A 230,686-nucleotide genomic window follows, 5' to 3' on the forward strand; every position below is an offset into this window, starting at 1 on the left:
GCCCTGAATCTGCGCACCACTGATGCCAGCCTGCTTCAAGGCGGCGGCGGTGGCCTGCTCGAACGCATTGAGCCATTGCTGCACCTCCTGCTCGCGACGTCCGTTAGCGCCGCTGATCATCTGGTGCGCGGCCGAGCCTTCGCCCAGAACCTTGCCGCTGACGGCATCAAGCACAATTGCCTTGGTGCCTTGGGTGCCGCAGTCGATGCCGAGAAACATGCTCACCTCAGGCGGTTTTCACCAACAGGTTTTCCAGGGTTTTACTGACGCCCAGTTGCTTGAGGCTGGTCAGGTTCTTTTCGAACGAGGCGATGAACGCAGCGGATTTCGGAATCGCAGCGCCGAAGATTTCCTCCACATCGAGCAGGCGCTGCGTCACCAGCACATCGTCAGCCACCAGCGCCTTGCAGAAGTCGGCACGCGGATCGACGACCTTGTATGCGACGCCATTCTCGCCCTTGAAGTCGCCAGTCGTGTTGCCTTGCAGGTACAGCGCCCAGGCAGCGACCACCAGGGATGCACGGTCCATATTGCCGCTGTCGACGATCAGTCGGTTGATGGTTGGTACGGTGAACTTCGGAAACTTCGAGGAGCCATCGGAGCACACACGCTCCAGTTGGTCGGCAATCGCCTGGTTGGAGAAACGGTCGATCAGCGTCTGCTTGTAGTCGGTCAGATCGATGCCCGGCACCGGCGCCAATTGCGGGGTCACGTCCAGATCCATGTAGGTGCGAATGTAGTCGACGAATAGCCGATCGTTCATGGTTTCGTGAACGAAGCGATAGCCCTTCAATGCGCCGAGATAGGTCAGCGCCAGGTGGCTGCCGTTGAGCAGTTTGATCTTCATTTCTTCGTACGGTGTGACGTCATCGGTGAACTGCACACCCACCTTTTCCCAGGCCGGCCGGCCGTTGACGAACTTGTCCTCCAGCACCCACTGCACGAACGGTTCGCAGACCACTGGCCAGGCATCGTCGATGCCTTTTTCGTCATGCAGTTGCAGGCGGTGGGCGGTGCTGGTCATGGGCGTGATGCGGTCAACCATGGCGTTGGGGAAGCTGACATTCCCGGCGATCCAGTCATGCAGCGCGGCATCGCGCAGCCTGGCGAAGGCCAACAGCGCCTTGCGGGTGACTGCGCCGTTGTGCGGCAGGTTATCGCAGGACATCAGGGTAAAGGCAGGCGTGCCCTCGGCGCGGCGTCTGGCCAACGCAGCGCACAGGTAGCCGAATACGGTTTTCGGTGTCGCCGGGTGCTGCAGGTCGTACTGGATCTGCGGCAGTTGGCTCATGAACTCGCCGGTACTGTCGTCGATGCAGTAGCCGCCCTCGGTGATGGTCAGCGAGACAATGCGGATTTCAGGGCTGGCCAGCTTGTCGATCAGGGCGAGATCGTCGTCAGTGGACATCAGCATCTGGCCCATGGAGCCGATGATGCGGGTTTCGGTGTCGGGGGTATCGCCCAGCTCAAACAGCGTGTAGAGAAAATCCTGACCTTTCAACGCTTCGAAATTGCTGCGGTCTTCTTCGCGCAGACTGACGCCGCAGATGGCCCAGTCCAGAGCTTCGCCGCTCTTGTCCTTTGCCCCGAGAGACATCAATGCATCGGTGTAGAACGCCTGATGGGCACGGTGAAAGCCGCCAACGCCGATGTGGGCGATTCCCTGGCGGCGGTCCTCAAGGGAATAGGCTGGCAGTTCTATGCCGGCGCCCAGATTCAGCAGATTCTGTTTGTTGAGTTTCATGGCTAGGTTCTCTGATCTTGGTGTTCGTCGACTCAGGCAGCAGCCTGCAAGGCTTTGCGGATGACCTGGCCCTGCGCGTCGAACAGATGGCAATGGGTGCTGTCCAGGTGCAGGTTCAAGGCCTCGCCATACTGACTGGCCATATCGCCCCGGATACGCATGGTCAGGGACTCGCCGGAGGCTGTTCGCACATGACAAAACGTGTCGCTGCCCAGCCGTTCGCTGACGTCGGCGACCACCTGCAATTGGCAATCGCCCTCTGCGGCCAGCTCCAGATGTTCCGGACGAATACCCAGGGTGACTGCGTCGCCGACTTTTTGCTCGGCGTTAGTGAAAGGCAGGCTGACGGTGGCGCCTGCCTCCAGAGTGACCTCGCAGCCCGCGACATCCACGCGGCTGACCTTGCCCTTGAGAAAGCCCATCTTCGGCGTACCCAGAAAACCTGCAACGAACAGGTTGGCCGGGTGGTGATACAGCTCCAGCGGCGAGCCGACCTGCTCCACGCGACCGCCGTTGAGTACCACCACCTTGTCGGCGAGGGTCATGGCTTCGACCTGATCGTGGGTGACGTAGATCATCGTCGCCTCCAGCTCTTTATGCAGGCGCGACAGCTCAAGACGGGTTTGCACGCGCAATGCAGCGTCGAGGTTGGACAGCGGCTCGTCGAACAGGAAGATTTTCGGGTTGCGTACGATGGCCCGGCCAATCGCCACGCGCTGGCGTTGACCGCCCGATAACTGCTTGGGCTTGCGCTCCAGCAGCGGTCCCAGTTCGAGGATGCGCGCCGCTTCGGCGACTTTCTTTTCGACTTCGGCTTTCGGCGTGCCGGCCAGGTCCAGAGCGAAGGACAGGTTTTTGCCGACAGTCATGTGCGGGTAGAGGGCGTAGGTCTGAAACACCATCGCCAGATCACGCTTGGCCGGAGTGACCTGAGTGATGTCACGGCCATCGAGTTCGATGCTGCCGCCGGTGACGTCTTCCAGGCCCGCAATCAGGCGCAGCAGGGTGGATTTGCCACAGCCTGAGGGCCCGACGAAGACCACGAATTCACGGTCTTTGACCTCCAGGTCGATGCCTTTAATGATCTGGTGGCCGTCGAAGCCTTTTTGCAGATTTCTGATTGTCAGGTTAGCCATAGTGGGCTCCAGTCTTATTCTTCACATACATCAAAAGGGTGTTTGATTCACATGGCCGTGGACGCAAGATCGTTCCCAGGCTCCGCGTGGGCCCGCAGCCCCATGACGCTCTGCGTCAGCTGTTGATCATTTCACCGCTCCGAACGACAGTCCGCGCACCAGCTGTTTCTGGCTGATCCAGCCGAAAATCAGAATGGGCGCACACGCCAGCGTCGACACTGCCGACAACTTGGCCCAGAACAGGCCTTCGGGGCTTGAGTACGAGGCAATCAGTGCGGTCAGCGGCGCGGCATTAGACGAAGTCAGGTTCAGTGACCAGAAGGCTTCGTTCCAGCACAGGATCAGCGACAGCAATGCGGTGGACGCCAGGCCGCCCTTGCAGATCGGGATCAACACCTTGAAGATTTCCTGGCGAGTGGTGGCGCCGTCCAGTCGAGAGGCTTCGAGGATTTCGCCGGGAATGTCCTTGAAGTAGGTGTAGATCATCCAGACCACGATCGGCAGGTTGATCAGGGTGTAGATCACGATCAGTGCGATGCGCGAATCCAGCAGGCCGAAGGTCTTGGCCAGCAAATAGATCGGCATCAGCACCCCCACCGGTGGCAGCATCTTGGTCGAGAGCATCCACAGCAGTGTGCTCTTGGTGCGTTTGGTCTCGAAAAACGCCATGGAGTAGGCAGCCGGTACGGCGATCAGCAGGCAGAGGATGGTCGCGCTGAAGGAAATCAGGATCGAGTTCCAGGCGAAGTGGAAGTAATCGCTGCGCTCCTGGATGTGCAGGTAGTTTTCCAGGGTCGGCGTGAAGATGAACTGTGGCGGGGTAGCGAACGCATCCAGTTCGGTCTTGAAGCTGGTCAGCACCATCCAGAAGATGGGGAAGAAAATCAGTGCCGCGATCACCCACGATAAGGTGCCGAGCAGCACGCTTTGCAGGCGACGGGATTGTTTGAGCGTCATCATGACCTTGCCCTCAAGACTTGTCGGTGAGGTTTTTGCCGATCATCCGAATCAGGATGATGGCGGCAATGTTGGCGATGACCACGGCAATCAAGCCGCCCGCCGATGCCATGCCCACGTCGAATTGCAACAGCGCCTGGTTGTAGATCAGGTACGCAAGGTTGGTCGAAGCGAAGCCCGGACCGCCGTTGGTGGTGGTGAAGATCTCGGCGAATACCGACAGCAGGAAGATGGTCTCGATCATCACCACCACCGCAATTGGCCGCGCCAGGTGGGGCAGTGTCAGGTGCCAGAAGATCGCGATGGGGCCCGCGCCGTCCAGACGTGCCGCTTCTTTCTGTTCCTGATCCAGGGACTGCATGGCGGTCATCAGGATCAGAATGGCGAAGGGCAGCCATTGCCAGGAGACGATGATAATGATCGACAGCATCGGGTAATTGGCCAGCCAGTCGATAGGTTGCGCGCCGAATAGCTTCCACACTGCGGCAAGGATCCCGGACACCGGATGGAAAATCAGGTTTTTCCAGATCAGCGCACTGACGGTCGGCATGACGAAGAACGGCGAAATCAGCAGCACCCGAACGATGCCGCGACCGAGAAATTCACTGGCTTCCAGCAGTGCGGAAATCAGCACGCCGAGGATCACGCTGATGGCCAGCACGCTGACGACCAGCAACAGGGTATTCGTGGCCCCGGGGATAAAGCCCGAGTCGGTGACGAAGTACTCGAAGTTATCCAGGCCGACGAATTCGTTTTCGCCAGGGTTGAGCAGGTTGTAGCGGATCAGCGAGAAGTAGATCGTCATGCCCAGCGGGACGATCATCCAGACCAGCAGCAACAATACCGAAGGGCTGACCAGAAACCACCCGGGCTTGGTGACGCTGCCTTTGCCGGGATGATCTTTATCGTCGGCTGATGCCGAGCGAGAGGTTACGGTTGAGGTGTTCATGATGACTCCGGACCGGGGCGAACGCATAAGCGGGGCAGCAGCGGTGGGGAGCCGTCTGCTGCCTTGAAACGATCGGGATTAACCCTTTTTCGGGTAGCCCGCGCGCTTCATCTCACGCTCGGACACGCTTTGCGCGTTGGTCAGTGCCTGATCGACAGACGAGGTGCCAACCAGTGCCGCGGAGAACTGCTGGCCGACAGAGGTGCCGATGGACTGGAACTCAGGAATGGTCACCAGCTGGATGCCCACGTATGGAACTGGCTTGAGGGTTGGCGCCTTGGGCGTCACGGCCTTGAGCGACTCCAGGGTGATGTTGGCGAACGGCGCGGCCTTCTTGTACTCCTCGGTGTAGGTCGAAGCGCGAGTGCCCGGCGGTACGTTGGCCACGCCATCTGTCTTGGCAACCAGTGTGGCGTACTCCTTGGAGGTCGCCCACTCGGTGAAGGCGCGCGCGTCCTTGTCGTTCTTGGCACTGGTCGGAATTGCAAGGGCCCAGGAGTACAGCCATGCCGAACCTTTATCGGTGACTTCATGCGGTGCATAGGTGAAGCCTACGCTGTCGGCCACCTTGCTCTGAGACTTGTCGGTGACGAAGGAGCCGGCGACGCTGGCGTCGACCCAGATTGCGCACTTGCCACTGTTGAACAGTGCAAGATTTTCATTGAAGCCGTTGCTGGATGCACCGGGAGGGCCGTCTTTTTTCATGATGTTGACGTAGAAGTTCAGCGCGTCCTTCCACTCAGGCTGGTCGAACTGCGGTTTCCACTGCTCGTCGAACCAGCGCGCGCCGAAGGCGTTGGCCACCGTGGTGATCAGTGCCATGTTCTCACCCCAGCCAGCCTTGCCGCGCAGGCAAATGCCGTACTGTTCCTTGGATTTGTCGGTGAGCTTATCGGCGAACTCGTTGATCTGGGTCCAGGTCGGACGCTCGGGCATGGTCAGCCCCGCGGCCTTGAACAGGTCCTTGCGATAGTAGGTAATCGAGCTTTCGGCATAGAACGGCAGGGCGAACAGTTTGCCTTCCACCGATAGACCGTCACGCACCGAAGGGAATACATCGTCCACGTCATACGCAGCGGGCAGGCCATCCATCTCTTTGAGCCAGCCTTTGGCACCCCAGAGTGAGGCTTCGTACATGCCGATGGTCAGCACGTCGAACTGACCACCCTTGGTGGCGATATCCGTGGTCAGGCGCTGACGCAAGACGTTCTCTTCCAGGACGACCCACTTGAGTTTGATATCGGGATGCTGTTCTTCGAAGGTCTTGGACAACCGCTGCATGCGGATCATGTCGCTGTTGTTGACGGTGGCGATGGTCACATCACCTGCGCTGGCGCTGTTGCAGAGGGTCACGCCGAGAGTGAGACAGGTGCCAGCAAGGAGAACTTTTGCAGAGGTCTTCATTTATCACTCCTCTTCTTCGCCGGGAGGCGATAGAAGCATGGTTATTGTTTTTGTTCCTTCCGCAGACCAGGAAGAATGTCCAGTGATTACAACGGGCCGCACGGACGTTGACAAATCCTGCGGCACACTAAAACTGATACTTTCTTGCACTCGACGTTCAGGCGGCAACACAGCGAATCTGCGTTCCCACAGGCTGCGGCGCAGTTCCAGCGTAGTCCATCAGCAAGAAAGAGCAGGCAGATCAGTACAGGTTTTGTTCGGTCAGGCGCTGTACGGCGAGGCGTCTGTAGTGGGACGGGGTCATGCCCTTGAGTTTCTGAAAGCGTCGGTTGAAGTTGGAAATATTGTTGAAGCCGGACTCGAAGCAAACATCGGTCACCGGCTTGTCGCCATCGGCCAATAGCTCGCAGGACTTGCTGATGCGCAGGCGATTGACGAACTCGACAAAGCAGCGCCCGGTGGCCTGCTTGAACACGCGAGAGAAATAGGTGGGCTTCATGCCCAGATACTCAGCCACTTCTTCCAGCGGCAGCTCCCGGGCGTAGTGAGTGAAGATGTACTCCACCGCCTTGTTGGTGCGTTCCACCGCATGATCATCCGATAGCTCGGACGCCGTTGTTCCCGACAGCAGTTGGTAATCATCACTGGCGGCCAACAGTTCCAGCAGAATAAAAAAGTGCCCCAGGCGGGTTATGCCGCTGGAATCGGCGATTTTCTGCATCAGCTTAATGGCCTGACGAACCGTACGTCTGCAGCGAAACTCGATACCGTACTGCGCCCGCTCCAGCAACGGCCCCAGGGTTTTCAGCTCGGCGAACACCTGATTGCCGCTTTCCAGCAACTCCTCGGTGAAATTCACCAACATGTCACGTTTGGGCACCACCTGATCTTCATCGATCTGGCTGATCCAGTTGTGCGGCAGATTGGGACCTGTGAGGAATAACGTACCCGGATAAAAATTGCCGATGTAATCGCCAACGAACACCTTGCCGGAGCTGGCGACGATCAGGTGCAGTTCATATTCCTTGTGGAAATGCCAACGCACCAGTGGGCAGGGAAAGCCGTGTTCGCGGTAGATGATCGACAGACCGTTATGGTCGTCCATCAGCTCATAGGACGGGTCAGTGACTTTTGTTGTTTTGGTCATGCCGATGCCGGATGTGAAGAGTGGCGTAAGGCTTAATGTGCACTATTTCCCCTGTGCAATACAGCGGGGACCCTTCGACCAACTATCTCCACTCCGCGTTTAGCGCTTCGTTGCCTGCTCACGAGGTCCTGTTTTTGGCCTCGATCCACTGCGACATGTATTGCGTGCTTTTATGCCGATGATGGCGAAGCATCGCACCCGTAAAGTTTGCTGCGCGATGTGCCTCCAGGTGTTCCAGCAATTGGTGAATCCGTTTAATCAACGTCGCGCAATGCAGCTCTTGCCGAAAGCGCGCGTGCAGCACTTGCCAACCCGCGTGTTGAGCCCGCTGCCACAATGCCTGGTCCTTATAGAGTCGCACCGCGGCGTCGGCCAGTCCTTGGGCATTGTCGGCAATCAAACCGGGAAACGGCAGATCGCCGTGCATGGCCTCGGCCCCAACGGGCGTTGTGACCGTCGGGGTGCCACAGGCCATCGCATCCATCACCTTGCCCTTGATGCCTGCACCGAAACGCAATGGCGCCAGCGAAACCCTGGCATTGGCCATCACTTCCAGCGCGTCCTCAGCCCAGTCCATGATGTGAAAGCCCTGAGCGGCGTTGTGCAGCGCGGTGGCCTTGGGTGGGGTGTAAGCGCCATAGACGTGCAACTGTGCGCCGGGCAATTGCTGGCGAATCAGGGGCCAGATCGTCTGTCTCAGCCACAGCACCGCGTCCCAGTTCGGCGCATGGCGGAAATTGCCAATGGTCAGGAAGTGCGCGCGCTCCTCGAAGCCTTTGCCGGTATCGGAGATGTCGCGCAGCATCAATGGGCACCAGTGCAACAGCGTCTCGGGCACCCGGAAATAGCGGTTCAGGAAATCGATTTCCACATCGGAAACCACAAGGCTCAGGTCGCAGCGGTAGAACGAGGCCACTTCACGCTGTGCCAGATCCGTCACGGCCATGCGCGCAAACAGGGCCTCGCCAGGGGCAGCGAACAGTTCTTCGGTATTTTCGTGACCATTGGCCAGCAGCTCCTTGAGACGCTGATGCCGGCTGTGCCGCAGGCTCTGTAAGTCGCAGGTTTCCAGCACTCGAAGTGCATGTGGGGCGTGTTTCTCAACCCGCCAGCCGAACTGTTCCTCCATCAGGAATTGATCGAACAGCACCACATCAGGCTGAAGTTCGCTGACGAAGGTATCGAACGTGCTGCTGTTCAGTTCGATGGCCACCTCGGTGACGCCCAGAGTGGACAGCTCGGCCCTGCGTTCGCCCTCGCTGGCGGCGCTGGCGAAGGTGATCTTCCAGCCCTGTTCGAGAAAACAGTCGATCAGTTGCATGATGTGGCCGCTGGCCGCAGACGACCGGGGCTCCGGCCACACATAACCGATGATCAGCAGGTGAATGCGGCCTCCCGTATTGCTGGAACGTTCAGGCGCCAAGGATGCTATTGACCTTGTCGCGCAACTGGTCGATCGAAAAGGGTTTGCCGATCAGGTGCATTCCCGGCGGTACTTCAATGTTCTCGGCATAGCCACTGGCGAACAGAATCGGCAGGGAAGGGCGCAACTCGGCCGCTTTCTTCGCCAGCTGGATGCCGTCCATGTCGGGCAGTCCCTTGTCGGTCATCATCAGATCGATGATTTCGCCCTCATTCCCCAGGTAAGTCAGTGCTTGAGCGCCGTCGGCAGCCTCCAGTACCTGATACTCGAGCTCTTCGAGCACGTCGATGATCAGCATCCGGACGATGCTGTCATCTTCAACCACCAGAATCGTGCTGGTTGGGTCGGACATTAATATTTCCTTCAAATGGGCGAGAAACGGGGCAGCCGAAGTTCAGCCTCACCGCGTGAAAATCAAGCCAGTGATTGTGCCAACTTTAAGGTGTCAAAAATACGATTCAAATGAGTGTAATGGCGCATGGGAATCACTCAAACGTATATTACCTATACTCGCGCAAGAAATCTAAAGTCAGAAAATTCAGTAGGCTGTGTCAGATGTAGGAGTTTTTTCTTTAGGTTTACGGCAAACTCAGTGGTTTAGCCGAACTGCCCTGGGCCCCACGTGATGATCAACACCTCTGCCGTCGATGAGCAACGCTTTCGCAAACTTTTGAGCCGCAACGTCAGCTTGCCTTTGGCGGTTGGCGTACTCAGTGCTGCATTCTTCGTGTTTCTGATCACCTATCTGCTGTCGGTTATCCAGTGGGTCGAGCACACCGATCGTGTGATCAACAATGTCAACCGCTCACTCAAATTGTCGGTGGACATGGAAACCGGCATGCGTGGCTTCCTGCTGACCGGCGACGAGCGCTTTCTCGATCCTTACGAGGTCGCCAAGCCGAGCATCCTGGCCGAGCTTCAGGGGCTTGAAGAACTGGTCGCCGACAACCCTACGCAAGTTGATCGCTTTAAACGTCTGGCTGCCTTGCAGTCATCGTGGAACGAGTTCGCCCAGGAAATGATCGTGTTGCGCCGGACCGGTGGTGATTACACGACCCCGATCCAGAGTCGACGCGGCAAGCGCCTGACGGACGAAATCCGTGATCAATACGATGAGGCGGCCAACGTCGAGCATCAGTTGCGGCTGACGCGCAATACCGATGTCACTCACACTACCGTGCTGTCGGTTTCGCTCTACATCGCTTTCATTGTCATCGTCAGCGGGATTCTGGCTTGGGTCGGTCGTCGTGACATGACTACGCTTTCGACCACTTACGCATCCAACCTCAAGGCCCAGCAGGAAGACGCCGAGCGGCTGGCGCATATCGCCTGGCTGCGCAACGGTCAGAGCGAGCTGGCAGAACAGGTGATCGGCCAACTGACCTTGAACCTTCTGGGCCGTAATATCCTGCATTTCTTCGCCCAGCACCTGGGCGCCGTGGTCGCGGCAGTGTATGTGCGCCAGGAACATGGTGGCCTGGTGCGTGTGGCCTCGTATGGCTTTTCGCGTGAGCAGGAGTTGCAGGAGCAATCGATCTACAGCGGGGAAGGGGTGGTCGGCAAGGCGGCCGAGCAGGATCAGATCATTACCCTGAACGATGTCTCGCTGGACTATTTCAAGGTTACCTCCGGTCTGGGAGAAGGTTCGCCGCGCAGCGTGATCGTGGTGCCGACCAGCAACGACGATCAGGTCAATGGCGTCGTCGAGCTGGGCTTCCTGCGCGAGCTGACCGAGCGGGATATCGAATTCCTCGAACTGGTGGCCGACAACGTCGGGACGTCCATCGAGGCAGCCCGCTACCGTCAGCGATTGCAGGAAGTGCTGGCGGAAACCCAGCAACTCAACGAAGAATTGCAGGTTCAGCAGGAAGAATTGCGCACCGCCAACGAAGAGCTGGAAGAACAGTCGCGGATTCTCAAGGAGTCCCAGGCGCATCTTGAAACCCAGCAGGCGGAGCTGGAGCAGACCAACGAGCAACTGGCCGAACAGGGCAAGGCCTTGGCTGACCAGCGTGATGCGCTGGATCGTAACAACGAAGAGTTGCATGTGGCTCAGGTCGAGCTTGAGGCGCGTGCTGATGAACTGCAGCGCTCCAGCAAGTACAAGTCCGAATTCCTCGCCAACATGTCCCATGAGCTGCGCACCCCGCTGAACAGCTCGCTGATTCTGGCAAAATTACTCGCCGAGAATCCTCAGGACAATCTCACCGCCGAACAGGTCAAGTTCGCCGAGTCGATCTACTCGGCTGGCAACGATCTGTTGAACCTGATCAACGACATTCTCGACATTTCCAAGGTCGAGGCCGGCAAACTGGACATGCGCCCCGAACACAGCAGCGTCAGCCGGCTGGTCGAAGGTCTGCGTATGACCTTCGAGCCGTTGGCGGCCGAAAAACGTCTGCAGTTCTCGGTCGAGATTCAGCCAGGCGCACCGGTTTCCCTGTATACCGACCGCCAGCGTCTGGAGCAGATTCTCAAGAACCTGCTGTCCAACGCAGTCAAGTTCACTGAAACCGGCGCCGTGAGCCTCACCGTTTCACGTCAGCCTGGCGAAGGCATCGCCTTTACCGTGCGCGATTCTGGCATTGGTATTGCCGAGGATCAGCAGCAAGGCATTTTCGAAGCGTTCCGTCAGGCCGATGGCACCACTAACCGCCGCTACGGTGGCACAGGACTGGGGCTGTCGATTTCCAGGGATCTGGCGCGGTTGCTGGGCGGCTCGATTTCGGTGACCAGTGAACCGGGGCAGGGCAGCATCTTTACGCTGGTGCTGCCTGAGGAGTATGTCGAGCAGGAACCGTCGCAGTACGCCGACCATTCATCGGTAGTGGCCCATGTCGCGCCGACGCCGACACCGGTTACAGCCGTCGCACAGGCCCCCCTACAGGTCACCACGGCGACAGCTCAGCATATCCCCCGGTTCGCCGACGACCGCGAACTGGCGCCATTCAGCAAACGTTGCATTCTGGTGATCGAGGATGAGGTGCGCTTTGCCCAGATCCTCTACGACCTTGCTCACGAACTGGGTTACCACTGCCTGGTCGCGCATGGCGCCGACGAGGGCTTCGAACTGGCCTCCACTCTGCTGCCGGACGCGGTGCTGCTGGACATGCGCCTGCCCGATCATTCGGGGTTGACCGTGTTGCAGCGTCTGAAGGAGATGCCGTCCACGCGGCACATTCCGGTGCATGTCATTTCGGTGGAGGACCGTCAGGAAGCTGCCCTGCAAATGGGCGCCATCGGCTATGCGGTTAAGCCGACCACCCGCGAAGAACTCAAGGACGTGTTCGCCCGCCTGGAGGCCAAGCTCACGCAGAAAGTCAAGCGCGTGCTGCTGGTCGAGGATGACGCCTTGCAGCGCGACAGCATCGCCCGGCTGATTGGCGATGACGATATCGAAATCACTGCCGTAGGGTTTGCCCAGGATGCGCTGGAGCTGCTGCGCGATAATGCCTACGACTGCATGATCATCGATCTGAAACTGCCGGACATGCTGGGCAATGATCTGCTCAAGCGCATGTCTACCGATGAAATCTGCGCATTCCCGCCGGTCATCGTCTATACCGGACGAAACCTGACCCGTGATGAAGAGGCGGAGCTGCTCAAGTACTCGCGCACCATCATCATCAAAGGGGCGCGCTCGCCGGAACGGTTGCTCGACGAGGTCACGCTGTTCCTGCACAAGGTGGAGTCGCAGCTGTCCAACGAACGGCAGAAGATGCTCAAGACGGCGCGCAGCCGGGATCGTGTGTTCGAAGGGCGCAAGATTCTGGTGGTCGATGACGATGTGCGCAACATCTTCGCGCTGACCAGCGCGCTGGAACACAAGGGCGCTATCGTTGAAGTCGGCCGCAACGGCCTGGAAGCCATCGAAAAGCTCAACACCGTGGAAGACATTGATCTGGTGCTGATGGACGTGATGATGCCTGAAATGGACGGCTTCGAAGCCACTGCACAGATCCGCAAGAACCCGCGCTGGCGCAAGCTGCCGATCATCGCGGTGACTGCCAAGGCCATGAAAGACGATCAGGACCGCTGCCTGCAAGCCGGCTCCAACGATTATCTGGCCAAGCCCATCGATCTGGACCGGTTGTTCTCTTTGATCCGTGTCTGGCTGCCCAAAATGGAACGTATCTGAATGAATCAAATCAATTGATGACGCCCTTTGAGAGACCAGGTTTTACCGATGCCCCATGAGCGAAATACCGAGATCGAAATTCGATTGCTGATCGAGGCGATCTACCTGAAATACAGCTACGATTTTCGCGATTATTCGGGGGCGTCGGTGAAGCGACGTGTCGCTCATGCGCTGACTCAGTTCGAGTTGAAAACCATATCGGCGCTGCAGGAGCGAGTCTTGCACGACCCCTCGGCGTTCATGCAGCTGTTGCAGTTTCTGACGATTCCAGTCAGCGAGATGTTTCGTGATCCGTCGCACTTCCTGGCCATACGTCAGGAAGTCGTGCCGCTGCTCAAGACCTACCCTTCGCTGAAAGTCTGGATCGCTGGATGCAGCACCGGGGAAGAGGTCTATTCGATGGCCATTCTGCTGCGGGAGGAAGGGTTGCTGGACCGCACGATCATCTATGCCACCGACATCAATCCCAGTTCGCTGGAAAAGGCCAAGCAGGGCATCTTTTCGATGGAAAGTATCCGTGGCTATAACGAAAACTATGTGAAGGCGGGCGGTAAGCGGCTGTTTTCCGACTACTACACCGCTGCCTACGATTACGCCATTTTCGACAAGACCCTGCGCGAAAATGTGACGTTTGCCGATCACAGTCTGGCCACCGACAGTGTGTTTTCCGAAACCAACCTGATCTCCTGCCGCAATGTGCTGATCTACTTCAACAAGAAGCTGCAGGACAGAGCGTTCGGGCTGTTTCAGGAGTCGCTGTGCCATCGCGGATTCCTGGTACTGGGCAGCAAGGAGACGCTGGAGTTCTCGGGCTTCAAAGACGGATTCGAACCACTGGTCAAACAAGAACGGATCTATCGCAAATCATGAGGACGGCCTTTCCCGGTACCGATTCTGACCCGCCAGCATTACCCAGAGTGAACGCGATTGTCGTCGGCGCATCTGCCGGCGGTGTAGAAGCATTATTGAAGATTTTCAGGCCGTTACGCAGAGGCTTCACGTTGCCCATCATCGTGGTGCTGCACGTGCCCGATGAGCGTCGCAGCCTGCTGGCCGAGGTGTTCGGCTCGAATCTGGCGATACCTGTGAAAGAGGCGGATGACAAAGAAGTGATTACGCCTGGCACTCTCTATTTCGCTGCACCCGGGTATCACCTGTCGGTGGAGGAGGATTTGACGCTGTCCTTCAGTCAGGAGGAGCGCGTGTATCACTCGCGTCCCAGCGTCGACATTCTCTTTGAGTCTGCGGCCGATGCTTACGAAGCCAGGCTGGCAGGCGTGCTGCTGACCGGCGCTAATAACGACGGTGCCAGAGGCATCGCACGCATCAGGGAATACGGTGGTCTCACCGTCGTTCAGGATCCGGCACAGGCGTTGGCGCGTGCCATGCCCGAGGCCGCACTGGCCTTGCATACACCGGACTTTCTGTTGTCTTTGGCCGACATTGGCCAGTTGCTTGTCGAGCTGGAACGAATCGCATGTTGAGTGAAATTAAAGCCAAGTTGCTGATCGTCGATGATCTGCCGGAAAACCTGCTCGCCCTTGAAGCATTGATCAAGCGCGAGGATCGTCAGGTCTATAAGGCGCTGTCTGCGGACGAAGCGTTGTCGCTGTTGCTGGAACATGAGTTCGCCATGGCCATTCTCGACGTGCAGATGCCGGGCATGAACGGCTTCGAGCTGGCCGAGATGATGCGCGGCACCGAAAAGACCAAGAACATTCCCATCGTCTTCGTCAGCGCTGCCGGACGCGAGTTGAACTACGCCTTCAAGGGTTACGAAAGCGGTGCGGTGGATTTTCTGCACAAGCCGCTGGACATCCATGCGGTGAAAAGCAAGGTCAACGTCTTCGTTGATCTGTATCGCCAGCGCAAGGCCATGAAACAACAGGTCGAAGAGCTCGAACGCAGTCGGCAGGAGCAGGAGGCACTGCTGCGTGAACTCAAGTCCACGCAAAACGAACTGGAACGTGCCATTCGTATGCGCGATGACTTCATGTCGATCGTCTCCCACGAGGTGCGTACGCCGCTCAACGGCTTGATCCTGGAAACCCAGCTGCGCAAGTTGCATTTGGCCAAGGACAACGCGTCGGCCTTTACCATGGACAAGCTCAAGGCCATGGTCGAGCGCGACGAACGACAGATTCAGAGCCTCATTCGCCTGATCGAAGACATGCTGGATGTCTCGCGGATTCGCACCGGGAAGCTATCGATCCGTACGAGCGCGTTCGATCTGTCCGAGCTGGTGGTCAACCTGGTGGAAAGTTATTCCGCCCAGATCGCCGCCGCGCAAAGCGTGGTCACGCTGCATGCCGGCGAGCCTGTGATCGGTGTCTGGGACGAGTTCCGCATCGAGCAAGTGATAGCCAACCTGCTGACCAATGCCCTGCGTTATGGCGCGCACAAGCCTATTGATGTGCGTATCTACAGTGAAGGCAACGAGGCGCGAGTCGAGGTCAGGGACCAGGGCATCGGTATTAGCGCGGAGAATCAGAAACGCATCTTTCAACAGTTCGAACGGGTTTCAGCCAGTCACGCGGTGTCAGGCCTGGGTCTGGGCCTGTTTATTTCCGATCAGATCGTGTCGGCCCATGGTGGCACGATCACGGTCGAAAGCGAGGAGGGCTGCGGCTCGATGTTCCGCGTCAGCCTGCCGCTCTGAACCCTGTTGCGTCTGCATTCGCCCGGGTTAGAGCGTTGCGTTTAATGCCTCTTACGGTGCTGTTGAATGTCCCGTGTACGCCTGAGTAAATATCTGATTTATCTGCGCAACCTCTAGAGCGGGCCATGGTCGTAATGGCAGCTATTTATAAGATTGAAGGCGTTCCAATGAGCTCTGATGCTGAAAATGTCGTCCTGATCGTCGAAGACGAGCCGCTGATTCTGATGCTGCTCTCCGACTATCTGTCGGGGGAGGGTTATCGGGTGTTGCAGGCGGAAAACGGCGAGCAGGCTTTTGAAATTCTCGCGACCAAGCCGCACTTGGACCTGATGATTACCGACTACCGTCTGCCGGGCGGGGTGTCCGGCGTGATGATCGCCGAACCCGCCGTGAAACTGCGACCGGAGCTGAAAGTCATTTTCATCAGCGGCTATCCTGCGGAAATCGTCGAGACGGGCAGCCCGATCGTGGGCAAGGTACCCATCCTGGCCAAGCCGTTCACGATGGAAACCTTGCGCTCGAAGATCCAGAGTCTGTTGCAATGATCATCGGCTGATCAGGCAGGGACGCATGTGCTCGCGATGCCGGTTGCACGCAATGGCACCGGTCCAATGCCCCAACGGCTTGGCGGCCACTCACCACCGATGTGTCGGCAGTGAAAGGCGAGCCGCCTGTTTGACGCTGTTATCTGGCTACCCCTCAATCATTTTCCGAACTTTTGCGGTCAACTGGTCGAAAGCGAAGGGTTTGGTGATCATCTGCATGCCTTCCTCAAGAAAACCTGCTCGCGTACCTGCGTTTTCTGCGTACCCGGTGATGAACAGCACCCTCAATTCGGGTCGTAACTGGCGAGCGATGTCGGCCAGTTGCCGGCCATTCATGCCGGGCAGCCCGACGTCGCTGATCATCAGGTCGATGCGCTGGCCAGATTCCAGAATCGGCACGGCGCCAACGGCATCGCCTGCCTCCAGATACGCATAGCCCAGTTCGCTGAGGACCTGACTGACCAATGCGCGTACGGCCTGATCATCTTCCACGATCAGGATGGTCTCGCCGTCGCGGGCTTCGATGGTCTGACCATCAAAGCGAATGTCCTCGGCCTCTTTCTCGCCTTGAAAGCGTGGCAGGAACAGTTGCACGGTCGTACCGTGGTCAACCTGGCTTTGGATGGAAACATGGCCCCGGGACTGTTTGGTGAAGCCGTAGATCATCGACAAACCGAGCCCCGTGCCCTGACCGATTGGCTTGGTGGTGAAAAAGGGGTCGAACGCTCGAGTGATGACGTTTTCCGGCATGCCGCAACCTGTATCGGTAACGCTGAGCACCACGTAATCGCCCGGGAGCAAATTCTCGTGGGCATTGGTGAACGGCCGGTCGAGTCTGCGATTGAACGTCTCGATCATCAACATGCCGCCGCTGGGCATGGCATCCCGCGCGTTCAGCACCAGGTTGAGCAGGGCACTCTCCAGTTGATTGGGGTCGGCTTCTGCGGTCCAGAGCTGCGGGTCCAGGCACATGTCCAGGCGCACGCTTTCATTGACGCTGCGATGCAACAGCTCGCCCATAGCGTTGACCAGTTCGTTCATCTCTACAGGTTTGGAATCCAGCGATTGGCGCCGGGAAAACGCCAATAGCCGATGGGTCAGTGCCGCAGCGCGATTGGCCGAGGTCACGCCCAGATCGATCAGCCCGTCGAGATCATCGATACGCCCACGCGCTACACGGCGCCTGAGCAGTTCCAGGCTGCCAATGATGCCCGTGAGCATGTTATTGAAGTCATGGGCGATACCGCCGGTGAGCTGACCCACGGCTTCCATCTTCTGGGACTGACGCAGCTCTTCTTCGTTATGACGCAGTTGCGAAGTGCGCTCCTCGACTTGCTGTTCGAGCGATTCGTTCAGTTTGCGCAGTTGGGTTTCGGCCTGTTTGCGCTCGGTAATATCGGACGTAACCCCGGCGAGCAAACTGACCCGGCCGTTGCGTGCGCGAATGGCGCGGGCGCGTACATCGACCCAGTGCAGCGAGCCGTCGGGCCAGACATTGCGGAACTCGATAATGAAATCGTGGCCGGTATCGAGGGCGTCTTGCAGCGCCGATTGCATACGAGGCTGGTCGGCGGCATACACCGACTCCAGCCATTGGTGATAATTGAAGGGCGCTGGTTCGTCGCGCCCGTAGTGCGTCTTGCTGATGTCCGAGCAATCGAGTTTCAGAAATTCGGCCTCCAACTGCCAGGCGCCCAGGCTACCGGCCTTGAGGGCGTGCTGCAGGCGCTGCTCACTCTCGAGCATGTCCTCCATGCGGCCGCGCGCCTCGTATTGCCTTCGTCGGCCCCGCACGGCGGTGGTTACCAGGCTGACCAGCGTCGCCGGATGAAAGGGACGCTCGAGGAAGGTCACGTTGCCCAACAGTTTGCCCAGTCGCGCCGAGGGATTGTCTTCAGGACCGCCGTGATGAGTCAGCAGTACGACGGGTAAATCCGACCATGCCGGTTGATGGTTCAGCAGGCTGAGCAAAGGGTTGAGATCGACCCCGCGCAACGCTTCATCGGCAATGATGGCAAGACCGGCGCCTGAGGCCATTTCCTTGCATAGGTCGGTCAAGTCGTGGGTGATCAGCGCCGGGAAGCCTGCCTCCTGCAGGATTCTCAACGCGATCTGACTGTCCCGCCCTTGCGGAGCCAGGATGATTGCACGTTCCGCCAGCTGTCCCGGCGTGCTCACGCGTCCTCGTCCCGCAACAGTGGATTGCCTTCGCCGAAATAATGCGGCACGCCGCGCAGTACGCCCTGGAATGCATCCAGTGGAGCACCGATTTTCATACCGGAGCCACTGATGCGGTATTCGCGAATGGTCGATTCATGGGTACCTGTGCGTTTCTTGATGATGGAGATGGCGCGCCGGACTTTGCCCAGCGCTTCGAAGTAACGCAACAGAATCACGGTGTCGGCCAGATAGGTGATATCGACCGGAGCACGCATATCGCCCACCAGGCCGTGCTGTGCGACCGTCATGAACGTCGAAGCGCCCTGACGGTTGAGGTAGAGCAACAGTTCATGCATGTGCAGCACCAGCGCGTTCTCTTCCGGCATCGCCGCCTGATAGCCATTTAGGCTGTCGATGATCACGGTGCGGATCTGCTTCTCGTCCACGCTGCGACGGACGCGGTGGGCGAACTCGCCAGGGGACAGTTCGGCAGCATCCACTTGCTCGACCAGCAGATTGCCGGTTCGCTGCAACGCCGCCAGGTCGATCCCGATCTTCTTCATGCGTTCGAACAGCAGGCCCATTTCTTCGTCGAAAATGAACAGACCGACCCGTTCGCCGCGTAAGACGGCCGCCGCTGCGAACACCATGGAAATAAGCGATTTGCCGGTCCCGGCCGGACCCAGGATCAAGGTGCTGGAGCCACTGTCGATGCCACCGCCGAGCAGCGCATCGAGTTCCGGAATATTGCTGCTCAACTGACTGCTCGCGTAACCGCTGCGATGCTCGGCGGCCACCAGACGCGGGAATACATGAATGCCGTCGGCCATGATGTTGAAGTCGTGATAGCCGCCGCGATATTTCTGCCCGCGATATTTCACCACCCTCAGGCGCCGCCGCTCGGCGCCATAGGCGGGTGTCAGCTCTTCAAGGCGGATCACCCCATGGGCCACGCTGTGGACGGTCTTGTCCAAGGCCTCGGTAGTCAGGTCGTCGAGCAGAATCACCGTGGCGTCATAGCGCGCAAAGTAGTGCTTGATCGCCAGGATCTGCCGACGGTAGCGCAACGAACTCAGTGCCAGCAGGCGGATCTCCGACAGGCTGTCGATGACCACGCGTGTCGGCTTGACCCGCTCGACCACCTCGAAGATTTGCCTGGTCGCTTCGCCCAGTTCAAGGTCGGAGGAATACAGCAGACTTTGCTGATGCTCGGCATTGAGCAGATCTTCGGGCGGCGTGAGTTCGAATACCTCGATGTGCTGGTCGAGCTCCCAACCATGCGAACGTGCGCCGTCGCGCAACTCGCGTTCTGTTTCGGAAAGAGTGATGTAGAGACCGCGCTCACCTACAACAGCGCCCGCCAGGAGAAACTGAAGGGCCACGGTGGTCTTGCCGGTTCCGGGTTCTCCTTCCAGAAGAAACACATGACTGCGTGAAAGACCTCCAGCGAGGATGTCGTCCAGGCCCACAATGCCGGTAGCCGCTTTTGATGTACTCAAGAATCGCCCTCTTGCGACCTGAAAAGAGCGATGATCACCGCGTAAATGCGGTTCTTCGCTGCCATCTCACTGGACCCTTGCCGCTGTTCGCCGTTCAGTTTATCTGGGCTTCACAAGGGGGCAGACGAGCTTTTCAAGCGCTTTGCTGTCCGGCCAATGGCGCAACCGTGGCCTGCGGCAATCGCACCGCCTTGGTATAGTCCGACGTCCGGAAGTTTCAATCCACACAGCTATTCAAGGATCAATGCCGTGTCCGACTACAGCGCTTTCAAGGTCGGGCTGACCGACCATATCGCCCACGTACAAATCAGCCGCCCGGAAAAGATCAATGCCATGAACGCGGCATTCTGGAGTGAGATCATCGAGGTTTTTCAGTGGATCGAAGACACCGATGAGGTGCGCGTGGTGGTGCTCAGCGGCGCGGGCAAGCATTTTTCTTCAGGCATCGACCTGACGCTGCTGGCGTCGGTCGCCAACGAGCTGGGCAAGGATGTCGGCCGCAACGCGCGAATGCTGCGGGGCAAAATCTTGCAGATGCAGGCGTCTTTCAACGTTGTCGACCGCTGCAGCAAGCCAGTGCTTGCCGCCGTGCAGGGCTATTGCATCGGTGGCGCCATCGACCTGATCAGTGCCTGTGACATGCGTTACGCAGCGGACGATGCCCTGTTCTCTATCCGAGAAATCGACATGGGCATGGCAGCCGATGTCGGCACGCTGCAGCGCCTGCCCAGGCTGATCGGCGACGGCATGATGCGGGAAATGGCCTACACCGGGCGCAACGTCAAGGCGGACGAGGCGCTGCGCATCGGTCTGGTGAATCGTGTCTTCATGAGCCACGATCAATTGCTGGACGGCGTGTTCGCTATGGCTGGCGAAATCGCTGCAAAATCGCCGATCGCCATCACCGGCAGCAAGCGCATGATTGCGTACATGCGCGATCACAGCGTCGATGATGGTCTCGAATACGTTGCCACCTGGAACGCTGCCATGTTGCAATCGGCGGACCTGAAGCTGGCGATGGTGGCCCACATGGGTAAGCAGAAGCCGGTCTTCGATAATTGACTGCGGAGCGGGTTTCGCAGGCGCCTGCCATCGACGCCTGTCCGGACACCGACTGAGGAGCCGGATGGCGGCGGACAGGTTTTTGAACAGAGGAGTTCTTTCATGACGCGCCCCAGGCGTTGGACCACCGCCGTGCTGGATACTCAGGCAACGGGCGGCTGGGCCGTGGTCCACAGTGACCAGGGTTTTCTGCAAGACGACAACGGGGTGATGTTCCCCCGCGAATGGCTAAAGGGTCTGGATTTGCCTTTGAGCAGTGAGCACGGGATCGGCCATTTCGATGGCGAGCCGGTTTATGTGCTGGTGCTCAAGCAGGCAGTCTTGCTGGAAGGCATGGGTTGGCAGACGTTGCGCCAGTTCATGCTGGCCGACGATGCCGATGTGTTTCAGATGCTCGGTTACGCCGCGCAGATCAGCACCTGGGCACGCGAGCATCGTTTCTGCGGCAGCTGCGGTCAGCCCATGCAGCAGGTGCCGGGTGAGCGGGCCATGTATTGCCGGGACTGCGACCTGCGCTCGTATCCGCGAATCTCGCCGAGCATGATCGTGTTGATTACCCGCGGCGACGAGGTGCTGCTGGCGCGTTCCCCGCGTTTCGTGACCGGTGTCTACAGCACGCTGGCCGGGTTTGCCGAGCCTGGAGAGGCTGCAGAAGACTGCGTGCGTCGCGAGGTCATGGAAGAGGTACAGGTCAAGGTCCGGAATATCCAGTACAAGGGCAGCCAGTGCTGGCCCTTTCCCCACTCGATGATGCTGGGCTTTCATGCGGAATACGACAGCGGCGAGATCGTGCCTCAGGCCGACGAGATCGAAGATGCGCAGTGGTTCAGCATCCACGACATGCCACCTTTACCGGCGAGTCGGTCCATTGCGCGCTATCTGATCGACCTCTATCTGGCCCAGCGCTCAGGCGCCGCTGAACCAGTGCTGCCAGGCCAGGCGGACAGTTAAACCGAGGACCACGGTAATGAATACAGGGCGGATGAATTTGGCGCCGCCCTGAATTGCCGTCCGCGCACCCAGAAATGCGCCCACCATCAACGCCAGCCCCATGACCAGACCGATGACCCAGTCCACCGAGCCATTGACCGCGAAGATCACGAGTGCGGCGGCATTGCTGACGAAATTCATGCTTCGTGCCACACCGCTGGCCTTGACCAGGTCGACCGGGTACATCAGCAGTGTACTGACCGTCCAGAATGCCCCAGTGCCAGGCCCCGCCACGCCGTCGTAGAACCCCAGGCCCAGTCCTTGTGGCAGCTGCCATTTGCGCTTGATCGGCGCGTTGTTGTCCAGCGGCGCCTTGGGCGTCCCGCCGAACAGCAGGTACAGGCCGCAGCCGAAAACGATCACGGGCAGCATCTGGTTCAGCAGTTCGGCAGGCAGATAATGCGCAACCACGGCCCCGATCAAAGCACCGACAGCGGTGCCGATCAATGCAAGGGTCCACTGTCTGGGGTGAAACAGCTTGCGCCGGTAGAAGGTGAGCCCTGCTGTGGCGGAGCCGAAGGTCGAGCTGAGTTTGTTGGTGCCCAGCACCAGATGCGGCGGCAGACCTGCGGTCAACAGAGCAGGGGTGGTCAGCAGGCCGCCACCTCCGGCAATGGCATCGATGAAACCGGCAACGAAAGCGACAACGGCAAGCACCACCAGTGTGATGGGATCTACGGTAAGTTCGAACGGCATGGCAGCGGGCTTACTAGGCAGATGGGCAGAGGGGCTGCCCGGAAGTGCGACATTCTACCTGTAAGCCCTGAGCCATTGCAGAGCGTAACGGTGCTTTTATTTATTGACGCTGTAGCGACGCCTTTAATCGCCTGTTGTATTTTTCGCGAATGAATTCGCTCCCACAGCAGGTCACCGTTCAGCCCTTCCTTTCACGTGTTACCCAAGCTCAAACCTCTGACACAGTCACCCAGCGCATCTCTTTGGCAGCCACTCGAATCGCCGTCGCCAACCGCTCGACTTCCAGCGCTTCGGCAAAATCCGGGCCTTCGCTGGTTTGGCCACATAGCGCCTGGATCAGCGCACGCACCTCCAGAGTCTTCAGCTCGTTGTAGCCCAACTGATGCCCCGGTGCCGGGCAAAACGCTGCATAACCGGGCTGCGCCGGTCCTGCCAGAATTTGCTGGAAGCCATCCCGGCCCGGCGCTCCAGCACGGTACAGGCGCAATTCGTTGAGCCGTTCCTGATCGAACGACAGCGTGCCCCTGGTGCCGCCGATTTCAAAACTCAGGTGATTCTTGTAGCCGTGTTTCAGCCAACTGCTGCCGAATGTCCCACGGGCACCATTGGCGAAACGCAGCAGGGCGTAGGTCTGGTCATCGACGGCAATCTTGCGCTGCTGCGGGCTGCCGCCCTCTGCAGGGCGCTGAGCATGTACGGTTTGCGAGTCGGCACATACCGACTCGATATCGCCCAGCAGGTAGCGGGCCATTGCCAACAGGTGACTGCCCAGATCTGCAAGCGCGCCTCCGGCATGAGCCTGCTCACAGCGCCAGGACCACGGTGATTGCGGGTCGCCCATGAAGTCCTCGCTGAACTCCCCCTGAAAACTGATGATCTGCCCCAATTCGCCGCTTTCGATCATGTTTCGGGCCAGACCAATAATCGGGTTGTGCTGATAGTTATAACCGACGCGCGTCACGACGCCGGCTTTCACCGCTGCGCTGTGCATGGCCCGCGCTTGGTCGAGGCTGACAGCCAGTGGCTTCTCGCAATACACCGCTTTGCCGGCTTCGAGGGCGGCCATCGCCATGGGGCAATGCAGATGATTGGGCGTGGTAATGGCCACCAGATTGACGGCTGGATCGCTGATTAATTGTTGCCAATCAGCGTGACTGTGGTCGAACCCCCAAGCCCGCGCGCAGTGCTCGGCCCGGGCGGCATCGGCGTCGGCCAGCGCATGGAGTTTGAGGTTGACCGGCAAATCGAAGGTGGTGCGGGCATTCTGGAAAGCCAGCGCATGCGCCCGCCCCATGAAGCCGGTGCCGATCAGGCCTATGCCTAAATCGGGAAGCGATGACTGGCGCATGACGACGTCCTTTAAGGCGTATTGTTGTGCGCAAAAATGTATTCGCTGGATGTTCTGGATGGAATCTTTATTCCATCAGATAACCCTCAGATTCACCTCAGTCCAGCGTCTATAGGAAACGTCGGAGGTCACGACGGCAGCGAAGGCGGTGGTTCAGCGGCGTCTTCACTGACTGACACCCCGCGTTCACCGTCAAACCAGCGGGTGCAAGAAGGCGCCCTGGGTGAGGTTCAGCCCATCAAGACAAAAAGCCGCCATCCACATTCAACGCGACACCTGTGGTGTAGCTCGACGCATCGCTGGCCAGGTACAGCACGGCGCCGGCCATCTCACTGGGTGCGGCAACGCGCCTGAGCGGGATCTGGGCCAGCGCGGTGTTGAGAATGTTCTCGTTGCTGACCAGCGCTGAGGCGAATTTGGTGTCCGTCAACCCTGGTAGCAGCGCGTTGCAGCGGATACCGAACTGTGCGCACTCCTTGGCGAAGACCTTGGTCATGTTGATCACTGCCGCTTTGGTCACCGAGTAGACGCCTTGAAAAACGCCCGGCGAGACGCCGTTGATCGACGCTACGTTGATGATGCTGCCACCGCCGTGTTCACGCATCAGCCTGCCGGCTTCGACCGACATGAAAAAGTAGCCGCGAATGTTGACGTCCACCGTCTTCTGAAACGCCCCTGGATCGGTGTCCAGCACATTGCAGAACTGCGGGTTGGTTGCAGCGTTGTTGACCAGAATGTCGAGCCTGCCGAACTCTTCCCGAATCCGTGCGAAGACGCCATTGATCTGCTCCATCTCGCCGATATGGCAGGCAATTGCCGTGGCCTTGCCGCCGTCTGCGATGATCGCATCGGCGACGTGCTGGCAGCCTTCAAGCTTGCGGCTGGAGACGATGACATGAGCACCTTGTTGCGCCAGCAGCTTGGCAATCGCCTCACCGATGCCGCGGCTGGCGCCGGAAACAAAAGCAATCTTGCCGTCGAGGTCGAACAGTTGGGTCTTTGACATGGTGTCTTCCTTATCCTGTCGCAATCGTTGTCAGAGGCTTGAACGGTCGAGCACTTGCAGCGCCATGTGTTCCAGCAGCTTGTTCATGTGGATGAACTGGGCGAAGCGCTTGTCCTGGGTCTGTCCGTGGAAAAAACGGTAGTAGATCTGCTGCACGATGCCCGCCAGGCGGAACAGTCCATAGGTGTAATAAAAATCGAAATTGTCGATGCGAATGCCCGAGCGCTCGGCGTAGTACGCGACAAATTGCTCGCGTGTCAGCATGCCTGGCGCATGGCTCGGTTGACGGCGCATCAATTGCACGGGGGCGGGGTCGTCAGCCTGAATCCAGTAAGCCAGACTGTTGCCCAGGTCCATCAGAGGATCGCCCACCGTAGTCAGTTCCCAGTCCAGTACACCGATGATCTGCATCGGGTTTCGAGGGCTCAGAATCACGTTGTCGAAGCGGTAGTCGTTGTGCACCAGGCTTGAAGTCGGGTGGTCGGCAGGTTTTTTCTCATCCAGCCACCGCGCCACTTTTTCCCAGCTCGGCGCGTCTGCGGTGCGGGCTTTCTCGTAGCGCTCGGTCCAGCCGCGAATCTGCCGTGCCACGTAGCCCTCCGGCTTGCCAAGATTACCCAGGCCGCACGCGGTGTAGTCGACCCGGTGCAGGTCCACCAGCTTGTCGATGAAGCTCTCGCAAAGCGCCTCGGTTTGCGCGGCGTCGAAACCCAGCTCGGGCGGCAGCTCGGAACGCAGAATGATTCCCTCAACCCGCTCCATGACATAAAACTCAGCGCCGATCACCGATTCGTCGGTGCAGTGCAGATAGGCTTTGGGGCAGTAAGGAAAAGCATCCTTGAGCTGATTGAGAATGCGAAACTCACGGCCCATGTCGTGGGCGCTTTTGGCTTTATGGCCAAATGGCGGGCGACGCAGTACGAACTCCTGTTCGGGGTATTTGAGCAGGTAGGTGAGGTTGGAGGCGCCACCGGGAAACTGACTGATTCGGACGCTGCCGCTCAGCCCGCAAATGCGTGCTTTGAGGTAAGGATCGATCAACGCAGCATCGAGTTCTTCGCCGGATCGGACCTGGGTGGACTGGTCGGTTAGCGCCATGCTTATCCCTGCTGTTTATTTTCGATTGTCAGGATCATTGGCTAATCTAATCTGCGCCCGGCGTCGGCAACAACCAGCGCGTGGCTTTATTGGTAAGCGTGTTGCTGGTCGATCAGCCGTTTTGATCAGCCATCGAGAAACCATCAGGCAAAAAAAACCGAAGCCGCCTGGCTTCGGTTTTCAACGGCGCCTGAGCGATCAGGAAGGAAACAGTTCGCTCAGTTTCATCGCCAGCATCATGTCGCCTTCAGCGCGCAGCTTGCCGCCCATGAACGCTTGCATGCCATCGGTTTCACCGCTGACGATGCCCTGCAGGGTTTCGCCGTCCATCACCAGGGTGACTTGAGCGTCCGGATTCTCGCCTTCCTGCAACTCGCAGGTCTTGTCCTTGACGATCAGGGAGAAATTCCTGGTTTCATCGATGCGAAAACCGAACACCAGGTCCAGGCCCGCAGCGGCATCCGGGTTGAACTTGGCTTTCATTGCTTGTACGGCATCGGCTACGGAGGTCATGGTGTCATCCTTTTATATGAGTGATTGCAGGCACCTTGCGGGTGCGATTGGCCGGGCTCAGCGGTAAGTGATGAGCTCCGGCGCCTTCATCAGTTGCAGGTGTGCATAACTGTTGAAGGAAGCCAGTGACACCTCGCGACCACGAAACTTGAGCTGGTTGAGCGAGGTGTTGACGATTTGCCAATTGAGCTCGAACGCCTGACGTGCCGGCATCCGGGTGATCAGGTGGAGCAGGGCGGTAATGGTGCCTGCGGAAGTGAACACGGCAATGCGCTCATTGGGGCTTGCGCTGTCCAGAATGCGGTCGAGGCCGGACTGCACCTGCGCAACGAACGCCAGCCAGCTCTGAAGCGCTGGTGTGTCGTATTGTCCGTCCAGCCAGCGATCAATGATCAGGGCGAACAGGCGTTGGAATTCGACGCGGTTATGCGTGGCATTGCGCATGATATCCAGTGCTTCCGGCTCATGGGGCAGCATCGCCGGCAGCAGGGCGCGGATCACCGCTTCAGCGTCGAATTCGTTGAATGCCGCATCGGTTTCCAGTACTGGCCCTGTCAGGCCTGCGGCCTCCAGCTGGGCGATAACCGTTTCGGCGGTATGCCGCTGACGGAACAGGCTCCCCGAAATGCACCGATCAAAGCGTAGATCCAGTTCCGCCAGATGCGCACCGAGGACTTCGGCCTGGCGATAACCGGTCGGCGAGAGGACGTCGTAATCGTCCGCACCGAAGGAGGCCTGGCCATGTCTTATCAGATAGATGCTGCCCACGGACGCGTCATCCCGGCACATTGAAAGTGCTGCGAGGTTATGAGCGCGGCGCCGGGTCTGTCAATAAAAAACATACGCTTGTTTGAATTGCCCGATGCCACGATGTTTGACAGTCGTCCTGCTGGCTCGGCGCAGGGCGCGCCGGTATGCTGGGTCCATTCGCGATCCTGTCCCGGATCTATGTGCAGGTAAGGAGTTTCTGTGGAGTTTATTTTCGATTACGCCAGCTTTCTGGCGAAAACCGTCACTGTGGTGATCGCCATCATCGTGGTGCTGGTGGCGATAGCATCAATGCGTGGCCGGGGTCGACGCAGCAGTGGCGGTCAGTTGCACGTGACCAAGCTCAATGATTTCTACAAAGGGCTGCGTGACCGTCTTGAGGGCTCGCTGCTGGACAAGGCGCGCCTCAAGGCGCTGCGTAAATCCCAGGCCAAGGAGTTGAAGAAGGACAAAAAGCAGAACGCGGTCAAACCCCGGGTCTACGTGCTGGATTTCGACGGTGACATCAAGGCCTCGGCTACCGAGAGCATGCGTCAGGAAATCACCGCCTTGCTCACCCTCGCAACCGATAAGGATGAAGTGGTGCTGCGCCTGGAAAGCGGTGGCGGCATGGTGCACAGCTACGGTCTGGCTTCCTCGCAGCTGGCGCGTATTCGTCAGGCGGGCATTCCGCTGACCATTTGTATCGACAAGGTCGCGGCCAGCGGCGGGTACATGATGGCGTGCATCGGTAATCGCATCATCAGCGCGCCATTTGCCGTACTGGGATCGATTGGCGTGGTTGCACAACTGCCCAACGTCAACCGCCTGCTGAAAAAGCACGACATCGACGTTGAAGTGCTGACGGCTGGCGAATACAAACGGACATTGACCGTGTTTGGCGAAAATACCGAGAAGGGCCGCGAGAAATTCCAGCAGGACCTGGACATTACCCATGAGCTGTTCAAGAACTTCGTTGCCAGCTATCGCCCGCAGTTGCAGATCGACGAGGTGGCTACCGGCGAGGTCTGGTTGGGCATGGCGGCCAAGGACAAGCAATTGGTCGACGAGCTGAAAACCAGCGATGAATACCTATCGGAAAAAGCGAAGACTGCCGAGGTGTTCCATCTGCACTACGCCGAACGCAAGAGCCTGCAGGAACGGGTAGGGCTGGCGGCCAGTGGCTCGGTAGACCGGCTGGTAACAGGCTGGTGGAACAGGTTGATGCAACAGCGGTTCTGGTAAGCACAATGCACCGGTTTGTATGATCGTTTGCATGCTCTGCGTGGTAACGATCAACGCGTAGAATGTTCAACCGGTCGGTAACAAAAAGCCCCGATTTCTCACGAAATCGGGGCTTTTCATTATGCGTCGTTCAGCGTCGGGTCAACGACGACGGAACAGCGGCAATGGCTCGTCCGCTGCAGCCTGGTAGGTCACGGAAAAGTCTTTCAGGCTTTCCAGCGCCTCATACGGGTCCTTATCAGCGCGGATTGCAAACGCATCAAAACCACAGCGATGCAGGTAGAACAGCTGATCGCGCAGCACATCACCAATCGCTCGCAACTCACCCTTGAAGCCATAGCGATCGCGGAGCAGGCGCGCGTTGGAGTAGCTGCGACCATCGGTGAATGCCGGGAAGTTCAGGGCGATGACCTGAAACTGGTTGGCGTCATCACCGATTTCCTCGGCTTCCTCGTCGCTGTCCAGCCACACACCCAGACCGCCATCGCGGGCCTTGAGCGCATGAGCGTGCTCGCGCCAAAGGGCCAGCGGTACGATCAGGTCATCGCAGTTGGACAGCCCTTCAAGGGTGGTGTCCTTGGGCAGCAGGTGCCAGGTCTCGTCAATGACTTCGTTGTTCTTAATGATTCGCTGCATAGACGCGCTCCTTGAAAGGGTCGATGCCGATACGCTGGAACGTGTCGATGAAGCGCTCGTCTTCGTTGCGTTTCTCGACGTAGACGTTGATCAGCTTCTCGATTACGTCCGGCATGGCGTCCTGCGCGAACGATGGGCCAAGGATCTTGCCCAGGCTTGCATCCCGGCTGGCGCTGCCACCCAGGGAGACCTGATAGAACTCTTCGCCCTTTTTGTCCACGCCCAGAATGCCGATGTGGCCGACGTGGTGATGGCCGCAGGCGTTCATGCAGCCGGAGATGTTCAGGTCCAGTTCGCCGATGTCGAACAGGTAGTCCAGATCGTCGAAACGGCGCTGAATGGACTCGGCAATCGGGATCGACTTGGCATTGGCCAGCGAGCAGAAGTCACCGCCAGGGCAGCAGATGATGTCGGTCAGCAGGCCAATGTTCGGCGTCGCGAAGCCTTGCTCGCGCAACTCGCCCCAGAGGGTGAACAGTTGGCTTTGTTCAACGTCTGCCAAAATCACGTTCTGTTCATGGGAGGTGCGTAGCTGGCCGAAGCTGTAGCGATCGGCCAGATCGGCGATGCCATCCAGTTGCTTGTCGGTGGCGTCACCCGGCGCGACACCTGTGGGCTTCAGCGACAGGGTTACAGCGGCATAACCCGGCTTTTTGTGGGCCAGGATGTTACGGGTGCGCCAGCGGGCGAAACCAGGGTGTTCCTTGTCCAGGCGAGCCAGTTCCTCGCTGTAATCAGCGAGCGCTTTGTACTCGGGATCGACGAAATGCCTGGCAACGCGATGCAATTCGGCTTCGGTGAGGGTGGTCTGGCCGCCCCGCAAGTGGGCCATTTCAGCCTCGACCTTCTCAGCGAAGACTTCAGGGGTCAGCGCCTTGACCAGAATTTTGATCCGGGCCTTGTACTTGTTGTCGCGACGGCCATAACGGTTGTAGACCCGCAGGATCGCATCCAGATAGCTCAACAGGTCCTGCCAGGGCAGGAATTCGTTGATGAAGGCGCCAACAACAGGCGTACGACCTAGGCCACCGCCCACCAGAACACGGAAGCCCAGCTCGCCAGCGGCGTTCTTGACCGGCTCAAGGCCGATGTCATGGACTTCGATGGCGGCGCGGTCTGAGGTAGAGCCGTTGATCGCGATCTTGAACTTGCGTGGCAGGTAAGCGAATTCCGGGTGGAATGTCGTCCACTGACGCACGATTTCACACCATGGGCGCGGGTCAACCAGTTCATCGGCGGCGACGCCGGCGAACTGGTCCGTGGTGACGTTGCGCAGGCAGTTACCGCTGGTCTGGATCGCGTGCATCTGCACGGTGGCAAGTTCTGCCAAGATGTCGGGAATGTCTTCCAGCGCCGGCCAGTTGAACTGCACGTTCTGGCGGGTGCTGATGTGCGCGTAGCCCTTGTCGTAGTCGCGGGCGATTTTGGCCAGCATGCGGGTCTGGCGCGAGGTCAGCTGGCCGTAAGGCACAGCCACGCGCAGCATCGGGGCGAAGCGCTGAATGTAGAGGCCGTTTTGCAGGCGAAGCGGGCGGAATTCTTCTTCGCTGAGCTCGCCGGCCAGATAGCGGCGGGTCTGGTCGCGGAACTGCTTGACGCGGTCCTCGACGATCCGCTGATCGTACTCGTCGTATACGTACATGGTGGTCCTGTTCTCAGGCGGTTCACTGCTGCTTGGACGACCTGAGAGGCGATACGATGCCGCCTGCATTCAGGATGTCCCAACAAATCTGCGCGCACGGTCGCACAGCCCCTAAATGGAGCCGGGGGAGGTTAACAGTTCAGGGTTATGCGCAAAAGTGATGTTTGAATATAAGCAAATAACCGAATGTGCTAAGCCCTTCGTCAGGTGCCCATACCCCCACTTGTGATAAGGGCAAAGCTCGACTTTACTTAACTGAATCGAAGCCGACCGTCTCCGATGCGCTCCATGTGCAATCACCAATAACACTGACAAGAGGCGATGCAATGAGTAATCCCCATCCTAAAGTTGCCAAATCCACCAGCCATGTAGACGCTTGGGCGATCGGTTTTCTCGTCATCCTGGTGGTGGGGGCCGCGGTTTTCTGGGTCATGCACCAGTAACCCGAGAACTCGAGGTCTTGGCTCAGCAACTCATGGTGCACTGTGCAACGGGTTGAACGCCGCACGTCTTGAGCATTCGAGAATCTGCCTGCTGCGCGAAGCCGCTCGGTCGGCTTGATATCGACCGACCCGGTGCCCGTGCCAGCAGGCGAGTTCCCAAAAACTCCGATCGTCACCAGCGGCTTACTCGTCGTACCCAAGGTTTGGCGCGAGCCAACGTTCGGTCACGCGCATTTCCTGACCTTTGCGGCGGTTGTAGCTTTCGACCTGATCCTTGTCGACCTTGCCCACGGCAAAATACTGCGCCTGCGGGTGGGCGAAATACCAGCCGCTGACTGCCGCCGCCGGGAACATGGCGTAGTGCTCAGTGAGGAACACGCCGCTAACGCCGGGTTTGCCCTCGCCGTGCGCCGGGTCGAGCAGATCGAACAGCACACCTTTTTCGGTGTGATCCGGGCACGCCGGGTAGCCCGGAGCGGGACGGATGCCGACGTATTTCTCCTTGATCAGGTCTTCGTTGTTCAATTGCTCGTCGGTGGCATAGCCCCAGTAATCTTTGCGCACTTGCTGGTGCAGCCATTCAGCGCAGGCTTCGGCCAATCGGTCGGCCAGCGCTTTGACCATGATCGCGTTGTAATCATCCCCTTTGTCCTGATAAGCCTTGGACACTTCCTCGGCGCCGATGCCCGCCGTGGTGATGAATCCACCGACGTAATCCGTCACGCCGCTGTCTTTGGGCGCGACGAAGTCGGCCAGCGAAAAATTCGGTTTGCCGTCGGTCTTGATGATCTGTTGGCGCAGGTGATGCAGCTTGGCCAAAGGCTGGGCGTTGTCGTCAAACAACTGAATGTCATCATGGTCAACCTGATTGGCCGGCCAGAAGCCGAAAACAGCACGGCTGCGGATCAGCTTTTCGTCGATCAGCTTGCGCAGAAGCTCCTGAGCGTCGTGAAACAGCGAAGTGGCCGCTTCACCCACCACCTCATCAGTAAGAATGCGCGGGTACTTGCCCGCCAGGTCCCAGGAAATGAAGAACGGCGTCCAGTCGATGTAGTCCACCAGCACGTTAAGGTCGATGTCTTCCAACACCTTGACCCCCGTGAAGCTAGGCTTCGCTGGCGCATAATTCGCCCAGTCGAACTGTGGCTTCTTGGCGATGGCCACGCTGTAGCTCAGACGTTCGGTGCGGGCACTGCGGGCTGAGGTGCGCTCACGCACTTCAACGTACTCGGCGCGGGTTTTCTCGATAAAACCGGCTTTGAGCTCCTTGGACAGCAATTGCGTGGCAACTCCTACGGCGCGCGAGGCGTCGGTGACGTAGATGACTGCGTCATTGCTGTACTTCGGTTCGATCTTCACCGCCGTGTGGGCTTTGGAGGTGGTCGCGCCGCCGATCATCAGCGGCAGGCTGAAATTCTGCCGCTGCATTTCCCGAGCCACATGCACCATCTCGTCCAGCGACGGCGTAATCAGGCCGGACAGACCGATGATGTCGCACTTCTGCTCTTTAGCCACTTGCAGGATCTTCTCGGCGGGCACCATCACCCCCAAATCGACGATGTCGTAGCCGTTACAGCCCAGCACCACACCGACGATGTTTTTGCCGATGTCGTGCACATCGCCCTTGACCGTGGCCATGAGGATCTTGCCCTTGGCCTCCGGCTTGTCGCCTTTCTCTTCTTCGATGAACGGGATCAAGTGGGCCACGGCCTGCTTCATCACGCGGGCGGATTTGACCACCTGCGGCAAGAACATCTTGCCCGAGCCAAATAGGTCGCCCACCACGTTCATCCCGGCCATCAGCGGGCCTTCGATCACTTCGATAGGCCGCGCAAACGACTGCCGCGACAGCTCGGTGTCTTCGACGATGTGCGTGGTAATGCCCTTGACCAGCGCGTGCTTGAGGCGTTCGTTGACTTCCCAACTGCGCCACTCTTCGGTTTCGGCTTCCTTGACCGAGCCATCGCCCTTGAATTTGTCGGCAATCGCCAGCAGGGCATCGGTCCCATTGGCATTACGGTTGAGCACCACGTCTTCGACCGCATCACGCAGCTCGGCCGGGATCTGGTCGTAGATTTCCAGCTGGCCGGCGTTGACGATGCCCATGGTCAGGCCGTTGCGGATCGCGTACAGCAGGAACACCGAATGGATCGCCTCGCGCACCGGGTTGTTGCCGCGGAACGAGAACGACACGTTGGACACGCCGCCCGAGGTCAGGGCGTAAGGCAGCTCGTCACGGATGTAGGCGCAGGCGTTGATGAAGTCGACCGCGTAGTTGTTGTGTTCTTCGATGCCGGTGGCGACAGCAAAGATGTTCGGGTCGAAGATGATGTCTTCCGGCGGGAAGCCGACTTCGTTGACCAAAATGTCGTAGGAGCGTTTGCAGATTTCCTTCTTGCGCGCCTCGGTGTCGGCCTGACCGGCTTCATCGAAGGCCATGACCACTACGGCAGCGCCATAGCGTTTGCACAGTTTTGCGTGATAAATGAACTGCTCGACGCCTTCCTTCATGCTGATCGAGTTGACGATGCCCTTGCCCTGGATGCACTTGAGGCCGGCTTCGATTACTTCCCATTTCGAGGAGTCGATCATGATCGGCACGCGGGAGATGTCCGGTTCTCCAGCGATCAGGTTGAGGAAGGTGACCATGGCCTTCTTCGAGTCCAGCATGCCTTCGTCCATGTTGATGTCGATCACCTGGGCGCCGGCTTCGACCTGTTGCAGGGCGACTTCCAGGGCCTCGGTGTAGTTATCTTCACGGATCAAGCGGGCGAAGCGGGCGGAACCGGTGATGTTGGTGCGTTCGCCGACGTTGACGAACAACGACTGGCGATCAATGGTAAATGGCTCCAGCCCCGACAGGCGGCAGGCCTTGGGAATGTCTGGGACTGCCCGAGGCGCGTACTTGGCGACGGCCTCGGCGATGGCTTTGATATGGGCGGGGGTCGTGCCGCAGCAGCCGCCGACAATATTCAAAAAGCCGCTTTGGGCGAACTCTTCGACAACCTTGGCCATCTCGGCGGGTGACTCGTCGTACTCGCCGAACTCGTTGGGCAGACCGGCATTGGGGTGCGCCGAAACCTGGGTCTCGGCCTTGTTCGACAGTTCTTCCAGATAAGGCCGCAGGTCGCTGGCGCCCAATGCGCAGTTCAGACCTACCGAGATCGGTTTGGCATGACGCACCGAGTTCCAGAACGCTTCAGTGGTCTGGCCCGACAGCGTACGGCCGGAGGCATCGGTGATGGTGCCGGAAATCATGATCGGCAATTCGTAGCCGATGTCATCGAAAACACCCTGCACGGCGAAGATCGCCGCCTTGGCATTCAAGGTGTCGAAAATGGTTTCGATGAGGATCAGGTCCGCACCGCCTTCGATCAGGCCCTTGGTGGCCTCGGTGTAGTTCTCCACCAGTTCGTCGAAGGTGACATTGCGATAGCCGGGGTTGTTGACGTCTGGCGACAGCGAGCAGGTGCGGCTGGTCGGACCGAGTACGCCCGCGACGAATCGCGGTCTGTCGGGGGTTTCCAGGGTCTTGGCGTCGGCGACCTTACGCGCCAGGCGCGCGCCTTCCACGTTAAGTTCATACACCAGGGTTTCCATGCCGTAGTCGGCCTGGGACACCTGAGTGGCGTTGAAGGTGTTGGTCTCCAGAATGTCGGCACCTGCATCCAGGTACTCTTTCTCGATCGCCCCGATGACGTCGGGGCGGGTCAGCACCAGAAGGTCGTTGTTACCTTTGACGTCGCTGGGCCAGTCGGTAAAACGCTTGCCACGGTAGTCTTCTTCTTCCAGCCGGTAGCTCTGGATCATGGTGCCCATGCCGCCATCGAGAATCAGGATGCGTTCCTTGAGAGCTTGATGAAGTGCTTGAAGACGCGCGTTGCGATCAGACATTGGCTTACCTGGATGAAGAAAAACGGAAAATAGTGACGCTCAAAGGTGCGAAATGATAGCAAACCTGCGCGGTTTTAAATCGTGGCGGGATTTGAATGAATTCTGTTCATCTTGGTGGTCGCTTGCCACGGGTAGATTGGCAGGTTTTTTATTTTCAGGACGCTCGTTCCATGTTGCATCGCTTGTTCGCCACTGCCGTGGCATTTCTGCTTTGCGGTGCAGCGTTCGCGCACAGCCGCCGTCCCCGCCTCCTGCCATTTCCTATAGCCGCGACATCCAGCCGATCTTCACCGCGAAGTGTGTTGCCTGCCATGCCTGTAACGATGCCGCCTGCCAGTTGAACCTGGGCAGTGCAGAAGGGGTATTGCGCGGTGCGTCCAAAGTGCCGGTCTATCAGGGAGATCGCAGTGTGGCGATCGCGCCGACGCGGATTTTCTACGACGCCCAGGGGCCTGAAGCCTGGCGCCAGAAGGGCTTCTACCGGTGCTGAACGGACAAAGCACTCAGGCCGCGTTGATGACCAAGATGCTGGCGCTCGGTCACAGTGCGCCGCTGGTGCCTAACGCAAAATTGCCGGAGGTCATCATGTCTTACAGGAACCGGCTTGCTGGCGAACGCGGCGCGTCAGTCTAAGAACCCTGCTAAGAACCCTAGTACTGATTCCGGCAATCCAGCTCTGTAATTAATTGCATCATCTGCAACTTCCGGCGCATCCCCGGTCACGCTGGGCGAAACCAAAAAGGCCTTATAAAGCATGGCCTGAGGCCATTATTTGGTTTGTCAGCCTAGGCAAACTTTTTGCGCAAACCCCAGTCCGATTCGTGAGTCGTCCTGCATGCATGGCCGTTTCCAGGTCCTGAATTGTGGGTCATTCCGATGTGAGGAAGAGGTTGCAGATGTTGATTTCGGTTCAAGCCCTGCGGGCTCTCGCCGCGTGGGTCGTTGTGTGTCACCACTTCATGCAGATTTTTTTCGATTTCCATCCCAGTGGCCCGATAGGCCGGTTCTTCACCGAAAAAGGCGCCGTCGGCGTCGATATCTTTTTCGTCATCAGTGGCCTGGTCATTTATCTGTCGACGGTAAACAAGGACATTCCCGCCAGCCACTTCATGCTCAATCGAATTATCCGCATTGTCCCGGCGTACTGGCTTTACACCGTGGTCATGGGTCTGTTGGTCCTGGTTGCGCATCCTTTATTGCCTCACCAGGTTGTGGACTGGCAGAGCTTCATGCTGTCGCTGATCTTCATCCCCTCTGAAAACCCCGGCGGCTACGGTCTTTACCCCACCTTGAACGTGGGCTGGACGCTCAATTACGAGATGCTGTTTTACGTACTGTTCTCGATGGTGTTTGTGTTCCAGCAACGCCTGCGCCCGCTGATCATCGCTGCCGCACTGTTCGCCTTTACCGATGTGCTGGGACGTTCGGGATTGATCAGTCGTTTCTACGGCAATGACATCGTGTACGAATTTCTACTGGGCATCGGGATTGGCATTATCTACCGCCGAGGCTGGATTGCCGAACGACTTTGGCTGCCGCTGATGGCCATCGGCGGGGCGTTAATGGTGATCAAGCAATTGCAGCCTGACATGCGCTTCATCCATTGGGGGCTGCCGAGTGCCGTTATCGTTGTGGCGTGCATCTCCCTGGAACCTTACCTGCGTGGCAGCCGGTTCTTGAAAACCATGGGCGACTGTTCGTATTCGGTGTACCTGCTGCATGTTCTGGTGTTGTACGGTGGCTGGCTGGCCACGGAGCGTTACGGCCTGAATCCGTACATGGCATTTGCCATATGCGTGCCGGTCATCGCGCTGGGCGCATGGCTGAGTTACGAGTGGATCGAGAAGGGCCTGTATCGTCGTATGAAAGGCTGGCTGGATGGCAGAAGGGTGGGCAAGGAGCCGGCAGCGATTTCCTGAGCAGGGCTCATCCCTTGTCAGTGAGTACCCGAGTGAAATACTGGGACTTTGTCAGTTGCTGAACAATGGCGTAAACTGCGCCCACGTCTGCGAGGAATGTTCATGACCGCTATTACTATTACCGATGCCGCCCACGATTATCTGGCCGATCTGCTGCAAAAGCAGAATACGCCTGGCATCGGCATCCGCGTGTTTATTACCCAGCCCGGCACCCAATACGCCGAGACCTGCATTGCCTACTGCAAGCCGGGCGAAGAAAAGCCTGAAGACAAAGCCATCGGACTTAAAAGCTTCACGGCGTGGATCGATTCGTTCAGCGAAGCTTTCCTTGACGACGCAGTGGTTGACTACGCCACAGACCGTATGGGTGGGCAGCTGACGATCAAGGCCCCGAATGCCAAGGTGCCGATGGTCAATGCCGACAGCCCGATCAACGAGCGAATCAACTACTACCTGCAGACCGAGATCAACCCGGGTCTTGCCAGTCACGGCGGGCAGGTCACCTTGATCGATGTGGTCGAGGAAGATGAGGCCAATATTGCTGTGCTGCAGTTTGGCGGTGGTTGCCAAGGCTGCGGTCAAGCCGACGTCACGCTTAAAGAGGGTATCGAGCGCACGTTGCTTGAGCGTATTCCCGAGTTGGCGGGCGTGCGTGATGTAACTGACCATACGCAGAAAGAGAACGCTTACTACTGACAGTGGTGAGCGTTGCGAGAAAGCCCCGATTTGATCGGGGCTTTCTTGTTGGGGGGTATTGCTGGCGCAGGTTAGGAACGTTAAGAGCCGTTTTTTGTGGGTCGTTGGGTTGGGGCCTATCCGGTTCTTCGGCGATGGCGGCCCACGGAGCGCCGCCTGCGTTCGGCCTGCACCCAAGTCGCGTCCGGTGGTGTCTGGACTGTCTCCTCAGAAGACCAAAATCAGGATAACGAGCGAGCAGCGTGGGCAGAACGTCGGGCGCTATGGCCTGAACACATGCGCATGCCCCGCGCGATACAGCGATGAGTCACTGAACACATCACTGCCCAGCACCCGTCCCACCAAGATCAGCGCAGTGCGCCGAAACCCTTTGGCCGCGACCTTTTCTTCAATGTCTGTGAGCGTCCCGACCACCCAGTCCTGATCCGGCCAACTGGCACGATGAACCACGGCGATGGGGCAGTCTTCGCCGTAGTGCGGGGTCAGCTCGGCAACGATTTTGCCGAGGTTGTTGACTCCCAGGTGAATCGCCATGGTTGCCCTGTGTCGCGCCAGTTCACCCAGCTCTTCACCTACAGGCATTGTCGTTTTGTCAGCGTAGCGGGTCAGGATCACGCTTTGCGATATATCGGGGAGTGTCAGCTCGGTGCCCAGCAGTGCCGCACAGGCAGCGGTGGCGGTGACACCGGGGATGATTTCGAAAGGGATATCCAGCTCACGCAGGCAGCGAATCTGCTCGCCAATGGCGCCGTACAGACTGGGGTCGCCGGAGTGCACGCGCGCCACATCCTGGCCCTGTGCATGAGCGGATTTCATCAAGGCGATGATCTGTTCGAGGTGCAACTCGGCGCTGTTGGTCACTTGAACGGCTTGATGGCCGTGCAGGACCGCCTCAGGGACCAGCGATCCGGCGTAGATAATGACCGGACAGGTCTGGATCAGACGCTGGCCCTTGACCGTGATCAGATCCGGATCGCCTGGTCCTGCGCCGATGAAAAAGACGGTCATGGTCTCTCCGGGTAATAGGGGAGCGGTAAATTCATGCGGATGACGACCTGTGGCAGCGAGGGCTTCACGCCCCAGTCCGCCAATGGCGTCGTTTTCAATAAGAGTACCTGTTACAGGGCACCTGCCAGGGCGAATGTAGCCCGCGAACTGTTGCGCCGTTCGATCACCAGCCTGGCTGAGGACCGGCCCAAACGCATCGCCATCGCCAGCGCAGCGCTCTCCGCCACGCCATGACAACCGGTGCTGTCAAAGGCAATCTGTGAACGGTGACTGAGCTGCGGTTCGAACGCCGCCAGTTCGTCGGCGCTGAAGAAACCGAGCGGCAGACCCAGGTCCTCAGCGAGTTCCAGCAGCCCCGCTTCCGACGACTTGGTATCGATGGAGGCGAGGGCGGTGATATCGGCAAGCTTGAAGTGATGTTCGAGCAGGCTGACCTCGATCAAACCCTGCAGCACCAGCGCAGGGCAGCCGCGCTGGCACCCCAGGCCGACTACCAGAATCGATCGACCGCCCGCTCTGTTCACAGAGCCGAATTCAGACCGGATTGAGCCGATTGCGGCTCATGACGGCGAAACAGCCAGGCACTGATCAGGCCCATGGCCAGCCAGAACACTGCGTTGGTCAGCAACGATGCAATCCTGAACTGCGCTTGCAGTGCCTCAGGCGCCAGCGCTGAATGGACTTGCGGCTGCGGCGCGCCCAGCACATGGGGGACCACCAGAATCGCCGCGCCCAATACTTTCAACAGCCCGTTATGGGCGAAAACGATCAGCGCCAGACCCGCTGCGGCCGAGGCCGCTGCGCTAACCCACCAGATCTGCCGTTGGGTCAGCTCGGCGGCTGCCGTACCCGGTAATTCTGGTGGCAGGCCCAAGGTCGGCGCGAGCACGAACACCGCAAATCCGGCCAGCCCCCAGAGCGCGCCCTGTCGGGTGCTGGACGGTGCGCGGAGGGTGTACAACGCCGCCAACATCAGGGCAAAACCCACTGCGACCACCAGATTGCCGCCGGTGGTCGACAGCACGCGCTGCCAGCCGTCTTCAGGCTCCCAGGCCTCTTCATCATGAACATGCCCGGCCATGGCGCCATCGGCGTGCGAGTGCATGTCGGCAGTGGGAGCCTTCTCGTAGGTTTCAGCCTGCAGGATCAGCGGGGCCACCCAGAAACTCTGCAGCAGGGTCAACAGCAATGCGGCGAGCAATCCGGTGAACCCGGCCGTTTGAGCGATGCGCTTGAACATGATGGCGGTCTCAGTGGCAAGGGAAGGCGGAGCTGTGACGGGTGTCATGCGCTGCATTGTGAACGGCGTCGATGTGCGAGAAGCCTGCAAAGTAGACCAGGCAGGCGCCAAGAATCATCGCGCTGATGGCGGCAGTGAGGCGTTGGCTCAGGATGCTGACGTTACGGGTGCTCTGGCTGGTGGTGTTGATCGACATGACGCTTCCCTCTTGACTGTCGGCGAAGGGAAGGCGCAAAGCGAGCCACTGACGGATGCCAGTCGCGAACTCAACAGCGCCCGCCCACCGCGGGTTTGTTATGTGTGATTGTCGGGCCGGTCTCCGGGCTTGCGAGGGGCATTGCACCTGCCTTCAAGAATCACCTTCCCATATCGTTGACCGACACAGTGGATCTGACTCTTCACTCGCTTACCGTTGCGGGGGCAGCGCCGGACTTGCACAGACATCGGAGTCTGAACGCACCGGTTTCCCGTTTCACCCTGTGAAGGGCACCCGTAACAAGGCGTGTAGGAGACCACGGAGCAGGGCGGCAGTCAACGTCGCGCCCTTTGCAATCCACATTGGCTGCGCTGCAGGCGTGAGCGTGCTCACCAATGCCTTGGGCAGGCGCTGGAAATGCATGAGGTGGTCCGGCCCTTTTCGCGAGCAAGCTTGCCCTCACAGATTCGGCGCACTCCGGTTTGCTCGTTGACCTTGGCCAAGCCACTGCGTAGCCTTGCGCACTTGAGGTTCGCCAATCCGGTTGTCGTCCGGCCCGGCGCTAAGAAGGGAATGTGGTTGAAGCCACAGCTGCCCCCGCAACTGTAATCGGTCATGTTCATTGCACAGCCACTGCGCGAGCGGGAAGGCGCGATGAATGCGCTTGGTCTGCCATCAATGCAGGCAAGTCCGCCACCGTGAGCCAGGAGACCTGCCTCGAACATCGGCCTGATTTATGCGGCCCGAAGAATTCTCATTACAACCGGGCGGGGTGATCCGGTGGCGAATCGAACCGCGAGCCTGTCGACACGGGCGCTTACGCGGTTCTCGTCCTCATTTGCCCGCCGCTGCGCCTGAGGGCAATCGCAACCATGAAAACACTGGCCAAAATTCCTGTCACCATCGTCACCGGCTTCCTTGGCTCGGGTAAAACCACGCTGCTGCGTCACATGCTCGATAACGCCGAAGGGCGTCGGATCGCGGTCATCGTCAACGAGTTCGGCGAGCTGGGCATCGACGGAGAAATTCTCAAACAGTGCACCATCGGCTGCACCGAAGAGGAGGCCACTGGCCGGGTCTACGAGCTGGCCAACGGCTGTCTGTGCTGCACCGTCCAGGAAGAGTTCTTTCCGGTAATGCAGAAACTGGTCGCTCGTCGCGGCGATCTGGACCACATCCTTATCGAGACCTCGGGTCTGGCGCTGCCAAAACCTTTGGTGCAAGCCTTCCAGTGGCCGGAAATCCGTAACGCCTGCACGGTTGACGCAGTGATCACCGTGGTCGACAGCCCGGCCGTAGTCGCGGGCACCTTTGCCGCGTTCCCGGATCAGGTCGATGCCCAGCGCAAACTCGATCCGAATCTGGATCATGAATCGCCGCTGCACGAGCTGTTCGCCGACCAATTGGCCAGCGCCGACCTGGTCATCCTCAACAAGGCCGACATGCTCGACGCCGCCGCGCTCGCTGCTGTGCGGGCCGAAGTCGCCGAAGAACTGCCGCCTGCAGTGAAAGTCATCGAAGCCAGCAAGGGGCAGCTGCCGATCAGCGTGCTGTTGGGCCTGGGGGCCGAATCCGAGCTGCACATCGACGGTCGCAAGACTCACCACGACCATCACGACGGCGATGACCACGACGATCATGATCACGATGCTTTCGATTCGATCTCCATTTCGCTGCCTCAAGCCGACGAAGCGTTGCTGCTCGATGCCTTGACCCAGGCGGTCATGCAGCACGGCATCCTGCGGGTCAAAGGCTTCGCAGCCATCCCGGGCAAGCCGATGCGCTTGCTGGTACAAGGGGTCGGTACTCGTTTCGACAAGCATTTCGACCGTGTCTGGAAAGCCGGTGAGGAGCGCCTGACGCATCTGGTGCTGATCGGCCAGGAGCTGGACGCCACGGCGCTCGAAGCCCAGTTGCGCGTGGCGCTCAACGCCGTCGCGACCAAGGCCTAGTCATGCACCTGCTGCGCACCCAGCCTGGCGGCTTCGTCCCGGATGACAACATCGCGGACCTGGGCCAGACCCCCGCCGAGCTGGTGATTCTGTGCAGCGGCGATTCCCATCTGGCGTTGCTCGCCGAAACCGCGCAGCAATTGCCCGCCGACTATCCCAGCCTGCGTCTGGCCAACCCCATGCAGGTTCAGAACCATGCCTCGGTCGATCTCTACGTCGACCAGGTGCTGCGTCACGCCAAGGTCATCCTGATCTCGCTGCACGGTGGCATCGGTTACTGGCGTTACGGTGTCGAGCGGCTGGTGGAACTGGCCGCCAAGGGAGTGAAGCTGATTCTGGTGCCGGGTGATGATCGCCCGGACCCGGAGCTCAGTGGCCTGAGTACCGAACCTGTGCCAGACCGTGAGCGGATCTGGCATTACCTGCGCCAGGGCGGCAAACAAAACGCGTTACAGCTGTTCTATTACCTGGCCAATCGCTGGGCGGACCGGGATTATCCGTGGCAGGAACCACAGGTATTGCCCCGCGTGGCGATTTACCACCCGCGCAAGGCCAGTGCGCAGCTTGGCGACTGGCAGGCGGACTGGCGCGCCGATCACCCTGTGGCCGCAGTGCTGTTCTACCGCTCACACCTGCAGGCCGCCAATACGGGTTTTATCGATGTGTTCTGCGAACGGCTGTTGGGGCAGGGCTTGAATCCGCTGCCCATCGCGGTAGCCAGCCTTAAAGAGCCCGCTTGCCTCGACGCCGTACAGGACTGGCTGGACGAGACTGCGTGCGAGGTCATCCTCAATACCACCGGGTTTGCCCAATCCAGTCCAGAGGCTCCGCACCTGCGGCCATTTCGTCGCAATATTGCGGTCATTCAAGCGATCTGCGCTCAGGATAACGAACTGGCCTGGCAAGCCAGCGAGCAAGGCCTTGGGTCTCGCGATCTGGCTATGCACATCGCCCTGCCTGAACTGGACGGGCGCATCATCAGCCGGCCCATCAGTTTCAAGGACCTGGCCTGGTACAGCGAGCGCAGCCAGTCCGACGTGGTGTGCTACCGAGCCCAGCCAGAACGCATGAGTTTTGTTGCCGAACTGGCCCGGCGCTGGGTACTGCTTGCACGTACGGCCAACGTCGACAAGCGGGTGGCACTGATCCTGGCCAACTATCCGACCCGTGACGGGCGCATCGGCAACGGCGTCGGCCTGGATACCCCGGCGTCCGCACTGAACATACTCCAGGCGATGCAGCATGATGGCTATCGCGTTGAAGGACTGCCGGAAAATGGCACTGCACTGATTCACGCGCTGCTCGGCGGCGTGACCAACGACCCGGACAGTCTCGATCAGCGTCCATGCCATCAGAGCATGGGCATGGCTGATTATCTGGAGATGTTCCAAACCCTTCCCGAGGCAAACCGCGCCGCCGTCATGGAGCGCTGGGGGGCGCCGCAGCAAGATCCGATGTGCCGCAGCGGACGGATGATGATCGCTGGCCTGCGTTTTGGCCTGATATTCGTTGGTATTCAACCGGCCAGGGGCTACGGCGTCGACCACAGCGCGGTCTACCACGACCCCGATCTGGTGCCGCCCCATGGCTATCTGGCGTTTTATTTCTGGCTGCGGAAAACCTACGGCGCCCATGCCGTGATCCATGTGGGCAAGCACGGCAATCTGGAATGGCTGCCTGGCAAAGGTGTGGGGCTCTCAGAGCATTGCTGGCCGGATGCGATTCTCGGCGCGATGCCCAATATTTATCCTTTTATCGTCAATGATCCGGGTGAGGGCGCACAGGCCAAACGGCGTACGCAGGCGGTCATCATCGACCACCTGATGCCGCCACTGACCCGGGCAGAAACCTACGGCCCGTTGCGTGATCTGGAGTTGCTGGCAGACGAGTATTACGAAGCGCAACTGCTCGACCCGCGCCGCGCGCGTGAGCTGCAAAAGGACATCCTCAAGCTGGTTCGCGACACCCATATCGACCGCGAACTGGCCTTGGACATGGACAGTGACCCCGATGCCGCCATCTGGTTGCCACGGCTCGACACTTACCTGTGTGATCTGAAGGAATCGCAGATTCGCGATGGGTTGCACGTGTTCGGTGAATCCCCAAGCGGGCGACTGCGCACCGATACGTTGTTGGCGATTCTAAGGGTGCCGCGAGGTGATGGCCGCGGTGCAAATGCCAGTGTGGTGCGCGCACTAAGTAATGCGTTAGGCCTGGGCTTCGACCCGTTGGACTGCGACTTGGGCGAGCCGTGGACGGGGCCAAAACCTCAAGCATTACATGAAGTCAGCATCGAACCCTGGCGTACGGTGGGTGACACCCGCGAGCGCCTGGAGCTTTATGCAGGGCGTTTGATTGAGCAAATTCTGAATGGTTTCTCGAAAAATAATGAATTAGAAAACAACGAGTTAAGCGATATTTTTAATGCGTTGAAAGAGGTTGTCGCGCCTCGACTGGACCGTTGCGGGCTCGCAGAAACGCGCGGTTTGCTGGATGCCCTGAAGGGACGTTTTGTGCCGGCCGGGCCCAGCGGCGCGCCCAGTCGCGGGCGGCTGGATGTATTGCCTACGGGGAGGAATTTCTTCTCGGTCGACGTGCGCAACCTGCCAACCGTAACCGCGTGGCGTATCGGCTTCCAGTCAGCAAATCTGTTACTGGAGAGGCACTTACAGGACAACGGCGACTATTTACGTCAACTTGGATTGTCGGTGTGGGGCACGGCAACCATGCGCACAGGTGGCGATGATATCGCTCAGGCGATGGCGCTGATGGGTGTGCGTCCGGTGTGGGCCACAGGTAGCCAGCGGGTGGATGATTTCGAAATTCTGCCGCTGAGCCTGCTGGACCGCCCACGGGTCGATGTCACTCTGCGGGTATCAGGTTTTTTTCGCGACGCCTTCGCCAACCTTATTCGTTTGTTCGATGCGGCGGTACAGGCGGTGGCGGCGCTCGATGAGCCGGACGAGATGAATCCGCTTGCAGCACGCGTACGCCAGGAGCGCGAGCAACTGGAGCGCGACGGTATCAGTCCCGAGCAAGCGAGCAGACAGGCAGGCTGGCGAATCTTCGGTGCCAAGCCGGGGGCCTACGGCGCCGGGGTTCAGAACGCCATCGATGGCCGTTTATGGCAGACCCGCGCCGATCTGGCCCAGGTTTATCTGAACTGGGGCGGTTACGCCTACGGTGCGGCAGATGAAGGCACGCCAGCGCGGGACGATTTTGCCAGGCGTCTGGGGCAGGTCCAAGCCGTGGTGCAGAATCAGGACAATCGGGAACACGACCTGCTGGACTCCAACGACTATTACCAGTTTCAAGGCGGGATGCTTGCCGCCGTGGAAAGCCTCAGCGGCCAGAAAATCGCGAGTTATCACGGTGATCATAGTCAGCCTGACCTGCCGAAGATTCGCAGCCTCAAGGAAGAATTGAATCGTGTGGTGCGCTCACGCGCGGCCAATCCGAAATGGATCGAAGGGGTCAAGCGACACGGTTACAAAGGCGCATTCGAAATGGCGGCGACCGTGGACTTCCTGTTCGCCTTCGACGCCACCACCGAGCTGATAGACAATCACCAGTACGCCTTGCTCGCCGATGCCTATCTGCTTGATCCTTCGACGCGCGAGTTCATCCAGCAGCACAACCCGGATGCACTGCGCGACATGACCGAACGCCTGCTGGAAGCTCAGCAGCGCGGATTATGGGAGGAGCCGGGCGAGTATCGCCAGGCATTGGAGAGTCTGTTGCTGGATATGGAAGAGACATGAATTTCCTGGTGTCCAGGAATGGATCAAGCTTGACGCAATTCAACCATTGGCAAACGGATTTATTCGCGAAAGTCATCAGCGATCCAGATGTGTCGTTTGTCAGATGTCTTTGCGAATGAATGTGTCCCCACCGGGGTATTTCACCGCTGCAACCCTGTGTAATCAGACCATAACCGGAATCCGAGCCCAAACCCATGACCGACATCCCTCATTTTCCCCTCGCCGCAGTAGTCGGCGCTGATGAGTTGAAGCTAGCGCTGTGCCTTACTGCCATTGATCCGAAGATCGGCGGTGTGCTCATCGAGGGACCACGCGGTATGGCCAAGTCGACGCTGGCGCGGGGATTGGCGGATCTGCTGGTCAGCGGGCAGTTCGTCACCTTGCCACTGGGCGCCACCGAGGAACGCCTGATCGGCACGCTGGACCTGGACGCCGCGCTGGGCGAAGGCCGCGCACGATTTTCACCGGGGGTACTGGCCAATGCGGACGGCGGGGTGCTGTATGTCGACGAGGTCAACCTGTTGCCCGACCATCTGGTGGATCTGCTGCTGGATGTGGCTGCCAGCGGGGTCAACAGAGTGGAACGCGACGGCATCTCTCATCGCCACCCGGCGCGCTTCGTCCTGATCGGCACCATGAATCCCGAAGAAGGCGAGCTACGCCCGCAACTGCTCGACCGCTTTGGGCTCAATGTCGCCCTCAGCGGGCAGACCCTGCCTGAGCAACGTGGGCAGATCATTCGCCGCAGGCTGGCGTTCGACTGCGCACCCGAAGCGTTCTGTCAGCAGTGGGCTGATCAACAGCACGCGCTGAGGGCTCGCTGTGAGGCTGCTCGTGGACGGCTACCGACCATTGAACTGGATGACACGAGCCTTGCGATCATCACCGAGCGCTGCTACGGCGCAGGCGTCGACGGCCTGAGGGCTGATCTGGTCTGGTTGCGCGCATCGAGAGCGCATGCCGCCTGGCGTGGCGCTGTGGAGATTGCGCTTGAGGATATCGACGCAGTGGCCGAGTTTGCGTTGAGGCACCGTCGTCGTGGTATTCAGCCGCAGCAGCAGCCACCTTCCACATCGGACAGTCCGCCCCCATCGCCAGGTGCATCAGCGCAGCAAGCTGAAGGCAACTGGGGTGAAATGCCTGCTCCAGCAGTCGCCACCGGCGCACGTCGCGAAGTGCCCCACTGGCCAAAAAAGCCCTAGGCATCCGCCCCCGCCAGTCAACGGGGGCGGATGCCAGCCCTAGACCGGGCAGCCTTGGCGGCGGGAAAAGTGGAGCGCCTCGGTCGGGTATCGACGGCGCCATCGCCTGGGTGCCGACTCTGCTGCGTGGTCGCCCGCAACGTCGTGCGGATCTGGTGCGCCAGCCACGAACCCGACGCGAGCAGGCGTTATGGTTAGTGATCGTCGACGCTTCGGCTTCTACCCGACGCAACCAGTCCTTGAGTCTGGCCAAAGGCCTGCTGGCGCAACTGTTCGACGACGCTTACCGGCAACGAGCACGGCTGGCGCTGCTGACCGCCAGCGGCGGCAGCCCGAACTGGCAGCATCATGGGCTCAAGGCCGGTTCTGCGTGGCAACCCTGGCTTGAAACGTTGGGCGCAGGCGGCGGCACTCCGATGCTCGAAGCCATCGAGCAGGCGCATGACTGGCTGCAAATGCGGCGTAAACGCTATCCGGCGCAAGTGCAGCGGGTCTTGATTCTTACCGATGGTCGAGTCAAGGCAGTCCAGCCTTTGAAGGCCCTGGGTTGCTCTGCTGTGCTGATTGATATCGAGCGCGGGCCGATTCGGCTAGGCAGGGCGCTCGAATTGGCCCGTCAAATGGGTGCTGAGTACAAGCACATCGATGACTTGCAATAGGGCGAGCCCGGTCCGGTCGCTATCAGGTCCGCCTTATGCAGGCATGGTCCATGGCTCGAGACTGTAGCCTTCGCCGCTGATTTCGGCGCGAGCCTGTTCGAGAAATTGCGCCAACTGTTTTGGGTCGCAATAGGCGCTGCTGGGAATCTGTTTGCGGCCGATACGGGTGCTGGTGCGGTCAACGACGGTCAGGCTGAGTTCGCCGTTACCGTCTTGGGGAGCCCAGGCAACGCATCGAAAGGGTTCAAATGCGTGACCGGCAATCAGCAGGGCGTCGTTAAAGCGCAAAGGGGCGTTCATGGAGGGTCCTCAAGTGCCCGTATCAGTTCAATGACCGCCGGCGGGCTTCCCGGCGGTTGGTTACTTCTACTGATGACCTGCGCCGGGGGAGAAGTCACACCCGCTTTCACTTTTTGTCCAATTAATGATTTTTTCACGACGTTTTCTTTCGCAAGACTTACGGCCTCACAACTGGATGCGAGTGATATTCCACTGGCGCGCTTTCCTGACAGTTCCTTCATCAACACCTTCCTGACCGGCGTAAGCACTATTCGCTATTACATATAGAGTAAAACGGTCCAAGCATGTGTCAAAAAATTGCTAATGTAAGGTCAGAGTCGTTAACACTCTGTTTCTGAGAGTTTTTATTTTTTGAAACGTGCTTGAATCCCGGCGCGAAGGAATCTGTCATGCATGAACCGGCATCAATCCGCCGTCTGTTAATGGTAGAACCCTGCGATGAATGCTTGCGCCTGATCCCCGGCTTGCGAACCGTGGGCTGGGAGGTAACCAGCTGTGCATTGGAGTCTGCGGCCGCGCAGCTCTGCGATGTTGGAGTGATCCGCTTGACGCGACAACATCTGGAACAGCCTCAGCTGATCGAAGACCTGATCAGTAGCAGCCAGGCCGAGTGGATTGCGCTGCTTAGCGCCGATGACCTACGGAGTGAGCTGATCGGCGATTTCGTCTGCGAATGGTTTTCAGACTTCCATGCGGTGCCCATGGATCTTGCAAGGGTTCAGCTTGCAATCGGGCGCGCGTACGGCGTGGCACGCCTGCGCTCACAAGGCACCCGATACAGCAATGGGCCCGGGCATCAAATGCTGGGCGAGAGCAGGCCCGTCCGCGAGCTGCGCCGGTTGCTGAGCAAGCTGGCGCCGACCGAATCGCCTGTGCTGATCAGGGGGGAGGCCGGCACTGGCAAAGAGATGGCGGCGCACACCTTGCATAAGCATTCCCGGCGCAGCGCTCAACCGTTCGTGTCAATCAACTGCGGCGCTGTCCCCGAGCACCAATTACAGGCCCAATTGTTCGGTTCTGAAACACAGAGCCTGGAGGGGAATCAGCAACGCCAGCCGGGGCAGATGGAGGCAGCCCATGGCGGTACGCTGTTTCTTGACGAGATCAGCTACCTGCCACTGGACGTGCAGGCCAATCTGCTGCGTTTTCTACAGGATCGGCATGTTGATACCGGTTCGCAGCGGATCGTGGTGGATGTGCGCATTCTCGCGTCGACCCGTGTGGATCTTGAGGCAGCGATTCGCAGGGGACGCTTTCGCGAAGATCTTTATTATCGACTCAATGTCCTGCAGGTGGGAACGGCGCCGTTACGCGAGCGACAGGGTGATCTGACGTTGCTCGCTAACCACTTTGCCCACTTCTACCGCCAGGAAAACGGGGGCCGTACACGTAGTTTCAGCCAGGACGCGCTGGTCGCCATGGGCAAGCATGACTGGCCGGGCAATGTCCGTGAACTGAAAAACCGTGTGCGTCGCGCTCAGGTGCTGGCTGAAGGGCGGCAGATTGAAGCGGTCGACTTAGGGTTGTTGGGTGAAGAAGAAATCAGTTCAAGCATCGGTACACTGGATGAGTACAAACGCCGTGCAGAGCGTCAGGCGCTGTGCGACGTGCTGACTCGTCACAGTGACAACCTCAGCGTTGCAGCGAAGGTACTGGGTATTTCCAGACCGACGTTTTATCGACTCTTGCACAAGCATCAGATTCGCTAAGTGGCCTGCGCAGTCAGTCTACGGTCAATAAATGCTCCACCGCTTTCAGGGCCTGGTCCTTGCGGTCACTCCAGCTTCCTTCGAACACTTCGTAACGCTGAGCATGGCCGTCGAGCCAGCCTTTACTGGCGTCGAAGAATGCCTGTCGTTCGGCCAGTAGCGGTTGGCAGCGCTGACCGTCGCCGACCCACTCGACGTCTTTGGGGGATAGCAACAGGTGCAAGTCGTAACGTCGGACCAGCAGCTCCTGCTCCAACCAGGACGGGCAGTCGCCGAACAGCGCGTGACTCCACAGGATGTTGCTCAGCAGATGCGTGTCAAGGATCAACAGTTCAGGGGCGCGCGCGCGGGCGACGTCTTCCCGGCTCAACTGCCCTTGCGCAATGAGCGGGATGTCGGCGTAACAGGTGTCCCGCTGCTGCTCATTGATGAACTGGCGCACGTACTCCTCGACCAGCTCGCCACCGAATCGCCGCTGAATGTGTTCGGCCAGCCAGCTCTTGCCGCTGGACTCGGGTCCGGTCAATACCAGAACTTTCATGGGCTTCAACGCGCCAGCGCAGGGTCGGCACGCCAGTCGCGCCACCCTTGCACAGCGAGCAAGGTGAACAAGGCGTACAACGCCGCGGTGAGGTACAGCTCTTTATAAATGAACAGGCCGACAAAAATGACGTCCAGCACGATCCACAAGGGCCAGCACTGCACGCGCTTCTGTGCCATCCACACCTGCGCGACCAGGCTGAAACCGGTCAGCGTCGCGTCGAGCCAGGGCTGAGCTGCGTCGGTGAAATGCGCCATGGCGGCGCCGAGCGCCAGGCTCACCACTGCTCCAATGCCCAGGCTCACTAGCAGGGCGCTGCCGCCAAGGGAGGTCACCTGGCGCCCGCCCAAGGCCACACCGCGGCGAGTCCATTGCCACCAGCCATACAGTTGCAAGACGGCGTAGACCACCTGCAGCAGCATGTCCGAGTAGAGCTTCACGTCAAAAAAGATCCAGGTGTAGAGCAGCACCATTACCAGACCGATCGGCCAGCCCCACGGGTTTTGTTTGACTGTCAGCCAGACGGCGACGACACCGAGTGCAGCGGCAAACAGCTCAAGGCCGGACATGGAAACTCCTGTGACGGGATGACGAAAAAAGGGCCTGCGATTGTATGCCGTTTATCAGCGGTTGTGGCGGGCAGATTGAGAGCCCGGCTAACGCCCGGCATTGATAGGCGAAAGCTTGTTTTCCCCTTCGCAGACGTCAAAGGCTGCGCGCCAATATCCATGCTAGAGCGTTCGCGATGCAGGTCTGTTAGCATCGCGCCGCCCGCGTGCCTGAGCCCGCAGTTCTGGCTGTTCATGCGGTTTTTACATCGGACCGTTTATCGTGCGAAGGACAGTGCTCAACATATCAAGAGAGCTTTGCTACGAGCAGGCTCCACTCTGGGGGAATGATGGATCTTTGGACCGCCGCACAGGCGTTAACACTGGGTATCGTTGAAGGGTTAACAGAGTTTTTGCCGATCTCCAGCACAGGCCACCAGATCATTGTCGCCGACCTGATCGGCTTTGGCGGTGAGCGGGCAATGGCGTTCAACATCATCATTCAGTTGGGGGCCATCCTGGCGGTAATGTGGGAAATGCGTCAGAAGATTTTTCAGGTCGTGACCGGACTTGCGACCCAGCCGCAGGCACGCCGCTTCACCCGTAATCTGATCATCGGAGTGCTTCCGGCCGTGGTGCTGGGGGTGATGTTTTCCGACCTGATTCATCAATACCTGTTCAACCCCCTGACTGTCGCCGCTGCGTTGGTGATCGGTGGTTTCATCATGCTCTGGGCCGAGCGTCGTCAGCACGAAGTCCATGCCGAAACCGTGGACGAAATGACTTGGGCTGACGCGCTCAAGGTAGGTTTCGCACAGTGCCTGGCGATGATTCCCGGCACGTCGCGTTCCGGCTCGACCATCATCGGAGGGCTGCTGTTCGGTCTTTCGCGCAAGACTGCCACTGAGTTTTCATTCTTTTTGGCCATGCCGACGATGATCGCGGCTTCGCTCTACTCGGGCTACAAGTACCGCCACCTGTTCCAGCCTGATGATTTCGCGGTGTTTGCGGTGGGCTTCGTGACTTCGTTCATCTTCGCCATGATCGCGGTGCGCGCCTTGCTCAAGTACATCGCCACCCACAGCTACGCCGTATTCGCCTGGTATCGCATTGCGTTCGGGCTGCTGATTCTGGCGACCTGGGGCTTCGGTTGGGTCGATTGGTCCAGCGTGCAGGGATGAACCGATGAGTCAGCGCTTCAAGCCTGTTGCAGCCAGCGACACCGATAGGCGTCCAGTGCGTTTTCTCAAGTTGAAGCTTGGGCTGCTTTTGCTGCTGTGCGCCTTGCCGGTCTATGGGCTGATAGCGACCGGCTTGGGCGCAGGCTCGTGGCTGCCATCGGCCATTTATCCTCTTATGAGCCTGCTCACCTTTGCGCTCTATGGCTACGACAAAAAGCAGGCTCGACACAAAGGACAGCGTACGCCGGAGAAAATTTTGCACGCGGCCGAGTTGCTAGGCGGCTGGCCGGGCGCGTTGGTCGGGCAGCAAGTGTTCCGACACAAGACTCGCAAGCTTTCCTATCAATGGGTGTTCTGGCTGATCGTGATGCTGCACGAACTGTTCTGGATCGACCGCGTGCTGATGGGCGGCACATTCCTGACCCGGCACTTTTATTGAGTTGCGCCCGGTTACAGCTTGAGTGCGATCTGGCGGTGTTTGGGCAATTTGCTGACCACCAGTTGGTGAGAGCGGGTTAGCAGACTGCGCAGCTCCTCGTCGCTTATGGGGTAGGGGTGGTTGAGCGTGATCCAGTGTGCGCGGGCCAGATAGGGGGCCGGGCGCACATCCGGGCGATCGAGGTACCCCAAAAACAGGTCCGCGCCGACCTTGAACGACAGGTCGCTTCCGGCCAGCCCCATGACGGCGAACATTTTCGTCTCAGCGATGGAGAACACCCGCACGCCACCCCATTTGTAGTCTTCCCGTGTGCCAGGGAGCTGCAGGCAAAAGGCGGCGGCGTCTTCGATACTCATATTCAATCCTGTGTCTTGCAGTGAGGCTGACTCACGATCAGGTCTGTTGCACGGCGAATGCCTGTACTACATGGTCAAGCCACGCCCTTACTGCAGGCAGTGCTCCCCGGCGTTGCGTATAAGCCGCTTGAAGATTGCCAGTCGACATCGACCACTCCGGCAGCAGCCGCACCAGGCTGCCATCAGCCAGCGCGTCGTGACAGTTCATCATCGGCAGCGTGGTGATCCCCAGCCCTGCCAAGGCACCCGCTTTGCGAACGGTGAAATCATCCACCGCCAGGCGTGCTTCGAGAATTACTTCGTGGCGCCGACCCCCTTGATGCTGTAACTGGAAATGCACCTTGCGATCGGCTTCAATCGCACCCAGAACCGGCAGGCCACTCAAATCTTCCGGTGCAAGGATGTGCTTGCCAGCAAGCAGCGCAGGGGAGGCTACCAATACCGCACCCGCTGGCGCCAGATGCCGTACGATCAGGCTCGGATCTTCATCTCCGATATCCCTTACCCGCATGGCCACATCGATGCCTTCGTTAACCAGGTCGACTCGACGGTTCACCAGCAGTAACTCCAGCTGTACCTGTGGATATCGAGCAAGAAAGTCGGTGACCACCTGGTTAAGGTTCCAATGGGTCATGCCCATCGGGCACGAGACGCGCAGGCGCCCACGGGGCTCGGCAGAAAGCGTAGCGACTACCTCGTCGGCCATCTCGGCTTCCAGCAACATGGCCTGACAGTGCTGCAGATAACGCTCGCCCACCGTCGTCAGTGCCAGTTTGCGCGTAGTGCGCTGCAGAAGGCTGGCATTGAGTCGGGCTTCGAGCGCAGCTATACGGCGCGACAGCCGGGATTTGGGAATCCCCAGTGCGCGGCCGGCTGCCGCGAAGCCACCGGATTCCACCACCTTGGCGAAGTAATAGAGGTCATTAAGATTCTGCACTGGCTGCTCTATTGTCCTGTTAATGGAACGAACTATCGCATTTTTACTGCCTAATCAGCTATTGGGTTACAGGGTAGGATTATCGTCATTCGATCGCCAGACGGCGGCTACTCACTTGGGACGTTCATAATGAAACTCTTGCACATCGATTCCAGCATCCTTGGCGACCATTCGACTTCGCGCCAGCTGAGCCGCAGCGTCGTTCAATCGTTCACTGCCCGGCAGCCAGATACTCAAGTGGTTTATCGCGATCTGGCCAACGACTCCCTGAGCCATTTCTCCGGCGCCTCGCTCGCAGCCCTAAGCACACCGGCCGAAGGGCGAAGCGCGGCTCAGCAACTGGAAGTGGCAACCAACGAAGCCACACTGGAAGAATTCCTCGCAGCCGATGTCGTAGTCATCGGCGCACCGATGTACAACTTCACCATCCCTAGCCAGCTAAAAGCCTGGATCGACCGTATCACCGTTGCCGGTCGTACTTTCCGCTACACCGAAGCCGGCCCGGTAGGTCTGTGCACAGGCAAAAAAGTGATCGTCGTGTCCACTGCGGGCGGACTGCATGCCGGCCAAGCTACCAGCGCCGGCCATGATGATCTGCTCAAAGTATTGTTCGGTTTTCTGGGCGTCACCGACTTGCAATTCGTTTCTGCCCATGGCTTGGCCTATGGTGAAGAACCGCGTTCCAGCGCGCTGGCTGCCGCGCAGAAGTACATCGACGAATCGCTATTCGTTTGAGTCGCTTTTGACAATAGCCATCAGATTCAAAACTGATCTGGCTCGATAAACGCCCTGTCACCCAAGCCCTTATGGCTTACGGTGTCGGGGCGTTTGTCGTGTGTGGACCTGTTAAACAAGCGTGTTCAGCGACGCGACAGCATTCACTGTTTCTTTAGCGAGTAATCTTTGTCCTGCACGGCTTTAAAAGCGGCATGCGATCAATATGGGTCGTCATTCTGCCAACGACCTTGATTTTTCCGCGCTTGGCCCGCCTTGTGCACTGTTGATCCAAAAATGGCTGAATGTTATCAGCCCGCATCGGTCACATAACGACGAGCAGCAGTTTAAAAGGACTCCAGGCCTTACAGGTCTGATTCGAAGCGCACGGATTGAGAAGGTGAGGGGGCATTGCAATGATGCGTCTTTGTGCAGTGATAGTGTTGAGCCTCTTCGGTGGCCTGTTTTCGGTGCAAGCCAGTGAGCTTGAAACTTGGAGCGTCGGCTTTCATGAGCTGACATTCCTCGATCCGCTGGATTCCCGGCCCATGCATGCCTTCGCCTTTTATCCATCTACCGATCCGGACAATGTTACGCAAGTTCAGGGTTATCCTGTTGAAGCGACCGAAGACGCGGCCATCGCCATGGGGCGTTTTCCATTGCTGATGCTTTCTCACGGCAACACCGGTACGCCATTGGCCCTGCATGACCTGGCGACTTCCCTGGCGCGCAAGGGCTTCGTATTGGTCGCCGTATTTCACCCCGGTGACAACTATCTGGATCACAGCCGACTCGGCAGCCTGAGCAATTTATATGGGCGGCCCCTGCAAATTTCCGAGGCAATCAGCGCGGCACTGCTTGATCCGATGCTGTCGCCTTTTATCAGTGCGCGCCGGGTCGGGGTCATCGGTTACTCGGCGGGTGGCGAGACTGCTCTGATACTTGCAGGAGCACAACCGGATCTAAAGCGCCTGCGACAGTACTGCATGGATCGTCCGCAGGATCGCGATGCGTGCAAGACTCAAGGCGAGCTGTTGGCGGATCGGGACGACCTGCATGCACAGGCCGACCCGCGAGTGGGCGCGTTGATGCTGATGGCGCCGCTAGGTTTGATGTTTGGGCGCCAGACATTGGCGGATGTCCATGTGCCGGTTCTGCTGTACAGCGGCGACGGTGACGAGCTGCTGGCCATCGACAAGAATGCGGAAGCGCTGGCGCGCAAGTTGCCAGACGTATCGAATTTCAAATTACTGCCTGGCGCTGGACATTTCGTTTTCATGGCGCCCTGCGACGACGAGCAACGCGCGCGTCAACCGGGGCTTTGTAACGATGCGATGGGTGTCGATCGAGAAGAAATCCATCGCAGCCTCAGCAGCGAGGCCGTGGAGTTCTTTGGCACGGTGCTGGGTTCGCCATTGAACACAGCGGGGATGCAGGCTGCGTTGCATGAGCAATAATATATTGCGCAATAGCCTGCGACTGAAAGCTTGCTTCTCAAGGCGTTATTACATACTCCCGGATCCGGCAGACCTCCTTACGTCAGCAAGCTCCTCCCCACGCTATTTTGTCGCTAGTCCCGTGCCTGAATCATTTTGCCCTTACGTCCGGCAATTTGCCTTGCCTGACCGTCACGCTGTTTGCCGGTACGTGCTTCGCTGATCAATGCGGGAATCAGCGGGCCTTCCGGCAGGTTTTTCCAGAAGCGCGCAGGCAGATGACCTTGCATGACCTTGGGATTAAGTCGCGCCGGATTGAAGATATGGCTGTAATAGGTCAGCCACAGTTCGCCGTGTGGGTCGTCGGCGTTTCGGGCCAGTGCTTGCCATGCAGCAGGGCACTGGCGTTTGTAGATCAACTGCTGGCCATCATAGAAAACGCCGTCCTGAGGCGTTGCGATCATCCAGCGATGTCGGCCGAGGCGGCCGATGAAGTGCTCGCTGGCGCGGCGCAGGATGTCATGAGCAGGCTCATGCCAGGCAACGTATTCGGGCAGAGAGCGGGTTTCCAGCAAGGCTGCCTTGACCGCTGGATCCTTGGCGCTCGAGCTGACGGGCAGGGCGATGAAGCGCAGAAAAGCATGCAGATGATGGGCTTCGCGACTGACCTGCTTGAGCCGTCGATGCAGTTCACTGCCGAGCTTGTCCCCCGCCAGCATGGCCGTACGGTCGCCATGGCTGACCCGCCATAGCACTTCATACAACAGACTCCAGCGCTGCTCGCCGCAGTATTGAGCAGCGTTCTGCAAAAGCTCCACCAGTTCCAGCGGCACTCGCGGCTGGATGGGGCCCATCTGCTCGGGATAATTGTCGTCACTGGTGAACAGATCAGCGTCCTGACGCACGCTCCAGCTCACTTGATCCGGGTTGATCTGGTGACTGAGTAACCACCGCGCCTGCTGTCGCCAGGTATCAAACAAGTCGTCACAGTCAAGAATGATCATGCCCACAGAGCCATCTGTTGCGGCTGGGGACGGTCGCGCAACTGTTCGCGCAGCATGACACTGGAGCTTTCTGACTGGCGCGGATGGTAATCGCTGGTGATGATGAAAGGCCGGGCCTTGGCCAGCACGCAACGCAGTCGGGTCAGATCTTCATAGCGGATTCGCCGCTGGCGCCGCAGCTCTACCAGTCGCTTGGTGGTGCGAATGCCAATGCCGGGGATTCGCGCGATCATCGCCGGTTCAGCTCGGTTCAGGTCGAGCGGAAAGACGTCGCGGTGCTCGAGGGCCCACGCCAGTTTCGGATCGATATCCAGCGCCAGATGCCCTGGCCCTTCGAGCAGTTCGTTTGCGCTGTAGCCGTAGCCACGCAGCAGGAAATCGGCCTGATACAGGCGGTGTTCGCGCATCAGCGGTGGCGCAGTTAGCGGGACGCTTTTCGGGCTGTTGGGAATCGGGCTGAAGGCTGAGTAATACACGCGCTTGAGGCGAAAATCCCCATACAGAGATTCGGCCGTATGCAGCAGCGTACTGTCGTCGGTGTCATCTGCGCCCACAATCATCTGCGTGCTTTGTCCGGCGGGTGTAAACCGCGGCGCCCTTGGTTCGTTGAGGACGGTCTGCTGGCCAGTGTAGATGGTCTGCATCGCCTGCTTGATTGAGCCCATTTCCTTTTCAGGTGCCAGAGCCTGCAAACCCAGTTGTGTAGGCAGCTCGATGTTGACGCTGAGGCGATCGGCGTAGCGTCCGGCTTCTTCGATCAGGGCAGGATCGGCTTCTGGGATGGTTTTGAGATGGATGTAGCCCCGGAATTCATGCTCCTCACGCAGCAGCTTCGCCACCCGGACCAACTGCTCCATGGTGTAGTCCGCTGAACGGATGATGCCGGAACTTAGAAACAGCCCGCTGACACAATTACGACGGTAAAAGTCCAGCGTGAGGGTCACGACCTCCTCTGGCGTAAATCGCGCACGCGGCACGTCGCTGGAACGTCGGTTGACGCAGTACTGGCAATCGTACAGACAGAAATTGGTCAGCAGAATCTTCAATAGCGAGACACAGCGACCGTCCGGGGTATAGCTGTGGCAAATTCCCATGCCGGTGCTGGAGCCGATTCCGGATTTGCCTTCGGAACTGCGTTTGGGAGCGGCGCTGCTGGCGCAGGAGGCGTCGTACTTGGCGGCATCAGCAAGGATGCTCAGCTTGTCGATCAGCTGCATGGGATTTCTCGATACTGGTTTTATGTACAGTATCGGGTTCGCCGATGTCAGGCAAGCGCCGCTTGACATGTCGGCAGGGCAGCTCACTGACAAACACGACCTGACAACGGTATTCGATCTTGCTCGGCCGCGCCCATCCAGCCTCATCATCGTTGATTGAGGCACTCAGCTCATCCGTTGCACCAGTGCTTTGAGCTCAGCAAAATTCTTCACCTGATGAAAGTTGGCGTGATCAGAAAATTCGGAGAAGTCTGTGTCGCCATAACCTGCGACCTGAGCCCCTGCGCCAAGTCCGGCCTGTACTCCGGGGATGCTGTCTTCGACCAGCAGGCACTCTTGCGGTTTGAGGCCCAGAAGGTCTGCGGCGTGTTCGATGAGGACCGGTGAAGGTTTCCATGCGTCGACTTCATAGGCGCTGACGATCAGGCCATGAAAGACGTCGAGCAAACCGACGGTGCTCAGGCACGTTTCGATCTTGCTGCGAGGGCCGTTAGAGGCTACACATTTGGGCAGCGACAGCGTGCGCACGAAGTCCACAGCGCCGGGCATTTCTTCCAGCTCGGCCTGCAAGAGCGGCAAGGTACGTGCCCTGAAGGTGTTGACGATTTCCACGCTGGGCAACCACGGGTAGTCGTCACACAGGCCTTGCATGCACAGCGCGAACTGCACCCCGCGAAAGCGTGCCAGCACCTGGTCGACGCTCAGCGTTACCCGATGTTCCTGCAATATGTCGCGCAGCAACCCTGCAGCCAGCCGTTCGCTGTCCACCAGGGTCCCATCGCAATCAAAGATGACACCGGCAATATTCAAGCAGCACTCTCCCGTCTTCATGTTCGGGGCGGTTGGACCGGCATTATCCAGAAAAGTTGGCCGCAGGTGATGAAGACTGACCTACGGTCGTCGTGTGTCAGGATAGGAGAGGGAGGTATTGCAGCGCAGCGTGTCGTCGTCGGCAAAGGCTGGAGGGCCGACGACGAGCCTGCGTTAAAGGACTACAAGGAGACTTGCGTCACCAGTTCGCCTTCATCGAAGAAGCGACTGACATTAGCGAACACCAGATCGGCCATGGCCTGGCGCGTCTCGTAGGTGCCGCTGCCGATATGCGGAGTCAGCACCACGTTTTCCAGCGTCAGCAGCTCGGCTGGAACGCTGGGCTCGTCTTCGAACACATCGAGACCGGCACCGGCGATGCCCGAGTCGAGCAACGAGGCGACCAGTGCCTGCTCGTCGACCACTGAGCCTCGGGCGACGTTGATCAGGTACGCATTCGGCCCCAGCGCTTTGAGTACGTCGGCGTTGATCAAATGCTGAGTGTCAGGGCCGCCCGGCACGATGACAATCAGGTAGTCCGCGACCTTGGCCAGTTCAAGCAGATCGGCGTAGTGGGTATACGGCACATCCGGGTAGGGCTGACCACGACGAAAATATGCGATGTTCATCTCGAATGCTGCAGCGCGTTTGGCGATGGTTTTGCCGATCTTGCCCAGGCCGACGATGCCGCAGGTCTTGCCACACAGATCGTTACCCAGCGGGAATTTGCCGGTCGGCCACTTGCCCGCTCGTACGAAGCGTTCGGCTTCGCTGATGCGTCGCGACACACAAAGCATCAGGGACATCGCGGTTTCGGCAACGGCGTTGTTCAGCACGTCCGGTGTATTGCTCAACTTGATGCCGCGGCGTGCCAGATAGTCAGTGTCGATCGCGTCATAGCCAACGCCGAAACTGTTGACCACCTCCAGGTTCTCCAGCTTGTCGAGCAAAGCGTTGTCGGTGCCGTAGACGCCGCTGGTGATCACACCGCGAATCTTCTCGCCATGCTCGTTGGCCCAGGCGTCGATGTCGGTGGTTTCCCAACGATTGTGCACGGTAAAGTCGCGATAAAGATTGTGCGTCAGGGCAATGTGCATTGGGCCCCAGACCAGAACATCGGCTTTCTTGTCGCTCATGGTTTCCTCCTGGCGGCGTGGTCTCTGGTAATGAACTACGCCTTGATTACACATACGAGTGGCGGGTCAGCCGTTCTTGTTTAACACAGGTTGTGGCTCCGCCCGCCCGGATTTAAGCAGTTCGGCGATGGCCATGGTCAGCAGCGGCGCGAAAAGGGCGAAGTACGAGCTGTCGACGCCGTAAGGGTTGCCGGCCAGAAACCAGCCGATGGTGGAGAACACCGACAGGATAATCCCGGCCAGTGCGCCACGGCCGGTGCCGAATTTAGGTGCGTAGAAACACATCAACACGATGACGGCGAGGGTGGCGCGCAGCGCCTTGCCGAGGAAGGCGATCAGCAGGATCTTGTCGGCATACAGGGCCAGCACCAGCGGCAGGAAACCGACCGCCACGATCGATAACCGAATGAACATCACCGACTTGCGGTCGTTATTGTCCTTGTTAAAGAACGGATCGTAAAAGTCCTTCAACAGCAGCGTGGACGAAGCGAGGGTATTGGCCGAAATGCCGCCGAACAAGGCCCCTGCCAGGCCGATCACCACTAGACTCGCCGAGAACGTAGGCATGTGCGCGATGAGGGCCGGGAAAGCATCAATGGACTTGATGCCGGGGTAAAGGTACGCGCTGCACATACCGATCATCGCAGCCATCAGACCGAATGGGATCATCAGCGAAGAAACATAGAAGCAAGCGCGTTTGGCGGTCTTCTCATCCCGGGTGCTGACCAGCGCCTGAATCACGTATTGAGTGGCGAAGATTGAGCCGATACCGGCGATCATCCAGGCGAAGATCTGCCCCCAGCCCACACCGGTAAAGTCGAACAGGGTGGCTGGAAGCCTGGCCTGCATGGCGCCGATACCGCCGGTGGCGTTCAGCGCGAAAGCCAAGGCCAGGGCAATGCCTAGGTATTTGATCGACGCATGCACAAAGTTGGTGTAGACCACCGAGCGCATACCGCCGACGCTGACGTAGAACACCGTAATCACGCCCACCAGCAGGATTGCGACTGTCTTGTCGATGTTCAGGACCGCTGCCAGCACGGCACCACCACTGGCATACAAAGCCACCGATACGATGCTCAGCGCACAGATGGTCAGCACACAAGCGGCATAGCGCGTGCCCTGGCCGTAGTTCTGCGCAAGGATGCCGGAAATGGTGTTAAGGCCGGTTTCGCGGTATTTCCTCGCCAACACCAGTGCCAGCAGCAGAAAGCCGAGTGAGAGGGCGACCAGGTTCCAGGCTGCGGAGATCCCTGCTTCGAAACCCTTTTGCGCGGTGCCGATGCTGACCGAACTGCCGATGAACTCGGAGAGCAGCAGCGCTCCGATCAGAAAGGGTGGAAAACTGCGACCACCGCTGGTGAAGCCTTCGCTGCTTTTGGCGTGTTTGCGCACGCTGTAGCCGATATAGGACATGACCACGAAGTAGCCTGCGGTCAGACACAGGATGATTGTTATTCTTGGGTCCATGTTCTCTCCGTCCCGCTTCACCGGGTGCGTGATGCCTTGTGTTGCGGGTAATAGCCTTTGCAGTGAACCGGGGTTGTCAGATGACAGCACGGTTTACCGCAGGCATGCAGGGGAAGCACGGCTATTGACGCCTGCGCCGCAGATAGGCCCAGAGAAGAGGTAGAACCGGATGAGAGAAGGCCAAAGCCTGTTCTGGGGCTGTTTCGAGGCGGGAGAGGAAGCGTATTTTCATTTTTATTAGAGGCTCGTTATTTACGTTGGAAGGCAACTCAATACGATGAATTTGTTATACGTCATCGTACAACTCTTCGCAATCGTGCCTTCATCTCAGCATTCGTGAGCCGCTGTTCAGGATCCCAGGTCGGACTGTCTGGTTCTCCTAATGGAGGTGTGAGGCGCGGGGCAGTGCTGACCGCTGTGCACGCGTGAGGGGGTGAGTCACTCGACAAAGCGCGCTGTCCATATGCGCAAATCAATGTTCAACGATCTGGATTTCATGCCCTTGAAAGGATTCACCTTCCGTCCTCAAGCAGTGGCTGGCCTTGTGCTTATTGCGCTCCTGGCCGGTTGCAGCTCGCAACGCAATCAGCCCCCTGCGCCATCTGCTGAACGGGTTCGCAGTGAAATCGTTCGTCTGCTGCCCACCCGCGTGGTGGACCGTCAGGGCTGGGCGAACGATATTTACACCGCGTTCGAAACACGGAAAATCGCCCCCAGTGTCGAGAATCTGTGTTCGGTGCTGGCCGTGGCCGAACAGGAATCCAACTACCAGGTCGATCCCACAGTGCCCGGCATGGGCAAGATCGCGCAGGATGAAATCGACCGCCGTGCAAGCAAGGCCCACATTCCTGATCTGCTGGTGCGCAGCGCGCTGGATATCCGTTCGCCTAACGGCAAGACCTATAACGAACGCCTCAGTGCGGCCCGTACTGAAAAGGACCTGAGCGCCATCTTCGATGACTTCATCGGTATGGTGCCGATGGGTCAAACGCTGTTTGGCAATTTCAACCCGGTGCATACCGCAGGGCCCATGCAGGTGAGTATCGAGTTCGCTGAAAAGCAGGCGCGCGATTACCCGTATCCGGTTAAGGATTCGATTCGCCACGAGGTGTTCACCCGAAGGGGCGGCGTGTACTTCGGTGTTGCGCATCTGCTGGGCTATCCGGTGAGCTATGACAGACCGATTTATCGCTTCGCCGATTTCAATGCCGGTTGGTACGCCAGCCGCAACGCCGCTTTCCAGAGCGCCGTGGCGCGCCTTTCGGGCAGGCGCCTTGCACTGGACGGTGACTTGATCAGCTACGGTTTCGGCCCTTCACTGGGGCAGACCGAACTGGCAGTGCGCAGCCTGCATACGCAACTGGGCATGCGCAACACCACTGTCCGTAATGCGTTGGAAAAGGGCGAGATGCTGGAGCTGGAGGACACTGACCTGTACAAGCAGATTTTCGCATTGGCCGACAAAGCCGCCGGCAAGCCGTTACCCCGGGCTATTCTTCCGGGCATCGTCCTGCAGAGCCCGAAGATCACTCGCAAACTCACGACGGCATGGTTCGCGCAACGGGTGGAAGAGCGCCGATTGCGCTGTATGGGACGCGCATCAGGAGCGCTCAAGTGAAACGGGCGTGAGCTGAGCATTACCGTTTGTCACATTTACGGCACACTGTTCAACCGCACGCCTCAAAAAGACATCGCCCATCTTCCGGGCTCCAAAGAAAAGAGGTCTTTATGTCAGTCGACCCCACCATGCCGATCACCGAACCTGAAGAATTGCCCAGCGCCGATCAGGATCTTGATCCAGATGCACTGGATGATGAGGACGAACGGGAAAAGGATGAACGCCCAGAGGATTGGAAAGACCCTGAGGGTCAACGTCCCGAAGATTGGAATGAGCCTGCGGCGCCGGCGGCAGATCAACCTACGCCGCTGTCCGACAATTTGCGCTGAATGAGATCGGCGCATTAATACCGGTGTCGGATACGTAGAGCGGTGCTGGCCTGTATCGATGCACTATCAGGGAGTTTTGGTTTTGAAGCGTGAAACGGTGGCACCCAGTATCATTACCAGCAGCCATGCTGTTGCCGACGTACAGAGCGCTGAGGCAATACTGTTTGGTACGCCTAAAGAGCGGCTGGATTTTTATCGCAAGGAAATCCAGTACGAGACGGCGATTCTTTCCAATCGCACCAACGCCTATCTCTCTGCCCAGTCGTTTCTGGTGATTGCTTTCGCCTCATCGATGGCAAATCTGAATCCGGAATGGGGCAAGTTGTTCACCCTTGTGGTGCCACCTTTTCTTACGCTGTTGGGATTGATCAGTTCGATGCATGCCTGGCCCGGGATTCGCGCAGCGTATGAGATTATCGATCACTGGCATTTCAAGCAAAGCCAGTTATTGCACAGTCAGCCGGCAATGGGACTTGCATACGATGATTCGCCACTGTTCAGCAAGCATGAGTCAAGTGAGAAGGGATACAAGAAATCCTTGATGTTCTCCATGCGAACTCCGTGGTTATTCACCGGGTTTTGGTTTCTGCTGGGGGTGTTTTCGATTTATGTGCAGGTCAGCGGAAGTCTCTTCTAGGCGGGATGCGGATACTCGATGGTGTTTGTACATCTATTGCCGATCATTAATCTGCCTCGCCTGTTCTGTGGTTGATCGGATCAAACCAGTCACCTGGCCGATGACAGGCGTTGGAACGCTCGTCCGGCAACAGTGAACCTTTCATTTTTAATGATGTTAGCTTGACACCAACGCGGCGGCAGGGTATTTCGTCGCTTCCGCTCGCTGTATCAAAAGCGCTTTGTATTTAACAAGTTAGGAATACATCCGGTAGTGGACATAATTCCTGGCCATTTCCGTGTGTCTGCCCATCGTCGGGCTCTTCCATTTCAGCTATCGACGAGTAAAACCTCAGGAGCCAACCTCATGGCAGTACTGCAGCAAATCACCCTGGATTCTCTCAAGCGTTCCGAAGCGCAATTGACTGCTCGCTGGCTGGCCGATCTTGAAGCCAGTGGTGCCACGCGCAATCTGAAAGCTGAAGATGCCGGTCGACAAACGTCTGAATTTCTTCGCCTGTTAACCTCGGCTCTTGAGAAAAGTGGCTCGCAAAGCATCAATAGCAGCGATTGGGACGAAGTTCGCCAGTTCCTCGAAAAGCTGTCGCACCAGCGCGCACTCGCCGGCCAGGACTCGCAGCAGACGGCTCATTTCATTTTTTCGCTGAAGGGTCCGCTGTTCACCTTGCTGCAGGAGCAGTTCGCCGACAGCCCGGCGGTGCTCGCCGAGCAATTGTGGGAAATATCCCAACTGCTTGATTCGCTGGGCATGTACACGATCCGCACCTACCAGAAGTCGCGGGAGGCGGTGATCAAGCGCCAGCAGGAAGAACTGCTGGAACTCTCCACCCCGGTCGTCAAGTTGTGGGACGGCGTGCTGGCGTTGCCGATGATCGGCACCCTGGACTCCCAGCGCACCCAGGTCGTCATGGAATCGCTGCTGCAGCGCATCGTCGATACCGGCTCCGAAATCGCCATCATCGACATTACCGGCGTGCCGACCGTGGACACGCTGGTCGCCCAGCATCTGCTCAAGACCGTCACCGCCATCCGCCTGATGGGAGCTGATTGCATCATCAGCGGTGTGCGGCCACAAATCGCCCAAACCATCGTGCACCTGGGGCTGGACCTGCAAGGCGTGGTCACCAAGGCCAACCTGGCCGACGCCCTGGCGTTGGCGCTGCGTCGTCTGGGTCTGACCGTGGCCAAGGCGGTATAAGCCCATGGAGCGGATTCCGATTCTGCAGATGGGCGACTTTCTGCTGGTCACCATTCAGGTCGATATGCACGATCAGCTGGCCCTGACGCTGCAGGACGATCTGTCCGAGCGCATCAGCAAGACTTCGGCGCGTGGTGTATTGATCGATATCTCGGCGCTGGACATGGTCGACTCCTTCATTGGCCGCATGATCGGCATGATCTCCGGCCTGTCGCGGATCATGGATGCCGAGACGGTTCTGGTGGGCATGCAGCCCGCCGTGGCGATCACCCTGGTAGAACTGGGCATGACATTGCCAGGCGTCAGCACTGCGCTGAACGTTGAACGCGGCATAAAGCTGTTGCGCGAGCGGGCCTGTTCACAATGAACGTGCGCAGCAGCGGTACTCAAGGCATTCGGATCGAACAGGATGTGGTACTGGCTCGGCAAACCGCCCGCAAGCTGGCACAGGAATGCGGCATGCGGTTGATCGATCTGACCAAGCTGGTGACGGCGGTGAGCGAGCTGGCGCGCAATACCATGGTCTACGGCGGGGGTGGAGACATGGACTGGGCGATCGTCGAAGACGGCGTACGCTCCGGTCTCAGGCTGACGTTTCGTGACGAAGGCCCCGGCATTCCTGACTTGAAGCTGGCCATGACCGACGGCTGGACTTCTGGTGGGGGGTTGGGATTGGGGCTGACCGGAGCCAAGCGTCTGGTTGACGACTTTGAACTGGACACGGCGCCCGGCGCAGGCACTCGGGTGACGATCTGCAAATGGACTTGAGACTGCACAGCAGCCTGACACAAGTGCTGACTATCGAAGACGCCAGCCAGGTAGGTTATGGGCGGCGAACAGCTCAGAAGCTCGCAGAGCAACTGGGAATGGATGCCACCGACTCCGGTCGCGTGGCATTGGTGGTGACCGAGCTTGCCAGCAATATTCTCAAACATGCCAGCAATGGCGAACTGCACCTGCGCACATTGCCTGGCCCCGTTCCCGGTCTGGAGGTCATCGCCATCGATCGAGGGCAGGGTTTCGATGTGCAGGACTGCATGGTCGATGGGTTTTCCACCCGGGGCACCCAGGGCATTGGCCTGGGCTCGATCCTGCGTCAGGCGCAGGTGTTCGATGTGCATTCGGATAATCGAGGCACCGTGCTGCTCACGCGTTTCTACCCGCGCTCGACGACGGTCAAGGACTTGCGTCTTGGGGTGTGCCAGCGTTCGTTGCATGACGATCCGGCGTGCGGAGATGTCTGGGAGGTTGCCATTTCCGGGCGGCAACTCAGCGTTCTGGTCATCGACGGGCTGGGCCATGGGCCTGAAGCCGAGGAGGCTGCGAAAGCAGGCGCGCTGGCATTCAATCGCGATGCGTTCGCTGATTCGGGCGTGCTGCTCGATGACATACACCGCGAGATGCAAGGCTCCCGCGGTGGCGCTGTGGCCGTTGCGCAATTCGATGCGGCGCAGGATCGGGTGCGCTTCACCGGCATCGGCAACATTGGCGCCACGTTGATCGGCGAGGACAAGCCACGAGGCCTGGCATCGCATCCGGGCATCGTCGGTCTGCAATACCGCAAGGTTCCACCCGCCGCCTATGCGCAGTGCGCCGGACAACTTTTGATCATGTACAGCGATGGGCTGCAATCGCGTTGGAATCTTCGTGACTATCCGGGTCTGATGTATCGACACCCGGCCGTTATTGCAGCAGTGCTGCATCGCGATTATTGCCGGGACAGGGACGACGTAACGGTATTAGTGACTGCTCTGGAGACGCTCGATGACTGACAACCCCGCCCACGGTGCCTTTGATGAGTCAGCAGAGCTAAGGCAATTGCGTGACGAGGCCCAGTCGTTGCGCACTGAACTGGATGAGACCAATCAGGGGGTGTTGGCGCTGTATGCCGAGCTCGATACCCAGGCCGAACAACTGCGTCAGGCGTCTGACCTGAAAAGCCGTTTTCTCTCGTACATGAGTCATGAGTTCCGTACGCCACTGGGTTCGATCCTCAGCATTGCCAGCTTGCTGGACGATGAGCTCGATGGGCCGCTCAGCCCCGAGCAGCATAAGCAGGTGGCATTTGTCAGCACAGCGGCGCGCGAACTGAGCGACATGGTCGATGATCTGCTGGATCTGGCGAAGATCGAGGCGGGGCGCATCAGTATTTCACCTGCCTGGTTTGACATGCTCGATCTGTTCTCCGCCTTGCGCGGGATGTTTCGACCCATCGTCGATGCCTCGGCGGTGGATCTGATTTTCGAAGAGCCCGAAGGTTTGCCCAGGCTGTTCACCGACGACAAGAAGCTCGCCCAGATCCTGCGCAACTTCATTTCCAACTCGCTGAAGTTCACGCAGCGTGGTGAGGTCCGGATTTCGGCCAGCCTGGAAGGCGAACGGGAAATACGCTTCGCCGTCACCGATACCGGCATCGGCATTCCGCCAGAGCTGCATGGCGCACTGTTCGAAGATTTCATCCAGGTCGATTCGCCCCTGCAGAAACGCCTGCGTGGCACTGGCCTGGGGCTGTCGCTGTGCAAGCGTTTTGCCGAGTTGCTCGGGGGGCGTGTCGGGCTGCAAAGCAAACCAGGTGTCGGATCCACCTTTTATGTGGTGATTCCCTTGGCGCTGGCCCAGGAGCATGGAGATGAAAGCTGACACCCGGCTGCTGATTGTCGATGACAACATCGCAACTCGCTACGCGTTGCGCAGGCGCATGGAGCGCCAGGGGTTTGTGGTTCAGGAGGCTGGCACCGGCGCTGAGGGCCTGGCGCAGATCGCCGAGCAGATCCCGGATGCGTTGATTCTCGATGTCAATCTGCCGGACATGAGCGGCTTCGATATCGTGCGTCAACTGCGTAGCCAGCCGCGGACCGCGTTACTGCCTGTGGTGCACGTGTCTGCCGCCTCGATCCATACCGGGGACATCGTCACCGGGCTTGAGGCGGGCGCCGACGCCTACATGGTTCACCCGGTAGACCCCGACGTGCTTCTGGCGACCTTGCGCACCCTGCTGCGCGTGCGCGATACCGAATTCGCATTGCGCAACAGCGAGGATCGGTTCCGGGAAATTTTCGCCAACGTCTCTGCACCGATCGCGGTCATGGACGGCGAGCTCAAGGTTCACGAATGCAACCATGCTTTTTCCCGCCTGATTGCCCAGGCGTCCGACAACGACCTGTTGCAATGCTTCAGTGAAGACCAGGCTCCCGCGATCAGCGGTTTGAGCAAGGCACTGATGGCGGGCGAGCGCTGGAAAGGCACCCTGTGCATGCTGGTCGAGGGAGATCTGCGCGAGACCGAATGGCAGGTGTCTCCTTATCGCGTAGACGACCTGAGCCTGGTGTTCGTCGAAGACGTCACCGAGCACCGACGCCGCGAACAGTCGCACCTGCAGCAACTCGATAGCGTCAATACGCAACTGGCCCATGAGGTTGCCGAGCGGGCACGGACCGAAGCGCAGCTGTTGCAGGCGCAGAAGATGGACGCCATCGGTAAGTTGACCGGCGGCATCGCACACGACTTCAACAACCTGCTCACCGGCATCATCACCGGGCTTGAGCTGATCAAGAAACGTACTGAAGACGGGCGTGTCGAGAAAGTCCTGAGTTACGCCGATGCCGCGCTGGCGTCGGCGAAAAGTGCTGCGACGCTGACCCACCGTCTGCTGGCCTTCGCACGGCAACAGCCGCTGGACGCCCGGCCCGCCGACGTCAATCAGTATGTGCTGTCGCTTGAAGAGCTTTTGAGCCGGACCATTGGCAAGCGCATTGGCCTGACCCTCGAATTGACCTCCGGCAACTGCGTGGCCCTGGTTGACGCCGGACAGCTGGAAAGCGCGGTGCTCAATCTGGTGATCAACGCCCGCGATGCATTGCCGCATGGCGGTAATGTCTGGATCAGTACATATGAGGCCTATTCCCAAGGCAACCCCCGGCTGGACGATGGCCTGTACATCGCCCTGACGGTACGCGATGACGGCGTGGGCATCGAACACCACTTGATCGACAAGGTGTTCGACCCGTTCTTTACCACCAAGCCTATCGGCGAAGGCACGGGACTGGGCCTGTCGACCATTTATGGTTTTGCCCGGCAATCAGGTGGTGACGTGCATATACGTAGCGTTTTAGGTCACGGGACCGAGGTGACGCTGATGCTGCCCGCGGCCAAGGAGCAGGTCGTCCCGCCTCAGCCGGTGGTGGAAGCCGCCCGATTGGGCGCAGGCGAACATGTGCTGATCGTCGAGGACACCGCCTCGGTACGTATGTTTGTCAATGAAGTGCTGACTGACGCTGGCTACCGCTGCACCCAGGTCGCCGACGTGAACACTGCATTGACGCTGCTTGAGCACGACGCATCCATTGATCTGTTGCTGACGGATGTCGGCATGCCGCAAATGAACGGTCGCGAGCTGGCGCAACGGATGCGTGTCTGGCGCCAGGAAGTCCCGGTCCTGTTCATGACCGGCTATGCGGAAAACGCACTGAACCGTCAGCTGTTTTTGGGCGAGGGCATGGACATGATCACCAAGCCCTTCCAGCTGGCCGAATTTCTGAACAAGGTCCGCGCCATGCTTGACGTTTGAATCGGCTATTTTTGTCGGGCCAGCGCTATTGAACCGAGCTATACCTGTACAATTTTTGTTACTGTTTACACCAATTCATTTAGTGCCAACCGTAAGGCACCCACCTTTGGCGAAAGTCCGTGGGACACGTCTGAGGGGAAGGAGATGCAGTTTTGAACCTCAGCCAGGAAGTTCTGCAAAGCGCGATAGACAATTGCGCCCGCGAGCCGATTCAGATCCCCGGCAGTATTCAGCCCCAAGGCTTTGTGCTGGTTATCGACGAAGCGAAGATGCGCATTGTCCAGGTCAGCGCCAACGTCGCCAGTTGGCTGGGTCTGGCGCCAGAGGTGCTGATCGGCGCGGCGCTGCAGCGCGTCTTCAATGATTACCCGCGCCTGCTGGGTCGTCTGGCAGAACTGCCGGAAGACGACCTGAACCCCTTTCACATAGGCGATGTGCGTTTCATCGACGGAAGCCGCGCCGGCGTGCCGATGGCAATGATGGTTCATCGCCACGATCGCGTGCTGATTGCCGAGTTCGCGCTGGCTAGCGACATGGGCTCGGCCTACGGCAACATTTATCCGCTGATGCGTGCATTTATCAGTCAGATGGAGGAAACCGAGTCCATCGAGGCTCTGAGTCAGCGCTCGGTGGCCGAGGTCAGGCGCATCACCGGTTTCGGTCGGGTCAAGGTCTATCGTTTCGACGTCGATGGCAGCGGGCAGGTGACCGCCGAGGCCGTCGAGCAGGGTTATGGCAGCTATCTGGGACTGAGCTTCCCGGCCTCTGACATTCCGGTTCAAGCCAGGGCCTTGTATCTGGCCAACCGTATCCGCGTCATCGAGGACGCCGGCTATCAGCCTTCGCCCTTGGTACCGGTCAATAACCCCCTGACCGGCGCACCGCTGGACCTGAGCTTCGCCACGCTGCGCAGCGTCTCGCCCGTGCACCTGCAGTACATGCGCAATATGCAGACGATGGCGTCGATGTCGATTTCCATCGTGGTGCGTGGCAAGTTGTGGGGGCTCATTGCCTGCCACCATGCCACGCCGCACCCGGTCAGCTTCCAGACCCGTACCGCTTGCGAACTCCTGGGCAGCGTATTGTCGTTGCAAGTCGAAACCAAGGAAGCCCAGGCCAGGACACAGCGCATGCTGAGCCTGCGCAGGCAGATCGTGCAGATGCTTGCCTCGATGGCTGATCTGGACAGCGTGATCGGTGGTCTGCGCGCGATGCCTGACGTTCTGCTGGCGTTTGTCGAAGCGACGGGCGCTGCCGTGATTTCCGAATCGACGCTGGACGTCTATGGCGACACGCCGGATCGCGAACAGATTCATGCCCTGGCCCGCTGGTTGGGCGCGCGTGAGTCCCACGAGGTGTTCCAGTCCGATAACGTTGGTCGCGACATTCCCGAGCTGCCGGAACTCGGGGCATCAGTCAGCGGGGTTCTGGCCATGGCCATTTCCGAACTGCATTCGAACTACATCATCTGGTTCCGGCCGGAACAGGCCCGCGTGGTGAATTGGGCCGGCAAGCCGGAAAAGACCCTCAGCGACAACGGCTCGCTCAACCCGCGCCACAGTTTTGAGCTGTGGCAGGAGACCATGCGCGGCTTCTCACGGCCATGGGATGAACTGGATACCGAAGGCGTCGTCGAACTGCGAACGGCGGTGCTGGGCATCGTGTTGCGCAAGGCCGAAGAAATGGCGGCGCTCGCCGAAGAACTGAAGAAGTCCAATAAAGAGCTTGAAGCGTTTTCCTATAGCGTGTCCCACGACCTGCGCGCGCCGCTGCGGCACATCGCCGGTTACGCCGAACTGCTGAGCGACATAGAAGGCAGCAAGCTCTCTGACAGGGGCGTACGTTTTCTCGACAACATTGGCGAGTCGGCGCGATTCGCCGGGACCCTGGTGGATAATTTGCTGAGTTTCTCGCAAATGGGTCGCTCGGCCATGCGTTATTCGCAAGTCGATCTCAACGCCATGGTCGAAGCCATTCGCCGCGAGATGCAGCCTGATTACGAAGGCCGCGACCTGCAGTGGCTCATCCCGCAACCGTTGCCGGTGCTGATCGCTGACGCCGCATTCCTGCATCTGGCCATGCGCAACCTGCTGTCCAACGCCATCAAGTACAGCCGCACCCAAAGTGCGGCCGTGATCGAGATTGGCAGTTATGAAAAAGACGGCAAGGTCGTGGTGTACATTCGCGACAATGGCGTGGGTTTCGACATGCAGTACGCGAGCAAGCTGTTCGGCGTGTTCCAGCGCCTGCACCGGATGGAGGAATTCGAAGGCACCGGAATTGGCCTGGCCAGCGTAAGGCGGATCATCGAAAGGCATGACGGTTCGGTGTGGGCACAGAGCGAGTTGGGGCAGGGAGCCACCTTTTATTTTGCGCTGCCAAAGCGCAGTCTCACCGTAACCCTTTGAGTGTCCGAGGAGACGCCCAATGCTCAAACCCATTCTTCTGGTGGAAGACAATCCAAACGATCTGGAGCTGACCCTTGTCGCTCTGGAACGTAGCCAGTTGGCCAACGAAGTGATCGTTCTGCGCGACGGCGCCGAGGCGCTCGATTATCTGTTCCGGCGTGGTCAGCATCATGACCGCGCTGCCGGCAATCCGGCAGTGCTCCTGCTGGATCTCAAACTGCCCAAACTCGATGGTCTGGAAGTGCTCAAGGCCATTCGCGAGAGCGAGGACTTGCGCAGTATGCCCGTGGTGATGCTGACGTCCTCCCGCGAGGAGCCCGATCTGCAAAGCGCCTACGCATTGGGAGTGAACGCTTACGTAGTCAAGCCGGTCGAATTCAAGGAGTTTGTCTCGGCAATCTCCGATCTCGGGGTTTTCTGGGCCGTACTCAACGAGCCGCCGCCTGGCTCACTGCGACTGACACGCCGTCCGGGTTCCTGATTCACCCGAATTCATGGCCCGACCCGTTCCGCGACTCGCTGGCGGTAAAGGCCTTTTGCGCAACAAATGACGACTTTCCATGCCGCTATCCCTACTCAAGTTGCTTCTGGTCGAAGACAGTCCGCATGATGCCGAGCTGACCTTGCTCACCCTGGAGACCAGCGGGCTAACCATCGACGCCACCCTGGTCTACAACCACCAGGAGGTGGAGAGAGAACTCTCGACCGGACGTTTCGACCTGATTCTCAGCGATTACCTGTTGCCCGGATCCTCGGGTCTGGAAGTCCTGAACAGCGCATTGCGCCTGGCGCCGCAGACGCCATTCATTTTCCTGTCGGGCATTTTCGGCGAACAACATGCGGTCGAGATGATGCGCATGGGCGCGATTGACTACGTGCTTAAGCAGAACCTGAAAATGCTGCCCAAGGCGGTCGTGCGCGCAGTCTCCGAGGTGTACGAGCGCGAGAAGCGCCAGCACGCCGAAGCCACGCTGCAAGATGCCGAGGTACGTGCGCATCTGGCGATCGAAGCGGCAGATATGGGCGTCTGGACCTATGATCCGCGTAACGACACCCTCATTTGGGACGAGCGCTGCAAGACCCTTTATGGGCTGTCTGCCGATGCACCGGTGAGCATGGACTTCATGTTTTCCCACTGCCATCCGGACGATCGCGCGTTGCTTCACAGCAAGGTCATGGCGGCCCTGGCTGCCGACACTGGCTTCCAGATCGAACATCGCTTGTTGGTGGATGACGATGATGCCGAGCGCTGGGTGTTCTCCAATGGCCGCTCGTTGTTCGAAGACGGTAAATGCGTACGCTTCACTGGCGTCATGCAGGACGTCAGCGAACGCAAACAGTCGACTCAAGCCCTGTACCAGCTCAACGAAATCCTCGGGGAGCGGGTGGTGCAGCGAACCCGCGAACGCGACCGTACCTGGGAGTTGTCACGAGAACTGCTAGCGGTGCTGCGTTTTGACCTGAGTCCGATTGCCCTGAACCCTGCCTGGGAATCGACCCTGGGCTGGACCCGTGCCGATTTTCACGATCAGTCCCTGGGCGAGCTCATTCATCTGGATGACTTGGCAGCGACGCTGCGCGAAACCGCCAGTGTTGCCCAAGGCAATGTCACCACCCGTTTCGTCAACCGCCTGCGCCATGCCGAAGGCGGATTCCGCTGGTTGTCCTGGACCATCGTTCCCGATGACGGGCTGATGTATGCCGCTGTGCGCGATATCACCAGCGAACGTGCGGTGGTCGATGAACTGGCGGCGACCAACAAACGTTTACGCGACCAGATCAAAGAGCGCGAGCGGGTCGAAGCCGCTTTGCAGCAGATGCAGCGCCTTGAAGTGGTCGGCCAGCTCACGGCCGGGGTGGCGCATGATTTCAACAACCTGCTGACGGTCATTCTGACCAGTGCCAACTTCCTGGCTCGGGATCTGGAAAAAGGCGTGTTCACCAAGTCTCCCCAGCGCCTGCAGAACATTCGCTCGGCGGGCGAACGCGGTGCCAAATTGACCAGCCAGTTGCTGTCGTTCTCCCGTCGCCAGCGCCTTGAACCTGTCGCCCTCAACCTTAATGACACCATTGCCGGCATGCGTGAGTTGCTGGGCCGCGCGCTGGGCGGCAGCGTGTGGGTGGAGACCGAGCTGGCCGATGATCTGTGGAGTGCGCTGGTCGACCCGACGCAAACCGAGATGATCATCCTCAACCTGGCGATCAATGCCCGCGATGCAATGATTCAGGGTGGCCAGTTGCGCTTGAGCACCTGGAACGAGGTCGTCTATCGCTTGCCCCAACGTCCCGAAGACCCTGATCCTGGGGCCTATGTCGTGCTGTCGGTCAGTGATTCAGGGTGCGGCATGAGCCAGGAAGTACTGGCCAAAGCCTTCGAGCCCTTCTTTACCACCAAGGCGGTGGGCAAGGGTTCAGGGCTGGGGCTGGCGCAGGTCTTCGGCTTCGCCAAGCAGTCCGGGGGCGGGGTCAGTATTGAAACGGCCGAAAATGCCGGTACCACCATCAAGGTATTTCTGCCCAGCATCGCCTTGACTGCGAATCCGGTGACCAGCGTTTCGGACATGCCCGGCCACGCCGGTCCCGATGATCTGCACCGTACCATCCTGCTGGTTGACGATGATCCGGACGTGCGTTCAGTGACGTCGATGATGCTCAGTTCACTGGGGTACTCGGTGGTCGAGGCGGAAAGTGGCGAAGACGCGCTGAAAAAGCTCGATCCCGGCATCGAACTGGTCCTGACCGACTTCGCCATGCCCAACATGACCGGCGCCGAGCTGGCCCTTATCATCAAACGAGAGCACCCGGGTTTGCCGATCATGTTCATCACCGGTTTTGCAGATATCGACATTCTGGATGTCGATCAACAATTGATCGTGCAAAAGCCCTACAAGGAAGAAGAACTGGCGCGCAAACTGGCGAATGTGTTGATAAAGGCAGGGCCGAGTGTGGCTTCCTGAAGGGCAGGCCAGCTGTACATGCTTCGTTGACTCAGATGTTGCGTTCGCTGCCATCGTACCTAAGACATCTGCCACGGGGTATGCGGCGCCGCACTCCCTGTAAAAGCCAGCGTGCTGGCAAAGACTGAGCGTGCGTCGCCGCAAATGTCACTGCCAGATCGAGGCACGGTGCCCATGTGTCCTGCTTCCGAACCGACTGCATCAATCCTCTCGGGTCAACACTTCCAGCAATTCGATCTCGAAAATCAGGTTCGAATTCGGTTTGATGTGGGCGCCCATGCTGCGTTCGCCGTACGCCAGGTGGGAGGGCACCCTCAGTTCGCGTTTGCCGCCGACTTTCATGCCCATCAGGCCCTGATCCCAGCCTTTGATCACTCGTCCGGTCCCGATCACACACTGAAACGGCTTGCCACGCTCCCACGATGAATCGAACACCGTGCCGTCTTCCAGCGTGCCGGTATAGTGCGTGGTGATCAGCGCACCCTTGACCGCTGCTTTACCCGTGCCCTGCAATAGGTCGATGATCTGTAGCTCTTCATTCATATAAGTATTCCTGGCTGGGTAAACGGGGTGGCGGGGATGCTAGCGGTGCAGTGCGGTGCTGGCAATGCCGGCATAAAAAACGGCGCGTCCTGTGCGGGACGCGCCGTTTCCGGGCTAGCGGATCAGATGCACATCAAGCGATGACGTCGCTGCTCCACTCGCCATTGACCAGACGGTTGAGGCCTAGCGGGTTGGCATTTTGCAAAGCGGCCGGCAGCAGGCTGTCCGGGTAGTTCTGATAGCAGACCGGGCGCAGGAAACGGTCAATGGCCAGAGTGCCGACGGAAGTACCGCGGGCGTCGGATGTCGCAGGGTACGGACCGCCGTGAACCATGGCATCCGAGACTTCCACGCCAGTCGGGTAACCGTTGATCAGGATGCGACCGACTTTCTCTTCCAGGACGGGCACCAGCCATTGGTATTTCTGCAGGTCGGCCGTTTCGCCGATCAGCGTGGCAGTCAGTTGACCGCGCAGCGCCAGCAGAGCGGCTTTCAGTTCGGCGTCGTCGGCCACTTCGATCAGCAGTGTGGTTGGGCCGAAGACTTCTTCCTGAAGCAGTTCGTCACCATTGAGCAGCATGCTCACCTGGGCCTTGAACAGCTGGGCCTGAGCCTGTCGTCCTTCCTGCGCCTTACCTGCCAGGTGGGTAACGCTCGGGTGATCCAGCAGCTTCTGTACGCCCTTGCTGTAGCTGCGCAGACCCCCTTCGTTGAGCATGGTTTGCGGCGCCTGCCCATCCATGTGCTCTTTAAGCTGTTCGGTGAACGCGGTGAGAGCCGGGGAGCGAATGCCGATCACCACGCCCGGGTTGGTGCAGAACTGACCGGCGCCCATCACAACCGAGCCTGCCAGTTCGCCGGCGATGGTGGCGCCACGGGCTGCCAGCGCGCCAGGCAGTAGCACGACCGGGTTGATGCTGGACATCTCGGCAAATACCGGGATGGGTTGCGCACGCTCGGCGGCCAGTTTGCACAGCGCGTTGCCGCCGTGCAGGGAGCCGGTGAAGCCGACGCCTTGAATGGCCGGGTGCTTGACCAGACCTTCACCAACGCCGCTGCCGAAAATCATATTGAACACGCCTTTAGGCATGCCGGTTTTCTCAGCGGCACGGATGATCGCGTTGCCCACCAGGTCAGCAGTCGCCATGTGACCGCTGTGCGCTTTGACCACCACCGGGCAACCGGCGGCCAGTGCAGAGGCGGTATCGCCACCGGCCGTAGAGAATGCCAACGGGAAGTTACTCGCGCCGAACACGGCAATCGGGCCAACGCCGATACGGTATTGGCGCAGATCTACGCGTGGCAGCGGCTTGCGATCTGGCAAGGCCTTATCAATGCGCGCCCCAAGGAAGTCACCGCGACGCAGGACCTTGGCAAACAGGCGCATCTGGCCGCTGGTGCGGCCGCGTTCGCCCTGAATACGACCGGCAGGTAGCGCGGTTTCCTGACAGACCAGAGCAACGAAGTCATCGCCCAGGGCGTCCAGTTCGTCGGCAATCGAATCGAGGAACTCAGCGCGTCGAGCCGGGCTCAGCTGGCGGTATTCGACGAAGGCTTCCTTGGCAGCCAGTGCGGCGGCGTCGATTTCGGCGTCGGTGGCTTGATGGAAGGTGTAGGGCAGGGCTTCGCCGGTGGTGGCATCCAGACTCTTGTGGCGCGCTTCGCCGAGGCCGCTGCGGGCGCCGCCGATGAAGTTCTGGCCGAGAACGTTAGGCATCTGCTTCTCCTGTTATTTTTGGGTCGAAACGGTCAGGCAGTGGGCCTGACAGGGAATCTGTGAGGTTGCGTGAGGCACAGTGACGATTGGCCTGAAGGGTATTCAGTTGTTGACGGACATCATACAACTGCATTTTTATACCCGCAAGGCGTGGAAGTAGGGGCCTCCAGTGGCCTTCAAAGTGAGCCTGAAACTGAAGGCTTGCGCGTGCCTGAGCAGCCCGCTGATCTCAGCCATCGTTATTAAATGGCTGAGATCGAGCGCTCAGCACGCGGGCCTTAATGGGCAGACGGGTCAGCTCCCTCAGGCATTAGGCTCATCGGTGTTGATATAAGGCGGTACTTTCGCCAGTGGCAGCCGGCGTGCCTGTTCGACACTGATCCCGGGACGCTCCGGCAGCGGCTCGAGTTTTTGTGGTTGTCCGGTGCTCAATGCGCGCTCTACGGCGGCCACGATGCGCACATCGCGCCAGCCTTCGTCACTGTCGGGCTCAGGCTCGCGATCCTGCAGGATGCAGTCGGAAAAATACTGGGTCTGGCCACCGAATTGATCCACTACCGGATGATTGTGCTCGGTGGTCTTACCGTCGATGGTTGCCCTGTAGGCAATCGCTACGCCTTCACCAAATCCAAAGCACGGCGATGCCTCGAATTCACCCTTGGTGCCGATCAGCTGAAAGCGTTCGGTGGCGGGCAGACTGTAGCTGACCGTGAAGGTTGCCAGCCTTTCTTCAGCAAAACGCAAGGTGACGTTAACGGTGTCGTAAGTGTTGATTTCTCGCCCCGGCGTCTTGATCCCAACGGCATGTACTTCCAGTGGCTCGGCCCCGAACAGGCTACGCACGGCGTTGATCGGATACGGCCCCATGTCGGCCACCGGCCCGGCGCCGAAGCCGCTTTGCATGCGATGGTTGGCCGGATCGGTGGTCTGCGCGAATGTCGCGGTAAAGAGGCGCGGCTCGCCGATGTCGCCGGAGCGAACGCGGTGGACCATCTCGACCGTACCGGGTTCGAAATGCAGGCGATAGGCGACCATCAGCTTGGCCTTCGAGTGTTTCGCTGCTTCGGCAATCGCGATGCAATCCTCCTCGCTGGCGGCCATCGGTTTTTCCAACAGGACGTGAATACCGGCCTCCAATGCGGGAACGGCAAATTCACGGTGTCGGAAATTGGGTGTGGCCAGATAGATCGCGTCGATTTCACCCGAACTGAGCAGGGTGGCGAAATCGTCATAGTGATAGCTCTTGAGGTCGTACAGCGCCGCAAGTTCGTCGGCTTTTACCGGATCGCCGGTCACCAACGCAGTCATGACCGAGTTATCGGTCTGTTCCAGCCCAGGCATGAAAGCGCCTTGGGAAATCCAGCCTCCTGCGACGACTGCGTAACGAACCTTGCCATTTGAATCAGGCATGAGAGGGCCTCCATTATTAGCGGACGGTGTGTCCGACGCCTCTGTAGTCGGCAGGCCCGCGGCCGGGAAGTTCAATCGAATGCGCTGGCACAGGGCCGGGCCAGGTCATGCCAATCAGCAATGCGCGCAACCGGTCCAGCGCCGGACCAATATCCATAAGTTCGATGGCATCAAACCGTCACTCGGTGGCACGCGATGGCATGCAGTGGTAGAACCGGGTCAGCGGCTGCCGCATTGTCTCGGCCCGCACACCGTCTCTTGTGCAATCATGATTCTTGAGCCTCGACAAGCTCACCATCGGCAAACCCGCTCGATCCCGCTATCCTGCGCGCTGACTTTTTCACCCCTTCCTTTGATTGCAACCGGATGGATATCAACATGGAGTTCACCAGCGGGTTTTTGCTGAGCCTTTCCCTGTGCCTGGACATCGGCGTGGCCAACATAGCGATGATTACGCTGGCCATGCAGCGCGGGTATCTGCAGGGTTTCTGGTTGGGGCTCGGCACCTGCTTCGGTGACCTGGTTTACGCGATTCTGGCGCTGGCCGGCATGACCGTCCTGTTGCAATACGAGTGGGTGCGCTGGGCATTGTGGATCGGTGGTTCGGTGCTGTTGATCGGCTTTGCCGTGAAGATGGTGATGGCGGCCTTGAGCAGTCGCAGTGGGCTGGCGATTGCCGACGAAGTGGACAACCGCTCAGGTTTGCGCGAGTTCTCCCGAGGCGTGTTCCTCGCGGTTTCTTCGCCGACCGCCATATTGTGGTTCGCGGTGGTGGGCGGGACGTTGATCTCGCAGGCGGGCGGGCATGGCGATCTGAGTACTGCCTTCTTCCTGTCCGGGTTTTTCAGCGCGGGCGTAGCCTGGTGTGCATTCATCTGCTTTGCCGCAAGCCAAGGCGGGCGCCTGCTGGGCGACAAGCTTCTCAGGTATTCCTATTGGCTTTCGGCGGCGATCTTCTGTTACTTCGCCGGATACGTGATTGTGTCGGGTTATCAGGAGTTCATCATCAACGCCGCGCGGGTCTAAGGGCATTCGGGCTTTTTTCGATGCAACGTTTACGTTCGTCCACGCTCATAGACATAAGCAACGGCGTAGACAGAATCGTCCCCAATCATGCGCATCAGCGCCGTGGGCGTCCTCTGCAATTCATTTGAAGACGGAACCCTGGACCCTATGAGCACACCGGACAAGCAGTACGTGGAATGGCTGGTTGAACAGTCGATGCTCCACGCAGCACAGCAACGCGCCAAACTCTATGGCGGCCAGGGCCGACTCTGGCAGCGTCCCTATGCGCAGGCCCGGCCGCGAGACGCTTCGGCGATCGCCTCGGTGTGGTTCACCGCTTACCCGGCCTCGATCATTACCCGCGAAGGCGGCTCGGTTCTAGAAGCGCTGGGCGATGAAAAGCTCTGGCACGCCTTGTCCGAGATTGGCATCCAGGGCATCCACAATGGCCCGCTGAAAGCCTCCGGCGGCCTTAAAGGCCGCGAGAAAACGCCTAGCATCGATGGCAATTTCGACCGGATCAGCTTCGAAGTCGATGCCGATCTGGGCACCGATGCTCAGTTCCTCAATCTCAGCCGTATCGCTGCGGCCCACAATGCGGTCATCGTCGATGATGTGATTCCTTCGCATACCGGCAAGGGGGCGGACTTCCGTCTGGCCGAACTGGCGTACGAGGAATACCCCGGCCTTTACCACATGGTCGAAATCAAGGAAGAGGACTGGGCGCTGCTGCCTGAGGTCCCGCAGGGGCGAGACGCTGTGAACCTGCCGCCAGCCACCGTCGATATCCTCAGAGACAAGCACTACATCGTGGGTCAGTTGCAACGGGTGATTTTCTTCGAACCCGGGGTCAAGGAAACCGACTGGAGCGCGACGCCGGTGATCACCGGCGTCGATGGCAAAGCCCGACGTTGGGTCTACCTGCATTACTTCAAGGAAGGCCAGCCGTCGTTGAACTGGCTGGACCCCAGCTTCGCTGCACAGCAGATGATCATTGGCGACGCACTGCATGCCATCGACGTGATGGGCGCACGGGTGCTGCGTCTTGACGCCAACGGCTTCCTCGGTGTGGAGCGTAAGGCCGAAGGGACGGCGTGGTCCGAGAGCCATCCGCTGTCGATCACCGGTAACCAGCTGCTGGCGGGGGCGATCCGCAAAGCAGGGGGCTTCAGTTTTCAGGAGCTAAACCTGACCATCGATGACATCGCGGCCATGTCTCACGGTGGCGCCGATTTGTCTTATGACTTCATCACCCGTCCTGCCTATCAGCATGCGTTGCTGACCGGTAGAACCGAATTTCTGCGCCTGATGCTGCGTCAGGTTCATGAGTTTGGTATCGACCCGGCTTCGCTGATCCACGCCCTGCAGAACCATGATGAGCTGACCCTCGAGCTGGTGCATTTCTGGACCCTGCATGCCCACGACCAGTACCTGTATCAGGGCCAGACCTTCCCTGGGAACATCCTGCGTGAGCATATTCGTGAAGAGATGTATGAGCGGCTTGCAGGTGAGCATGCGCCGTACAATCTGAAGTTCGTCACCAACGGCGTCTCCTGCACCACCGCCAGTATCATTACTGCCGCACTGGGCATTCGCGATCTGGACAGCATTACTGCGGCAGATGTCGAAAAAATCAAGCACATCCACCTGCTGCTGGTGATGTTCAACGCCATGCAACCTGGGGTGTTCGCCTTGTCGGGTTGGGATCTGGTGGGCGCTTTGCCGCTGCCGGCCGAGCAGGTTGCGCATCTGATGGGCGATGGCGATACGCGCTGGATTCATCGCGGCGCTTACGATCTGGTGGATCTGGATCCTGACTCTGAAATCTCGGCAGGAGGGATGCCGCGGCCGAAAACCCTGTATGGCAGCCTGCCGGATCAACTTCAGCAGCCGGACTCCTTTGCTTCGCAGTTGAAAAAAATCCTCGCCGTGCGCCGGGCGTACGACATCGCCGCCAGCCGTCAGATATTGATTCCCGACGTCGAGCACCCTGGCCTGTTGATCATGGTTCACGAACTGCCTGCCGGAAAAGGCACGCAGATCACGGCGCTTAACTTCAGTGCCGAAGCCATTGTCGAAACCCTGCACTTGCCAGGCATCGCACCGGGGCCAGTGGTGGACATCATCAACGAGCGGGTCGAGGGTGACCTGACCGAGGAGGGCGACTTCACCATTACCCTGGACGCTTATGAAGGATTGGCCCTGCGTGTGGTCAGTATGGCCGCGCCGATGATCTAACCCGCCGCCGGGGACCGCAACACCGCAATACCGCAATGCTGGTGGGAGAGTCGGAGGTTACGAAGGCGGCGAAAGCAGTCGTTCAGTCAGCGCAGCGTTGCCTGATACGCCGCCTTCGCCACTGTCGCACAGCTCCAGCAGCGCCCACAGGCTCAGCAGCGTTTGCGTATCTGGGCTTGGCTTGGGGGCATTGGCTTGAGTTGTAACTGCAACTTCTCCGACAGTGCTTCGGGTTGAACCGAAGCGGCGCTGCGCAGCCGTATCCTTATAAACCTCAGACGCCGGATTGATCCTTTGACCATCGCCCAACCCCTTAAAACCCCTACGCTTATCCATCTGATGAGCTATCGACTGACGTTCCTGCTCTCGGGCATGGCACTTGGCGCGTGGGCGCCGCTGGTGCCGTTTGCCCGGCAGCGGGCGGGGCTGGAGGAGGCGCAGTTGGGCCTGCTGCTGTTGTGCTTCGGGCTGGGGTCGATGCTGACCATGCCGCTCGCAGGTGCAATGACCACACGTAAGGGATGCCGCTTTGTCGCGGTGACGGGTGGGCTGCTGATTTGCTGCATGCTGCCGCTATTGGCGACACTGTCGTCGTTTAGCGCCTTGGCGGTTGCGCTTGCGCTGTTCGGTGCGGGCTTGGGCAGCATTGATGTGGCAATGAACGTGCAGGGGTTGATGGTCGAGCGCGACCACGGACGACCGCTGATGTCAGGCTTTCATGGGCTGTTCAGCCTCGGCGGCATCACCAGTGCACTGGTGATGACCCTGTTGTTGTGGGTCGGTGTTTCACCCTTGCTGGCGGTGTCGGTGGTGGTCGTGATCATCGCCACTCTCTTGCTCTGGCACGCCCGGCATCTGGTACCCCATGGCGCTGATGACCCCGGCGCGCCTTTCTCAATGCCATCTGCCAAGGTGCTGATCATCGGCATGCTGTGCTTCATCGCGCTGTTGGTCGAAGGTGCCGTCCTTGACTGGAGCGCGGTGTTCCTCAACCGGGCGCATCAGATCGATCTTTCAATCGCCGGTGGTGCCTACGCGATATTCTCCCTGGCCATGGCCGCTGGCCGGTTCTCCGGTGATGCCTTGAGAAATCACTTCGGCTCCGTGAAGCTGCTGATCGGCGGCGGCCTGCTGGTCATGCTCGGGTTCGCCATGGCGGTACTGCTGCAACCCTGGCCGCTGTTCCTGCTTGGGTTTGCGTTGATCGGGCTTGGGCTGTCAAACACCTTTCCGGTCTATTGCTCCGTTGTCGGAATGCAGAAGGCAATGCCGGCGGGCTTGGCGATTGCGGTGATTACCGGCATCGGCTATTGCGGCATTCTGCTTGGCCCTGCGCTGATCGGCTTTGCCGCACACGCCATCGGCCTGCGTGACGCGCTGCTGTGCGTCGGCGCGCTGCTGCTGGCACAGGTGCTGAGTGCGCGGGCGATGGCGAGGCACTGAGCTGACGCATCGTTCCTCTCAGGATGCCTGTCAGCGGCCCAAGGCTGGCCGAATGTCCGCTCGAATCACTGAGCGGCTCTGCCTCTGTTAGACTTCAGCGCCTTGAAACCCAGGGGCTTCCCATGAACGATACGGTTCGTCTTACCCAATACAGTCACGGCGCCGGATGCGGCTGCAAGATATCTCCCAAAATCCTGGAAACGATTCTCGCCGGCAGCGGCGCGCAGAACCTCGACCCGCGCCTGTGGGTGGGCAATGCCTCCCGTGATGACGCCGCTGTCTATGCCATCGATGACGAAAAGGGTGTGGTTTCCACCACCGATTTCTTCATGCCCATCGTCGACGACCCTTTCGATTTCGGGCGCATTGCTGCCACCAATGCGATCAGTGATATCTACGCCATGGGTGGCGACCCGCTGATGGCCATCGCGATTCTCGGCTGGCCGGTCAACGTGCTGGCCCCGGAAATCGCCCGCGAGGTGATCCGTGGCGGTCGGGCGGTGTGTGACGCAGCCGGTATTCCCCTGGCGGGCGGCCACTCCATCGATGCCCCAGAGCCGATTTTCGGTCTGGCCGTGACCGGGCTGGTGGAAAAGCGCTTCATGAAACGCAATGACACGGCCACCGTCGGTTGCAGGTTGTATCTGACCAAGCCGCTGGGCATCGGCATTCTCACCACGGCGGAAAAAAAGGGCGTGCTGCGCGATGAGGACGTGGGCCTGGCGCGGGATGTCATGTGCACCTTGAATAAACCCGGCAGCCGTTTTTCGAGACTGGCCGGCGTCACGGCCATGACCGATGTCACCGGCTTTGGCCTGTTGGGCCATCTGGTGGAAATGGCCGATGGCAGCGGACTCACCGCGCGCCTTAATGCTGCGGCTGTTCCGCGCCTGGGCAGCGTCGATTTCTACATCGAGCAAAACTGCATTCCTGGCGGTACTCATCGCAACTTCGACAGTTATGGCGAGCGCATCGGTGAACTGAGCGACGCGCAGAAATGGCTGTTGTGCGACCCGCAGACCAGCGGTGGGCTGTTGATTGCCGTCGAGCCTGCTGAGGAACACGCGTTTCTTGCGCTGGCGACCGAATTGGGCCTGAGGCTGGCGCCGATCGGCGAACTGGTGGAGCGACAGCGACTCGCCGTCGAGGTGTTCTGATGCGCGAGAACAGCGCCCGGTTTCACGACATTTTTCTGCACGACATCCCGATGATGGATGTGCGTGCGCCGGTTGAGTTCACCAAAGGGGCCTTTCCCGGGGTGATCAACCTGCCGTTGATGAACGACATCGAACGGCAGAAGGTCGGTACCCGCTACAAACAGGATGGCCAGGAAGCCGCCATCGAGCTGGGTCACAAACTGGTCGGCGGCGAACTCAAGCAGGCGCGTATTGAAACCTGGGCAGCATTCGCCAGGCAGCATCCCGACGGGTTTCTGTATTGCTTTCGCGGCGGCCTGCGCTCGCAGATCACCCAGCAGTGGCTTGAGACCGAGGCGGGCATTCAGTACCCGCGGATCATCGGCGGCTACAAGGCCATGCGGACTTACCTGCTTGGGGTCACCGAACAGGCTGTTACCGAATGCGACTTCGTGCTGATCGGCGGCCTGACCGGCACCGGCAAGACCGAGGTGTTGCAGCAACTGGACAACGGGCTGGACCTGGAAGGCCATGCCAATCATCGCGGCTCAAGCTTCGGCAAGCACGCCACACCGCAGCCGGGGCAGATCGACTTCGAGAACCTGCTGTCCGTCGACATCCTGAAAAAACGCGCCCGCAACGTGCATCAGTTCGTCATCGAGGATGAAGGCCGCATCGTCGGCAGTCGAGCCGTGCCACTGGCGTTGTACCGCACCATGCAGGCGGCGCCGCTGGTTTGGCTGGAGGACCGCCTGGAGGGCCGTGTCGAGCGGATCCTCAAGGATTACGTGATCGACCTCTGTGCCGAGTTCATCGCAGTCGAGGGCATCGAGACGGGTTTCGAGGCCTATGCCGAGCGTTTGCAGCAAAGCCTGTCCAGCATCGTTCGGCGGCTGGGCGGCGAGCGTCACCAGCGTCTGTCGGTGATCATGGACAGCGCCCTTCTGGAACAGCAGCGCAGTGGTGATGTCGATCAGCATCGGGCCTGGATCAGCGCCATGCTCAGCGAATACTACGACCCGATGTACGCCTATCAGCGCGACAGTAAAAATGCGCGGATCGAGTTTGCGGGGGATCAGACTGCAGTTGTCGAATACCTGAAGTACAGAGCGGCTCGGTCGCCTCGTTAATCCATAAGGCGATCAAACCCGTCCCGATAAGCGGCCCGTGCTCAAGAATATCGGCTTGTCGAGAATCTCCCTGTAGGAGCGAATTCATTCGCGAAGCGGCAGTTCGAGCGGTAGGGGAGTGTCGGATGTACAGGCCCCTCGCGAATGAATTCGTTCCTACATGTGGGGGCCGGAGTGTCAGCCAGTTCCGGCTTGTTCGTCATCTTTAGGGGCCGGGTGTGCCAGTCAGTAGCGATATGGCCGACCACCCGGACCCTGCTCGTAGAAGATCCCTGCGCCCCAAGGCCATGCCGTTTATGTGATGGCAAGAGGCATGTGACCGGTCATAAGACCGCAGCACCGATAAGCCCGCTCACCACACCGACGACCATGGTCAGCACCGCCACGGTCACCAGGACTTTACGATCAAACGATTTACGCAGCATCAGCAGCGACGGCAGGCTCACGCTGGGCAGTGTCATCAGCAACGCCACGCTCGACGCGGTGCCCAGCCCCAACGTCATCAAAGTCTGCACGATAGGGATCTCGGCGGCCGTCGGAATCACGAACAGTGTGCCGACGATGGCCAGCGGTACCAGCCAAAGCAGGTTGTTGCCCATGGCGCCGTCCACATGCGGGAACAGCCAGACCCGCGCTGCGCCCAGCACCAGTACCGCAATCACATAGATCGGGATGGTGGTCCAGAACAGTGGCCAGATCGTCTTGCCCCAACGGGTCAGCAGGCTGCCTTGATCAGGTCGTTCGGCATCGGCTACCGCTTCGATTGCTTGTTCCGGCAGTGCCTCAGGCCGCGCGATACGCTGGGCCACCAGTGATACGCCGATCACCAGCACGATGCCCGCCACCACACGCAACGCTGTGAATCCCCAACCCAGCACAAAGCCCATGAACACCAGGGTGGCCGGGTTGAGCACCGGATTGGCGATCCAGAATGCTAACGCCGCACCCACTGATACGTTCTGCTTGCGCAAGCCTGCCGTCACCGGCGCCGCGCAGCAGCTGCACATCATGCCCGGCAGGGCGAACAGGCCGCCTCGCACGGTCGAGCCCAGACCGGCGCGGCCAAACAGGCGCAGCAGCCAGTCACGCGGAATCAGCACCTGCACCAACGAGCCGAGAATCACGGCCAGCACGGCAGCCTTCCAGATCGCCAGAAAGTAGACCTGAGCGTAAGCCAGCGCGGCGACCCACGGGTTGGCCGGGTTGTCGTTGATGACTGATCCGCCGATGTTGTGGGTGTCGGCAGCGACGAAGGATTTCAAGTAATACGGCGACCATTTGACGTAATACAGACCAATGGCTGCCACCAGCAGAAACACCAGCGGTTTCCACCAGAATGACCAGCCACGGCGTTCGGAGGCGAGTGGAAAAGTGGACATGAAAGGTACCGGGTAAAGAAAACAGGGGGCGCGATGATACGCTGTTCGGCTTTGAGTGTAGTAGCTGTAGCAAGATGATCGGGCTCAACATCACGCAATGTCGAGCCCGGATCAGCACGGAGGTGAAGCTGAGCTTGCTCACGAAGAGGGTGGAGACCCTCGCGTGTCTCACTGGCTTGCAAACCGGTTTTCGTCATGCGCCTACTCCGACAGCAAAGCGGCGCGGTGTACCTGACGCCTCAAGGTCCGTATCACGCCCCGAATGCCAACCCCGACGCCTTTAACAACTCCTGGGTATAGGCCTGCTGAGGATCGGCAAAAATCTTGCGCGATTCTCCTTGCTCGACCACTTTACCGTCCTTTATCACGATCAGATCGTGGGCCAAGGCGTGGACCACCGCCAGATCATGGCTGATGAACAGGTAGGTCAGGCCGTGGCGGACCTGCAGGTCACGCAGCAGGGCAACGATCTGTTTCTGGACCGTGCGATCCAGTGCCGAGGTCGGCTCATCCAGCAGGATCAGCTCAGGTTCGAGCACCAGAGCGCGGGCAATCGAAATGCGTTGCCGCTGCCCGCCGGAGAACTCATGGGGGTAGCGATGGCGGCTCTCCGGGTCCAGGCCCACTTCGCGCAGCACCCGAATCACCGTCTGCTCGCGCTCCTGCGGGGTGCCGATGCCGTGGGTCAGCAACCCTTCGGCGATGATCTGCTGTACGGTCATGCGCGGACTGAGGCTGCCGAACGGGTCCTGAAACACCACCTGCATGCGTTTACGCAACGGGCGCATCAACTGCTGGCTGCGCAGGCTCAGCTCCTTGTTGCCAAAGCGGATACTGCCCTCGGAATCGATCAGACGCAGGATCGCTTGGCCCAAGGTGGATTTACCCGACCCCGATTCACCGACAATCCCCAGCGTCTTGCCCTTGAGCAGCTCGAAACTCACCCCGTCCACTGCCTTGATGTAATGCCGCTGACGACTGAACAGCCGCTTGGGCAGGGCAAACCAGACCTTCAGTGCGTCCACCGAGAGCAAGGTCTGCGGATGCACACTGGGCACCGGCTCACCGTCGGGTTCGGCATTGATCAGTAAGCGACTGTAGGCGTGCTGCGGGTTGGCGAACAGTGCCTGACAGTCGGCCTGCTCGACGATCTCGCCGCCACGCATCACGCACACCCGTTGTGCAATGCGGCGCACCAGGTTCAGGTCATGACTGATCAGCAGCAATGACATGCCCAGACGCGCCTGCAAGGTTTTCAACAGTTCGAGGATCTTCACCTGCACGGTGACGTCCAGCGCCGTGGTCGGTTCGTCGGCGATCAGCAAGTCCGGTTCGTTGGCCAGGGCCATGGCGATCATCACCCGTTGCCGCTGGCCCCCGGACAGTTGATGTGGATAGGCCTTGAGCCGCTGCAGTGGTTGGTGGATGCCCACCAGTTCCAGCAGTTCCAGCGTGCGTTCGCGAGCGGCTTTGCCCTTAAGGCCCTTGTGCATCGTAAGGATTTCACCGATCTGCTTCTCCACGGTGTGCAGCGGGTTCAGCGAGGTCATTGGCTCCTGGAAGATCATGGCGATGCGGTTGCCGCGCAGCTCGCGCAGTTGGGCATCGCTGGCTTGCAACAGATCGACGCCGTTGTAATGGATCTGACCCTGGGTGCTGACGCTCTTGACGGGCAGCAGCCGCAGGATCGAATGCGCCGTCACGGATTTGCCCGAGCCGGATTCGCCCACCAGCGCCAGGCATTCGCCACGGCGGATGGTCAGGTCGATGCCATGAACCACCTCGCTGCCGTTAAAGGCAACCCGTAAGCCACGGATGTCGATCAATGTTTCAGTCATGTCGCGTCCTCAGGTTCGCGGATCGAAAGCGTCGCGGCAGGCTTCGCCGATGAACACCAGCAGGGAAAGAATCAGCGCCAGCACGCAAAAGGCGGTCAGGCCCAGCCAGGGCGCCTGCAGGTTGCGCTTGGCCTCGCCCACGAGTTCGCCCAGGGACGCACTGCCCGCCGGCATGCCAAAACCGAGGAAGTCCAGCGCGGTCAACGTGGCGATGGCACCGGTCACGATGAACGGCAGGTAGGTGAGGGTGCTGGTCATGGCGTTGGGCAGGATGTGCCGCAGCATCAGCGCGCTGTCGCTCAGGCCCAGGGCGCGGGCGGCCTTGACGTATTCCAGATTGCGTCCGCGCAGGAACTCGGCACGCACCACATCCACCAGCGCCAGCCACGAGAACAGCGCCATGATCCCCAGCAGCCACCAGAAGTTCGGCTCGACGAAGCCCGAAAGAATGATCAACAGATACAACACCGGCAGCCCCGACCAGATCTCCTGCAGACGCTGGCCGATGAGGTCCGCCAGGCCGCCGTAATAGCCCTGAACCGCCCCGGCGAACACACCGATCACGGTACTTATAGCGGTCAGCAGCAAGGCGAACAGGATCGACACCCGCGTGCCGAACAGGACGCGTGCCATCACGTCCCGCGCCTGCTCGTCGGTCCCCAGCCAATTACGCGAGCTGGGTGGGCTGGGCGAGGGCTCTTTAAGGTCGTAATTGACGGTGTCGTAGCTGAAGGGGATCGGCGCGAACATCATCCAGCCACCCTTGGACTCGATCAGCTTATGCACGTAGTCGCTGGCGTAGTCCGGCTCGAACGGTAGCTCGCCACCGAAATCGGTTTCCAGGTACGGGTGCAGGGTCGGGTAATACAACTGGCCTTGATAACTGACCAGCAGCGGCCGGTCGTTGGCGATCAGTTCGCCACACAGGCAGATCAACAGCAGCGCGATAAAAATCCACAGCGACCACCAACCCCGTCGATTGGCTTTGAAGTTGGCCATGCGCCGCTTGCTTTGCGCAGAAAACTCGAACATCAGGCGCTCCTCGCGGAAAAGTCGATGCGCGGATCGACCAGGGTGTAGCAAAGATCGCCCACCAGCTTGATCAGCAGGCCGAACAGGGTGAACAGAAACAGCGTGCCGAACACCACCGGGTAGTCGCGGGACACCGCTGCCTCGTAACTCATGCGGCCGATGCCATCCAGCCCGAAGATGGTTTCGATCAACAAGGAACCGGCGAAGAACACCTCGGTCAGTGCGCCGGGAATGCCCGCGACCACCAGCAACATCGCATTGCGGAACACATGGCCATACAGCACGCGATGCTCGCTCAGGCCCTTGGCCCGCGCCGTGACGACATACTGGCGGCTGATTTCATTGAGGAAGCTGTTCTTGGTGAGGATGGTCAGGGTGGCGAAGCCGCCGATCACCAACGCACTGACCGGCAGCACCAGGTGCCACAGGTAGTCACGCACCTTGCCCAGGGTCGACAGGCTTTCGAAGTCATCGGAAAACAGTCCCTGTGCCGGAAACCAGCTCAGGTAGCTGCCCCCGGCGAACACCACGATCAGTGCAATGGCGAACAGAAATGCCGGCACCGCATAGCCGACGATGATCAGCGTGCTGCTCCAGACATCGAAGCGGCTGCCGTGATGCACCGCTTTGCGAATGCCCAGCGGGATCGAGATCAGGTAGGTAATCAGCGTGGCCCAAAGCCCCAGTGAAAGGGTGACCGGCAGTTTCTGAGCAATCAGGCCGGTCACCGTCGCGCCACGAAAAAAGCTGCTGCCAAAATCCAGCTGCGCGTAGTGGGTGAGCATCAGCCACAAGCGTTCGTGCATCGGTTTGTCAAAACCGTACTGATGCCTGATCGCTTCGACCAGCTCCGGGTCCAGCCCCTGTGAACTGCGGCTCACCGCCCCGGACGCCGCAACTTCTCCGCCTCCGCCGCCGATCCCCGCCGCTGGACTCAGGCCCTGAACCCGGGCAATCGCCTGTTCGACGGGGCCGCCTGGTGCGGCCTGAACGATGAGAAAGTTGACCACCAGAATGCACAGCAGGGTGGGAATGATCAGCAGCAGACGCCGCATTGCATAAACCAGCATGTCAACGTTCCTCCCCGGTCGCAGGCGATGGCACATGTGGCTGCGCGCTGATTTGCGGCGCCAGGCGCGCAGCCATTTGGTCATTGGTCAAAGGCGTGGGGCTGATCTGCCACCAGCTTTCCAGCCCCACGTCGTAAATCGGCTCGACCTGCGGTTTGCCGAAGCGGTTGGCGTACACCACCGGAGTGCCTTGCGAGTAGTAATTCGGAATCATGTAGAAGCCCCACAACAACACCCGGTCCAGTGCCCGGGCGTAATGCTGCATGTCGTTGCGACTGTTGGCGCCGACCAGCCCGTCGATGAGCGAATCCACGGCCCGATTGCGCAGGACCATCGCGTTGGAGCTGCCGACCTGGCGGGCGCTCTGAGAGCCGAACAGGTTGTACAGCTCCCGACCTGGTGACAGGATCGGATTGCCGTTGTTGGGCAGGGTGACCACGATCATGTCGTAGTCACGGCTGTTGAGCCGGTTGATGTACTGCGCTGAATCGACCCGACGGAAATTCAACGAGATGCCGATCTGCGCCAGCACCCTTTTATAGGGCAGCACCAGACGCTCGAAACCGCCCTGACCGTCGAGGAAAGAGAATTCGAGAGGTTGCCTGGCGGCGTTGACCAGCCGATTGTTTTTCGCATGCCACCCGGCGTCGGCCAGCAGCTTCAGGGCCTTGAGCTGTTTATCGCGTATATAACCGCTGCCATCGGTCTTCGGCGCATGCCAGACCTGGGTAAACACCTCATCGGGCACCTTGCCCCGAAGCGGCTCGAGAATCTGCAACTCCTGGGCATCCGGCGGTTCGCTGGCGGCCATGTCGCTCTTGGGAAAGTAGCTCTCTTCGCGCACATAGAAGTTGCGCATGATCTGGCCATTGACCCATTCGAAATCCCAGAGCATGGCCAGCGCCTCGCGCACACGCCGGTCCTGAAACACCGGCCTGTCGAGGTTGAACACGAAACCCTGGCCGGCCACCGGGCGTTTTTTCGCCAGGATGGTCTTTTGCAAGCGACCGTCCTGCACGCTTGGCGCGGTATAACCGACTATGTAGCCGGAGGAGGAAAACTCGCGGTTGTAGTCGAAGCTGCCGGCTTGCACCAGTTGCCGGGCAACGTCGACATCGCCATAGAAATTCACCGTCAGCGCGTCGAAGTTGTACAGCCCGCGACTGACCGGCAGGTCCTTGGCCCACCAGTCTTTCACCCGCTCGAAACTCACGCTGCGCCCGGCATCCACCCGCGACACGCGGTAGGGCCCGCTGCCCAGCGGTGGTTCGAAACCGCCTCCCTTGGTGAAGTCCCGGGTCTTCCACCAATGTTCCGGCAGCACACGCATGCTCGCCAGATCCAGCGCCAGGGTCCGATTGAGGTTGCTCTTGAAGTCGAAGCGAATCTGCCCCGGCGCTTCGATGACCACATCCTTGACGTCGGCATACAGCGGCCGATAGCTGAAGCTGCCCTGGGTGATCAGGGTCTGATAGGTGTACTTCACGTCTTGGGCAGTGATCGGGCTGCCATCGTCGAACCGCGCCTTGGGGTTGAGGTAAAAGCGCACCCACAGATTGTCCGGGTCGCGCTCCAGCTTTTGCGCAACCAGGCCATACACCGTGTAGGGCTCGTCCAGCGAGCGATAGGCCAGCGGTGAATAGACCCAGGTATCGATCTGGCTCACGGAAATGCCCTGATCGACGTAGGGCGTGAGGTAGTTGTACTGGCCGATTTCTTCGGACGCGCGACTCAGCGAGCCGCCTTTGGGCGCGTACGGATCGACGTAATCAAAATGTTTGAAATCAGCCGGGTATTTGGGTGGTTCGCCGTACACGGTCAGGGCGTGCAGGGGCGCGGCGATGGCCAGCGGCACGCCGGACAGAAACGAGATGAAAAACGCCACGGCGTACAGCAGCGCAATGCCGGGAAGCAGCCTTTGCAACGAAAGAGGGGAGGTGCACATGTTCGGGCAATCCTTGGTTTGCAGGGCGACGCACTCAAAGCGCTGGGAAAAATCCCCCGGCCGGGGGCGATGGACGAGACCTTGAAGCCGGGGGCGCGATTTCGCAGGGAGACCCCGACGCGCCGGAGCGAAGCGCGTCAGGGGGCAGGCTTAGAAGTGGTACGACGCGCGTGCGAACAACGTGCGCCCCAGCGGGTCGGCGTAACGAGGGTCGTAGCCGGACTGGAAGTTATAGGCCTGGTTGGAGAACGGCGGGTTGCGGTCGAACATATTCTTCACGCCCACATCGATATCCAGCGCCTTCTCAAAGGTGTAGCCGGTTGAGATATCCCATACCGAATACGAGGCCACGCGCGAGTTGGTGCTGGGGTCATAGTCGTTATAGCCGGTGGTGAACTGATTGGTCAGGCTGGCGCGCGCCGGTCCCAGGTTCCAGGTCGCGGTCAGGTTGTGTTTCCAGCGTGCAATCACGCCATCACCCTGAAAGTCACCCACCTTGTCGGTGTACGGCCCTTTGATGGTGCTCTGAAAGTCGTAGCGATCAACGTAGGTGCCCGTCATGCCAACGCCGAACTGGCCATACGGCGTATTCGGAAACTGGTAATTGAGCGAGACGTCGACGCCATTGGTCTTGACGATGCCCAGGTTGGCGTTGGTCGCGACGATATAGTCCAGGGTGCCATCGGCGTTGCGCACGAACCGGTCGGCGTAGGTGTTCGGGTCATCGAACACCGTGGACTCAGGGAACGACTGAATCTGGTTGGAAATGTGAATCCACCAGAAGTCCAGACCCATCGACAGATTGCTCATCGGCTGGAACACGAAACCGAAGGTGACGTTACGGGCTTTTTCCGGGGCAAGTCCCTGGTTGCCGCCTAACTGAGAGTGAAACTGCTGGTCACAATCGCGACCGGCATTGCCACCCGGCTGTACCACGCCACCGGTGCACAGTGTCGGGTCGTTGTAATAACCCTGGGTAAAGGTAATGGCTTGCGGCGCGTACAGCTCATAGAGGGTAGGGGCCCGGAAGCCCTCGCTGTAAGCGCCCCGTACCACCAGTTCTTTGACCGGCTGATAACGGAACGAGTATTTCGGATTGGTGGTGCTGCCGAAGTCGCTGTATTTGTCGTGACGGATGGCGGCGGTCAGCTCCAGGCTGTCGAGTACAGGTACGTTCAGCTCGGCATATTCGGCCTTGACACTGCGGTCGCCGCTGACGCTGCCGTTGGAGTCAAGACCCAGGCTGCTTAAATCATCGACGAAGGCGTCCAGATTCTGGTGGAACTTCTCCTTGCGGTATTCACCGCCCAAGGCCAGCCCGGCGGAACCTGCACCAAACCAGTCACCGATTTCCCGGCTGATACGGCCATCCAGCCCCATGACGCGTCCGACTGCCGATGAATACTGGCCGTGATAGGTCGCTGCATCGATGTAGCGCTGACCGGCCGCAGACTGCGTGCCGAACGGGTTGATGATCCCGGAAGTGATGCCGTTGATCAGCGCTGCGTCGCTGAGATAACCGCTGGTGACGGATGACAGAATCTTGTTCTGGTTGTACGAGGCACCGACGTTGTAGTCCCAGCCGCCGACCAAGCCGTCGAATGTCAGCAAAAAACGCTGACTGGTGTTCTGGTCCTTGCTGGAGCGCCCGCCTGCGGCAGTTTCGCGCCAATTCAAATCCACGGGCTGGGAGGGGTCGAGGTCGAAGTTCGTCGGTGCCGGGGTGCTGCCATTACCAGGATAGTAAGGCGAGGAGCTGTCCATGGTCAGCCCGGTCAGGGGCGCCGGTGCAATGGTGGTGGCGTTGTTATTGCGCGCCCAGAAGTATTCCAGGCTGACGTTATGGTCTTCGGCGAGCTTGCCGGTGGCCTTGCCGAAGAAGGAAGTTTTCTCGGTTTCAGGGGTCAGGTCGATGTATTGCTTGGTCGAGAAGCGACAGACACCACGGTCCAGCACCTGGCCCGGACCGCTGCAATTGCTGTCAAGCAGCGGGTTGCTGGCGTTGTCGCCCTGACTGTAGTTGGCCGGGAACGAAGTGCCGGAGGTCTGGTTAAGGCCGCGTCCGGGCTGGTAGTCGTTAACGAAGGAGCGGTCACGCGCCGCGAGGTTGCCTTGCTTGTTGTAGTTGAACACGCCCATGACATTGAAGCGGTCTTCGTTCAGGTCGCCAATGCCCCAGCTGGCGCTCATGTCTTTGGTGTCGCCGCCGCCTGCTGCGGTGGGGGACGCGCCGCCTAGTGTGAGGGTCCCGTCAGTCATTTCCTTTTTGGTAATGAAGTTGATCACCCCGCCGATGGCGTCGGTGCCATACAAGGCCGATGCGCCGTCGCGCAGCACTTCGACACGGTCGATTGCGGCAAACGGGATCATGTTAAGGTCCACCGCCCCGCCTGCCGAGTTGGTGCCTGACAGCGCGTTGTTCGCCAACCGTCGACCGTTGAGCAATACCAGCGTCTTGTTGGCGCCGATACCGCGCATGTCGGCAAACGATGCCCCGCCGGTGGACGCGCCTACAGAACCTGCGCTGTTGTTGATCGACTGGCTCCCGGTGATGCGCTGCACCAGCTCCTGGGTCGTGGTAACCCCCTGTTTTTTCAGATCGTCGGTTCGCAGGATGGTGATCGGCACCGCCGTCTCTGCATCCACGCGGCGCACCGCCGAACCGGTCACTTCAACCCGCTGCAACTGCGCGGTGGCCGGTACTGCCGCTGCAGCCGCCGGAACCGCGGCTTCACTGGCCGGTGCCGCCTCGGCGGTGTTATCACTGTTTTGTGCCGCATAGGCCGGGCTCATGCCTACGGCCAGGGCGCAGAACAGTGCGCGGGGATGCCGTCCTACGGCAAGTACGAGAGGCTTGAGGGTAGAACCAGGAAAACTCATCAGCATGGTAATTTCCGAATTATTCCAGAGGTTAATGAAATGGCCTTGTGAGCCCTCGTTGCTCCGACGCGGTCATGGCGGTCGGGAAATCCTTTTTTCAAGCAAGCCGCTCCCCTCCATGGCAAATCCACGGACGGCTGTTACATCGGGAGTCAGGTGTGCAGGGCCGCGCCGGGCGCAGCCCTCAAGTCACGGGCAGATCACTTGGAGGTCATCACCGATATTTTGGTGATCCCCGCGCGCTCGATGGACGCCATCGCCTTGGCCACCTGGCCATAGTTGACGCTGGTGTCGGCCTGCAACTGGACCCGCACTTCAGGGTCCTTGGTCTTGACGTCCTTGAGGCTGACTTCCAGCGACTCGGGGGCAATCTCCGATTTGGCCAGGTAGAACTTGCCGTCCTGATCGACGCTGACCACCACCGGGTCTTTCTTTTCGGCGGGGGCGACGGCATCGGTTTTCGGCAGATTGACCTTGATCGCATTGGTCATCAGCGGTGCGGTCACGATGAACACCACCAGCAGCACGAGCATCACGTCCACCAGCGGCGTGACGTTCATTTCGCTGAGCACTTCATCGCTGTCTTGAGTGGAGAACGACATCAGCTCGCCTCCCGAACGGCATGGCCGTTCTTGTGCGCGATAGGCTGGCGGTCGACCGCAAAGGCACTGCGCTGGGCGAGGGCGTCGAAGTCATGGGCAAAATCGTCCATGTCGGCCACGGCCAGTTTCAGGCGGCGCAGAAAGAAGTTGTAAATCAGCACCGCTGGCACGGCGACCGCGATCCCCACGCCGGTGGCGATCAGGGCATGGCCGATGGGACCGGCGACGGTTTCCAGGCTGGCCGAGCCGCTGGCACCGATGCTCTGCAGCGCTTCCATGATCCCCCAGACGGTGCCGAACAGGCCGATGAAAGGCGCGGTGCTGCCGATACTGGCGAGGATCGCTTGCCCGGCTTCCAGCGAGCGGCGTTCTTTCTGGATCTGCTGGCGCAGGTTGCGTTCCAGGCGGTCAGAGCGGTTGATGGTGTGGGCCAGTTGCTGGGTGGTGCGCGGGGTTTCCTCCACCGCCATCGCTTCGAAACCGCTGTTGGCGATGCGTGCCAGCGAACCGGGGTACTGAGTGGCGTGTTCAGCGGCGGTGAGCAGATCCGGTGCGGTCCAGAAGGCCTTGGTGAACTGCCTGTTCTGGGTCTTGAGTTTCAGGTATTGCGCGGATTTGATCAGCAGCAGACCCCAGCTCAACACCGAGAAAAACACCAGCGCCCAGAGGACCCCTGGGACAATCATGGAAGAGAGCGATTCGTTCATGGTTACACCTCACCAGCTATATAAGAGTTGTCTGTGGTTTTGCCTGCCGGTCATTCCGGCAACTTGAAATCGATGGTCTGGGTCGCAAAGCCCTCAATCGGTGTGTCGCCACGCTTGGCCGGAATGAACTTCCAGTTACGCACCGTCGCCACTGCCGCATCGTCCAGTACCTGTTTACCGCTGGATTTGGTCACCTCGACAGTGCCTGCACGGCCGTTAGGCAAGACCTTGATGCGCAGGATCACCCGGCCTTCCATGCCTTTGCGCAGCGCTGCGCCGGGGTATTCCGGTGGCGGATTGCCGAGGCTCGCCAGACCTGAAATCGCAGCCGACTCCTTGACCGGCGCTGCAGGCGCCGGGGCTGCCGGAGCAGGTGCGGGAGTCGGTGCCACGGGCGTGCTCGGTGCTGCGGGTATGGGCGGCGCAGGCTGCGTCGGTTTTTTCACCGGCTCCGGTTTCTTGACCGGTTTGGGTTTCTCGACCTTGGGTTTCTCCTCCGGCTTGGGCGGCGGTTTGAGCGCATCGGGGTCTTCGACCGGTTGTTCGGGTTCTGGAGGCGGCGGAGGCGGTGGGGGTGGCGGCGGTGCTGGCGGGGGAGGTTCCGGCGCAGGCGGCGTCGGGTTGGTCAGTTCGACCGTCATCTCGGGGACTTGCGGGGCAACGTCCGGCACGTCGGTTTTTGCCGTTTGCATGTACCACCAGATGGCACCATGAATAAGGACCGAAGCGGCAATCAATACCAACACCTGCGGCCTGTTCAACCCGCCAGGACGTGAAGTGTTTTCCTTGAAAGGAATACTCGGCCAAACCCTGGAAAGTTCATCCGGGGCCGGGTCGGGCACTGCTTTCATCTTTACCGCATCGTTCATTAAAGCTCCCTCGGATAGTTGAAGGGCAATAAGCGTCCGTTCAAACATTGAGTGAATGTTCGAATAATGATGCTTGCACTTTCGTGAAGCGCAAAACATCCGTAAGCAGACAGGGAAGCGTCAGCTTTTTAGAGGAAATTGTTGCTGCAAAGGGCTATGGAGAAGACATCGCTAATCCTTGATTTTTGCTATGTACGTTCATGTACGGCTGTGTAGGGTTACGGGTACACAACCTGTATTAGCAACCCTTATGCCAGCCTGATTCGCTGCGACGCTGTTTTGCGCCAAAAACACGTGGATGTCGCAATAACGTAATTTTTCATCGGCTCGCCTGCGTGTCGCGGCTTCGAATGAGACTGGACCAATAGAACCATTCGAAAATTCGGCGCGAACGGGCTTACTGATGCCCGTAACAGCATTTCTCTAAGGTCGCGCTACTTAGGGTGTCTACAACTTGCACTAATCTTGTTAGTTGAGCGTCGTATTGGTGCGTCTGCAATTAACTTCCCATTTCAAGCTTCCTTTTAAACGTGACTGGCAGGTCATGCCATAGTTTGTTTTAACGCTTGCCAACCACGCTGCTTGATCTGTAGTGATGGCTATTTAGTATCTATCCTGTTCTCGGCGGAACATACCGCTTGGATAAGTGCACATCGATGGTGGTCATATGTTTTCGTCATGCGGCATTAATAAAAAAAGACAACTAATCGCGGAGCTTGAATAAAAAAAGGTGCCTCTTTCCACGGCAGCAGGAGGCGGCGATGAGCGCAGTTCGAAGCGGAGTCAGAAAATCAGGCGCAAGCGCGTCCCGGGTCAGCGGTTAGGCCAGTGGGGTACGGCGAGGGGCATAGGGCGAACGAAATTCGGATGAGAGCGGGGGTGCGGTATGGACCGTGGCGTAGGGAGAGGGCGCAAAACAGGGACATGGATCGAATTCCTTATCGATGGACGCTAACTTATGGTTGGCGTCCTGCACTGTTATTGGACAGGGTAGTGTCCTTTTCCTGCACTTTGGTGCGTATGGCGCACGGATGGGCAGCGTAGTCCCACGGTTTGCAGCCTGGATGGGGCCTCTTCTCGTGGTACGTGCGTTCCACTTGGAAAAAATGTGCCAACATGTTGCCTGTTTGTAACTTTTTTGATGCTCGGCTTTTTAAGCTGTCGTGAATGCGTCTTTTTGGCCTTGTCGCGACAGGGCGTTTAGGCCGGTGGCCCGCCACCGGTCTGGTCGGCTCAGGACCTGATCAGCCGCTGCGCCAGTTCCGGCAGCAACGCCTCGCAGGACGCCGTGACCTTGAGAGTCAGCAAATCGTCCGCTCGCATCTTGCCCAGATTGATAGCGAGCAAGGGTTTGCCCTGCTCGACGACCCGACGGCACAGGCGCAACGCTGAAAAGGCCGTCAATGACGAGCCCACCACCAGCATCCCCTCAGCGTCTTCGACCCAAGCCATGGCCCGGGCAGCAGTGGGAGGCGTGACGTTTTCGCCAAAAACACCACGTCCGGCTTCAAGCGCTCGCCGCCGCAGTGAGGGCACAGAGGAACCCGAAAGCGCTCCTCGAAAGCCGGGTCCAGAAGGGTGTCGCCATCGGGTGCCTGGACCGCATCGACACCGGCCAGATAAGGGTTTTGTGCCAGCAGGGTAAGCTGAATCACATCGCGTTCTGTGCGCTGATGACAATCCAGGCACACCACCCGGTGCAGACTGCCATGCAACTCGATCACCTCCTGGCTGCCGGCCTGATCGTGAAGCGTGTCGACGTTTTGCGTGATGATGCCGTGACGCTGCAGCGCTGCCAGCGCTTGATCGGCAGCGTTGGGTTGCGCCGCGCGAACCCTTGGCCAGCCCAGCATGGCCCGCGCCCAGTAGCGACGGCGCGCCTGCGGGTCATTGAGAAACTCTTGAAACATCATTGGCTGTCGCCCGCGACGCACGCCGTCGCTGTCGCGGTAATCAGGAATCCCGGAAGAGGTACTGATACCTGCACCGGTGAGTACCACGAACGAGCGCCCGGTCATCCACTGCAATAGAGCGTCGACGTGGGTATGGGCAGCGGTATCGAACATCCACAGGTCCTCGGGAGCGGGGCGGGTTGGGGTGAGGGTAACGAGGGGGTGCGTCGTGGGGGGCGCATTCAGATCGAAGAGGCCGCACGTACGGCTTTGAATCCCGGCCCCGGATCATGCGCGAACGACCTTGGTCATCCACTGTCGAGGCGGCCCAGATCAAGAAATCCGGACCCCCGTTTTCATGATCAGGTTCGCTCCTACAGGCGTCTGTGCCGGGCAAAAATTATGGAGGGTCGGTTAGCTCAACAACTCCGCAAACTCTTTGTCCGCCTCCAGCACGGCTGGCAGCTCGGCGAATACGGCGATGAGGTCGATGCCTTCAAACAGAGGTCCTTCGACCGCTTCCTGTGCTTGTGGGGTCGCACCGCCGTTACTTTCCAGTGCGTCGGAGATGGTCAGGGCCTGGGCCACGATCCGAGGCTGGGTCGCATCGTCGGGTGCCTGCATCGGTCGAGCCTGATAAAGGATGGCGTTCTGAATCACCGGCGGCAAATGCCAGCGCCGTGCCAGTTCTGCGCCCACCTCGGGGTAGCCGAAGCCCAGTTGCAGGGTTTCATTGGCCGCACGGTTGGTTGTCCCGGTTTTGGTCACATTGTTGATCCGCTCGGCCACTTGCGGCGCTCCGGTCTGGATCAGCAGTTCGCCAATGTCGTGCATGACCCCGCAAGTGAAGGCAATCTCGGCGTCCGCCCCGGTCTTCTTGGCCAGCAGGCGGCAGATCCCGGCGACCTGAAAGCTCTTGAGCCAGAAACCCTTGAGGTCAAAACTGGGCCCCGCCTTGAATGCACCCGTGACCGCCGATGCCAGCACCAGCGTGCGCAGCGTGTTAAAGCCCAGACGGGTAGCGGCGTCTTCGATACTTGATGATTCCCGCGACCCGCGAAACCGCGCAGAGTTGGCCAGGCGCAGGATCTTGGCTGCAATGACCGGATCTTTCTCGATGTTGCGGGCGACGCTTTCCAGGTTCGACGATGGATTGTCAAACTTTATAATCAGGTCCTGAGCTACTTTGGGAATGCTCGGAAGACTGCCCAAATCCGTGAAAAGTTGTTCGATACCCATGACCTTGCTCCTGTTTCGTCTGAATAACCTACCTTAGGCAAATTTGGCGAATCTGCACGGAAGGTGATCACGTTTTTTGCCTGGGACGGCTTGCTTGAGGAACGATTCCGATGGGATGCAGTGACCCATGCAGTTATCAGGCGCTGCGGCCGCGATGGCGCGGGCCGGTCATGACGCTGTCTGGCGAAACTGCAGGACGTTGCCCTCTGGATCGAAACCATCACATGCAGTGAAACCGCGAGCGGTGAACTCAGCAGAAGCGTCGTCAACCTGACCGCCGAGCGCCACTGCTGCAGCGCGGGCTTGAGCCAGGTTTTTTACCGGCAATACCAGTTTGGTTGGCAGGTTGGCTCGACGCTCGGGTGGGGTGGCGATGACCAGCCCTTCGGCAATTTTTTTCGCAACTGCATGAATGACCAGTTGGTACGTCGCGAACTCGAGCACGATCAGCCGGGTTTCATTGACTGTCTCGGCCATTCCCGGCAGTTCGCGATAAAACACTGCAACGCGTGGTAAATCCTTGGTGAACAACACCGCGCCATGTTTGGGCGGCTCAACGCTTCACTCATTGGTTCTTCCTTGAAGCAGGGCGAAGATTCATGAGAAAGGGGCGCCACGCGCCTTGGCGGCCACTGCCCAAACTTTTACAGCGCCCGCCATCGGGCGTGCAGGCACGCTGTTGGTCTGGCAGTTTGGTCGCCTCATCAGCTGGCACTTTTTACTGTTTTTTCAATACGTCTGCGAGGTCGCGGCGGTTCTTTTTTAAGTCGCATGCGTCGGAGGCGGTTTGTCCGGCGAAAAATCAGTAATATGGCGCAACATCGGTGAGGGCGACTCCCTCGATCGAGCCTCCGCAACCATATTCATGAAACGCCAGCCCTCGCGCATGCCGGGCGCGCTGGCCAGGAAATAGAGGGTGTCATGGGTAACGAAAGCATTAATTGGGACAAGCTGGGTTTCGACTACATCAAGACTGACAAGCGCTACCTAGCTCACTGGCACGACGGTGAATGGGACAAAGGTACCCTGACCGAAGACAATCAGTTGCATATCAGCGAAGGCTCCACTGCGCTGCATTACGGTCAGCAGTGTTTTGAAGGCCTGAAGGCCTACCGTGCCAAAGACGGTTCGATCAACCTGTTCCGTCCCGACCAGAACGCCGCGCGCATGCAACGCAGCTGCTCGCGCCTGCTGATGCCGCACGTGCCGACCGAGCAATTCATTGAGGCCTGCAAGCAGGTGGTGCGTGCCAACGAGCGCTTCATCCCTCCGTACGGCACCGGTGGCGCGCTGTACCTGCGTCCGTTCGTGATCGGCGTGGGTGACAACATCGGCGTGCGGACTGCGCCGGAGTTCATCTTTTCGGTGTTCTGCATCCCGGTCGGCCCTTACTTCAAAGGCGGCATGAAACCGCACAACTTCGTGATTTCCAGCTACGACCGTGCCGCACCTCAGGGCACCGGGGCGGCGAAGGTCGGCGGTAACTATGCGGCCAGCATGATGCCGGGCAGCGAAGCCAGGAAGTACGGTTTCGCGGATGCGATCTACCTTGATCCGCTGACTCACTCGAAGATCGAGGAGGTCGGTTCGGCCAACTTCTTCGGGATTACCCATGATGATCAGTTCATCACCCCGAAATCGCCGTCGGTGCTGCCGGGTATCACTCGCCTGTCGCTGATCGAGCTGGCCGAGAGCCGTCTGGGCCTGAAAGTCATCGAAGGCGACGTGTTTATCGACAAGCTGGATCAGTTCAAGGAAGCCGGTGCGTGCGGCACAGCGGCCGTGATCTCGCCGATCGGCGGGATCAGTTACAAGGACAAGATGCATGTGTTCCACAGTGAGACCGAGGTAGGGCCGGTGACTCAGCGGTTGTACCAGGAGCTGACCGGTATTCAGTTCGGCGAGATCGAAGGGCCTGCGGGTTGGATCGTTAAGGTTTAGTTGGGCTTGATCGCTTGTTAGAAGAACCACCGCCTTTGCGCGGTGGTTTTTTTTGTGGGTGCATGTGCGTCGGCGCTTGGGCTCGGGCTCGGGTGAATATCCTTTCTTCGGGTGGCGCGAAGATGGGTTCCGCTTTTACAGCGTGTTAGTTGGAAAAGCCCCAGATAACCAAGGGCCTTTGCTTCCGGTCTGGCCCGACTGCGGCGGGTTCCCTCACGCAGGCAGCTCTCCCGGCATCCATGCCGCTCGGCCCTGCGTTCGGCCTGCACCCAGGTCGCGATGGTGGTGATCGTCACCTTTGGTGCCCAGCCCAAACCGCTGCGCAGAAACCTCATCGCGCCGCTGACGTTTTTCGATGCGGTGGTCGCCCAGTTGAAGTGAGCCTTGGCAGTGTCCCGAAAGGTGGCTGCCGAGTGCTTTACAGAGATTCCCCAAGACTCATCCGCTCACAGTCAAAGCAATGCCGAGCAGTGCCTATTTGACGCCCAGGCAGCGGTCCAGTGAGAACCTGCCGCCGCCCTTGGCGATGATGAGCAGCAACAATCCGGCCCAGCTTAGATGGGTGGCCCATGCATCCGGGTAGACGAATGTCTGGATTACCAGCGTCATGCCCAGCAGCGCCAAGGCCGCCAGCCGTGTACACAATCCCAGAATGAGCAGCAGCGGGAACAGGTGTTCGGCATAGGTGGCCAGGTAGGCGGCGATAGTCGGGGTGATCAATGGCAGCGTGTATTCAGTGCTGAACAGGTAAAAGGTGCTATCGGTGAGGCTCAGGATGTCCTCGACTTTGGTTCTCCCCGACATCAGGAAAATGCCGGCGATGGCCACACGGGCCACCAGTGACAGCAATGAGTCGTTGACCCAATGACTGAGGCGATCGGCTAGACGGTTCCACCCTGCGCGTCGCGGAGGGTGACAAGGGGCGTGGTTGGGTAGGGTGTCCATGATGTTCTCCGGTGGGTCATGACGGATCGGTCGCGACGAACACGCGCGCGCTGATCAATCGGGTAAGCAGTTTGAAAATGTCCAGCGACGCTTGAGCGTCACTGGCGTGTACAGCGGCTTGCGCCAATGGCTTTCCGGCCGCGCAGGCGTCGAGAAATGCACAGTCGCCGATGTCCAGCGCATGCCAGTCGACGGCGCCGCCGCTACGCACCAGCAAGGCACCTTCGCCCTGCCAGCAGAGGTGTTCGGGCATTTGTAGCCCTTCACGATTGTGGCGCCAGATGCTGAACACTGGCTGATGGGCAAACCACGCCCAGCGTGCTGACGCCTTGGGTGTCAGTCGCAGTGACGCCAGCTGCTCGGGAGCCAGGCTGGCAATCCGCGGCACGTCGATACCGGCTTCATCCATTGCCGTGTGGCACTGGGTCCACAGCAGGTCCAATCGTGCGACGTCGCCCAGATAAGGCAACGATTGCGCGTGCTCGAACTGGTCGAGGAAGGCCGGGAACCCGGCGCCGTGGTAGATAAGCCGTGCATCCAGAGGCGTTGACTGTCGCGCATGGAGGGCGGCTGCCGCAGCGAACCAGTCCTTGCCAACCAGGCGTTCGACGGTCGGAAAGTTGGCGTGAAGCGCACCCACCGCGGCCCTCATCACGGTATTGCGATACACCGTGAAACCGGGTTGCTCGGTGAGTATCGGCAGGCAGCTTGCCTGTGGGTCGTATAACGCCTCGACGAACGCGTCCTGAAACGCACTCAACCGCATGACAACGCCTCCAGCAGCGACTGTGCCCGATCCCGCTCCAGCAGCAGCTCACCGAATGCAGGGACATTTTCGTCCCGTTCAATCAGCGTCGGGCGTGGACCTATGCGCTGAATCAGCCGCTGATACAACGCCCAGACCGCCTCTGCGACTGGCGCATCATGGGAATCGATGAGCAGAGAAGCACCGCCGGGATCGACACTGTGCCCGGCCAGATGAATCTCCGTGATGGCTTGGGCCGGAACGGCGTCGACATACGCATTGGCGTTGTACGCCATGTTGTGAGCACTGAGAAACACGTTGTTGATGTCCAGCAACAGACCGCAACCACTGCGTTCGCTCAGCTCGCAGAGAAAGTCGATTTCACTGAACGCATGGCCAGACAATTCCAGGTAATGACTCGGGTTCTCGATGGCGATGCGGCGACCGAGAAAGTCCTGTGTGCGCTGAATGTTGTCACCGATTCGCTTCAAGGCTTGCACCGAACGAGGGAAGGGCAGCAGGTCGGGGTGGTAATGCCCCCGCCAGGCGGACCAGGCGAGGTGCTCGGAAATGAGGGCTGGCCGAATCCGTTCGGCAAGCGTTTTGAGCCGCTTGAGGTGCGCGATGTCCGGCGCGCAATCGGCTGCAAGCGACAGCGAGACACCGTGCAGAGAAAGCGGATGGCGGCTACCGATAGTCTCCAGCCACGCGATGCGCGGGCCGCCGTCGATCATGTAGTTTTCCGGGTGGACTTCGAACCACAGGCCCTGAGCGGCGCATTCATGCGCTGCCTCGTAGTGTTCGGCCTTGAGCCCCAGCCCGGCACCCAGGGTGAGTGATGTGTGCATGATCGACGCCTGCCCTTGCATTGGTTTACGGTTCGGCTTTACCGGCTGCCTTTTACTTTGCGGTCAGTGAGCCGTTGCCGTTCGGGGTCTTGATCGAAGTACAGGTGCCTGCCGGTACGCTTTTCCAGGCGTTGGCCTGGTAGTCGGTTTTGGAGGTGCCGGCGCAACTGGTACCCGCGCCGGCTGCGCAGTCGTTCTTGCCGGCCAGGGCTACGCCGTAGCATTTTTCCATGGCGGGGGCTGAGCTGCTTTCAGCTGCGTTGACGCCAGTGGCGATGGAGGCGAAAGCCAGAGCGACGGTGGCGAGTTTGAGGTTGTTCATGGGTGTCTCCAGTGACTTGATTAAGGATTTTTGCAGCACCTGCGTGAAGCCCACGCCGTGCGACAGGGCCGAACGTTAGTCGCAAGTGGAAATGAGCGCGAACGTGACGTCGTGCCATTTTATTTCTGCGCCGAGCGGCCTCACACGGGCGCGCCCCTGCATGACAGGCGCGGTGTGCTTCAGAGCCAAAAGGAGGTTCACTTGAGGGAAAAAGCGGTTACAGGTTTACACAACGTTGTCCCTCTACGGGACAGCATTTCAGGCAATCACGCCGTACTCGAGCAGCAGCTGCTCCATCCAGTCCATGAACACCTGGCAGCGTTGTGGCAGGTGACGCCGATGGGCATAAAGCAATGAAACGGGCATGGGGGCAGGCAGGTAATCGGGCAGTATTTCCAGCAGATCACCGCGTGCCAGATGAAAGCCGTTGGACAGTCGCGGTATCTGCACAATCCCCAGACCACCAAGGCAGGCGGCTTCGTAGGCTTCAATGTTGTTGACCGTGATGCTGGCGGGCATGAGGACCTGACAGTCCTTGCCGTCGCGGTGATATTCGAAGGTCGGGTTGCCTGCGCCAAAGGCCGATACGTAGTTGATGAGTCGGTGTTGCTGCAGGTCTTCCAGCGTCTGGGGCGCGCCAAAACGTTGGGCATACCCGACGCTCACGCAGTTGATCATGCGCAAATGGCCCACCTTGCGCGCCACCAGCGTGGTGTCGGGCAACTCGCCCACGCGCATCACGCAATCGAAACCTTCGCGCACCAGGTCGACGCGACGGTCACTGCTGCTGATTTCCAGCTCGATCAACGGATGTCGAGCGATGAATTCGCTAACCCGAGGAATCACCAGCCGGCGTGCCACGGCAGTCGGCATGTCCACCCGCAGACGGCCGCTGAGTACGGCGTTGTCCTGTCGGAACAGGCTTTCCAGTTCATCCATTTGCGCCAGTAGATCCTTGCTGCGCTCGTACAGGGCCTGGCCGTCCGGGGTGGTCTGGACCTTGCGCGTGGTGCGTTGCAGCAGGCGGGTATCGAGAAGCCGCTCGAGGGCGCGGATCTGCTCGGACACACTGGAACGTGGCAATCCCAATGCGTCACTCGCCAACGTGAAGCTGGAAAGCTCTGCCACCCGTACGAAGGTCTTGAGCAGTTCAAGTTTGTTCATGGCGCTCACTCATTGTTCGTATGGTTCGATCAGTCATATCGAATGACGTGGGTTTATCAAGATCATTGGCGAACAATACAGTGCTACCTCGTGCATGGGTACAGCCAGTTGAGGAAGCAGATCATGGGTAATAAAATCGCGATCATTACCGGCGCCAGCCGTGGCCTGGGCAAGAGCACTGCGTTGCATCTGGTACGGCAGGGGGTGGATATCATTGGCACCTACCACAGCCTTGAACAGGAAGCGCAGAACGTCGTCGAGGAAATCGAATCGCTGGGTGGCAAAGCAAGAATGCTACAGCTGGACGTAGGTGACAGCAGCAGTTTCGAGGCTTTCAAGGGACAGGTAACGATGCTGCTCGGTACCTGTTTCAGCGCCGAGCGTTTTGATTTTCTGGTCAATAATGCCGGCATCGGGATGCATGCCAGTTGCGCCGACACGACCGAAGCCCAGTTCGACCAGTTGATGAAGGTGCATTTCAAGGGGCCGTTTTTCCTGACGCAAAAATTGCTGCCGCTGATGGCCGATGGCGGGCGTATCGTCAACCTGTCGTCCGGTCTGGCGCGGTTTTCACCCATCGGTTACGCCGCTTATGCGTCGATGAAAGGGGCCATCGAGGTTTGGACCCGCTACCTGGCCAATGAGTTGGGGCCACGTGGCATTACGGTCAATGCGCTGGCGCCTGGCGCGATAGAAACTGACTTTGGTGGGGGCACGGTGCGTGATAATCCGCAAGTGAACAGCTGGATTTCTTCCAATACGGCCTTGGGTCGCGCGGGTCTGCCAGATGACATAGGCGCGGCGGTTTCGATGCTGTTGGGTGAAGGTGGGCGTTGGATTACCGCGCAGCGTATCGAGGCATCAGGGGGGATGTTTGTCTGACCAAACGCCGGTCGCGCTGATCTTCTGATCCCGCCGCTGCAGGCGCCGTCTTTGCCCGCAGGTTGGCCCTGCAGGGTTGGGCAGATCAGACTCAGCCGTTGATGTAATAAATGCACAACGACAGGGTGACCAGTGAGCCCAGCGTGGACATCAGGATCGTGCTGGACACCACCGCCGCTTCGCGCTTGTAGTATTCGGCCAGCATGAAAGGCCCGGTGCCTGTGGGCAGGGCGCTGAGCAGCAAGGCAGAATTGGCCCACAGCGGCGGCAGGTGAAAAACCTTGAAGGCCAGGAACCAGGTCAGCAGCGGATGCCCGATCAGTTTGATCAATACCAAAAGGCTCGTGCCGTGGCGCGGGCCTTGTTGTTTCTGCGCCAGAAACAATCCCAGTGAGATCAGTGCACACGGCGTGGTGGCCGCGCCCAACAGGCTCAGGAACTTGTCCAGCGCCCCAGGCAGTGGCCAGCCGGTGGACGCCCAGCACGCCCCCAGAATCGGCGACACCACCAACGGATTCTTTGCCAATGCAGCCAACACCTTGATCACGATGCGGTGCACATGGGCTTCGCTCTGCAAACCCACTTCGATGCACACCAGTGCAATCCCGAACAGCACGCACACCACCAGCAACGAGGCGATCAACGCAGGTTCAAGGCCGCTTTGCCCCAGGACCATCACGCACAGCGGAATGCCGATGTACCCGGTGTTGGCGTAAGAGGCACTCAATGCATCGATGCTGGCATCGGCGAAGTGGCCGGCCTTCTTGCGCCGCAACAGCAGGGTAACGATGAACATCACCAGGGTGGAAAGGGTGAACACCAGGACGAAACCCGGATGCCAGATTTGCTCCCAGGTGGCGGTTGCGGTCGCGGTGAACAGTAGTGCTGGCAGGCACAGCCAAACCACCATCCGGTTGATCTCCGACGCTGCGGCAGGGCCCAGGCGATGGGTACGACGACACAGGTAACCGACCAGAATCAAGGCGAAAATTGGCAACAGGACATTCAAAACAGCAGACATCGGATCTCGGCCTTGGCTTTTGAAGAGAAACGCACTGGAAGGGAGCGTGGGCAGGGGCTTTGAAACAAGCGGCAAAGATTAAAGTCGCAAACCGTTAGCGTCCAACCTTTCTTATCGCCGAGGAGGAATTTTCATATTGGGGACGGTCGTCAGGAGTACCTTCCAGAGCGGTCGGACCAGTCTGTGATAGACGGCACAGAAGAATGCCCGAGTGAGATCGGGCACTCCAGAAATCAGGGAGGGTTATTTCTTGACTGGCTGGATATCAAGGATCTTGCCGCTGTCGGTGTGGACCAACACGTATTTGTCACTGATCTGCACCCACTGGCTGTCTTCTCCCGGGTCCTTCAGGTTCTTCTGCTTCCAGTCCTTGATGCCGACGCGCTCCTGCTTGTTCAGATCAGGGGCGAGATCACCGACTTTAAAGTGTTTGTTGGTGGTCTCTGCCTGAACGGTTTTTCCCGATGTCGGCTCCGCAGCCTGAGCACAAAGACTGGTACCGGTAAGGCAGGTCATCACGGCCGCACAGGCCATCAACGTTTTCAGATTCATGATGCATTCCTTCAGCTTTTGTTTGAACAGCCCGCTTCGGCGCTGGCTCGCTGTCCACGGGCAGCGTTATTTTTTCATCGGGCCTTTTTTCACCGGGACGATGTCGGTGATATAGCCGTTGGTGGTTTGCACTTGAACATATTTGTCGTTGATCCGTACCCACTGACTTTCCTTGGCGGGTTCGTGGAGCCCTTTGGCTTTCCAGTTATGGATCACGTCGCCTTTGCGCTGGTACTTTTCAGGCACGCGAGAGCCCAATTCCAGCTCGTCTTTATTGTCTTTGGAGGGTTGGACAGTTTGCGCTGGCGCGTCATCGGCGTGCACGGCGAAACTGGTGAGCGAAACACAGCTCAGGATCGCCAGACCGGCGATGATTGATTTGCTGTTCATTCGAAGCTCCTTATCCAGTGCGTGATGCGCTGTCATAAGGTCCGACCATGATTCGGGCCGATCATTCAGTCAGGTTGCGACGAACACAGGCGAGGGTATGTCGAAATTCCTGCAGCAGCGTGGCCACTGGGAGCGAGTTCAGGATCGCCACCTTTTCGGCGCCCGCAAACGCAGAGTCGAGGGTGCCGGGTTGGGAATAATCGGCCTTGCGCACCTGCACCCCGAGGGCGACGAGATCTTCGGCTTTTTCAGGGTGCGCACCGCTGCGACGATATTTGCCGCGCTGACCCGATGCACCGGTGATGACGATCATGTTGAATTTTCTTAAGTTTCGTTGGCGGTGTGCTCAGCATAGAGCTCAGGCTAACCTTTCGTAAGTACGCACACTGATGCTCATGGGCTGAGAGGTGGCCTTGAAAGTCGACGGCCTGACCACCTGGATCGAGCAGAACCTGGCGCGCATCATGGGCGCGCGTCAGGCTCGCAGGGTTGAGGCGGCCGAATAGTTACAACGTGGCGGCGAGCTCGACGGCGGCCCGGGTCGATGCCCTGAGCGACTCGGCACCGATGTCGGGCCCAACGCCGCTTTCTCAACGAGGATGTTGAACTGCTCGCCGATACCCACCCTCTCGCTCCAGGTGCAGCCGATTTGACCCGATATGCCCCACGGCATACCGGGTCGCGTGCGATTACGCAAACGTGGCGCCGCGCGTGTTGACGAACAACGAATAGATCGAGTGGCTGCCGGCCATGAACAGCCGGTTGCCTTCACGTCCGCCAAAGCACAGATTCGGGCAACGCTCAGGCAATGAGATGTGGCCGATGGCTTTGCCTTGCGGGTTGAATACGCGCACGCCGTCGAGTTTTTCCAGGTCGGCCTTAGGGTCGCCATTACCGCCCCAGCCACACCACAGGTTGCCCGCCTCATCGCACTTCATGCCGTCGATGGCAGCGTATTCCAGCCCCTCGATATGTTTGCGCCGTGCGCCCAGCGAGCCATCATCGTTGACGGAAATGGCCCAGATCAGGCGATTGGGCCTGGCGCGCCCTTCGACCACATACAGGATCTTCTCATCGGGAGAAAAACACAGGCCATTGGGACCACTGAGGTCATCGATGACCCGAATAACCGCGCCGCTCTGGCCGTCGATGCGATAGATCGCGTGGGGCTGCGAGGGCGTTACCTTGTGGCCTTCGTAATTATTGGCGGTCTGAAAGGGCGGGTCGCTGAACCAGATCGAGCCATCAGTTTTGCAGATGATGTCGTTGGGAGAGTTGAAGGGTTTGCCGTCGTAGTTGTCAGCCAGCACGGTGATGGTGCCATTGGGCTCGGTGCGGGTGATGCGCCGTCCTTCATGGGTGGTGGTCGAGCCTTCACAGACGAGCAGGCGGCCCTGGCGATCACGGCACATACCGTTGGAGAAATTGGAGTTATCGCGGTACACCGAAAACGTGTCAGTGATTTCATCCCAGCGCATGATGCGGTTATTGGGGATGTCGCTGACCAGCAGGTAACGGCCATCGCCTACCCATACCGGTCCCTCTGCCCAGCGCATGCCGGTGCCCAGCTTTTCCACGCTCGCGTTGAAGACCCGCAGATCGAGAAAACTGTCGTCGAGGATGTGAATCAGCGGATCAGGGTAACGTTGGCTGAGGGTTTCGACCGCAGAGGCCGCGCGGGGCAGGGCCATGCTGCTCAAAGTGGCCAGCGTGGCCGAGACAGCCAATGATTGTTTCAAAAAAACTCTGCGCGTATTGCCGCACGGCTGGCCCGAAAGTGATGAATCCATGGTGATCTCCGTTGAATTGTTTTTTTACGGGGACGCTAGTAATACCTGCTGGTAGGACATCGTACAAGTGGGTTTTACCCAGGATGCGCGGTTTACATTTGTTGAAGCCTCATACCCGACCATGAAAAATGCCCGACCCCATCACTGAGGTCAGGCATTTTCCGTTCGTGGCGCTTACCTGGGCGTCAATGCCTCGCGCACGTCTTTGACATCGGCGCTGGACACCGCAGGTGCGGCGTTGCCCCAGGTGTTACGCACGTAGGTCAACACGTCCGCGACATTCTCATCCGACAGGTTCCAGCCGAATGAAGGCATGGCCGGTGCGGTCGGCGCTGCGTCGGTAGCCCCTGCGCGGCTGCCAGCCAATACCACGCGGATCAGCGACGAGGGGTCGTTGCTGTTGATCAGAGGAGCCATGGCCAGTTTCGGGAACAGGTTGGCTGCGCCTTCGCCGTTTGGCGTATGGCACGCCGAGCAGCGGTCAGCATAGATCGCCTTGCCGGCCACCATGGCCGCATCGCTGGCCGCTATCGGCTTGGCTTCTTCCACAGGCTTGGCGCCGTCTTTCAAGTAGACAGCAACGGCCAGCAGATCCTGATCGCTCCAGTGCTGCGACGAGTGCTCGACTTCTTCGGCCATTGGTCCGGAGGCGATGTCGAAGCGGTTGGCGCCGGTCTTCAGGTACTTGACGATGTCGTCTTCGTTCCACGCGCCAAGACCATCGTGGCCCTTGGAGGTGATGTTCGGCGCCACCCAGTTCTGCAGATTTGCACCCATCAGGAACTGATCGCTCTTATCGCCCCCGGTCAGGCCTTTCGGCGTATGGCAGGTGCCGCAGTGGCCCAGGCCCTCGACCAGATAGGCTCCGCGATTCCACTGCTCGGATTTCTGCGGGTCGGCCTTGAATTCGCCTTCCTTGAAGTTGAGCAAGTTCCAGCCGATCAGGCTGGTGCGCACGTTGAACGGGAAGGGCAACTGGTTGGTTTGGACCTCGTTGTCCGAGGCGTCGACAGTTTTCAGGTAAGCCCAGATGGCCAGGTTGTCTTCACGCCTGACCTTGGTGTACGCGGTGAACGGCATCGCGCCGTAAAGGCGTTTGCCATCCAGCCCATGCCCATTGGACATGACATTCTGAAAGTCTTCGAAGGTCCAGCGGCCAATGCCGTGAACCGGATCCGGGGTGATGTTGGCGCCGGCCAGCTTGCCGAACGGGGTGTCGAGAATCACGCCACCGGAAAACAGCGGCTTGCCCGGCAGCGTGTGGCACGCAGTGCAGTCTCCGACGGTAGCCAGGTAGCGACCTTTGGTCACCATGTTGTAGGAATCGGCAGCCGTGTCGGCATAAGCCATGCTCACGGACAGCCCGAGGATACTTGCGCAGAGAGTCAGAAGAGTTTTCATACGCTGATCATCTCCCCTGGACGCTTGAGGTATCGGGTACGGATGGCATCCGCCGCCTTGAAGGCCAGCGCCGCCACAGTACCGGTAGGGTTGTAGCCAGGGTTCTGCGGGAACGCCGAGGAGCCGACCACGAACAGGTTCGGTACGCCCCAGACTTGCAGGTATTTGTTCACCGAACTGTTCTTCGGATCGGCGCCCATGATGAATCCGCCGACGATGTGCGAGGACTGGTACGGTGCGCTGTTCCAGTGGCCGGTCTGCGAACTGGGCACCATCTGCCGCGGGTTCATGCTTTTGGCAATTTCCATGACTTTGCCGGTGACGTACGCAGACATCTTGCGATCGTTCTCCGGGAAATCGAAGGTGATGCGCAGCAGCGGACGACCGTGCGGGTCTTTGTAGGTCGGGTCCAGCGACAGATAGTTGGTGCGGGTGGCGTAACTGCTCGCCTCGCAGCCGATGGACATGGTGCTGGCGTAGTTCTTGACCGTGGCCTTCTTCCACTCCGCCCCCCAGGCAGGCGTACCGGGCGGCAGAGGACGCGAGTCGATGGGGGCCGCGCCAATGGGCGTTACGCGGGTACTGCCGCCACCGACGAAACCCAGACCCGAATGGTCGAAGTTGTCGTTGTTGAACTCGTCGATGCCCATGCCGATGGCGCCGCCACCGATAAACGGGTTGAAGTTCTTGTCGTCGAAAAACATCCGCACGCTGTTGGCGGTCTGGTAGGCGTAATTGCGCCCGGTGGTGCCGGTGTTGGTCACCGGGTCATACGGTTGGCCGATACCGGACAGCAGCATCAGGCGCACGTTTTCGAAAATGAAAGCGCTGACCACCACCAGCTCGGCCGGCTGCTCCCATTCTTCGCCATTGGAATCCATGTAGACGATGCCCGTGGCGCGTTTGCCGCTGGGGTCCATGGTCACGCGCAGCACTTCACAGTTGGTCATGGCGGTGAAGTTCGGCTTGCGGATCAGCACCGGCAGAACAGTGGTGATGGCGCTGGCCTTGGAGTAGTTGGCGCAACCATAGTTGGTGCAGAACCCGCAATAGGTGCACGGGCCCATGGCCACGCCAAGGGAGTTGACGTAGGGCCGGGAAACCAGCGCCGACGGCACCGGGAAGGGCTTATAGCCCAGATTCTTCGCTGCTTGGGCAAACAGTACCGGGGCGTAGGTCTGTTCGGTCGGTGGGTTCGGGTATTCTTCCGAGCGCGCGCCTTCGAAGGTGTTGCCGCCTTCCTGAATGGCGCCCTTGATGTTGCCGGCCTTGCCCGAGACGCCTGCCAAGCGGTCGAACTTGGTGTAGAACGGCTCCATCTCTTCCCAGTCGGTGCCCCAGTCCTGCAGCGTCAGTTCGGGCGACAACTCCTTGCCATAACGCTCGGTCAGGTAGCTGTTCAGCCGGAACTCGTGCGGTTGGAAGCGGAAGGTGATCCCCGCCCAATGGTTGCCCGCGCCGCCGGTGCCGTTGCCGGGGTGAAAAGAGCCCCAGGTGCGCATCGGCAAAGCGGTTTCATTGATGCTGTTGCGCATGGTTGTGGTGTTTTGCCGCGTACGCAGCATCAAGTCCTGACGACGGCTGTAACGCAGCTCATCAGCCGCCGATGCGACGTTGAAGTCGGCTGCGGTGTCGCGCCATGGGCCGCGTTCGAAACCGATGACTTTCAGGTTTTCATCGGCCAACTCGTTGGCGATGATGGATCCGGCCCAACCGAGCCCGACAACCACGACATCCGTGGAAGGTAATTTTTTGGCCATGTCGAATTAACCCTTTTTGGTCCAGGCGGAGCTGCCGGAAATGGAAAGCGGCACCAGATTGAGCTTCTGATTGTGCAGACCGATGTATTCGCGGTAGTCGTACCGGGCACCGGGGAAGCCGATCATTTTCCACGACACCATGTCGCGGTTTCCGCCATAGACCGGGTCGGCAAAAAAACCTTCCATGGTGTTGCCCAGCACCTGCTGGAAAAACAGGGGGGCGTCGATGCCGTCAAGGGTGATCTGGCCTTTCTCAAGCCCGACCAGGACCTTGTCCTGCTCCTCGGCAGCCAGCGCGCTGAAGCTTTTCTGGAACTGCTTCTGGCAATAACCCTCAAGCCCGGCCAGCCCCAGGCGGTAGCGTTGGCGCGGCACCAGCTCGGACTGATCGCCTTGCATCGGCGTGCCTTTCTCGAAAGGGCCTTGCATGTACAGGCGGCTGAACGTGCCGTACTCGCCAGCCAGTTGGCGGTCGATGAACACCGCGCAACCCGCGTCCTTGCCGCTGACGCTCAAATCGTCGGCGGGAATCAGGCGGGCGACGATGGCCTCTACCGCGCTGGCTTCGGCGGCAGTGAAGAATTGCCAGCCGGGGGTGTCGTAGTGCATCGGGCCGTTATGGTCGAACGGGACCCATTGCGGCACACCGACGACGGTGGCTGCCTTGGCGGTAGCGGCAGCTCCGACGGCGAGCGTGGTTGCTGAGGATTTCAGCAACTGGCGGCGGGTCAGGCCTTTGGGTTTTTCTGTCATTCAAGGCTCCTGCGAACGCGACTGTTGAGGGCCAGGGCGGGCATGGTCCGCAAACAGGCGAATCGTAAGTGTGTTTCACGGTTTGGCCCGATCCGCGAGGTTCGAGCGAGCATTCCTCAGGCGTGGGTGTGACATCAAGTCTCTGGCAGACCAGCATGCGCAAAGCGCACGCTAGAGGGGGAACAGCCATGACCGCTGGTCATCTTTTTCACGCCATCGGCAATCATAGATGTGTTACTGGCTATTGCCTCCATTCATTTTGGTAAATGACTGTTGTCAAAAACGTAACAATATTTCGCCTTGCAGACGATGCGGGTTTATGGACAGTCGGGTGCAGGAAAAGTGCTGTTCGGCGTTGAGGCGCTGAGTCCGGGCTTTCAAGGCGTGGGCCAAGCTGTACCGGCACATGCTCGTAATCTGAACTGATTTCAGAGCGCCACAGCTGCGCTGATGGCTATCTGGCGATTAAAGGAAATTCTGCAACAAATTCCGCTCTCGGCTGAATGGTGATTGGTGACGATTTCATCCGCGTTTTTTGGATTATTTCCAAACATGACAGGATTTTCATGAAGAACGGGCCATGAAGCAGGTTCATCTTGGTATCGTGCACGCCATTTGCATCCCGGCAGCTGTCTGGGAACGCAGTGTGTGCCGTTCATTTTCACCGAGTAGCTGTAGAAATGCCTGATCCCATACCCTTAAAGGACCATGAGAAAGAAACCCGGCTGGTTAACAAGCGGTTGATCGCCTGCGCGCTTTTTGTGGTTGCCCTGAGCATTGCGTTGGTCTGCCGGATGTATTTTCTGCAGGTCACCGAGTTTGCCTATCACTCGACCATCTCCGAAAACAACCGCGTCCACGTCTTGCCGATCCCGCCGGAACGCGGGCTGATCTACGACCGCAATGGTGTGATCCTCGCCGACAACCGCCCCAGCTTCAACCTGACCATGACCCGCGAGCGGGCCGGGGACTGGCATGCAGTGATCGATACCCTGATGCAGCTCCTCAATCTGCCCGATGAAGACCGTATCGTGTTCGACAAGGCGATGAAGAACTCGCCGCATCGGTTCGTGCCGGTGACGCTGCTGTATGAATTAACCGAAGAACAGATCGCCTTGCTGGCGGTCAATCAGTTCCGCCTGCCGGGGCTGGATGTCGAGGCGCAGTTCGTTCGCCACTATCCGCTGGCCGAGCACTTCGCTCATTCCATTGGCTACGTCGGACGCATCAACGAAAAGGAAGCCAGTCAGCTCGATCAGGTCGAGTACCGCGGCACGCAGTCGATTGGCAAGACCGGTGTCGAACGTTTCTATGAAAACGAATTGCATGGCCATGTCGGTTATGAAGAAGTCGAGACCAACGCTCAGGGCCGCGTGTTGCGGGTGCTCAACCATCACGACCCGGTGGCCGGTAAAAGCATCACGCTGAGTCTGGACATCAAGTTGCAGGAAGCCGCCGAACAGGCGCTGGGCGACCGCCGCGGCTCGGTGGTGGCGATCGATCCGGCCACCGGCGAAGTGTTGGCGATGGTCAGCAAGCCGAGTTTCGACCCGAATCTGTTCGTCACCGGCATCAGCTTCAAGGAGTATTCGGCGCTGCGCGACTCGGTTGACCGCCCGCTATTCAACCGGGTGCTGCGCGGCCTGTATGCGCCGGGCTCGACCATCAAGCCCGAAGTGGCCATTGCCGGACTGGACAGTGGCGTCATCACACCCTCTACGCGGGTTTTCGATCCCGGCTACTTCCAGTTGCCGGATTTCGATCACAAATACCGCAACTGGAACCACAGCGGCGACGGCTGGGTGGACCTGAACGCAGCGATCATGCGTTCCAATGACACCTATTTCTATGACCTGGCACACAAGCTGGGGATCGACCGTCTGCACGATTACCTGACCATGTTCGGCATCGGCCAGAAGGTCTCGCTGGACATGTTCGAAGAGTCCGCAGGGCTCATGCCGTCGAAGGAATGGAAGCGCATTACCCGGCGTCAGGCATGGTTCCCCGGCGAAACGGTGATCCTGGGGATCGGCCAGGGCTACATGCAGGTCACGCCGTTGCAACTGGCCCAGGCCACGACGCTGATCGCCAGCAAGGGCGTGTGGCACCGTCCGCATCTGGCCAGGGAAATTGGCGGCGTGCCGCCGGTGGACGAGCACCCGATGCCCAACATCGTGCTGCGCGACTCCCATGAGTGGGATCAGGTCAACAACGGCATGCAATCGGTAATGCACGACCCGCGAGGTATCGCGCGGGCAGCGGCGCAGGGCGCGCAATACCGTATCGCCGGCAAGAGCGGTACGGCTCAGGTGGTGGCGATCAAGCAGGGCGAGCGCTACAACCGCGACAAAACCCTGGAACGGCATCGCGACAACGCCTTGTTCGTTGGTTTCGCTCCGGCCGCCAATCCGAAGATCGCGGTCGCGGTGATGATCGAGAACGGCGAGGCGGGCGGGCGTGTGGCAGGCCCGGTGGTGCGGCAGATCCTCGACGCCTGGCTGCTGGATCAGGATGGCCACCTCAAGCAGCAATTCGCGACCCCCAGCGCAACCCCGGTCAACCCCAAAGTGCAGATCGCCGCACCGAGCAAAGCGGTGGTGCAGCCGCCGGTGTGAGTGCGGCGTTGCCAGGCAATCCTCAAATGGATGGTTCCCACGCTCCGCGTGGTAACGCCGCCCCAGATGGTTTGCGTCAGCCGTCGGCTGTGCCATGACGCAGAGCGTCAGAGGATGCATTCCCACGCAGAGGCGGGAACGATCGTCACGATCGTGAAAACGAGCGCATTGCGGCAGGTACGTGCGCGCTCAGGCCAGATTCAACATCCGCAGCGGCTCGGCGGGCGGGATCAATAAGCACATTGGTACACGCACTGAACTGTGACCGGCGCCACGGGTCGATTTGAGACGACGCACGATGCAGCCTTTGGCATCGTGCGGTCCCTTCGACTCGACAAGGAACCTGCCCCATGTCCAGCAGAACCATCGCCGACTACCTTGCGCAAACCCTCGCCGCAGCGGGCGTCTCGAAAATCTGGGGGGTCAGCGGCGATAGCCTGAACGGTCTGACCGACAGCCTCGAGCGCCTGGGCAAGATCAAGTGGATGCACACCCGTCATGAAGAGGTGGCCGCGTTCGCTGCCGGTGCCGAAGCGGCCTCCACCGGCAAGCTCGCGGTGTGCGCGGGCAGTTGCGGTCCCGGCAACCTGCACTTGATCAACGGCCTGTACGACTGTCACCGCAGCCGCGTTCCGGTACTGGCGATTGCCGCGCAGATTCCGTCTTCAGAGATCGGTCTGAATTACTTTCAGGAAACCCATCCCACCGATTTGTTCAAAGAGTGCAGCCACTTCGTCGAGGCGGTTGGCACCCCTGAGCAGTTCCCACGGGTGCTGGAGCGCGCCATGCGTGCCGCCATCAGCCAGGGCGGGGTGGCAGTGATCGTGATTCCGGGCGATGTCGCCTTGCAGCCAGCCCCGGACATCAAGCCCGCCTGGGTCGATGTGAGCCCTGCGCGGGTGATTCCGGCCGAGAAAGATCTGCAACAACTGGCGGACATCCTCGATAAATCCAAAGCGGTGACGATTTTGGCGGGTGCCGGTTGCGCCCAGGCGCATGATCAGGTCGTGGCGCTGGCCGAAAAGCTGTCCGCGCCGGTGGTTCACGCCTTGCGCGGCAAGCAGTACATCGAATACGCCAATCCTTTCGACGTGGGCATGACCGGCCTGATCGGCTTCAGCTCCGGTTATCACGCCATGATGTCCTGCGACACCCTGGTGATTCTGGGCAGCAGCTTCCCGTACCGCAATTTCTACCCGGAAAAAGCCAACATCGTGCAGATCGACATCGATCCCGCCGCGCTGGGCCGTCGTGTACCACTGACCCTGGGTCTGGAGGGTGGGATCGCCGAGACCGTCGTGGCACTGCTGCCCCGGATCAAGGCGCACACTGACCGCAAGTTCCTCGACAAGGCACTGGATCACTACGCCAAGGCCCGCGAAGAACTCGACGAGCTGGCCACCCCTTCGGCGCACGGAGAGCCGATCCACCCGCAGTACCTGACGCGAATGGTCGATGCCTACGCTGACCCCGACACCCTCTTCACCGTCGATGTCGGCACGCCAACCCTGTGGGCCGCACGTTACCTGACCATGAATGGCCAACGCTCGTTGTTGGGTTCGTTCAACCACGGCTCCATGGCCAACGCCATGCCACAAGCCTTGGGCGCCAAGGCAGCGTTCCCGCAGCGTCAGGTGGTGGCGTTGTGTGGTGATGGTGGCCTGTCGATGCTGATGGGCGATCTGCTGAGCATCCGCCAGCTCAACCTGCCGATCAAGATCGTGGTGTTCAACAACAGCTCACTGGGTTTTGTCGCCATGGAGATGCAGGCCAGCGGTTATGTACCCCATGACACCGATTTCCACGCTACCAACTTCGCCAACATCGCCATCGGTGCGGGCATTCTAGGGATTCGCGTGGAAGACTCCGCCGAACTGCCCAACGCGTTGAAAAAAGCCTTTGAACACCCCGGGCCGGTGGTGGTGGACGTCGTCGTTGCGAAACAGGAGCTGGGCTTGCCGCCGAAAATCAAACTGGCTCAGGCCAAAGGTTTCAGCCTGTTCATGCTTAAAGCAGTAATGAGCGGCAAAGCCGATCAGGTGCTGGAGTTGGCGAAGACCAATCTGCGCTGACCGGTTTCAGCCCACCTTTCTGATGATTGTTCCCACGTTCTGCGTGGGAGCGCCGCTCGGGACGCTCTGTTTGCGTGGCTTACGCAAAGCGTCGATCACCGCATACCCACGCAAGGCGGGGGTCCGATCAACGCGAATACCCCGTTACTTTTTGCCCAATAAACGCGCATTTCCACACCCGCCCGCACCACGCTGAATCACGTTTTTCCCCCTCTGAAATCTTCTGAAAAAAAGCATTGTGCCAGCTCAAAAGCCGATGTTATGTTGATAACATCTTGCGAGAAAATGAACGGTCAATAACATTTTTTTGCTTATTTTTACCCGTTGCCACAGTTGGATTTCCCATGGAAAGTCGTCCATTCCTCGATACCCTGGAACAGCGTTTCAGCGACCTGACACCGACGGGGAAACGCATTGCCGGCTACCTCTTGGCCAACCCCCAGAAGTTGCCATTCGAGACTGCCGACAGCATCGCTCAGCAAACCGGTACCACCGGGATTTCGGTGGGGCGCTTTCTGCGTTCGCTGGGTTATCGCAACATCGATGACGTCAAGCAAAGCCTGCGCGGAGACGGCGCCAGCCCTTGGGTGATTACCGATCGCCTGGGTGCATTTCGCGAGCAGAGCACCCATGGCGATGGCCTGGAGCGCTCAATGAACCGCGAGCTGGAAGCCATTCAGCGGGTCTATGCGATGGCCCGCAGTGATACTTTCGCCCGCATTATTGATCGCCTGCACAGTGCCGATGCGGTGTTCATCGTCGGCATCCAGACCACCCGGGGCATTCTCAATGCGTTCTTCACCCACCTGGAATACCTGCGGCCCAAGGTTTACTACGTCGATGGGTTGTCCGGCACCTACGCCGAATCGCTGAACTCGCAGTTCGAAAATCCCTACGCTGTGATCGCCGATTTCCGCACCTATTCTGCCGTGGCGAGAACCTTCTGCGAGGTGGCCCACCAGCAGGGCTTGCCGTTGGTGTTCATCACCGATTTCCACTGCCCCTGGGCCAGGGACTATCCAGCGGATCTGCTGCAACTGGATTCCGATGTCGGCCAGTTCTGGGACTCCCTGGCACCGCTGGCGTGCCTGTTCAACCTGATGCTGTCGGCCGTCGCCGAGAAGTATGGCGAGCGCTTGGATCAGCGTCTGGCAAAAAACCGTGAGCTGCAACAACTGTTCGGTCAGTTCGAGTGAGCCGACCGGCAAGAGACCCCGCGCGTGATGAGCGTGTTTTTGATCTGGAGTGTTTTACGTGAAGAGTCCCCTCGTCGAAGTCGATGCTCAGGCGCTGCAGGTCGAAATCGACCTGATCTACGCCGGCACCGACAACCTCGCTGGCAAGCGGATTTATCAGGACCCGCGCTGCTTGCTGCACCGCGATGCCGAGGCTTGCCTGCGCAAAGCCAGTACCCTGGCGCGGCAGGCCGGTTTGCGCCTGCGCATCTTCGATGCCTACCGCCCGCCGTACGCCCAATACCTGCTCTGGGAGGCGCTGCCCAATCCCGAATACGTGCGTGATCCGGGGCTGGGGTCGCATCACACCCGTGGGGTGGCCGTTGACCTCACGCTCATTGACGCCAGTGGAACAGCCCTCGACATGGGCACCGGCTTCGATGACATGCGCGAGCACTCGCATCAGTTCTTCGCCGATCTGCCAGCCGAGGTCCAGCGCAATCGGCTGTTGTTGCTAGGGATCATGCTCGCCGCCGGGTTCACCTACATCGACAGCGAGTGGTGGCATTACCAACTGCCCGACGCTGAGCAATACGCCCTGATCGACGATGGTTCGATCCGTCCGGCGAGCTGAAACAGGCAACCTTTGATAACCGTGACACCTGACCGGGACGACCATGAATCCCGGCTGAATCCTGCGATGGCCTGACGCTGGAAAGGCGTCGGGATTGCCCTTTCGGAGGCCTGTGGGCTCCGAGTTTTAACTGCCCGGTATAGCTTCAATAAAAAACCTGACGAATTTCCACACATCGAATGATCTAGGAACCGGCATGAAATCAATCGTGACTTCCCGCAAGCTGGCCATGGCGCTTCTGTGCACCGCCATGGGCCTTGGTGCCTGGCAATCGGCCAGCGCTGCCGTGGCCCAGGACACCCTGATGATCGGCAAACCGGCCGATCCACAGACCCTCGACCCGGCCGTGACCATCGACAACAACGACTGGACCGTAACCTATCCCGTGTATCAGCGGCTGGTGACCTACAAGGTCGAGAACGGCAAGGGCAGCACCGAGGTGGCCGGTGAACTGGCCAGCAGCTGGTCCACGTCCGCGGACAACCTGACGTGGGAATTCAAGCTCAAGCCGGGCAACAAGTTCGATGACGGCGCAGAGGTCAACGCCGAAGCGGTGAAGTTTTCCTTCGACCGCGTAATGAAGCTCAAACAAGGCCCGTCAGGTGCGTTCCCGGACGACATGACGGTGTCGGTGGTCGATCCGCAGACGGTGAAGTTCACCCTCAAGGCGCCGTATGCGCCGTTCCTCTCGACCCTGGCGCACAACGGGGCAGCGATCATCAACCCGGATGTGGCGAAAAAATCCGAAGGCGCCGAAGCTTATCTGGCCAATCACACGGCCGGTTCCGGTGCGTTCAAGCTGGTGAACTGGCAGAAAGGCCAGACCCTGACCATGGAGCAGAACAGCTACTACGCCGGGCCCAAACCGGCCCTGAAAAAGGTCGTGGTCAAGATCATCGGTGAGGCCTCGGTGCGCCGCTTGCAACTGGAACACGGCGATCTGGACATCATCGAAGACATGCCCGAAGACCAGCTTGAAGCGCTGGGCAAGAAATCCGGCATCGTCGTCGGCGATTACCCGTCGCTGCGTGTGACCTTGCTGTACCTGAACACCCAAAAGGCGCCGATGAACAACCCGCACGCGCGCCGCGCGGTGGTCGAATCGCTGGATTACGACGGCATCATCAACGGCATTCTCAAAGGCAAGGCCAAGCCGCTGAATGGGCCTATTCCACAGGGCATGTGGGCCTATGACGAAAAACTGCCTGCGTTCAAGCAGGACATGGGCAAGGCCAAGGAGGATCTGGGCAAGGTGTCGCCGAAGGTCAGCGACCTGACCTTCATGTATTCCGACAAGGACCCGAACTGGGAGCCTATCGGGCTCACCTTGCAGGCCGGCTTGCAGCCATTGGGCGTCAACCTGAAGCTGGAAAAACTGGCCAACGCCAGCATGCGTGAGCGTCTGGGCAGCGGTGATTTCGATATCGCCATAGGCTCATGGAGCCCGGACTTCGCCGACCCCTACATGTTCATGAACTTCTTTTTCGACTCGAAGCTGAAAGGCCTGGCGGGTAACCGCTCGCTGTATGAAAACCCGGCAGTGGACACGCTGATTCGCGAGTCGGCAACCACCAACGACATGGCCAAACGTACCGAGTTGTACCAACAGGCACAGAAGATCGTGCTCAGCGACAGCGTCTACGCCTACCTGTACCAGAAGGCCTATACCTTGCCGATGAGCGATAAGGTCAAGGGCTACGTGTTCAACCCGATGCTGGAACAGGTGTTCAACATCGGCACGATTACCAAGTAAACCCTGGTTGTTTCAAACGGCCCGGCAGCGGACGCAGGGCCGCTGCAACGCTGTGTCCGCGAGCTGTTTCGCGTTATTGATCGTCTGCGTGACCGAGGTGCCTGATGGCCTTGCTGAATATTTTGCGTAAACGCCTGGGCGGCTTGCTGCTGGTGGTGTTTGGCGTGTCCCTGATTACCTTTTGCATATCCCACCTGATCCCGGGTGACCCGGCACGGCTGATCGCCGGCGACCGCGCCACTGACGCGATCGTGCAGAACATCCGTCACCAGTTGGGTCTGGATCTGCCGCTGTATCAACAATATGGGCGCTACATGCTCGACCTGCTGCATGGCGACCTGGGCACGTCGATCCGCACCCATCGTCCGGTACTGGAGGATCTGCAGGCGTTCTTTCCGGCAACTCTGGAACTGGCGCTGGCAGCATTAACCCTTTCGATTCTGGTGGGCGTGCCGCTGGGCGTGCTGTCGGCTGTGTATCACAACCGTCTGATCGATCAGGTGGCGCGAACCCTGGCGGTGACCGGGATTTCGACGCCTGCGTTCTGGCTCGGACTGGGCTTGATCGTGCTGTTCTACGGGCATCTGAACTGGTTACCGGGCAGCGGTCGCATCGACGAGGGGATGGAGCCACCGCCAACGGTCACCGGTTTCTACCTGATCGACACGCTGCTTGCCGGCGATACGGCGCAGTTCTTCAACGCCGTGCAACACCTGATCCTGCCTGCGATCACCCTGGGCTTCGTCAATCTCGGCGTCGTGGCGCGGCAGATCCGTTCGGCCATGCTCGATCAGCTGGGCGAAGATTACATCCGCACCGCGCGCGCCTATGGCCTGTCGAAGTGGGCGGTGATCCTGCGTCACGCGCTGCCCAATGCGTTGATCCCCTCGGTGACCGTGCTGGGCCTGACCCTCGGTGATCTGCTGTATGGCGCCGTGCTGACCGAAACCGTGTTCGCCTGGCCGGGCATGGGTGCGTATGTGGTCAAGTCGATCCAGTCGCTGGATTTTCCGGCGGTCATGGGTTTCGCAATTCTGGTGTCCTTCATTTATGTACTGCTCAACATGGCGATCGATCTGCTGTACCGCCTGATCGACCCCCGCATCGGCGAGGTCAATTGAGATGTCTACCCCGATCACAGCGCCCGTCGTGGCGTCCCTGCCGAAAGCCTCGCGCTGGCAGGACAAGCTGGCGTATCTGGCGCACCAGCTACGTCGCAGCCCATTAACCATGGCTGGCCTGCTCATTACCTTGATCGTTCTGTTGGCGATGGCGTTCGCCCCATGGCTGGCGTCCCACGACCCCAATGCCCTGAATCTGACCCAGCGGCTCGGCGCGCCTTCTGCCGCGCACTGGTTTGGCACCGATGAAGTGGGCCGCGATCTGTTCAGCCGGGTGCTGTACGGCAGCCGCCAGTCTGTGGGCGTCGGTCTGTTCGTCGCCTTTGCATCCTGTTTCACCGGTGGCTTGCTGGGCTGCATGTCAGGGATCATCGGTGGCCGCTTCGACGGGCTGATCATGCGCCTGATGGACATCATGCTGTCGGTGCCGTCGCTGGTGCTGATCATGGCGTTGGCGGCAGCACTGGGGCCGAGCCTGTTCAACGCCATGCTGGCGATCACCCTGGTGCGCATCCCGTTTTACGTACGGCTGGCCCGCGGTCAGGCGCTGAGCATTCGTCAGATGGGCTACGTCAAAGCTGCCCAGACGTTCGGGGCCGGGCGTTGGCACATGGTGTTGTGGCACGTGGCACGCAACGCCATGCCGCCGCTGCTGGTGCAACTGAGCCTGGACATCGGCGGCGCCATTCTCATGGCCTCGGCGCTGGGCTTCATCGGCCTGGGTGCACAGCAGCCGACGGCTGAGTGGGGCGCGATGGTCGCCACGGGGCGCAACTACATCCTCGATCAATGGTGGTATTCGACCTTTCCGGGGGTGGCGATCCTGATCACCGCTACCGGTTTCAATCTTTTGGGCGACGGCGTGCGTGATCTGCTCGACCCCCGTCAGCAGGGGAGATGACCATGCAGACTCCTTTGCACACATCATCGGCCAGCAATGCTGCGGTGCTGACCATCGATAACCTGAGCATCGAATTTCCGGCCTATAAAAGTACGGTCAAGGCGCTGAACGGCGTGTCGCTGCACGTCAATCCCGGTGAGATCGTCGGCGTGATCGGCGAATCCGGTTCCGGCAAATCGGTGACCGCGATGCTCAGCCTGCGCCTGCTGCCCGAACGCGCCTATCAGGTGAAAAGCGGCAGCTTGAGTATCCTCGGTCGCGACATGCTGACGGCCAGGGAAAAAGACCTGCTCAAGGTTCGTGGCCGCGACGCCGCGATGATCTTTCAGGAGCCGATGACGGCGCTGAACCCGACGCGGCGCATTGGCCGGCAGATGCTCGACGTGATCATCCATCATCAGCAACTGAGCAAGGCCGACGCCCGTGCCAAGGCTGTCGCACTGCTGCGTGACATGCACATCGCCGACCCCGAACAGGTGATGAACAGCTACCCCTTCGAGCTGTCCGGGGGCATGCGTCAGCGGGTGATGATCGCCCTGGCGTTTTCCTGCGATCCGAAGCTGCTGATCGCCGATGAGCCGACCACCGCGCTAGACGTGACCGTGCAGCGCCAGGTGTTGCTGCTGTTGCGGGAAAAGGCCCGGCAGCGCGGTACGGCGATTCTGCTGATTACCCACGACATGGCGCTGGTGTCGCAGTTCTGCGACCGGGTGTATGTGATGTACACTGGCGCGGTGGTGGAGCAGGGGGTCACTGCTCAGGTCATGGCCGACCCTCGCCATCCTTACACCCAAGGGTTGCTCAGCGGCCTGCCGGAACAGGTCGAGCCAGGTCGGAACCTGATGACCATTCCCGGCCAGGTGCCCAACCTGTCGGCACTGCCTGAAGGCTGCACCTTTCGTGAACGGTGTGCCTTCGCCATGCCCAAATGCCTGCAACGTCCGCCCATGTTCACCCTTGACGCCGCGGCAGATCGCAAGAGCGCCTGCTGGCTGAGCGAGGCCGCTCACTCAGCCCCCCATTCTTCTGTACAGGAGTCGCGGTCATGACCGGCGCAGCCCTTGAATCACGTGCCGGCAAAAGCCGCCACACCCTACTCGGCCTGCACGATGTACGCGTGCATTACCCGATGGGCAGTGACTGGCTGGGCCGCCCCAAGGCGGTGGCTCACGCCCTCAACGGTATTGATTTGCAGGTGCGTGCCGGAGAAACCCTGGGCGTGGTTGGCGAGTCCGGCTGCGGCAAGAGCACGCTGGCGCAGTTGCTGATGGGCCTGATCAAGCCGACCTCAGGCACGCTCGACTGGATCTACAACAACCCCGGCGAACGCAGCAGTAACGTACAGATCGTTTTCCAGGACCCGCAATCCTCGCTGGACCCGCGGCTGCCGGTGTGGAAGGTGATCACCGAACCCTTGTTCGTGCAGCGCTCGGCGCCGCGTCGCGACATGCGTGACATCGCCGCCAGGGTTGCCTCGCAGGTGGGGATACGCACCGAGTACATGGACCGCTTTCCCCATCAGTTTTCCGGTGGTCAGCGTCAGCGCATCGCCATTGCCCGGGCGCTGTCATCCGACCCGGACATCATCGTACTGGACGAACCGACCTCGGCACTGGACATCTCGGTGCAGGCGCAGATACTCAACCTGCTCGCCGAGCTGCAACGCAGCCGCAACCTGACCTATATTCTGATCTCGCACAACGTCTCGGTGGTGCGGCACATGGCGGACCGGGTGGCGGTGATGTACCTGGGGCAGATCGTCGAACTGGGCAGCGCCAGCGAAGTGCTGGAACGGCCGCGACATCCATATACCCAACTACTGCTTGAGGCCGTGCCGCGACTGGGCGTGGCGGTCGACGATGCGCAGGTCTCGGCGCCGACCGAGCTGCCGGGCAATCGCAACCTGCCCACGGGCTGCTTTTTCAGGGACCGCTGCCCGAAGGCGACGGCTGGCTGCGAAATACCGCAGGCGTTACTGCCCGCCAAAGGCGTTGAGACCGGCGAGCGAGTGAGGTGTCATTTGCAGTCGGGCTGAGTCAGCGCGTCAGGCACCTTGCTGATCGAGGCAGCCCTGCGCGGACGCGAACACAGGATCTTTCAATCATCGACTCAATGGATAAAGATGACCGCATCCGGCCAAGAGGAATCAACCGTGACCGATATTCCTGCAAAGCTATCGCCGTTTCACCTCGCCATTCCCGTGCATGACCTCGCGGCAGCACGGAACTTCTACGCCAATGTGTTCAATCTGGCTGAAGGCCGTTCCAGCGAGCGCTGGGTGGACTTCGATTTCTTCGGCCACCAACTGGTGATTCACGAGCACCCGAAAACCGATTCCCAAGCCCACGCAGGCAGCAATGCGGTGGACGGCCATGACGTGCCGGTGCCGCACTTTGGCGTAGTCCTGGGCTGGGCGGAATGGGAAGCGCTGGCCGATCGTTTGCAGGCGCAGGGCGTGAAGTTCGTGATCGAGCCCTATGTGCGCTTCAAGGGTCAGGTGGGCGAACAGGCGACGATGTTTCTGTTCGATCCCTGTGGCAACGCGCTGGAATTCAAGGCGTTCAAGGATATCGGGCAGTTGTTTGCCAAATAATCCCCTTTCACCTCCCAGTATCGACAATCTTCGTCAGCAAGCTCACCTCCACACAGGGTCCCGCAATGGCATCAGATGTCTGCGGCAACCCGATCATTGTGCGAGTGAGCTTGCTCACGAAGGGGTAGTAGGGCTGCCGTACACATCCGGATTCTGCAAGTCAGCCTTGGCGAGCATGCTTCCCGCAGAGGATCACTGGCCAAAGGTAGACACTCTGTAGCGTTGAAAAAAGGGTTTTAACGGCTTCGCTTCTGGATGCCGTCCGAGCATCTGTTTGTACCGGAACTGGATACATGTCCCGGTTTTTATACAGGCTCTGGATACATTCTTCGTAATAGCCCCCCTGAAACAATGTCTTCGACGACCGGTGCTCAACTTCGCATCTGCACGGCCGAACTATATTTCAGGCCGTGACTTCCCTTTCTCCGCTTAACCTCGTACAAAGCGCGGCGCGCGCCTGATCGGCTACGCATTCCCGTCGCTGTCATTCTTGGTTATGGACAAAATCGTATGATCAAAAGTCTGGGTTTCAGCAGAAAGATCCTGTTGGCCGCTGCACTGATAGTTGTTGTCGCTTTTTCCTGTTTTATTCTGGTGAACGATTATCGCCAGCGCGAGACCTTGAAAAACAATGTGGATGCCGAACTGCGACAACTGGGAAGTCTGACCACGCAAAACATCCAGATCTGGCTGGACAGCCGTACTCAACTGCTTTACTCGCTGGCCCAACGGATTGCCGCCGATGGCCCTGCGCCGGACAGCCTGCAACGCGCCATTGGGCTGGCGGTGTACCCCGACAACTTCCAGCTCAGTTACTTCGGTGGCAAGGACGGTGTGATGGTCTCGGTGCCGGCCGGTAACCGCGCCGCCGACTACGATCCGCGTGCCCGTGGCTGGTACAAGGCTGCCGATGCCGCACAAGGCATTATCGTCACCGAGCCGTACATCGCGGCCTCGACCGGCAAACTGGTGGTCACCCTGGCCACGCCGGTGCGTCAGCAGGGACAGATGATCGGCGTCGCGGGGGCGGACATTTCGCTGGAGGCCATCAGCAAGACCATCAACTCGCTGAACTTCGGTGGCCATGGATACGCTTATATCGTCAGCGCCGACGGCAAGATCCTGATCCATCCGGACAGCAAGCTGCTGCTCAAGAACGTCAGCGAGGCCTATCCAAACGGCGCGCCGAAGATCGCACCGGGCGTGTCTGAAATCGAGTCCGGCGGCAAGGCGCAGTTCATCTCGTTCACCAAGGTCGAAGGCTTGTCGTCGGCCAACTGGTACGTGGCGCTGGTGCTCGACCGCGACACCGCCTATTCGATGCTCAGCGAATTTCGCACTTCGGCCATCACCGCGATGGTCATCGCCGTGGCCATCATCATCTTGCTGCTCGGGCTGCTGATTCGGGTGCTGATGCAGCCGCTGCACCAGATGGGCCGTGCGATGCAGGACATCGCCGATGGCGAGGGTGACCTGACCAAGCGCCTGTCTATCGTCTCGCAGGACGAGTTCGGTGCCCTGGCGCAGTCGTTCAACCGCTTCGTAGAGCGTATTCACGGCTCGATCCGCGAGGTGGCGTCTACTGCCGGCCAGCTCGGTGAAGTCGCGGCCCGTGTGGTCGGCGCGTCCAACTCGTCCATGAGCAACTCCGATCAGCAATCCAACCGCACCAATAGCGTTGCTGCCGCGATCAATCAATTGGGGGCCGCGGCTCAGGAAATCGCCCAGAACGCGGCGCTGGCCTCGCAGCATTCCAGTGAAGCCACGCAGCTGGCCAGCGAAGGCCAGGGGGTCGTGACCCAGACCATCAAGGCGATGAATCAATTGTCGGAGAAGATCAGCGAGTCGTGCGTCAACATCGAAACGCTGAACAACAAGACCGCCAATATTGGTCAGATCCTTGAGGTGATCACCGGCATTTCCCAGCAGACCAACCTGTTGGCGCTCAACGCCGCCATTGAAGCGGCCCGTGCCGGTGAGGCCGGGCGCGGCTTTGCGGTGGTGGCTGATGAGGTGCGCAACCTGGCGCACCGCACTCAGGATTCCGCTCAGCAAGTGCAGGGCATGATCGAAGAGCTGCAGGTCGGCGCGCGGGATGCCGTGGCCAACATGACCGAAAGCCAGCGCCAGAGCGAGAGCAGCGTGACCATCGCCAATCAGGCAGGTGAGCGCCTGAACAGCGTGACCCGCCGCATCAGCGAGATCGACGGCATGAACCAGTCGGTGGCAACGGCGACCGAGGAGCAGACGGCGGTGGTCGAATCGATCAACGTCGACATCACCGAGATCAACACCTTGAACCAGGAAGGGGTCGACAACCTGAAGTCCACCCTGGATGCCTGTACTCACCTGGAGCATCAGGCGGCACGCTTGCAGCATCTGGTGGGCACGTTCCGCATCTGAACAACCGCGTCTGCCTGCGGCAGCCGGCTCTTTTGCGAGAGCCTGCTTGCTGGCGAATACGCCGGGTCAGAGTCCGTCAGGGAGGCGACCCGGCGCAAAGCTTAGGGTATGGTTTTGCGACCAGACATCTCGTCGCTCAAGGCTGCTCGGGCAATCCGGCAGCCCGGCGCAACCCCAGATGCAAGGCCGTGCCAAACATCTGCCCGTGATTGCGACCATTGAATTGTTGGTAACTGGCCTCTGTGCCGGGCAGCGTCGCCAAATGCTCGGCCAGCAGGCGATTGGCATCGCGGGGTATAGCTGCCATTGCCTTTCTTCGCTCCGGCGAGCCGCCATCGAACTGTGCGATAGGCGGCTTGCCTTCTCTTTCTCCGATGATCAGTCGAACCGTACGCGCTAAACCTGTCGGGAATGCGTTGAGCGCCATGACGTTATAGAACGTGACCGGCTGATACCAGAGTGACGCGCTGGCAGCGAACCAAGTCTGAAATGCCGCAGGTTCCTGTAACAGCGCAGATAGCACGAGCAGTCCGCCAAATGAATGGCCCCATAACGTCTGGTGCGAGAGATCAACGCTGTAGTGCGCCTGAACCTCGGGTTTTATGTTCGATTCAATTAATTGCAAAAACGCCCCGGACGTCGCCCCGGTGTAGTCTCGTGTACGCCGCTCGCCGTCGTAGGTACCGTCGATGTCGTAGCCGATCATCACCAGCAGCGGCGGGGTGCCTGTCGCAAGCTCGCCGAGCCATGCTTCCTGCAACTGGGCCATGACGTTATTGCCGTCCAGCAGGTACATCACCGGATAGCCCGTGGAGACGGGCGGTCTGCGAGGAATGCCGATGTCCAGGCGGTAATGACGCTGGCCGTCGTGGGAGTCGATGTTCATTCGCTCGAAGCGGTAATGGGCAGAGCCGGTTTCGGCCAAAGGGTGGGCCTCCTGGTTTGCTGCGTGGCTGTTCAGCGACACGACGCCGAAGAGTAGGACGATGAGGCTGTGCGTCCAGTTCATAGCAGGCCTTGCATGAGGTGTGATAGGGACCGGCGCTGTCGCAAACCACAGAATAGCCGCGGTGAGTCCGCTGCAAGAAGTGCTACTGGATATTCTTGGCAGCGATTATTATCCGGTCATTGTGCTGCAGCGGTTTTTGCACTGCGGGCTCAGCGCAATGGATCGATAAATGGCAGGAAGCGGGCCATGACCACGGTGACTCCGGCGTCCGCGCGCCTGGCGGAGTTGCATGTTCGCCGCGAATCCGTGCTGGCCCGGGACCCACCTGATTCACCCTCGCGCCGCAGGCACATGCCAGTGATCGAGCGGGGGTGGCGAAAAACGAAGAGGGTTTCTGATGGCAGGCAGGTTGATCTATCTCATCGGACCGTCCGGTTCGGGCAAGGACAGCCTGCTCGATGCGGCGCGCGAACCCATGGCGCTGCGCGGCTGCCGGATTGTGCGCCGGGTCATCACCCGTTCGGCGGAGGCCAAGGGTGAGGCGGCGCAGGCTGTCAGTGTCGAAGATTTCGATCTTATGCAGGCCCAGGGCAAGTTCGCGCTGAGCTGGTTCGCCAACGGCCTGCATTACGGCATTCCGAAAGAAATCGATCTGTGGCTATCCGAAGAACATGACGTGCTGATCAATGGCTCTCGCGGTCATCTGTCACAGGCCCGAGCGCGCTATCCCGATCTGCTGGTGGTGCTGCTGAATGTCGATCAGGCAGTGCTGCGCGAACGCCTGCTGACCCGAGGCCGGGAGTCGGTCGAAGAGATCAAGGCTCGGCTGTCGCGCAATGCGCAGTTTTCCGACGACCTGCTGGCCGACAACCCTACGATTATCCTGCTCGACAACTCAGGCGCCCTGGAGCAGACCGTTGCCAGTTTGCTGCAACGAATCGACCGGGCGCATGCCGGTGGATGAACCTGCCGGGCGCCGCGCACGCGCGGCAGGGAGTTACCGTTCATGGAGTGGCGGCGCGAGAAAGGGCGGCGGTTTGAGCTCAATTGAACATGCCGATGAAGCCGCAAATGTGCAGGCGGCGGTAAATCGATTGTTGACGGTGTGGAGACATGCCGCTCGTCATATTATTGATGTTTCTGCCCCGAGCGTGAAATTCCATGACTACACTTTTCTGACGGGGCCTTTTTATAGGGCCTGCGCACCCATCAGTTTTGTCCGTTACGTCAATGTAACGCGTGCAATGCCTTCTGAAGATCGTCCGACGTGCTTGAGGCGCATTCAGTGATCCTGACTGCGACTTGGCTGCATCTGCGTGCGCAACTATTGGATAGCCACAACGTTTCAGAGGACTGCCAGGATGGCCTACACACGACGTGAAATTAAAAAATTTTTAAAAGCCGACGAACTCATTGAATTAAACGGCAAGCAATACACTTATGCCCGGGCTGATGGCCCGGACATCGTGCTTTATTTACCCGGAGCGGAAGAACAAAAGCGCGTGGCGTATGAGGATATTAAAAGGATCCCGCAAGTTGATCTCAGGAAAAGTGAAGAAGCCAGGCAGCTAAGTTTGCTCATCAACGCGGGAGCGGTTGCTATTGCGGAACCGGATCGACTCGAATTATCACCTGACAGTGGACCGTTGTTGATCGAGATGTTCGACGGAGACTATCTTTTCGGCTGTGTGAAACAGGTTCGAAGTGTGGAGTCTAAAACGTTTCACCAATTGAATTTTTATCTGGATCTTTACGCCAATAAAGAGAGTCGCGCGACTTATGCTTCCCTTTCGATCGCGCTGCCACTGCTGAGCGCCGCACGTGGCGTGAATGAAGACGTCGATGATGTTCTGGTTTCTTATATCGAAAATATGTACGCCTTGCGGGGTGTCGACCCTGCCAAACTTCCATCCGCGCCAGCTGACCCTGAGCCTGCAGTTGAGGTCGAGCCTGTTCCACCCGCAAGGGATAAGAGTCCACCAGCCGCTGAGCTCGCACAACCTCCCTCCGCACAAAATAACGGTGAACCTACAGCTGAAGTCAGACGACAGACGGTCGAACCGTTTGCCGTTCCTTACCTGATTACCACCCAGCCCGACGGCTACTTGCCTGACATGAACGACTTCACGCTGGAGCGTGCAGGCAGCGTCGACGACGGCTGGTATAGCACGGTGCCGATCAAGGGCGACCGAGCGCTGGCTGACGGTGAGACACTGAGTGCGTTTCTGGTCAATCGTCGCGATGGCCAGATCAGCCGGTTCGACTGCGTTGCGCAGGCGAGCATGCTCCAGGACGACCAATGGCCTGAGGCATTTGCCCAATCCATTGCCAGCCAGGGCGCGGCAATGACTGCCGGGGCGTGGCGTGAGGACAATACCTTCTCGACCGCAACGGCGTCGTTGCGCCTTTGGTGCCATGCGAAGTACCGCGCATTCACTAACGCGCCGTTCACCGCCAACCTGGTCCAGGTACTGGCCTGTGATGACCGCTTCCAGTTGACCGTTGGACAGACCCTTTGCCTGCAGGTGCGCGACCTGAAGACCCAGGCGCTCTTCGAGCAGCATTTCTTCCAGGCTGCCGGGGAGCAGGCCGGGGCAGGTTGGTCCAGGCTTCTGTGCGAGCAAATCAATCGTGACAGTCATCTGCTGCGTGCGGGGGTTCTGAGCGGAGGTTGCGAGGTAACGCCCGCCGACCATGGCAACGCTTTCTGGGGGCCGCAATGCGCCGAGCTGAGCGTCACGCTGACGCTGGCGAACTGGTGGGAAAGCCGCAAACTGGAGAGCGCGCGGGCACTGGAAGCAGGAACCACGCTACACGCCTGGGTCTACGATGCGTTTTCCCACCGCTTGCTGGCTCAGCATGAATGGACCCCGAGTACCGCCCAACGGGGCAGCGAAAAATGGCTGACAGCGTGGGCCACGGCTTTGAATACATCAGACGTGTCGGCCTACCTGCGAGCCGGTATTTCCAGCCCAACTGACGATAACCTCAAGGTCACGTCCACCGACGGCCTTGGGCTCTGGCAACGGGGTGACGCGCTGCGCATTTTCACTTCCCTGCCAGATGCGGGCAATCGGTCCGCGGGGCTTGCACTTGAACTACCGGAAGGATCGCAAACGACTGACGATCTTCAGGTGACGGTGCGCCATCCTTTCAGCGGGCAGGTGCTGCATGCCGCGGTATTCACCCCTGCGCCAGAAGATGAAAGTGAGTTCGATCAACACGCCTGGCGCGACGCGCTAATCAATTTCCTCAAAGATCAGGCTTGGCCGGAGCTGCACGTGCAACCGGCAAGCCAGGCCCAGGGTGACGCCGATATCTGGATGCCGCGCTTTTGCGAACTGCAGGTCGATCTCGATCCCGTCGCTGCCGACGTTGAATCTGCAGCGACGACTGCATCCGCTTTGCCCACGGTGACGTTCGTCTCAACCACCGGCTCATTGCGGATAACCGCCGATATTCATGCCGGTGAGCTTGAGTTTCGTCTGAACCGCGCTGCCGTGAACGACGGCATACGTATAGCCACCTGTGTGCCGGTGGTATCGAGTGAGGGGGTGGCTGCTGAGGATGGGCCCTGGCCGATTTCAGTGACGGCCCACAGAATCACTTGGGGCGCACTGGCCAGGCGATGCACCTATGAGGTCACCCTGGACTATCCCGTGAGCCTCTACGGCGGGGTAGAACGAACCATCGGCCATATCGGTGCTTTTAGCGAAACGCAATTCTGGCAGGCACCCCAGCCGGTCTCGTACACCCCATCCAGCGCGTTGACCCCTTACTCGCCGACCAGTCTACTGTGCGAGGACTACGGTAATACCGAGCGCTCCGAAATCTTCGACACGCTTGGTCAGGGTGAAAGTGGCGTGGACCCACGCACCGGGCTGTTCCACGCCCATTACCCGATCGCCACGTTGCAAGGCCTGAGCGGGCTCGGCCCGATCTGCGATCTGACCTTGCATTACTCGGCCTTGCGCGGCAACGAGGCGGGGCTTGGCGATGGCTGGGCCTGGCGCTTTTCCAGCCTGAATGTGCGTGACCGTTGCCTGACGTTGGCCAACGGCATGCGGATCACGTTTACCAGCGAGGAGTGGCAGGGGCTTGGTGAAGAAAAACCGCTGAAAAAAAACCACTGCCTGGTGCAATCCAATAAGGATTACAGCCAGGTCACGCTCGACCTGCCCAGTGGTCGCCGGGAGGTCCTGAGCAAACCGGGCGCAGAGGGCAGCGACGAGGAGGAACCAAACGCCGCATTTGTCGAGCGCATCATCAAGATGCTCAAGGCTATCAAGGGGAAAAGTAAACCGAATTTCCCTGCGGTTCCCGCGCACTGGACTCAGTGGGTGCTTCTCGTTCTTTCACCGGCCGCCTATTACATCGGCGCCAAGCTCGATTACGACGAAGTCCTCAGCGCCTGGGAAAAACATGGCAGCGTCAAGGAACTGGACGAGCGTATTGCCTATTACGAACGGCCCTTCGTGCAACTGCTGCCCTCACGCATCGTCTCGCTGTATGGCGAAGGGTTGGACCTGGAGTGGAAGCGCCAGAAAGGGCAATTTCTGCTCATGGCCATCCAGAGCGGGGAAGAAGCGCTCTTCACTGCCGAATACCTTACCCCGGACGAAACCAATGCACAGGTGAACATGCAGGTCTGGCCGACGAGCGATGAACGCTTCGAGGTCAAACTGCGATTGCAGAGCTATTTATTGCACACACTCACGCGCACGCAGGAAAAAACAGAGGAACAAACCAAGACGATCATTCAGCAGGTCGATTGTGACTATGCCGACGATCCAACCCTGGATCGGGTGCTGTGTCGGTTGACGGAACTCGATGGATCGGTCGAATGCGTGCAATACAGGCCAGGCATTCGGGGAACAGGTAAACCCCTTTGGCCTCAGGCTGTGCTGCATGCATTGATTCCGGGTGATGGGCAAGAAAATCAGGTCAATACCTACCGCTATACCGGTCGTCTGCTGGACACATCGGATCAGTTGTACATCGTCGAGGGCGAGCGCGGTGCGCATGGGGCACGAGAGCATCACCTGCAGGTGTTCGGCCTCGACGATCAGATACAGCGTCAGGAGCTGGTGGCGGGCTCGGCGTCGGCCGACAGCCAATGGCTGGAGTTCAAGGCACGGCAATCGGCCAAGGCTCAGGTTATTCGTTACACGGGGTACGGGGATGATCTGGTCAAGGCAATTGAACAGATCAAGCTGGGCATCAGGGACGACAAAGCAGTGCTGCTCCTGGGCCAGCAGCAGGTCAAGTCTCAACAGGCTATCGTCGAGCTCGTCTGGAGCTACGGCCTGCGAAGCCGCAGGCGTTTGATCAGTTCCATCGAGTCATTGCTACGGGTCTGTCCGGCGTCGCAGCGTCCGGCACTGGGCAAGGCGATCGATATGTTGATCACCGAGCAGAGCGACGATGGCCTGCCGATAAAACTGGTTACGCAGGGTCATCACACCCTTCACAGCGCCTACTACCCGGCCGGTGGCGGGGAGAACATCGTCAGTGCTGCTACGCTGAACGGCCTGAGCGGCGTATCGGATGTGCCGCAATTGAGCTGCCCCAAGCTACCTGATTATGCCCTGCGCCCGCTGATGGCCGAGTATCAATGTGACGACTTCGGCAACTCCCTTGGTTTGAAGCTCTTTGGCTATCGCTCGGTGCAGCGTGACGGCAGGACATTCCTCGAGCTTGAGCAACAGGTAGTCATTGAAGGGATAGGCGTGAATGGCACATTCGACGGGCAGTTTCTCAGTACCATCGCGTGGGTCAAGACCGCCGGTGAGGTGCTATGGCGCCAGCGCGTCAATACCGTCTCGCCAGTGACCGCCAAGACGACGCCCGGCGGTGAGAGCAAAGTCAGGGAGTGGACCCTCACCGATAAACAACTGACTCATCTGGGCACTGCTAACTTTTCGCTGGAAACCACGCGCATCTGCGAAGACAACCCTAACAACGCGTTTATTGTGGTGCGCACGATTTCAAAAACACAGGCTGGCAGCCAGGCGGTCAGTACCGAGCGGTGTTCACGTTACAGCCAGCGTTGCCTGGAGCGAGTCGAGCAAGGTATCGAGACGACGTGGGCGTACGACGCCGCCGGGCGTGTGGTCGATGAAGCGCAGTATCGACTCAAGCCAGGCAAAAAAGGCAGGGCCGATGACCAGAAAGCGGATGCACGCACCGAGACACAATATTCCTCGGATGGCAAGGTAGCGACCCAAATCCATGGCAACGGCGACGAAAGCCGTGCATACCTGGACGGCTTGCAGCGGACATGGCGCAGCGAGTGGCGAAGGGCCGGCTCTCAGGGTTATCTGCCGCTGTATGAATGTTCTCTGCAAGGGCTGGATGAGTCGCAAGTGATGGGCAGTTGCGAGTGGGATTATTTGCCGGGTGGTCAGGCCGTTGTCGAAAGGGCTCAGGCGCAGCCGCAGCAGGGGCGTCAGCCTTGGGTGAGCGAGCGGGGGGCGGCGGATGTTGAGAAAGAGGCGAATGAAGCTAAAACTCGATCAGTTAAGCTAGACAAAGCACGAGACCTCGAAATTTACTATGCGGGCATCGGGGGGGCAGACAGACAGACGGCTTTAGAGTTCTTCGCCGTCCTGACGGAACTGTATGGATTAAGAGAGTCGTCATCAAACAATAATGGAAAGGATATAGAAAGCATCATTAACCACGGCTTTACATTGGGACTTCAGATATTTGAATGGGGAACTTATGATCCATTGAAGCTTATAAAATTATTGCAAGGTATCGCGGGGCGGAAAGGTGATCAGGGCATTGCAGCTCAAGCTGAGTTTTGGTTTAAGTTGAAAAGAATAGTTCCTCCTTTCCCAGGAGGCTCAGTAATGTACGTGAAAGAATACGTTGACTGTGAGATTTTGAACGGGGGCGTACTGAAAGGGGGCTACACCATTGAGCAGTTGCCAGTGGAGTTTAAAAAACTAAAGTCCATTCCGGATTTTACAAATGTTGATATTCTTAATTTCTTCTCACTGCTCGATGGAGTTTCGAATCCCGAAATGCGCGGTTTCTATGTGTCTGATCCAATGCTTTTTACAGTGGAAAATGGTGAAGGCAGAAAAGTTAAGTTAGTCATTGAACAAGGCCTGTCCCAACACCGCCTCTCTCAACGCACCACCGAGTACCTGACCAAAACCGATGGCACCTTCGAACGCACGCAAACCCTGTCAGACGGCACCGGTCAGCCGCAACTGAAACTGAGCCAACGTCTGGATTCGAACGGCCGCGTGGTGGGCAGCGAGCGTATCGTCGGCGACGAAACGCGCACCTACGCCCTGGAGCGCGACGTACTGGGTCGAGTCACCCGGATAACGCGACCTGACAGCACCCTCATCGAGCGCACCTATCATGGCTTCAGCAACCAGATCACCGAACTCAAGGTAGGTGGCAAGGTCGTAGTCACCCAGAAAATGGCCAACGATTCTACGTTGCAATCACGCAAAGTCGGCAGCCGGACCTACACCTTCGATGACGACACAGTGACCCTGCCCGACAAAACGCGTTTACACACGCGAGTCGATGCCGAGGGGGTCCAATGGGGCGCAAGCGACAGCGCCGTGGCCAGCCTGACGCGCAAAGAGGGTGTCACCACCGTGGCGTCGGGCAGCACCGCAAACGACATTTGGAAGCACAGCTTTACCCACCCCAGCCTGCCTGGCCGCATCAAGGAGGCGCAAACCACGCCGCGCGGCGAATCGCAAAGTGCCGAGTGGCGAAGCCTGCGGGGCACCACTGTGGCTACGCTTCGCAGCGACGGCCATTGGCAGCGCGGTTTCGTCGATAACGAAGGACGTGTCCTGCGTACCTGTCAGGAGCATGAGGACGTGGCTTACCGCTACGACACATTGGGTCAACTGCAATCGCGTCAGGTCCAGGCACTGAAGGCCGGCGAGCAATGGCAGGTGCTCAGTGAGCACAATGACTTTGGCCAGGAGGTGGTGCGGACCTTTTTACACAACGGGGCGCCGCGCTTCGAGCAACGCATGACCTGGCGAGGAGATGGTCGCCTGGCGAGCAAGGCGAGTTACGAGGGAGGCCTGCTCAGGTCCAATGAATGTTTCAGCTACGACGAACTCGATCGACTGCAACGCTATACCTGCGATGCCAACGATGCGGCGCATTGTCCTGAAGACGCCGATGGCAAGGCGGTCAAGGCGCAAGTATTCACGTGGGACGCGCTGAACAACCTCGTCAGCTGCGTGACCACCGGCTTCGATGATTCCGTTGTGACCCGCGCGTTCAGCTATGACGACAGCACCGACCCTACGCGCATGACTGCGGTGCAGCGCGGTACCGAGTCCGAAGCCCTGGCCTGGAGCGATAATGGCTACCTCAAGGCCGTTGAAATCCAGGGCCCGAGGTTCGCCTACAACGCCTGCGGCCAACTGAGCAAGGTCAGCGATGCCGACGATGTGCCGCTGGCACGCTATGAGTACGACGGCTATCAACGCTTGGCGGCGCAGTACGTCAATGCGGATGAGAGCATCCGTGAACTGCGCTACGACGGTGATGAGCTGATTGGCGAAGTCTGGTTCGACAAGGACCAGGCCGTTACTCGCCGCACTAGCCTCTCGGCCGGGCTTGCCGAGTATGACGGGGAGCAGGTGCGTTGGCTGATTGATGATCCGCAGGTCGGCGTCGCCGGGCAGGTCAAGGATGGCGAACTCAGCCTGGCGCCATTGTTGCCGTTCGGCGAAGGCGCCGTGCTGGACGGGGTGGGCGTCGGCTATAACGGCATGCGCCGCGACCCGGTCACAGGCCAATACCATGCCGGCAATGGTTACCGCAGCTACGACCCGACGCTGTGCCGTTACGCTCAGCCCGATTGGCTGGCCCCGGTCGGCGAGGGCGGTCACAACCCCTACCAGCACTGCCCGGACCCGGTCAACCTGCATGACCCCAGTGGCGCAATCATGCTCAGCCGCTGGGAGCAGAATCTGGTCATGCAAAACCTCGACCAGGAGCTTAAGGACACTCAGGCCATGGAGGTCGGTGGCAAATGGCGTGGGCTGGCCCTGTCGTTGGTGTTGACGGTTGTAGGCGTTGCTGCAACGGTTTTTTCCGGGGGAACGGCCTCCATGTTGCTGTTCGGTGCATTGACGGCGTTGAGCGCCGCTTCGTTCGGGCTGGAGGTGGCCTCGGTGCTGACCGCAGAGTTGAATCCGGAACTTTCCAAAGCCCTGGGTATTGCCTCGATGGCGGTGGGTGTGCTGTCCGCAGCCTGTTTCATGGGGACGATCAAGGCGGGCGTCAGTCTGCTCAAGCAGACGATCAGCGCGGTCGGACGCACGGTACGCCTGATAGGGCGCGGGGCAAAAGCACTCGGTCGCAGCGTTGTCCGACTCTTCAGAGGTCAAGGACGCCTCACCCGGATCTACAACGCTCAACTGGGTGCCACGCGCTTCCCATTACGCATGCGCCTGCGCACATTCATGCGCAGGGTGGGCGATTACCTCGATGCCCCTGCCGCACCGCTTGAGCCGATGCCGACCTATGACAGAAGTGGGTGGGCCGGCAAGCTGAGAAGCTATTGGGACGGCCCGGACCCCCTCAACCTGACAGGGCGGCCGGCCAGGCTCTATGAGTGGGCCAACCGTTCGCGTTTCGTCTCCAGGGTCAATGAAATCGAAGGGTTGGCCATTGAAGTCAATATCCTGCGAGGAACGCTGGAGTCGTCCATAGCGCTGGCCGAAGGGGATGATTCCTCATCCATCAGCTCGCAAGCACGCGCCAGCCTTCGCGGCAATAACCCTTACAAGCCTCGTCATATCAGGCCTCGATACGAACTCTGGACGGCACTTGGATTGAGCGGCTGAGCCAATTTCCGTTCTCGGACGGCGGCAAGCCAGCGGCCATTGCTGTCGGGTATTCACAGGGGCTGCATCAACGAAACAATAGGTGATGATCATGAGTCAATTCACAGGGAAAGTGGTAAAGCGAAACCTCAAGCAAAGCTTCGGCTGGATCAAGTACGATCCAGCAGACAAGGATGATGATGACGAGATTTACTTCATGTGGGATTCTCGCCGCGACGGAGAGCTTCCCGATGTTGGCGCAAGTGTGACGTTCAGCAGGGAGCGCGACCCTGAGAAGTCGGATGGGTACATAGCCACGAATGTAAAAGTCAAAAAATAGCGTGTGGGTGTACCTGGTAGGGATGAATGACGGTTCAGCTGTGACATGGGCCGGTCATCATCCACATCGTTGTAGCGAACACCGTGTACCCCAAGGTGCCTTGCACGTTCGCTGTCGTGGTAAAACTCCGGCGTCTCCACCCTGTAGGAGACGTCGGAGGTCCACAGACACAGCGTTGCGTCTAAGGCTTTTTCCGGATCGCCTGCGTTACTCAGGCTGGTGGTCACTCCGAATCGAAAAGTTGGCCATGTGCTCCAGGCCTTTGATCAGCCCTGAGTGATCCCAGCCGCTGCCGCCCAGTGCCGCGCAGGTGCTGAAGACTTGTTGGGCGTTGGCGGTGTTGGGCAGGTTGAGGCTCAGTTCACGCGCGCCTTCGAGCGCCAGGTTGAGGTCCTTCTGGTGCAGGGCGATGCGAAAGCCTGGGTTGAACGTGCCCTTGATCATGCGCTCGCCGTGGACTTCGAGGATTTTCGAAGAGGCAAAGCCACCCATTAAGGCGTCACGTACCTTCGCCGGATCCGCGCCGTTTTTCGAGGCGAACAGCAGGGCCTCTGCCACCGCCTGAATGTTCAGGGCGACGATGATCTGGTTCGCGACTTTGGCGGTCTGGCCGTCGCCATTGCTTCCCACTCGCGTGATGTTCTTGCCCATGGTCTGCAGCAGGGGCAAGGCGCGGTCGAAAGTGCCTTGATCGCCGCCGACCATGATGCTCAGGGTGGCGGCCTTCGCTCCCACTTCACCGCCCGAGACCGGGGCATCGAGGTACTGTGCACCGGTAGCGATGATTTTCTCGGCAAACGCCTTGGTGGCCGAAGGCGAGATCGAACTCATGTCGATCACGACCTTGCCCGCGCCAGTCCCTTCACTCAGGCCGTTCTCACCGAACAGCACGTCGTCGACCTGAGGTGTGTCAGGCAGCATGACAATGATGAACTCGGCTTCTTGTGCCACTTCTCGCGGATTGCCCAACACCTTCGCGCCGCCTTCGAGCAGCGAAGCCGCAGGTGCCGAATAGTGGCTGGACAGGAACAACTGGTGACCTGCTTTCTGCAGGTTTTCTGCCATGGGCAGGCCCATGATGCCGGTGCCGATGAATCCGATGTTAGCCATAGTGACCTCTCTTTTTTGTGCAGGGGTACAGCCGCAAGTTTGCCGCGCGAATCTGCCGAAGGCTCATATCAGGTTGTGGGTTTTCAACCAGCCCAATCCTGCCTCGGTGGTGGTCAGCGGCTTGTACTCGCACCCGACCCAGCCCCGATAACCCAGCGCGTCCAGATGCGCGAACAAAAAGCCGTAGTTGATTTCGCCGGTGCCCGGTTCATGCCGCCCAGGGTTGTCTGCCAGCTGTATGTGGCGGATCACCGGCAGGTTTTTTTCAAGGGTGCGGGCCAGATCGCCTTCCATGATCTGCATGTGATAGATGTCGTACTGCAACGACAGGTTGCGGCTGCCGACCTTGTCCCGAATCGCCAGGGCCTGAGCCGTGGTGTTCAGGTAGAAGCCCGGAATGTCCAGGGTATTGATCATCTCCATGACCAGATCGATCCCCTGAGCCTGCAGCCTGTCAGCGGCATATTTGAGGTTGTCGACGAAGGTTTTCTCAACCAATGCCTCATCGAAGCCCTGGGGCTTGATCCCCGCCAGACAATTGATCTGGGTGTTGCCCAGCACCTTGGCGTAGGCGATGGCCAGGTCGACCCCGGCATAGAACTCCTCGACCCGGTCCGGGTGGCAGGCAATGCCGCGCTCGCCCTTGGCCCAATCCCCTGCGGGCAGGTTGAACAGCACCTGGCTCAGCCGATTGGCCTCCAGTTCGGCCTTGATCTGGGCCGAGCTGAAGGCGTACGGAAACAGATACTCAACCCCACTGAACCCGGCGTCGGCGGCGGCTTTGAAGCGTTGCAGGAAGTCCAGCTCGGTGAACAGCATGGACAGGTTGGCGCAAAGACGTGGCATGGCGTGCTCCTTCTTTTGGTTGTGTGCTGGCGCCGCTCAGTCCAGCAGACTGATGGCGGTCGGGGCGTCGGCGCGGCTTTGAGCCAGTGCTTCGAATTCGTTGATCGCGTTGATCTCGGTGCCCATGGCGATGTTGGTGACGCGCTCGAGGATGACCTCGACCACCACCGGAACGCTGTACTGCTGCATCAGGCTCGACGCCTCGGCGAACGCCGCCTGAAGGTGTGCCGGATCGCTGACCCTGATCGCCTTGCACCCCAGGCCCTCGGCCACGGCGACGTGGTCCACGCCATAACCTTCCAGTTCAGGGGCGTTGATGTTGTCGAACGCCAGCTGCACGCAGTAATCGATATCGAAGTTGCGTTGCGCCTGACGAATCAGCCCCAGGTACGAGTTGTTCACCACCACGTGGATGTACGGCAGCTTGAACTGCGCGCCCACGGCCAGCTCTTCGATCATGAACTGGAAGTCATAGTCGCCGGACAGCGCCACGACATTGCGGCTCGGGTCGGCCTTGACCACGCCCAGCGCTGCCGGAATGGTCCAGCCCAGGGGGCCTGCCTGACCGCAGTTGATCCAGTGGCGAGGTTTGTAGACATGCAGAAACTGCGCGCCTGCGATTTGCGAAAGACCGATGGTGCTGACGTAGCAGGTGTCCTTGCCGAAGTAGCGGTTCATCTCCTCATACACACGTTGCGGCTTGACCGGCATGTTGTCGAAGTGGGTCTTGCGTTGCATCGTGCGCTTGCGTTGCTGGCAACCGGCGAGCCACTGGCTGCGGTCCTTGAGCTGGCCTGCGGTGTGCCACTCGCCAGCGACCTCAAGCAACATCGACAGCGCGGCACCGGCGTCGGAAACGATGCCCAGGTCCGGCATCAGCACCCGCCCGATCTGCGTCGGTTCGATGTCGACATGGATGAACTTGCGCCCCTCGCTGTACACCGACACCGTGCCGGTGTGGCGGTTGGCCCAGCGGTTGCCGATGCCCAGCACCAGGTCCGATTCCAGCAGCGTGGCGTTGCCGTAGCGGTGGGAGGTCTGCAGGCCGACCATGCCGGCCATCTGTGGATGGTCGTCGGGAATCGCGCCCCAGCCCATCAGCGTCGGAATCACCGGGATGCCGGTCAGCTCGGCGAACGCCACCAGTGCGGCCGACGCATCGGCGTTGATCACGCCGCCACCGGCCACGATCAGAGGGCGCTCGGCGGTGTTGAGCATCGCCAGGGCTTTTTCGATCTGCTTGCGGCTGGCCTGCGGCTTGATGACCGGCAGCGGTTCGTAAGCGTCGATGTCGAACTCGATCTCGGCCATCTGTACGTCGAATGGCAGGTCGATCAACACCGGGCCGGGGCGACCACTGCGCATTAGTTGGAACGCTTTCTGAAATACGTAGGGCACCTGGCCCGGTTCCATGACCGTGGTCGCCCATTTGGCAACCGGCGCGGCGATGCTGGCGATGTCGACCGCCTGGAAGTCTTCCTTGTGCAGGCGGGCACGGGGCGCCTGGCCAGTGATGCACAGAATGGGGATCGAGTCAGCCGAGGCCGAGTACAGGCCGGTAATCATGTCGGTACCGGCAGGACCGGAGGTGCCGATGCATACACCGATGTTGCCAGCGATGGCCCGGGTGTAACCCTCGGCCATGTGTGAGGCGCCTTCGACGTGGCGCGCCAGCACATGATCGATGCCGCCGAGCGTCTTGAACGCGGCATAAAGCGGGTTGATGGCAGCGCCGGGAATACCGAACGCGGTATCAACGCCTTCGCGACGCATCACCAGAACGGCGGCTTCGATGGCTCTCATGACGGGCATTTGTTAGGCTCCTGAACTCGGTAGTTTTTGTATGTGTCCAGCCTGATTTGAATTGATCGATTTGAGAATGGCTGCAAATAGCATTTCTGTCGGTATCAGGGGTATCGAATGGACCGTTACACAGAGCTGCGCAGTTACGTGTTGGTCGCCACCTGCGGGAGCTTTGCCGCGGCGGCGTTGATGGAAGGGGTTACACCCGTGATCATGGGCAGGCGTCTGAGTGCGCTGGAGAAGCGCTTGGGCATCAAGTTGATCCACCGCTCGACCCGGGGTCTGACCTTGACCGACGCCGGGGAGTCCTACCTGGACAACGCCAGGGGCGTCCTGCAATCGTTCGAGGAACTGGACGCCAGCATCAGCGAGAACGAGAGCAGCGTGCGCGGGCACCTGGTTGTATCGGCGCCTGCCGGATTCGGGCGTCAGCATGTAGCGCCGCACGCACCGGAATTTCAGGCGCGCTTCCCCGAACTGCAACTGTCGTTCAACCTCACGGACAACGTGGTTGATCTGGTTCGCGAGGGCTATGACATGAGCATCCGCATCGGCGAGGTGCTCGATCCCAACTATGTCGCCATCAAGCTGTACGCCAATAAACGCGTGGTCTGCGGATCGCCGCGCTATTTTGCCGAACATGGCCTGCCGACGACGCTGGAGGATCTGGCCGAGCACAATTGCCTGTCGTTCAACCTGCAAGGCGGTCAGCATCGCGGCTGGACCTTTCAGCGCGACGGCAGATCGGTGGCGATCAAGGTGGCGGGTAACCTGTATTGCAACGATGGGGAGCTGCTTTACGACTGGGCCAAGCGTGGCCTGGGGTTGTGCTGGCGTTCCACATGGGAAATTCAGAGCGAGCTGGAAAGCGGGGCACTGCTAACAGTGCTGGATGAGTTCGCGCTGCCCAGCTACGACATTCAGGGTGTGTACCCGCAGCAGCATTATCTGCCGGCGAAAGTGCGGTTTTTCATCGCGTTTTTGAGGGAGGTTTACAACCGACCTGGGTATTGGACCCACCGCGCCTGAGGAATCACATCAGCACGGAACCAAACGCTCGCGACCTGCCACTCAGGCGATATTCAATCCGTGCGCGAGGTGTGACATGTCGACAAAAATACTCGGGCCATCCCAGCAGGGGACTGGTCTGAACAACAGCGATTTTGGTCACATGGACGCCTTCAAAAGCGGCAGTGGCAAGCAGAACAGCGGGCACAATGGCGGCCAGGTCAGTTTCGGCGGTGCTTCAGGGGCGGGGATGCACAATGCTCAGGTCAACTTTGGTGGGCCGTCTTCGCAACCGAGCGAGAGCCGGGTGAATGCAACGCAAAAAACGGCCGATGGCAATGACACCCAATCGAGCAGTCAGGTGCGTGATCTGGTTCAGCAAATACTCCAGCTCATCGCCCAGATGATGCAGAAAAACCAGAATGGCACGGGTGATCAAACCGCTGGCAGTAGCAGCCAGCCAGTCAACTCGTCGAGCCCGGCTGCCAATGCCGCTGAACAGCCTGCGGCAACCTCTCAGACCGGCGACCCCACCGGCCAGGCATCGGCGACGCCGCAGACCGCTGCCGCTGAGCAGCCTGCCTCGACGCCACTGGCGAACAATGCGCAAACGCCACAGACCGCCGAGCCTGAAACGACCTCAGCGGCCGCCTCGACCCCTGCGACGGACGCAGCCACCTCGGTCGATGGCGGGCAAACCGCGGGCAGCGGTCCACGCTCTTTCAACATCACCAATACTCAGGATCACCCGATCAAGATCGGGCAGTTCGATCAGCACGACAAACTCACTGCCGAACTGACCTTGCAGCCGGGTGAGAAGGGCACCATGAAGTTCGAGAACGACACCACCGGCCTGCTCAAACAGGCAGACGCTGATGGCACCTACAAGCCTGATGCCAGCCGTCTTGAGTTCTATAACGGCTTCATCAACACCAGTGACATTGACGGCCGTAACGCATCCATTGAAGCCACTGACGGCAAGGGCTTCAAGATCGGAGACAGCAAAAGCATCGCGGACAAGGCGTCCAACGACATCGTTTCGGTCGACAGCGCAGGGGACAAGACAGTCGCCGGATACTACGACGGATCCACGGACAAGATGCAGAAAGGCGGCGATTTCCTCACCCAGCAACTGGGCACGGACATGACCTATATGCACCCCAATGACGACACATTGGGACAGGGCAAAAATCCGATGCGCCATACCGATTCGATGTCACTAGACGTGACGTTCGGCAAAGCCTGAGGCAGACAGGGCGCGGGGCATTCGATCAAGCCGGTGATCGTGAATGCCCGGGTGCGCCGTAGTGATGGCTAGATCAGTTCGACCGAAATCGATGGCAGCCCATGAATTGCGCCCAATGCCAGCCCCGGTCCCTTGGTCTGGTACATGCCGGTGTAGGAACCTGTGGTAATCACCAGCTCCGGCGTGACGCTCTGGCCGTTTTGCGTGTGATGGTTGACCACCCAGGGCAGCAAGCGACGGGGATCGCCCGCCGGGTTGGCACCGTCGCCCGGAGCGATGTCCTGGTCGGCGAAGGTGAGGCTCAGCGCCGGCTTGAGGAACGGGAAGCTGGCGTCGTACGGCACGAACTCGCCGACGATCAATGCCCCGTGATTGAGTAGATCGCCGAGCGCCAACAACGGCTCGATTTTTGGCCAGGCCGCAAAGCGGCTCGACACCACCTCAATCGCAGCACCCATCGATCCGATGCTGCTCAGCACTTCTTCATCCGAATAGGGCTGCTCACGCGGGGTGAACTCGCGGTTCAGGCGCAAGGCGATTTCCAGTTCCAGAATCGGTTGGGGATAGTCGATGATTTCCAGCTGACTACCGCTGGCGAACAATCCGTCGTCAGGCAGCAGCGCGCCATTGATCGGGCCGCCGCTGGGGGATTTCGAGCCGACCTTCCAGCCGCCAACGGTCGTCTCGCGCAGCCGCAGGATCTCCCGTTGCAGCGCATAGGCGCTGGCGGCATCGGCAGGTACATGCTCGGGACGGATTTCGCTGAGTTTCTGACCGTTGCGCATGGCGTCGACGATCAGTTGTGCAATGTTCGCTGGGTGAGAGGGTGAGTTCACGCGAGGATTCCTTCGGCCATTTTGAATGGGAAGCGCTCCGCAGGTGATGAACGCGTCGGGCTGCGGAGCCAGCGCGTCTACTCTAGCGCCATTTGCCGAGAATGACAGAGGCCGGTGAAGACTTGTCCCGGATCACATCTCGCCCACGCCGACCCCAGCAATACCGCCTATAAGGCCCTGCTACAACAGAGGATGAGTCCGGCTGATCCTCGGTAAACCTTGATTGATATTCCATAGTGGAATCCGGTCCATGAAAAACATGAATTTTATTTATCGAGATCAAGCCTCTAACGTGTGCGGATGAACCCGAGAAACGGAACCGAAATGGCCGTCCCGCACAGCCTCGCCGCAGATGAACACTGGAAGCGCAACCTGATGGTCTGCGTGTTCGGCGCGTTTACCACTATCGTAGCCATGACCCTGTTGCTTCCGTTTCTGCCCTTGTATGTCGAGCACCTTGGCATCACGGATCGGGCCGCCATCGTTCAGTGGTCCGGCGTGGCGTTCGGTGCGACGTTTCTATCGGCGGCCTTGACGGCGCCGTTATGGGGTCGGCTCGGCGACCGCTACGGACGCAAGCTGATGCTGATCCGCGCAAGCCTGGGAATGGCCATCGCGATGTCGCTGATCGGCCTTGCCGAAAACATTTATCAACTGGTGGGCCTGCGCCTGTTGGCCGGATTGCTGGGTGGCTACGCTTCCGGCGCGACAATCCTGGTCGCCACCCAGACCCCCAAGGCGCGCTCTGGCTGGGCGCTGGGCATGTTGTCTTCGGGCATCATGGCCGGCAACCTCACGGGGCCGTTGATCGGTGGGCTTCTGCCGCCGCTGATCGGCATTCGCAATACCTTCTTTCTCGCGGGCGGGGTGATTTTCCTGGCGTTTCTCGCCACGCTGTTCCTGATGAAGGAGGCGCCGCGTCCCAGGCGGATGGCGGGCGAGCCGAAGCCTGCGACCATACGGCCATGGGACGTGATCCCGGACTGCAAACCGGTGATCACGATGTTCGTCGTGGCTTGTCTTGTGATGTTCTCGATCATGTCCATCGAGCCGATCATCACGGTGTACCTGACCCAGCTGCACACGTCCAACGTGACGATGATGGCCGGCCTGGTCATGTCGGCCACGGCGCTGGCCAGCGTATTGTCGGCATCGCGCATTGGTAAGCTGGCAGACCGTGTCGGGCACTGGAAAGTGGTCATGGGCTGCCTCAGTGCAGCGGCGGTGCTGCTGATTCCCCAAGCCTTCGTCAGCAATGCCTGGCAGCTGGTGGTCCTGCGGTTTCTGATGGGCATCGCGCTGGGCGGCCTGTTGCCTTGCATTGCGGCGATCATCCGCCATTCGGTGCCGGACAGCGTCGCCGGGCGCATGCTCGGCTATTCAACGTCCAGCCAATACGTCGGCCAGGTACTGGGCCCGTTGACCGGCGGCTACCTGGGAGGCCATTTCGGCATGCCTGTGGTGTTTGTCGCCACGTGTGTGTTGATGGCTGCATGCGCCCTGGTGATGTGGCTGATGCGCCCGCTCGATGCCTGACGGCGCGGCTTGTGCGGCACATGCCGTGCTCTTTGGGGGAAGACCGCAGTCGGTCTCCAACGGCATATGGCAGAATTTATGCCCATCCGCATCGCCGCTTTGACAAAACCATGACATGGCATGCGGATAATTGGTCCGGGCGGCGTGACGCCCTTGACCTGAGTATCGGTACGTACGGAACCCAATGGATATCAAACACAGCCTCAAGCAACGGATTGTGATCGTCTTCGCTTTGATGAGCACACTGGTGGCCGGCGTGTTCGCGGTGGGGATCATCGCCACCGTGCATGTCGTCGAGACCCGGCTCACCATTATCAGTCTGGGCGGCAACCTGCATCGGCAGCTCACGCAGGATCGCATTGAGGACTGGCGCCATCGTCCGGAGAAGGGCGAGCTGTTCTATGCCGACGATGGCATTGACGATGTGGTGATGGCCGATGACCTGAAAGACCTGCAACCGGGCTTTCAGAAATTCTATCGCGGCAAGAACACCTATTACGCCATGGTCGATACCGTCGGCGGTCGTCGTTATGTGCTGCTGCGCGATCAACGCGAGTTCGAAAAGCGCGAACGCATTTTGTTGGGCGTAGTGATCGTTGGCTTCATTCTGAGTGTGCTGCTGTCCATTTTGCTGGGGCGGTTATTGGCCTCGCGAGTCATGGCGCCGGTCTCGCGCCTGGCAGGGCAGGTTCGCCATCGCGATCAGTTACTGGAGTTGGCGCCGGTGCTGGCCAGCGATTATGCCCGCGACGAAGTGGGTGCCCTGGCGCGTTCCTTCGACGAAACCCTGGGGCGCCTGCGCGCTGCGCTGGGCCGGGAAAAGCTTTTCACCAGCGACGTCAGCCACGAACTGCGTACGCCCTTGATGGTATTGGCGACGTCCTGCGAACTGTTGCTGGAATACCCGCATCTGGATGACCGCTCGCGCACGCAGGTGCAACGGATCAGCAAGGCAACGGCGGGAATGAACCAACTGGTCGAAACCTTTTTGTTACTGGCACGGACCGAAGGCAAGAATGCGCCCTCGGGTCAGCGCAGCAGCCTTTCCCAGATCGCCGATGAGCTGGTCGATATCTGGCGCCCGGCGATCGAAGAAAAAGGCCTGGCGTTCACCTTCGAGCCGTGCGCCCAAGCGCAGGGCCTGTACAACACCGCCTTGCTGCGCTCGGTCCTGGGGAATCTGTTGCGCAATGCCTGGCATTACACCGATGAGGGTTTCATCCGCCTGACCTTGAACCGCCACGGTTTCAGCGTCGAGGACACGGGTATCGGTATTCCGTTGGAGAAACAGAAGGCTATGTTCCAGCCCTTCGTCCGTGGTGACGAACAGCGTGGGGAAGGGCTAGGCCTTGGGCTTTCGCTGGTGCAGCGCATTTGTGGTAACCAGCACTGGAGCGTGACCTTGAGCAGCCGCGAGCCAGCCGGTTGCTGTTTTACCGTTGTGCTTGAGGCAACGGACGTTGCGCAAGCACTGTCCGCCAATCCCGGGCGTCGATAAACCCCAATACCCTCGCCGAGTGATCGTCGGGGTCAACCGAGACAATCAGTGAGGCTGCGTAATCCAGGGACACCGGCGCGGGAACATGGAGAGATTTCTCCAGTTGCGAAATGCATTCGCTGTGCGTCACCAGAATCAGGTTATGGCCATCCAGCTTGTGCCTGAGCACATCATCGAGCATCGACTTGCGGCAGTTGATCAGCCAGTCCTGACCCGCGGTGGTGCGATTGAACGCATAGTTCGACGTCTGCTCGGTACGGCGCAGCGGGCTGTTGTAGAGGGTGGCCTGATTTAGTCCCAGCGCTTGAAACCTGCGTCCCAGCTGTTCTGCCACGTGCCGCCCTCTTGCCGTGATGCCGTCCGATTGCGCCAGGCAAGGGCTGGTCGAATGGTCGCAGCGCTCGGCGTGTCGCATGAGCACCACCACCTCACCTTTGTCCCAGAGCGCGTAGAAATTGGCCCGACGCAGATGATGACCTTCAGACAGATCGGCCAGTGCTGCCGGGCGCAACGCGAACGCAATGATGCTCACCAGCACCATTATTGCTGCCATTGACAGTAAGGCGCGATAAGACTTTCCCAACGCGCGGCAGCGTCCGGTCAAACCGTCCAGGGCATGGTTAACATAAGCGTTCATGGTGGGCTCGGCTGTCGAGTGGCGTGATGTTTTAACGGTTGTGCAACAACCGGCCGCTAATGCGCGGTCCCGATTTTATGGGGCGGCATTAGTTGGCCGTAAGAACAATGGAGGTCAGGGGGTCAATGATCAGTGAAGCGTTTGTGAAAAAGGTATTCGCAGTGTATGAAGGGCCCGGGAGCGGGGGGCTGAAGAGGATAAAACAGCCTGCAACGGCTGCCAGTGAATATCAGCTCCAAGGCAGTTGAATATTTAACTGTGCAACGCTGCCGCGCGATAATTTTCACGAACATTTGACATGGGTACGTGAAACACCCACATGCGGCGCACTGTTTGCGTTGACGCGCATTCTTCATTTTTAGAATCGAGCGGTTTAAGGGATTATCCAAGGCCGCGATGACGTCGATAAAACAACAGAATGGATGATCGCGGCTATTCTTCCTTCAATCGCTATGCTCCATACGAAAAGTTGGAGAGTGAAGGGCAGGCAAGGCAAAACAGGCGAGCAACGGTCGGAGTCGCGTTCGACTCTACGTGTTGTAAATGAGCATTCCGAGGCTGTTTTTAAACGCAGCATCACCAAGCGCAGCCACTTTTCGTACAGAGCCTAAAAGACGGTATGCCCCAGGAGTCCGTATTGACCTCAACCGCTTCCGAGTTTTTATCGGGTGTTACCCCCGCGCGGGCCAGACGTCAGGCATGGACAGCGGGCGGGTTGGCCTTTGTTCTTTTTATAGCGGCCAGCTGGCACCTGAGCATTATCGGATTCGACTCGCGTTTTGTGCTGTTCGCCCAGGAGATGCTGCGCCACGGCCCGGGCTTTTTTCCGACCACCTATGGCGAGCCATACCCTGATTATTCGTCTTTCTCGACCTGGTTGATCTACCTCTGTTCCCTGCCTTTGGGCCAGGTGAGCAGCTTCAGTGCCTGGTTGCCGACCTGTGTATCGTCGGCGGTGCTGGTGGGATTGATGTATCGCCTGCTTGCACCGTTTTCCCGGCGCTGGGCGTGGCTGAGCATCGCTATGCTGCTGTTGAGCAACACCTTCATCAGTGAAACCCGCGCCGTGTCGCTGGACCAGATGCTCGCCACGGTGTCTTTCGCGGTGTTCTATCTGGCTTACGCAGCGGACCATTTCGGATCGGCCCGGCGCCTGGGCGCGATATTGATTCTTCTGGTACTGGGGTTTGCCATTCGCGGGCCCATAGGACTGGTGGTGCCTACCGGCATCCTCTGCAGCTATTACCTGCTCAATGGTCAGTGTCGGCGCTTGTGGATCTGTGCCCTGACCGCGCTGGCGCTGCTGGTTGTGTGTTTTGCGACGTTGTTGCTGCTGGCACGATTGAGCGGTGGCGACGCTCTGGTCAGTGAAGTCATCCGCATGCAAGTCACTTCGCGCATGGACGGCAGTGAAGGCAGCAGCACGCTGTTCTGGTACTTCAGCAGCACGTTCGGCAACTATGCGCTGGCTTATCCCTTCGCCCTGCTGGTGCTGGCGACGGTCGCCATCGCGGCGAGAAAACAGCGCAGTCAGGCCCTGCATCTCATGTACTTGTGTGCGTTCGCGGCGTTGACGGTGATGGTCGGCCTGTCGATTCCTCAGGCAAAAAAAGCCCGCTACATTTTGCCGATGCTGCCCATGGCGGCGATCATCGCGGCGTATCCGTTTCAGGTGCGCGCCGGGCGCTGCTTCGAGTGGCTGCGTGGTCTGACGCTGACGCTGTGCTGTTTTATCCCCGGCGCGCTGCTGGCGGGTCTGCTGGCGGTGCGTCCGCGATTTCCGGAGGCGCTAAGCGATATCGGACCGATTCTCGCGGCGCTGGGGATACTGCAACTGACTGCCCTGCCTCTGCTGCTGCGCCCGCGTCTGCGTCTGTACGGGCTTCCCGCCTGCGCGGTGCTGGCGGTCTGGGTCAGCTACATCGGGGTTTTCGAAAAAGCCGAGCGCATGCTGTACGACACGCGGCATTTCACCCAGGCGGTGCGCAACCTGACCGAGGCCGATCCCGCCCCGCTGGTCCTGCATGTCATGGGCAAGGATGCCAAGGCGATCAAATTCATGGTCAATGTCGATGAGGATCTGCAGCCAGTGTTCACCGAGACACCGGGGCAGTTGCTGGCACTGCAGGGGCCTGCGAATGTGGTGATGAGCAACAATGACTTTCAGGCATTGCAGCACTCAAGGCTGGGGCAATTGCCTGTGCGGTTCAGCGGGCGCTTCGACAAGGAGGATTACATCCTGCTCAGAGTGCCGGCGCCCTGAATGAAGCACCACCGGCAAACTGGGCTGCTACAGCGCTTGTTCAGGCTCAACCCGCATGATGACTGGTCAGCAATTCATAGGGCGCCCATTGCTGCTGTGGAATCGGCAGGTTGCACGAGTCGCCGCGCCCGATCGGGAAGTACTGGAAGCCACGTTTGGCCAGGCGCTCGGTGTCGTACAGGTTGCGCCCGTCGAAGATCACCGGGTTTTTAAGGCGCTGCTGTATCAGATCGAAATCCGGCGCCTTGAACTGCTGCCATTCGGTGCAGACGATCAACGCATCCGCCCCTGACAGCACCGATTCCGGGGTGCCCATCAGCATCAGGTTCGGTTGCTCGCCATACAGCCGCTGAGTTTCCTGCATGGCCTCCGGATCGAACGCACGAACGGTAGCGCCGGCTGCCCACAGGGCTTCCATCAATACCCGGCTTGGTGCATCGCGCATATCGTCGGTGTTGGGTTTGAACGCCAGCCCCCACAGCGCAAAGGTCTTGCCTCGCAGTTCACCTTTGTAGAACGCGTTGACCCGGTCGAACAGCTTGTGTTTCTGCCGCTCGTTGATGTCCTCGACCACATTCAGCAGGTCGTTCGAACAACCGGCTTCCCGAGCACTGTGGATCAGCGCGCGGATGTCCTTGCCGAAGCACGAGCCGCCGTAGCCGCAGCCTGGATAAATGAAGTCATAGCCAATGCGTGAGTCCGCGCCGATGCCCAGACGAACCGATTCAACATCCGCCCCCAGGTGCTCGGCCAGTTCGGCGATCTGGTTGATGAAGCTGATCTTGGTCGCCAGCATGCAGTTAGCGGCGTATTTGGTCAGCTCGGCACTGCGCAGGTCCATGAACATGATGCGGTCGTGGTTGCGGTTGAACGGCGCGTACAGCTCACGCATTACCGGAAACACGTCCTGATTGCCGCAGCCGATGACGATGCGGTCGGGACGGCGGCAGTCCTTGACCGCCGAGCCTTCCTTGAGAAATTCCGGGTTGGAGACAATATCGAATTTCAGCAGTCGCGCCGCCTGGCGCAGGTGATGTTCGATGTGGCTGCGCAAGGCATCGCCGCTGCCCACCGGCACCGTGGATTTCTCGACGATAATCACCGGCTCCAGGCGATGCCGGGCAATGGATTCACCCACCGTAAAGAACCCACTCAGGTCTGCCGAACCATCCGCCCGGGACGGCGTGCCCACGGCGATGAACAACACCTCGCCATGCTCGACTGCCTGTTTTTCATCAAGGGTAAAGTGCAGCCGTCCGGCCTCCAGATTCTCCCGCACCAGGCTCTCAAGCCCCGGCTCGTAGATGGTCACGTGGCCTTTGCTCAGTTGCTCGACCTTGGCGGGGTCGATGTCCATGCACACCACATCGTGGCCCACTTCAGCCAGCACGGTTGCCTGCACCAGCCCTACATACCCGCTACCGAAAACGCTGATCTTCATCGGGGAAACTCCTTGCCGCTGTTGTCGCTGTCGCAGCTACGCCGGAAATTGATCGTCACTACACCGAGTACGATCAGGGTCACGCCCACCGTTCGAGGAACGGTGAGCGCTTCATTGAAAAACGGAAGGGCGGTCGCCAGCAGATACACCAGCGCATAGCTGATGCTGAGCAGCGAATAGGCCCGACTCAGGGGTATGTCCCGCAAGGCGCCGAGCCAGCAGAGCATCGAAAGTCCGTAGGCGCCGATGGCCGTCAGTACCACGCCAAGCGCTAGGGTATTGATATGGCCGTCTCGAACGGCGGCCAACCATTGCTCAGGCTGCGGCAGTCGCAACATGCCCCAGCGCATGCCCAGTTGTGCTGCGCTGACGAGCATCACGCTGCCCATGGCCAATGCCAGCCCACGGCGTTTGAAGGCCGTCGCGTTCATGGCTGACGCCCCAGCAGAATCACACCGAGCAGAATCATCAGCAGTCCCGCCCAGTGTCGAAGGTCCACCGACTCTTTGAACAGGTAGCGCCCGCTCAGGGTGATCAATACGAAGTTCAGCGCCAGCATGGGGTAGGCAACGCCTACCTCCAGATGCTGCAAAACCAGCAGCCAGAGCAGCATGCCGCCACCCAGACAACCCAGCGCCAGCCACAGCCACACGCTGGTCAACACGCCCGTAATGCTTTCAGGGCTGCGGCGCCAGGCCTCGACGGCCAGCTTTTGTGCGATCTGGCCCAGGCAGGTGAGCAGGCAGGCGCTCAGTAACAGGACCAAGGTCATGGCTGCGTCCTGCCGAAGATCAGGATCAACAGATTGCCTTGCTGATACTGCTTGCCGTCCTTGGGCAGCAGACTGAGTTCATATTGCTCATCCTTGCCGCCGCCACGCATGACCACGCCAACCGGCCCCTGACGTCGGGCATCGGCCATCCAGCCACGGACCTGATTCCAGTCCACCTCGCGGACAGTGGGTTGTGGATAGCCGAGGCCGTATTCCAGCTCGTTGCGCGTGTCGTAGAACACCACATCGTTGCGCTTGAGCCGCCAGGACAGCGCCGCCGCAACACCCAGATCATTGCTGAGCAAGTGTTGGCTGGCAGCCAGTTCATCCTGGTGACAAGCGATGAACTGATCAGGTGTTTTGCTGAAGATCACGCTGTTGGGCAGCGCCATCGGGATCAGCGCAATGCTCAGCCACGCGCCCGGCGCCGGGAGCCACCACCAACGCAGCGGTCTGAGGCTTTGCAAGGCGTTGACCAGCACCCATGCCAATAGAACGCTGATGGCCAGCGTCAGATGTTGCGGTTCCTGTTCGTACACCGACTTTTGCAGTTGCATGAACAGCAGCGCCGCCAGCGCCAGGATGCCGAACGCGGTATTGAACATACCGTTCAAGCGCAGCGCCTTGATCTGACGCGCCTGCAGCCGGTCCGCCAACGCGCTGCCCATCAGCAACGCCAAGGGAATCAGGCACGGCAGAATGTAGGTGGGCAGCTTGCCTTTGCTCAGGCTCAAAAGCGCCAGCGGAATGACCAGCCACATCAGCAGAAAAGTGCTTGCAGGGGTGCGTCGCTGCTGCCAGGCCTGCCTCAACGTCATCGGCAACAGCGGCGCCCACGGGATGCATCCGGCGACGATCAACGGCAGGTAAAACCACCAGGCTTCATCGTGCTGCGCGTTGGCACCGGCAAACCGGCGAATGTGTTCATGCCAGAAAAAGAATCGCCAGAAGTCCGGTTCGCGCAGGTGCACCGTCAGCACCCAGGGCAGGCAGACCACCGTCGCGACGATGATCGCAATCGGGCCGAAGGTCAGCAGCTCGCGCAGGCGCCGCTGCCAGGCCATGTAGGGCAGGGCAACGATCACCGGCAGCGCCAGTGCAAGGAAGCCCTTGGTCATGAAGCCCATGGCGCAAGCCACGCCCAGCAACAGCCAATACAGCAGCCGTGGTTTGCCGACGCTGTGAATGGCGAGCCAGAAAGCGCCCAGTGACAGGCTGACCCAGAACGTGAATTGGGGGTCGAGGTTGGCGTAGCCGGCCTGGCCTGCGACGAACATGAAGCTCATGAACAGCAGCGCGCTGATGAAGCCTTTGCGCGGCTCGTTCCACAGCCTGCCTGCGAGCAGGTAGACCAACATCGCCGTCAGGCCGGTGCTCAGCGCCGAGATGAAACGCACACCAAACAGGTTCTGGCCGAATACCGCTTGTGCCATGGCGATCAGCCAATAGCCTGCGGCGGGTTTCTCGAAGTAGCGCAGGCCCATGAAATGCGGTGCAGCCCAGTCACCGCCGTGGAGCATTTCCTGACTGATCTGGGCGTAGCGGGTTTCATCGGGAATCCACAGGCCGTGAAAGCCCAATGGCAACAGATAGGCGAGCACGAAAGCCGCTATCAGTAGGCCGATCTGCTGATGGCGACTCATGGCTGCTGCACTCCCAGCCAGCCTTCGCGACCTTGCAGTGCACCTCGCACCAGATGTCCGCCTGGCAGGCTCTGGAGTGTTTCGGGCAGCAGGTTCCCCAGCGGCTGGAAATGCACGCCTTGGGTGCGGGCCTGACACAGCAGACGCCTGAACGCCTCGGCCATGACGATGCCTTCCACTTCGGCATGAACGGTGTAGACATTCAACTGCTGCGGTTTGAACTGGCGCAGCAGGTAATCGTTGAACGCGCTGGGGCCCAGTTGCCGACCGATCACTTCATCGAAGGTTGGCAGGTTGACCGGAATCTGCGGTGTACCTGGCTGACCATCAGTGAGCATCGGACGAAACAGGCTTTGCCCCCGACAATCGCTGTTGTAGCGAAAACCGAAGGCCTGTTTGGCCTGCACCACGCGCTCGTCGGCGCGCCAGCCAGCGGCCGCCGAACAGGTCACCGGGTTGCCGAGAATATCGCTGAGGCACTCAACGCCCCGGGCGATCTGTGCGCTCAGTTGGTCGTGCGTCCAGCGCCCGGCATTGGCCTGCCAGCCATGGTGGTCCCAGGCGTGCAGACCGACTTCGTGACCGGCCTGCTGCGCGCGCCGCATCAGTGGGCCGAGATCGCGTCCGATGGACTTGCCGGGCCAGGCCGTGCCCGCCAGCAGGATGTCCCAGCCGTACAGACTGGCGGCCTTGGAGCGCAGCATCTTCCATAAGAACTGTGGCCGCGCCAGACGCCACAAGTGACGCCCCATGTTGTCTGGACCGACACTGAAGAAAAACGTCGCCTTGACCTGCGCTTCGTCGAGCAGGTCCAGCAGGCGCGGCACACCGTCACGCGTGCCGCGATAGGTGTCCACGTCAATGCGCAGGCCGGCGGGAATCACCGTGCGTTCGCCTTCTCGGTCATGGCTTCGCGCAGAAAGAAGTCCAGCGTCTTGCCGATGGTGACGCTCAGCTCGATGGAGGGCTCCCAGTCGATCAGGCGGCGTGCATTGTCGATGCTCGGTTTGCGGTGGCTGACGTCCTGATAACCCTTGCCGTAGAACGACTGGCTTTCCACTTCGCGAAAGCCGGCAAAGGGCGGAAAGTTGCCGCGCAGGGGATGAGCCTCGAACTGACGCAGCAGCTCTTCACCCAGCTGGCGGATACTCGCTTCGTTGTCCGGGTTACCGATGTTGATGATCTGGCCGTTGCAGCGCTCGTCGCGGTTTTCGATGATGCGCGCCAGGGCTTCGATGCCATCGGCCACATCAGTGAAACAGCGTTTCTGCGCGCCGCCATCGACCAGCCGGATCGGCGTGCCTTCCACCAGATGCAGGATCAGCTGAGTGATGGCCCGCGAACTGCCGATGCGCGCCGAGTCCAGACGGTCCAGGCGCGGTCCCATCCAGTTGAACGGGCGGAACAGGGTGAACTGCAGGCCTTTCTGGCCGTAGGCCCAGATCACCCGGTCCAGCAGTTGCTTGGAAACCGAATAGATCCAGCGTTGCTTGTTGATCGGGCCAACTACCAGATTCGAGGTGTCCTCGTCGAAGCTCGGGTCCTGGCACATGCCATACACTTCCGAGGTCGAGGGGAAAATCACGCGCTTGTTGTACTTGACGCAATAGCGAACGATTTTCAGGTTTTCCTCGAAGTCCAGCTCGAACACGCGCAGCGGGTTGCGCGTGTATTCGATGGGCGTAGCAATCGCCACCAGCGGCAGCACCACGTCGCATTTCTTGATGTGGTACTCGATCCACTCGGTATGGATGCTGATATCGCCTTCAATGAAATTGAAGTTGGGGTGGCTGCGCAGCCGCTCGATGGCGTCGGAGCCGATATCCATGCCGAACACTTCGTAGCGCTCATCCTGCAACAGACGTTCGGACAGGTGATTGCCGATGAAACCGTTGACCCCGAGGATCAGTACACGGGTGCGACGCTGCGCGCGGCGTTTTTCACCGCCGAGCAGGCGTGAACTTTCTACCAGACCGAATTCACGGGCCAGCTGCGGGCCGCTCAGGTACAGACCGGCGTCGCCACGCTGACCTGCGGTGATCAGCAGCGAGTCCTCGCCGCAGGCGATGCGCAGGGGGTCGCAGCTGATTACCGTGCCGGGCGCGTGGCCAGCGTTGCCCGCCTGCACTCTGGAGCTCCAGACGATGAGTTTGTGTTCGCCCACCGGGCAGAACGCGCCGGGGTAGGGCTGAGTGACTGCACGCACCAGATTGTGCAGATCAGATGCCGGTTGTTGCCAGTCGATCAGGCCATCGGCGGCGCTGCGGCGGCCGAAATAGCTGGCTTTGGATTCGTCCTGCTCGGTGCCTTGCAATTGCCCCTTGCCGAGCAGCGGCAGGGTGTCGGCCAGCATATCGGCAGCGCTGGTACGCAGTTTGCCGTGCAGGGTCAGTGCTGTGTCGGTGGTGCTGATCGCGACCTTTTGCTGAGCCACGATGGCGCCGGCGTCGGCGCGTTTGACCATGCGGTGCAGGGTGACGCCGGTTTGGCTTTCGCCGTTGACCAATACCCAATTGGCCGGAGCGCGGCCGCGATAACGGGGCAGCAGCGATCCATGCAGATTGAAGCCGCCTTGTTTGGCGCAGGCCAGCAGCTGTTCGCTGAGCAGATGGCGGTAATAAAACGAGAAAATGAAATCAGGCGCCAGCTTGCCGATGCGCTCGATCCACAGGGGGTGATTGGCATCCTCCGGCGCGTGCACCGCAATGTCGTGCTGCGCGCACAACTGCGCCACCGAGCCAAAGAAGGTCTTTTCCTTCGGATCATCGGCATGGGTAAACACGGCCGAGATCTCGTAGCCCGCATTAAGCAGCGCTTGGATGCCGACGCAACCGATATCGTGATAGGCAAAAACAACGGCTTTGAGGCTCATGGGGCAACCTTGCTTGGGAATGGGGAGTTCGAAATTCGGGCGGGTGAGTCGACGTTGTCGGCCACAGCAGCCGGTGTGCAGCGAGCGACTTTTTCGATGAAGTAACGAGGCCGGGCGCGCACGTCGCTGTACATGCGCCCCAGGTATTCACCCAGCAGGCCCATGCCGATGAACTGGCCGCCGGTGAAGACGAACAGCACGGCGAACAGCACGAAGGTGCCGTGGCCGGCCCAGGCTGCGCCGAATATCAGTCGCAGCAGAATCAGCGCCGTGGCGAACAGCATGCCCATGGCGGCCATGCTGAAACCGATGATGCTCAGCAGCCGCAACGGCGTAGTGGTCATGCAAGTGATCAGGTCGAACATCAGGTTGACCAGTTTCATGGCGCTGTACTTCGATTCCCCGTGCTCGCGCTCGGCATGGGTGACCACGACTTCGGTGGTATGGCGGGCGAAGCTGTTGGCGAGAATCGGGATGAAGGTGCTGCGCTCACTGCAGGCGAGCATGGCGTCGACGATGCTGCGACGGTAGGCGCGCAGCATGCAGCCGTAGTCGGTCATGGCCACTCCCGTGGAGCGCTGCACGGCCAGGTTGATCAGTTTCGACGGCCAACGGCGCAGGGCTGAATCCTGGCGATGACCGCGTACCGTGCCGATCACGTCGTAGCCCTGTGCGGCGAGCTGCACCAGACGTGGAATTTCCTCGGGCGGGTTTTGCAGGTCGGCGTCCAGGGTAATGACCAGATCGCCCTGGCATTGTCCGAAGCCGGCCATGATCGCCGCGTGCTGACCATAGTTGCGGTTGAGGATCACTGCTACCACCGGGCTATCCGGCCGCTGACTGGCGTCCAGCAGGATCTCGGCGGAGTCATCGCGACTGCCGTCGTCCACCAGAATGATTTCCGCCGGTACGCTCAGTTGCGCGCAGGCAGCTTCGGTGCGGCGCAGCAATTCAGGCAGGCTCTGCGCTTCGTTGTAGACCGGTATGACGATCGACACGCGGTTGATGGGGTAGGGTTTCATCAGCGGGCTCCGACGATCGATTCAATGGCACTGACTACCCGCTCGACATCGGCAACAGTCATGTCCGGGAACAGCGGGATGGAGCACAGGCGAGACGAGTTCCACTCGGTATCGGGCAGGCTCACGTCGGGGAAGCGTTGGCGGTAATAGCTGTGCAGGTGAGTGGCGATGAAATGAATCCCGCTGCCGATGTTCTTTGCCTGCAGGGCCTTCATGAACGCGTCGCGGTCCAGCCCGCAGCGTTCAGGGTCGATCCGCAGAATGAACAGGTGCCAGGCGTGTTGCTGGTCGTAGCGCGGTTGTGCCAACGGCAAGACTGCACTGCCAGCCAGGCGCTCCAGGTAGTGGTTGGCCAGCTCGGTTCGACGGGAGTTGATCGCCTCAAGCCGTTCCAGCTGTACCAGTGCGATGGCAGCGTTGAGATCGGCGAGGTTGTATTTGAAACCTGGTTCGATCACCTCTGCCTGAGGCTTGCGACCGTGGGTCAGGCGGTCGTATGCATCCACGCCCAGGCCGTGGAATTTCAGACGACGCACCCGGTCGGCCAGCGCGGCATCATCGCTGACGAACATCGCGCCCTCGGCGCATGTCATGTTCTTGATTGCATGAAAGGAAAAAATCGCAGTGCCCTTCGCGCCGACCGGTCGGCCCTTGTAGCGCGTGCCAGCGGCGTGGGCGGCGTCCTCGATCACGGCGATACCCTGACGTTCGGCCAGCGCGTAAAGCGGGTCGAGGTCGAGGGCGGCGCCGGCGTAATGCACCGCAACGATGGCTTTGGTACGCGGGGTGATCGCTTGCTCGACACGAACGGCGTCGGTCATCAAGGTGTCGCGGTCGACGTCGACAAATACCGGTGTCGCGCCCAGCAGACAAATCATGTTGGCGGTGGAAACCCAGGTCTGCGAAGGGGTGATGACTTCGTCACCGGGGCCGATCCCCAGTGCCAGCAAGGTGATGTGCATGGCGCCGGTCGCCGAGGACAGCGCCACGGCATGTTGCGCACCGCAGCGTTCGGCGAACTGTTGTTCGAGCCGTTGGCATTCGGGGCCGGTGGTAATCCATCCCGAGCGTAGCACCCGGGTAGCTGCCGCAACTTCTTCGTCACCCATGGAAGGGCGGGAAAAGGGCAGAAAGTCCAGACTCATGTACATCCTCCAGCCGGTCATCAGGTATCAGGAGCGCCTAACTAAGCGCATGCCCCACCTAAAATAGTGTGCTTGTTATTAAGCGAGATCTGTCGTGCTGTTTATCTAACTAGATCAGTGGGTGTTGCGTGAGTCGTGTCTTTTTACGCAAGTAGAAGAAAAGGTATGCTCCTCAAGCTGCTGCATTAAGACTATAGAAGTCCGATCATGAAATTTCCGTTTATAAGGCGTTGTTTTTTCATCGAGGGCCTGAATGGAGGTTGTTTCGTTAACCTGACACGCAGAGGTAATGAATCCCTACTATGCTGTTTTGCATTTTCGTCAGCGAGCCCCTGTTTTCGGGCCGGATCGAGCAATGGAGAGCCTTTCCAGAGTGTCCGGAGCTCGGTCTCATGCTGTTACATGTGCAGTGAGAGCGTACGCCGACGAAGCTGAACGAATACTGAAAATCGGCAGAATTGTAGACGTGCAGTTCGTCGGTATCAGACGTTTAGTACACGGGTATCTACGGAATTAAACGTCAAACAGACTCGGTTTTTGGTGGGTAGGGTGCTTTCAAGTTAAGGGGGCGGGGTAGTTGATGACCGTGGATCGCTGTTGTTGATTAATGTTTTAGCGGTTTAGTGCAGGGGTGAGAAATATAGGCTCCGGGGTTGTGGGTATATGCATTATTAGTGTGGCGCTGGCTTCCCTTTCTGCTCCCCGGCGCAATCAGAGGATTTGAAGTTAACACGATCCTGTAGGCGCTTCTGGCGCCATGCGACAGTCGCGAAGGCGGTGGCTCAGGCCGCTCATTCCCTAACGACCTGCCTGTTCGCCAGCAGCCAGCGCCTATACAGCCGATTTCGCAAAGAAATGCGGCAAACGCGTAGAACCCCTGTGGGAGCGATCCGGTCAGTGGAATCAAAAAAAATGCACGTCCCTTGTTGCGTGTACTCAAACCCCTGCATCCACCCTAAAGAGCCAGTTTCCATGAGCAATAAAACACCTGCGCCCGATCACATCAGTCCTTCGGACGAGGCGCCCGAATACCCGCTTTCGGCGCCGATCAAGCCGGATGACCCGCAGCGTCGCGGCGAGCAGTCAAAGGCGCAAGCCGATGGCTGTGTCGACGAGAAAGCGGTTCCCGCGAAGGATTCACATCCGTGATGCCGATCCACCGCTGCTGCCGCGATGACTGTGATAAATGATGATTGCGCTTGGAAAGCGCTGCCAAAAGCGGAAGAATGCGCCTTTCGTCGTGTGCATCATTCGCACCGCTGACGATCACAGGCGGAGGAAGCACATTTGAATCAACTAAGACGCCTTCAGAGCGGAATTCAGGGACTGGATGAGCTGCTGAAGGGCGGCTTCGTCGCCGGGTCTTCGTACATCATCCAGGGCCGTCCCGGCTCTGGCAAAACCATCCTGGCCAACCAGATCGGGTTCAACCATGCCCGCGACGGCGGCCGTGTGTTGTTCGCCACGCTGCTGGCCGAACCCCATGAACGCCTGTTCCAGTTCCTGTCGACCCTGAGCTTTTTCGACAAGGACAGGATCGGCGATCAGATTCAGTACATCAGCGCCTTTGACACCATGGAAACCGACGGCCTGGATGAAGTGGTCAAACTGCTGCGTCGCGAGATCGTCCGGCAGAAATCCACGGTGATGATTCTTGACGGGCTGCTCAATGCCCGCTCCCGGTCCGACTCCTCGCTCAATACCAAGCGTTTCATTTCCGAGTTGCAAGGCCATGCGGCCTTCGCTGGTTGCACGGTGTTCTTTTTGACCAGTTCGCAACTGGACGACGGCAGCCCCGAGCACACCATGGTCGACGGCGTCATAGAGCTGGGCGAGGAACTGGTCGGCACCAAATCCGTTCGCCGTATCAAGCTGCGCAAGACCCGTGGCAGCGGCGCCATTGCGGGCTCACACGAGTGTGAGATCACTGAAGACGGCCTCGTGGTTTACCCGCGGCTTGAGAGTACGGTCACTCACTCGGCGATGCGCGACAGTGACAAGTGGGTGCTGGTCCCCAGCGGCATGGCAACACTTGACACGCTCATTGGCGGCGGGCTGGTGGCTTCCTCCGTGACATTGCTCATGGGGCCGTCAGGCACCGGTAAAACTTCGATCGGCATCGGCTTTCTCGGCCAGTCCACCGTCGAGGAGCCCGGGTTGCATTTTGGTTTTTATGAGTCCCCGCAACGCCTGCGCATGAAGTCGGCCGCGTTGGGGGTGGATCTGGCGGGGCTCGAACGAGCCGGCGCGTTGTCGTTCATGTGGAATTCGAGCACTACCGAGTTGATCGACAAGCTGGCCCTGAACCTGCTGCGCGTGGTCGAAGAGAAGTCCATCAAGCGCGTATTCCTCGACAGCTTCGGCGGCATGTCGCGAGCTGCCGCGGACAAGACGCGTGTGCTGGACCTTTTTGCCGCATTGATGGGCGAGTTGCGCGCACGCAATGTCACCGTTATGGCTTCATGGGAAGTACGCGGCTTGCTCGGTGGCGAGGTCGATGCCCCGGCGCATGATTTGTCGAGCATCGTTGACAATTTTTTTGTGCTGCGTTTCGTTGAAGTGCCGACTGAACTTAAACGCCAACTGTCCATTCTTAAAGTAAGAGACAACCCATACGACCCTGCATTACTGGAGGTTGTCTTCAGCGATCAGGGACTAGATGTTAAAAAGGTTCATTTCCATGCCCTTGGCGATACCCATCACGCGTAATGGTCTCGGCCACGAGCTGGCCTACGGCTGGTCGAGCGGAATGAATGCGCTATGACCACGATTCTGATCGTCGACGACGAATACCTGATCGCCGACATATTGAGTTTCGCGCTTGAGGACGAGGGCTATATGACCGTGACCGCAGGCAGCGGTCAAAGGGCGCTGAGCATCCTTGAGCGCGAGCAGCCGCAACTGATCATCACCGATTACATGATGCCGGGTATGAACGGCATCGAGTTTGCCGAAGCGGTGCGTGCGCACAGGCTGATGCACTCTGTCCCGCTGGTGCTGATGAGCGGTGCCCAAGCGCATCTGGGCATGGAACGTCCCGATCTGTTCGTGGAGGTGTTCGATAAGCCGTTCGACATCTATGCGTTGGTGTCCAGGGTCAAGTTCCTGCTTCAAAGCGAAGAAATTTGAACCGACGTCCCGGCTTCAACGGCTGAAACGCTCGGCCAGACTGTGAAGATACTGTGCCATCTCCTCAAGCTCGCGGCTGATGCTCGACCCTTGCTGTGCCTGACCTGCGCTTTGATCGCACAGTTGGGCGATCCGGTTGATCTGCTGGTTGATGTTTTCCGCAACATGGGTCTGCTGTTCCGAAGCGCTAGCCATCTGCTGACTCATGCCGGTGATCTGCGAGACCGCCTGGCTGATACCGTTCAACGCCTGTTGCACTGCCTCGACGCTGGCCACGCTTTCCTGCGACATCGCCTGTCCGTGCGTGGCAGTGGTGACCGCAAGGCTTGCGCCTTCACGTAACTTGCCGATGATGCCCTGAATCTGCTCGGTGGACGTTTGCGTGCGCGATGCCAGTGTGCGCACCTCATCGGCCACCACCGCAAAACCACGACCCTGTTCACCAGCACGTGCCGCCTCGATTGCGGCGTTAAGCGCCAGAAGATTGGTTTGCCGGGCAATGGCGTCAATCACTTCCACCACACTGCCAATGGATTGTGTAGCGCTGGCGAGTTCGCCCACCGCCTGACCGATTGCCGATACGGAATCGGCCATGTGCCGAATCGCCAATAAGCTTTCGTCTGCCAGATCCCGGCCCTGTTGTGCCAGGGTCTCTGCCTGGAGCGCGGCGTGGGCGGTGTTCTGAACGTTGTGGGTGACCTCCTGGATCGTCGCTGCCATCTGGTTGATCGCAGTCGCAGACTGGTCGGTTTCGTCACGTTGCTGGTCAAGCGCTTTAGCCTGCAACAACGACAGGCTGGCAGATTGCGCGGCCCGCAATTTGACGCCCTCGCCGGCATCCGCCAGACGTGTAAGCGCGGTCTGCAGACGTGCTTCCTCGCTGAGCAACGCCAGATCAAGCTGCGCCTGCGGACCACGGTTATTGCTATAGGTCAGCGCGATGAGCGGGTCGCTAAAGGCTTTGGGATGGTCAGTAAGCAGGGCTTTGAGCGTCTGATTCTGGCGCCATTGCAGCATGGCGCTGAGGGCGGCCAGGGTCAGCAGCATCACCACCAGCCCCGCATGATTGGAGAGCAGGTAGTTGCATAGTCCCAGCACGATGGCAGCGCTGATCAACGGCAGTTGTTGCCGCAGGTGGTAGCACGCGGTACTGAACGCCGATACGGGGGACTGGCCCGCTCGCAGCCTGGCGTACAAGGCCTCTGCCCGATGGACCTGGTCGCGAGCGGGAAGGGAACGCACGGATTCAAATCCAGCGATTTTGCCCTGTTCATAAATGGGCGTGACATAGGCGCTGACCCAGTAAAAATCGCCATTGTTGCTGCGATTCTTGACCACACCCATCCAAGGCTTGCCTTGCTTGATGGTTTTCCACATATGGGCGAAAACCGAGGGCGGCATGTCCGGATGGCGAACGAGGTTGTGCGGCTGACCGATCAACTCTTCGCGAGTAAAACCGCTGAGGGAGACGAAGGCATCGTTGCAGTAAGTGATGCGGCTGTTGAGATCGGTGGTCGAGATCAGCCGCTCATGGGTGGCGAAGGTTCGTTCGTGCGGGGTAATCGGCATATTCAAACGCATAGGACCGCCTCATCCGTGACTCTGCTGGGACTTATGTATCTGCCGGTAGATCTAGCACAACAGTGCAGCAGGACGAACGGTCCTCCCCCGGTAATGGGAATTGCCTCCCATACCGGGCGATGCATAAGTGTTACCGTCAGTTGCCGTCGGCGACCTTGCGCTCGATTTCAGCCGACTTGCGGTTCAACTCTTCGGCCTCCTGCTCCTTGGTGCGAATGGAAGTGGGTGTAATCACTTCATCGACAGCGCGAGTGTTGTCGTCGCGGTCCTCGAGATCACGTTGCACCACGTTGACCGGCTTACCGGCAGCGTCGGTGGGCGGAGCGTTGAAAGGGCGGGTGGACGAGTTGGGGGCATTGCGGTTCTCGTTACTCATTTCGATTTCCTCGGATGACGTGTTCGTTGGATAGCCACACGCCGGGCGAGTTCGAGGAATTTGCATGCTCGCATCAACGGTCCTGAATGACGGGCATAAAAAAGCCCGCTGGGGAAGACGGGCTTAAAGAGGATCAAAAGGAGTAGGTGCAGACTGAACCCCCTGGCGTGAACATTTCGTGAAAACCATTTGGTGACTGATTCCTGTTTATAAAATGGCGACGAACGGTCACTTTTAAGCTTTTTTATATGTCTTGGATATGTCCTGGCGTTGGCTAGGTGAGGGCGCTCAAACGTGGTCTAATCACCGCCACTTAACAGGGGAGCGGCCAACGACGAGCGTGCAATAACTGGCGTCTGCGGCACGTTCCCCGCCACCCTCAGGTTTTTTCAAAGGGCTGTCATGGATACGGGGTCACGACTCAAGTTGGTGCGGGAAAGCTACAAGATGTCCCAGCGAGAACTGGCCAGACGCAGCGGTGTTGCCAATGGCACGATCTCCTTGATCGAGTTGAACCGTGTGAGCCCCTCGGTCAGTTCGCTGAAAAAACTGCTTGAAGGCTTCCCCATGACGCTGGCGGACTTCTTCTCGTTCGACCAGCCACCCCAGGAACAGCGCTACGTATTCCGCGCCGGCGATCAACCGAATCTAGGCTGCGCAGGGCTGCGTCTGTTGTTAATTGGCGCCTCGGTGCCCGGTCGGCAGATGCGCATGTTGCGCGAGCAATACGCGCCCGGTGCCAGTTCCGGCGACGAACCCATCGTCCATGCCCAGGGCGAGGAGTGCGGGCTGGTCACGCGGGGCACCGTCGAACTGATGGTCGACGGGCAGATCAGCATCCTGAATGCGGGCGACGGCTACTACTTCCCGACTACGCTGCCCCACCGTTTTCGCAATATCGGGCAGGATGAGGCCGAGATCATCAGCGCCAACGCGCCTGCCAATTTTTAGGAAGCCCAACGCAGCGTCGTAGACGACAGCCGCATCGCGAGGGTTGCCTGTAAACCCGCGCCCATAAAAAAGCCGCCAACCCGTTATCTCGGACGGTTTGGCGGCTTGAAGGACATCCATCAAATCGGCGGATTTGACGGTTAAAACGTTAGCAAGCTATCTAAGTTTTCACCACTCGGCATTTGGCAAAGCTCTGTTACCGAAGCCGCAACAATGTCCCTACTGCTTGTGATGTCAAAAGCTTGATCAGATGGCGTTCAGCGCTTGCGCCAGATCCGCTCGCAGATCCTCGATGTCCTCCACTCCAACCGACAGCCGGATCAATGAATCGCCGATGCCCAGTTTCGTCCGATTTTCGGCTGGGATGCTGGCGTGAGTCATGATGGCCGGGTGCTCGATCAGGCTTTCGACGCCGCCGAGGCTTTCAGCAAGGGCGAAGATTTCCACCTGTTCCAGAAAGCGCCGCGCGCCCGCCAGATCGGTGCTCAGATCCAACGAGATCATGCCGCCGAAACCGCGCATTTGCCGGCAGGCCAGCCCGTGTTGAGGGTGGGAGGGCAGACCGGGGTAATAAACCCGCGCAACTTGCGGTTGGCGTTCCAGCCACTGCGCCAGTTCCAGGGCATTGCTGCTGTGACGTTCCATTCGCAGTGCCAGGGTTTTCACCCCGCGCAGGGTCAGGAAGGCGTCGAAGGGGCCTGCGATGGCACCCACCGAGTTCTGCAGGAAACCCAGACGCTGGGCCAGTTCGGCATTGTCGCCGACCACAGCAATGCCGCCGATGACGTCGGAATGGCCGTTCAGGTATTTGGTGGTCGAATGCACGACGATGTCGAACCCCAGGCTCAGCGGGTTCTGGATCCACGGGCTGGCAAAGGTGTTGTCGGCCACGCAGATAATGCCTCGGTCACGGCAGATGCGAGCGATGGCTGCCAGATCGGTCAGGCGCAGCAGCGGGTTGCTCGGGGTCTCGACCCAGATCATCCGCGTATCGTCCTCAAGCGCGGCTTCGAAGGCCGACAGGTCGGTCATGTCGACGAAGCTGAAGCGGTGTCCGGCGCTGCGTTTGCGGACCTTGTCGAACAGGCGAAAGGTGCCGCCGTAGAGATCATCGCCCGACAGGATGTGCGAGCCAGCATCGAGCAGTTCGAGCACCGACGAAATCGCCGCCAGCCCCGAGGCGAATGCAAATGCCTGGGTGCCGGCTTCCAGATCGGCCACGCAACGCTCCAGGGCAAAGCGCGTCGGGTTGTGCGAGCGTCCGTAATCCAGCCCCTTATGCACGCCGGGACTCTCCTGCAGGTAGGTGGAGTTGGCGTAGATCGGTGGCATCAATGCGCCGGTGGTGGGGTCCGGCGTTTGCCCGGCATGAATCACGCGGGTGGCAAAGGCGTGGGACGGTTGATTGTCATCGTGCTGACTCATGCAAGGGTTCTCCGCAAGTGGTTGAGCAGGTCGACGCGGGTAATCAGGCCGTGGAAGCCCGAGGCGTCTTTGATGATGGCGACATGGCCGCGATCCAGTTCTTCCTGAAGCCTGGCCAGCGGTGCGTCGGGCGGCAGGGTTTGCAGCTGGTTGGTCATGGCGCCGGCCACGGTGGTGCGAAAATGCGACGTGTCCTGATGAACGTCGAGCAGGATGTCGGATTCATCGATGACCCCCACCAGCTGTTTGCCATCCACCAGCACCGGCAGTTGCGAAACGTCTGCCAGGCGCATGCGCTGGAACGCGGTCAGCAGGGTGTCGTCCGGCCCGACGCTGATCACGCGCCCGTCCTCGAAACGCCGCGCGATCATATCCCGCAAGTCGCCGTAGCGAGTGCGCTGCATCAGGCCCTGATCGGTCATCCACTGGTCATTGTAAACCTTGGATAAATAGCGCGTGCCGGTGTCGCAGACGAAGCTGACCACGCGTTTGGGCACGGTTTGTTCGCGGCAGTAACGCAGGGCCGCCGCCAGCAGTGTGCCCGTTGATGAGCCGCCGAGTATGCCTTCGGCGCGCAGCAGATGGCGGGCGTGTTCAAAGCTGTCTTCATCGCTGATCGAGTAGGCCTGGCGTACGCTCGACAGGTCGGCGAAGGAGGGGATGAAGTCTTCGCCGATGCCTTCAACCGCCCAGGCACCGGGCGTGGGCAGCGTGCGGGTGCGGCTGTATTGAGCAACCACTGAACCGATCGGATCGGCCAGCACCATTTCCAGCTCCGGTTGTACACGCTTGAAGAAGCGCGTCAGGCCGGTCAGGGTGCCTGCCGAGCCAACGCCGACCACAATGGCGTCCAGATCATGCTGGGTCTGTGCCCATATCTCAGGGGCGGTGCTGCTTTCGTGGGCCAGCGGATTGGCGGGGTTATTGAACTGGTCGGCGAAAAAGGCGTCGGGGATTTCGTCGGACAGCCGCGCAGCCACATCCTGGTAGTACTCGGGGTGGCCCTTGCCGACATCCGAGCGGGTGATATGCACCTCTGCGCCCATGGCTTTGAGGTGCAGGACCTTCTCGGTGGACATCTTGTCCGGCACCACCAGCACCACGCGATAGCCTTTGGCGCGACCCACCAGCGCCAGGCCCAGGCCGGTATTACCAGCGGTGGCCTCGACGATGGTGCCACCGGGACGCAGACGTCCGTCGCGTTCGGCGGCATCAATCATCGCCAGGCCGACCCGATCCTTGATCGAGCCGCCGGGGTTCTGTGATTCGAGTTTCAGGAAGAGGGTGCACAGACCGGTATCGATGCGACTGACGCGCACCAACGGGGTGTTGCCGATCAGTTCAAGTACTGCAGGGCGGGAATCAGCTGACATGTCATATCCTCACGTGGACAACACATAAGGGGGTGGACAGCGGAGTGCCGGATTCGTGCACTGATTTGAGGCGTGCGTGGAGGAGGAATCCGGCGGGGGATTTTTTGCGCGGCGCGGCGGCCCTGTGGCATCGAGCATTGACCCGGACGGGAGGGGCTGAACGTCCGATTTCGCGAGCAAGCTCACTCCCACAGAACCGTATGGAGTGGGTGTCTGCCACAGGCAATCAGGCAGACGGCCAAGCCTTAGAACACCGATTGAACCTGCAATCCCACGACCAGCGCGTTATCCACCTGACGCACGCCGTTCGGGTTTTTGATGTACTGCAGGTTGGGCATCACGTTGAGCCATTTCGTCGCCTGAATGCCATAGTTCAACTCGGCGGCGTACATGGAGTGCTGCTCAGGCAAGTAGCCGGCGTCTTCATAGCTCAGGTCATTGACGCTGTTGGAGGTGCGGGCGTTGCGCAAAAACAGGGAGCTGGCGTGGACGCGTGCGATGCCAAGGCCCAGCGTATCGGTCGGGCGGGCGTCGAACGGACCTTTATAGACCAGGCTGACTTTCTGATAACTGTCCACGACGGTGGTTGCCCGGTCCTGAAACGTGGCGCTGGCGGTCATGGTCAGGCCGCGGGAAGCATCGCCGTTCACCGACGTCAGTTGCTGTTTACCCACGACCCAGAAACCGTGGCGGCTGTCATCGCTGCGGTAGTCGTTGCCGGTGATCGCGGCCGCACGATTGTTTTCGTCCTTGTAGACGTCGGTGCCATTGGCTGTGCTGTGGTAGTAGCCGATGCGGTATTCGCCTGGCAATTGCGTGACGGTGGGCCTCCACACCAACTCGACTGGAAACAGCGTACCGTGGGTACCTGCACCGTTGAGTTTGAAGCCGTTGTCGTTGTCCAGTCCCGACGGATTGACGTTGAACGCGCCGATCTGTGCATACAGCTCGTTGCCCAGGCGATAGCGAACGCGCAACGCCCACTGACTGATCGGGCCGTTGTAGATGCTGTTGACGTAGTTCCCGGGCTGCGACCCGCAGAACGCCAGGCCCTGAAACGAGCAGTCTTCAACCGCAAAATCATCACTGACAGCCATGCGACCGGCCTTGATGTTCAATCGGTCGTCGAACCAGCCTTTGCTCAGCCACAATTCGCTGAGTCGGGTGACGCTGCCCCGGCCCTGGATTTCCTGGGTCGAGCCCATGCCGGTCGAGCGTGGATCGTTAATCTTGTCGTTGATGTTGTCGCCGTTGCGGTTGCTCAGCGAAAGACTGAAGGCGGCGTCGTTCCAGCCCACAAGCTTTTGCAGATCGATGTCTGCGCCCAGATTGAACTGGTCAGCGTAGCGGGTCACCCGGTCGTGCTTATACCCACCGCCGATGTTGGAAGCCGACTCGCCGGTATAACCCATCTTGATGTCGATCCCCTTGTTCAGCAGATCCGTGCGCGCGCCACCCCAGTCGCCGGTCATCCAGGCCGAATCCGTGGCGAAGGCGTCGGCAGCCCGGGCACCGAAGCTGTAACCGCAGGCAGCACCGATCGACAGCGCCATGGCCAGCGCTTGAGGCGCACGCCGTTGGCGCGAAAGCGTTCCTTTCATGCTCGTGTTCTCTTGCAGGGGGGAGTGGGCTGGCGGCGGGGTTGTTGACCCCGCGCCAGAGGGTATTCAGCGAACGGTGCCGTCGGCACTCATTTGCGCAGGCAGCTTGTGGTCCTTGCGCACCTGAGCGACTTGCGCGGCATCGACCGCCGGGGCTGCGTTGCCCCAGGTGTTGCGAATATAAGTCAGCACCGAGGCGACCTGCTGGTCGGACAATTTCCAGGCAAAGCTCGGCATGGCGCCGCTGGTCGGGTTGTCCTGCGTGACCGCGCCGCGGCCACCCTGCAATGCCGTCGTGATGAGGCTCTGCGGATTATCGGCCTGCACAGCCGGGTTGTTACCCAGACCCGCGGCGAGCTGATTGATCCCATTGCCATCACTGTTGTGGCAGGCCGAGCAGTTGGCCGAGTAGACGTTGGCGCCCTGTTTCATGGCCTGCTGCGTGGCGGTCAAGGGTTGCGGTTTGGTCGCCTTCGAACCGGGCAGGCTCTGCAGGTAGTCGGCAATCGCGTACAGGTCCTGATCGGTCATGTGCTGCGTCGAGTTGGTGACCGCTTCAGCCATCGGGCCTGAGGCCACTGCGATGTCGTTGCTCCCGGTTTTCAGGTACTGGACGATCTGATCCGGGGTCCAGCCGCCGACGCCTGCGTAACGGTTGCTGGTGATTTCCGGTGCATGCCAGCCCGCCAGATCGCCGCCTTGCAGAAAGCTGTCGCTTTTGTCGCCACCGAGGAAATTCTTCGCCGTGTGGCACGCCGCGCAATGACCCAGCCCCTGCACCAGGTAGGCGCCGCGATTGATGTCGGCATGGGCGTCGGCCACCGGTTTGAACGGAGTTTTGTCGAAGAACAGCAGGTTCCAGCCCATCATCATCAGGCGAATGTTGAAGGGAAAGGGCAGCTGATTGGATTCGACGGGGTTGTTCACCGCCGGCACGGTCTGCATGTAGGCCCACAGGTCATGCATGTCCTGATCGCTGACTTTCACGTAAGCGTTGTAGGGCATCGCCGGATACAGGTTTTCCCCATGACGGCCCTTGCCTTCGCGCACGGCGCGGGTGAATTGCTCTTCGGACCAGTCGCCGATCCCGGTGCCCTTGTCCGAGGTGATGTTACTCGCCAGCAATTTGCCGAAAGGGGTCTCCAGCGCGTAGCCGCCGGCAAAGGGTTTACCCTGATGCGGATCGGTGTGGCACGCGGCGCAGTCGCCGGCAACGGCGACATAACGCCCCCGCGCCACGGCAGGGTCTTCCTGAGCCTGGGTGGCAGGGGCTTTGACGCCCTCGCTGTTACCGGTCTGCTGACCGGGCTGGACGATGCCGTCGGCGGCCTCTGCAACACCGTATGTGCCGTACCAGCCAATGGCGCCGCTCAGGGATACCAGCGCGACAGCGGCCAGGGTCTTGCGATGACGGGCGATCATACCGACACCTCCACCAGTGGCCCGCGTGTGCTCAGGTACTGTTCGATGATGGCCTTGGCCGTCCACAGGCTCAGGGCGCCGATGGTCGACGTCGGGTTGTAACCGGCGTTGTTGGGGAACGACGACGCGCCTAAGACGAACACGTTATGCACGTCCCAGCTTTGTTGATAGCGGTTGAGCACACTGGTTTTCGGATCGGTGCCCATCACCGCGCCACCGATGGTGTGGTCGCTGCCCGGCAGATACGGGCCGTAGTTGGTGGCTGCCGAGTCGAAGCCATTGACGATCTTTGCGCCCATGGCTTTGCCGATATCGATGGCCTTGTCTTCGGTGAACTTGGCCATGCGCCGGTCGTTCTCGTTGTAGTCGAACGTCACGCGGATCAGCGGATCGCCGTTGGCGTCCTTGTACTCGGGATCAAGGTCCAGGTAGCACTCGTCATGGGAGAAGCTGGTGCCCTGGTTGAAGATGAAGGTGCCGTTCTGGAAGGCGTGGGTGTAGGCCTTTTTCCAGTCACTGCCCCAGCGCGGTGTGCCCGGCGGGACGACATCGGCGTTGCCGATCGGGCGCGCGCCACGGGCCACGACGAGAATGCCGGCGCCGCCAATGAAGCCTTTGCCGGTGTGATCGAAGTTGTCGCCGTTGTAGTCATCGACCTGAACGGAGAGGGCACCGGCACCGATGTACTGGTTGAGCTGCTCATCCTCGAAAAACAGGTTAGCGCCCGACACGGTCTGAAAGCTGTACGCACGACCGACCACGCCTTCACGGGTTGCCGGGTCGTAGGGTTTGCCGATTTTCGAGAGCAGCAACAGGCGAACGTTCTGCATCTGGAAGGCCGAGAAGATCACGATATCGGCCGGCTGATGCCATTCCTTCTTGTTGCGGTCCAGGTACGTAACGCCCGTGGCGGTCTTGCCGTCTTCGGCCAGCGTTGCGCGCAACACCGCAGATTCGGTCAGCACGGTGAAGTTGCTGCGCTGCATCAATGCCGGGATCACGCACGCATTGGGGCTGGATTTGGAGAAGTTGCCGCAGCCGTAGTACAGGCAGTAGCCACAGTAGGTGCAAGGCCCCATGCGCACGCCCAGCGGGTTGGTGTAGGCCTGTGAGGCCTGCCCGGCGGGCACCATGAACGGGTGCAGACCCAGCTTGTTGCTGCCTTCGGTGAACAGGTCGGTCAACCGGGTAGTGGCGAGGGGGGGCAGGGGAAACTCGTTTTTACGGTTGCCTTCGAAAATGTTGCCGCCTTCGACTTTCTTGCCGTTGAGCACGCCGGCCTTGCCCGAGACGCCTGCAATCTTCTCGAAACGCTCATAAAAGGGTTCCAGGTCGTCGTAGGTCACGCCCCAGTCCTGCACGATCAAGCCATCGCTCAGCTGCTGCTTACCGTAGCGCTTGAGGGTGTAGCTGTAGGGTTCGAAGTCGAACGGCAGGAAGCGCCAGGCCATGCCTGCCCAGTGGGTGCCCGAGCCGCCGACGTTGTAGCCCAGCTCGTTCAGGCTCCAGTCGCGGGTCGGCAAGGCGGTCTGGGAACGGTTGTTGCGGAAGGTGGTGGTTTCGATGGCTGGCGGCAGCAACATGCTGCGGCGAGTGTCCCAGCGCAACTCGTCGGTGTCGACCGAGGGCGGGAAGTCGGTGGAGGTCTCGAACCAGGGGCCGCGTTCGATCGCGACCACGTTCAGACCCGCGCGGGTCAACTCTTCAGCCATCAGAGAACCACACCAGCCGAGGCCGACGATTACAGCGTCGACTTTAGGGCGAACATTGGCCATTTACGGTTCCTTATCAATACGGCGTCATCACGGAAATCAAGGCAAGTGTCGGCGTACCGCACTGCTCGTATCAGGGGTGCGATCAGAGGGCGTTGTCGATCAGACTGGTGGGTATGATCGTGAGCTTCTGCCCCTTCTTGCCGATCACATCGCGAAAGTCATAGCGGGCACCGGGGAAGCCGATCATTTTCCAGCTGGCCATGCCTTTGTTGCCGCCGTAGATAGGGTCAGCAAAGAAGCCCTCGCGGACGTTGGCCAGGATCTGTTCGAACAGCTCCTTGGTTTCGACCTCGGTGTCCAGTTCCAGCTTGCCGCTTTCCATGCTGCGCAGCAGTTCGTCCTGTTGAGCGCCGTCCAGTTGCACGAAGGTTTTGGAGAAGCGCTTCTGGCAATAGGCGTCGATGGCGGCCAGGCCCTTGCGCCAGCGTTCGGCGGGGGTGAACGGCGACTGCGTGCCCTGTTCCGGCGTGCCTTTGACGAAGCGACCGAGGCGATACAGCGATGCGCCGCGCCCGTAATCGCCCGCCAGCTGGCGGTCGATGAAGGTGGCGCAACCGGCTTCCTTGCCCCCGATACTCAGCTCATCGGCCGGGATCAGGCGATCGGCGATGGCCCCGGCGGCGTCGAACTCTGCCTGGGTGAAGTAAGCCAGGCCTCCCTGACGAGGCGCGGGCAAGGCCGGTACGTTGGCCTGCCCGGGCTCCCACGGTTGTGAACCGCTGATGACTTCGGCCCGCGCAGCCGGCAACGTAGACGCCGCCGCCAGCGCCAACGCCGATGAAAGGAATTCTCTGCGCTGCATGATCTGTCCTGTCTGGAATGAGGGGGACGTTGATGCAGCACTCGGATGGGAGCCGGCCATCAACGACGGCGGCGAGTCTAGGGTGCGGCATATCACCGCGCTATTAACAATTTGACGTGTTTCCCTCAAAAACTCGACAGATTCAAAGGTCTATGCAGGTAGCATTTCGTCGATCACGATGCGCAACTGCGGAGTAACGATTACGGGGGTTTCCAGGTCGCCGCTGACGTAAAGCAGATGTTGAATGGCCGCCTTCGCCTGGCCCTCCGGGTCCTGATCGATCACCAGTGACAGCAACCCTTCACGCAACAGCTCGGCATGCTGCCGGCTGGCTTCGTGGGTGATCCAGACCGGCTTGACGTCGTGGCTCAGCAGCGCCTGACGGATGCCTGCGGAGCCTGCGCCGGTGTTGTAGATCGCGGTGAGCGCAGGACCTTTAGCCAGGGCGTTGCGCACAGCCCGCTGTGTCCGGGCATCGTCGTCGTAGCACTCCACCGGCCCCTCCACAGTCAGCCCCGGCGCGCGCTCGCGCAGGACCTGGAGGAACCCCTCCACGCGCTCCTGATGGGCCTGATAAAGCAGGGAGTTGGTCAGCAGCAGTGCCCGCCCCGTGGACTGGCCCTGCCATTGACTGAGCAGCCGACCGGCGCTGCGGCCAGCGACGCGGTTGTTGATGCCGATGTAGGTTGCGCCGTCGAGTCCGGAAAGCGCGCTGGTCATCAACACGACCGGTACGCCCAGTGCGATCTGCAGTTTGAGCGCCGTGCGAATGGCGGGGCTGTCATGGGCCACCACGATCAGCCCCTGTCGCGATGTTCGTGGCTTATTGATGAACTCCAGCAATCGCTCCGGATTCTGATCGTTCCAGGTCTGGTGCTGCAGAACCATACGCGAGCGCAGCAATCGTGCCTGATTCTGAAACGCGAGCGTCAGGCGTCGATAGTGGTCGGTGTTGCTTTCCACGATCAGCAGATCGAAGCGCAACAAGCCGTGCACCGGCGAAGGCAGCAGGCGACGCAAGCCCAGGGCCTTGGCCGCCTCCAGCACCTTGCGTCGTTTGACATCCGACACACTGCCGCGCTCATTGAGCACCCGGTCCACGGTACTGAGACTGACCCCCGCCAGCGCGGCGACCTCCAGCAAACCTTTCTTTCGTTTGTCGCTGTCCAACTTCACCCTTCCATACCAAACCGGATGGCGTCCGGCACGCTCGCCTCAAGGAGGGGCCGACTGGTAGGATTCGCCGGGAACCTTGGGCGAAACAGTCGGGAACACAAACAGATAATGACGGGCAAAAAACCAGACAGCAACGGCCGGGGCAGTCGTGGCGTCACCCTGAGTGATGTGGCGAGGCTGGCGGGCGTGGCGCCCATGACCGTGTCACGCTGCCTCAACCAGCCCGAAACCGTGCGCAGCGAAACCCGGCTCAAGGTGCAGCGGGCCATAGAACAGACCGGTTATGTGCCCAACCGTCTGGCCGGCGCGCTGGCCTCCAGCCGCAGTCGTCTGGTGGCCGTGGTGCTGCCGATGGTGACCAATCCGATCTTTTCCGACACCTTCCAGGCCATCAACGAGCGTCTGACCCATGCCGGTTATCAGGTGCTGCTCGGGGTGTCCGGTTATCAGACCGAACACGAACAGCAACTGCTTGAAGTCATTCTCAGCCGTCGTCCCGACGGCATCATCCTCACCGGCACCTTACACACCCCGGCCAGCCGCCATCGGCTGCGCGCCTCCAACGTGCCGGTGGTGGAAACCTGGGACCTGAGCCGCGAGCCGATCGATATGCTGGTGGGTTTCTCTCATGAGAAAGTCGGTCGTGAGGTGGCGCGGCACCTGCTGGGCAAAGGCTATCGCCGATTTGCCTTACTGGCGGTCAACGACCCCCGGGGCTTACGCCGTGCCGAAAGCTTCATCCATGCCTTGGCCGAGCAGGGCATCAGCGATGTTCCGCGTCAGGTCTCGGAGGGGTTGCCCACGCTTGCCCATGGTCGTGCAGGCCTGACGGAGTTGATCGAGCAGGGCGGGATGTTGCCCGACAGCCCGTTGATGGTTGTCTGCACCTCCGACACCATCGCTCACGGTGTGCTCACCGAAGCCGCTGCCCGTGGCATTCGCGTGCCACAGGCGCTGGCAGTGATCGGCTTTGGTGACATGAATTTCGCCGCTCATACCTTCCCGGCGTTGTCGACCGTGCGCATCGACGGCCAGCGCATGGGCGACAGCGCGGCGTCGATGCTGCTGGACCGACTCAATGGCCGCGAGGGCAGCGAGACCGTCCAGGATATTGGCTTCACCCTGATCGAGCGCGATAGCACTTCGATGCTGTCTTAGACCCGATAGCAAGTGCGTCCACATAGGCACATTCGGTTGGTTTGAGAGCGCTACCATCATTCCAATTTTAGATTGTCTGGCAAGCTAGGGTTGTTCTTGTCTCGGTGCTAGGCTATATTTTTGCCAAAGAATGATAGCGCTACCATTTTCTGCCTCGTACGCCTCGGAAAAATAATAATGTCCAAAATCACCTGCGTAAGAACCCTGCGTCTGCCGGAACGCCCAAAGCTGATCTGGCTGGAAATCGAAACCGATGAAGGGCTGATCGGACTCGGTGAAACCTTTCGCGGTGCGGCCACGGTGGAGGCGGCAGTGCATGAACTGATTGCCCCCGGCCTCATTGGTCGTGACTCGCGACAGATCGAAGCGATTTCCCTCGAACTCACTACGCCCTACGTCGGCTACCACAGCGCCAGTGCCGAGATCCGCGCTGCCAGCGCCGTGGATATCGCCCTGTGGGATCTCAAGGGACAGCGTCACGGCATTCCGATTCATGAAGCCCTCGGTGGTGCGTGCCGCGAGCGGATCCGCGTTTACAACACCTGTGCCGGCTACGAATTCAACACCCAGCAGGGCGCACGTCGGGAAATCACCAGCGCCGACCGCGCCCAAGGTCCCTACGACGATCAACTGGCCTTCAGCCGCGATGCTGGCGCCCTGGCCGTCAACCTGGTGGAAGAGGGCTACACGGCCATGAAAATCTGGCCGTTCGACCGTTTCGCCCGTCAGCCAGGGGCCAACACCATCAGCCTGGCCGAAGTGAAGCAGGGCGTCCAAGCCTTCCGCCAGATCCGTCAGGCAGTGGGCAACCGGATTGAAATCATGTGCGAACTGCACAGCTTGTGGGACAGCAGCGCGGCGTTGCGCATCTGCCAGGCCCTCGAAGAATTTGAGCCTTACTGGGTCGAAGATCCATTGTGCAAGATGGACGACGCCCAGGCGCTGGCCGATTTGCGCAACCGCACCCGCGTGCCGATCTGTGCCAGCGAAACCCTCGGCGGCAGCGTGGCCTATCGCGACCTGCTGGCGGTCGGCGCCATGGACTACCTGATGCTCGACCTTGTGTGGTGCGGTGGCTTCACCGAGGCGCGCAAGATCGCCGCCTTGGCTCAGGTCTACAACAAACCGCTCGCACCTCACGACTGCACTGGCCCGGTTGCGTTGTTCGCCGGCCTGCAGATCGGACTGCATGCCCCTACCGCCGTGTTGCAAGAGGTGGTGCGTGCCTCGCTGTCGACCTGGTACGGCGATCTGGTCACGCACCTGCCGCAGATCGTCGAGGGGCATGCGCTGGCGCCGACCCTGCCGGGGCTGGGCACAGCGTTACGCCCCGAAGTGCGCCAGCGACAGGACGCCATCATCCGCGAGACGCGCTCGTGACCCTGCTGCCCTGGTGGGGTATCCGCCGCTGAGGAGCTGCCTGACCGCTCCATGACGCCTGCTGTCCGCTATCGAGAACACAATGAAAAAAATAGATTCTCTGCGGCGTTTCATCGCCGAGCACCGACGTTACGAAGTCATCGTGTTGCTGTTCATCATGATGATCATCAACCAGGGCGACCGCGCCACGCTGTCCGTCGCTGGGGCGAGCGTGTCCCAGGAGCTGGGGCTGAGTCACGCCGAAATGGGCTGGCTGTTTTCCGCATTTGCCTGGGCCTACATGCTGCTGCAACTGCCGGGCGGCCTGGCCATCGACCGCTTTGGCAGCGTCAGGGTGCTGGGGCTGGCGATCATCGCCTGGTCGGCCTTCACCGCAATGATCGGCACCGTGGCGCTGATGCCGGTGGGCCTGGCCTTCTTTGCGGTTTTCGCCCTGCGGTTTCTGGTGGGTGCCGCCGAAGCGCCGTGTTTCCCGTCCAACAGCAAGATCGTTTCGATGTGGTTTCCCACCGCCGAGCGCGGCACGGCAACGGCGATCTTCAATGCCTCGCAGTATTTTGCGGCGGTGGTGTTCACCCCCTTGCTGGCCTGGATCTCCACACGCTGGGGCTGGCCGTGGATCTTTTACGTGATGGGCGCGGCCGGGATTCTGATCGGCATCGTGTTCTTCATCCGCATCAAGGCGCCTGTGGACCACGCCCGCTTAAGCGATGTTGAGCTGGAAACCCTTCGCGAGGGGGGCGCCAATCTGCAGGAGCGTCCAGCCAGCACTGGCGAGCGCCAGAGTTGGCGCCAAGCCTGGGCCAGCGCGCGCGAGTTGCTGGGGCAACGGATGTTTCTGGGGATCTATCTGGCGCAATTCTGCATCAGCACCCTCACGTTCTTCTTCCTGACCTGGTTCCCGGTCTATCTGGTGCAGCAGCGTGGCCTTTCCATACTTAACGCCGGGTTGCTGGCAGCGGTACCGGCGATCTTCGGCTTCATTGGCGGGATCGGCGGTGGGATTGTCTCTGACTGGATGCTGCGCAAAGGCGTGTCGCTGACCCGTGCACGCAAGCTACCGATCTACATCGGCATGGCGCTGTCGATGAGCATGATCCTGTGCAATTACGTGCAGACCGACATGCTGGTGGTGCTGTTCATGGCGCTGGCGTTCTTCGGCAAGGGCATGGGCGCTCTGGGCTGGGCAATCATCTCCGACGTCTCGCCCAAGCGCAGTGCCGGCATGAACGGCGCAATCTTCAACACCTTCGGCAGCGTCGCCGGCATCGTCACGCCGCTGGTGATCGGCTACATGGTGCAGTCCATGGGCTCGTTCAACGGCGCGCTGATTTACGTAGCGCTTAATGCTGCCGGGGCGTTCATCAGTTATATGTTCATCGTTGGCGAGCTCAAGCGGCCAGATGACACGCCCCGCGATGTAGCCACTCCTGTCGTCGTTCAGGAGGCCTGCGCAGGCACTGATTGCCCGGGTCAAAGACGCACTTGAAGGGTTTGCGTCAACCCGGCCCGGCTATACGGCAATTTTTTGAAATTTTTTTCCGTGACGTCCGGTCAGGTTTTTGGGTGACACAGCGGTGCCCATGAGAACTGCGCCGGGCTGTTGCACTGCCGCGAAATAAAGAGAGGGAATTCGATGCTCGATAGACGCAACTTCTGCAAGGCCGCCGTGCTGGCTTCTGGCGCCGCTGCCCTGGCTTCCAGCCATCTTGCCCATGCCGCTGCGCTGATTCAGGCCGGACCGCCGCTGATCGAGGTCGCCAGCCTGGACTGGCTGTGCAATGCGCTCGCGCTGACCTCGGGTGGCCGGCTGTTCGTCGGCCTGCCGCGTTGGCCCGGTTTCGAGAAAACGCCGTCGATTGCCGAGGTGCTGGCCGATGGCACGCTAAAGCCGTTCCCGGGCGGCGAGTGGAACCGGTGGCAACCGGGCAAGTCCGGCGCTAAAGCGCTGGTCAAGATCAACACCATCCATATCTTCGATGACGACACCTTGTGGGCCATCGACCAAGGCGAAGATGCCGGCCCGCACGGCATCAACCCGCATCAGAAAATCCTGCAGTTCGATACCCGCGACGGCACGCTGCTGCGCTCCATCAGCCTGCCGCCGAGCGTATTGCCTGCTGGCGCCAACCTCAACGACTTGCGCTTGGACAGCGACCACGCTTACCTCACCGATTCGGGATTGGGGGCGATCATCATCGTCAACCTGAAAACCGGTGTTGCCCTGCGTCGTCTGGCCGATCATCCGTCGACCAAAATGAACCCCGAGCGCCGTCCTTTGGGCGAACACGCGCAGCCTTTGATGATGCCCGATGGCAGTGATCATCAGGTGCATTCCGATCCGCTGGAGATAAGCCCGGACGGTGCATGGCTGTATTACCAGGCGCTGACCGGTCCGCTGTGGAAAGTACCGACGGCAGCTCTGCGCGATACCCAGATGACCGAAAAGGCGCTGGCAGAGCAGGTCGAGTTCGTCTACGACACCGGAGCGCTGACCGGCACCGCCATCGACAGCGCAGGCAATTTATACCTGGGTGAATACGACAAGCCACGAGTCACCGTGCTCTCGCCTGACGGCAGCTTGCGCGTGGCGGTGCAAGACCAGCGGCTGTGGAATCCCGATGCGATGATCATTTCCAACCAACGGGAGCTTTACATCCCGGTACCGCAGAGTGCGCGCATGGCCTCTAATCGCGGGCCGAACGGCGTGAACGGCCTGCAGTTGCCGTTCAAAATCTACAAAATTCGGCTGCCGACGAGTTTCGGCGGCCGCGAAACAGTCCCTGCGGTGGTCGGTAAGTCTCTGGCGTCCGCATCTTCCTGAAGCCCTGATAAAACCGAGTGAGGTGGGAATGCCTGACGACGTAAGCCTGAACCGAAGAACACTGCTTAAACTCGGCGCCACGGTCGGTGCCGGTCTGGCACTGCCCGCTGTCGGGGCTGCGCAGTTGCCGACATCGGCCAATCGACCTGCGCATCTGATCATCCGCCATGCCACTGTGCTCAGCATGGAACCTGACGCCGCCGTGATGAACGACACCGATGTGCGGCTGCGCGACGGTCGTATCGTGGCGCTCGGCAAAGGCCTGCCGGGTGAGGGCGCAGAGGTGATCGACGCCACGGGGATGATCCTCATCCCCGGCCTGGTGGACAGCCATTGGCATCTGTGGAACAGCTTGTTGCGCAACAGCGCTCCGGCCCCCGGTGGAGAGGCGTTCTTCAAGTCGCAGCTGGCGATCAGCAAGCGTTTCACCCCGCAGATGTCGGCGCTGGGTGTTCGGCTCGGCCTGCTGGAAGCCGTCAACGGCGGCATCACCACGGTCAACAACTGGGCGCATAACTTGCGTAATCCGGCATTCGCCCAGGCTGAATTGAACGCCATGTTCGCCAGCGGCCTGCGAGGCCGGTTCTGGTATGGCTATGCCCAGGACCTGGACGCCACAGCGGCGATGAATTTTGCCGATATCCAGCGAGTGCACGCTCAGCTTCAATCCACGCCTGAGTCTCGAGTAGACCTTGGGATAGCGATTCGCGGGCCGGAGCGCACTCAGCCTGACGTGTGGGGGCCGGAATTTGCGTTTGCCAAAGCCAACGGCCTGCCGATTTCCACGCACATCGCCGTGACGGCAAAAACCCAGAAGGAAAAGGCCGTGCAGCAGTTGGCGGACAAGGGCGTACTGGGGCCTGCCGTGCAACTGGTGCACGCCACTCATGTCGATGCACAAGACATCGCCACCATTGCTCAATCTGGTGCCTCGGTGTGCCTCACGCCCCTGACGGAGATGCGCGTGGGCTATGGGCTGGCACAGGTGGACGCGCTGCACCGGGCGAAGATTCCGGTCACCCTGGGCATCGACACACTGGTGCTGAGCGGCAACGCCAACCCGTTCATGGTGATGCAAACCTTGCTCAATCTGGCCGTTGGCATCAGTGGCAACGAACAGGCGCTGACCGCGTGCGACGTAGTGTTCTGGGCCACTCAGGGCGCGGCGAATGCCATGGGGTTGGGTTCACAGATCGGCTCGATCACCCCCGGCAAACGCGCCGATCTGACACTGATCGACGCTCGCCGGGTGGGCATGATGCCGGTGCTCGACCCCTATGCCAGCGTGGTGCAATCGACGACGCCAGCGGACGTGGATACGGTCATTGCCGATGGTCGCGTGCTCAAGCGTGGCGGCCACTTGCTCAGCGGCGACAGTGCGGCGCTGGGTCGCGAGATAACGGTACAGTTGAAGGCGCTGGGTGTGCGCTGATGTGTCCAGGTCGGCGCTTGATGATGCCGCCAGATTTCAGGTCCTCATGGCCATGGGGCTTACGCCCAGCCGTTGCTTGAACGTGGTCGCCATGTGCGCTTGCGAAGCGAATCCGCAGGCCTGTGCGATGTCTGCCAACCGCTGCTTCGAGTCGCGCAACAGGGTGCGGGCACGCGCCACGCGGCAATCGATCAGGTAGCTGTGCGGGCTTTTTCCGGTGCTTTGGGCAAATACGCGCATGAAGTAACCCTCGGATAACGCCAGCAGGTTCGCCATGTCCTGGACGCTGATCGGCTCGCTTAACCCAGCATCAATGTACTCATCGAGCAGGCGCAGGCGGCGCGCAGTCATCGAGCCGCGCACCACCGCGGGTGATGCCTGATCTTTCGCCATTCGCTGCGCCAGCGACAGCGCCCAGGCCTCCCAGTCATCCGCAGGTGAGGCGTTGAGGAACGCCTTGCGCATGCGCTGGGCCAGCCGCATGGCTTGCGGGTCGATCAGATTATTGAACGCTTCAGGCACTGCCAGGGGGAGGACATCTTTGCGCAGCACGCGCAGGTACTCGCCACCTTCACAGGACCGGGAGAACACGTCACAGCCTGCAGGCACGAAGGCCAGCCCGTTGGGAACGGCGTCGAAGGGGCGAATCCGGTCGCTGCCGATCGCGTGCACGCCGCTCTGACTGTCGAAGGCGAACCCGATGGCCGATTGCTGTGCGACGTAACGCGCTTCATAGGCGCAGGCCGGCAACAGCTCGATCACCCACGGGCCCGCTTCGGCCCGTCTGACCGGGTCGCTGCAGGGGGAAAGTTGGGGCTGCTCATGGACGTTCATGCCGGCCATATTACGCACAGTCTGCATCAAGGTCAGGTCGGTTTTTTGAAAGCCTGCACGTTATACGTTTGCCTAGACTGGGCAAAAACCGGAGGTCACCATGCACTACCTGACGCGAGAAGATATCGAAGACGCCGCCCGCCATATTTATCAGGTGATGCCGCCCACGCCCCAGTATCCGTGGCCGCTGCTGGCCCGGCGTCTGGACTGCACGGTCTGGGTCAAGCACGAAAACCATACCCCCACCGGGGCCTTTAAAGTGCGCGGTGGCATTACCTTCATGCGTTGGCTCAAGTGCGCCTACCCAGGCACCCAAGGCGTCATCGCCGCGACCCGGGGCAACCACGGGCAGAGCGTGGCAATGGCCGCGCAGGCGATGGGGATGCGTACCGTGATCGTGGTGCCGGTAGACAACTCCAGGGAAAAGAACATTGCGATGCGCGGCTTCGGGGCCGAAGTCATCGAGTTCGGCAGGGACTTCGACGAAGCCCGTGAGCACGCCATCCGTCTGGCGAAGGTTCACGGGCTGTTTCTGGTGCCTGCATTTCACCCCGAGCTGGTCAAGGGCGTGGCCACCTATGCGCTGGAGCTGTTCAACGCGGCGCCGGAGCTGCACACGGTGTATGTACCCATCGGCTGTGGCTCGGGCATTTGCGGGGTGATCGCGGCGCGGGACGCGCTCGGTCTGAGCACCGAGGTGGTCGGTGTAGTCTCCTCTGAAGCGGATGCGGCCAAACAGTCGCTGGAAACCGGCGAGTTGCGCGAAACGGCGTCGGCCAATACCTTTGCCGACGGTTTGGCGGTGCGCAAGCCGGTGCCTGAAGCCTTTCGAATCTACGCGGCTGGCGCTGCACGTATTCTGTCGGTGACCGATGACGAGATCGCCGAGGCGATGCGGGTCTATTACTCCGATACCCACAATCTGGCCGAAGGCGCGGGGGCGTCGGCACTCGCCGCGCTGATGCAAGAGAGTGCAGCCATGCGCGGCAAACAGGTCGGGGTGATCCTGTCCGGGGCCAACGTCGACAAAGGGGTGTATGCGAAGGTTATCGGGTAGGGCTTAGTGTCTTCCTGTGGTGCCCAGCCTCTCGGTCCGCAAGGGGCCGCATTTGACGTGCGGCCCCTGCATGCGCCATCAAGCCTGCAGGTACACCACATGGGTGTGGGTGTATTCGTACAAACCGTGCTTGCCGTCGGCGCCCCCGACACCCGATTTGCGAACACCTGCGTGGAAACCCTGCATGGCCTCGAAGTTTTCCCGGTTGATGTAGGTCTCGCCGAAGTCGAGCTCACGAATGGCGTACATCGCCTTGCTCAGATCGCGGGTGTACAGGGAGGAGGTCAGCCCGTACTCGCAGTCATTGGCCAGGGCAATGGCTTCGTCCAGGTCATCGACGATCTGGATGGGCAGTACCGGGCCAAACACTTCCTTGCGCATGATTTCCATGTCCGCGCTGCACCCGGTCAGCACCGTGGGTTGGTAGTGGAAGCCCTGGCCGAGATCGGCGATGTTGCCACCGGTAATTACCGAGGCGCCTTGCTCCTGGGCTTTCTTCACTTTGGCCGCGACGCCGTCCAGTCCCTGGCGATTGATCAGCGGGCCCATTTCCACTGCCGCATCGGCCGATGGATCGCCATAGCGTGTCGCTGCCATCGCAGCACTGATCCGGTCGATGAATTGATCGGCCACCCGGCGCTCGACGTACACCCGTTCTGCGCAGTTGCACACCTGGCCGGTGTTGATGATCCGCGAGTCGCGTATGGCTTTGACCGCCAGATCCAGGTCCGCGTCGGCCAGTACGATGGCTGGCGCCTTGCCGCCCAGTTCCAGGTTCAGCTTGGTGATGTTGGGGGCGGCGGCACTCATGATTCGCGCGCCGGTTTCCACGCTGCCGGTGAAACTGATCATGTCCACTTGCCGATGCGTCGTCAGCGCGGCACCCACCCGGCCATCGCCACTGACCACGTTGAACACGCCTGGCGGAAGATCCACCTCGGCGACCAGTCGGGCGAACTCGAAACAGTTGTTGGGGGTTTCCTCGCTGGGCTTGATCACGATGGTGTTGCCAGTGACCAGCGCCGGGGCCATCTTGCGGGCGATCAGGAAGAACGGGAAATTCCACGGCAGAATGCCCGCGACCACGCCCAAGGGCTTGCGAAACATGAAGATATTTTCGCCAGGGCGGTCGCTGGTGATGATCTCGCCCTCGATGCGTCTGGCCCACTCGGCCATGTAGTCGAGATAGTCGGCAGTGAAATTGACTTCCACCTCGGCCAGACCATGGACCTTGCCCTGCTCCAACGTGATGGTGCGGGCAAGGTGGGCGACGTTTTCCCGCAGTTTGTTGGCGATCTTGCGCAGATAGCCTGCGCGGTCATTGGCCGGGCGACGGCCCCACGCTGCTTGTGCCGCGCACGCCGCGGCCAGCGCGCGGTCCACTTCATCAGCGTCCGAGGCCGGCACCCTGGCCAGCAGCGCGCCGGTGGCGGGGTTGAGCACATCGAAATGCTCGGTGCTCTGGACGAACTCGCCATTGATGTAGTTCTGGTAGACAGGTACTGAGGTCATGGTCTGGCTCCTTTTCATTCAATAAGTCTTCGATGCCACGCCTTGTTCGGTGTCGCGATAGCGCGCCAGATTGCTCAGTGCGGCCTGGCGCATCAGGCTGATGTCTATTGCCACGGCGATGAACTGGCAGCCCCAGCTTTGATAGCGGCGGGCGTCTTCTTCGGCAGGGGCCAGAATGCCGCTGACCTTTCCGGCGGCGAGGGTGGCATCGATGGCGTGTCTGATTTTTTCCTGCACTTGGGCATGGGACGGGTTACCGATATGCCCCAGGCCGGTGGACAAGTCCGCCGGGCCGATGAACACCGCGTCCACGCCCTCGACGGCGGCAATTTGCGCCACGTTGTCGACGCCGGTGCGGGACTCGACCTGCACGATCAGGCACAGCTCTTCATGCGCCGTATTGATGTAGTCGGGCACAGCGTCCCAGCGGGTGGCGCGGGTCAGGCCGCCGCCGACACCGCGGATGCCATGGGGCGGGTAACGCGTGGCCTGCACCAGCGCCCGCGCCTGGTCTGCGGTTTCGACCATGGGAATCATCAGGCTCTGGGTGCCAATGTCCAGCAATTGCTTGATCAGCACCGGGTCGTGGCCGACAGCGCGTACGATCGGCGCCGTGGCATAGGGCGCGACCGCCTGCAGCTGGGCAAGGATCGACGGCACTGTATTGGGCGCGTGTTCGCCGTCGATGAGCATCCAGTCGTAGCCGAAGCTGGCGGTGATTTCCGCAGCGTAACCGGTGGCGAAACCGGCCCAGATTCCGTACAGCGGATCGTTATTGGCCAGCGCGGCCTTGAAGGGGTTGCGGGGCATTTTCATGAAAAGATTCCTGTAAATCGAATGTAGCCAGATGAACAGCGCCGAACCCTGCAGCATCCGGCGATGACCGGGGCAATCAATGCTGGTAAGGGCGATGCAGCTGACATTGCGGGTTAAGGGTCACGCCAAAGCCCGGTTGATCGAGTCTGGACAGGCGCATGCGACCGTTCTCGGGCACAGGTTCGCCCAACAGCTGTGGGTGGAACATGGGCACGACCTCATCGGCCTTCGGCGCCATCATCAGAAATTCGGCGAACGGGCTGTTGGTGCGCGTGGCGACGAAGTGATAGCTGTAGACCGATGAGCCATGGGGCACGACCATCGCGCTGTGCGCGTCGGCCAGCGCCGAGATCTTGAGCAGTTCGGTAATTCCGCCGCACCAGCCGACGTCCGGTTGAATGATGTCGCAGCAGCCCATCTCCAGCAGCATGCGAAAGCCCCAGCGCGTAGCTTCGTGTTCGCCAGTGGTGACCAGCATGCCAGGCGGTACGGCTTTCTTCAGTGCCGCATAGCCCCAGTAATCGTCTGGCGACAACGCTTCCTCGATCCACTTCAGACCGAACTCCTGGGCGCCATGGGCCAGCCGGGTGGCGTAGTTCAGATCCAGGCTCATCCAGCAGTCGAGCATCAGCCAGAAATCCTTACCGACCCGCTCACGCATCACAGCCAGTTCTTCAAGGTTTTTGCGCAACCCTTCTTCGCCCTCGGCAGGGCCGTGGTGCAACGGTAGCTTGCCGCCGATAAAGCCCATTTTCTGCGCAAGGTCGGGACGCGCACCGGTGGCGTAGAACTGCAATTCATCGCGCACCGCGCCGCCGAGCAACTGGTGCACCGGCTCCTTGCGCACTTTGCCGAGCAGGTCCCACAGCGCCAGGTCAATGCCGGAAATGGTGTTGATTACCAGGCCCTTGCGCCCGTAGTACTGGGACGCGAAGTACATCTGGTCCCAGATGCGCTCGATATCGGTGACCCTGGCGCCTTCGACGAAACGAGCCAGGTGTTTTTCCACGATGTAGGCCGCAGGCTCGCCTCCGGTGGTGACCGAGAAACCGACATTGCCTTCAGAGTCTTCGATCTCGACCACCAGCGTGCCGAGCACGTTGATCCCGAAGCTGCGACGGCTCTGGCGGTACTCGGGATATTTGCTCATGGGCGTGGCGATGTGGTCGTCGATCCAGTGGCCGTCGCCTTGATCGTGATAGTCAGCGCCACCACCGCGGAGAACGAAAGCACGCACGTGTTTGATGGTAGGAGTGGCCATGATTGATTCCTTTTGCTCAGAGCTGGAAGGTGGGTTGCTGATGAGGCGTTGCCGCGCGGGGAGGGCGAATGCCCATCACCAGAGCGGCCGAGATCAGGCTCGTGACGGCCAGCAGATAGAGGCCCGCTGCCGGGGAGTGAAAGGCTCCTTCTGCCCAGTTTTTCAGGATCGGCGCGACGAACCCGCCCAGGGCGCCGAAGGCGTTGATCAGGGCGATGGCCCCGGCGGCGGCCGAGCCTGCCAGGAAGCTGCCGGGGAAGGTCCAGAACACCGGCTGCACGGCGATAAACCCCGACGCCGCGAGACAGAGCGCCAGAATCCCCAGCAAAGGGCTGCTGAAAGTAACCGACGCCGCGATGCCCAGCCCCGAGACCAGCAGCGTCAGGGCTGCTATTACGCGGCGCTGGCCGGTGCGGTCGGCCAGGCTGGGGATCTTCCAGGCGGCCAGCAATGCACACAACCACGGCACGGCGCTGACCAGACCGACTGTCAGGCCGACCTTGGCTCCCAGCAACCCGGCCACTTGGGCGGGCAGGTAAAACACCACGCCATACACGCTGGCCTGGATCAGCAGATAAATCAGACACAGGTACAGGACTGCCGGTTGCGCCAACACTTTGAGCAGACTGCCGTGGCCCTGCTTCTGGCTGTCCTCTGCCTCCAGCACGGCTTGAAGCTGAGTGCGTTCCTGTGCGGTCAACCATTTGGCGTCGGCAGGGCGATTGTCCAGATAGAAATACGCCCACACGCCGACTGCCGTGGCCATCAGGCCTTCCACTGCAAACAGCCATTGCCAGCCGTGGGTGCCCATGAAACCGTCCAGCTCAAGCAACAGGCCGGAAAGCGGGCTGCCAAAGATGAATGCCAGCGGAGCGCCGAAGTAGAAGAACCCCATGGCTTTACCCCGTGCCGCGCCAGGAAACCAGTAGGTCAGGTAGAGAATCACGCCGGGGAAAAATCCAGCCTCCGCCACGCCCAGAAGAAAGCGCAAGACATAGAAGCTGGTTTCGCTGTGAGCGAAGACCATGGCCGCGGAAATCAGGCCCCAGGTCACCATGATCCGGCACATCCACAGGCGAGCGCCGACCTTGTGCATGATCAGATTGCTGGGGACTTCCAGCAGTGCGTAACCGGCGAAGAACACGCCGGCGCCGAAGGCGAACGCAGTGTCGCCAATGCCGGTATCGGCCTGAAACGCCTGCTTGGCGAAACCGACGTTAGCCCGATCCAGGAACGCCATGATGTACATCAGCAACAGGAACGGCAGCAGCCGCCAGGAGACCTTGCGCAGCAAGGACACAGGAAGAGCGTTCACGTCAGTTTCCTTTTTTTGGAATTATTCGACTGCGTAGGGGCTGGACAAGCGAATGCTAGGCACGGCAAGCCTGCGTTGGGCCTCGACAGGGCTCGGAAGGTGTTGTAACTGAAGGGTTTCGGGACGTCGTAGGCAAAGGCGACAGGCAAGCGCGCAGGGATGACATGTTCGTGCACCTCGATGGGTGTGGTTTTCTTGTAGGACGGACTGTACTGCGTGGCTCTGATGCCTGACTAATCGAATTAAGCTTATAGTTGATACCTTCAGGTTATCGATCAGGAGAGCAGCATGAGTGTCGAGCGATCCCCGCAGCAACTGTTCAGCCGCCTGCGTTACAAGCATCTGCAGATGCTGGTGGTGCTCGGCTCTAGCCTGAACATGCACCGTGCATCGTTGAGCATGAACATGTCGCAACCGGCAGCGACCCGCATGTTGCAGGAAATCGAAGACATGTTCGGTTGCGAGCTTTTCGAGCGACTGCCAAGGGGCATGCGCCCCACGGCACTGGGTCGCGAGCTGTTGCGCTTTGCCGAGGCCGCACTTAGCGGTCTGGACCGTGCGGCGGCGGACCTTGCCGCACGCAAGCAGGGCGGATACGGCTACCTCTCCATCGGCACGATCATGGGCGCGGCGCCGGATCTGGTGATGAACGCCGTGGCCGAAATAAAGGCCCTTAATCCGCAGCTACGGATCCGCATCATGGGCGACACCAGTGACCAGGTGGTTCAGCTACTGGAACAGGGGCGCGTGGACATTGCTGTCACCCGGCGCAATCGGGCCAATGATCGTGAGCACTATGAATTCGAACCCCTGGGCAATGAACGCTTGATCGCAGTGGTGCACAGCGGTCATCCACTGGCCCGACGGCGCAAGTTGAACTGGGAGGAGCTGGTCAGGGACTGGCCGTGGATTCTCCAGCCGGAAACCAGTCCGGCGCGCATTGCGATCGAGCAGGCGCTGGAGCGTCTGGAACTGCCCATGCCTGCCGACATCATCGAATGCAGTTCGGTGTACTCAATGCAGCAACTGGTGCAGTTGACCGACGCCCTCATGGTGTTGTCGGAATCGGCGATGCGCGACTACCTGAGGATGGGGCTGGTCAAGGCCTTGCCGGTCGCACTCGATGCGCAGATGGCACCCTTCGGCCTGCTGCGGCGCAAGGATGAGCCGGTGAGTCGGGAGCTGCAGCATTTCATTGACCTGCTGCGCAAGCGCGCACTCGAGTCTTCCTGAAATGCACCAAACGCATCACTCTTCCCAATATATGGGCTAACCCGTCACATATTGAGGTGGCGTTCGATCTGGTCTATGGTGGCCTGGCACTTTGGTTCGTCTCATAACAAAACAAGAGAGTCCGCCATGCCACAGTCAATTGCCGATGCCGGCCTGCACGCCAGCACCCTGAAACGGCTCAACCTGAAGTTGATACCCTTTCTGATGCTGCTGTACATGGTCGCCTACATAGACAAGTCGAACATCTCGGTCGCGGCGTTGCAGATGAACGCCGAACTGGGCCTGACCGCACAGATGTACGGCATGGGCGTCGGCCTGTTCTTTCTCACCTACATTCTGCTTGAAGTCCCCAGCAGCGTGATCCTTACACGGGTCGGCGCTCGTCGCTGGATAGCGCGGATCATGATCACCTGGGGCATCGTCGCGGCCGGCATGAGCCTGGTGCAGAGCGCCAACCAGTTGTATGGCATGCGCCTGCTGCTGGGCGCGGCCGAAGCCGGTTTCACGCCGGGAATCATCTACTACCTGTCCCAGTGGTACCCACGCAGTGACCGGGCCAAGGCCATGTCGTTCTTCTATATCGGTGCCGCGCTGGCTTCGGTGATCGGGCTGCCGCTGTCCGGTGCCTTCCTGCATCTGGATGGTTACTTTGGCGTCAGTGGCTGGCGCTGGCTGTTTCTTCTGGAAGGCATCCCTGCGGTTGTATTAGGCGTGGTGGTGCTGCGCTACCTGCCCGACTCTGCGGCTCATACCCACTGGCTTGAGCCCGATCAGAAGGCCTGGCTGAGCCGTACCATTGCAGCCGAGCAAGCCCGGACACCGGTCTCCCACCACGCAGGCTGGCAGACGGCATTTCGCAGTCGCCAGGTCTGGCTGCTAAGCGCGTTCTGGCTGTTGCAGGCATTCGGTACCATCGGCGTCACGTTGTTCCTGCCGCTGATCGTCAAGTCCGTTTCAGGCCAGGCCTCGTTCACCGTCAGCGTGCTGTCGGCCTTACCTTTTCTGTGTGCCTGCGTGTTCATGTATTTCAATGGCACACATTCCGATCGCCATGGCGAGCGCGGTTGGCATCTGGGTTTGCCATTGATGATTGCCGGAGTGTTGCTTGCCACCGCCGTCGCCACCAGTAATGCCTGGTTTGCTTATGTATTGCTGGTGTTGGCAGTGGGGTTGAACTGGGCCGCCACCCCGGTGTTCTGGGCGACCACCACCGAGTACCTGTCAGGCGTCGCTGCGGCTGCGTCGATCGCACTGATCAACTCCATTGCCAATATCGCAGGCCTCGGGCTGCCACCGGTGATGGGCTGGATAAAGGACGCCACGCAGACTTACGACTTTGCGCTGTTACTGGTGGCCGTGGCCTTGATCGCAGGTGGGTTGCTGGGGCTTTACATCGCCCGTACGCCGCGTTCCACGCCACCGGTTACGACCGGGTCGCCGCAAGGGGCGGGCGAGACAAACCCGCTGCAGCATCAGGGGCGGGGATAAAGACGCTGCCTGCCCGAACCTGCGCCGCAAGGGGCAGAACCACCGCGTACTCTCTTGCGCCGATACTCTCAGGTTATCGGCGCTAACCAAAAATCGATTAGTCACGTATCGCACCGGCCCCTACAGTCTGTTGCTAATAACAACAACTCTGGACGGAATCGGGCATGACTGCTGACCGTTATACCGGCCCCACCATCGATAGCCACATCCATTTTTTCGATGCCTCACGCCCTGAGGGCATTCCCTGGCCTGAGCCGAATCATCCACTTCACGGCAGCGCGCTCCCGGATACCTATTGGCAGCTCGCCGAGCCACACCGGATCAGCGCTGCAATCGTGGTGGAAGCCAGCCCCTGGCGTCTGGATAACCACTGGCTGCTGACAACGCTGCGCCACAGCCCGCGCCTGTTGGGCTTCATCGGCAACCTATCGCCTTTCGATGCGCAGTTCGATCAGGACCTGAGTCACCTGGAGGCCGAGCCACGATTTCTCGGGTTGCGCTACGGCAATCTCTGGGACCGTGACCTGCTCGACGACCAGACCCGGCCCGGCTTCATCGACGCGATGAAGCGCCTGGCGGCCAGCGGTCGCACGCTGGACAGCGCCAATCCCGACCCACGTCTGATCAAGGGCCTGCTGCGTCTGAGCGACGCCGTGCCGACGTTGCGCATCGTCGTTGACCATTTGCCCAATGCGGCGGTGCCTGAAGGGCAACTGGCCGATTTTCAACGCGATGTATATGCCCTGGCGCAGCGGCCCAACGTATTCGCCAAGCTGGCGCAAATCCCCCAACTCAATGCCGGAGCACTGGTGACCGACCCAGGGTTCTATCGCGATCGGCTGGCCTACCTGTGGGACGCCTTCGGTGAGCATCGCTGCTTCTTCGGCAGTGACTGGCCCAACAGCAACTCCCTCGCTGATTTCGGCAGCACCTTGCAACTGGTCAGGCAAAGCGTGGCTGACAAGCCGCTTGCGGTGCAGGAGAACTTCTTTCTGCACAACGTCGGCAACGCCTATCCGCTGCCCACCTCCACGGAGCGACGCTGATGCCGGTGCGTGCCTTTCGCATGAAGCTTGAGACCGGGCAGGCCGAGGAATACCACAAGCGCCACGATCAGATCTGGCCGGAACTGATCGATGCCTTGCGCACGGCTGGCGTGGTGGACTACCGGATCTTTCTCGATCCCGAATCGTTGGCGCTGTTCGCCGTGCTCACCCATGCAGACCAGCACTTGCTGGACCAATTGCCGACCCTGCCAGTCATGCAGCGCTGGTGGCGTTTCATGCAGTCGATCATGGCGAGCCATCCCGACACCTCACCCATCACCGTCGAGTTGCAGCCGATGTTCAGCCTCAATCAAGACTGAACACGGCGCATAACCGATAGCGACGCCAATAACAATAAAGGGCATACAACGTGGAAATCATTCTGCTGGGCGTGTTGCTGCATTTCATCGGAGGAGCGGCCTCGGGCAGCTTCTACATTCCTTACAAGAAGGTGCGAGGCTGGCATTGGGAAAGTTATTGGATCACCGGTGGGCTGGCTTCCTGGCTGATCGTGCCGCTGGTTGCCGCACAACTGACGGTGCCCGGATTCATCGACATCCTGCGCCAAGCGGACAGTTCCACCTTGTTCTGGACTTATCTGTTCGGCGTGTTGTGGGGCATTGGCGGGCTGACGTTCGGCCTCACCATGCGCTATCTGGGCCTGTCGCTTGGCATGTCGTTGGTCATGGGCCTGACGTCGGCGCTGGGCGCCTTGATGCCAACGCTGTACCGCGACCTGTTCACCGACGCGAGGACAGGGACACTGAGCGAGATGATCAGCAGTGCGAGTGGCAGTTGGGTGCTGTGGGGCGTTGCTGTCTCGTTGGTGGGCATCGGCTTGTGTGGGCGGGCCGGGGTGCTCAAGGAAAGAGAAGTATGCGAAGAGACCAAGTTCGCCAGCGTCAGTGAGTTTTCCCTGGGCAAGGGTGCGTTGGTCGCGGTGATTTCCGGGGTGCTCAGCGCCTGTTTCAGCTACGGCATCACCGCAGGTCGTCCCTTGGCTGAGGCCGCGGTCCAGCAGGGGGCCAACAGCCTGTTCCAGAACAATGTGACCTTCATGGTGATCATGTGGGGCGGGCTGACCACCAATGCCATCTGGTGCCTGTGGCTGAACAAGCGCAACCGCAGTTTTGGCGACTACACCAACACCCAAACGCCGCTGCTGCGCAATTACCTGCTGGTCGCCAGCGCCGGAACGCTGTGGTTTTTGCAGTTCTTCTTCTATGGCATGGGCGAAACCCGGCTGCACAACGACGCCAGTTCCTGGGTTCTGCACATGTCGTTCATTATCATCGTGTCCAATTGCTGGGGGCTGTATTTTCGCGAGTGGCAAGGCACCAGCGCCGCGAACAAGGCCGTACTGGTGGCGGGCATTGTGGTCATTCTCGCCGCCATCGGCATGGTGGGTTACGGCAACTACCTAAGCTGAATCCAGTCTGGATTTCTGTCTTCGTCCATCTATCCACCTATCCCACCTATCCCATCTATCCCATCTAGGAGTTTCCTATGTTACTGGCAGGCAAAACCGTCATCATCACCGGCGCGTCCCGCGGAATCGGTCGGGCAGCGGCCAAGGAATGCGCAAGGCAAGGAGCTCGCGTGGTCATTGGTCACAGTGGCAGCCAGCAGGGCACTGAAGCGGCGCACAGCCTGATCGAGGAAATCGCGGCCTTCGACGGCAAGGCCATTGAGGTGGGCAGCGATGCCGCCGATTCCGACACCGGGGACCGACTGGTTGCCGGGGCGCTGAAGGCGTTTGGCAGCGTAGATGTCTTCGTCAATAACGCGGGCATCTGCCCGTTCCACTCGTTCCTCGACATGCCTCGCGAGGTTTACCTTAAAACCGTCAATACCAACCTCAACGGCGCCTATTTCGCGGTTCAAGCGGCGGCCAACCAGATGAAAAACCAGGGCCGGGGCGGAGCGATCATCGCCGTCAGTTCAATCAGTGCCCTGGTGGGCGGCGGCATGCAGACCCACTACACACCGACCAAAGCCGGGCTGCATTCACTGATGCAGTCCTGCGCCATTGCGCTCGGGCCGTACGGCATCCGCTGCAACTCGGTATTGCCGGGCACCATCGCTACCGACATCAACAAAGAGGACCTGGCCGATGAAGAAAAGCTGGCCTACATGACGTCGCGCACGCCACTGGGCCGCCTCGGCGATCCGCACGATGTCGCCGGGCCTATCGTGTTCCTTGCCTCGGACATGGCCAGCTACGTCACTGGCGCATCGCTGCTGGTGGACGGCGGGTTGTTCGTGAATCTGCAGTAACGCATCTTGGTCTCGGGCAGGTGATGGTCAGCAGGCCCGAAAATTCAGCGCTCCGTGACCGAAATTTCGCTGGCGAACGCGAGCATCGACTTTGCCAGTGCCTGCGGTGTCTGCAGGGGCATCAAGTGCCCCGCGTTGGCAATGATCTCCAGCCGGTGTTGCGTAAATGCTGCCAGGGTTGTGCGGCGCTGTTCGTCTGCGCCAGGCACCTGCTGATCCGCATCGCCGCAGACCAATAGCACCGGGTAGTCGATTGTGCCGAGGCGTTGACTCCAATCCTCGCGACTGCCGTGCTCGACCCATGCGCGCCAGGCGTTGAGGTTGACCCGTTGCGCATCGGCGATTGCCACCTCTCGGGTGTCGTCCGCAAGCCGGATCGCGCTGGCCTCATCGATGAAGGCCTCGGCCTCGGCCCGGGTCTTGCCGTACTGACGTTGCTTGTCGCGATCAGCGTCTGTCATGGGTTGCGGGCTCGGCGGCGACGGGGCCACCAGCACCAGGCCGCGCAGATAATCAGGCCGGCGTGATGCCAGAACCGCCGCAACCTTGCCGGTCATGGAATGGCCGACAAGAATGCAGTCGCTCAGCCCCAGTTGCCGAATGGTGAGATCGACGTGCTCGACCATCGCCTCGACGTCATAGCCCTCCACGTGTGCGGCATCGCCGAATCCCGGGGTGTTGAGCACGACGCAGTGATGCCTGGCGTCCAGATAGGGCAGGGTGGGGAACCAGGTGCGGTGCGAGCCGCCGAGCAAATGCATGAGAACGAACGTAGGCGATCCTTGGCCTTGTCTTGCGTGTGGGAGCATGGGGAGCACTCGTTGAGGTAGGGCGGGTGAAATGACCGGCGAAAACTGAAGTCGCGCCCGTACGCGGACGGCTCAGGCCGGCCAGTGCCAGCCGATTTGCAGATTCAGGTCAAGATGACCGCCGCATCCGGGGCCTTGCCCGTAGCAAAGGAACCGGTGATGCGCCAGCTTGCGACGTCAACCACCGCGATTTTGTCCGACTCCAGCGACAGGTACAGCACGTCACCTTTAGGCGACAGGTTCAGACCCGGTGCAGCGGCCTCGAGCGGCAGGTGTTTTTCTTCCTTCAGGGTGTCCGGCCGCAGAAGGCTGAGACTTTTGTCGGCCTGGTTCGAGACGATCAGCCGGCCATCAGGAAGCGACACCACGCGCACGGCTTCACCGCGCAGCTGGGTCTGTTGCCGGTGTTCAAGCGTTGAAGCATCGAAGGCGTGCAGCGCCCCCTTGTAGCGGTCGATGACATAGAACGTCTGTTCATCGGCACTCAGGCAGGCGCCTTCGGGGGCTTGCCCGATCAACCGTTTCACGGGGTTGAAGGTGGGGTCGTGGGGGTTAAGCATGATCACCATGCCGGACAGTGTGTCCGCGACGTAGGCGCGTGTTCCGTCTTTTCTCAACACGAAATAGTGACTGCGCGTGCCGCCCACCGCAACGATCTGGCTGGGGTATTCGTCCGAGGAAGGATTGTCGAAACGGATCATCACCGAGTCGGTTTCACTGAGCACGTACAGCCGCCCGGCGGCGTCCATCCGTATGCCGTGCAGACGATGGTACGGCGTGAGGTCGAGGGTGCGGACGACCTTTTTCGCCAGCAGATCGATGACGAACACCTGATGCCCGCCTTCACCGGGTGCGAGCCACTTGCTAACGCCATATTGGGCGACGTAGGCAAATCCGCCTTGCGCATCCGCGACGATCTCGTGGGGCTGGTTGGCGAGGGCGATATGCGCCAAAGGCTGCCCCTTGGGTAGCTGATAGAAGCTGACTCCGGGTGCCTCTTTCTCTACCAGCACCATGAGCGGTTCCGCCAACGCTGCAGCGGCGAAGGCTGGTAGAAACGGCAATGCACTGCTGACGGCTATCATCTGCAGCACCTGGCGGCGGTCAAAACGGCTCATGGCTTATCCTCGATGGCTCTGGAACATGCATGTTGAGGGCGTGACCCAGTTGGTTTCATCTGATTCAGACTGATTTCTGGTCCGCGTCACGCTGCGGAACGCGCAGTACGACCTTGCCATGCACGTGCTGATTGGCGATATAGTCCAGCGCCTTGACCGCATCGCGCAGCTCGAAGGTCTCGGCGATGACAACCTTCACCTGCCCTGCGGCCACATACGAAGCGATTTCGGCCAACTCGCGACCGTCGGGACGGGTGATGAAAAGTGTCCCCGTCTTGCCCTGCGCCTGAGGATGATGGGCGTCGGGCATTTCCAGCGTCGACACCAGCCTCCCACCTTCCCCCAGCACCTGCCAGGACCGGGCCTGGGTCTGGCCGCCAATGAGGTCGATCACCAGGTCGAAGTCCTCACAAATGTCCTCGAATCTTTCCTGCTTGTAATCGATCGCCCGATCGACGCCCAGTTTGCTCAGAAACGCCAGGCTGTCTCCGGACGCCGTGGCATAGACCTGTGCACCCTTGATACGCGCCAATTGAACAGCGAAATGCCCCACACCGCCGGTGCCACCATGGATGAGCACTTTTTGCCCGCGTTCGAGATGGCCGTGCTCTACCAGCGCTTGCCAGGCCGTGTGCGCTGCCAGGGGGATGGCCGCTGCGTGACGCCAGTCGATGGAGGAGGGTATGACGGCGAGATGGGTGGCCGGCACCCGGGAATACTGCGCGTAGCCACCATCGGCACCGATCATGGCGAAGACGCGGTCACCCACCTGAAAACCTTCCACGCCTTCACCGACAGCCTCGATCAGCCCTGCGACTTCGCGGCCAAGCGTCAGCGGCAATTTGTCGGCCTTGACCTGGGGATACTCGCCTTCGCGGATTTTGTAATCGACCGGGTTCACGCCGACCGCCAGATTACGGACCAGCACCTCGCCAGCCTGGGGCTGGGGAATGTCCACATCGCTTACCGACATGGTTTCTGGACCACCGAAGTGATTGATACGGATAGCAATCATGCTTGAACCTCTTCGTCCGATTATGAGCCCTGGTCTGGGTCAGGTTTTATGGGTATTGAACACTTGCGTCTCTGGGTGTGTTTCGAGCATTCCAAGGCCGTACCCGTCCAGTGCAGAACGCAAGTGTTTGCTGATTCAGTGGGAATCGCTCAACCCTTGGACTTCGAAGGATCGGCACTTCGTGGGTAGGTACGCTCTTCCTGAAGGGTGCCGTCCTCCTTGTGAATTTTCACGGAAGCGGTCTTGCCGTCCAGAAATTCGGTGGCCAGGGAGATGATCTCTGCCTTGGTCGCGGCGGTCTTCGAGGCACGCTCTGCTCCCTGTTTGGTGAGTGCCCAGCCCTTGTCGGTTTTGGTGATGTGGTAGTTGTCCATGTGTGTTCTCCAGGTGTGTCGATTGAGGTTGTTGGTTGTAGTCACTAAAGACCGACACGACGGCGCATGTCAGCGGTGATGGTTTGCCGGGTCTCGGGCAGGTCTGCCCATGGATCGCTTTTCAGCTTGCCCAGGCGTTCATGGATGTTATGGATATTCCAGACATTCGCGCCCTTGAGCTCGTCCAACTCCTCGCGAAAGATCGGTACCGACACCGGCAAGCCTTCCCGCGTACGCACCGAGTAGGCGCAGATGGTGGTAGCGCCAAGGCCGTTGCGAAGGTAGTCGATGAAGATGCGCCCGACGCGGTTCTTCGGCCCGGAAACTGCCGAAAAGCGATCAGGCAATAGCTTGGCGATGTGTTTGACGATGGCATGACTGAAGTCCTTCACAGCGTCCCAGTCAGCCTTGGGCGTCAGCGGTACAACCAGGTGAACACCCTTGCCGCCACTGGTCTTCAGAAATGTTGTAAGGCCCAGTTCATCCAATACGGCCAGGGTGAGCTGAGCGGCCTCCACCATGCTTTTCCAGGGCAGCGCAGGGTCGGGGTCGAGGTCGAGGACAAAGCGGTCAGGACGTTGCAGGTCCCTGGAGACGGCATTCCAGGTGTGCAGCTCCATCGCGCTCATCTGCACCGCGCCGATCAGGGCTTCGATGTTGTTGATCAGCATCACCGGATGCCCGGTGTATTCCTTGCCCATGGTTTCGATGCCGGGGATTGCCAGCCGGTCAGCGTTCTTCTGGAAAAACAGCTCGCCGCCGATGCCTTCCGGGGCTCGGACCAGGGCCACAGGCCGATTCGCCAGCTGGGGCAACAACCAGTCGGAAACGCTGATGTAGTAATCGGCCAGGTCGCGCTTGGTCGAGGAGCTGGTGGGGTCTATGACGCGCTCGGGATGTGTCAGGCGGATTTTTCCGCGGGTCGCGGCAGCGCCGGTTTTTTTGTCTTTGGAACTGGTTTTCGGGACTGTCGGTCGGCTGCGCTTTGCGCTTGGGGGCTCCTCGGGCGGCGGAGCAGGGCGTTCTTCAGTGATCGATGTCGCCGGCTTGTCGTTGCGCAAGCCTTGGAAAACGGCGTGCCTGACCGAACCTTCCTTGGTGATGTCGGCAAAGGCGACTTCAGCCAGCAACTCAGGTTTGAGCCAATGCACACCCTTGGCTTCGAACCCGGTGGGCGGGTTGACCACCGCAGCCTGCTTGGCCTCCAGCGGCAGCAACTGATCGTAAATGCTGTTCAGTGTGATTTCATTGAAACCGGTCCCGACCTTGCCTGCGTATCGCAATTCGCCGCTTTCGGCATTGTGCAGGCCCAGCAGAAGTGCACCGAACTTGCTCCGCGCGCCCTTGGGATCGCTGTAGCCGACCACCACGAATTCCTGCCTGCGTTTGCATTTGAGCTTGATCCAGTCATCGCTGCGTCGGGAGACATAAGGACTACCGACACGCTTGCCGATCAGGCCTTCCATGTTCATCTGGCAGGCGCTGTTGAGCAGCGCATCGGGCGTTTCGGCAAAATCCTCGGAAAACCTCAGCACCTCTTCGGTATTCGGTTCCAGCACTTTGCTCAGCGCCGCGCGCCGCTGCTCGATCGGCACTTCGCGCAGGTCCGCGCCGTTGAGAAAGGGCAGGTCGAACAGATAATAGATGATGTTGCCGCTGCGCTCGGTTTCGAAGGCGTTTTGCAGTGCCTGAAAGTCGGGAACGCCGTCTTCGTTGGCAACCACCATCTCTCCGTCAAGCCAGGCGTTGTCCAGCCCCAGCGCGGCGATTGCCTCGGCCTGGCGCGGCAGCTTATGGGTCCAATCGTGGCCATTGCGGGTGAACAATTGCACCTGGCCCGCGTCGACGCGGGCCATGACCCGGTAGCCATCGAATTTGATTTCGTAACGCCAATCGCCTTCGGGCGCTGACTCGACCAGGGTCGCCAGCTCGGGCTTGATGCTCTCGGGCAGCGCCGCCTTCAGGGCTGCGCTGAGTGGGATTTTGGCAGGCGGCTTCTTCGCGGACGGATCTTTCTTGACAGATTGGGAGGTCGCCGTTTTGCCTTTGGCTTTTTTCTGCGGATCGCTTACCCGAATCCATGTCGGCGCGTGGTCACTGGCATGAGCCTCACCGCGCACCCAGGCGTCGACACCGGCGTCTTCAAGGTGAGGCGCCAGCTTGGGGTTGAGCAGCAGATGATCGATTCGCAACCCGGAATTTTTTTCCCAGTGCTGCCGGAAATAATCCCAATAGGTATAGATGCGCTCTTCGGGATACAGGTGCCGAAGAGAATCGACCCAGCCTTGACCCAGCAAACGCTTGTAGCAATCGCGGCTTTCCGGCTGCAGCAAGGCGTCCTTCAGCCATGACCTGGGACTATAAATGTCTTCATCGGTCGGCACCACGTTGAAATCGCCCGCCAGCACCACCGGGTGGTCGCTGGCTTGCAGCGATTTCGCGTGTTCGATCAGGTGCTCGAACCACCTGAGCTTATAGTCGAACTTCGGGCCTGGCCGGGGATTGCCGTTGGGCAGGTACAGACAGGCCACGATCACGCCGTGGGCAGCGGCTTGCAGATAGCGCGCCTGAGTGTCGTTCTCTTCTCCTGGCAGTCCCTTTTGAATCAACAGTGGTTGCGCATCACGGGCAAGGATGGCTACGCCGTTCCAGGAAGGCTGGCCCAGGTGCAGGGTCCCGTAACCTGCCGCCTCCAGTTCACGGGCCGGAAACGCTTTGTCCGGCGCTTTGAGCTCCTGCAGACAGACCACATCCGGCCGCTCACGCTCAAGCCATTGCAACAGATTCGGGAGCCGCGCGCCGATGCCGTTGACGTTGTAGGTTGCTATCTTCAGGGTCTGCATTCCCTTTGTCCCTTCAATTTGCCGGAAGCCTGTTTGCCGGAAGTCTGTTCATCAGAGGCGCGCCTGCCCAATGAGTTCGCGATTTATCGGCCTTACCCCACCGTTTGCGAAATTCACCGAACCACGTTGCCTGTGCGTCCTCGAACCTACAGGCGGCGACTCATTCGCGGCCATTGGAGGTGCATATGAACAGTGAAGCGAATTCGCAAGGCAGCATCCCGGCTCAGCCTCTTGAGCCCGGACGCCCGGACGTCATGCCCAATCCCCCGGCAGAGGGCAACCAGACTCCCTCCAAAGAAGGCAAGCGCCCCTTGATACCCGACGAGGGCGTCTTGGAAGAAGAGGACATGAGCGACGTCGATATCAACAACTCCGTTTCGCAGGAAAACCCGCTTCAGCGTTGATTTCAACGTATTGCATCCAGCATCCGATGTACGTCAGTCGGTCCCGGCGCACTTGGCTTGAGCCGGGGTGTGCATCGCTTCTACACGATTTGCTCACCGAGCGTTTATTTAGACAAGGACACACTAGATGAACCTGATTCCCGAACAACTCCCGGAACGACGTCGCTTCCTGCGCTTGACCGGATCGGCCGTCGCCGCTGCTGGTTTCCTGGGCTGGGCTTCCCAGGCCCATGCCGCGCAGCCCAGTGTTGCTCCGGCAGGCCAGGCAAGCCAGCCCGCTGCGAAACTGCCACCCGCCGTGAAGCTTCCCGCCATGCAGGAGGATAAAACCGAAAAATCCGAAATGCCGGTGCAACTGGGTAAGGACGGACGGCTCGGGCTGGCGATTGTCGGGCTTGGGCGCTTGAGTCTTGAAGAGATCATGCCCGCGCTGGCCAGCTCCAAACGGTGCAAGGTCACGGCGCTGGTCAGCGGTGACCCGGAAAAGGCCCGGCGCGTGGCGGCGATGTACGACGTGCCGCAAACATCGCTCTACAGCTACGATACCTTCGACCAGCTTCGCGATAACCCGGATGTTCACGCGGTGTATATCGTCCTGCCCAACGCGCTTCATCGCGAGTTCGTGATACGGGCGGCGCAGGCGGGCAAACATGTGCTGTGTGAGAAGCCCATGGCCACCTCGGTTGCTGACTGTCAGACCATGATCGATGCGTGCAAGGCAGCTGATCGCTTGTTAATGATCGCCTATCGTATTCAATACGAGCCCCTCAACCGACAGGTCATGGACTGGGTGCGGGACGGCTCCACCCTGGGCACTATCAAGCTGATCGACATGGCCAACTGTCAAAACCAGTCCAAAGAGAATGTCCGTCAGTGGCGGCATGTGAAGGCGCTCGCAGGCGGCGGCGCGCTGCCGGACATTGGTCTGTACTGCCTGAATACCGCACGCTTTCTTCTGGGGGAAGAGCCGATCGAAGTCTCGGCAAGCCAATACAGCAGCGAAGGCGACTCCCGTTTCACGGAAGTGGAGGAGGCCATGCTCTGGCAGATGCGCTTTCCCAGCGGCGTGCGCGTGCAGTGCTCATCGAGCTATGCAACCTTCACCTCCAAGCGCTACCGGGTATTGGGTGACAAGGGTTGGGCCGATATGGACCCCGCGTTCGCCTATGAAGGTTTGCAGCTCAAGCGCAGCCAAATTGCCAGCGACACTAGCGAGTTCATTGCTCCGGGGATCGAGCAGATTTCCACCAAGGTCAAAAACCAGTTCGCTCTGGAGATGGACCATTTCGCTGAATGCGTCGTCACGGGCAAGCAACCCTGGACGCCGGGCGAGGAGGGCCTGCAGGACCAGCGCATCATGGAAGCGATCTACGAATCGGCGCGCATCGGAAAACCCGTTCGCCTTGAACCGGTTAAGGGCCTGGACGCCTTCCGGGGCACGCCGCCTGCCAAGTCCTAAGGCTTGGCCATGCACACTTAAGTGAGGATATAGACCATGAAAACATTCATACGCACGCTGACCGGCTTGTGTTGCGTCGTGGCGCTGCACGGCTGCTTTGACAATGACCACAATCGGGACAAAGCCAAGGATCAATCCAAGCCTTCATTGCAAATGCAGCAGGATGAGGACAAGAAGTAGTTGGGCTGTTGGCGTGAAACAGCCTGAACATCACCCCTAACTGACCGACCGCTTGACCGAGTCAATTCGGCAAGCGGTCAGTCTTTGCAGACGGGGTTCTTGCAGGATTTGAAGGGGTGACCGCACTATGCCAGTTGAAGTGCGGCGTTACGGCCTGTCCACCAGCTGCTTGATGGTCCCGGTCGGGATACTCACCAGCGCAAACTTGCCCTTGATTTCAACCCATTGCTCATTCTTGCCAGGGGCGCTCAAATGGCGGGCCTGCCAGTCTTGGACAGCAAGGCTTGGACGCTGATATTCGTCAGGAACGTTGTCACCCTCCTTGATTTGCGTAATCCCGGCACCGAGCCGATCCAGCGTGACGCTTGTGTCCTGAGCGGCGTAAAGACTGCCGCTCAACACACACGACGCCACTAACGTCAGACCAGGCAGGCATTTGCCGGCGGTGCGCAAACCAGGCCAGGGCCGGGCGCACGCCGGACCTGACTGTAGGGCCGAAGTGCGTTTAATCATGAGCCGCTGCCGGAACCGCTGGATTTAGAGGTGCCGCTGCCCGAACTGGAACCTGCATCCGTTGGGGTCGCGGTGCTGGGGGTAGAGGAGTTACCGCCGCTGCCTGCCTCGTGTCCGGATCCTGGAAGGGCGGTGCCAGTGGTGTTAACGCCGTTGGAACCGTTGGGTTGGGACGAGTGGCTGGGGGCGGTTGGGCCCGAAGTGGATGACGGGCCGCTCATGGTGCTTCCGTTCGAAGTGCCAGCTGACCCGGTGCCGCTGGTCGCGGCCATTGCAGTACCCGAAAGCGCGGCAGTCAATGCGGCCAATGCCAATGCAGAACTCAATTTCTTATTCATGGGGTAGAGCCTCTTCGTCAATGAACGAGATACAAGGATCGGCATCTTTGCCAGTCGTTGTATGGATCTGACTCACCGACTGAGGAGAAAGGTTTTTAAAAATGAAGAGTTGGCGATGAACGGTTGCTGACGTCGCAATGAACCTGTCGACCCTCCAGCGAATTGAAGGCGGGGAGCTGATCTCAGATGGGTTTAACGGACTCGCTTCATTCATTGCAGGTTTAGGGTGAGTCCAAGCAGAACTGTATTGAGCAATCCGTCAGCACCCTGATATGCGTCGCATGCGCATCGTCCACCGCAAGGAAACCGCAACGCAGATAGAACGCTGCCCCTCTGGTGTGTCAGTGAAAAGACGTACGACTTTGAACCCTTGCCCTGCATGCTCAAGCAAGCGACCAACTAGCGTCCGCCCGACATTCCGCCCCCTCGCTGCGTCCGCCACGTACAGTCGGCGCAACCGGCCCGTGTCGCCGTCAATCCAGGGGTCGCGTGACAAGCCTGCGACCGCTACCAGCCGCGCATCCAGATTGGCAGCCATGAAGCATTCGCCAGGCTCATCGAAACGGTTGACGCCGGCTTCCCATTCATCAATCAATCGCGAGCAACCTGAAGCCCTGCGCGACGGCTTGCTGCTCCAACAGCCGCATGTGTGGCGGCAGTTCTGTGATCCGTTGAATGTCCAGCTTTGCCATTGCTCAACCCTTGGCCGGATTCAGCGCCGTCAGCCAGTTCCAGCGTGCCTGATAGCTCCTGGCTTTGTTCAGAAACAGTGCAGGCTGAGGGAAGTTCGGGTTCATGCGCAGAATGCCTTGTTCAAGCTCGTCCAGCCCATGCGGGGTGTAGAGCTCCCCGCTGTCGATGTGCAGGCCGATGCAGGTCGAGCAAATGAGAAACCGATCTACACCTTCTTGCGCCGAGCGCAGAGCAGGGTAATCGCTGCCAAAGCGCTCACTGAACCACAGGTGCACACGCGCCTGATTGCGCAACTCGACTTTCACATTCAAGTCGAGAAAGAGTGCCCGCGCCGCGAGGATGACCTGGTTTTCTGCCTCCCACGACAGGTCTTCATCAAAGTAGAAAACGTCGTAATCATTCACGCCCCATGAGGCGGGTTGCCCGGACTTCTGATTCCAGACCGCCTGAAACAGGCAGCCTGCGGTGAGCATCGGTTGGCTCAGGTTCAACGATGGCAGTCGCGAGACGATATGCGCATTGATCGGATTGGACATCGCGATGTCGATGAGACCGGGGCCAGTCATTGTCATGAGTACTTCCTGATTGGAGCAGTTTTTGCGGGGGCTCAGAGGCGTAGCATTGCGGCAGCGCTGGTAACGTCATGCACCTGCAAGAAAGATACCTGTGCGAGCAAGTTACTCAATGTAGGTTTAATCATCCTCCAGTCAATAACGGGCCCCTTTAAACGCCAGAGCCAGGAATTCGCCACCTCGCCATCTGCGTTTTTCATCATCAAGGAAAGATTCTGGTCAACCCGTTTAACGACCCTGTAAAGCAGCAATCACTGTACCGTCCACTGGGCGGCGGCGTTGAATTCGGCGAGCGGAGCATCGACGCCATCGTCCGGGAAATTCGCGAGGAACTCGATCAGCCCATCCGCAACGTCCGCCTGCTCGGCACTCTGGAAAGCCGCTTCACCTACCTCGGTAAACCGGGTCACGAAGTAGTCCAGGTTTACGACGCCCAATTCCAAGATCTGGCGCTTTACGAAAAACCGTGGCTCGAAGGGCAGGAGGGTGACGGCCAACAGTTCAGGGCGGTGTGGCGCGACAGTTCCAGTTTCAGCAGCGCTGGAATCCTCGTGCCGGAAGGGCTGTACGCGTTGCTCAAGTCGCTATCCTTGCTGGGCTGACGTCAGCTCCGAGCGCTTGGACGTCACCTGGACGTGTGCGGGGAGAAACAGCCTGCTGTACAGGTGTTGTCTAAGATACAAACAAGCTGGATCTACTACTGCACTGCGCCACTCAGCGCAGCCCGGAAGGTGGAGGCAATAGACCCATGACCACAGAACCTGATCCAGACGACAGGGATGAGGGAGCAATCAAGGTGGATGGTACGCTTGAAGCCATAGGCACACTGACCAATGCAGGTGATTTTCAAGCCGCTTATCTGCTTGCCGTCCCTTTTGCGGAACCTCATGAGCTTGATGCGAAGGCGCAGCTCCTTGCCGCATATGCCTGTGATCGTGCGGGGTACGAGCAGCACGCGCTGGTGTTTTATCAACGGGCATGGGACCTAGGCGTCCCCCTTGAACCACGTTTCCATTTCCTGATTGGTTACAGCAGCACGCTGAAAAATGTCGGTCGTGCCGCCGAGTCACTTCAGTGGCTGCGGGAAGCTGGCAAGCGGCCGCCCGGGCATCCGGCGCCTGCTGCGTTTACAGCCCTTTCGTTGCACTCGGTCGGAGAGACCGCGCAGGCGCTGGCAACGATGCTCGACGCAGCTCTGAAAACGGAAGGGGGTAACGGCCTCGCTCCTTATACCCGAGCACTGACAGAATACAGAAACAGCTTTTTAGCCGAAACCGGACGCGTTGAGTTTGCCATTCCGCCTGTAAAACCGAGAAACTCTTGACTGGCTATTTCGACTTGCACCAGCGCCGAGTTAAACGCTGTTTTTCTTGATGAAGGGAGGAATGTTTGTGGTGAAGATCATTGATCTGCAGGACCTGACCGCACAACAAATCCTTGATATCTGGGCATTGGCGCGATTTCCTGGGCTGTCCGCTGCCGGGACTGTCGGTTGGTCGTTCGAAGGTAATGGCATTCGCACGCGGACGACGTTCATCCAGGCGTTTCGGCAACTGGGCCTTGAGTACATCGAACTGCCCAATCTGCTGAAGAGCCAGGAGCGTGTGTCGGATCTGGCAGGTTATCTCGACCCGTATTACTCGGCGTATGTGATCCGCGAGGCCAATCACCAGCGGCTGCGTGACTTCGCCGAAGCCAGCAACCGACCTGTGATCAATGCCATGAGTGCGACGGAGCATCCTTGCGAAGTGTTGTCGGACGGGTTCTACATCCACTCAAGGTTCGGCGACATCCGCAATGTCAGAATCGGGCTGTGGGGACCTGTGACCAATGTCATGAAGTCCTGGCATGAGCTGGCAGGCTCATTCGGCATGTGTATAGAACATTTCTGCGATGCGCAATGGCATCAGGAACACCCGAACGTCAGGTTTTCTGACGTATCGAGTCAGCAGGTCGACATCCTGATCACTGACTCGTGGCCTATGGGGCATGTCGATCAACGCTGGTCGCTCACTCCCGCGCATCTGGCAGCGTTGGGTGAACCGGTGCTGCTTCCCACCCCGCCGTTCAACATAGGTCAAGAACTGGGGTTTGATCCCGTCGGTTATGCAGGGTTCGCCGGGTACGAACAGAAGACCGCGTTACTGGCGGTTCAGCGGGCCGTCATGGCGTATGCACTGAGTGCTGACACGTAGTGCCAATGCCTGCGCGATATCGCTTGAGTCACCGCGAAGCTCACTGCTCGCATTCGGTACAAGCCTTCTGAGCAGCCCCTCCAACTCCCCAGGACTGGCGACAAGGGCAAGCGCTCCGCTGGTGCTCAGCTCCTGCGCCGTGCCATAACCCCAGGTCACACCTTTGCCGGTATGCCGTTCTTGCTGGCCGCGAGCATGTCGTCGCGTTTATCGCCGATCATGAAAGCCGGTGATGCGGGGTGGCGGAGCGACTTGAGCAACATCCCGAGTAGATCGGCCTCGTCGTCAAGCGTGCCGTCGGCTGTCGTGCCCCGAATGTCTGCAAATCTGGCGTGAAGCCCGGCATGTCGGAGCATCTTTTCTGCGAACGCTTGCCGCTTTGATGTTGCCACCGTGAGCAGGAAACCATCGCCGGCAAGCAAGTCGAGGGCTTCGCTAATCCCCGGATAGGACGCGCAGTCGTACAGCCCACGTTCGCCATAATGATCGCGGTAGAGATTCACGCACTCGGCATTTCGATCATCGCCAAACGGGCGCAACAGTTGCGCGACCACTTGCCCCATTGGCGGCCCGAACAGCGCGTAAATGTCTGCCTTGGGCTGGAAGTCATGCCCGAGGCGACGTATCGCGTGGCTGAGGCTTCGAACGATGCCGGGGGCGGAATTGAGCAACGTTCCGTCCATGTCGAAGATGAGGGTGACGGGGCCCTTCATAGCAGATGTCATCATTGATTTGCCCTCGCCATCTCAACCGCTGACGCCGGCCTTCTCACGCTGTAAAGCATCAGCGCGCCGCCCACTAAAACGATGATCGCCGAGACGCTCAGTGCAAGGGTATTGGCATCGAGCTCGCTGACCACCCAGAGGGCAGCTTGGGAGTGTGACAGCGCCGCAGTGACGCCTGCGGTTGCCAGCACGGAGGCGATCGACAGCACCGGGTTGGACAGTGAAGAGATGCGTCCCATGTACCCCGCAGGTATATGCATTTGCAGCACTGGCCCTTGGGCCACGGCGTAGGTAGCGAAGCACATCCCTGATAGGTACATGGTCAGCATGGGCACGTAACGGCCGCTGGAGAGGGCAAAGGCCAGGTTCGCCAGTCCCAACAGGAAAAGCGCGCCGCAGGTGAGGGTTTCCGCTCGCAGCCTTCTCGACAGCCAGGGACTGAGCAGCGTGGCCGATAGCCCGCCGAGGGGAAAGGCTGCCATCAGCACGCCGTAGGCGGACGGTTCAAGGGCCAGCGTCTGCATGCCGAACAGCGGCAGGACCGGATTATTGATGCCCAGCGAAATGCCATATAGCGCGGTGCCAAGCATCATCAGACGGATGGTGCGATGGCTCCACGCCAGACGCACGCCAGACACCAGCGCTCGCCAATAGGGTTCAGTCGGCAGACTTGACTCGATGCAGGCGGCCAGGCCGGTGGTGCGCAGTACGCAGAAACCCGAACCAGCAAGCCCCAGCGTCGCCAGGACGAACGCCGACATGGCGCCGACCCAGGCGAACAGCGAAGGGCCGAGGGCAGAGCTGAGAATGCCCACGCCGGTCAGCGAGAACATCGCTTTAGCGGACGCTTCGATCCGCCGCTCCTCGGGGATAGCAATCTGCATGAGGCAGGCGCGGGCCGGATTGAAGAACTGCGCAGCCGTGGCGTTGATCAACAGCCAGAGGCTGACGCCGCAAAGGGTTTGCCAGGGCGTCAGGTTCGCCGACTCATAAGCAGCCATGAACAGCAATGATGCGAAAATACGCACTGCGTCGGCGATCACCATCACCCGCACGGGGCGAGCGCTATCAATCCAGGCGCCGGCCAGCGGGGCGATGAAAATGCGCGGCAGTGTGGCGGCGGCGACGGTCAGGCCGATGGCCAGCGGCAGCCGTGAATCGTCCGCGAGCAGGTCGCTGACCAGCCAGACCGTCACCACTGCGTTCACCAGAAACTCGCCGAAGGACGACAGTGCTTGCCCTAGCCACAGCAGTAGAAAATTGCGGTTGATGAAAAACGTTCGCGGCGTGACTGTCTTCATGGCACTGGGTCCGGTTAAACGCGCACGGTCGCGCGCAGCTGTGCTGTCCAGGTGATCAATCGCTCAGCGACTGGCCGCGACGATCAGCATCATCGGGCGATGCACTTCATCGGCCAGCGCTGGGCGGTCTGCCAGGTCTTGCGGCGACGGTCCCCATTCGTTGATGTGATCCAGGGTAAAACCCCTTTCGATCAGCAGGTTCAGCAGAGTGCCGAGGGTGCGGTGTTGCTTGATCACGCCTTCGCTGAGCCAATCGGTGCTGCGCGGGCCTTCGACCTGGTAATGATCAACGGGCCAGGACTTATGGCCTTGCTCGTCAATGACCCATTCCGGCCGCAGGGAGGCCATGAAGATCGGGTGCTCGATGGAGAACACCAGTTTGCCGCCAGGCGTGAGTGCGTCGTGGAGGACGCGAAATAACCGGCTCAGATCGGCGATGTAGTGAAACGCCAAGGAGCTGTAGGCAAGGGTGAAACTCGCGCTTGGGAGTTGCAGCAGTTCCAGATCAGCCAACTGGTAGGTGATGCGTGGGTCCTGACCCTCGGCGACGGCGCGTTCGAGCATTTTTTTCGAGACATCGAGCCCTGACACGCTCTGCGCTCCGTGTTCGACAGCCCAGCGCGCGAACCAACCATAGCCGCAGCCAAGGTCGACAATTTTTTGCCCGTTCAAGTCGGGCAGCAACCCGCGAAGCGTCGGCCATTCCGGGGCACCGGCCAACCCTTCAACCGAGCGCGAGAGCTGGCTGTAGCCTTTGAAAAAATCGGGGTTGTCGTAGATGTTCTGTGCCACGTGTTCTATCCCTCGAATAACAAATCTTGACCGTCGCGATGAATGACAAACAGGGCCATCGCAGCCCTGTCATCGGATGGCGATGTCGACCCTTAGTAACGAAATTCCACACCCACGTAGGCGCCAATACCATCGCCCGGATACAGCGCGGCGGTGTCCTGACCCTTGGCATCATAAAGCGGTTGCACCGCCGTGACGTATTTCTTGTTCGCCAGGTTCTTCAGGTCCAGGGACACCTTCCAGTCCTTTTTCGGGGTTTCGTAACCCACGTTCGCACCGAAAATCGTGTAGGAGGGCGCGTAGAAAGTGTTGGCATAATCCACCGCAGTACGCGATGCGGATTGCACGTTGACCCCGGTGTAGACACCTTGTGGATGCTGGTACTGCACTTCGCCCTGGTAGACGTGTTTCGGGATGCCCGGCAGTTGGTTGTCGCCGAACGTCGGGTCATGGCGGTAGTAGAAATCGCTGTAGGTGTAAACCTGACGCCAGGTCACTTTTTCACCCGAATCGCTTTCCCACAGTTGTGTATTCAGCCCGGCCTCGATGCCTTGGTGAATGGTCGGCGTGGCGTTGAACGCCCCGGTGACGGCAACGGCCGTGGCGGTCGGGGCGATAAACTGCACGTTGAGCAGCTCATCGCGGACCCAGGAACGGTACAGCGCCAGGCTGCCGTCAAAAATCCCTGACGCGCCTTTCACGCCGATCTCCACCGTGTTGGCTTTCTGCTCGATCAGCGGGCGCACGAAAGGTTGGGTCGGACCCGAACCCGAGTACTCCCACGAGGCCGGCGGATCGATCGAGCGGCTGACGTTGGCGAACACCTGCAAGTGCGGGGTGAACTCGTAACGCAGGCCGACACGTGGCGCCAGACTCCAGTTATCGTAGGTGTCGCTCGATGGGAAGGCCGACGTGTTGGCCTGCAAGGCTTGCTTGACATTGACATCGCGGCGCACGTTGATCGCCGATACGCCACTGGTCAACCACAGGCCGTCGACCAGTTCCAGATCATTGCCCAGCGAGAACACGTGGTCGAACGAGGCGCCGTAGTCGACGAACTTGCGCGTCTGCTTGTTGGCATAGGTTGAATTCACTTCACCCTTCAAGTGCTCGGTGGAAGTGAACGCCAGGTTGGTGCGGCTTTCGTGGCCGAACAACTGATCCGTGCGGTCATAGCCGAGCACCACGCTCAAGTCGTGCCAGTCCCAGTAGCTCGGGTTGCTGGGGCTGTTCGGGCTGTTGTTGTGGGCATATTGGTAGTAGACCAGGCCGAACGAGAATTTCGAGTCATCATCAAAGGTATAGGTGGTTTTGCTGCCCGCCCAGACGCTGCTGGGGCGCCGACTGCCGGCGCCACTGCTGGCGGCTGTAGCGCTGGCATCGCGGGTATGGTGCTTGACCGCGTCGAGCGTGGTGGCGCTGGGATCGTTATGGTATTCATCGCGGTATCGCAACATCAGCTCGGTTTCCAGTTTGGGACTGAACCGGTAGCCGAAGTTGGCGACCACGCCCTGACTCTTGGACAGGCTGTAATCGCGATAGCCGTCGCTGCGGTAGTTGTCGGCATTGAGGTAGTAATCAAAATCACCCTCGACCCCGCCGACGCTGACGCTCTGTTTGTTATAGCCGTAGCTGCCGGTCTCCGCCCGCACACGCAGGCCCGCAGCGGTGTAACCGGTCTGGTTGACGAAGTTGATCGCGCCGCCCAGGCTCAGCGCGCCGTACTGGAAGGCGTTGGCCCCGCGCAGGATCTCGGTGTAGTTCACGCCCGAGCCGTTGAGGAATTCGTAGGGCGTACCGCCGGGGCCGGTGATCGGCAGTCCGTTGAACAGGAATTTGATCCCTTCACGAAAGTAACCGGGCGAGGTGTTGGCCCCGGAGCCACGGATGGAAATCTTCGCCGCGTCGTTGCCGCCGGTGGACTGCACGAATACGCCTGGCTGATAGGCCAGGGTGTCCTGCAGGGTCGCCGTGCGGCCCTTGGCGACCTGCTCGCTGTCAACCACGCTGGTGCCACCGGGTACTTCACTGAGCTGACTTTTCGCGGCTTCAACCGGGGTGACTTTTTCAGCCTGCACGGTGACGGTATTGAGCCGCGGCGTGGTGGTCTGTGCCGAATCTGTTGACGCCGCGTCATCGGCCCGCACCGTGCCACTGCAGAGCAGCGCCGAACTCAGACCGACCGTCGTTAACCAGTTGGCCCGCTGGATCGCCTGCGGCAACGTGTGTCGTTCTCCCCGAAAACTTAAATGCATCACATGTATTCCCTGGTGAATAGATAAATAAGTGCCAGCTTTCTATTCGTATAGTCATGCCTGATTCGCTCTGAGCAGTTTCTGTGCCAACGGTTTTTCGACTGAAAAACGGGTATTACCGAGCAAGTTCGCCGCGTAAGTGCTTGCCGTCGTACTCTGATCTGAATGTATGTTTGTTTTTCAACACTTGCTTAGTTTGGGATTCAGTGTGCGGATTTAGTGATAACTGTCGAAATACCAACAGTGCGCAAACAGTCTGTGGGTGCACGAGCAAGTTGTGAATTCAATCCGGATATAACCCTATAAGGATTTGTCGTGATGGCGAATGGCCCGGGACGTGGCCCCGAAAGATCGAGTCGCCCGGCATGTAAGCCCGGAGCTACCGGTCATAGCGAAAGACGCAGCTAACTCCACTTCCGCAAACCTGGCGTTAATTGCGCTTGCACTTTGCAAGGACAGTTAAAGCGTTCATGGCATGTTCACTGCATAACCCTCAATAACGTTTGAGCGTTATGGCGCTCACTCAAGTTCTACTAAGGAAACTTCTTTGGCCTGCCTATCCAGCGTTGCTCTCGCTCTTTCCCAGTATATGGAGATCAGTGCCTGCTCAGCTGCCACTGCACTCGAACGGCGTGCCGCGCAGCCCGATGGCACTGTGAGCAATGGCGTGATTTCCTACTCCGCGTCGGACTTTCATGAGCAGTCCCCGGGCTATAGCGGCGGGACTTTGCAGGGTTCAGCCGCGTCGGATGCCGGCAGCTTCGATATTCATGCGCCGCCCCACGGCAACATTCAATGGATGCGCAGAATCCTCTTCGATTGCCTGGACGTGACCTTCAGCGGCGGCGAAGCATTCAACGCTGCTGCCTCGCAGGCCAATCTTGAACACATGCGCGATCCGTCCACCAGGTCGCCGCTGGCAGCCGCATCAACCGCTGGATCGACCCGAGGTCGGCACCGCAGTGACTGCTGGTCGACGTGCACCGATCACAAATAAGGAAAGCCGATGAACACTGCAATTTCCCCTGATGTGAAAATCGATGACCTGCAACGCCGCTTCACCGACGCCTTCGCCCGTATTGCCGAGACCGCCGTCGCGCGCGAGCAGAAGCGAGAATTGGCGTTCGAGGCGGTGCAATGGTTGCGCGACGCCGGCTTTGCTGCGCTGCGCGTACCGGTGTCCCGCGGCGGCCTGGGGGCGAGTCTGCCGCAACTTTTCGAGTTGCTGATCAAACTGGGTGCAGCGGATTCCAATCTGCCGCAGATCGTGCGTGCGCACTTCGGTTTCGTCGAAGGTCGCCTGTCCAGCCGCGATGAAGAGTCCCAAGACTACTGGCTGGCCAAGGTTGTCGAAGGCCAGCTGTGGGGCGCGGCGATGGCCGAGCGTACCGACACCACGCGCAACTCGGTGACGTTGCGCGCTGTAGAGCCCGGCAATACGACCGCGGGCTGGCTATTGAGCGGCGAGAAGTATTACTGCACCGGCACGCTTTACGCGGACTGGATCGCAGCGGTGGCGCTGGATGGAGATGATTTCGTCAGCATCGCCGTGCCCACCTATGCCCATGGCGTGACCGTGGAGGATGACTGGGACGGTTTCGGCCAGCGTCTGACCGGCAGCGGCACCACGCGCTTCGAAGACGTTGAGGTGCCCGATCGACACATCCTGCGCCGTTTCAAGAAAGACGAGTTGCGCGCCGAGTCCTATCTCTCGGCCTTCTATCAGCTGTTCCACCTGGCGACCCTCGCCGGTATCGCCGATGCTGTATTGCGTGATGCCACCGATTTCGTCAAGGGCCGCACCCGCGCATTCGGCGTGCCGGGGCAGTCCAGCCCCAAGGACGATCCCCTGGTGCAGCGCGTCGTCGGCCGGTTATCCAGCCTGGCGTATTCGGCGCGCACTCAGGTGCTGGCAGTGGCCCAGGTCCTTCAAGACGTCCACGAGGCGGAGCAGGGCGGCTACGCCATCGAACAGCATTACACCGAGGCGGAAATCCGCACCTATCAGGCCCAGCAGGTCGTGCTCGAACAGGTGCTGGAAGCGACCACGCTGCTGTTCGAAGTCGGTGGCGCCTCGGCCACCAGTCAAGCCCGTCGCTTCGACCGTCACTGGCGTAATGCACGGACCCTGGCTTCCCATAACCCGGCGATCTACCGCGAGCGCGCGCTGGGTAACTTCTACCTCAATGACATCACCCCCAACGCCGCCTGGCGGACCCTGCAAGCGGCCGATGCCGAGCAGCAGGCCAACGGCGCACGTGACGAAGCGAGTGCAGTATGAGCCGCTCTATCAGCCGCAAAAACAGCCGCGACGGACAGATGAGCATAGGCTTGAACATCCTCGGCTTCGGCGCCCACTCAGGGGCCTGGCGCAGCCCCGAGGTGCCTGCCGATGCCTATCTGGATGTCGAGTATTACCGCAACATCGCGCGTATTTCCGAGCGCGGTTGCCTGGACGCCATCTTCCTGGCCGACGGCCCGGCGCTGGCCGGCGATGTCTCCCGGCAACCGGCAGGGCGCCTGGAGCCGACCGTCCTGCTGACCGCAGTGGCGTTGGCAACCCAACGCATCGGTGTCATCGCCACCGCGTCGAGCACCTACAACGACCCGTTCAACATCGCCCGGCGTTTCGCATCGCTGGACCACATTAGCGGCGGGCGCGCGGCCTGGAACGTGGTCACCAACGCAGGGGATGCCGCCGCGCAGCACTTCGGTCTGACCGGTGCGCCATTGCACGTCGACCGCTATGCCCGTGCCGATGAATTCATCGACGTTGCCGTCAAGTTGTGGGACAGCTGGGAGGACGACGCGATCATCGGCGACGCCCGAGCGGCCGCTTTGCCGACCCTCAGAAAGTCCATGCCTATACCCGGACGCTGATCGCAGCGATTCCGACACGGGACGCACCACCCGAACCAACCGGATTCCACCTGCAAGGGGCTATCTAAGGCCCCAACCGACAAAGGAGTGTTTCCCGTGCCCAAGCAGTTGCACGTCAACCTGTTCGAAATGAATTGCGTCAGCCACATCGTCCACGGCCTGTGGGTGCACCCGGAGAACAACCGGCATCGCTTCAACGATCTGGATTACTGGACCGAGCTTGCCCAGTTATTGGAATACGGCACCTTCGACGGGGTGTTTCTCGCCGATGTCATCGGCACCTATGATCAGTTTCGCGACGGGCCCGAGACGGCCCTGCGCGAAGGCATGCAGATCCCCAGCAACGACCCGCTGCTGGTGATTCCGGCGATGGCGGCGGTCACCAAAAACCTGGGTTTCGGCGCGACGTTTTCTACGACCTACGAGCCGCCCTTCGCCTTTGCCCGGCGCATGAGCACCCTCGATCATCTGACCAAGGGCCGGGTGGGCTGGAACATCGTCACCTCGTATTTACCCAACGCGGCGCGCAACTTCGGGCATGACACCGAAGTCGTTCACGATCATCGCTATGAGATCGCCGATGAATACCTGGACGTGCTGTACAAGCTGTGGGAAGGCTCGTGGGACGACGATGCGGTGATTCAGGACCGTGATCGGCGGATCTACACCGATCCGGCCAAGGTGCGTTATATCGATCACGTCGGCGAGCACTTCAAGGTCGCCGGTCCGCACCTGTGCCAGCCATCGCGGCAACGGACACCGGTGCTGTTTCAGGCCACCGGCTCGCCGGCCGGTATCGAATTCGCCGGACGCCACGCCGAGGTGGTCTTTACCGGAGGAATGGACACTGCAGCGGTGCGGGCCAATATTCAGGCCATGCGGCAGAAAGCGATTGCTCATGAACGCGACCCGGCAGGTCTGAAATTTATCGTCATGGCCGGGGTGATCGTCGGCCGCACGGATGAGGAGGTCAGCAACAAGCTCGACAGCTACCGCAGACTGATGAGCGTCGAGGCGTCGCTGGCGCATGCGCAGGTGGCAGTGGATCTCACGGCATACCCGCCAGAGCTGTTGATCAGCGACTTGATCGAACGTCAGGTCAAGGGCTGGCAGAGCTTGATGCGCTTTAAAGCCGAGGCTTCGGTGGGATCGGTACTGGCGCAATTGGAGGGTTTCAACCGCGAACGTTTCTTCGTTGCGGGCACGCCGAGCGTGGTGGTCGATGAGATCGAACGCTGGCTGGACGTGGACGGTATCGATGGCATCAACCTGCGGCAGTACCTGTCGTTCGAAACTGCGCGGGATTTCATTGAGCTGGTGATTCCCGAACTTCGTCGACGCGGGCGCTTCCGAGAGTTCTATAACGACGGCGAAACCCTGCGCGAGCGACTGTTCGGAGCGGGCCGATCGCGGTTGCCGAGCGACCATTACGGCGCTCGCTACCGTGACCCGGCTGTGCTGCGCACGCTGGCCAAGCCGCTGAGGTTCCCGACGTGACCCAGCCCCCATTTGAGCCAGGCGATATCAGGATCAGACCTGCCCAGGTCGAGGACGCAGGGCAACTGGCCGACATTCATTTAAGGACGTGGCAGGCGGCCTATCGGGATCTGTTGTCTGCGCACTGTCTTTGCGGCTTGAACGCAACGGTGGAGCGCGCGCCGCTGCCCTCGGCGAGGCCATTGCCATGCGCAAGATGTCGGTTTACGTCGCTGAGCAGAGAGGGCGGTCGGTGGCTTGGGCTCTGCGTGACCTGACCGGTTATGACGGCAGCCAATCGTGCTGTTGCTTGCCCATCTGTTGGCTACCCAACAGTGACCACACAGATTGTCGCCTTCACCACCTCGCATAACGCCGGCACCCGCGTATTTGCTGGCCGAAAATCCGGCATGGCTTGTGCAATAACCCTGTTCCCGGACAAAAGGCATCAGGACCCATGCGAGCGCGCGCCCCTTATCTGCGACTTCCCTGCACACGATCCCGGTCGTTGCTCAGGCACACCCCCATCTTCGGTATCGCTGCGCTGTGCGGCGTGTTGATTGGCTGCGGACAGGGTACGTCGACCGTTGCCCGCAGCGACAAACCGGTCAGCGGCGGTACGCTGGTGTACGCCACCGACCGCGAGCCCACGTGTCTGGACCCTCACGTCGCCGGTGACATGCCTCAGGTGTTCATCGGGCAACAGTACCTCGACTCACTGGTGTCGATGGACGCCGACGGGCGTATCGGCCCCTGGCTCGCCAAAAGCTGGGAGGTGTCCAATGATGGGTTGACCTACACCTTCCACCTGCGCAACGACGTGCACTTCACCGACGGCACGCCGTTCAATGCGATGGCGGTCAAGGCCAACCTCGACCACATGGCCAACCCGAAAACCCAGTCCAGCACGGCAGGCGGCTATATCCGTCAGTACCGCAGTACGGACGTGATCGATAACGACACCGCCGTGGTGCACCTGGCCACGCCCTATGCAGCGTTTCTCGAAGTTCTGGCCCAAGGGTTTCTCGGGATCGAGTCGCCAACGGCGCTGCAACGTTCACGCGACGTCAACTGCGAAAGCCCGGTAGGCAGCGGACCGTTCAAGGTCGTGCGCTGGGACCGGCAGAGCCAGGTCGAGCTGGTGCGCAACCCCGATTACAACTGGGCGCCGCCCACCGCCAAACACCAGGGGCCAGCATGGCTGGACCGCGTGGTCTGGAAATTCATTCAGGAACCCTCGGTGCGTTTCGCCTCGCTGCAGGCCGCAGAGGTCGATGTGATCGAGGCGCTGCCGCCGGAATCCCATGAAGCTGCGCGGCGCAATCCTGATCTGCAACTGATCATCGCCCAGCGTCCGGGTAACCCCACCAATGGCACCCTGAACATTACCCGCGAGCCTTTTAACGACCTGAAAGTCCGGGAAGCCTTCGTTCGCAGTGCCGATATCGAAGGGGCATTGAAGAGCGTGTATTTCAACGAGTTTCCCCGCGCCGGTGGCCCCTTGAGCTCGGCCACGCGCTTCTACAGCCCGGACTTCCAGCATGCCCAGGATTACGACCCGGCCAAGGCCGCGCAGTTGCTGGATCAGGCGGGCTGGACCCAGCGCAACAGCGAAGGCTACCGGATCAGAAATGGCAGACGCCTGCAAGTCCATGTAGTGATGGGCAACCGCACGCCGCCTTCGGAATACACCCTCTGGGAGCAGGTCCAGGCCACCACCCGCCAGGCCGGTTTCGAGGTGATCATCGACCAGATGAGCGACGTACAGGCCACCAAGCGTCAGGCTGATTGGGACTACGACATCCGTTTGGGCTACTGGAACACCAACACCGCTGACGTGCTGCGGATCATCTTCGGCAGTGAATTCATTCGTCCAGCGGGCGTAGGCGGTTACCACCAGAACACCGCAGGTTTCAGCGACCCAAAATTCGACGGGATTATTCAACAAGCCCTGACTACACAGGATGCCGAGCAGCGTCGCGCGCTGTATTACCAAGCCCAGCAAATCGCCTCCAGTCAATACCTGGAACTTACGACCTATCCACAGAGCACGCGCCTGGGCATCTACAAGACTACGCAGGGCGTGCGTCTGGAGCCTTCTCTGGCAGTGACTTACCTCTATGACGCATGGGTGAACAAATGACGAGTGCAGCGTTGAGCAATGAGCCGGGCAAACCACGTCGTGAACGCTTGCACCGACTGGGGCGCCGCGCCTTATGGCGGCTGGCGGGCGGGATACTGGTGCTGTGGGCGGTCGCTACCCTGACGTTCTTCGCGCTGCGGCTGATGCCCGGCGATCCGGTGCAGGCGATCCTTGGTGGGCCGAGCGGCAACCCGACGCCTGAAACCATCGCCGAAGCCAGGCGTGAATACGGTCTGGACAAGCCACTGGCGGTGCAATACGCGCTGTACCTGGGGCGTCTGGTGCAAGGTGATCTGGGCGTTTCCTATTCCCAGCACTTACCGGTGACCCGCGTACTCGCCGAACAATCCTGGCCCACCCTGGAACTGACGTTTTCCTCGCTGGCCTTGGCCTGGTTGCTGGTTCTGGCACTCACGGTGCTGACGGCCGGGCGCCATCGCTGGGTCGGTCGCCTGGCATCGCTGGCGGAAACCCTGTGCGCTGCGCTGCCGCATTTCTGGCTGGGGATTGTGTTGCTGGCGGTGTTCGCCTTCGGCCTGCGGTTATTTCCTCCCGCAGGCAGCGATGGCTGGCGCACGCTGGTGCTGCCGTCGTTCGCCCTGGCGATTCCACTGGCGGGTTTCATCGCCCAGGTCACTCGCGAATCACTGGACCTGACCCTTGACCAACCGTTCGTACTCACCGCCAGAACCCGTGGTCTGAGCGACTTCAAAGTACGTTTCAAACATGCACTGCGTCATGCGGTGCTGCCGGGTATCTCGTTGTCGGGTTGGGCCATCGGCGCGCTGATCAGCGGCGCGGTGGTGATCGAAGTGATCTTTTCCCGCAAGGGCCTGGGCCGTCAGCTGTATCAGGCGGTACAGGCCCAGGACCTGCCATTGACCATTGGCATCAGCCTGGTAGTGGCTGCCGGTTATGTCCTGGCCAACATCCTTGTCGACCTGCTGTATCAGTGGGTCGACCCTCGTCAACAGGGGAATGCGCAATGAGTGATTTGACCCTTGAGGCGCCATTGCCCACGATCCGGCTGCAAAAGACCTCGCGCACATTGAGGCCGGGCCCTTTGCTGGCCATGACCTTTTTGCTGCTGGTGATCGTTGCGGCGCTGGTGCCGCAACTGTTCGCCCACAGCGACCCACTGGCGATTGTTCCGCGCGATGCCTTTCATCCGCCTAGCTGGACGCATTGGTTCGGCACCGATCAGTCTGGCCGCGACATCTTCTCCCGGGTCATCTACGGCACCCGACAGTCGCTGTTCATCGGCCTGGCAGCGACGACGATTGCCATGAGCATCGCCATCGTGCTCGGCCTGCTCAGTGGCCTGGGCGGGGCTCGAATCGACCGTGGCATCGGTTGGTTGCTCGAAGTGCTGTTTGCCTTCCCGAGCCTGGTCCTGGCGCTGCTGTTCGTGGCGATCTTTGGCAGCGGCATAGGCCCGTTGATCATCGCCACGGGGCTTGGCGGTGCACCGGGCTATGCACGGATGGTGCGCGGCCAGGTGCTGGCTGTGCGCAACTCGGGCTATATCGAGTCGGCCAAAGCGTTAGGGCATCGGCCGCTGCGCATCATCACCCGCCAGTTGCTGCCCAATGCCATGCGCCCGCTGATCGTGACCCTGACCATGGGCGTCGGCCAGGCCATCGTCTGGGCCTCGGCCTTGAGCTTCCTCGGGTTGGGCGCGCGCCCCCCGGCACCGGAGTGGGGAACCATGCTGTCCATGGGCCGTGACTTCATCGCCAATGCCTGGTGGCTGACGTTCTTTCCGGGCCTGTTCATCGTCCTGACCACGCTGTCGACCACCGTCGCTGGTCGTTACCTGCAACAACGTCTGGAGGGGCGCCTGTCATGAGCCAGGAGAAACGTTTGATCGTCGAGGGCTTGTCCATCGAGTTCGGCGGGCAGTCGGTGGTGCGCAATCTGTCGTTCACCCTGGAACCGGGCAAAACCCTGGCACTGGTCGGCGAATCGGGATCAGGCAAGAGCGTGACCGCACGCAGCCTGATTGGCCTGGCAGGCGAGGGCGCACGGGTCACGGCACGTCGCCTGAGTTATGCCGGGCAGGATCTGCTGAGCCTGTCGGAGCGTGGCTGGCGCGACCTGCGCGGCAAGGACATCGGTTTCGTGCTGCAGGACGCACTGGTGTCACTTGACCCGCTGCGCCCGGTAGGCAAGGAAATCCTCGAAGTGCTGCAAACCCACCGCTGGGGCGACCGTCGCAGCCGTGGCGAACGCGTCATCGAGCTGCTGGAAACAGTCGGGGTTCCCGAACCCCGGTTGCGTGCCAGACAGCGACCGGATCAGTTATCCGGCGGCCTGCGGCAACGGGCCCTGATCGCCAGCGCCTTGGCCTTGAACCCGGGCCTGGTGATCGCCGACGAGCCAACGACTGCGCTCGACGCCACGGTTCAGGCGCAGATTCTCGACGTCTTGCAGCAGATCAAGGCCCGAGGCGATTCACTGCTGATCATCAGCCATGACCTTGCCGTGGTGGCGCAACTGGCGGACGAGGTGCTGGTGCTGCGGCATGGCGAAGTCGTCGAGCAGGGGCCGATGGAGCAGGTCTTGCGCAACCCTCGGCATGCCTACACGCGCTCGTTACTCGATGCGGTGCCCGCCGAACATGCGCCAGGCACGCGGCTATCCCGGGAACACGGCGCCGCTCCCGCGCAGCCGCGAGCCGGTGCCGACTCCCCGGTATTGCTGACCGCCAACGGCCTGGGCAAACGCTACGTCGGGCCTGACCAGCAAGTCCGTCAGGTGGTCGATGGGGTCAGCTTCGAGCTTCGCGCCGGGCGTACGCTCGGCATCGTCGGTGAGTCAGGCTGCGGCAAGACCACCGTGGCGCGGATTGCGCTGGGCTTGCTTGAACCCGACGCCGGTCACGTGCAGTTTTTGCACCTGCCGTGGGCGGCCGCCGGGAGTCACCGGGTCGAGGAGCAGAGTCGTCGGCGGCATCGTCGTGACATCAGCGTGATTTACCAGGATCCGCTCAGCTCGTTCGATCCGCGCTGGAGCGTCGGGCAGATACTCGCCGATGCGCTGGACGTTGCCGGTATCCCGTTCGAGCAGCAACGCCCGCGCATCGCGCAACTGCTGCATCAGGTGCGCCTTCCCGCCGAGCTGTCGAGCCGTCGCCCCTTGCAGCTGTCCGGAGGTCAGCGTCAGCGTGTGGCGATTGCCCGCGCCATTGCCAGCAACCCTAAAGTGATTATTTGCGATGAGCCGGTGTCGGCCCTCGACGTTTCGGTGCAGGCCCAGGTGCTGGATCTGCTGGCGGACCTGCAGGCCTCGCTGGGGCTGGCGTATCTGTTCATCTCCCACGACCTCGGGGTGATCCGCCACGTCAGCGACGAGGTGCTGGTGATGCGCCACGGCAAGGTCGTTGAATACGCGCCGGTGGAAACCCTCTTCGAAAACCCGCAGCACGAATACACCCGACGTTTGCTGGGCGCGGTCCCGCGTCTGCCCGGCGCAGGAAGCAAGCTGGTGGTGCCGCCTTTGGAGCCGGAAAGCGCCGTACTGCTTTTTGATGAATCCCGGCTATGGAAAATCGCCATTTGAGTTCGCATTCAGAACAAGGAACCGCCATGAGTACGTTGTCTGCTGTCGTCACCCCCGAAGTTGTCACCGTTGAACAACTCAACGCCCGTCTGGACCGGTTGCTCCCGGCCATCGCCGCCGGTGCAGCGCAGCGTGAGCGGGATCGGCAATTGCCCTATGACGCCGTGGCGCAGATCGCCAGCGCCGGGCTGTTCACCACACGTATCCCGACTCGTTTCGGCGGCGCCGGTGGTTCGGTCAAGGAGGTGATCGGGCTGCTGATCCGCATTGCCTCGGCCGATTCCAACGTAGCCCAGGCACTGCGCCCCGGTTTCGGCTTCATCGAGGGGCTGCTTGCCTCTCAAGCGCAGGACGCCGAAGCCGAACGCGAGCGCTGGTTCGCGCGCTATCTGCAAGGTGCTGTGGTGGGCAACGCCGGCTGGGAAATCGGCGGGGCCAATGGCTCGATCAGCGCCCGTATCGTGCGTGACGGCGAGCACTACCGGGCGACCGGGAGCAAGTACTACAGCACCGGTTCGCTGTATGCCGATTGGGTGAGTGCAGTGGCGCTGGACGAGAACGATCAGCCGGTTTCGTTCATTCTGCCCCGCGACCGAAAGGGCCTGGAATTGCTGGACGATTTTGACGCCATGGGCCAACGCTTGACGGCCAGCGGCACGACACACCTGCATGACGTTCTGGTGCATGCCGATGAGATCCGCACCCGCACCGTGGAGGAGGGCAAGCGCACGATCGTCACACCGTTTCTGCAAGTGTTCCTCGCCGCGGTCAACGCCGGTATTGCCCGCAACGCGCTGAACGACGCGGTTGCTTTCGCCAACCAGTTCGCGCGACCGATCAAGCACAGTACGGCTGCACGCTCTGTGGACGACCCCTACGTAGAACTGAGTGTTGGCGATATCTCGGCCCGCGCCTTTACGGCCGAAGCGGTGGTACTGCATGCAGCCGCATCGATCGACCGGGCGTGGGCCAGCGAACTGGATCCGGTGGCGGTGGACCAGGCCGCTGTCGATGTGGCTCAGGCGCAATACATCGCCGCCGAGTCAGCACTGAAAGCGGCGGAGCGGGTATTCGATGTGGGCGGGGCGTCCACTACCGGGCGCGCACATAACCTGGATCGTCACTGGCGCAACGCCCGAACCGTGTCCAATCACAACCCCCGCCAATGGAAAGCCGCAGCGGTAGGCGCCTGGCAGCTCAAAGGCACGCCGCCGCCGACGTCCGGGTTGTTTTGACGCGGCTTGCTCCACCCGCCGGACTGCCAGGGTTGGCGGGGCGTGCATGACATATGTATGCCTACCTGCAACAGCATTCCCATCGTTTCATCAGCAATGAATTCGCCGGGCGCTGGCCCGTCGGGTGTCCGAAATGGCATTGGGCGTGAACCAGACCCTGAGCATCCTGTTGTTCGATCTCAATCCGGCGGGCCAGAAAGTCGGACTGGTGGGGGTCTAGGGCTCGGGCAAGTCGACGCTGCTGAGTATGCTGCTGCGCCTGTATGACGTACAGAAAGGCCAGCGTGTTCATCGACAACATGGAATATGGTTATCAGTCGCGGGTGGGCGAACGCCGTGTCAAGCGCTCGGGCAGGCAATACGCGCAACTGTGGAATCGTCAGTTCAGCAATGCGCTGGGTGAAGCGGTCTGACCGGCAAGGCTGACGTGCGGTGAAAGGCCCACCGCACGTCAGCGTGTGAAGGGGTCAAATCGAGAGGTGCAGGACGCGCTCGTCGGCAGAGGGTTTGACCGGGCGGCGCTTGTTGACCTTCAGTTCACCCAGGTTGATCAACAGCGTGCGGGCGACGTTACGACTCAGTCCCAGCAGCTCGGCGGTGTGCACCTGGTTGTGATGACAGAATTTGTAAGCGGCTCTCAACAGGGTCCGTTCGACGTGCTCATGCAGGTTATCCACCTGTTCTTCGAACAGTCGGTGCAGCGCCTGATCCAGCAGCCCCATTGCCGATTCGTCCGTTGGCGGATGCTCGTCCGGGCGCTCGATGCGCAGGTTGGACAGGCGCAGGTCGTCACTCTGAATCACGCCGTCGCGGCAAATCAGCAGCGTGTGATGAATGACGTTTTCCAGCTCGCGAATGTTCCCCGGCCAGCTGTAGGTGGCCAGCTTGTGCTCGGCTGCCGGACTCAGCCGAACCTCCCCGTAACCCAGCCGTTTGGTGTAACTGGCGATGAAGTAGTGAACCAGTGCAATGATGTCCCCCGGTCGGTCCCTGAGCGGGCTGAGCTCCAGATTGACCACGTTGAGCCGGTAAAACAAGTCTTCGCGAAAATGCCCTGCATTGATGGCTTTTTCCAGTTGCACGTTGGTCGCGGCCAGCACCCGGACATTGATCGCAATACTCTTGCGCGAGCCTAGCCTGACCACCTCGCGCTCTTGCAGCACGCGCAGCAACTTCACCTGAATCGACATCGGCAGATCACCGATTTCGTCGAGAAACAGCGTTCCGCCGTTGGCTTCCTCGAACCAGCCGGCTTTGGCACTCAGTGCTCCGGTGAACGCACCTTTTTCGTGGCCGAACAGTTCGGCCTCCACCAATGATTCGGAGAACGCTCCGCAATTGACCGCGACGAAGGCCTGGGTCTTACGCGTGCTCAGATTATGGATGTGGCGCGCCACCAGTTCCTTGCCAGTGCCGGTTTCACCAATGATGAGCACGCTCGCCTCGCTGGGTGCGACCTGCTGCAGATGCTTGAGCAGGGCTTTGGATTTGGGGTCTTCGAACACTTGCGCCGTAGCACGGATCGAGGTGGCCAGGGCGGGCGAGGGCGGTAATGTCAGCAGTTGCATGATGACCCCTATGAGTAAAAAGTCGGGATGGGCGCAGTGCCGTTGAGAGCCCAGTCACCCAGTTCATGAAGTTTGTAATCCAGCGGGTCGTGCAGGCTTTGGGTGCGCAGGTTGCGCCAGTGCCTGTCGAGGGCGACCGAGGCGTGAGTGGCCCGCGCACCGGTGACCTCGAAGACCTTGCTACACAGATCCAAACCATGGCGGCTGGCGGCGACCTTGGCAGTGGCGATGGCAATGGCGGTTTCGCCACGCTCTTCACGTGTCAACGCCGAACCTTTGTTCCAGGCCTCGTCCAGCACCCAGCCTGCGCGTTCGACCAGCAGGCGTGTGCTTTCCAGTGCGACCCAGAAGTCGCCGTAGTGGCTGAGCACATAAGGGTCTTCTGCGGTGTGTGCGGCACTGGAGCGGAACCAGGGCCGGGCTTCCTCGCGGGTGTATTTGCGTGCTTCCTCAAAGGCGCCTTCAGCGATACCGAGGAAGATATTGGCAAAGTGCAGTTGCGCGATCAGTGGCCGCAGGCAGGCGAACGGCGTGCTGAGCGGGCCGGGATCGAGCAGCAGGTCGGACTCTTCGACACGTACGCGCTTGAAGGTCACGCTGCCGCTGTCGGTCTGGCGCTGGCCCATGTTGTACCAGTCATTGTGCAGGGTGATGCCGCTGCGCCCGCTGGGTATCGCGGCGATCAACAGCTTGCCGCCTGCCGCTTCGTCAACGGCCGAGGCGATGAGCATTTGCGAATCGTTGGCGCCGGAACAGAAACTCTTCTGTCCGGAAAACTCGCGCCAGCCATCGTGGCCCTTGACCACGGTACGGGTGTCCAGTGGGTTGAGGGTGTTGCCCCAGAACCAGTTGTTGCTGGCGGTGAGCGTGAACCAGGTTTGCCACTGCGAGGGTTTGGCGAACAGGCGCACGGTCGCCAGCATCAGGTGATGAAACCCGAAGACATGGGCGATCGAGCTGTCGACCCGGGCGAATTCGCGCACCACGTCGAAGGTCTCGGACCAACTGGCATCCAGCCCGCCGAATTGACGGGGAATGCTCAGGGACAGCAGCCCGCTGTGACGCAGCCTGTCTCGCTCGACCTTGGGCGTACCGCCGCGGGCGTCGCGGTCGACTGCCGT

The 230,686-nt window shown here is 60.0% G+C and carries 191 protein-coding genes, 5 pseudogenes and 2 riboswitches (2 of these 198 only partly in view); of the genes and pseudogenes, 92 read left to right on the plus strand and 104 right to left on the minus strand.

Features of this window, described 5'->3' with window-relative positions:
- The 9 genes from xylB to EC915_RS02450 form a co-directional block, all read right to left on the minus strand.
- On the minus strand, nt 1–219 hold the start of the coding sequence (xylB, locus tag EC915_RS02410; RefSeq protein WP_133748921.1) for a xylulokinase. It extends 1,263 nt beyond the left edge of the window; only the first 219 of its 1,482 coding nucleotides appear in the window; the start codon lies at nt 217–219; its stop codon lies beyond the left edge, outside the window.
- Nucleotides 220–226: 7 nt separating this feature from the next.
- Nucleotides 227–1,744: a mannitol dehydrogenase family protein gene (locus EC915_RS02415; RefSeq protein WP_133748922.1), complete on the minus strand. Its 1,518-nt coding sequence runs from the start codon at nt 1,742–1,744 to the stop codon at nt 227–229.
- Between the two features lie 32 nt (nt 1,745–1,776).
- Nucleotides 1,777–2,880 carry an ABC transporter ATP-binding protein gene (locus EC915_RS02420; RefSeq protein ID WP_133748923.1) on the minus strand — a complete coding sequence of 368 codons (1,104 nt, stop codon included), beginning with the start codon at nt 2,878–2,880 and terminating at the stop codon, nt 1,777–1,779.
- A gap of 126 nt (nt 2,881–3,006) precedes the next feature.
- A complete protein-coding gene (locus tag EC915_RS02425; protein WP_133748924.1) occupies nt 3,007–3,840 on the minus strand; it encodes a carbohydrate ABC transporter permease in 834 nt (277 codons plus the stop codon).
- Nucleotides 3,841–3,850: 10 nt separating this feature from the next.
- Entirely contained in the window at nt 3,851–4,786 is a 936-nt protein-coding gene (locus EC915_RS02430; protein ID WP_133748925.1) for a carbohydrate ABC transporter permease, read from the minus strand.
- Nucleotides 4,787–4,864: 78 nt separating this feature from the next.
- The gene (locus tag EC915_RS02435; protein ID WP_133748926.1) at nt 4,865–6,190 is read right to left on the minus strand and encodes a sugar ABC transporter substrate-binding protein; all 1,326 of its coding nucleotides are present in this window, start codon (nt 6,188–6,190) and stop codon (nt 4,865–4,867) included.
- 241 nt (nt 6,191–6,431) lie between these two features.
- Nucleotides 6,432–7,337 carry an AraC family transcriptional regulator gene (locus tag EC915_RS02440; RefSeq protein ID WP_133748927.1) on the minus strand — a complete coding sequence of 302 codons (906 nt, stop codon included), beginning with the start codon at nt 7,335–7,337 and terminating at the stop codon, nt 6,432–6,434.
- A gap of 118 nt (nt 7,338–7,455) precedes the next feature.
- Nucleotides 7,456–8,658: a glycosyltransferase family 4 protein gene (locus tag EC915_RS02445; protein WP_133749400.1), complete on the minus strand. Its 1,203-nt coding sequence runs from the start codon at nt 8,656–8,658 to the stop codon at nt 7,456–7,458.
- 91 nt (nt 8,659–8,749) lie between these two features.
- Nucleotides 8,750–9,112, minus strand: a complete 363-nt coding sequence (locus EC915_RS02450; protein WP_133748928.1) for a response regulator — start codon at nt 9,110–9,112, stop codon at nt 8,750–8,752.
- Between the two features lie 273 nt (nt 9,113–9,385).
- Here EC915_RS02450 and EC915_RS02455 point away from each other — a divergent pair, with 273 nt between their 5' ends.
- The 5 genes from EC915_RS02455 (at nt 9,386) to EC915_RS02475 (ending at nt 16,102) form a co-directional block, all read left to right on the plus strand.
- The gene (locus EC915_RS02455; protein ID WP_133748929.1) at nt 9,386–12,898 is read left to right on the plus strand and encodes a response regulator; all 3,513 of its coding nucleotides are present in this window, start codon (nt 9,386–9,388) and stop codon (nt 12,896–12,898) included.
- A gap of 48 nt (nt 12,899–12,946) precedes the next feature.
- On the plus strand, nt 12,947–13,768 hold the full coding sequence (locus EC915_RS02460) for a protein-glutamate O-methyltransferase CheR (RefSeq protein ID WP_133748930.1): 822 nt from the start codon (nt 12,947–12,949) through the stop codon (nt 13,766–13,768).
- On the plus strand, nt 13,765–14,382 hold the full coding sequence (locus EC915_RS02465; protein ID WP_133748931.1) for a chemotaxis protein CheB: 618 nt from the start codon (nt 13,765–13,767) through the stop codon (nt 14,380–14,382). Before EC915_RS02460 ends, EC915_RS02465 begins: the two co-directional genes overlap by 4 nt.
- The gene (locus tag EC915_RS02470; RefSeq protein ID WP_133748932.1) at nt 14,376–15,557 is read left to right on the plus strand and encodes a hybrid sensor histidine kinase/response regulator; all 1,182 of its coding nucleotides are present in this window, start codon (nt 14,376–14,378) and stop codon (nt 15,555–15,557) included. Before EC915_RS02465 ends, EC915_RS02470 begins: the two co-directional genes overlap by 7 nt.
- Before the next feature lie 167 nt (nt 15,558–15,724).
- The gene (locus tag EC915_RS02475) at nt 15,725–16,102 is read left to right on the plus strand and encodes a response regulator (RefSeq protein WP_133748933.1); all 378 of its coding nucleotides are present in this window, start codon (nt 15,725–15,727) and stop codon (nt 16,100–16,102) included.
- Nucleotides 16,103–16,249: 147 nt separating this feature from the next.
- On the opposite strand, the gene EC915_RS02480 is transcribed toward EC915_RS02475, so the two are convergent.
- Together EC915_RS02480 and EC915_RS02485 are read right to left on the minus strand one after the other, a co-directional pair.
- A complete protein-coding gene (locus EC915_RS02480; RefSeq protein ID WP_133748934.1) occupies nt 16,250–18,280 on the minus strand; it encodes a PAS domain-containing sensor histidine kinase in 2,031 nt (676 codons plus the stop codon).
- Complete coding sequence (locus tag EC915_RS02485) at nt 18,277–19,761, minus strand: ATPase domain-containing protein (RefSeq protein ID WP_133748935.1); 1,485 nt, start codon at nt 19,759–19,761, stop codon at nt 18,277–18,279. The genes EC915_RS02480 and EC915_RS02485 overlap by 4 nt, the downstream gene beginning before the upstream one ends.
- A 249-nt stretch (nt 19,762–20,010) precedes the next feature.
- Between EC915_RS02485 and EC915_RS02490 the strand changes: the two genes are divergently transcribed.
- A complete protein-coding gene (locus EC915_RS02490) occupies nt 20,011–20,823 on the plus strand; it encodes a crotonase/enoyl-CoA hydratase family protein (RefSeq protein WP_133748936.1) in 813 nt (270 codons plus the stop codon).
- 102 nt (nt 20,824–20,925) lie between these two features.
- Nucleotides 20,926–21,774, plus strand: coding sequence for an NAD(+) diphosphatase (gene nudC / locus EC915_RS02495; RefSeq protein ID WP_133748937.1), 849 nt, complete (start codon nt 20,926–20,928; stop codon nt 21,772–21,774).
- On the opposite strand, the gene EC915_RS02500 is transcribed toward nudC, so the two are convergent.
- The 6 genes from EC915_RS02500 to EC915_RS02525 all read right to left on the minus strand — a co-directional run bounded on the left by EC915_RS02500 (nt 21,730) and on the right by EC915_RS02525 (nt 27,242).
- A complete protein-coding gene (locus EC915_RS02500) occupies nt 21,730–22,509 on the minus strand; it encodes a TSUP family transporter (RefSeq protein ID WP_133748938.1) in 780 nt (259 codons plus the stop codon). The two genes, nudC and EC915_RS02500, sit on opposite strands and share 45 nt — an antisense overlap.
- Nucleotides 22,510–22,717: 208 nt before the next feature.
- Entirely contained in the window at nt 22,718–23,857 is a 1,140-nt protein-coding gene (locus EC915_RS02505) for a Gfo/Idh/MocA family protein (RefSeq protein WP_133748939.1), read from the minus strand.
- A gap of 238 nt (nt 23,858–24,095) precedes the next feature.
- The gene (locus EC915_RS02510; protein WP_133748940.1) at nt 24,096–24,863 is read right to left on the minus strand and encodes an SDR family oxidoreductase; all 768 of its coding nucleotides are present in this window, start codon (nt 24,861–24,863) and stop codon (nt 24,096–24,098) included.
- A 30-nt stretch (nt 24,864–24,893) separates the two neighbouring features.
- Nucleotides 24,894–25,961 (minus strand): phosphotransferase family protein, encoded by a 1,068-nt coding sequence (locus EC915_RS02515; RefSeq protein WP_133748941.1) that lies wholly within the window; start codon nt 25,959–25,961, stop codon nt 24,894–24,896.
- 198 nt (nt 25,962–26,159) lie between these two features.
- Nucleotides 26,160–26,474, minus strand: a complete 315-nt coding sequence (locus EC915_RS02520) for an SCP2 sterol-binding domain-containing protein (protein WP_133748942.1) — start codon at nt 26,472–26,474, stop codon at nt 26,160–26,162.
- A gap of 57 nt (nt 26,475–26,531) precedes the next feature.
- Entirely contained in the window at nt 26,532–27,242 is a 711-nt protein-coding gene (locus EC915_RS02525; RefSeq protein WP_133748943.1) for a histidine phosphatase family protein, read from the minus strand.
- 201 nt (nt 27,243–27,443) lie between these two features.
- Here EC915_RS02525 and sohB point away from each other — a divergent pair, with 201 nt between their 5' ends.
- Nucleotides 27,444–28,466: a protease SohB gene (gene sohB / locus EC915_RS02530; protein WP_133748944.1), complete on the plus strand. Its 1,023-nt coding sequence runs from the start codon at nt 27,444–27,446 to the stop codon at nt 28,464–28,466.
- A gap of 141 nt (nt 28,467–28,607) precedes the next feature.
- On the opposite strand, the gene EC915_RS02535 is transcribed toward sohB, so the two are convergent.
- The 3 genes from EC915_RS02535 to metH form a co-directional block, all read right to left on the minus strand.
- A complete protein-coding gene (locus EC915_RS02535) occupies nt 28,608–29,102 on the minus strand; it encodes a DUF934 domain-containing protein (protein WP_133748945.1) in 495 nt (164 codons plus the stop codon).
- Nucleotides 29,086–30,744 carry a nitrite/sulfite reductase gene (locus EC915_RS02540; RefSeq protein ID WP_133748946.1) on the minus strand — a complete coding sequence of 553 codons (1,659 nt, stop codon included), beginning with the start codon at nt 30,742–30,744 and terminating at the stop codon, nt 29,086–29,088. The genes EC915_RS02535 and EC915_RS02540 overlap by 17 nt, the downstream gene beginning before the upstream one ends.
- A 626-nt stretch (nt 30,745–31,370) precedes the next feature.
- Entirely contained in the window at nt 31,371–35,081 is a 3,711-nt protein-coding gene (gene metH / locus EC915_RS02545; protein ID WP_133748947.1) for a methionine synthase, read from the minus strand.
- A 170-nt stretch (nt 35,082–35,251) separates the two neighbouring features.
- On the opposite strand from metH, the pseudogene EC915_RS02550 reads away from it, so the two are divergent.
- From EC915_RS02550 to nfuA, 3 genes and pseudogenes are all read left to right on the plus strand, one after another.
- Nucleotides 35,252–35,684, plus strand: a pseudogene (locus EC915_RS02550) (fatty acid cis/trans isomerase); the annotation flags it as partial.
- Nucleotides 35,685–35,977: 293 nt separating this feature from the next.
- Nucleotides 35,978–37,000 (plus strand): acyltransferase, encoded by a 1,023-nt coding sequence (locus tag EC915_RS02555; RefSeq protein WP_133748948.1) that lies wholly within the window; start codon nt 35,978–35,980, stop codon nt 36,998–37,000.
- Between the two features lie 102 nt (nt 37,001–37,102).
- A complete protein-coding gene (gene nfuA, locus EC915_RS02560) occupies nt 37,103–37,696 on the plus strand; it encodes a Fe-S biogenesis protein NfuA (RefSeq protein ID WP_110949778.1) in 594 nt (197 codons plus the stop codon).
- A 261-nt stretch (nt 37,697–37,957) separates the two neighbouring features.
- On the opposite strand, the gene cobM is transcribed toward nfuA, so the two are convergent.
- The 4 genes from cobM to EC915_RS02580 all read right to left on the minus strand — a co-directional run bounded on the left by cobM (nt 37,958) and on the right by EC915_RS02580 (nt 40,140).
- Nucleotides 37,958–38,704, minus strand: coding sequence for a precorrin-4 C(11)-methyltransferase (gene cobM, locus EC915_RS02565; protein WP_133748949.1), 747 nt, complete (start codon nt 38,702–38,704; stop codon nt 37,958–37,960).
- A gap of 110 nt (nt 38,705–38,814) precedes the next feature.
- Nucleotides 38,815–39,228: a cobalamin biosynthesis protein gene (locus EC915_RS02570; RefSeq protein ID WP_133748950.1), complete on the minus strand. Its 414-nt coding sequence runs from the start codon at nt 39,226–39,228 to the stop codon at nt 38,815–38,817.
- Nucleotides 39,225–39,944, minus strand: a complete 720-nt coding sequence (locus tag EC915_RS02575) for a CbtA family protein (RefSeq protein WP_133748951.1) — start codon at nt 39,942–39,944, stop codon at nt 39,225–39,227. The genes EC915_RS02570 and EC915_RS02575 overlap by 4 nt, the downstream gene beginning before the upstream one ends.
- 10 nt (nt 39,945–39,954) lie before the next feature.
- Nucleotides 39,955–40,140, minus strand: a complete 186-nt coding sequence (locus tag EC915_RS02580; protein WP_133748952.1) for a CbtB domain-containing protein — start codon at nt 40,138–40,140, stop codon at nt 39,955–39,957.
- Nucleotides 40,141–40,236: 96 nt separating this feature from the next.
- A riboswitch (cobalamin riboswitch) is annotated at nt 40,237–40,453 on the minus strand.
- Between the two features lie 198 nt (nt 40,454–40,651).
- Nucleotides 40,652–40,875, plus strand: a riboswitch (cobalamin riboswitch).
- A gap of 137 nt (nt 40,876–41,012) precedes the next feature.
- Between EC915_RS02580 and cobW the strand changes: the two genes are divergently transcribed.
- The 4 genes from cobW to EC915_RS02600 all read left to right on the plus strand — a co-directional run bounded on the left by cobW (nt 41,013) and on the right by EC915_RS02600 (nt 47,714).
- A complete protein-coding gene (cobW, locus tag EC915_RS02585) occupies nt 41,013–42,092 on the plus strand; it encodes a cobalamin biosynthesis protein CobW (protein WP_133748953.1) in 1,080 nt (359 codons plus the stop codon).
- 2 nt (nt 42,093–42,094) lie between these two features.
- A complete protein-coding gene (gene cobN / locus EC915_RS02590; RefSeq protein ID WP_133748954.1) occupies nt 42,095–45,853 on the plus strand; it encodes a cobaltochelatase subunit CobN in 3,759 nt (1,252 codons plus the stop codon).
- Nucleotides 45,854–46,047: 194 nt separating this feature from the next.
- A complete protein-coding gene (locus tag EC915_RS02595; protein ID WP_133748955.1) occupies nt 46,048–47,055 on the plus strand; it encodes an ATP-binding protein in 1,008 nt (335 codons plus the stop codon).
- Nucleotides 47,056–47,057: 2 nt separating this feature from the next.
- Nucleotides 47,058–47,714, plus strand: a complete 657-nt coding sequence (locus EC915_RS02600) for a VWA domain-containing protein (RefSeq protein WP_166650918.1) — start codon at nt 47,058–47,060, stop codon at nt 47,712–47,714.
- A 33-nt stretch (nt 47,715–47,747) separates the two neighbouring features.
- Here EC915_RS02600 and EC915_RS02605 read toward each other — a convergent pair whose 3' ends face one another.
- Nucleotides 47,748–48,014, minus strand: a complete 267-nt coding sequence (locus EC915_RS02605; RefSeq protein ID WP_133748957.1) for a hypothetical protein — start codon at nt 48,012–48,014, stop codon at nt 47,748–47,750.
- A gap of 389 nt (nt 48,015–48,403) precedes the next feature.
- On the opposite strand from EC915_RS02605, the gene EC915_RS02610 reads away from it, so the two are divergent.
- Nucleotides 48,404–49,723 (plus strand): sigma-54 dependent transcriptional regulator, encoded by a 1,320-nt coding sequence (locus tag EC915_RS02610; protein ID WP_133748958.1) that lies wholly within the window; start codon nt 48,404–48,406, stop codon nt 49,721–49,723.
- Nucleotides 49,724–49,736: 13 nt separating this feature from the next.
- On the opposite strand, the gene EC915_RS02615 is transcribed toward EC915_RS02610, so the two are convergent.
- The gene (locus EC915_RS02615; protein WP_133748959.1) at nt 49,737–50,264 is read right to left on the minus strand and encodes an AAA family ATPase; all 528 of its coding nucleotides are present in this window, start codon (nt 50,262–50,264) and stop codon (nt 49,737–49,739) included.
- Nucleotides 50,265–50,269: 5 nt separating this feature from the next.
- On the minus strand, nt 50,270–50,833 hold the full coding sequence (pnuC, locus tag EC915_RS02620) for a nicotinamide riboside transporter PnuC (RefSeq protein ID WP_133748960.1): 564 nt from the start codon (nt 50,831–50,833) through the stop codon (nt 50,270–50,272).
- 329 nt (nt 50,834–51,162) lie between these two features.
- On the opposite strand from pnuC, the gene EC915_RS02625 reads away from it, so the two are divergent.
- Together EC915_RS02625 and EC915_RS02630 are read left to right on the plus strand one after the other, a co-directional pair.
- Nucleotides 51,163–51,993, plus strand: a complete 831-nt coding sequence (locus EC915_RS02625) for an undecaprenyl-diphosphate phosphatase (protein WP_133748961.1) — start codon at nt 51,163–51,165, stop codon at nt 51,991–51,993.
- A 4-nt stretch (nt 51,994–51,997) separates the two neighbouring features.
- Nucleotides 51,998–52,432, plus strand: a complete 435-nt coding sequence (locus EC915_RS02630) for a DUF1294 domain-containing protein (RefSeq protein WP_133748962.1) — start codon at nt 51,998–52,000, stop codon at nt 52,430–52,432.
- Between the two features lie 11 nt (nt 52,433–52,443).
- Here EC915_RS02630 and EC915_RS02635 read toward each other — a convergent pair whose 3' ends face one another.
- On the minus strand, nt 52,444–52,788 hold the full coding sequence (locus EC915_RS02635) for an MmcQ/YjbR family DNA-binding protein (RefSeq protein WP_133748963.1): 345 nt from the start codon (nt 52,786–52,788) through the stop codon (nt 52,444–52,446).
- Nucleotides 52,789–52,825: 37 nt separating this feature from the next.
- Nucleotides 52,826–53,725, minus strand: a complete 900-nt coding sequence (locus EC915_RS02640) for a LysR substrate-binding domain-containing protein (RefSeq protein ID WP_133748964.1) — start codon at nt 53,723–53,725, stop codon at nt 52,826–52,828.
- 129 nt (nt 53,726–53,854) lie between these two features.
- On the opposite strand from EC915_RS02640, the gene EC915_RS02645 reads away from it, so the two are divergent.
- Both EC915_RS02645 and EC915_RS02650 read left to right on the plus strand, forming a co-directional pair.
- Entirely contained in the window at nt 53,855–54,460 is a 606-nt protein-coding gene (locus tag EC915_RS02645; protein WP_133748965.1) for an FMN-dependent NADH-azoreductase, read from the plus strand.
- A 395-nt stretch (nt 54,461–54,855) separates the two neighbouring features.
- Complete coding sequence (locus EC915_RS02650) at nt 54,856–55,896, plus strand: dienelactone hydrolase (protein WP_133748966.1); 1,041 nt, start codon at nt 54,856–54,858, stop codon at nt 55,894–55,896.
- A 113-nt stretch (nt 55,897–56,009) separates the two neighbouring features.
- Here the strand turns inward: EC915_RS02650 and EC915_RS02655 are convergent, their stop codons facing one another.
- The 5 genes from EC915_RS02655 to EC915_RS02675 all read right to left on the minus strand — a co-directional run bounded on the left by EC915_RS02655 (nt 56,010) and on the right by EC915_RS02675 (nt 61,512).
- Nucleotides 56,010–56,879, minus strand: coding sequence for a TIGR03915 family putative DNA repair protein (locus EC915_RS02655; RefSeq protein WP_133748967.1), 870 nt, complete (start codon nt 56,877–56,879; stop codon nt 56,010–56,012).
- The gene (locus EC915_RS02660) at nt 56,876–58,096 is read right to left on the minus strand and encodes a putative DNA modification/repair radical SAM protein (RefSeq protein WP_133748968.1); all 1,221 of its coding nucleotides are present in this window, start codon (nt 58,094–58,096) and stop codon (nt 56,876–56,878) included. Before EC915_RS02660 ends, EC915_RS02655 begins: the two co-directional genes overlap by 4 nt.
- Nucleotides 58,097–58,261: 165 nt before the next feature.
- The gene (locus tag EC915_RS02665) at nt 58,262–58,906 is read right to left on the minus strand and encodes an HAD family phosphatase (RefSeq protein ID WP_133748969.1); all 645 of its coding nucleotides are present in this window, start codon (nt 58,904–58,906) and stop codon (nt 58,262–58,264) included.
- Nucleotides 58,907–59,088: 182 nt separating this feature from the next.
- Nucleotides 59,089–60,042, minus strand: coding sequence for a 2-hydroxyacid dehydrogenase (locus tag EC915_RS02670; protein WP_133748970.1), 954 nt, complete (start codon nt 60,040–60,042; stop codon nt 59,089–59,091).
- Between the two features lie 66 nt (nt 60,043–60,108).
- A complete protein-coding gene (locus EC915_RS02675) occupies nt 60,109–61,512 on the minus strand; it encodes a sodium:solute symporter family protein (protein WP_133748971.1) in 1,404 nt (467 codons plus the stop codon).
- 496 nt (nt 61,513–62,008) lie between these two features.
- Between EC915_RS02675 and EC915_RS02680 the strand changes: the two genes are divergently transcribed.
- The 12 genes from EC915_RS02680 to EC915_RS02735 all read left to right on the plus strand — a co-directional run bounded on the left by EC915_RS02680 (nt 62,009) and on the right by EC915_RS02735 (nt 75,225).
- Nucleotides 62,009–63,130: a DUF1615 domain-containing protein gene (locus EC915_RS02680; protein ID WP_133749401.1), complete on the plus strand. Its 1,122-nt coding sequence runs from the start codon at nt 62,009–62,011 to the stop codon at nt 63,128–63,130.
- 110 nt (nt 63,131–63,240) lie between these two features.
- Nucleotides 63,241–63,459, plus strand: coding sequence for a hypothetical protein (locus EC915_RS02685; RefSeq protein WP_133748972.1), 219 nt, complete (start codon nt 63,241–63,243; stop codon nt 63,457–63,459).
- A 109-nt stretch (nt 63,460–63,568) separates the two neighbouring features.
- The gene (locus tag EC915_RS02690; protein WP_133749402.1) at nt 63,569–64,096 is read left to right on the plus strand and encodes a hypothetical protein; all 528 of its coding nucleotides are present in this window, start codon (nt 63,569–63,571) and stop codon (nt 64,094–64,096) included.
- A 345-nt stretch (nt 64,097–64,441) separates the two neighbouring features.
- On the plus strand, nt 64,442–65,293 hold the full coding sequence (locus EC915_RS02695) for an STAS domain-containing protein (protein WP_133748973.1): 852 nt from the start codon (nt 64,442–64,444) through the stop codon (nt 65,291–65,293).
- A gap of 4 nt (nt 65,294–65,297) precedes the next feature.
- Complete coding sequence (locus EC915_RS02700; protein WP_133748974.1) at nt 65,298–65,660, plus strand: STAS domain-containing protein; 363 nt, start codon at nt 65,298–65,300, stop codon at nt 65,658–65,660.
- Nucleotides 65,657–66,061, plus strand: coding sequence for an anti-sigma regulatory factor (locus tag EC915_RS02705; RefSeq protein WP_133748975.1), 405 nt, complete (start codon nt 65,657–65,659; stop codon nt 66,059–66,061). The genes EC915_RS02700 and EC915_RS02705 overlap by 4 nt, the downstream gene beginning before the upstream one ends.
- Nucleotides 66,052–67,065 carry an ATP-binding protein gene (locus EC915_RS02710; protein ID WP_177413341.1) on the plus strand — a complete coding sequence of 338 codons (1,014 nt, stop codon included), beginning with the start codon at nt 66,052–66,054 and terminating at the stop codon, nt 67,063–67,065. Before EC915_RS02705 ends, EC915_RS02710 begins: the two co-directional genes overlap by 10 nt.
- On the plus strand, nt 67,058–67,933 hold the full coding sequence (locus EC915_RS02715) for a sensor histidine kinase KdpD (RefSeq protein ID WP_133748976.1): 876 nt from the start codon (nt 67,058–67,060) through the stop codon (nt 67,931–67,933). Before EC915_RS02710 ends, EC915_RS02715 begins: the two co-directional genes overlap by 8 nt.
- Entirely contained in the window at nt 67,923–69,860 is a 1,938-nt protein-coding gene (locus tag EC915_RS02720) for a response regulator (RefSeq protein ID WP_133748977.1), read from the plus strand. The genes EC915_RS02715 and EC915_RS02720 overlap by 11 nt, the downstream gene beginning before the upstream one ends.
- Nucleotides 69,861–70,012: 152 nt before the next feature.
- Complete coding sequence (locus EC915_RS02725; protein ID WP_133748978.1) at nt 70,013–72,268, plus strand: ATP-binding protein; 2,256 nt, start codon at nt 70,013–70,015, stop codon at nt 72,266–72,268.
- A 19-nt stretch (nt 72,269–72,287) separates the two neighbouring features.
- Complete coding sequence (locus tag EC915_RS02730) at nt 72,288–72,749, plus strand: response regulator (RefSeq protein ID WP_133748979.1); 462 nt, start codon at nt 72,288–72,290, stop codon at nt 72,747–72,749.
- Between the two features lie 79 nt (nt 72,750–72,828).
- Nucleotides 72,829–75,225 carry a hybrid sensor histidine kinase/response regulator gene (locus tag EC915_RS02735; protein ID WP_133748980.1) on the plus strand — a complete coding sequence of 799 codons (2,397 nt, stop codon included), beginning with the start codon at nt 72,829–72,831 and terminating at the stop codon, nt 75,223–75,225.
- A 201-nt stretch (nt 75,226–75,426) separates the two neighbouring features.
- Here the strand turns inward: EC915_RS02735 and EC915_RS02740 are convergent, their stop codons facing one another.
- From EC915_RS02740 to EC915_RS02750, 3 genes are all read right to left on the minus strand, one after another.
- Complete coding sequence (locus EC915_RS02740; RefSeq protein WP_133748981.1) at nt 75,427–75,768, minus strand: FKBP-type peptidyl-prolyl cis-trans isomerase; 342 nt, start codon at nt 75,766–75,768, stop codon at nt 75,427–75,429.
- Between the two features lie 133 nt (nt 75,769–75,901).
- Complete coding sequence (locus tag EC915_RS02745) at nt 75,902–77,485, minus strand: aldehyde dehydrogenase (NADP(+)) (RefSeq protein WP_133748982.1); 1,584 nt, start codon at nt 77,483–77,485, stop codon at nt 75,902–75,904.
- Nucleotides 77,486–77,788: 303 nt separating this feature from the next.
- On the minus strand, nt 77,789–78,895 hold the full coding sequence (locus EC915_RS02750; protein WP_133748983.1) for a Gfo/Idh/MocA family protein: 1,107 nt from the start codon (nt 78,893–78,895) through the stop codon (nt 77,789–77,791).
- Between the two features lie 378 nt (nt 78,896–79,273).
- Here EC915_RS02750 and EC915_RS02755 point away from each other — a divergent pair, with 378 nt between their 5' ends.
- The 5 genes from EC915_RS02755 to mnmH all read left to right on the plus strand — a co-directional run bounded on the left by EC915_RS02755 (nt 79,274) and on the right by mnmH (nt 85,847).
- The gene (locus EC915_RS02755) at nt 79,274–79,921 is read left to right on the plus strand and encodes a LysE family translocator (protein ID WP_133748984.1); all 648 of its coding nucleotides are present in this window, start codon (nt 79,274–79,276) and stop codon (nt 79,919–79,921) included.
- 147 nt (nt 79,922–80,068) lie between these two features.
- Entirely contained in the window at nt 80,069–82,138 is a 2,070-nt protein-coding gene (treS, locus tag EC915_RS02760; RefSeq protein ID WP_133748985.1) for a maltose alpha-D-glucosyltransferase, read from the plus strand.
- Between the two features lie 294 nt (nt 82,139–82,432).
- Nucleotides 82,433–83,581 (plus strand): MFS transporter, encoded by a 1,149-nt coding sequence (locus EC915_RS02765; RefSeq protein ID WP_256658631.1) that lies wholly within the window; start codon nt 82,433–82,435, stop codon nt 83,579–83,581.
- A 122-nt stretch (nt 83,582–83,703) separates the two neighbouring features.
- Nucleotides 83,704–84,738, plus strand: coding sequence for a selenide, water dikinase SelD (gene selD, locus EC915_RS02770; RefSeq protein ID WP_133748986.1), 1,035 nt, complete (start codon nt 83,704–83,706; stop codon nt 84,736–84,738).
- Nucleotides 84,738–85,847: a tRNA 2-selenouridine(34) synthase MnmH gene (gene mnmH, locus EC915_RS02775; protein ID WP_133748987.1), complete on the plus strand. Its 1,110-nt coding sequence runs from the start codon at nt 84,738–84,740 to the stop codon at nt 85,845–85,847. Before selD ends, mnmH begins: the two co-directional genes overlap by 1 nt.
- A 323-nt stretch (nt 85,848–86,170) precedes the next feature.
- On the opposite strand, the gene EC915_RS02780 is transcribed toward mnmH, so the two are convergent.
- The 12 genes and pseudogenes from EC915_RS02780 to EC915_RS02835 all read right to left on the minus strand — a co-directional run bounded on the left by EC915_RS02780 (nt 86,171) and on the right by EC915_RS02835 (nt 101,831).
- Complete coding sequence (locus tag EC915_RS02780) at nt 86,171–87,226, minus strand: permease (RefSeq protein ID WP_133748988.1); 1,056 nt, start codon at nt 87,224–87,226, stop codon at nt 86,171–86,173.
- 251 nt (nt 87,227–87,477) lie between these two features.
- Nucleotides 87,478–89,064, minus strand: coding sequence for an ABC transporter ATP-binding protein (locus tag EC915_RS02785; protein ID WP_133748989.1), 1,587 nt, complete (start codon nt 89,062–89,064; stop codon nt 87,478–87,480).
- 9 nt (nt 89,065–89,073) lie between these two features.
- Nucleotides 89,074–90,096, minus strand: coding sequence for an ABC transporter permease (locus EC915_RS02790; protein WP_133748990.1), 1,023 nt, complete (start codon nt 90,094–90,096; stop codon nt 89,074–89,076).
- Nucleotides 90,096–91,166 (minus strand): microcin C ABC transporter permease YejB, encoded by a 1,071-nt coding sequence (locus EC915_RS02795; RefSeq protein WP_133748991.1) that lies wholly within the window; start codon nt 91,164–91,166, stop codon nt 90,096–90,098. The genes EC915_RS02790 and EC915_RS02795 overlap by 1 nt, the downstream gene beginning before the upstream one ends.
- A gap of 1 nt (nt 91,167) precedes the next feature.
- Nucleotides 91,168–93,111: an extracellular solute-binding protein gene (locus tag EC915_RS02800; RefSeq protein WP_133748992.1), complete on the minus strand. Its 1,944-nt coding sequence runs from the start codon at nt 93,109–93,111 to the stop codon at nt 91,168–91,170.
- Between the two features lie 150 nt (nt 93,112–93,261).
- On the minus strand, nt 93,262–95,997 hold the full coding sequence (locus EC915_RS02805; protein ID WP_166650900.1) for a TonB-dependent receptor: 2,736 nt from the start codon (nt 95,995–95,997) through the stop codon (nt 93,262–93,264).
- Between the two features lie 194 nt (nt 95,998–96,191).
- Nucleotides 96,192–96,593, minus strand: coding sequence for a biopolymer transporter ExbD (locus tag EC915_RS02810; RefSeq protein WP_133748993.1), 402 nt, complete (start codon nt 96,591–96,593; stop codon nt 96,192–96,194).
- Nucleotides 96,593–97,300, minus strand: coding sequence for a MotA/TolQ/ExbB proton channel family protein (locus EC915_RS02815; protein ID WP_133748994.1), 708 nt, complete (start codon nt 97,298–97,300; stop codon nt 96,593–96,595). Before EC915_RS02815 ends, EC915_RS02810 begins: the two co-directional genes overlap by 1 nt.
- Before the next feature lie 50 nt (nt 97,301–97,350).
- On the minus strand, nt 97,351–98,169 hold the full coding sequence (locus EC915_RS02820) for an energy transducer TonB (protein WP_133748995.1): 819 nt from the start codon (nt 98,167–98,169) through the stop codon (nt 97,351–97,353).
- A 1,233-nt stretch (nt 98,170–99,402) separates the two neighbouring features.
- Nucleotides 99,403–100,235 (minus strand): annotated as a pseudogene (locus EC915_RS02825) (NAD-dependent protein deacetylase).
- Between the two features lie 240 nt (nt 100,236–100,475).
- A complete protein-coding gene (locus tag EC915_RS02830; RefSeq protein ID WP_133748996.1) occupies nt 100,476–101,300 on the minus strand; it encodes an HDOD domain-containing protein in 825 nt (274 codons plus the stop codon).
- Between the two features lie 168 nt (nt 101,301–101,468).
- Nucleotides 101,469–101,831, minus strand: coding sequence for a VOC family protein (locus tag EC915_RS02835; protein ID WP_133748997.1), 363 nt, complete (start codon nt 101,829–101,831; stop codon nt 101,469–101,471).
- Nucleotides 101,832–102,221: 390 nt separating this feature from the next.
- Between EC915_RS02835 and EC915_RS02840 the strand changes: the two genes are divergently transcribed.
- On the plus strand, nt 102,222–103,241 hold the full coding sequence (locus tag EC915_RS02840; protein ID WP_133748998.1) for a branched-chain amino acid aminotransferase: 1,020 nt from the start codon (nt 102,222–102,224) through the stop codon (nt 103,239–103,241).
- Between the two features lie 474 nt (nt 103,242–103,715).
- On the opposite strand, the gene EC915_RS02845 is transcribed toward EC915_RS02840, so the two are convergent.
- The 5 genes from EC915_RS02845 to EC915_RS02865 all read right to left on the minus strand — a co-directional run bounded on the left by EC915_RS02845 (nt 103,716) and on the right by EC915_RS02865 (nt 107,265).
- Nucleotides 103,716–104,186 carry a DoxX family protein gene (locus EC915_RS02845; protein ID WP_133748999.1) on the minus strand — a complete coding sequence of 157 codons (471 nt, stop codon included), beginning with the start codon at nt 104,184–104,186 and terminating at the stop codon, nt 103,716–103,718.
- A gap of 16 nt (nt 104,187–104,202) precedes the next feature.
- The gene (locus EC915_RS02850; RefSeq protein WP_133749000.1) at nt 104,203–104,952 is read right to left on the minus strand and encodes a DNA-binding domain-containing protein; all 750 of its coding nucleotides are present in this window, start codon (nt 104,950–104,952) and stop codon (nt 104,203–104,205) included.
- Complete coding sequence (locus EC915_RS02855; protein ID WP_133749001.1) at nt 104,943–105,779, minus strand: DUF692 domain-containing protein; 837 nt, start codon at nt 105,777–105,779, stop codon at nt 104,943–104,945. Before EC915_RS02855 ends, EC915_RS02850 begins: the two co-directional genes overlap by 10 nt.
- 52 nt (nt 105,780–105,831) lie before the next feature.
- Nucleotides 105,832–106,101, minus strand: a complete 270-nt coding sequence (locus EC915_RS02860) for a DUF2282 domain-containing protein (protein ID WP_133749002.1) — start codon at nt 106,099–106,101, stop codon at nt 105,832–105,834.
- 258 nt (nt 106,102–106,359) lie between these two features.
- Nucleotides 106,360–107,265 carry a LysR family transcriptional regulator gene (locus tag EC915_RS02865; protein WP_133749003.1) on the minus strand — a complete coding sequence of 302 codons (906 nt, stop codon included), beginning with the start codon at nt 107,263–107,265 and terminating at the stop codon, nt 106,360–106,362.
- A gap of 123 nt (nt 107,266–107,388) precedes the next feature.
- On the opposite strand from EC915_RS02865, the gene EC915_RS02870 reads away from it, so the two are divergent.
- Complete coding sequence (locus EC915_RS02870; protein WP_133749004.1) at nt 107,389–108,147, plus strand: SDR family NAD(P)-dependent oxidoreductase; 759 nt, start codon at nt 107,389–107,391, stop codon at nt 108,145–108,147.
- Between the two features lie 91 nt (nt 108,148–108,238).
- Here the strand turns inward: EC915_RS02870 and EC915_RS02875 are convergent, their stop codons facing one another.
- The 8 genes and pseudogenes from EC915_RS02875 to EC915_RS02910 all read right to left on the minus strand — a co-directional run bounded on the left by EC915_RS02875 (nt 108,239) and on the right by EC915_RS02910 (nt 115,814).
- Nucleotides 108,239–109,168 (minus strand): AEC family transporter, encoded by a 930-nt coding sequence (locus EC915_RS02875; protein ID WP_133749005.1) that lies wholly within the window; start codon nt 109,166–109,168, stop codon nt 108,239–108,241.
- 243 nt (nt 109,169–109,411) lie between these two features.
- Nucleotides 109,412–109,720: an RcnB family protein gene (locus EC915_RS02880; RefSeq protein ID WP_133749006.1), complete on the minus strand. Its 309-nt coding sequence runs from the start codon at nt 109,718–109,720 to the stop codon at nt 109,412–109,414.
- Nucleotides 109,721–109,786: 66 nt separating this feature from the next.
- Entirely contained in the window at nt 109,787–110,110 is a 324-nt protein-coding gene (locus tag EC915_RS02885) for an RcnB family protein (protein WP_133749007.1), read from the minus strand.
- A 147-nt stretch (nt 110,111–110,257) separates the two neighbouring features.
- A pseudogene (locus EC915_RS25530) lies at nt 110,258–110,366 on the minus strand (KR domain-containing protein); the annotation flags it as partial.
- Between the two features lie 433 nt (nt 110,367–110,799).
- Nucleotides 110,800–111,900, minus strand: a complete 1,101-nt coding sequence (locus EC915_RS02895; RefSeq protein WP_133749008.1) for an SMP-30/gluconolactonase/LRE family protein — start codon at nt 111,898–111,900, stop codon at nt 110,800–110,802.
- 174 nt (nt 111,901–112,074) lie between these two features.
- Nucleotides 112,075–113,301 (minus strand): cytochrome c, encoded by a 1,227-nt coding sequence (locus tag EC915_RS02900; RefSeq protein ID WP_133749009.1) that lies wholly within the window; start codon nt 113,299–113,301, stop codon nt 112,075–112,077.
- Entirely contained in the window at nt 113,298–115,061 is a 1,764-nt protein-coding gene (locus EC915_RS02905) for a GMC family oxidoreductase (protein WP_133749010.1), read from the minus strand. The genes EC915_RS02900 and EC915_RS02905 overlap by 4 nt, the downstream gene beginning before the upstream one ends.
- A gap of 6 nt (nt 115,062–115,067) precedes the next feature.
- Nucleotides 115,068–115,814, minus strand: coding sequence for a gluconate 2-dehydrogenase subunit 3 family protein (locus tag EC915_RS02910; protein WP_133749011.1), 747 nt, complete (start codon nt 115,812–115,814; stop codon nt 115,068–115,070).
- A gap of 680 nt (nt 115,815–116,494) precedes the next feature.
- Here EC915_RS02910 and mrdA point away from each other — a divergent pair.
- The 12 genes and pseudogenes from mrdA (at nt 116,495) to EC915_RS25540 (ending at nt 131,081) form a co-directional block, all read left to right on the plus strand.
- Nucleotides 116,495–118,429 (plus strand): penicillin-binding protein 2, encoded by a 1,935-nt coding sequence (gene mrdA, locus EC915_RS02915; RefSeq protein WP_133749012.1) that lies wholly within the window; start codon nt 116,495–116,497, stop codon nt 118,427–118,429.
- 350 nt (nt 118,430–118,779) lie between these two features.
- Nucleotides 118,780–120,501, plus strand: coding sequence for a ubiquinone-dependent pyruvate dehydrogenase (gene poxB / locus EC915_RS02920; protein ID WP_133749013.1), 1,722 nt, complete (start codon nt 118,780–118,782; stop codon nt 120,499–120,501).
- A gap of 344 nt (nt 120,502–120,845) precedes the next feature.
- A complete protein-coding gene (locus tag EC915_RS02925) occupies nt 120,846–121,697 on the plus strand; it encodes a MurR/RpiR family transcriptional regulator (RefSeq protein ID WP_133749014.1) in 852 nt (283 codons plus the stop codon).
- Between the two features lie 58 nt (nt 121,698–121,755).
- Entirely contained in the window at nt 121,756–122,310 is a 555-nt protein-coding gene (gene ddpX, locus EC915_RS02930; protein ID WP_133749015.1) for a D-alanyl-D-alanine dipeptidase, read from the plus strand.
- A gap of 196 nt (nt 122,311–122,506) precedes the next feature.
- Complete coding sequence (locus EC915_RS02935; protein ID WP_133749016.1) at nt 122,507–124,063, plus strand: ABC transporter substrate-binding protein; 1,557 nt, start codon at nt 122,507–122,509, stop codon at nt 124,061–124,063.
- Nucleotides 124,064–124,167: 104 nt separating this feature from the next.
- Nucleotides 124,168–125,184: an ABC transporter permease gene (locus EC915_RS02940; protein WP_133749017.1), complete on the plus strand. Its 1,017-nt coding sequence runs from the start codon at nt 124,168–124,170 to the stop codon at nt 125,182–125,184.
- Between the two features lies 1 nt (nt 125,185).
- A complete protein-coding gene (ddpC, locus tag EC915_RS02945) occupies nt 125,186–126,085 on the plus strand; it encodes a D,D-dipeptide ABC transporter permease (protein ID WP_133749018.1) in 900 nt (299 codons plus the stop codon).
- Nucleotides 126,082–127,134, plus strand: coding sequence for an ABC transporter ATP-binding protein (locus tag EC915_RS02950; protein ID WP_372237838.1), 1,053 nt, complete (start codon nt 126,082–126,084; stop codon nt 127,132–127,134). Before ddpC ends, EC915_RS02950 begins: the two co-directional genes overlap by 4 nt.
- The gene (locus EC915_RS02955; RefSeq protein ID WP_133749020.1) at nt 127,131–128,120 is read left to right on the plus strand and encodes an oligopeptide/dipeptide ABC transporter ATP-binding protein; all 990 of its coding nucleotides are present in this window, start codon (nt 127,131–127,133) and stop codon (nt 128,118–128,120) included. Before EC915_RS02950 ends, EC915_RS02955 begins: the two co-directional genes overlap by 4 nt.
- 126 nt (nt 128,121–128,246) lie before the next feature.
- The gene (locus EC915_RS02960; RefSeq protein ID WP_256658657.1) at nt 128,247–128,678 is read left to right on the plus strand and encodes a VOC family protein; all 432 of its coding nucleotides are present in this window, start codon (nt 128,247–128,249) and stop codon (nt 128,676–128,678) included.
- A gap of 510 nt (nt 128,679–129,188) precedes the next feature.
- Nucleotides 129,189–130,223, plus strand: a pseudogene (locus tag EC915_RS25535) (cache domain-containing protein); the annotation flags it as partial.
- 93 nt (nt 130,224–130,316) lie between these two features.
- Nucleotides 130,317–131,081: a methyl-accepting chemotaxis protein gene (locus tag EC915_RS25540; protein ID WP_372237848.1), complete on the plus strand. Its 765-nt coding sequence runs from the start codon at nt 130,317–130,319 to the stop codon at nt 131,079–131,081.
- A 136-nt stretch (nt 131,082–131,217) separates the two neighbouring features.
- Here the strand turns inward: EC915_RS25540 and EC915_RS02970 are convergent, their stop codons facing one another.
- Nucleotides 131,218–132,090 (minus strand): alpha/beta hydrolase, encoded by an 873-nt coding sequence (locus tag EC915_RS02970; RefSeq protein WP_133749022.1) that lies wholly within the window; start codon nt 132,088–132,090, stop codon nt 131,218–131,220.
- Nucleotides 132,091–132,427: 337 nt separating this feature from the next.
- On the opposite strand from EC915_RS02970, the gene phnN reads away from it, so the two are divergent.
- The 3 genes from phnN to EC915_RS02985 all read left to right on the plus strand — a co-directional run bounded on the left by phnN (nt 132,428) and on the right by EC915_RS02985 (nt 142,194).
- Nucleotides 132,428–132,994: a phosphonate metabolism protein/1,5-bisphosphokinase (PRPP-forming) PhnN gene (gene phnN / locus EC915_RS02975; RefSeq protein WP_133749023.1), complete on the plus strand. Its 567-nt coding sequence runs from the start codon at nt 132,428–132,430 to the stop codon at nt 132,992–132,994.
- A 742-nt stretch (nt 132,995–133,736) separates the two neighbouring features.
- Entirely contained in the window at nt 133,737–141,875 is an 8,139-nt protein-coding gene (locus EC915_RS02980) for an RHS repeat-associated core domain-containing protein (protein ID WP_133749024.1), read from the plus strand.
- Nucleotides 141,876–141,966: 91 nt separating this feature from the next.
- Complete coding sequence (locus tag EC915_RS02985) at nt 141,967–142,194, plus strand: hypothetical protein (RefSeq protein WP_133749025.1); 228 nt, start codon at nt 141,967–141,969, stop codon at nt 142,192–142,194.
- Between the two features lie 207 nt (nt 142,195–142,401).
- Here the strand turns inward: EC915_RS02985 and EC915_RS02990 are convergent, their stop codons facing one another.
- From EC915_RS02990 to gcl, 3 genes are all read right to left on the minus strand, one after another.
- The gene (locus EC915_RS02990) at nt 142,402–143,304 is read right to left on the minus strand and encodes a 2-hydroxy-3-oxopropionate reductase (protein WP_133749026.1); all 903 of its coding nucleotides are present in this window, start codon (nt 143,302–143,304) and stop codon (nt 142,402–142,404) included.
- Nucleotides 143,305–143,367: 63 nt separating this feature from the next.
- Complete coding sequence (hyi, locus tag EC915_RS02995; protein WP_133749027.1) at nt 143,368–144,150, minus strand: hydroxypyruvate isomerase; 783 nt, start codon at nt 144,148–144,150, stop codon at nt 143,368–143,370.
- 36 nt (nt 144,151–144,186) lie between these two features.
- The gene (gcl, locus tag EC915_RS03000) at nt 144,187–145,962 is read right to left on the minus strand and encodes a glyoxylate carboligase (protein WP_133749028.1); all 1,776 of its coding nucleotides are present in this window, start codon (nt 145,960–145,962) and stop codon (nt 144,187–144,189) included.
- Nucleotides 145,963–146,070: 108 nt separating this feature from the next.
- Here gcl and EC915_RS03005 point away from each other — a divergent pair, with 108 nt between their 5' ends.
- Nucleotides 146,071–146,982: a LysR family transcriptional regulator gene (locus tag EC915_RS03005; RefSeq protein ID WP_133749029.1), complete on the plus strand. Its 912-nt coding sequence runs from the start codon at nt 146,071–146,073 to the stop codon at nt 146,980–146,982.
- A 142-nt stretch (nt 146,983–147,124) separates the two neighbouring features.
- Complete coding sequence (locus EC915_RS03010) at nt 147,125–148,207, plus strand: hypothetical protein (protein ID WP_133749030.1); 1,083 nt, start codon at nt 147,125–147,127, stop codon at nt 148,205–148,207.
- A gap of 68 nt (nt 148,208–148,275) precedes the next feature.
- On the opposite strand, the gene EC915_RS03015 is transcribed toward EC915_RS03010, so the two are convergent.
- Nucleotides 148,276–149,043: a 2-keto-4-pentenoate hydratase gene (locus EC915_RS03015; protein WP_133749031.1), complete on the minus strand. Its 768-nt coding sequence runs from the start codon at nt 149,041–149,043 to the stop codon at nt 148,276–148,278.
- A gap of 324 nt (nt 149,044–149,367) precedes the next feature.
- On the opposite strand from EC915_RS03015, the gene EC915_RS03020 reads away from it, so the two are divergent.
- Together EC915_RS03020 and EC915_RS03025 are read left to right on the plus strand one after the other, a co-directional pair.
- Entirely contained in the window at nt 149,368–150,579 is a 1,212-nt protein-coding gene (locus EC915_RS03020) for an MFS transporter (RefSeq protein WP_133749032.1), read from the plus strand.
- Between the two features lie 184 nt (nt 150,580–150,763).
- Nucleotides 150,764–152,077, plus strand: coding sequence for a HAMP domain-containing sensor histidine kinase (locus EC915_RS03025; RefSeq protein WP_133749033.1), 1,314 nt, complete (start codon nt 150,764–150,766; stop codon nt 152,075–152,077).
- Here the strand turns inward: EC915_RS03025 and EC915_RS03030 are convergent.
- Nucleotides 152,013–152,714, minus strand: a complete 702-nt coding sequence (locus EC915_RS03030) for a histidine phosphatase family protein (protein WP_133749034.1) — start codon at nt 152,712–152,714, stop codon at nt 152,013–152,015. The two genes, EC915_RS03025 and EC915_RS03030, sit on opposite strands and share 65 nt — an antisense overlap.
- A gap of 637 nt (nt 152,715–153,351) precedes the next feature.
- Between EC915_RS03030 and EC915_RS03035 the strand changes: the two genes are divergently transcribed.
- Nucleotides 153,352–154,977, plus strand: coding sequence for an ArnT family glycosyltransferase (locus tag EC915_RS03035; RefSeq protein WP_372237839.1), 1,626 nt, complete (start codon nt 153,352–153,354; stop codon nt 154,975–154,977).
- A 46-nt stretch (nt 154,978–155,023) separates the two neighbouring features.
- Here the strand turns inward: EC915_RS03035 and EC915_RS03040 are convergent, their stop codons facing one another.
- Genes EC915_RS03040 through arnB form a run of 8 tightly spaced genes read right to left on the minus strand, consistent with a single transcriptional unit; the run spans nt 155,024 to nt 163,872 of the window.
- A complete protein-coding gene (locus EC915_RS03040; protein WP_133749036.1) occupies nt 155,024–156,418 on the minus strand; it encodes a UDP-glucose/GDP-mannose dehydrogenase family protein in 1,395 nt (464 codons plus the stop codon).
- On the minus strand, nt 156,415–156,849 hold the full coding sequence (arnF, locus tag EC915_RS03045) for a 4-amino-4-deoxy-L-arabinose-phosphoundecaprenol flippase subunit ArnF (RefSeq protein WP_133749037.1): 435 nt from the start codon (nt 156,847–156,849) through the stop codon (nt 156,415–156,417). Before arnF ends, EC915_RS03040 begins: the two co-directional genes overlap by 4 nt.
- Complete coding sequence (gene arnE / locus EC915_RS03050) at nt 156,846–157,190, minus strand: 4-amino-4-deoxy-L-arabinose-phosphoundecaprenol flippase subunit ArnE (RefSeq protein ID WP_133749038.1); 345 nt, start codon at nt 157,188–157,190, stop codon at nt 156,846–156,848. Before arnE ends, arnF begins: the two co-directional genes overlap by 4 nt.
- The gene (arnT, locus tag EC915_RS03055) at nt 157,187–158,833 is read right to left on the minus strand and encodes a lipid IV(A) 4-amino-4-deoxy-L-arabinosyltransferase (RefSeq protein ID WP_133749039.1); all 1,647 of its coding nucleotides are present in this window, start codon (nt 158,831–158,833) and stop codon (nt 157,187–157,189) included. The genes arnE and arnT overlap by 4 nt, the downstream gene beginning before the upstream one ends.
- Nucleotides 158,830–159,714: a 4-deoxy-4-formamido-L-arabinose-phosphoundecaprenol deformylase gene (arnD, locus tag EC915_RS03060; RefSeq protein WP_133749407.1), complete on the minus strand. Its 885-nt coding sequence runs from the start codon at nt 159,712–159,714 to the stop codon at nt 158,830–158,832. The genes arnT and arnD overlap by 4 nt, the downstream gene beginning before the upstream one ends.
- Nucleotides 159,714–161,705, minus strand: a complete 1,992-nt coding sequence (gene arnA, locus EC915_RS03065; protein WP_133749040.1) for a bifunctional UDP-4-amino-4-deoxy-L-arabinose formyltransferase/UDP-glucuronic acid oxidase ArnA — start codon at nt 161,703–161,705, stop codon at nt 159,714–159,716. Before arnA ends, arnD begins: the two co-directional genes overlap by 1 nt.
- The gene (arnC, locus tag EC915_RS03070; RefSeq protein ID WP_133749041.1) at nt 161,702–162,727 is read right to left on the minus strand and encodes an undecaprenyl-phosphate 4-deoxy-4-formamido-L-arabinose transferase; all 1,026 of its coding nucleotides are present in this window, start codon (nt 162,725–162,727) and stop codon (nt 161,702–161,704) included. Before arnC ends, arnA begins: the two co-directional genes overlap by 4 nt.
- A complete protein-coding gene (gene arnB, locus EC915_RS03075) occupies nt 162,727–163,872 on the minus strand; it encodes a UDP-4-amino-4-deoxy-L-arabinose aminotransferase (RefSeq protein ID WP_133749042.1) in 1,146 nt (381 codons plus the stop codon). The genes arnC and arnB overlap by 1 nt, the downstream gene beginning before the upstream one ends.
- 972 nt (nt 163,873–164,844) lie before the next feature.
- Here arnB and EC915_RS24750 point away from each other — a divergent pair.
- From EC915_RS24750 to EC915_RS03085, 3 genes are all read left to right on the plus strand, one after another.
- Nucleotides 164,845–165,021 (plus strand): hypothetical protein, encoded by a 177-nt coding sequence (locus EC915_RS24750; protein ID WP_166650902.1) that lies wholly within the window; start codon nt 164,845–164,847, stop codon nt 165,019–165,021.
- A gap of 138 nt (nt 165,022–165,159) precedes the next feature.
- Nucleotides 165,160–166,581 (plus strand): ATPase domain-containing protein, encoded by a 1,422-nt coding sequence (locus EC915_RS03080; protein ID WP_133749043.1) that lies wholly within the window; start codon nt 165,160–165,162, stop codon nt 166,579–166,581.
- Nucleotides 166,582–166,632: 51 nt separating this feature from the next.
- Nucleotides 166,633–167,001 carry a response regulator gene (locus EC915_RS03085; protein ID WP_133749044.1) on the plus strand — a complete coding sequence of 123 codons (369 nt, stop codon included), beginning with the start codon at nt 166,633–166,635 and terminating at the stop codon, nt 166,999–167,001.
- A gap of 15 nt (nt 167,002–167,016) precedes the next feature.
- Here the strand turns inward: EC915_RS03085 and EC915_RS03090 are convergent, their stop codons facing one another.
- Both EC915_RS03090 and EC915_RS03095 read right to left on the minus strand, forming a co-directional pair.
- Complete coding sequence (locus EC915_RS03090) at nt 167,017–168,582, minus strand: PAS domain-containing methyl-accepting chemotaxis protein (protein ID WP_133749045.1); 1,566 nt, start codon at nt 168,580–168,582, stop codon at nt 167,017–167,019.
- A gap of 136 nt (nt 168,583–168,718) precedes the next feature.
- The gene (locus tag EC915_RS03095; protein WP_133749046.1) at nt 168,719–168,958 is read right to left on the minus strand and encodes a hypothetical protein; all 240 of its coding nucleotides are present in this window, start codon (nt 168,956–168,958) and stop codon (nt 168,719–168,721) included.
- A gap of 402 nt (nt 168,959–169,360) precedes the next feature.
- On the opposite strand from EC915_RS03095, the gene EC915_RS03100 reads away from it, so the two are divergent.
- A complete protein-coding gene (locus EC915_RS03100; RefSeq protein WP_133749047.1) occupies nt 169,361–169,909 on the plus strand; it encodes a cupin domain-containing protein in 549 nt (182 codons plus the stop codon).
- 246 nt (nt 169,910–170,155) lie between these two features.
- Here EC915_RS03100 and EC915_RS03105 read toward each other — a convergent pair whose 3' ends face one another.
- From EC915_RS03105 to EC915_RS03135, 7 genes are all read right to left on the minus strand, one after another.
- A complete protein-coding gene (locus EC915_RS03105; RefSeq protein WP_133749048.1) occupies nt 170,156–171,334 on the minus strand; it encodes a cystathionine gamma-synthase in 1,179 nt (392 codons plus the stop codon).
- The gene (locus tag EC915_RS03110; RefSeq protein ID WP_133749049.1) at nt 171,331–172,707 is read right to left on the minus strand and encodes a pyridoxal-phosphate dependent enzyme; all 1,377 of its coding nucleotides are present in this window, start codon (nt 172,705–172,707) and stop codon (nt 171,331–171,333) included. The genes EC915_RS03105 and EC915_RS03110 overlap by 4 nt, the downstream gene beginning before the upstream one ends.
- Before the next feature lie 245 nt (nt 172,708–172,952).
- A complete protein-coding gene (locus EC915_RS03115) occupies nt 172,953–174,308 on the minus strand; it encodes a carbohydrate porin (RefSeq protein ID WP_256658632.1) in 1,356 nt (451 codons plus the stop codon).
- Nucleotides 174,309–174,374: 66 nt separating this feature from the next.
- On the minus strand, nt 174,375–175,730 hold the full coding sequence (locus tag EC915_RS03120) for a c-type cytochrome (RefSeq protein WP_133749050.1): 1,356 nt from the start codon (nt 175,728–175,730) through the stop codon (nt 174,375–174,377).
- Complete coding sequence (locus EC915_RS03125) at nt 175,727–177,505, minus strand: GMC family oxidoreductase (RefSeq protein ID WP_133749051.1); 1,779 nt, start codon at nt 177,503–177,505, stop codon at nt 175,727–175,729. The genes EC915_RS03120 and EC915_RS03125 overlap by 4 nt, the downstream gene beginning before the upstream one ends.
- A gap of 82 nt (nt 177,506–177,587) precedes the next feature.
- On the minus strand, nt 177,588–178,307 hold the full coding sequence (locus EC915_RS03130) for a gluconate 2-dehydrogenase subunit 3 family protein (protein WP_133749052.1): 720 nt from the start codon (nt 178,305–178,307) through the stop codon (nt 177,588–177,590).
- A gap of 150 nt (nt 178,308–178,457) precedes the next feature.
- On the minus strand, nt 178,458–179,477 hold the full coding sequence (locus EC915_RS03135; protein WP_166650903.1) for a LacI family DNA-binding transcriptional regulator: 1,020 nt from the start codon (nt 179,475–179,477) through the stop codon (nt 178,458–178,460).
- Nucleotides 179,478–179,591: 114 nt separating this feature from the next.
- Here EC915_RS03135 and EC915_RS03140 point away from each other — a divergent pair, with 114 nt between their 5' ends.
- The 5 genes from EC915_RS03140 (at nt 179,592) to EC915_RS03160 (ending at nt 186,277) form a co-directional block, all read left to right on the plus strand.
- Nucleotides 179,592–180,641: a LacI family DNA-binding transcriptional regulator gene (locus EC915_RS03140; protein WP_133749054.1), complete on the plus strand. Its 1,050-nt coding sequence runs from the start codon at nt 179,592–179,594 to the stop codon at nt 180,639–180,641.
- Between the two features lie 177 nt (nt 180,642–180,818).
- On the plus strand, nt 180,819–182,021 hold the full coding sequence (locus EC915_RS03145) for a mandelate racemase/muconate lactonizing enzyme family protein (protein WP_133749055.1): 1,203 nt from the start codon (nt 180,819–180,821) through the stop codon (nt 182,019–182,021).
- Between the two features lie 82 nt (nt 182,022–182,103).
- Complete coding sequence (locus EC915_RS03150; protein WP_133749056.1) at nt 182,104–183,510, plus strand: MFS transporter; 1,407 nt, start codon at nt 182,104–182,106, stop codon at nt 183,508–183,510.
- A gap of 147 nt (nt 183,511–183,657) precedes the next feature.
- Nucleotides 183,658–184,845 (plus strand): L-dopachrome tautomerase-related protein, encoded by a 1,188-nt coding sequence (locus EC915_RS03155; RefSeq protein WP_133749057.1) that lies wholly within the window; start codon nt 183,658–183,660, stop codon nt 184,843–184,845.
- 28 nt (nt 184,846–184,873) lie between these two features.
- The gene (locus tag EC915_RS03160) at nt 184,874–186,277 is read left to right on the plus strand and encodes an amidohydrolase family protein (RefSeq protein WP_133749058.1); all 1,404 of its coding nucleotides are present in this window, start codon (nt 184,874–184,876) and stop codon (nt 186,275–186,277) included.
- Nucleotides 186,278–186,313: 36 nt separating this feature from the next.
- On the opposite strand, the gene EC915_RS03165 is transcribed toward EC915_RS03160, so the two are convergent.
- A complete protein-coding gene (locus tag EC915_RS03165) occupies nt 186,314–187,120 on the minus strand; it encodes an AraC family transcriptional regulator (RefSeq protein WP_133749409.1) in 807 nt (268 codons plus the stop codon).
- A 91-nt stretch (nt 187,121–187,211) separates the two neighbouring features.
- Here EC915_RS03165 and EC915_RS03170 point away from each other — a divergent pair, with 91 nt between their 5' ends.
- Nucleotides 187,212–188,168: a threonine dehydratase gene (locus EC915_RS03170; RefSeq protein ID WP_133749059.1), complete on the plus strand. Its 957-nt coding sequence runs from the start codon at nt 187,212–187,214 to the stop codon at nt 188,166–188,168.
- 78 nt (nt 188,169–188,246) lie between these two features.
- On the opposite strand, the gene aldA is transcribed toward EC915_RS03170, so the two are convergent.
- The 4 genes from aldA to EC915_RS03190 form a co-directional block, all read right to left on the minus strand.
- Nucleotides 188,247–189,680, minus strand: coding sequence for an aldehyde dehydrogenase (gene aldA / locus EC915_RS03175; protein WP_133749060.1), 1,434 nt, complete (start codon nt 189,678–189,680; stop codon nt 188,247–188,249).
- A gap of 18 nt (nt 189,681–189,698) precedes the next feature.
- Nucleotides 189,699–190,496, minus strand: coding sequence for an HpcH/HpaI aldolase/citrate lyase family protein (locus EC915_RS03180; protein WP_133749061.1), 798 nt, complete (start codon nt 190,494–190,496; stop codon nt 189,699–189,701).
- Nucleotides 190,497–190,572: 76 nt separating this feature from the next.
- On the minus strand, nt 190,573–191,757 hold the full coding sequence (rhmD, locus tag EC915_RS03185; RefSeq protein WP_133749062.1) for an L-rhamnonate dehydratase: 1,185 nt from the start codon (nt 191,755–191,757) through the stop codon (nt 190,573–190,575).
- Between the two features lie 16 nt (nt 191,758–191,773).
- Nucleotides 191,774–193,072, minus strand: coding sequence for an MFS transporter (locus tag EC915_RS03190; RefSeq protein ID WP_256658633.1), 1,299 nt, complete (start codon nt 193,070–193,072; stop codon nt 191,774–191,776).
- A gap of 288 nt (nt 193,073–193,360) precedes the next feature.
- On the opposite strand from EC915_RS03190, the gene EC915_RS03195 reads away from it, so the two are divergent.
- From EC915_RS03195 to EC915_RS03220, 6 genes are all read left to right on the plus strand, one after another.
- The gene (locus tag EC915_RS03195) at nt 193,361–194,305 is read left to right on the plus strand and encodes a LysR family transcriptional regulator (protein WP_133749063.1); all 945 of its coding nucleotides are present in this window, start codon (nt 193,361–193,363) and stop codon (nt 194,303–194,305) included.
- 126 nt (nt 194,306–194,431) lie between these two features.
- Entirely contained in the window at nt 194,432–195,793 is a 1,362-nt protein-coding gene (locus EC915_RS03200) for an MFS transporter (protein ID WP_133749064.1), read from the plus strand.
- Between the two features lie 164 nt (nt 195,794–195,957).
- Nucleotides 195,958–196,839 (plus strand): amidohydrolase, encoded by an 882-nt coding sequence (locus EC915_RS03205; protein WP_133749065.1) that lies wholly within the window; start codon nt 195,958–195,960, stop codon nt 196,837–196,839.
- Complete coding sequence (locus EC915_RS03210) at nt 196,839–197,159, plus strand: L-rhamnose mutarotase (RefSeq protein WP_177413343.1); 321 nt, start codon at nt 196,839–196,841, stop codon at nt 197,157–197,159. The genes EC915_RS03205 and EC915_RS03210 overlap by 1 nt, the downstream gene beginning before the upstream one ends.
- 50 nt (nt 197,160–197,209) lie before the next feature.
- Nucleotides 197,210–198,268 carry an L-rhamnose/proton symporter RhaT gene (gene rhaT / locus EC915_RS03215; RefSeq protein WP_133749066.1) on the plus strand — a complete coding sequence of 353 codons (1,059 nt, stop codon included), beginning with the start codon at nt 197,210–197,212 and terminating at the stop codon, nt 198,266–198,268.
- Nucleotides 198,269–198,345: 77 nt separating this feature from the next.
- Entirely contained in the window at nt 198,346–199,116 is a 771-nt protein-coding gene (locus EC915_RS03220; protein WP_133749067.1) for an SDR family NAD(P)-dependent oxidoreductase, read from the plus strand.
- A 44-nt stretch (nt 199,117–199,160) separates the two neighbouring features.
- Here the strand turns inward: EC915_RS03220 and EC915_RS03225 are convergent, their stop codons facing one another.
- From EC915_RS03225 to ligD, 5 genes are all read right to left on the minus strand, one after another.
- The gene (locus EC915_RS03225; protein ID WP_133749068.1) at nt 199,161–199,925 is read right to left on the minus strand and encodes an alpha/beta fold hydrolase; all 765 of its coding nucleotides are present in this window, start codon (nt 199,923–199,925) and stop codon (nt 199,161–199,163) included.
- A 104-nt stretch (nt 199,926–200,029) separates the two neighbouring features.
- Nucleotides 200,030–201,043, minus strand: a complete 1,014-nt coding sequence (locus EC915_RS03230) for a YncE family protein (protein WP_177413344.1) — start codon at nt 201,041–201,043, stop codon at nt 200,030–200,032.
- A gap of 64 nt (nt 201,044–201,107) precedes the next feature.
- Entirely contained in the window at nt 201,108–202,058 is a 951-nt protein-coding gene (locus EC915_RS03235; RefSeq protein WP_133749069.1) for an NADP-dependent oxidoreductase, read from the minus strand.
- 149 nt (nt 202,059–202,207) lie between these two features.
- On the minus strand, nt 202,208–202,432 hold the full coding sequence (locus EC915_RS03240; RefSeq protein WP_133749070.1) for a DUF2188 domain-containing protein: 225 nt from the start codon (nt 202,430–202,432) through the stop codon (nt 202,208–202,210).
- A gap of 44 nt (nt 202,433–202,476) precedes the next feature.
- On the minus strand, nt 202,477–205,275 hold the full coding sequence (gene ligD / locus EC915_RS03245; protein WP_133749071.1) for a DNA ligase D: 2,799 nt from the start codon (nt 205,273–205,275) through the stop codon (nt 202,477–202,479).
- 185 nt (nt 205,276–205,460) lie between these two features.
- Between ligD and EC915_RS03250 the strand changes: the two genes are divergently transcribed.
- From EC915_RS03250 to EC915_RS24755, 3 genes are all read left to right on the plus strand, one after another.
- The gene (locus EC915_RS03250; protein ID WP_133749072.1) at nt 205,461–205,679 is read left to right on the plus strand and encodes a hypothetical protein; all 219 of its coding nucleotides are present in this window, start codon (nt 205,461–205,463) and stop codon (nt 205,677–205,679) included.
- 127 nt (nt 205,680–205,806) lie between these two features.
- Entirely contained in the window at nt 205,807–207,138 is a 1,332-nt protein-coding gene (locus tag EC915_RS03255) for a Gfo/Idh/MocA family protein (protein WP_133749073.1), read from the plus strand.
- A gap of 36 nt (nt 207,139–207,174) precedes the next feature.
- Nucleotides 207,175–207,318 carry a hypothetical protein gene (locus EC915_RS24755; protein WP_166650904.1) on the plus strand — a complete coding sequence of 48 codons (144 nt, stop codon included), beginning with the start codon at nt 207,175–207,177 and terminating at the stop codon, nt 207,316–207,318.
- Nucleotides 207,319–207,465: 147 nt separating this feature from the next.
- On the opposite strand, the gene EC915_RS03260 is transcribed toward EC915_RS24755, so the two are convergent.
- Nucleotides 207,466–207,831, minus strand: a complete 366-nt coding sequence (locus EC915_RS03260) for an RcnB family protein (protein ID WP_133749074.1) — start codon at nt 207,829–207,831, stop codon at nt 207,466–207,468.
- A 132-nt stretch (nt 207,832–207,963) separates the two neighbouring features.
- On the opposite strand from EC915_RS03260, the gene EC915_RS03265 reads away from it, so the two are divergent.
- Nucleotides 207,964–208,176, plus strand: a complete 213-nt coding sequence (locus EC915_RS03265; RefSeq protein ID WP_133749075.1) for a hypothetical protein — start codon at nt 207,964–207,966, stop codon at nt 208,174–208,176.
- Nucleotides 208,177–208,390: 214 nt separating this feature from the next.
- Here EC915_RS03265 and EC915_RS03270 read toward each other — a convergent pair.
- Both EC915_RS03270 and EC915_RS03275 read right to left on the minus strand, forming a co-directional pair.
- Nucleotides 208,391–208,861 (minus strand): annotated as a pseudogene (locus tag EC915_RS03270) (GNAT family N-acetyltransferase).
- A 3-nt stretch (nt 208,862–208,864) separates the two neighbouring features.
- Entirely contained in the window at nt 208,865–209,434 is a 570-nt protein-coding gene (locus EC915_RS03275; protein WP_133749076.1) for a nucleotidyltransferase family protein, read from the minus strand.
- A 170-nt stretch (nt 209,435–209,604) separates the two neighbouring features.
- Here EC915_RS03275 and EC915_RS03280 point away from each other — a divergent pair, with 170 nt between their 5' ends.
- The 3 genes from EC915_RS03280 to EC915_RS03290 all read left to right on the plus strand — a co-directional run bounded on the left by EC915_RS03280 (nt 209,605) and on the right by EC915_RS03290 (nt 211,629).
- The gene (locus EC915_RS03280; RefSeq protein WP_133749413.1) at nt 209,605–210,036 is read left to right on the plus strand and encodes an NUDIX hydrolase; all 432 of its coding nucleotides are present in this window, start codon (nt 209,605–209,607) and stop codon (nt 210,034–210,036) included.
- Nucleotides 210,037–210,182: 146 nt separating this feature from the next.
- Complete coding sequence (locus EC915_RS03285; protein WP_133749077.1) at nt 210,183–210,758, plus strand: tetratricopeptide repeat protein; 576 nt, start codon at nt 210,183–210,185, stop codon at nt 210,756–210,758.
- Nucleotides 210,759–210,828: 70 nt separating this feature from the next.
- Nucleotides 210,829–211,629 (plus strand): ornithine carbamoyltransferase, encoded by an 801-nt coding sequence (locus tag EC915_RS03290; RefSeq protein WP_133749078.1) that lies wholly within the window; start codon nt 210,829–210,831, stop codon nt 211,627–211,629.
- Between the two features lie 155 nt (nt 211,630–211,784).
- Here EC915_RS03290 and EC915_RS03295 read toward each other — a convergent pair whose 3' ends face one another.
- The 4 genes from EC915_RS03295 to EC915_RS03310 all read right to left on the minus strand — a co-directional run bounded on the left by EC915_RS03295 (nt 211,785) and on the right by EC915_RS03310 (nt 216,702).
- A complete protein-coding gene (locus EC915_RS03295) occupies nt 211,785–212,342 on the minus strand; it encodes an HAD hydrolase-like protein (protein ID WP_256658634.1) in 558 nt (185 codons plus the stop codon).
- 11 nt (nt 212,343–212,353) lie between these two features.
- Nucleotides 212,354–213,655 carry an MFS transporter gene (locus EC915_RS03300; RefSeq protein ID WP_133749079.1) on the minus strand — a complete coding sequence of 434 codons (1,302 nt, stop codon included), beginning with the start codon at nt 213,653–213,655 and terminating at the stop codon, nt 212,354–212,356.
- A gap of 63 nt (nt 213,656–213,718) precedes the next feature.
- Nucleotides 213,719–214,447: a class I SAM-dependent methyltransferase gene (locus tag EC915_RS03305; protein ID WP_133749080.1), complete on the minus strand. Its 729-nt coding sequence runs from the start codon at nt 214,445–214,447 to the stop codon at nt 213,719–213,721.
- A gap of 92 nt (nt 214,448–214,539) precedes the next feature.
- Nucleotides 214,540–216,702 carry a TonB-dependent receptor gene (locus EC915_RS03310; RefSeq protein ID WP_133749081.1) on the minus strand — a complete coding sequence of 721 codons (2,163 nt, stop codon included), beginning with the start codon at nt 216,700–216,702 and terminating at the stop codon, nt 214,540–214,542.
- A 547-nt stretch (nt 216,703–217,249) separates the two neighbouring features.
- Between EC915_RS03310 and EC915_RS24960 the strand changes: the two genes are divergently transcribed.
- From EC915_RS24960 to EC915_RS24760, 10 genes are all read left to right on the plus strand, one after another.
- Nucleotides 217,250–217,699 (plus strand): hypothetical protein, encoded by a 450-nt coding sequence (locus EC915_RS24960; protein WP_177413345.1) that lies wholly within the window; start codon nt 217,250–217,252, stop codon nt 217,697–217,699.
- A gap of 9 nt (nt 217,700–217,708) precedes the next feature.
- Entirely contained in the window at nt 217,709–218,983 is a 1,275-nt protein-coding gene (locus EC915_RS03320) for an acyl-CoA dehydrogenase family protein (protein WP_133749082.1), read from the plus strand.
- Nucleotides 218,980–219,582: an LLM class flavin-dependent oxidoreductase gene (locus EC915_RS03325; protein ID WP_256658635.1), complete on the plus strand. Its 603-nt coding sequence runs from the start codon at nt 218,980–218,982 to the stop codon at nt 219,580–219,582. Before EC915_RS03320 ends, EC915_RS03325 begins: the two co-directional genes overlap by 4 nt.
- A 96-nt stretch (nt 219,583–219,678) precedes the next feature.
- A complete protein-coding gene (locus tag EC915_RS03330) occupies nt 219,679–221,079 on the plus strand; it encodes an LLM class flavin-dependent oxidoreductase (protein WP_177413346.1) in 1,401 nt (466 codons plus the stop codon).
- A 436-nt stretch (nt 221,080–221,515) separates the two neighbouring features.
- On the plus strand, nt 221,516–223,201 hold the full coding sequence (locus EC915_RS03335; protein WP_133749083.1) for an ABC transporter substrate-binding protein: 1,686 nt from the start codon (nt 221,516–221,518) through the stop codon (nt 223,199–223,201).
- Nucleotides 223,198–224,190: an ABC transporter permease gene (locus EC915_RS03340; protein ID WP_133749084.1), complete on the plus strand. Its 993-nt coding sequence runs from the start codon at nt 223,198–223,200 to the stop codon at nt 224,188–224,190. Before EC915_RS03335 ends, EC915_RS03340 begins: the two co-directional genes overlap by 4 nt.
- Nucleotides 224,187–225,050, plus strand: a complete 864-nt coding sequence (locus tag EC915_RS03345; RefSeq protein ID WP_133749085.1) for an ABC transporter permease — start codon at nt 224,187–224,189, stop codon at nt 225,048–225,050. Before EC915_RS03340 ends, EC915_RS03345 begins: the two co-directional genes overlap by 4 nt.
- Nucleotides 225,047–226,762, plus strand: coding sequence for an ABC transporter ATP-binding protein (locus EC915_RS03350; RefSeq protein WP_133749086.1), 1,716 nt, complete (start codon nt 225,047–225,049; stop codon nt 226,760–226,762). Before EC915_RS03345 ends, EC915_RS03350 begins: the two co-directional genes overlap by 4 nt.
- 26 nt (nt 226,763–226,788) lie before the next feature.
- Nucleotides 226,789–227,997: an acyl-CoA dehydrogenase family protein gene (locus EC915_RS03355; RefSeq protein ID WP_133749087.1), complete on the plus strand. Its 1,209-nt coding sequence runs from the start codon at nt 226,789–226,791 to the stop codon at nt 227,995–227,997.
- 263 nt (nt 227,998–228,260) lie between these two features.
- Nucleotides 228,261–228,410, plus strand: a complete 150-nt coding sequence (locus EC915_RS24760; protein WP_166650905.1) for a hypothetical protein — start codon at nt 228,261–228,263, stop codon at nt 228,408–228,410.
- Nucleotides 228,411–228,464: 54 nt separating this feature from the next.
- Here the strand turns inward: EC915_RS24760 and EC915_RS03360 are convergent, their stop codons facing one another.
- Nucleotides 228,465–229,565: a sigma-54-dependent Fis family transcriptional regulator gene (locus EC915_RS03360; RefSeq protein ID WP_133749088.1), complete on the minus strand. Its 1,101-nt coding sequence runs from the start codon at nt 229,563–229,565 to the stop codon at nt 228,465–228,467.
- An 8-nt stretch (nt 229,566–229,573) separates the two neighbouring features.
- Nucleotides 229,574–230,686: the 3' portion of an acyl-CoA dehydrogenase family protein gene (locus EC915_RS03365; protein WP_133749089.1), read on the minus strand. The gene runs 75 nt beyond the window's last position; only the last 1,113 of its 1,188 coding nucleotides appear in the window; the start codon falls outside the window, past its right edge; the stop codon is at nt 229,574–229,576.

The sequence above is a fragment of the Pseudomonas sp. LP_7_YM genome, from assembly GCF_004364435.1.
In the GTDB taxonomy this organism is placed as follows: Bacteria; Pseudomonadota; Gammaproteobacteria; order Pseudomonadales; family Pseudomonadaceae; genus Aquipseudomonas.

What these genes read in the sequence shown, in the direction of transcription:
- EC915_RS02415 (WP_133748922.1), bottom strand. Translation starts at nt 1,744, where the DNA reads ATGAAACTCAACAAACAGAATCTGCTGAATCTGGGCGCCGGCATAGAA.
- EC915_RS02420 (WP_133748923.1), bottom strand. Translation starts at nt 2,880, where the DNA reads ATGGCTAACCTGACAATCAGAAATCTGCAAAAAGGCTTCGACGGCCAC.
- EC915_RS02425 (WP_133748924.1), bottom strand. Translation starts at nt 3,840, where the DNA reads ATGATGACGCTCAAACAATCCCGTCGCCTGCAAAGCGTGCTGCTCGGC.
- EC915_RS02430 (WP_133748925.1), bottom strand. Translation starts at nt 4,786, where the DNA reads ATGAACACCTCAACCGTAACCTCTCGCTCGGCATCAGCCGACGATAAA.
- EC915_RS02435 (WP_133748926.1), bottom strand. Translation starts at nt 6,190, where the DNA reads ATGAAGACCTCTGCAAAAGTTCTCCTTGCTGGCACCTGTCTCACTCTC.
- EC915_RS02440 (WP_133748927.1), bottom strand. Translation starts at nt 7,337, where the DNA reads ATGACCAAAACAACAAAAGTCACTGACCCGTCCTATGAGCTGATGGAC.
- EC915_RS02445 (WP_133749400.1), bottom strand. Translation starts at nt 8,658, where the DNA reads ATGCAACTGATCGACTGTTTTCTCGAACAGGGCTGGAAGATCACCTTC.
- EC915_RS02450 (WP_133748928.1), bottom strand. Translation starts at nt 9,112, where the DNA reads ATGTCCGACCCAACCAGCACGATTCTGGTGGTTGAAGATGACAGCATC.
- EC915_RS02455 (WP_133748929.1), top strand. Translation starts at nt 9,386, where the DNA reads ATGATCAACACCTCTGCCGTCGATGAGCAACGCTTTCGCAAACTTTTG.
- EC915_RS02460 (WP_133748930.1), top strand. Translation starts at nt 12,947, where the DNA reads ATGCCCCATGAGCGAAATACCGAGATCGAAATTCGATTGCTGATCGAG.
- EC915_RS02465 (WP_133748931.1), top strand. Translation starts at nt 13,765, where the DNA reads ATGAGGACGGCCTTTCCCGGTACCGATTCTGACCCGCCAGCATTACCC.
- EC915_RS02470 (WP_133748932.1), top strand. Translation starts at nt 14,376, where the DNA reads ATGTTGAGTGAAATTAAAGCCAAGTTGCTGATCGTCGATGATCTGCCG.
- EC915_RS02475 (WP_133748933.1), top strand. Translation starts at nt 15,725, where the DNA reads ATGAGCTCTGATGCTGAAAATGTCGTCCTGATCGTCGAAGACGAGCCG.
- nudC (WP_133748937.1), top strand. Translation starts at nt 20,926, where the DNA reads ATGACGCGCCCCAGGCGTTGGACCACCGCCGTGCTGGATACTCAGGCA.
- EC915_RS02500 (WP_133748938.1), bottom strand. Translation starts at nt 22,509, where the DNA reads ATGCCGTTCGAACTTACCGTAGATCCCATCACACTGGTGGTGCTTGCC.
- EC915_RS02505 (WP_133748939.1), bottom strand. Translation starts at nt 23,857, where the DNA reads ATGCGCCAGTCATCGCTTCCCGATTTAGGCATAGGCCTGATCGGCACC.
- EC915_RS02510 (WP_133748940.1), bottom strand. Translation starts at nt 24,863, where the DNA reads ATGTCAAAGACCCAACTGTTCGACCTCGACGGCAAGATTGCTTTTGTT.
- EC915_RS02515 (WP_133748941.1), bottom strand. Translation starts at nt 25,961, where the DNA reads ATGGCGCTAACCGACCAGTCCACCCAGGTCCGATCCGGCGAAGAACTC.
- EC915_RS02520 (WP_133748942.1), bottom strand. Translation starts at nt 26,474, where the DNA reads ATGACCTCCGTAGCCGATGCCGTACAAGCAATGAAAGCCAAGTTCAAC.
- EC915_RS02535 (WP_133748945.1), bottom strand. Translation starts at nt 29,102, where the DNA reads ATGCAGCGAATCATTAAGAACAACGAAGTCATTGACGAGACCTGGCAC.
- EC915_RS02540 (WP_133748946.1), bottom strand. Translation starts at nt 30,744, where the DNA reads ATGTACGTATACGACGAGTACGATCAGCGGATCGTCGAGGACCGCGTC.
- metH (WP_133748947.1), bottom strand. Translation starts at nt 35,081, where the DNA reads ATGTCTGATCGCAACGCGCGTCTTCAAGCACTTCATCAAGCTCTCAAG.
- EC915_RS02555 (WP_133748948.1), top strand. Translation starts at nt 35,978, where the DNA reads ATGTTGATTTCGGTTCAAGCCCTGCGGGCTCTCGCCGCGTGGGTCGTT.
- nfuA (WP_110949778.1), top strand. Translation starts at nt 37,103, where the DNA reads ATGACCGCTATTACTATTACCGATGCCGCCCACGATTATCTGGCCGAT.
- cobM (WP_133748949.1), bottom strand. Translation starts at nt 38,704, where the DNA reads ATGACCGTCTTTTTCATCGGCGCAGGACCAGGCGATCCGGATCTGATC.
- EC915_RS02575 (WP_133748951.1), bottom strand. Translation starts at nt 39,944, where the DNA reads ATGTTCAAGCGCATCGCTCAAACGGCCGGGTTCACCGGATTGCTCGCC.
- EC915_RS02580 (WP_133748952.1), bottom strand. Translation starts at nt 40,140, where the DNA reads ATGTCGATCAACACCACCAGCCAGAGCACCCGTAACGTCAGCATCCTG.
- cobW (WP_133748953.1), top strand. Translation starts at nt 41,013, where the DNA reads ATGAAAACACTGGCCAAAATTCCTGTCACCATCGTCACCGGCTTCCTT.
- cobN (WP_133748954.1), top strand. Translation starts at nt 42,095, where the DNA reads ATGCACCTGCTGCGCACCCAGCCTGGCGGCTTCGTCCCGGATGACAAC.
- EC915_RS02595 (WP_133748955.1), top strand. Translation starts at nt 46,048, where the DNA reads ATGACCGACATCCCTCATTTTCCCCTCGCCGCAGTAGTCGGCGCTGAT.
- EC915_RS02605 (WP_133748957.1), bottom strand. Translation starts at nt 48,014, where the DNA reads ATGAACGCCCCTTTGCGCTTTAACGACGCCCTGCTGATTGCCGGTCAC.
- EC915_RS02610 (WP_133748958.1), top strand. Translation starts at nt 48,404, where the DNA reads ATGCATGAACCGGCATCAATCCGCCGTCTGTTAATGGTAGAACCCTGC.
- EC915_RS02615 (WP_133748959.1), bottom strand. Translation starts at nt 50,264, where the DNA reads ATGAAAGTTCTGGTATTGACCGGACCCGAGTCCAGCGGCAAGAGCTGG.
- pnuC (WP_133748960.1), bottom strand. Translation starts at nt 50,833, where the DNA reads ATGTCCGGCCTTGAGCTGTTTGCCGCTGCACTCGGTGTCGTCGCCGTC.
- EC915_RS02625 (WP_133748961.1), top strand. Translation starts at nt 51,163, where the DNA reads ATGGATCTTTGGACCGCCGCACAGGCGTTAACACTGGGTATCGTTGAA.
- EC915_RS02630 (WP_133748962.1), top strand. Translation starts at nt 51,998, where the DNA reads ATGAGTCAGCGCTTCAAGCCTGTTGCAGCCAGCGACACCGATAGGCGT.
- EC915_RS02635 (WP_133748963.1), bottom strand. Translation starts at nt 52,788, where the DNA reads ATGAGTATCGAAGACGCCGCCGCCTTTTGCCTGCAGCTCCCTGGCACA.
- EC915_RS02645 (WP_133748965.1), top strand. Translation starts at nt 53,855, where the DNA reads ATGAAACTCTTGCACATCGATTCCAGCATCCTTGGCGACCATTCGACT.
- EC915_RS02650 (WP_133748966.1), top strand. Translation starts at nt 54,856, where the DNA reads ATGATGCGTCTTTGTGCAGTGATAGTGTTGAGCCTCTTCGGTGGCCTG.
- EC915_RS02655 (WP_133748967.1), bottom strand. Translation starts at nt 56,879, where the DNA reads ATGATCATTCTTGACTGTGACGACTTGTTTGATACCTGGCGACAGCAG.
- EC915_RS02660 (WP_133748968.1), bottom strand. Translation starts at nt 58,096, where the DNA reads ATGCAGCTGATCGACAAGCTGAGCATCCTTGCTGATGCCGCCAAGTAC.
- EC915_RS02670 (WP_133748970.1), bottom strand. Translation starts at nt 60,042, where the DNA reads ATGAGCGACAAGAAAGCCGATGTTCTGGTCTGGGGCCCAATGCACATT.
- EC915_RS02675 (WP_133748971.1), bottom strand. Translation starts at nt 61,512, where the DNA reads ATGGACCCAAGAATAACAATCATCCTGTGTCTGACCGCAGGCTACTTC.
- EC915_RS02680 (WP_133749401.1), top strand. Translation starts at nt 62,009, where the DNA reads ATGCCCTTGAAAGGATTCACCTTCCGTCCTCAAGCAGTGGCTGGCCTT.
- EC915_RS02685 (WP_133748972.1), top strand. Translation starts at nt 63,241, where the DNA reads ATGTCAGTCGACCCCACCATGCCGATCACCGAACCTGAAGAATTGCCC.
- EC915_RS02695 (WP_133748973.1), top strand. Translation starts at nt 64,442, where the DNA reads ATGGCAGTACTGCAGCAAATCACCCTGGATTCTCTCAAGCGTTCCGAA.
- EC915_RS02700 (WP_133748974.1), top strand. Translation starts at nt 65,298, where the DNA reads ATGGAGCGGATTCCGATTCTGCAGATGGGCGACTTTCTGCTGGTCACC.
- EC915_RS02705 (WP_133748975.1), top strand. Translation starts at nt 65,657, where the DNA reads ATGAACGTGCGCAGCAGCGGTACTCAAGGCATTCGGATCGAACAGGAT.
- EC915_RS02710 (WP_177413341.1), top strand. Translation starts at nt 66,052, where the DNA reads ATGGACTTGAGACTGCACAGCAGCCTGACACAAGTGCTGACTATCGAA.
- EC915_RS02715 (WP_133748976.1), top strand. Translation starts at nt 67,058, where the DNA reads ATGACTGACAACCCCGCCCACGGTGCCTTTGATGAGTCAGCAGAGCTA.
- EC915_RS02720 (WP_133748977.1), top strand. Translation starts at nt 67,923, where the DNA reads ATGAAAGCTGACACCCGGCTGCTGATTGTCGATGACAACATCGCAACT.
- EC915_RS02730 (WP_133748979.1), top strand. Translation starts at nt 72,288, where the DNA reads ATGCTCAAACCCATTCTTCTGGTGGAAGACAATCCAAACGATCTGGAG.
- EC915_RS02735 (WP_133748980.1), top strand. Translation starts at nt 72,829, where the DNA reads ATGCCGCTATCCCTACTCAAGTTGCTTCTGGTCGAAGACAGTCCGCAT.
- EC915_RS02740 (WP_133748981.1), bottom strand. Translation starts at nt 75,768, where the DNA reads ATGAATGAAGAGCTACAGATCATCGACCTATTGCAGGGCACGGGTAAA.
- EC915_RS02745 (WP_133748982.1), bottom strand. Translation starts at nt 77,485, where the DNA reads ATGCCTAACGTTCTCGGCCAGAACTTCATCGGCGGCGCCCGCAGCGGC.
- EC915_RS02750 (WP_133748983.1), bottom strand. Translation starts at nt 78,895, where the DNA reads ATGCCTGATTCAAATGGCAAGGTTCGTTACGCAGTCGTCGCAGGAGGC.
- EC915_RS02755 (WP_133748984.1), top strand. Translation starts at nt 79,274, where the DNA reads ATGGAGTTCACCAGCGGGTTTTTGCTGAGCCTTTCCCTGTGCCTGGAC.
- treS (WP_133748985.1), top strand. Translation starts at nt 80,069, where the DNA reads ATGAGCACACCGGACAAGCAGTACGTGGAATGGCTGGTTGAACAGTCG.
- selD (WP_133748986.1), top strand. Translation starts at nt 83,704, where the DNA reads ATGAACGATACGGTTCGTCTTACCCAATACAGTCACGGCGCCGGATGC.
- mnmH (WP_133748987.1), top strand. Translation starts at nt 84,738, where the DNA reads ATGCGCGAGAACAGCGCCCGGTTTCACGACATTTTTCTGCACGACATC.
- EC915_RS02780 (WP_133748988.1), bottom strand. Translation starts at nt 87,226, where the DNA reads ATGTCCACTTTTCCACTCGCCTCCGAACGCCGTGGCTGGTCATTCTGG.
- EC915_RS02785 (WP_133748989.1), bottom strand. Translation starts at nt 89,064, where the DNA reads ATGACTGAAACATTGATCGACATCCGTGGCTTACGGGTTGCCTTTAAC.
- EC915_RS02790 (WP_133748990.1), bottom strand. Translation starts at nt 90,096, where the DNA reads ATGTTCGAGTTTTCTGCGCAAAGCAAGCGGCGCATGGCCAACTTCAAA.
- EC915_RS02795 (WP_133748991.1), bottom strand. Translation starts at nt 91,166, where the DNA reads ATGCTGGTTTATGCAATGCGGCGTCTGCTGCTGATCATTCCCACCCTG.
- EC915_RS02800 (WP_133748992.1), bottom strand. Translation starts at nt 93,111, where the DNA reads ATGTGCACCTCCCCTCTTTCGTTGCAAAGGCTGCTTCCCGGCATTGCG.
- EC915_RS02805 (WP_166650900.1), bottom strand. Translation starts at nt 95,997, where the DNA reads ATGCTGATGAGTTTTCCTGGTTCTACCCTCAAGCCTCTCGTACTTGCC.
- EC915_RS02810 (WP_133748993.1), bottom strand. Translation starts at nt 96,593, where the DNA reads ATGTCGTTCTCCACTCAAGACAGCGATGAAGTGCTCAGCGAAATGAAC.
- EC915_RS02815 (WP_133748994.1), bottom strand. Translation starts at nt 97,300, where the DNA reads ATGAACGAATCGCTCTCTTCCATGATTGTCCCAGGGGTCCTCTGGGCG.
- EC915_RS02820 (WP_133748995.1), bottom strand. Translation starts at nt 98,169, where the DNA reads ATGAACGATGCGGTAAAGATGAAAGCAGTGCCCGACCCGGCCCCGGAT.
- EC915_RS02830 (WP_133748996.1), bottom strand. Translation starts at nt 101,300, where the DNA reads ATGGGTATCGAACAACTTTTCACGGATTTGGGCAGTCTTCCGAGCATT.
- EC915_RS02840 (WP_133748998.1), top strand. Translation starts at nt 102,222, where the DNA reads ATGGGTAACGAAAGCATTAATTGGGACAAGCTGGGTTTCGACTACATC.
- EC915_RS02845 (WP_133748999.1), bottom strand. Translation starts at nt 104,186, where the DNA reads ATGGACACCCTACCCAACCACGCCCCTTGTCACCCTCCGCGACGCGCA.
- EC915_RS02850 (WP_133749000.1), bottom strand. Translation starts at nt 104,952, where the DNA reads ATGCGGTTGAGTGCGTTTCAGGACGCGTTCGTCGAGGCGTTATACGAC.
- EC915_RS02855 (WP_133749001.1), bottom strand. Translation starts at nt 105,779, where the DNA reads ATGCACACATCACTCACCCTGGGTGCCGGGCTGGGGCTCAAGGCCGAA.
- EC915_RS02860 (WP_133749002.1), bottom strand. Translation starts at nt 106,101, where the DNA reads ATGAACAACCTCAAACTCGCCACCGTCGCTCTGGCTTTCGCCTCCATC.
- EC915_RS02865 (WP_133749003.1), bottom strand. Translation starts at nt 107,265, where the DNA reads ATGAACAAACTTGAACTGCTCAAGACCTTCGTACGGGTGGCAGAGCTT.
- EC915_RS02870 (WP_133749004.1), top strand. Translation starts at nt 107,389, where the DNA reads ATGGGTAATAAAATCGCGATCATTACCGGCGCCAGCCGTGGCCTGGGC.
- EC915_RS02875 (WP_133749005.1), bottom strand. Translation starts at nt 109,168, where the DNA reads ATGTCTGCTGTTTTGAATGTCCTGTTGCCAATTTTCGCCTTGATTCTG.
- EC915_RS02880 (WP_133749006.1), bottom strand. Translation starts at nt 109,720, where the DNA reads ATGAATCTGAAAACGTTGATGGCCTGTGCGGCCGTGATGACCTGCCTT.
- EC915_RS02885 (WP_133749007.1), bottom strand. Translation starts at nt 110,110, where the DNA reads ATGAACAGCAAATCAATCATCGCCGGTCTGGCGATCCTGAGCTGTGTT.
- EC915_RS02895 (WP_133749008.1), bottom strand. Translation starts at nt 111,900, where the DNA reads ATGGATTCATCACTTTCGGGCCAGCCGTGCGGCAATACGCGCAGAGTT.
- EC915_RS02900 (WP_133749009.1), bottom strand. Translation starts at nt 113,301, where the DNA reads ATGAAAACTCTTCTGACTCTCTGCGCAAGTATCCTCGGGCTGTCCGTG.
- EC915_RS02905 (WP_133749010.1), bottom strand. Translation starts at nt 115,061, where the DNA reads ATGGCCAAAAAATTACCTTCCACGGATGTCGTGGTTGTCGGGCTCGGT.
- EC915_RS02910 (WP_133749011.1), bottom strand. Translation starts at nt 115,814, where the DNA reads ATGACAGAAAAACCCAAAGGCCTGACCCGCCGCCAGTTGCTGAAATCC.
- mrdA (WP_133749012.1), top strand. Translation starts at nt 116,495, where the DNA reads ATGCCTGATCCCATACCCTTAAAGGACCATGAGAAAGAAACCCGGCTG.
- poxB (WP_133749013.1), top strand. Translation starts at nt 118,780, where the DNA reads ATGTCCAGCAGAACCATCGCCGACTACCTTGCGCAAACCCTCGCCGCA.
- EC915_RS02925 (WP_133749014.1), top strand. Translation starts at nt 120,846, where the DNA reads ATGGAAAGTCGTCCATTCCTCGATACCCTGGAACAGCGTTTCAGCGAC.
- EC915_RS02935 (WP_133749016.1), top strand. Translation starts at nt 122,507, where the DNA reads ATGAAATCAATCGTGACTTCCCGCAAGCTGGCCATGGCGCTTCTGTGC.
- EC915_RS02940 (WP_133749017.1), top strand. Translation starts at nt 124,168, where the DNA reads ATGGCCTTGCTGAATATTTTGCGTAAACGCCTGGGCGGCTTGCTGCTG.
- ddpC (WP_133749018.1), top strand. Translation starts at nt 125,186, where the DNA reads ATGTCTACCCCGATCACAGCGCCCGTCGTGGCGTCCCTGCCGAAAGCC.
- EC915_RS02950 (WP_372237838.1), top strand. Translation starts at nt 126,082, where the DNA reads ATGACCATGCAGACTCCTTTGCACACATCATCGGCCAGCAATGCTGCG.
- EC915_RS02955 (WP_133749020.1), top strand. Translation starts at nt 127,131, where the DNA reads ATGACCGGCGCAGCCCTTGAATCACGTGCCGGCAAAAGCCGCCACACC.
- EC915_RS25540 (WP_372237848.1), top strand. Translation starts at nt 130,317, where the DNA reads ATGAGCAACTCCGATCAGCAATCCAACCGCACCAATAGCGTTGCTGCC.
- EC915_RS02970 (WP_133749022.1), bottom strand. Translation starts at nt 132,090, where the DNA reads ATGAACTGGACGCACAGCCTCATCGTCCTACTCTTCGGCGTCGTGTCG.
- phnN (WP_133749023.1), top strand. Translation starts at nt 132,428, where the DNA reads ATGGCAGGCAGGTTGATCTATCTCATCGGACCGTCCGGTTCGGGCAAG.
- EC915_RS02985 (WP_133749025.1), top strand. Translation starts at nt 141,967, where the DNA reads ATGAGTCAATTCACAGGGAAAGTGGTAAAGCGAAACCTCAAGCAAAGC.
- EC915_RS02990 (WP_133749026.1), bottom strand. Translation starts at nt 143,304, where the DNA reads ATGGCTAACATCGGATTCATCGGCACCGGCATCATGGGCCTGCCCATG.
- hyi (WP_133749027.1), bottom strand. Translation starts at nt 144,150, where the DNA reads ATGCCACGTCTTTGCGCCAACCTGTCCATGCTGTTCACCGAGCTGGAC.
- gcl (WP_133749028.1), bottom strand. Translation starts at nt 145,962, where the DNA reads ATGCCCGTCATGAGAGCCATCGAAGCCGCCGTTCTGGTGATGCGTCGC.
- EC915_RS03005 (WP_133749029.1), top strand. Translation starts at nt 146,071, where the DNA reads ATGGACCGTTACACAGAGCTGCGCAGTTACGTGTTGGTCGCCACCTGC.
- EC915_RS03010 (WP_133749030.1), top strand. Translation starts at nt 147,125, where the DNA reads ATGGACGCCTTCAAAAGCGGCAGTGGCAAGCAGAACAGCGGGCACAAT.
- EC915_RS03020 (WP_133749032.1), top strand. Translation starts at nt 149,368, where the DNA reads ATGGCCGTCCCGCACAGCCTCGCCGCAGATGAACACTGGAAGCGCAAC.
- EC915_RS03025 (WP_133749033.1), top strand. Translation starts at nt 150,764, where the DNA reads ATGGATATCAAACACAGCCTCAAGCAACGGATTGTGATCGTCTTCGCT.
- EC915_RS03030 (WP_133749034.1), bottom strand. Translation starts at nt 152,714, where the DNA reads ATGAACGCTTATGTTAACCATGCCCTGGACGGTTTGACCGGACGCTGC.
- EC915_RS03040 (WP_133749036.1), bottom strand. Translation starts at nt 156,418, where the DNA reads ATGAAGATCAGCGTTTTCGGTAGCGGGTATGTAGGGCTGGTGCAGGCA.
- arnF (WP_133749037.1), bottom strand. Translation starts at nt 156,849, where the DNA reads ATGAACGCGACGGCCTTCAAACGCCGTGGGCTGGCATTGGCCATGGGC.
- arnE (WP_133749038.1), bottom strand. Translation starts at nt 157,190, where the DNA reads ATGACCTTGGTCCTGTTACTGAGCGCCTGCCTGCTCACCTGCCTGGGC.
- arnT (WP_133749039.1), bottom strand. Translation starts at nt 158,833, where the DNA reads ATGAGTCGCCATCAGCAGATCGGCCTACTGATAGCGGCTTTCGTGCTC.
- arnA (WP_133749040.1), bottom strand. Translation starts at nt 161,705, where the DNA reads ATGAGCCTCAAAGCCGTTGTTTTTGCCTATCACGATATCGGTTGCGTC.
- arnC (WP_133749041.1), bottom strand. Translation starts at nt 162,727, where the DNA reads ATGAAACCCTACCCCATCAACCGCGTGTCGATCGTCATACCGGTCTAC.
- arnB (WP_133749042.1), bottom strand. Translation starts at nt 163,872, where the DNA reads ATGAGTCTGGACTTTCTGCCCTTTTCCCGCCCTTCCATGGGTGACGAA.
- EC915_RS24750 (WP_166650902.1), top strand. Translation starts at nt 164,845, where the DNA reads ATGAGCAATAAAACACCTGCGCCCGATCACATCAGTCCTTCGGACGAG.
- EC915_RS03085 (WP_133749044.1), top strand. Translation starts at nt 166,633, where the DNA reads ATGACCACGATTCTGATCGTCGACGACGAATACCTGATCGCCGACATA.
- EC915_RS03090 (WP_133749045.1), bottom strand. Translation starts at nt 168,582, where the DNA reads ATGCGTTTGAATATGCCGATTACCCCGCACGAACGAACCTTCGCCACC.
- EC915_RS03095 (WP_133749046.1), bottom strand. Translation starts at nt 168,958, where the DNA reads ATGAGTAACGAGAACCGCAATGCCCCCAACTCGTCCACCCGCCCTTTC.
- EC915_RS03100 (WP_133749047.1), top strand. Translation starts at nt 169,361, where the DNA reads ATGGATACGGGGTCACGACTCAAGTTGGTGCGGGAAAGCTACAAGATG.
- EC915_RS03105 (WP_133749048.1), bottom strand. Translation starts at nt 171,334, where the DNA reads ATGAGTCAGCACGATGACAATCAACCGTCCCACGCCTTTGCCACCCGC.
- EC915_RS03110 (WP_133749049.1), bottom strand. Translation starts at nt 172,707, where the DNA reads ATGTCAGCTGATTCCCGCCCTGCAGTACTTGAACTGATCGGCAACACC.
- EC915_RS03115 (WP_256658632.1), bottom strand. Translation starts at nt 174,308, where the DNA reads ATGAAAGGAACGCTTTCGCGCCAACGGCGTGCGCCTCAAGCGCTGGCC.
- EC915_RS03120 (WP_133749050.1), bottom strand. Translation starts at nt 175,730, where the DNA reads ATGATCGCCCGTCATCGCAAGACCCTGGCCGCTGTCGCGCTGGTATCC.
- EC915_RS03125 (WP_133749051.1), bottom strand. Translation starts at nt 177,505, where the DNA reads ATGGCCAATGTTCGCCCTAAAGTCGACGCTGTAATCGTCGGCCTCGGC.
- EC915_RS03130 (WP_133749052.1), bottom strand. Translation starts at nt 178,307, where the DNA reads ATGCAGCGCAGAGAATTCCTTTCATCGGCGTTGGCGCTGGCGGCGGCG.
- EC915_RS03140 (WP_133749054.1), top strand. Translation starts at nt 179,592, where the DNA reads ATGACGGGCAAAAAACCAGACAGCAACGGCCGGGGCAGTCGTGGCGTC.
- EC915_RS03145 (WP_133749055.1), top strand. Translation starts at nt 180,819, where the DNA reads ATGTCCAAAATCACCTGCGTAAGAACCCTGCGTCTGCCGGAACGCCCA.
- EC915_RS03150 (WP_133749056.1), top strand. Translation starts at nt 182,104, where the DNA reads ATGAAAAAAATAGATTCTCTGCGGCGTTTCATCGCCGAGCACCGACGT.
- EC915_RS03155 (WP_133749057.1), top strand. Translation starts at nt 183,658, where the DNA reads ATGCTCGATAGACGCAACTTCTGCAAGGCCGCCGTGCTGGCTTCTGGC.
- EC915_RS03160 (WP_133749058.1), top strand. Translation starts at nt 184,874, where the DNA reads ATGCCTGACGACGTAAGCCTGAACCGAAGAACACTGCTTAAACTCGGC.
- EC915_RS03165 (WP_133749409.1), bottom strand. Translation starts at nt 187,120, where the DNA reads ATGGCCGGCATGAACGTCCATGAGCAGCCCCAACTTTCCCCCTGCAGC.
- EC915_RS03170 (WP_133749059.1), top strand. Translation starts at nt 187,212, where the DNA reads ATGCACTACCTGACGCGAGAAGATATCGAAGACGCCGCCCGCCATATT.
- aldA (WP_133749060.1), bottom strand. Translation starts at nt 189,680, where the DNA reads ATGACCTCAGTACCTGTCTACCAGAACTACATCAATGGCGAGTTCGTC.
- EC915_RS03180 (WP_133749061.1), bottom strand. Translation starts at nt 190,496, where the DNA reads ATGAAAATGCCCCGCAACCCCTTCAAGGCCGCGCTGGCCAATAACGAT.
- rhmD (WP_133749062.1), bottom strand. Translation starts at nt 191,757, where the DNA reads ATGGCCACTCCTACCATCAAACACGTGCGTGCTTTCGTTCTCCGCGGT.
- EC915_RS03195 (WP_133749063.1), top strand. Translation starts at nt 193,361, where the DNA reads ATGAGTGTCGAGCGATCCCCGCAGCAACTGTTCAGCCGCCTGCGTTAC.
- EC915_RS03200 (WP_133749064.1), top strand. Translation starts at nt 194,432, where the DNA reads ATGCCACAGTCAATTGCCGATGCCGGCCTGCACGCCAGCACCCTGAAA.
- EC915_RS03205 (WP_133749065.1), top strand. Translation starts at nt 195,958, where the DNA reads ATGACTGCTGACCGTTATACCGGCCCCACCATCGATAGCCACATCCAT.
- EC915_RS03210 (WP_177413343.1), top strand. Translation starts at nt 196,839, where the DNA reads ATGCCGGTGCGTGCCTTTCGCATGAAGCTTGAGACCGGGCAGGCCGAG.
- EC915_RS03220 (WP_133749067.1), top strand. Translation starts at nt 198,346, where the DNA reads ATGTTACTGGCAGGCAAAACCGTCATCATCACCGGCGCGTCCCGCGGA.
- EC915_RS03225 (WP_133749068.1), bottom strand. Translation starts at nt 199,925, where the DNA reads ATGCTCCCACACGCAAGACAAGGCCAAGGATCGCCTACGTTCGTTCTC.
- EC915_RS03230 (WP_177413344.1), bottom strand. Translation starts at nt 201,043, where the DNA reads ATGAGCCGTTTTGACCGCCGCCAGGTGCTGCAGATGATAGCCGTCAGC.
- EC915_RS03235 (WP_133749069.1), bottom strand. Translation starts at nt 202,058, where the DNA reads ATGATTGCTATCCGTATCAATCACTTCGGTGGTCCAGAAACCATGTCG.
- EC915_RS03240 (WP_133749070.1), bottom strand. Translation starts at nt 202,432, where the DNA reads ATGGACAACTACCACATCACCAAAACCGACAAGGGCTGGGCACTCACC.
- ligD (WP_133749071.1), bottom strand. Translation starts at nt 205,275, where the DNA reads ATGCAGACCCTGAAGATAGCAACCTACAACGTCAACGGCATCGGCGCG.
- EC915_RS03250 (WP_133749072.1), top strand. Translation starts at nt 205,461, where the DNA reads ATGAACAGTGAAGCGAATTCGCAAGGCAGCATCCCGGCTCAGCCTCTT.
- EC915_RS03255 (WP_133749073.1), top strand. Translation starts at nt 205,807, where the DNA reads ATGAACCTGATTCCCGAACAACTCCCGGAACGACGTCGCTTCCTGCGC.
- EC915_RS24755 (WP_166650904.1), top strand. Translation starts at nt 207,175, where the DNA reads ATGAAAACATTCATACGCACGCTGACCGGCTTGTGTTGCGTCGTGGCG.
- EC915_RS03260 (WP_133749074.1), bottom strand. Translation starts at nt 207,831, where the DNA reads ATGATTAAACGCACTTCGGCCCTACAGTCAGGTCCGGCGTGCGCCCGG.
- EC915_RS03275 (WP_133749076.1), bottom strand. Translation starts at nt 209,434, where the DNA reads ATGACAATGACTGGCCCCGGTCTCATCGACATCGCGATGTCCAATCCG.
- EC915_RS03285 (WP_133749077.1), top strand. Translation starts at nt 210,183, where the DNA reads ATGACCACAGAACCTGATCCAGACGACAGGGATGAGGGAGCAATCAAG.
- EC915_RS03295 (WP_256658634.1), bottom strand. Translation starts at nt 212,342, where the DNA reads ATGAAGGGCCCCGTCACCCTCATCTTCGACATGGACGGAACGTTGCTC.
- EC915_RS03300 (WP_133749079.1), bottom strand. Translation starts at nt 213,655, where the DNA reads ATGAAGACAGTCACGCCGCGAACGTTTTTCATCAACCGCAATTTTCTA.
- EC915_RS03310 (WP_133749081.1), bottom strand. Translation starts at nt 216,702, where the DNA reads ATGCATTTAAGTTTTCGGGGAGAACGACACACGTTGCCGCAGGCGATC.
- EC915_RS03320 (WP_133749082.1), top strand. Translation starts at nt 217,709, where the DNA reads ATGAACACTGCAATTTCCCCTGATGTGAAAATCGATGACCTGCAACGC.
- EC915_RS03325 (WP_256658635.1), top strand. Translation starts at nt 218,980, where the DNA reads ATGAGCCGCTCTATCAGCCGCAAAAACAGCCGCGACGGACAGATGAGC.
- EC915_RS03335 (WP_133749083.1), top strand. Translation starts at nt 221,516, where the DNA reads ATGCGAGCGCGCGCCCCTTATCTGCGACTTCCCTGCACACGATCCCGG.
- EC915_RS03340 (WP_133749084.1), top strand. Translation starts at nt 223,198, where the DNA reads ATGACGAGTGCAGCGTTGAGCAATGAGCCGGGCAAACCACGTCGTGAA.
- EC915_RS03345 (WP_133749085.1), top strand. Translation starts at nt 224,187, where the DNA reads ATGAGTGATTTGACCCTTGAGGCGCCATTGCCCACGATCCGGCTGCAA.
- EC915_RS03350 (WP_133749086.1), top strand. Translation starts at nt 225,047, where the DNA reads ATGAGCCAGGAGAAACGTTTGATCGTCGAGGGCTTGTCCATCGAGTTC.
- EC915_RS03355 (WP_133749087.1), top strand. Translation starts at nt 226,789, where the DNA reads ATGAGTACGTTGTCTGCTGTCGTCACCCCCGAAGTTGTCACCGTTGAA.
- EC915_RS24760 (WP_166650905.1), top strand. Translation starts at nt 228,261, where the DNA reads ATGACGTACAGAAAGGCCAGCGTGTTCATCGACAACATGGAATATGGT.
- EC915_RS03360 (WP_133749088.1), bottom strand. Translation starts at nt 229,565, where the DNA reads ATGCAACTGCTGACATTACCGCCCTCGCCCGCCCTGGCCACCTCGATC.